Raw genomic sequence first — 230,686 nt, 5'->3', positions numbered from 1 at the left:
GATACGTGTCTTTGTCCCATTCGGATCGGCTTCTACCTGATGCATTGATCCCGACACGCGATTGGTCAGAGTTCGTGCTGTTCTAGGCGCGGCATGGACAGTGAAGTCGATCGTTGCGGGAATTGATGCCAGAACCTGAGTCATCGTGCCTTCGCGGACGACGGTGCCGCGGTTGAGGATCGTGACGGTGTCCGCTAGGTTCTGGGCTTCTTCGAGGTAATGGGTCGTAAGCAGCGCAGCAGCGCCTTTGGCCACGAGGTCCTGGGTGATCCGCCACAACGTTCTGCGAGACTGTGCATCCAATCCCGTTGTAGGCTCGTCCAGAATGATCAGCTCAGGGTTCCCCCAGATAGCCATTGCGAAGTCCAGCCGACGACGTTCGCCGCCGGAGAGAACCGATACTGGAAGTTTTCGGCGGTGCATCAGTCCCACGAGTTCTAGCACACGCTCGCATGAATCCTCTCGTAAACTCAACCCACGCCAAAGGTCGAGCTGTCCAGCCACAGTCATCTCATCGACCAGTCCGGACTCTTGCAGCATTGTCCCAGTGCGGGCGCTGATCAGAGCTCGCTGTCTGAAAGGGTCACTGCCGAATATCTCGATGCGTCCTTTCGTTGGTGCGTGGAAGCCTTCTATCGTCTCCAGTAATGTCGTTTTTCCGGCTCCATTGGTGCCCAGTAGTGCGTGAATTGTTCCTGGGTCTATGGTAAAACTCGTGTCACGTACAGCGATAAAATCGCCATAAGAGCACCAGACTTGATCGACGACTAATGCAGGATATGTGTCAACGGCGTGTTCTGCACCCATGGCGCCAGTATGAATCATGGGTGATTGGGCGGGTAGTTGCGGATGTCATCGTTCTGATGACATCTGTCATTTATTCAATGACACTCTTTTTTATCTCGGCACGTCGAGGTGATCGCTCCGAAGAAGAGGTCGGCGAACCTGTCCGTCCACGCCGACGACAAGATCTGATGTGTCCGTCATGCCTGCATCAGAAGGCCGATGAAAACCGTCCCGGTATCCACCACGGCAATCCTCGGGCTCATAGAGGGTTATTCACAGCCACGACGACCGCTTGTGTTTGCCCAGGTCAGGGACCGCTTGCCTCGCCCTGTGAATAAGCCTCATACCTTCGTGTTGCTATTAATTGAGCATCAAGGATCGGAGTGTCTGGTCGTTGACGGTGCGGCGGACGAGTCTGGAGGATGAGCGGCGCAGGGGTGTTGCAGGCGCACTATGCGGGAGCGGTGCCGCTGGAGCCGCTCAAGGAGGAGCAGGATCGGTTGGGCCGAGAGTTGGCGGAGATTCAGCGTCAGTTCGATGCTTACCAGGCGGATGCAAAGCTGCTGCGGGCGCATGTGGAGCAGGCGCTGGATCTACTGGAGGACTGCTACCGGCTGTATATGGCGGCACCGGATCACTTGAGGAAGCAGCTGAACCAGGTGTTCTTCGAGCGGGTGCTCGTCAATCCGGCGGTGGATGAGGAGGGACGGGTCGTTATGCCCGGTGGTGATGGCCTGTGGGGTGAGGACGACGATGGTGCGAGGGGCGCTGGTGACGAGTCTGGTGGGTGGTGTGGTCGTGATGAGTGGTAGACGGCCGTAGGGCGATGGCAGCCGAGTGGTGGGAGTCAGGCAGGAGCGACGGGCGGTGCACCGGATTCATTGACGAAGGATCTGGGCAGCTGTGCTGGTCATGAGGCGGACGATGCTGGCGGTGAGTCGATGTGTCGAGCTGATGAGGTGCCCTGCCCTATCCGTGTGGCGGATATCAGTAGCGATGTCTGCCTGGAAGCACGACTCAACCGGCCGTTTGACCAGCTGGCCAGCGCAAGACTCCGTGCTGTGGCGTGTATCACTGCTCTACGAGAATTGCCCACCTCGATGGGAGGTGGGCGACGACTGTCCTCGGCTGAGACGGCCACAGGAGCTGTTTCTCAGGGTGAGGGTTTGTATAGCGATGCTGTGGTGCCCCCGGCGGGACTCGAACCCGCACGCCCGTAGGCAGCGACTTTTAAGGCCGCGGTGTCTACCGATTCCACCACAGGGGCGAGGGTCCCGATGGTCGAGTATCGGGCACCAGTACCTCCGGTGGGACTCGAACCCACAACACTCCGATTTTGAGTCGGATGCCTCTGCCAATTGGGCTACGGAGGCACGCCGCCCGCTCTGCGGGGGCGCCACCAGCGTGATCATACTAGGATCACAACCGTGAGCAATGAGTCCAACACCACCAGGTCCCGCCGGGTGCTTGTCGCTGAGGACGAGACCCTCATCCGCCTCGATATCGTCGAGACCCTCACCGATGCCGGGTACGAGATCGTTGCCGAGGCCGCAGACGGTGAGGAGGCTGTGCGTCTAGCTGACGAGCATGCCCCTGACCTGTGCGTTCTCGATGTCAAGATGCCGGTGACGGACGGCATCACGGCGGCGGAACGGATTCTTGAGAAGCACAACTGCGCGGTTGTCATGCTGACGGCCTTCTCGCAGACAGAGCTCGTGGAACGGGCTAGTGCTGCCGGTGCCATGGCCTACGTGGTTAAACCCTTCACCCCGGCGGACCTCATTCCGGCGCTTGAGATCGCCATGTCCCGCTATGAGGAGATTCTCTCTCTGGAGAGTGAGATTTCTGACCTCACTGAACGTTTTGAGACCCGTAAGCGCGTTGACCGGGCCAAGGGACTGCTCATGGAACGTATGGGACTGAGCGAGCCGGAGGCGTTTCGGTGGCTGCAGAAGACCTCCATGAATCGGCGTCTGACCATGCGTGAGGTGGCCGATGCCGTCATCGAGCAGGTCGGTGCCGCCAAGAAGGAATGACTGGTTAGGAAGTCTGTCGCCAGGGCGGCGTCGTTGCCATCCGTCAGGTGAACAAGCTGCGAAGCGTTCCGATCGCGATCATCCGATCGTCCTCATCGGTCACTGTCACCTGATAGACCACGGTACGACGACCGCGGTGCAGAGGAACGGCTGTGGCCTTCACCCAGCCCTGAGTCACGGACCGCAGATGGCTGACCGTCAGTTCCGCTCCGACCGGGACCGTGTCGTCGGAGGAGGCGGCACGCGCCGCCACGGAGGCGGCCGTCTCAATCAGTGCCGCAGTGGCACCGCCGTGAAGGATCCCCACGACCTGTCGGGCTCCTTCGACGGGCATCCGGACCTCGGTCTTGTCCGCATCGCGGGTGATGACCTCCATTCCGAGCGTGTCCATGAGGGTCCCCCTCTCGTTGTCCTCCAGCACCGTGTGCAAGGCACTGGAAGCGGAGACCGCTGAGCCGGCGGGGCGAGGGTCGGGGTATGGGCGTCGGGCCGGATCCGGGAAGGCCACGGCAGCGGTACTCGCCCCGGAGTAGGAGGCGGCAGTGACACGACCCACAGGGCCCAGGGGGCCCACGATGGCGGGTGAGGGAGAGGAGTCGGCAGACTCGACCGACTCGGCGGAGACGGACTCGCCAGACCTGCTGGGCTGCATGGATCTGGAAGGGTCAAGTGGCGTGGATGCCACGGGAGAGGCCGGGGAACCGGGTCGAGTCACTGAGTCGGAAGGCCCTCCACCGCTGGTGGGGGAGAGGTGCGAGTCGGACCGTGGATGGCTCATGGGCCTAGGCTGGCACGGTGAGCACCTCTGCGACCAGCCCAACACCCCAGACCGCCTCGGACCCGGTCTCCGAACGTCTTCTTCTCATCGACGGCCACTCCATGGCCTTTCGCGCGTTCTACGCGCTGCCGGTGGACAACTTCACGACGTCAACCGGCCAGTCCACTAACGCTGTCCACGGCTTCGTCTCCATGTTTCTCTCGCTGCTGGAGAACGAGAGACCCACACACGTGGCGGTCGCCTTCGATCTGCCGGGGGGAACCTTCCGCACTGAGGAGTATGCCGATTACAAGGGAACCCGTGATGAGACGCCGCAGCCCTTCCTCGGACAGGTCGAGCTCATCCAGGAGGTCCTGGCGGCCACGGGGGTGAAGGCCCTTACGGCGCCGGGCTACGAGGCGGACGACGTTCTGGCGACCTTGGCGACCTTGGCTCAGGCAGAGGGGATGGAGGTGCTCATCTGCTCCGGGGACCGCGACTCCTTCCAGACCATCACTGAGCGATGCACTGTGCTCTACCCGGTCAAGGGCGTCTCAACGCTGCGCCGGATGACGCCGGAAGAGGTCGAGGTGCGCTACGGGGTGACGCCCGAGCGCTACCCGCATCTTGCTGCCCTCGTGGGGGAGACCAGTGACAACCTCCCCGGGGTTCCGGGCGTGGGCCCCAAGACCGCCGCCAAGTGGCTCAACCTCTACGACGGGCTCGATGGAGTCATCGCTCACGCCGATCAGATCAAGGGCAAGGCCGGGCAGTCCCTGCGGGATCACCTCGACGACGTCCTGCGCAACCGCCGCCTCAACCACCTGCTCACCGACCTGGACCTGGGGATCACTCCCCGGGCAGACCTTCGTGTCGCGGGCGCCGATCGCAGTGACCTGGCACGCATTTTCGAGGCTCTGGAGTTTCGCACCCTGCACCAGCGGGCACTGCGTACCCTGACCTTCACCGACACGTCCGATTATGCCGAGGCCGCCGAAGGAGAGGACTCCGGGCCACTAGGGGCTCTGAGCAGGTTGGAGATCGTCTGTCTTGGTCACGATCTTCCAGCGGGCAACCTGTCACAGTGGTTGCAGAGCAATCTGTTGGCGGCTGTCGACGATGGTCCCCGGCCACTGGGAGTTGACGTTGTCGGAGTCCTCAGGCCGGTGGAGGGCGATGCTGCGCTCGTCTCACTTTCGGACGGCGCTCGAGCGGTCGCCATCGATCTGACCGAGATCCTGCCCGAGGACGAGGCTGCCCTGGCCGACGTGCTCGCCGACGTCGACCGACCCAAGCTGATCGCCGACGCCAAGGGGAGTTGGCACGCTCTGAATGCCCGCGGAATCACACTGGACGGCGTCACCGCGGATCTCTCGTTGGCCGGCTACCTGTGCCGTCCCGAGCAGCGTAGTTACGACGTCGACACCCTCACCCAGCGATGGCTCGGTATCGACCTGGCCGCCATTGGCGAAGGTGGGACCCAGTCGACCGATGGCCATAATCAGTCTCAGAGCGCCTTCGACCTGGAGGCCCTCACCTCCGACGCCGTTCCCATGGCCCGTCTGGACAGTGCACGCCGCGCCGCCGTCCTGCTCCCGCTCCAGTCCGTGCTCGACGAGCAGATGGCGGCCCGTGACGCCGTGGAGCTCTTCACAAATCTGGAGATGCCCGTGGCTGCGACCCTCACCGTCATGGAGGACGCGGGCATCGCCGTCGACGACGCCGCGCTCGCAGCCCGCGAGACCGAGCTCGATGCCCGCGTGACTCACGCGGCTGAAAGCGCCTACGCCGCTGCCGGGCGTGAGCTCAACCTTTCCAGTCCCAAGCAGCTCCAGGCCGTCCTGTTCGACGAGCTGAAGATGCCCAAGACTCGTAAGACGAAGACCGGCTACACCACCGATGCCGAGGCTCTAGCCGGGTTGTACGCCAAGACCTCTCACCCCTTCTTGGAGAACCTCCTCGAGCACCGCGACGCCATCAAGCTGCGCCAGACGGTCGAAGGACTGCGCAAGGCGATTCAGACCGATGGGCGCATCCATACCACCTTCCAGCAGACCATCGCCGCCACGGGACGCCTGTCGTCGACCGACCCCAACCTGCAGAACATTCCGGCCCGTCAAGAGGAGGGGATGCGCATCCGTGAGGCCTTCACCGTCGGCAAGGACTACGAGTGCCTCATGACCGCCGACTACTCTCAGATCGAGATGCGCATCATGGCGCACCTGTCAGGGGACCGGGCGCTGATCGAGGCCTTCCGCAGTGGGGAGGACCTGCACCGATATGTCGCCGCCCTCGTCCACGGCATCGAGGTCACTGATGTCACCGCCCAGCAACGTGGTCATGTCAAGGCCATGAGCTATGGGCTCGCCTACGGCCTGTCCACCTTCGGGCTGGCCCGCCAGCTTGGTATCGGCAACACCGAGGCCACCGACTTAAGGAACGCCTATTTTTCCAGGTTCGGTCGGGTTCATGACTACCTGGAGTCCGTGGTGGAGCAGGCGCGTCGTGATGGCTTCACCCAAACGATGTTCGGCCGCCGCCGCTACCTTCCGGACTTGACCAGCGACAACCGGCAGCGCCGCGAGATGGCCGAGCGGGCGGCTCTCAACGCCCCCATCCAGGGCAGCGCCGCCGATATTGTCAAGAAGGCCATGATCGATGTCGACCGGGCGCTGAACGAGCAGGGGTGTACCAGCCGCATTCTCCTGCAGATTCATGATGAGCTCCTGGTTGAGGTCGCGCCCGGGGAGACCGAAGCGGTCGAGATCCTCCTCAAGGAGCAGATGGGAGGGGCGGCCGATCTCTCCGTCCCTCTGGACGTCGCCGTCGGACGGGGGCGGACCTGGCGTGAGGCTGCCCACTAGCCTCTCGATGGTGACGATCATCCCCTGAAAAACCAGTAGATATGTAAACGATATCGTTGTTCCACCCATCCGAGACCAAGTCGTCAGACGACGTGAGCGATTGCACGCATGTACGGGAAAATGCTTGAGGATCGTCTAGTTACGGATTCGTCACGTGCTGCTAAAGTTCACTCGTGCGCTCCTGGGCGTCTCCTATGAGAGTAATCCAACCAGGGTGATGAATTGGTCCGGGCCGGTTCGCATCACTGGGGAGCGCACGGTCTCTATCAACCCGATCCAACTATCCGCATTCGGAGCATCCACTCAATGACAACCACTACGCCAACCCCCGCCCCTGTCGCCGTCAACGACATCGGCTCGACCGAGGAGATCCTCGCTGCCGTTGACGAGACCATCAAGTACTTCGATGACGGCGACATCGTCGAGGGCACTGTTGTCAAGGTCGACCGCGATGAGGTCCTCCTCGACATCGGCTACAAGACCGAAGGCGTCATCCTCGCTCGCGAGCTGTCCATCAAGCACGACGTCGACCCTGACGAGATCGTCTCCATCGGTGACGAGATCGAGGCCCTTGTTCTGCAGAAGGAGGACAAGGAGGGCCGCCTGCTCCTGAGCAAGAAGCGCGCGCAGTACGAGCGTGCCTGGGGCACCATCGAGCGCATCAAGGAGGAGGACGGCGTCGTCACCGGTTCCGTCATCGAGGTTGTCAAGGGTGGGCTCATCCTGGACATCGGCCTGCGCGGGTTCCTTCCTGCCTCCCTGGTCGAGATGCGTCGCGTGCGCGACCTCCAGCCGTATGTGGGTCGCGAGCTCGAGGCGAAGATCATCGAGCTGGACAAGAACCGCAACAACGTGGTCCTCTCCCGTCGTGCCTGGCTCGAGCAGACCCAGTCCGAGGTCCGCACCAACTTCCTGCAGACCCTTCAGAAGGGGCAGGTCCGTTCCGGGGTTGTCTCCTCCATCGTCAACTTCGGTGCCTTCGTGGACCTGGGTGGTGTCGATGGCCTCGTCCACGTCTCCGAGCTGTCCTGGAAGCACATCGACCACCCCTCCGAGGTTGTCGAGGTCGGCAACGAGGTTACGGTCGAGGTCCTGGACGTCGACTTCGATCGGGAGCGCGTCTCCCTGTCCCTCAAGGCGACCCAGGAGGACCCGTGGCAGGCCTTCGCCCGTACTCACGCCATCGGCCAGGTCGTCCCCGGTAAGGTCACCAAGCTCGTTCCCTTCGGTGCCTTCGTCCGCGTCGAGGATGGCATCGAGGGCCTGGTCCACATCTCCGAGCTGGCGCAGCGTCACGTCGAGGTTCCCGAGCAGGTGGCCAAGGTCGGCGACGAGGTCTTCGTCAAGGTCATCGACATCGACCTGGAGCGTCGTCGTATCTCCCTGTCGCTGAAGCAGGCCAACGAGGGTGTAGACCCCACGTCAGAGGACTTCGACCCCAGCCTCTACGGAATGGCGGCCGAGTACGACGAACAGGGCAACTACAAGTACCCCGAGGGCTTCGACCCGGAGACCAACGAGTGGCTCGAGGGCTACGACGCCCAGCGCGAGGCCTGGGAGGCCGAGTACGCAGCGGCTCACGCTCGCTGGGAGGCTCACAAGGCCCAGGTCGCCAAGGCGATGGAGGAGGAGCAGGACTCCGGTACTCCTGCCCCGGCGAGCAACGCCTCCTACTCCTCGGCTCCCTCGGAGGCCTCCGGCACGCTGGCCTCTGACGAGGCTCTGGCAGCCTTACGCGAGAAGCTCACCGGGAACTGAGTAACAGCCATTGTCGCTGATCTGGACTGATCACTGACATTCTCGGAGGGTCTCTGCCTGTACCGCAGGCAGGGGCCCTCCGGTGCTGGTGCGGTACCTTCTCCCCATCGCCCGGAAGCAGTCACTGTGCAAGGCTGGGACTGGTGCTGGTGCGCCGTGCTTCCTCGAAGTGGGAGGATCCGCATATGACAACCGATGGAGACAAGATGAGCTGCTGGGACGACATTGCCCATGCTCTGGAGGAAGTCGATCTCGTTAGCCCCAGTCGTGCCAGTGTGGCGGCTCTGCGGAAGGTCGTCGTGCCGGATGATGTCAAAGGACCAGAACCGGAGGAGTCGCCTGATCATGTGGCACGGGCCCTGTCCGCGGTTGACCGGGTGTGGCTGGTTCAGCTCGGCCAGGATCCCGACACCAGTAAGAAGGCGCTCGAGCATGCGATCACCTTCTGCGAGCGCATGCGGATTACTCATGGCTACTCCACTCTTCCGCTGCGTTACGCGCAGGTGGAGCTCTCCGGTGTCCTCGGGCAGCGTGACGAGGCGCTTGAGCAGCTTCGCGAGGCGCGGCTGTTCTCCTTTGGTTCGATCGACACCGGTGCAGTACTGGCTACCGCCCGTATGCATGACGACTACTCCGGCGTCATCAGCACCACAACCGCCGCGCCACACCGTACGGAAGCCAATCCCGTGGAGACTGCGCAGGGCTTGGGAGCCGTTCTGATTCCCTATTTAGCTCACAAACGGATCGTTGAGGCCGAGGACGTCTTCGCTTCCTTGAGCCGGCTCCACCTGCCTGCAGTAGCCGCATTCCAGTCCCTTGGTGACAGGCTCGAGTACCTTGGCCTTTCCTGCCAGTGGCAGCGGGCCATCGCACTCATGCGTCACACCAACGTGGAGGGTGTGTCGGAAGCCTCGGCCTGGAGGCTGATGAACACCGCAATCGGGCTGGCCCTCGTCATGCGGGCGGCCAATCGAGCCGACTACGGCAAACGTGCTCTGGGTACCTCGTTGAGCTGGAAGACCCCCTGGGGGGATCTGGACCTCACGGCCTGGGACACTGTTGCCCACGCCTATGACCGCATCACCGGTTTCGTGCGCGGTATTGCCGTCCGCTTTGATACTCGTAACGGCAACAACGGTGTCTCGTACCGGATTGAGATGAGGATGGCTGCTGAAGCCGCGGGCCTGGCCAGTCGGTCGTACGGAACAGTGACGAGTGCGGTTCCGGCCGACCGCTCCCGACTCCGCAATCAGAGCGTCCTGCTCAAGGAGACGCGTGAACTGCTCACGCTGGCTCGCGGCTACGGCATGGAGTCGGTGCGTGATCGTGCCATGTCGACGGCGGAGACAGTCAGCGCCTCGCTCTCCGAAGTAGTTGATGACTCGGCCCTAGAAGTGGTCGTCGACCTCCGCCTGGCTTTTGGTCGGCTTTTGGCGGCCTTGGGTGCCAATGAACGTGCGGAGAAGGAACACCTCGACACCGCGGAGTTGAGCCTGAGCCAGGGGTGGACGGAGACCGCATGCGCCGCGTTGGCTCTGGCATCGCACGCTGCCCGGGCGCGTGGTGACAATGCCGCTGGTCAGCAGGCATGGCAGCAGTGCTGTGATGCGATGGCTACTTGGCCGATGAACCGTCCCGGGGAACGCTGTGGCGTACTTGTTGACGCGGTCGGCGACCCTCTTATCGCGGTGCAGGTCCTCTCCGCACTCGCGGAGGTTCTGGTTGAGGGGGTCGAGGAAGACAACTCGCGGGCACCGATTGTCCGAGAGGTCATCTCGCGGGCATCGACCCAAGCCTCCCGCTGTGCACGTCCTCCGAGCAGGGCGGCTGAGGTCCTGGCCCGGGTCGAGGAGCGTATCGCGCCCTATGGGCGGGGCCGAGGAGGAAGGCGGCGCCCGGGGGCGACTGCAACGATCAAGACCGAGGAGTAGGGGCTCCGGAACCCGGCTGACCGGTCCCATGGCATTTTCTGCAACCGCTGTCGGGGACACGCTGGCCTCATCCGGGCGGCTCACGGCATGATGAGGCCATGTGTCACACACCCGCACCTCGGACCACTCGCCTTCCTCTGGATCGTGCTGTGCGCGTGGGGCTGACCGGTGGCATTGGTGCCGGAAAATCGACCGTTGCCGAGCTGCTGGAGGAACACGGTGCGGTTGTGACCCGCGCCGACGAGATCTCTCGTGATGTTGTCAGCCCAGGCAGTGATGGTCTTGCAGCGGTCGTAACGGAATTCGGGGAGGGGGTCCTCGCGTCCGACGGTTCACTCGACCGCAACGCTCTGGGGCGTGTGGTCTTCTCCGACGAGTTGCGTCGCGCGCGGTTGGAGGAGATTCTTTTGCCTCTCATCGCGGCTGAGGCCTGGGCCCGGATGGAGACGGTTCCGGCTGGGAAGGTGGCGGTCTACGATGTCCCTCTGCTCGTCGAAGGGCAGATGCAGGACCTGTTCGATCTTGTCGTCGTCGTTGAGGCCGATCTCGAACTGCGTCTGGAACGACTTGCCGATCGGGGCATGGAACGCAATGAGGCCTTGGCCCGTATCGCCTCACAGGCGACAGACGAGGAACGTCGGGCTGTGGCTGACGTCGTCTTGCCCAACTCCGGATCGACTGATGAGCTCCGTGCGGCTGTCGACAGACTCTGGAGTACTCGAATCATGGAGGCTGGGCCCACCTCCTGAAGCCGGTGGTGATGTCTTTGGGCGTGCTTGGTGCTATGTGCCGGTGATGTGACGAGGGCTCAGCTGCAGCGTCGAGAGGTTGTACGGGCCGGTCCGAGGGCGCCGACAATCGTGGCGGAAACGGCAACGATGAAAGCCATGAAAGCTCCTTGGGCTCAGGGGATGAAGGAAGATGAAGGAAAGGGGCTTCAGTGGGCCCCATGAATATGGAACGGGACGACTTGGCGTCCGGCGGACCCTACTGTAATAGGTGAAACTGATCGAATTACTCCTGTTTTAGGCACAAGGGCGTATCAGTGTGGTGACGACACCATCTCAGGGGTACGAGGGTGTCTGGTCATGCGATCGGGGGTGTCGTTATATGTGCCTGCGGGACCGCGTAGCCTGAGTGCATGCGACCCGTCACCGAGCTCCAGCGCGCAGCCAAGCCCTTCGAGGTCATCAGCCCCTACTCGCCCAGCGGTGACCAGCCCACGGCGATCGCAGAGCTGACCGAACGCCTCCGAGCGGGGGAGAAGGACATCGTTCTGCTGGGCGCCACCGGTACCGGAAAGTCCGCGACGACCGCATGGCTCGTTGAGCAGGTCCAGCGCCCCACCCTCATCCTGGAGCCGAACAAGACCTTGGCTGCCCAGATGGCGGCCGAATTCCGCGAGCTGCTCCCGAACAACGCGGTCGAGTACTTCGTCTCCTACTACGACTACTACCAGCCTGAGGCATACGTCCCGCAGACGGACACCTTCATCGAGAAGGACTCCTCCATCAATGACGAGGTCGAGCGTCTGCGCCACAGCGCCACCAACTCACTGCTCACCCGACGTGATGTTGTCGTCGTGTCCTCCGTGTCCTGCATCTACGGACTGGGCACCCCTCAGGAGTACGTGGACCGGATGACGAGCCTTGAGGTGGGCCAGCAGATCGACCGGGACGATCTCCTGCGGCGCTTCGTGACGATGCAGTACACCCGCAACGACATCGACTTCACCCGCGGCACCTTCCGCGTGCGCGGGGACACGGTGGAGATCATCCCGATGTACGAGGAGCTCGCTATTCGTATCGAGTTCTTCGGTGACGAGATCGAGGCCCTGGCCACCCTCCACCCTGTGACCGGCGATGTCATCGACACCGCCGAGCAGGTCTTCGTCTTCCCCGCCTCCCACTACGTGGCCGGCCCTGAGCGCATGCAGAAGGCCATCGAGGGAATTGAGGCCGAGCTCACCGGGCGCCTGGCCCAGCTCGAGCACGACGGCAAGCTCCTGGAGGCACAGCGCCTGCGCATGCGCACCACGTACGACTTGGAGATGCTCCAACAGATCGGTATGTGCTCAGGGATCGAGAACTATTCCCTGCACATCGACGGGCGCGATACCGGCACCCCGCCCAACACCCTCCTTGACTACTTCCCTGAGGACTTCCTCCTGGTCATCGACGAGTCCCACGTGACGGTTCCCCAGATCGGCGCCATGCACGAGGGGGACGCCTCTCGCAAGCGCACGCTGGTCGACCACGGGTTCCGTCTTCCCTCCGCTCTGGACAACCGGCCCCTGACCTTCGCCGAGTTCGAGGACCGCATCGGTCAGACCGTCTACTTGTCGGCCACCCCCGGTGACTATGAGACCCAGAGATCCGACGGCGTCGTCGAGCAGATCATCCGGCCCACTGGGCTGGTGGACCCCAAGGTGGTCGTCAAGCCCACCGAGGGGCAGATCGATGACCTGCTCGAGGAGGTGCGCACCCGTGTCGAGCACCAGGAGCGCATCCTCGTGACCACCTTGACCAAGCGCATGGCCGAGGACCTGACCACCTACCTCGCCGAACGGGGCGTGCGCGTGGAGTACCTCCACTCCGACGTCGATACCCTGCGACGCGTCGAGCTTCTGCGCGAACTGCGGCTGGGGCGCTTCGACGTCCTCGTGGGTATCAACCTGCTGCGCGAGGGTCTGGACCTGCCAGAGGTCTCGCTGGTGTCCATCCTGGATGCGGACAAGGAGGGCTTCCTGCGCTCGACCCGCTCCCTCATCCAGACCATCGGGCGCGCCGCCCGCAACGTCTCCGGCGAGGTCCACATGTACGCCGACACCATCACCCCGGCCATGGCCGAGGCCATTGAGGAGACTGAACGACGCCGCTCCAAGCAGCTGGCCTACAACACCGAGCACGGCATCGATCCCCAGCCGCTGCGCAAGAGGATCGCGGACGTCACTGACATGCTCGCCCGTGAGGACGTCGACACCGCCGATCTGCTGGCCGGCGGCTATCGGGGTCACGAGGACTCCTCAGTGCGCAACCGGCGCAAGCACGCGGCCGAGGCCACAGTGCGTGAGAAGCTCGCCGGGGCGGCGCAGGACGACCTCGTCGAACTCATCAACGAGCTCACTCAGCAGATGCACGCCGCCGCCGAGGACCTCCACTTTGAGCTCGCCGCCCGGCTACGCGATGAGATCCAGGACCTCAAGAAGGAGCTGCGCGCCATGCGCGCCGCCGACTGAGGCGCCGGTCCGGGGCGCAGCCGAACCATTGAATCGGGGCTTTAGTCCCGAGTGGCCGTCCTGCATAAGTATCACGAGGCTGGAATAACCTGCGCTATTGAAAGCGTTTCGCTGCGCCGTCCTGCGAACTTCGCATAAATATGCAAACTCTATTACGGTGACCGACTTTCTATCAATGAGTCGTTCTCGGTTGTCGGCGTCGCCGAGCAGCCGTACCGTTGGAACGCATACCCGTCGTACTCGCAAAGGAGCGAGAACTGGACATGACCACTACAACTACAGACGCCGACGGCGCAAGCGTCGGAGGCGAACAGCCCTCGACCCACAAGGTCTCGCTGGCCGCCCTGACCGCACTGGTCATCGGATCGATGATCGGAGGTGGGATATTCGGGCTACCCCAACAGATGGCGAAGGCCGCCGCCCCCCGGGCCGCTCATCATCGGATGGATCGTTACGGGCCTCGGCATGCTCATGCTCGCCTTCGTCTACCAGCGCCTGGCCGTCAACAAGCCTGAGATCGAGGCCGGAGTCTATGGCTACGCCCGGGCCGGCTTCGGCAACCTCGTCGGCTTCTCCTCCGCCTGGGGCTACTGGATCTCGGCGTGGATGGGAAACGTCGGCTACCTCGTTCTCCTCATGGCCTCATTCGGCGTCTTCCTGCCGGGCTTCGGCGCTGGCAACACCGCCCTGGCCATCGGCGTCGCCTCGGTCATCATGTGGCTGTTCCACATGCTCATCCTGCGCGGCGTCCGCGAGGCCGCCATCGTCAACGCCCTCATCACCATCGGCAAGGTCCTGCCCCTCATCGTCTTCGTCGTCATCGGCCTGCTCGCCTTCAAGCTCGACGTCTTCACCCATGACTTCTGGGGCTCTGAGTACGGATCCGGCTCCGGCGAGGTCCTGTCCCAGATCAAGAGCATGATGCTCGTCACGGTGTGGGTCTTCATCGGCGTCGAGGGCGCCTCTGTCTTCTCCGAGCGAGCCAAGTCCCGTACCGACGTCGGGCGGGCCACGATTCTGGGCTTCGTCTCCGTCCTCGCCCTGCTCCTGGCAGTCAACATCCTGTCCTACGGGATCATGTCGCGCCCCGAGCTCGCCGAGCTCAGCGACCCCTCCCTGGCCGGGGTCCTTCAGGCAGCCGTCGGTGCCTGGGGAGCCAAGTTCATCGCCCTGGGCCTCATCATCTCTCTGCTCGGAGCGCTGCTGTCCTGGTTCCTCATGGCGGCCGAGATCATACGCGTCCCCGCCCAGGAGGGCCTCCTGCCCTCGGTCTTCGGACGGGAGAACGCCAAGGGCACGCCCGCCAACGCGTTGTGGCTGACCATGGTGCTGGTCCAGGCCTTCCTCGTGTGGACCTACTTCAACGCCTCGACCTACACCAACCTCATCCTCCTGGCCTCCTCGCTCATCCTCCCGCCCTACCTTCTGTCGGCCCTCTACCAGCTGCTCGTCGCGGTCAGGGAGCCCTCAGCAGGCCGGGCGGTCGACCTGATCGTGGGCGTTTTCGGATCCCTGTACGGCGTGTGGCTGCTCTACGCCGCCGGTCGGGTGTACCTGCTGTCCACCGCGATCTTCTACCTGCTGGGCGTGCCGTTCTTCGTGTGGGCCCGTCGCGAGCAGAAGGCGAAGGTCTTCACCACTGTCGAGTGGGGACTCGTCGCACTCTTCGCCGCCGTGGCCGTCTACGCCGTCCACGGCCTGGCCTCCGGCGCACTGTCTATCCAATAACCCTGTCAACCACTTCGGCTGTGCGGGGACGCACCGCCGCCACCGAGAAAGAGGAATCAATGAGCGATCAGAAGCACGGAGTCTACTCTGAAGTTGGCACGCTGCGCAGAGTCATGGTGTGCCGTCCCGGGCGCTCCCATGAGCACCTCACTCCGTCGAACTGCCACGACCTGCTCTTCGACGATGTCTTGGACGTCCCCAAGGCTCAGCGTGACCACGATTTCTTCGTCGAACTCATGCGCGAGCGCGACATCGATGTCCTCGAGCTGCGTGACCTGCTCGCCGATGTCTTGGACATCCCCGAGGCCCGCGCCTTCATCCTGGACCGCCGTGTCAACCACGCCACCATGGGCGTGGGCGTCGCCGAGGACCTGCGCGACTGGATGGACGAGATGCCCTCGGCCGAGCTCGGCGAGCTCCTCATCGGCGGCCTCGTGTCCGACGAGGTGCCCAAGGACGTGTTCGGCAGCTGCATCTCTCCTTACCACGTCAACAGCGACGACCCCGAGATGCTCATCGCACCCCTGCCCAACACCCTGTTCACCCGCGACAACTCTGCCTGGATCTACGACGGCGTCGAGCTGTCCCGGATGTTCTGGGGCGCCCGCCGACGCGAGGTTCTCCTGCTGACCGCCATCTATCGCTACCACCCGATGTTCAAGTACGACTACAACGTCTGGCTGGACACGGTCGACAAGGACATGGGGCACACCTTCATCGAGGGCGGAGACATCATGCCGATCGGCAAGGGCATCGTCCTGGTCGGCATGGGCGAGCGCTCGACCTTCCAGGCCGTCAGCCAGATCGCCAAGTCGCTGTTCGACGCGGGCTCGGCCGAGCGGGTCATCGCCGCCCGCATGCCCAAGGAGCGCGCCGCCATGCACCTGGACACCGTGTTCACAGTGTGCTCCGAGGACGTCGTCAACGTCTACGAGCCGGTCGTCCGGGCCATGGACACCTTCTCCCTGCGCCCCGACGAGACCGAGCGCGGCGGCATCAAGGTCACCTACGACGAGGGCTACTTCGTCGACGTCGTCTCCAAGGCCCTGGATGTCAAGCTCACCCCGGTCATGTCCACCGCAGGACGTTACGGGGCTGAGTGCGAGCAGTGGAACGACGGCAACAACGTTGTGGCCCTGTCCCCGGGAGTGGTCGTCGCCTACGACCGCAACTACTCGATCAACGCCAACCTGCGCGCCGCGGGCATTGAGGTTCTGGAGATCCCCTCCAGCGAGCTCGGCCGAGGCCGCGGCGGTGGTCATTGCATGACCTGCCCGATTGATCGGGACCCGGTCTACTGATCGAGCCGGCTTCGGAGCACTGACGTCAGGGTCATAATGGTGATGTCCTTGCCGCCTCCGGGGGCCGTGGGTTAGGCGGCGACGTCAGGCACCCCACACCTGCACGACGGGCCACTTCATGTGCCGGCGCCGGTTAGCACGTTAGACTCTCAGACGTTATACACGGAGGGGAGTACTCCCAACCAACGGCGACGTCGTCATCACGGTGGCGCGGGCACACGCGGCTCTGCGTTCCCGGCGTCGCGGCCAGAGCGGCACGAGCCTTGAGCGCCGGCGCCCGTGGCGGGAGGAGACCTCCGGTACCAGTTCCGTACCGGAGGAGAATACGTGGACGTCCACATCTTGGGGTGGATCGGCCTGGCGGCCATCATCTTGGCCCTCATCGCTATCGACATCGTTGGTCATGTGCGCACCCCGCACGAGCCCACCATGAAGGAGGCCGCCGTATGGTCGGTCGCCTACATCGCCATGGCGCTGGTCTTCGGCGGCATCATCTGGTTCGTGTGGGGTGGTGGCTTCGCCCAGGAGTACCTGGCCGGGTACATCACCGAGAAGGCGCTGAGCATCGACAATCTCTTCGTCTTCGTCATTATGATGTCCTCCTTCAAGGTTCCCCGGAAGTACCAGCAGGAGGTGCTTCTCGCAGGGATCGTCATCGCCCTCGTCCTGAGGCTCATCTTCATCCTGGCCGGGGCCGCGCTCATCGAGAACTACTCCTGGGTGTTCTACCCGTTCGGGCTCTGGCTCTTGTGGGTTGCCTTCTCGCAGGCCCGTGAGGGCGTTGAGGAGCCCGACGATGAGGATGAGGAGTACAAACCCAGCGGTTTCGTCAAGCTCATCGCGCGCGTCATCCCCATGACTGACGGGTTCGTGGGAGGAAAGGTCATTCACCGCCACGCCGGGCGCACCATGATCACCCCCATGATGCTGTGCATCATCGCCATTGGCACCGCCGACGTCATGTTCGCCGTCGACTCCATCCCCGCCATCTATTCGCTGACCAGCGAGCCCTTCCTGGTGTTTTCCGCTAACGCCTTCTCCCTACTGGGATTGCGTCAGCTCTACTTCCTCATTGACGGGCTGCTCGACCGGCTCATCTACCTCCACTACGGCCTGGCCGTCATCCTCGGTTTCATCGGTCTCAAGCTCATTGTTCACGCCCTGCACACCAACGAGGTCTGGTTCATCAACGGGGGTGAGGAGTGGCACGGCATCCCTGAAGCCTCGATCGGGGTCTCCTTGGGCGTCATCGTCACCACGATCGCCATCACCGTCATCGCCTCAGTCCTCAAGTCGCGCTCCAACGCCCGGCGAGCCGAGGTCGCATCCTGACGTCTCAGTCGGCAGGAGGAGGCCCCGGCCCCTGCCGACTGGGTACTGTCTGATCCGTGAGTACCACCGACACTCCTGAGGCTCCGGTGACGGGGCTCAGCGCAGCCCAGGTCGCTGAGCGCGTCAGCTCTGGACAGACCAATGAGTACCACGAGCGGACCTCGCGTACCGCCGTTCAGATCCTGCGAGCCAATGTCTTCACAGTTTTCAACGCCATTCTGGGCGTGGCACTGGCTGTCATTCTGGTGCTGGGGCGCTGGGGGGACGGGCTGTTCGGCGTGGTCCTCCTGCTTAACGCCGCCACTGGCACGGTGGCGGAGATCCGAGCCAAGCGCGCCCTCGACCGCCTCGCGGTGCTGGAGACGCCCCGAGCCGTCGTCCTGAGGGACGGGGTCGAGCGGGAGGTTGCTGTTGGTGACGTTGTCCTTGATGACGTCGTGCGCCTCAGCGCCGGTCAGCAGGTCCCGGCGGACGGGGAGGTCATCACCAGCGACGGCCTCGAGATTGACGAGTCGATCCTCACCGGAGAGTCCCGGCCCGTGCGCCCGGAACGCGGCGCCCGAGTCATGTCCGGGACCACGGTGACGGCTGGCACCGGCCTATTCCGCACCTCAGCCATCGGTGGAGATGCCTACGCCCACCGGTTGGCCCGGGAGGCGCGCAGGTACTCCCTTGTTGTCAGTGAGCTTCAGACCGGAACCAACCGGGTGCTGCACTGGATCAGCTGGGTCATCGTCCCAGTCGCCGTGATCCTGGTGTGGTCCCAGCTGCGTCTGAGCGGGAGTATCGGCCAGGCCTGGAGCACCGGCGAGTGGCGGCAGGCGGTCGTCGTTGGCATCGCAGGCGTCGTCAGCATGGTGCCCCAGGGGCTGGTGCTCCTGACCTCCGTCAACTTCGCAACGGCATCCCTGGCACTGGCCAGACGCAATGTCTTGGTCCAGGAGCTGCCCGCCGTCGAGGTCCTTGCCCGGGTCGACACCCTGTGCCTGGACAAGACCGGCACCATCACGACCGGCCGTATTCGCCTGGGGGAGATCCAAGGAGCCGACAGAGGCCAGGCTCCGCCCGAGGAGGTACTTGTGGCCCTGGCCGTACTCACTGGAACGGGCGAGCCCAACGCCACCGCGGATGCGATTGTGGAGGGGCTCAAGGAGCCCGAGCGACTCGGTGAACAGGGTCTGAGGGAGGCTTTGGTCTCAGTCGGTGAGTGCAGGTCGGGCCGCGTGAAGTCGATCCCCTTCTCCTCGCGCCGGAAGTGGTCGGCGATCCGGGACGAGGCCTGCGGTACCACATGGGTTCTCGGAGCCCCCGAGATCGTCCTGGCCGATCACAGTGAGCCCGTCCTGGAGCGTGCCCGCCGGATCGCCGCGCAGGGGACACGCGTCGTCGCCCTGGCCCGATCCTGTTCGCCCTGGACACAGGCATCGGAGGACGATGAGCCACGGCTGCCCGGCGGCCTTGAGGCCGCCGGGATCGTCGTCCTCACCGAGGAGATCCGTCCCGACGCCGCCGAGACCCTCGCCTACTTCCGCCAGCAGGGCGTTGACGCCAAGGTCATCTCCGGCGACAGCCCCGAGACGGTGGCCGCCGTCGCCCGCCGGGCAGGCGTCACCGCTGCCGACGGCGGCGAGCTCGTCGCCCTGGATGCGCGCACCCTGCCTGCCGGGGCAGGCAGTGGGAAGGAGACTGAGGAGGAGCTGAACCGTCTGGCTGACGCGGTCGAGGGCGCCAGCGTCCTAGGACGCGTCACTCCCGAGCAGAAGCGGGCGCTGGTTCGGGCACTGAAGTCGCGTGGTCACGTCGTCGCGATGACCGGGGACGGTGTCAACGACGCCCTGGCCCTCAAGGATGCCGACTTGGGGATAGCCATGGGCAACGGGGCGCCGGCCACGAAGGCGGTTGCGCGCCTGGTGCTCCTCAAAGGCGAGTTCTCCGCCCTGCCGGGGGTTGTGTCCCAGGGGCGCCGCGTCATGGCCAACACTGAGCGCATCGCTTCCCTGTTCCTGGCCAAGACCATCTATGCCTCACTGATCGCCGTCGTCGTGGCCGTTACAGCGATCACCTATCCCTTCCTGCCCCGCCAGTTCACGGTCGTCTCCTCCCTGACGATCGGGATCCCGGCCTTCGTCCTGGCCCTGGCCCCCAGCTCACAGCGCTACCGGGCAGGATTCTTGAGGAGGGTTCTCAGCCTGTGCGTGCCCACAGGAATCATGGCAGGCGTTGTCACCCTGTCCACCTATCTCTGGCTGACCTTCACTCACGCCCCCCGAGCTCAGGTGACGACGGCGACGACCCTGGTTCTCATCACCTGCGGGTTGTGGCTGCTCACGCTGACCGCCAGACCTCTGACGAGCTGGCGATTGGGGCTCGTTGTACTCATGGGATCAATCGCGGTCCTGGGTGTCGTGGCTCCACCGGTGCGCGCCTTCTTCGAACTGGCCTGGCCCACCCCCGGGGTGTGGTGGGTCACTGGGCTCATGGTCGGACTGGCGATTGGTGGCATTGAGCTCGTTCACATCGTGCGGCGCAGAATCGTACGCAATCGAGGCTAAGCCCCTTCTACCTTGTTCTACCCTGCGGCCACCAGGCGAAGCCACCCGTGTCGGGGATGGAGGCTGACATCGACGGTCAGGAATCCGGCCCTGTGGGCCAGACCGGTCAAGGTCTCACTGTCGGGGATATTCATGTCCAGACGCTCAGCCCAGGGACCTGCAGCCAGCCGATCAGCGTACTCATTGGCGATCACGAGTCGGCCGCCGCGGCTGAGGACGCGGCGGATCTCAATGAGACCGGCCTGAAGATCCGGCCAGAAGTAGGTGGTCTCGAAGGCCGTCACCACGTCGAAGAAGCCGTCACGGAAGGTCAGGTTCTCCACCGACCCCTCCAGGACCCGCAAACGCCCGGAGGTCACGGCGGCACGGTTGACGCGACGGGTGGTCTCAACCGCCTCGGGGGAGTGGTCGACACCGGCCACCTCACGACGAGTCCGCGTAAGGATCCGGGCGATGGCCTTGCCGCCTCCGCAGCCGACGTCGAGCACCTTGTCGCGGGGGCGGATCTCCGCCGCCTCCAGCCCCCACCGGTGCAGACGGGCATGCGCAATATTCATGCTGCGCAGGACCAGGAGCCCCATCACAGACGCAGGGCGGGAGAACTGGGAATCAGCTGACGCGGTGGAGGAGGCGGGGCTCTCTGAGGCAACCATGAGTCCATGCTCCCGACCGGGCGGGGTGGGCGCAAGAGGCGTCAGCAAATGCAGTGGCGCCGGGCCGGCTCAGGCCAGGACTCCGATGACGGGGTTCCACTCGCGTGGGATGCGCTCGTTGATGTAGCCGGCTTGATGAAAGGGGTCCTCCTCGAGCAGGGCCAGCGCACCGGCCTCGTCGTCTGCCCGCACGACGATGAGGGCGTCATGGGTGCCTACATAGGGGCCTGCGGCGAGCAGCCGACCCTCATCGGCCAGGCGGCCGTTGAAGGCGCGGTGCGAGGGGCGCACGGCGGCCATCTCCTCGTCCTTGTCAGTGACGTAGTGGTACTCGACGGCGTAGATCTTGCTCATGGGCTCCAGCATAGGGGGAGGGTGCCTCAGTCGTGGCCCGAGAACAAGATGGTGAGCATTCTTCCGGCGTGCTGGTGATGAGACGCGTCGAACACGTGTGCGATCACACGGCATCGGCGACAAGCCCCTAGACTCGAATCCCGTGAACGACTCTCTCATCATCCGTGGGGCCCGCGAGCACAATCTCAAGGGCGTGGACCTGGACCTGCCTCGCGACACGATGATCGTCTTCACCGGTCTGTCCGGCTCGGGCAAGTCCTCGCTCGCCTTCGACACGATCTTCGCCGAGGGGCAGCGCCGTTACGTGGAGTCCCTGTCCTCCTACGCCCGTCAGTTCCTGGGACAGATGGACAAGCCCGACGTCGAGCTCATCGAGGGCCTGAGTCCGGCGGTGTCCATCGACCAGAAGTCCACCTCGCGCAACCCCCGCTCCACGGTGGGGACAGTGACCGAGGTCTACGACTATCTGCGTCTGCTGTACTCGCGGGCGGGCATCCAGCACTGCCCGGCCTGCGACGCGGTCATCTCCTCCCAGACTCCGCAGCAGATCGTCGACCAGGTCCGCTCCCTGCCTGAGGGCACCCGTTTCCAGGTGCTCGCCCCCGTGGTGCGGGGCCGCAAGGGCGAGTACTCCGAGCTCTTCGGTGAGCTGCGTGGCCGCGGCTTCAACCGGGTGCGCGTCGACGGCGCCGTCGAGCGCCTCGACACCCCTCCGACTCTTAACAAGCGCCTCAAGCACGACATTGAGGTCATCGTCGATCGCCTCGTCGTCCGCGAGGGCATCCGTCAGCGGCTGACCGACTCGGTCGAGACGGCTCTCGGTCTCGCCGAGGGTCTGGTCATCATCGAGCAGGTCGACCTGCCCGACGACGATCCCGAGCGGGAGCGGCGCTACTCCGAGAAGCGGGCCTGCCCCAACGAGCACCCCCTGGCCCTGGACGAGATGGAGCCACGCACCTTCTCCTTCAACGCCCCCTACGGCGCCTGCCCCGCCTGCACAGGAATCGGGACTCGGCTCGAGGTGGATCCCGAGCTCGTCGTCCCCGACGAGGAGCTCACCCTGGCCGAGGGCGCTGTCGCCCCCTGGTCGAGCCACCAGAAGTACTTCACCCGCCAGCTCGAGGCCCTGGGCAAGGAACTCTCCTTCGACGTCGACACCCCCTGGCGTGCGCTGCCGGCGCGTGCCAGGGAGGCGATCCTGCGTGGCAAGGACTACGAGGTCAAGGTCACCTACCGCAACCGCTGGGGGCGCGAGCGCATCTACTCCACCGGATTTGAGGGCGTGATCGACTACGTCATGCGCAAGCACGATGAGACCGAGTCCGACTGGTCCCGCGAGCGCTACCAGGCCTACATGCGCGAGATTCCCTGCCCTGTCTGTGACGGTGCCCGGCTCAAGCCCGAGGTGCTGGCCGTGCGCGTGGGCGGGCTCTCCATCGCCCAGCTGTGCGAGCTGCCCATCAGCGAGGCCCGGGACTTCCTGGCCGAACTCAACCTCACCGGTCAGGCCGCCCAGATCGCCGGCAGCGTCCTGACCGAGATCAACGCGCGCCTCGGTTTCCTGGTCGACGTGGGACTGGACTACCTCAGCCTGGCCCGTGGTGCGGCCACGCTCTCCGGAGGTGAGGCCCAGCGCATCCGCCTGGCCACCCAGATCGGCTCGGGCTTGGTGGGCGTCCTCTACGTCCTGGACGAGCCCAGCATCGGCCTGCACCAGCGCGACAACACCCGTCTTATCGAGACCCTCCAGCGACTGCGGGACCTGGGTAACACGCTCATCGTCGTCGAGCATGACGAGGACACTATTCGCTCAGCCGATTGGATCGTCGACATCGGCCCCGGAGCCGGTGAACTGGGCGGCGAGGTCGTCTACTCCGGTGACGTCGCCGGCCTGGCCGGAGCCGAGGGCTCGGTCACCGGCGACTACCTGGCCAGGCGGCGCCGGATCGAGATCCCCGCCAAGCGCCGCAAACGCGATAAGAGCCGTGAGGTGATCGTCGTCGGGGCACGCGAGAACAACCTCAAGGACGTCACCGTGTCCTTTCCTCTGGGTGTACTGACCGCCGTCACTGGAGTTTCCGGCTCGGGCAAGTCCTCCCTGGTCAACTCGATCCTGTATCAGGTGCTCGCCAACCGACTCAACCGCGCCCGCGGCGTTCCTGGAAGGCATAAGACGGTTCGAGGCGTGGAGCACCTGGACAAGGTCGTCCACGTCGATCAGTCGCCGATCGGTCGCACCCCCCGATCCAATCCCGCCACGTACACCGGGGTGTGGGACCACGTCCGCAAGATCTTTGCAGCCGTGCCCGAGTCGAAGGTGCGTGGTTACGGGCCTGGACGCTTCTCCTTCAACGTCAAGGGCGGGCGCTGCGAGTCATGCAGGGGAGACGGCACGCTCAAGATTGAGATGAACTTCCTGCCCGACGTCTACGTCCCCTGCGAAGTCTGCCACGGCGCCCGATACAACCGGGAGACCCTGGAGATCCGCTACAAGGACAAGACGGTCGCCGACGTCCTGGACATGACCATTCACCAGGCCGCGGACTTCTTCTCCGCCTCCTCGGTCATCTCCCGTCACCTCAACACCCTGGTCGAGGTGGGATTGGGTTATGTGCGCCTGGGCCAGTCGGCCACCACGCTCTCCGGCGGTGAGGCCCAGCGCGTCAAACTGGCCACCGAGCTCCAGCGCCGCTCCACCGGTAGAACCATCTATGTCCTCGACGAGCCGACCACCGGACTGCACTTCGAGGACATCCGCAAGCTGCTCGGAGTGCTCCAGGGACTGGTGGACAAGGGCAACTCCGTGGTGGTCATCGAGCACAACCTCGATGTCATCGCGAACTCCGACTGGGTCATCGACATGGGGCCCGAGGGCGGTAAGGGCGGGGGAACCGTCGTCGTGGCCGGCACACCGGAGAAGGTCGCGGCTACGGACTCCTCCTACACCGGCCGGTTCCTGGCCCCGATGCTTCAGGCGGCCCGCGGCTGAGTCGCTGGCGCTGAGCCGATTCCGGTGAATAGCCCTGTCTTAGAGTCGAGGCCGGTTGCGCTTATCGGCGCCGTCGGCCTGCTCACGACGCTGTTCCTGGGCGTAGCGGTTGTAGAGCAGCGAGAGCACGAAGCAGGCGATGCCCGCAACCGCAAGCGAGACGACCCGAACGATTGAGTTCTGCGAGGCCATGTCGATTCCCGCGAGCTTGAGCACAGACAGGAGCACCAGGGTCAGGCCGTAGTGGCGCAGAATCGTCAGACGTGCCCTGAACCCGAAGACGATGCAGCCTCCGCCGGTGGCCAGCACCATCACCGACATGAGGACCGACCCTGGTCCGGTGTCGGTGATCACAGTGACCGAGAGCCACATGAGCAGGGAGTTTCCGATTGCAAGACTCAGGCAGGCCCCGGCTTGCCGTGCCCACGGAAGCAGGATCCAAGTGGCGGTTGCTCCTAGTCCCAGGGCCACAGCCACCAGCGCCATCATCCAGATCTCCGACGCGGCCTCACTCGCCCACAACAGTGTCTGCGCGGCGATGATGCTCAGCAGCCCCGACACGATCCACGACGGCGCTGGTGCCCCCGTCAGAGAGCCGTGTGACTTGGGCAGGGCCTTGCCCTGGGGGTCCACCTGGTAGCGGGCACCTCGGCACTGACCGCTGAGAACCCGCAGTGGCGTGGCCTCACTGGAGAACGCGCCCAGGAGGATAAACGCAATGGTGACGAGGCCCGGAACCATGCGCAGGCCCGCCCAGGCGCCCTGGGAGCCGCTCACAAGGCCGTCTGCCAACGCGGGAGCGAGGACGGCCAGGTTGAAGATGATGGTGGCCAGAGCCAGCCGCAGAGCCAGCGTCCGTGAACGGGCGCTTGACTGAACGGGATGCGAGGCGGGAGGTGGTGTGGTGTGCGCGCTTCGAGTGCCGAGCCACTCGGCCACGACCGCCATGAGTGCAGAGGCCACGATGGAGGCGATGAGGGATAGGAGTTCAGCCGGAGAACCCCCGATGACGAGGAGTAGGAGGATCGGCAGCGTGCCGAGAAGGGCCAGAATCGGAGCAGGTTCCACCCTTCCGCCGACAATCACGGGCAGGAAGCAGAGCATCGTGGTGATGACGACGCAGACGTAGGCTCGAGGAGTGTCGATGATGACCATCCCGATGAGTGCGATGGGCAAGACCGACACCTCGTGTCCGATCGCCATGGCGCTGCGCCACTGGTCGGGGCTGTTGGGCATGAGTACTGCGAGCGCTGCTCCGGCCAGCAGGAGGAGCTCGAGTAGGTAGGTGACCGCAACAGTGGAGTGCGCCACGAGGAGGTACTTCTGTTCCACCAGCAGATTCCCGTATGCAATCAGAAGGATCGCTGCGGCCAGGCCCCAGTCCCAGCCGGCAGTCTTGATGTCGATGCTCCACAGACGTCTACTGGCGTGCGTCATCTGGCAGGCCAGAATCAAGCACAGGGACAGGACGATGCCAGTGCCGCCGGCGGCGGAGATACGCAGCATCGGACTGACCGGAGCGAAGACGAGTGCCACCGCTGTCGCCACCATTGACGTCACTGGGTACCATGCCGCCAACCTCATCCGTCGCGTACTGTGCGACAGCACTCCACAGGTGAGGGCCAGGACCGTGACGTAGACGCTGATCATCAGCCAGGTGACGAGGGCGGTGGTCTGCTGGTGCTGCACATGGCTGACTGCGAAGCCGATGGTCACCAGTGCACCGATGGTGGAGACGACCGCAGTGAAGAGCACCCGGGTCAGGTGGGAGACGAGCAGGAGCACGAGCCCCCAGCAGGCCATGAGGACCAGAGCGGGCTCCGGACCGAGCATCCCGTCCAACAGGACGGCTCCCACGATGGAGACGAAACCGAGCCCGCCACCGGTCCCGGTGATCGTTGCCGCAGCGACACGGAACCAGGGCCGGCTGGTGCCCAGGCGAGCGCCGGTAGCAGTCATGGTCACCGCGATGAGTGCCAGAGCCAGGATCTTGGCCACGTCGGGAATGGAGTCCCACACCAGCGCCAGAAGACTGGCCCCAGCCGATAGGACGAGTACTGCGGCGGCGCCGGAAAGCAGATAGCGCCCGAGGTTGCCCTCCTGCGTTGCTCGCTGCGCCCAGCCGGGGACCTCATTGGCCCCGGTGGCCTCCGTACGGCTCGTCCCAGTCGACTCCTGATACGACTTGGCTCCAATGCGGGCATCGGGGAGGTATCCCATGGAGGAATGGCTGTTCGATAGCCTCGAGGGCTCTGCCGATACAGTGAGACGGGGCCTCTCGTGGGGCTGAGCTACTGGCTCCTTACCAACGGGATGGTGGGACGGCTCGGAGTTCTGGGTGGGGCCGGCCGCAGCGGCCTCCTCGTCTTCTGCCCCCTTCTCCTCGGTGACAGGATTCGCCACAGGGGCGCTCGCCTTCAGAGACATGGTGGCAGCCGGTGAAACGGCTGCGGTTGGGGATGCAACGTCGTCGCCGGGGCTCGCGGCGACCTCAGTGGTCTCGTTTGTATCGACAGTCCCCATCGGGGACGCATGAGTGGTGCTCTTGCCGGCTTGCGAGGGTTCGGCTCCTGGTTGCACCGGAGTGCCGACGGTGTAGGTCAACCAGGTGACGCGCTGGGCAATCCAATCGATCTTCTTCTCGATGAGGTCCAGACGCTGAAGAAGCAGATTGGCATTCGGACCCACCTGGGGCGGCATGGACATGGCGATTCTCCTGGAGACAGGTGCTTCACATAAGGGGGACTCATCACTGAGCCAGCTCGCTGAAGGATACGAGCAACTGGGAGCTGCCGAGAAGGGGAGGCCTTCCCCCTGTGGATAACCTGATATAGAAATGACTGGACGGTTGACATCTGCCACACAAACGAACAGAGTCGAACAAACTGCCACAATAACAGTCATCGTGGGATAGGCTGGGCGTCATGAGCGAGAACGGACTCACTGCCGCCCAGCACAAAATGCGCGACGCGGGCGTCGCCGAGCAGGCCATCACAGTCTTCACCCACTACTACCGGGCCCTGGAGGCCGGAGCCACGGGACTCATCCCTGAGGAGACCATCGAACCGCTCACGAGGATTGACTCACTCGCTGACGTTGAGGTCAGCGAGGAGGCCGCTCGTGAGGCACTGAGCAGAACGGTTCTCATCCGCCTCAACGGCGGCCTGGGAACCTCAATGGGGCTGGACTGCGCCAAGTCACTCCTGCCGGTGCGTGACGGTAAGACCTTCCTCGACCTGCTGGTCGATCAGGTCGCGGCGGCCCGCCGGCGCTACGACGTGAGTCTGCCGCTGATCCTCATGAACTCCTTCCGTACCCGTGAGGACTCTCTGGAGGCCCTTGCCGGGCACCCAGAGATCCAAGTAGACGGCCTTCCACTCGACTTCCTGCAGAACCGCGAGCCCAAGCTCCGCGCGGACGATTTGAGCCCGGTTGAGTGGGAGGCCGACCCCGAGCTCGAGTGGTGCCCGCCGGGGCACGGCGACATCTACACCGCGCTGCTCGCCTCCGGCCTGCTGGACGCGCTGCTAGACAAGGGCTACCGGTATGCCATGACCGCCAACTCCGACAACCTGGGGGCGGCGCCGTCGGCCAGAATCGCAGGCTGGTTCGCGGCCTCCGGTGCGCCCTATGCCCCGGAGATGTGCCGCCGCACGCCGGCCGACGTCAAGGGGGGACACCTGGCCGTGCGTAAGAGCGACGGGCGCATCATCCTGCGCGACACCGCGCAGACACCCGAAGACCAGATGGACTACTTCACCGACCAGTTCCGTCATCCCTTCTTCCACACCAACAACCTCTGGTTCGACCTCAAGGTCCTGCGAGACACCCTGGCCGAGCGCGGCGGAATCCTTGGGCTGCCGCTCATCAGGAATACCAAGACGGTTGATCCCGCAGACTCGTCCTCGACGCCGGTCATTCAGCTGGAGACCTCGATGGGGGCGGCAGTGGAGGCCTTCGAGGGGGCGACTGCCATCGAGGTGCCTCGATCCCGCTTCCTGCCGGTCAAGACCACCAACGACCTGTTGCTGGTGCGTTCGGACGTCTATGAGGTCGACGACGACGGCCTGCTGCAGATGGTCCCGGAGCAGGCCTGCACCGTGAATCTCGATCCCCGCTTCTACAAGAGGATCCAGGACTTCGAGGCGCGGTTCCCCAGGGGCGTCCCATCGATCAAGGATGCGCAGTCGCTGACTGTGGAGGGGGACTGGACCTTCGGGGCCGACGTCGTCGCCAGCGGTGAGGCGCACGTGGGCCAGGAGGGCTCTCCCGGCAGGATCGCCGACGACGCCCGGATCTGATGAGGGATCGCGCCAAGGTCAGCGGGACAGTCTCACTGGCTTGTCGATGCGTATGAGCTTGTCGGGGTTGCGGACGATGAGAACTTGCTGAACACCAGCCTCTGAAGCAACCAGGAAGACCACGAACTCTACGTTCTCGGAACTGCTGACCACGGCTGCTAGCTCCCCGTTGAGCCGCGCCGGCGCCACATCGAACTGTGGCGCCTTCGCGGCGATGCCGATAAGGAAGCGAGCCACGGACTCTGCGCCCCGGACGGGGCGGCGTGCCGCCGAGGCCCGGCCTCCACCATCAGACACGAGTACGGCGTCGGGAACCAGCAGGCGTACGGTGGCCGCCAGGTCTCCCGAGCGAATGGCGCTGGTCAGCTCGGTCCACAGCTCGAGAGAGGGACTGGCGCGACGGTGTGTTCGCCCTTCTTGCAGCCGAGTGCGCGCACGGTGTACCAGCTGGCGTACGGCGGTGTCGGATGCATCGATGATGCGACCGGTCTCCGCCGACGACAGGGAGAAGACCTCTACCAGGAGGAATGCCGCCCGTTCGGCCGGGGAGAGGGTCTCCAGTACCATCAGCGTCGCCTGAGAGACCGTCTCCGCCAGGATCAGGTCGTCGGCCAGATCCGCCTCGGTGGCGACCGGCTCAGGAAGCCACGGTCCCGGGTAGGACTCCTTCCGGTTGGCCTCGGAGCGCAGCGCGTTGAGTGCCAGGCGCGTGGCGATACGGCATAGCAGCGCGCGCTCCTGCCGGACCGGTTCCCTGACGCGTTGGCGGCGCAGCCATGTCTCCTGCACGATGTCCTCGGCCTCCGCCGCGCTACCGAGCATGCTGTAGGCGAGGGTGAACAGTACGGCGCGATGCTCCTCGAAATCCTGACTGGACCTGTCGTCCGTATCTTCGGGCTGGTCGGAAGCAGTCATTGAGCCGGGCCTCTCACGATGCGGTATGAGCCGGAGTGCTGAGCCTCCTCGATCAACCACTGAGTGGTGCGGTCCATGACCCAGTCCTTGACTCGCCGGGCCTCTGTCCCCGTCAGGATGGAACCGTTGGGAACGTCGTCCGGACTTACGTGCTCGACGAGGCCGCGGTTGCGTCCCAGCGAGACACAGCGCATGACATAACCGACGCCTGTCTCAGGTGGCGGAGCATCGAGCACCTCGGAGATGAGGATATCAGCGGCGACGGCTCCCAGAGACAGGGCTGAGGCGCAGCTGGGGCGCAGGTGCGAGGCCGGAGGCGCAGCGCAATCGCCGATCGCGGTAATCCTGGGATCGTCGGGGGAGCGTAGGAACCTGCTGACCACGATGCGCCCATCGGAAGAGGTCGACACTGGTGGATCGCACGGAACAGTGACCGGTGCAAAACCTGCCGTCCATATGGTGAGCATGCCGGGCTCGGGCTGGCACAACTGGTTGTCGGTCACCGTGCAGCCCAACCGACGCAGTTGGCGAGAGGCCTGCTTACGGGCTCGTACGCCGAGGTGGGAGCCAACGGCGCCGGAGTCGACGATCTCAACATCGAATCCTTGCTCAGCAAGTTCCGCGGCGGTCTCGATCCCGGTGAGGCCGCCGCCGACGACGCGAATGCGCGTGTGGGAAGAGTCGACAAGTTCATCTCGAAGCGGCTGCAGATCGGCGATCCCGGAGATCGGCAGGGCTCCAGAAGGTGCCCGGCTGGTGCTGCCGGTCGCCAAGACGACCTGGTCGAAGGGAATGGGGTCGCCATCGGAAAGATGGACGACACCCCGTTTGCGATCGATGCTCGTCGCGCGGCCGATGACAACGTCGATGGCTGGGTTGAGCAGCTCGGACAAGGGCCGTACCGGGTCTTCTTCAGCACGAAGAGCCTCATGCAGACGAATACGCTCGACAAGGTGTGTCGAGGCACTGATGAGGCGAACACGTGTGAGGGCGGTGGCCATTGGGTGAGAAGCAATCCGGTTGGCTGCCATGATCCCGGCGTACCCGGCCCCGATGATGACGATGGTGGTGCGATGCGTTGGACTCATACCCATCAGACACATCGGCGCATCGAATTGTGACAGTTGAGCCGAGACTGTGACGGCATCCATAGTGGGAGGCTGATTCTGAGGTCGCCTTTGCTCGTCTGCTTGCAGAGCGGGGTGATGTAGGTGATGTAAAAGTACCCGCCCGTGGGGCGGGTACTGTCAACTTGGTGTCAGGATGCTGTGGTGGGCGATACTGGAATCGAACCAGTGACCTCCTCGGTGTGAACGAGGCGCTCTAACCCCTGAGCCAATCGCCCGGTGCGGCGCTAACCCTAGCCAGGCGCACACCGTGGGGGCAAATACCTGCTCGGTGAGGTGAATCACCGCGATGCTGTTTGCCTGTGGATGCGATTGTGATGCTATGGTTTTCCAGCACCGAGCGGTTCGGTCGAACCGTGAGGAATCACGCGGATGTGGCTCAGTTGGTAGAGCATCACCTTGCCAAGGTGAGGGTCGCGGGTTCGAGTCCCGTCATCCGCTCCGAGGAGCCGGGAGCGCCCAGCCCCAGCATTCTCATGGTGGGTTGGCCGAGAGGTTAGGCACCGGCCTGCAAAGCCGTTTACACCGGTTCGAATCCGGTACCCACCTCGGGCGATTGGCGCAGCGGGAGCGCGCTTCCCTGACACGGAAGAGGTCACTGGTTCGATCCCAGTATCGCCCACCACGTACGAAGGCCTGAGCCCGCCGGCTCAGGCCTTCGTCGTTTCGGCGACTGGCGGCCGGCTGCGGAGCAGCGTGTCGTGGGCGAGGTCGGTCGGCGTCTACCCTAGCGGGCATGGCCGACCCCTCGACGTACCGTCCCGCCCCGGGCGAGATCCCCACGTCCCCGGGCGTCTACCGGTTCCTGGACGGACAGGGACGCGTCATCTACGTCGGCAAGGCCAAGAATCTGCGTCAGCGTCTGTCCAACTATTTCCAGGACCTCGCAGCTCTCCACCCACGCACCCAGAAGATGGTGACCACGGCCTGCGCGGTGGAGTGGACCGTCGTGTCCACCGAGGTGGAGTCCCTGGCCCTGGAGTACTCCTGGATCAAGGAGTTCAACCCCCGTTTCAACGTCATGTACAAGGACGACAAGTCCTACCCCTACCTGGCGGTGACGATGGGGGAGACCTACCCCCGCGTCCAGGTGGTCCGTGGGGCCCGCAAACCGGGAACCCGCTACTTCGGTCCCTTCGTCCAGGCCTGGTCTATCCGCGAGACTGTCGATCAGCTGCTGCGCGTCTTCCCGCTCCGCTCCTGCTCGGCCGGCGTTTTCCGCCGTGCCCAGGCCTCGGGACGTCCCTGCCTGCTCGGGTACATCGATAAGTGCTCAGCCCCCTGCGTGGGCCGCATCAGCCCGGAGGACCATAGGGTGCTGGCCGAGGACTTCTGCGCCTTCATGGCCGGCCGCACTGGCCCCTACCTGCGCCAGGTCGAGGCTGAGATGAAAGCCGCAGCCGCAGCCCTCGACTTCGAGAAGGCCGCCCGCCTGCGCGACGACACCACTGCGCTGCGCAAGGTCATCGAGGGCAACGCCGTCGTCCTGCCCGACGCCACCGACGCCGACGTCTTCGCCCTGGTCCGTGATGAGCTCGAGGCGGCTGTCCAGGTCTTCCACGTGCGCGGCGGCCGCGTGCGCGGACAGCGCGGCTGGGTCGTGGACCTCATTGACGACGCCGGGGACGCCGAGCTCATTGAGCGTCTTCTCGAGCAGGTCTATGCCTCCCTCCTCGATCCCGCTGACGACGGGGCCGTCCACCATGGTGGGGCCCCCACGTCGTCCGGTACCACCACCTCTGTCGGCGTCGGCGACCGCGCGCCCTCCAGCCCCCAGCCCCGCAGCGGACCGAGCGGCTCCAGCGGCGCCTCCTCCAGACGCAACGGTGAGTCGGCGGCAACCAGTGTCGACGACGTCGCCCACACGGCCACCACCGCGGTCCCCCGGGAGATCCTCGTGCCCGAGGTGCCCACTAACGCCGCCACCGTGCGCGCCTGGCTGGCCGGGCTGCGGGGCGGGAGGGTCGACCTGCGCGTCCCACAGCGCGGTGACAAGGCCGCCCTCATGGACACCGTGCGTAAGAACGCCGCCGAGGCCCTGCGCCTGCACAAGACCCGTCGTGCCGGCGACCTGACCCAACGCACCCTCGCGCTCGACGAGCTCGCCGAGGCCCTCAACCTGCCCGAGGCGCCCCTGCGCGTCGAGTGCTACGACATCTCCCACACCCAGGGCACGTACCAGGTCGGCTCCATGGTTGTTTTCGAGGACGGTGCACCGCGCAAGTCCGACTACCGCCGCTTCACCGTGCGTGGCCAGGACGGCAGCGGCGCCACCGACGACACCGCGGCCATGCATGAGGTCCTCACTCGACGGTTCAAGCGGCTCATCGCCGAGCAGGGACAGGGTGAGGCGGCCGCACGGGCGGCCGAGGAGATCGAGGACGCCGAGGGCATCGCCGTCGCCTCCGGCCCCATCGATCCTGAGACCGGGCGGGCCCGGCGCTTCTCCTACGCGCCCGGACTCGTCGTCGTCGACGGCGGCCTGCCGCAGGTCAACGCCGCCCGTTCGGTCCTCGACGAGCTCGGTATCGATGTGCCGCTCATTGGACTGGCCAAGCGCCTGGAGGAAATCTGGGTACCGGGGGAGGAGTTCCCCGTCATCCTGCCGCGCACGTCGTCTGCCCTCTACCTGCTCCAGCACCTGCGCGACGAGTCCCACCGATTTGCCATCACCCACCACCGTAGGAAGCGTTCGGCCGGGATGACCCGCTCGGTACTGGACGGCGTTCCCGGCCTGGGGCCCGCCCGACAGGCGGCCCTGCTGCGCGAGTTCGGATCCGTCAAACGCATTCGGCAGGCAGAGGTGGACGACATCACCCGTGTCAAGGGAATCGGGCCGGCGCTGGCGGGTAGCATCTTGGCTCACCTCAACAGTCCGGAAAATAAGCCGTAGTACGATTTCACAATGCGCTGGCCTGAACAGGCGTCAACTCGAAAGGATGCTCATATGAAGATCTCCGCCCGCAACCAGCTGCCCGGCACCGTCGTCTCCATTGAGAAGGGCGCCGTCAACGGTGTCGTCAAGATCGAGGTCGCTCCCGGCGTTGTCATCACCTCTTCCATTACCAACGCGGCCATCGAGGAGCTCGAGCTGGCAGAGGGTAAGAAGGCTGTCGCCGTTGTCAAGGCGTCCTCCGTCATGGTGGGCCTCCAGGACTGAGGGTAGACGCTGCCGTGAGGCGCAGGCCGGCGTAGCCGTCAGTGCGATCATGGGGGGGTGGTTGCTGCCCCTGGAACCTTCTGGGCCTGCCAACTGACAGAGGATGAGGAGTTATGACCGCACTATCACCTGATCCCGACCTGCGCTTCCCCGGCGGCTTCCTGTGGGGAGGGGCCACCGCCGCCAACCAGATCGAGGGCGCCTACGACGAGGACAGTAAGGGCCTGTCCGTTCAGGACGTCATGCCCTGAGGCATCATGGCCCCGCCCACCCAGACTCCCACACCGGACAACCTCAAGCTCGAGGCGATCGACTTCTACCACCGATATGCCCAGGACATCGCCCTGTTCGCGGAGATGGGCTTCAAGGTCTTCCGCTTCTCCATCGCCTGGAGCCGTATCTTCCCCCGCGGCGACGAGGCCGAGCCCAACGAGGAGGGGCTGGCTTTCTATGACCGCGTCCTCGATGAGCTCGAGAAGCACGGCATCGAGCCGCTGATCACCATCAGCCACTACGAGACCCCACTGCACCTGGCCCGCACTTATGACGGCTGGACCGACCGCCGCCTCATCGGCTTCTTCGAGCGCTACGCCCGCATCCTGTTCGAGCGTTACGGCAAGCGGGTCACGTACTGGCTCACCTTCAACGAGATCAACTCCGTGCTCCACGAGCCCTTCCTGTCCGGAGGCATTGCCACCCCCAAGGACAGGCTCAGCGAGCGGGACCTCTACCAGGCCATCCACCACGAGTTCGTCGCCTCGGCGGCCGCAACCAGGATCGCCCACGAGATCAACCCCGATATCCGGGTCGGCTGCATGATCCTGGCGGTGCCTACCTACCCGCTCACCCCCGACCCCCGCGACGTGTGGGCCGCCAAGCAGGCGGAGCGCGCCAACTACGCCTTCGGGGACCTGCACGTGCGCGGTGAGTACCCCGGCTACTTGCTGCGTACGCTGCGGGACAAGGGCATCGAGCTGGAGATCACGGACGCGGACCGTGCGCTGCTGCGTGAGCACACCGTCGACTTCGTCTCCTTCTCCTACTACATGTCCGTGTGCGAGACCGCCACCCAGAAGGCTCCTGCCGGTCAGGGCAACCTCATGGGCGGCGTGACCAACCCCACCCTCGAGGCCTCCGAGTGGGGATGGCAGATCGACCCGGCGGGTCTGCGCACCATCCTCAACGACTACTGGGACCGCTGGGGCAAGCCCCTGTTCATCGTCGAGAACGGCCTGGGAGCCAAGGATGTCCTGGTTGACGGCCCCAACGGTCCCACGGTCGAGGACGACTACCGCATCGCCTACATGAACGACCACCTGGTCCAGGTCGCCGAGGCCATCGCCGACGGCGTCGAGGTCCTGGGCTACACCTCCTGGGGCTGCATCGACCTGGTCTCGGCCTCCACCGCCCAGATGTCTAAGCGCTACGGGTTCATCTACGTGGACCGCGACGATGACGGCAACGGCACCCTGGCCCGCTATCGCAAGAAGTCCTTCGGCTGGTACCGCGACGTCATCGCCTCCAACGGCGCCTCCCTCGTGCCTCCGACGCAAGAACCGCCGCAGGAGTAGGCACTGAGACTCCGCGGCCCAGGCGGCCGGCTCAGACGCTGGGACGAATCGCCCGGGCCGCCCCCCGGGCCCGGTCAACGGCGACCTGCACGTCGTCGGCGCAGGCCACGACGACGCCCAGGCGTCGACCCGGGTGGGCCTCGGGCTTGCCGAACAGCCGCAGGTCCACCCCGTCCTGCACAAGCGCCTCATCCAGGCCGGCGAAGCTCACACCCTCACCAGGAGCGGACTCGCCCGTCGCCTTGATGGTTGCCGAGGCGCCGGGGGAGCGCAGTGAAGTGTCCACGGGCAGTCCCAGCAGGGCGCGGGCGTGCAGCTCGAACTCGCTCAAGCGCTGGCTCGCCAGTGTCACCAGGCCGGTGTCGTGCGGGCGCGGAGAGACCTCGGAGAAGAGAACATCCTCCCCACAAATGAACAACTCGACACCGAACAGGCCCCAGCCGCCCAGTGCCGTGGTGACGGCCCGGGCCATCCGGTGTGCCCGCTCCAGGGCCACCGGACTCAGGTTCTGCGGCTGCCAGGACTCGACGTAGTCCCCATTGACCTGTCGGTGCCCGATCGGCTCGCAGAAGCTCGTCACCGTCTCCCCGGTAACCGGGTCGCGCCAGCGCACCGTGAGCAGAGTGATCTCGGTATCGAAGCGAACGAATCCCTCCACAATGACCCGCCCTCGGTCCACCCGCCCGTCGGCGGCCGCGTCGTGCCATGCCGCTTCCAGATCCTCCGGGCTGCGCACCATCGACTGGCCATGGCCCGACGAGGACATGACCGGCTTGACCACGCAGGGGAAGCCCACCCGCTGGGTACCTGCCACCAGCTCCTCCAGACAGGAGGCGAAGGCGTAAGGGCTGGTCGGCAGGCCCAGCTCCTCGGCCGCCAGGCGACGGATGCCCTCACGGTTCATCGTCACCTGCGCCGCCCGAGCCGTCGGCACCACCCGCACCTGGCCGGCCTGTTCCAGGGCCACGAGGGCATCGGTGGCAAGTGCCTCGATCTCGGGGACCACGATGGTGGCGCCGCTGGAGCGGATGGCCGCGGTCAGGGCCTCGGGATCGCTCATGTCCACCGTCAGCGCGTTGTGAGCCACCTGCTGTGCCGGAGCCCCGTCGTAGCGGTCAATGGCCGTGACCTCCACGCCCAGGCGACTGAGCGCGATCGTCACCTCCTTGCCGATCTCGCCGGCGCCCAGCAGCGCAATCTTTGTCGCGCTACGGGTCCAGGGCGTGCCCAGGACTGGGGGGTCGAGCCGGGGTGCGGGTGTCTGATGGGAGGGCAAGGGGGAGGAGCTCATTGGACCTCCTGGTATCTGGGTGCCGAGAACCGGCGGCAGCGAGTACGGGCGACGGTGAAACGCTACCGGTAGTCCTGCCTCGCCAACGGTCAGGCGCACCGGGACGTGCGATGCTTGGGGCATGCACGACGAGCGCCGCCCCCAGACCCCCTCCGGCAAGCGCAAGCGGCTCCAGGACACCGTTCCCATCGAGATCGCCGCTCTTGATGAGGCCACTCCTCCGGTCCCACCCGCTGAACGGCCAGAGATGATCATCGTCACGGGAATGTCTGGGGCGGGGCGTTCGCGCGCGGCCAACGCCCTGGAGGACCTCGACTGGTATGTGGTGGATAACCTTCCGCCTCAGTTATTGCCGGCTCTGTCCGGCATGATGACGACGGTTGGCGCCGGCGTGCACCGGTTGGCCGCCGTCGTCGACGTGCGCAGCCGTGAGTTCTTCTCCCACTTCATGGACTACCTGCGCAAGGTCCGCGACAACGGCACTGATGTGCGGCTCATCTTCCTGGATGCCTCCGACGCCGTCCTGGTCAGACGCTTCGAGTCCTCGCGTCGTCCCCACCCGCTGCAGGGCAACGGCTCTGTCCTGGACGGGATCGAGCACGAGCGCACTCTCCTGGGGGGACTGCGGGGTGTGGCCGACATCGTCATCGACACTTCCAACTATTCCGTCCACGACCTGGCCCGTCGGGTGCGCGAACTCGTGGCTCACGAGTCCGATCTGGCCTTGCGGATCAACGTCATGTCCTTCGGATTCAAGTACGGCATCCCGCTGGACGCCGACCACGTTCTGGACGTGCGTTTCATCCCCAACCCCTACTGGGTCTCCGAGCTGCGCCACCTCACCGGCCGGGATGCGGCGGTGTCCGACTACGTCTTCGCTCAGAAGGGGGCGGCCGTCTTCGTCGACGGATACGCTGACCTGCTCGTTCCCGCACTTCCGCAGTACATTGATGAGCTCAAGCCGCACGTTACCCTGGCTGTGGGCTGCACCGGCGGCAAGCACCGCTCCGTGGCCTCGGCGGAGAGGCTCGGGGTCCGGCTGCGCAGAGCGGGCTTCGAGGTCGTTGTCCAGCACCGGGACCTTGGACGGGAGTAGGTAGTGGGAACCACGATCGATGCTGCGGGGTGGCCCCGTCGCGGTGAGGAAGGACCTGCCGTCGTGGCTCTGGGAGGAGGACACGGCCTATCGGCCACGCTTCGGGCTCTGCGGCACATCAGCCACCGGCTCACGGCCGTCGTCACCGTCGCCGACGACGGCGGCTCCTCGGGGCGTCTGCGTCGGGAGTTCGACTGTCTGCCACCGGGGGACCTGCGGATGGCGCTGGCCTCCCTGTGTGAGGACTCCGAGTGGGGACTGACCTGGCGCGACGTGCTCCAGCATCGTTTCGAGGGGCAGGGCGAACTCGACAACCACGCTCTGGGCAACTTGCTCATTCTGGCCCTGTGGCAGCTGCTCGGAGACGACGTGGCCGGACTCGACTGGGTGGGGCGCCTTCTGACGATCCACGGCCGGGTGGTCCCCATGTCCTCCTCGCCCCTGGTCATCGAGGCCGACATCGTCTCAGGCGGAACCAGTCGCAGAGTCAGCGGACAGGTTGCGGTGGCCTCGGCCCGTGGTCGCCTGGAGAACGTAGGGATCGTTCCCGAGAATGCTGATGCCCACCCCGAGGCGCTACGAGCCATCGGTGAGGCGGACTGGGTGGTCCTGGGCCCGGGCTCCTGGTACACCTCGGTGCTTCCGCACCTCATCCTTCCCTCCATGCGTCAAGCGTTGGTGAGTACCTCGGCCCGTAAGGTCGTGGTCCTCAACCTCTCTGCCCAGCGGGGTGAGACCGATGGTATGACCAGTGCCGACCACCTGCGGGTTCTGAGTCAGTATGCGCCCGACCTCAGGCTGGACGTCGTGCTGGCCGATCCCTCTACTGTCGAGGACGTCGCCGACCTCGAGTCGGTGGCCTCGGCCATGGGAGCCGTCGTCGTCCTACGGCAGGTGCGCACTGGTGAGGCCCTGTGCCATCACGACCCGTTGCGCCTGGCGGCCGCCTTCCGGGACGCCTTCGAAGGGGTGCTGGGGGACGTCACCGACAGGGCGAAGACCTAGTTGACACCTCACTGCCTCCTGTCCTTCGTCCGCGGGACGATCCTGACCGATCGTGACAATGGCCTCACGGAGGTGGCCGGACGCCGTCGTCTCTCATAGTTCTCCGCGGCCCTGCTCAGCCTGCTGCAGGGTGTCACTGCTAAGAGTTTCCTTAAAAGCGCCTTCGGATGTCACATCACATTGCTTTTGCATCTCACCTGCGCCGGTGACCGCCCGGTCCCCGGTCCTATTGGTTACACCTGAGTAGCACCAGCAGCACGGACGTCCCTGTGCGCGCCTACTACAACCCCCGAACACGAGGAGCCCGCCCATGTCGCTGACGGTTACCGTCAAAGATGAGCTTGCGCTCGTCGCCATCGAGAATGCTGCCCAACGACGGGCGGAGGTCTCCGCGATGCTGCGCTTCGCCGGAGGGCTGCACATCGTCTCCGGACGTATAGTCGTTGAGGTCGAGCTCGACCACGGCGGGGCGGTGCGGCGACTGCACCAGCACCTCAAAGAGCTCTACGGGATGGAACCTGAGGTCATGGTGGTTCAGGGTGGCTCTCTGCACCGCGGGTCTCGCTATGTGCTGCGCGTGACGCGGCGAGGCAAGGATTTGGCCAGGCTCTCCGGCCTGGTGGACGACCGAGGGCGCCCCGTGCGCGGCATGCCGGTCGCCGTCGTCCAAGGCGGTCGCAACGCCGCCGCGGCGGCCTGGCGCGGGGCTTTTCTCGCCCGCGGTTCCCTGACCGAGCCGGGGCGATCCTCCTCCTTGGAGGTCACCTGCCCCGGGTCCGAGGCCGCGCTGGCCCTCGTAGGAGCGGCAAGACGGTTTGATATCTCCGCCAAGGCCCGCGAGGTGCGCGGGGCCGACCGCGTCGTCGTTCGTGACGGGGAGGCCATTGGCGTACTCCTGGAGAGGATGGGGGCGCCTGAGGCCTTCAAGGTCTGGGCCGAGCGACGATCCCGGCGCGAGTCAAGAGGCACAGCCAATCGCCTGGCTAATTTCGATGACGCAAACCTGCGTCGTTCCGCCCGTGCCGCCGTGGCCTCCGGTGCCCGGGTCGAGCGAGCCTTCGAGATCCTGGGCGACGACGTTCCCGCCCACCTGCTTCAAGCTGGACGTCTGCGCGTCGCGCACAAGCAGGCGTCCCTGGAGGAGCTCGGTCAGCTCTCCGATCCGCAACTGACCAAGGACGCCGTCGCCGGACGCATCCGCCGGCTTCTGGCCATGGCGGACAAGCATGCGCACGAGATAGGCGTCCCCGACACCGAGTCGGTTCTCACCCAGGAGATGCTTGAACCCTGACGGCGAACGGGACCTCGGTCCTGCCTCGGGATGCAATCGACGGTCATGGATCCCGCGAAGGGTGGTTTCTGCGTCACAGTGTTCGCCCGTGGCGTGGCCTGCGACTCCCAGCGGCTGCTCAGTGTGGCTAGACTCGGCCGTGCCGGAACTGAATCGGTTCTGAATGGAAGATGTTCCGGAGCACACGCTGTGTGTGAGAAGAGCCCAGCAACCGTGCGCCGTACCGGCGCACTAGGAGGACACAAAGTGACCACCCGCGTTGGTATTAACGGCTTCGGCCGGATCGGCCGCAACTTCTTCCGCGCTGCCCTCGAGCAGGGCGCCGACATCGAGGTTGTCGCCGTCAACGACCTGACGGACAACAAGACCCTGGCCCACCTGCTCAAGTACGACTCGATCCTCGGTCGTTTCAACGGCGAGGTCTCCTACGACGAGGATGGCATCACCGTCAACGGCAAGCACATCAAGGTGCTTGCTCAGCGCAACCCCGCCGACCTTCCCTGGGGCGACCTGGGCGTCGAGGTCGTCGTAGAGTCCACCGGCTTCTTCACCGACGGCGAGAAGGCCAAGGCACACCTCGATGGTGGCGCCAAGAAGGTCGTCATCTCCGCCCCCGCCAAGAACGTCGACGGCACCTTCGTCATGGGTGTCAATGAGGGCGACTACGACAACGCCACGATGAACATCGTGTCCAACGCCTCGTGCACCACCAACTGCCTCGCCCCCCTGGCCAAGGTCCTCCACGAGAACTTCGGCATCGAGCGCGGCATCATGACCACCATCCACTCCTACACGGGTGACCAGCGCGTTCTCGACGCCCCGCACAGCGACCTGCGCCGTGCTCGCGCCGCCGCGCTGAACATGATCCCCACCAAGACTGGTGCAGCCCAGGCCGTGGCCCTCGTCCTGCCCGCCCTCAAGGGCAAGTTCGACGGCCTGGCCGTTCGTGTCCCCACGCCGACCGGCTCACTGACCGACCTGACCTTCATCGCTGAGAAGGAGGTCTCCGTCGACGCCGTCAAGGCCGCCGTCAAGGCCGCCGCCGAGGGTGAGCTCAAGGGCGTTCTCGAGTACACCGAGGACCCGATCGTCTCCACCGACATCGTGGGCAACCCGCACACCTCGATCTTCGACGCCACCGAGACCAAGGTCATCGGTAACCTCGTCAAGGTCCTCTCCTGGTACGACAACGAGTGGGGCTACTCCAACGCCCTGGTCCGCCTGACCGCCCTGGTCGGCTCCAAGCTCGCCTGAGACCAGACCGAGAGCATGACTCTCTAGGATGCGGCGCCCGCGCCACGCTATGCGTGCGCGGGCGCCGTCCGTCAAACCCCACACCATCACCCACAACCGATGAGAGGCTTTATGAAGACCATCGAGTCCCTGGGCGACCTCAAGGGCAAGCGAGTCCTGGTCCGCTCCGACTTCAACGTGCCGCTGGACGCTAACAAGAACATCACCGACGATGGCCGTATCCAGGCTGCTCTGCCCACCTTGCGCACCCTGATCGACGCCGGTGCCAAGGTCATCATCACAGCCCATCTGGGACGCCCCAAGGGGCAGGTCAACCCCGACTACTCCCTGGCTCCCGTCGCCAAGCGTCTCGCCGAGGTCACTGGTGCCAAGGTGACTCTCGCCGAGGACACCGTCGGCGAGTCCGCCAAGGCCGCTGTCGCCGCAGCCGGCGACGGTGAGATCGTCCTGCTGGAGAACGTGCGCTTCAATGCCGCTGAGACCTCTAAGGACGACGCAGAGCGTGAGGCCTTCGCCGCCGAGCTCGCCGCTCTGGCTGACGTCTTCGTCTCCGACGGCTTCGGTGTCGTTCACCGCAAGCAGGCCTCCGTCTACGACGTCGCCAAGCTGCTGCCCTCGGCGGCCGGCCTGCTCGTCGTCAAGGAGATCGAGTCGCTGGGGCGTGCCGTCAACGACCCCGAGCGTCCCTACACCGTCGTGCTCGGTGGCTCCAAGGTCTCCGACAAGCTCGGCGTCATCTCCAACCTGCTGGGCAAGGCCGACCGTCTTCTCATCGGTGGCGGCATGGCCTACACCTTCCTGGCCGCTCAGGGCTACGAGGTGGGCACCTCTCTGCTGGAGAAGGACCAGATCGAGACCGTCAAGGGCTACCTGGAGACCGCCAAGGCCAACGGTGTCGAGCTCCTGCTGCCCGTCGACACCGTCGTGGCCCCCGCCTTCGCTGCGGACTCCCCGGCCACCGTGGTGCCCTCCAGCGGGCTGCCCGCTGACCAGATGGGGCTGGACATCGGCCCTGAGACGCGGGGGCTCTTCGCCGACGCCATCACCACCTCCAAGACCGTGGTGTGGAACGGCCCCATGGGAGTCTTCGAGTTCCCGGCCTTCGCCGAGGGCACTAAGGCGGTGGCCAAGGCGATCTCCGATTCCGACGCCTTCTCCGTCATCGGCGGTGGCGACTCGGCCGCGGCCGTGCGCACACTCGGCTTCGACGAGGCCACGTTCTCCCACATCTCCACCGGTGGTGGCGCCTCCCTCGAGCTCCTCGAGGGCAAGACGCTGCCCGGTATCGCAGTGCTCGAAGACTGAAGGAAGGCGACCTAGATGAGCAACCGCACCCCGCTCATGGCGGGCAACTGGAAGATGAACCTCGACCACCTCGAGGCCAACCACCTTGTCCAGGGCCTGGCCATGGAGCTCAAGGACCACGACCACGACTACGCCAAGTGCGAGGTCCTCGTGATCCCACCCTTCACGGACATCCGCACCGTGCAGACCGTCGTCGAGGCCGACTCCTTGAGTGTCAAGTACGGTGCTCAGGACGTCTCCACCCACGACAACGGTGCCTACACCGGCGAGATCTCCACCGAGATGCTCACCAAGCTCGGCTGCAGCTACGTGGTCATGGGCCACTCCGAGCGCCGCGAGTACCACGGCGAGTCCGACGCCCTCGTGGGCGCCAAGGCCCGCAAGGTGCTCGACGCCGGCATGACTCCGATCCTGTGCTGCGGTGAGGCCCTCGAGATCCGCAAGGCCGGCACCCACGTCGAGTTCGTCCTGGGCCAGATTCGTGCCGCCCTCGAGGGGTGGAGCGCTGAGGACGTTGCCAAGATCGTCATCGCCTACGAGCCCATCTGGGCCATCGGTACCGGCGAGACCGCCACCGCCGAGGATGCCCAGGAGGTGTGCGGAGCGATCCGCGAGGCCCTGCGTGCCGACTACGGCGACGCCACCGCTGACGCCACCCGCGTCCTCTACGGTGGCTCCGCCAAGCCCGGCAACATCAAGGAGCTCATGGCCCAGCCCGACGTCGACGGCGCGCTCGTCGGCGGAGCCTCCCTCAAGGCCGACTCCTTCGCCGCCATGGCCGGCTTCTACGCCTGAGCAGTTCGCGCCTGGACGTTAGAGGAGAAGGGCGAAGCCACCGGCAAGACCGACTCATAACGCCCATAGCCCGGGTCCCGGACACCTCACACCACGAGGTGTCCGGGACCCGGTGCGTTGCGGGTAGACTGCCGGGCAGACAGGCCGGGTGCCGACCCCGGACCGCGTCGACTCCCGAATCGGCGCGTGGCAAGCAAACAGCAAGACGAAACCAACGACGAAGGGAACGCGGCGTGAACGTGGTGCGTATCATCCTTCAGGTACTGCTCGTGCTCTCGAGCTTCTTCCTCATCATGTCGATCCTCCTGCACAAGGGCAAGGGAGGAGGCCTGTCGGACATGTTCGGCGGTGGCATCTCCTCCTCGGCCGGCTCCTCCGGCGTGGCTGAGCGCAATCTTGACCGCATCACCGTGGCGGTGGCCATCACCTGGGCGATCACGATCGTCGGGCTCGGCCTGGTCGCCAAACTCGCCTGAGCGCCGGTGGCTTCCGACGAGCACCTCGAAAACGACGGGCCCAGCCGTCGGTAGCACTCGTGACCCGCGCGGCGACGTCCTGGACCGTGCGCTGCGCGACTACCTCGCCCATCTGCGCGTCGAGCGCGGACTGAGTCCCCACACCCTGAGTGCCTACGAGCGCGACCTGGGCCGCTACCTGCGCTACCTGCGAAACGGCAGTATCTCCACCCCGCAGGAGGTGAGTCGCAATGATGTGACCGGCTTCCTCGAGGCGCTGCGCACCGGTGCCGATGGTGCTCGCCCATTGGCACCGTCGTCGGCCTCCAGAACCGTGACGGCCGTGCGCGGCTGGCACAAGTTCCTTCTGGCAGAGGGGATGACGTCGCAGGATCCCTCGGCCACGGTGCGCCCGCCCCAGTCCGGTCGTCGACTACCCAAGGCCTTGAGTATCGAGGGGGTCCGCCAACTCCTGGAGGCCGTTGGGATCGACGACTCCCCGGTGAGCCTGCGTGACCGAGCGCTGCTGGAGATGCTTTATGCCACTGGTGCCCGTATCTCCGAGGCGGTCGGGCTCGTTGTTGACGATCTCGACGTCGATTCCCGACTGCTGCGACTATTCGGCAAGGGGCGCAAGGAGCGCATTGTCCCCATGGGAGCCCTTGCCTGGGAGGCGCTGGACGCCTATCTGGTGCGAGGCCGACCGGTCCTGGCCGAGAAGGGCAGAGGAGTGCCGCAGGTCTTCCTCAACACCCTGGGGCGACCCTTGAGCCGACAGAGCGCCTGGGCCGTCCTTCGGCTCGCCGCCGAACGGGCGGGCCTCGCCGGAACCAACTCGCCCGATGAGCACCGCATCTCGCCTCACACCCTGCGTCATTCCTTCGCCACCCATCTTCTGGCCGGAGGTGCTGACGTTCGTGTCGTCCAGGAGATGCTCGGACACGCCTCCGTCACCACCACCCAGATATACACCAAGGTCACCGTCGATCACCTGCGGGAGGTCTACGTCACCAGTCACCCGCGTGCGCTCGCTTGAGTGTCGGGCCGTCTTGTTGGACGGCCGTGGGATGCCTTGCGACGAGCGGGGCCTGCGCGAGCCGAGTCCGATCGACCTCAAGGCGTTCTCTGGCGTGTCCCGTCTGAACTGGGCGAGGACGGTTAGCTTTCGACTAGGCTGTTGGATGTGAATGACTCCATCCAGCCAGGCCTGATCGACAACCCCGGCTTCGAGGAGAACGAGGAGAAGGACTTCCCCGTTCCCGCGCCGCTGGAGTCGCACGGACCCGCTCGGGTCATCTCCATGTGCAACCAGAAGGGCGGCGTCGGTAAGACCACAACGACGATCAACCTCGGTGCGGCGCTGGCCGAACTCGGGCGCAAGGTCCTCATCGTCGACTTCGACCCCCAGGGAGCGGCCTCAGCGGGGCTGGGCATCAACGCCCACGAGCTCGATTCCACGATCTACGACCTGCTCGTCGCCAATCGACCGGATATCCGTACCGTCGTCCACGAGACCACCGTGGAAGGGCTGGACATCGTCCCGGCCAACATCGACCTGTCCGCCGCTGAGGTCCAGCTCGTTAACGAAGTGGCCCGAGAGCAGGCCCTCAAGCGAGTACTGCGACCTGTCCTGGACGAGTACGACCTCATCCTTGTGGACTGCCAGCCGTCCTTGGGACTACTCACCATCAATGCTCTGACCGCCTCCCATGGCGTCATCATCCCCTTGGAGACCGAGTTCTTCGCGCTGCGGGGGGTGGCCCTTCTGGTTGAGACCGTCGAGCGGGTCAAGGACCGTCTCAACGGCAGCCTGGAGATCGACGGCATCCTGGCCACCATGGTGGACTCCCGCACCCTGCACTCGCGCGAGGTGCTCGAGCGCCTGGAGCAGGCCTTCGGCGAGCAGCTCTTCGACACGCGTATCCGACGCACGATCAAGTTTCCGGACGCCACGGTGGCCAGTGAGCCGATCACCAGCTACGCGCCCTTCCACCCCGGAGCGGAGGCCTACCGTCGACTGGCCCGCGAGGTCATCGCCCGCGGCGATGTCGCCTGAACCGCAGGCCCACCAGGAGGCCGATCCGGCGCAGAGCACGCAGAGGACAACCGGGGCCGGGAATCTCCATGATGTTGGGAAGCCTCAGGAAGTCCAGAACAGTCAGGGCCCTTCTCGTCTCCCCGGTTTCAAGGTCGCCCTGCCCCAGTTCGAGGGGCCTTTCGACCTGCTCCTGAGTCTCATCGCGCGTAAGCGGCTCGACGTCACTGAGCTGGCGCTGGCGGAAGTGACTGATGAGTTCATCGCCCATATGCGCTCCGACTGGGACCTGGGACGCGCTTCGGAGTTCATCGTGGTGGCCTCCACTCTCCTGGCGCTCAAGGCCCATCGCCTTCTGCCTCATTACGAGGATGATGAGGAGCCCGACTTCGAGCTGCTTGAAGCTCGTGACCTGCTCTTCGCCAGGCTCCTGCAGTACCGGGCCTTCAAGGAGGCAGCCGCCGCCTTTCGTCTCCGCGCGGAAACCGTTGCGCGCTGTCACCCCCGGATCGTTGCGCTGGAGCCGCACCTGGCTGCGCTCCTGCCCAGACTCGTCGCCACCATCACCCCCGAGGAGCTCGCTCGCCTGGCTGTAGGAGCCTTCACCCGGCCCACAGGTCCGGGTGTTCAGACCGTTCACCTTCATGAGCGGGTCCCGGTCGGCGAGCAGCTGAGCCTCATCGTGCTGAGACTGCACCGCCACAGGACTCTGACCTTCGCCCAGATCATCGAGGACGCCGAGCGTACGGCCGTCGTCGTCGCCCGGTTCCTGGCGCTACTCATCCTCCACCGGCAGGGCAGTGCCGAACTGGAACAGGTCAAGCCCATGGGCGAGATCACCGTAACCTGGTGCTCCGGTCAGGATGACTTGACCGGCATGATGACCGGCGAGGACCTGAGCGAGCTCGAGGAGGAATTCGCATGAGCGAAGTCGCCGAGCCTCGGCTGCGCAGCGCTGCCGAGGCGATTCTCATCGTTGCCGACGAACCGGTGACCACTGCCGCGATTGCTGAGGCTCTCGGTCTCGAGGACAGGCTGGCCGAGGAGTTGCTCGAGGACCTCGCTGCGGAGTACAGGGGAGAACGACCCGGCGGCCGCCCTCACGGTTACCTCCTCCGGCGGGCGGCCGGCGGGTGGCGTTTCGCCTCCGTACCCGAGCACGCCGAGCTCGTCGAGCAGTTCATCATCGGCGGTGCCACCGCGCGTCTGAGCCAGGCCGCCCTGGAGACCCTTGCCGTCGTCGCTTACCGGCAGCCGGTCACCCGCGGACGCGTCGCGGCGATCCGTGGCGTCAACGTCGACGGCGTCATGCGCACTCTGCATGCCCGTGGCCTCATTGAGGAGGCCGGTTCTGAGGCCTCCGGTGCGATCCTGTACCGGACCACCGGGGAGTTCCTGGAGTACCTGGGAATCGACTCCCTGGACGAGCTACCACCCCTGGCTCCCTACCTCCCCCGCGTCGAGGCGCTGGAGGAGATCGTTGAACAGGCCGATGAAATGGCCGGTAGGAGGACCCCATGACCCCGAAGAAGCACCGCAGCAGAACTGACTCGGTACCCAAGAGCGACTTCGGGGCGCAGGAGTTCTACGACGAGGATGATATCGAGGAGCTGGACGAGCAGGCCGATACTGACGACCTGGCCGCCTTCGATGCTGAGGCCATCGACGAGGACGAGGAGTCCCGCCTGCTCGCCATGCGCGAGCGCGTCTCCCAGGGTGGGCAGGACGACCCGCATGTGGCCTCCGGACAGCGGCTGCAGAAGGTCCTCGCCCACGCCGGGGTCGCCTCACGCCGGGCTTGTGAGCAGCTCATCGCCGACGGCCGCATCAGTGTTGACGGCATCACCGTCACCGAGCCGGGTGTCAGAGTGGATCCGCTGATTCAGGAGATCCGCCTTGACGGCAGCCGGGTCCTCACCGACCCCGAGCTCATCACCCTCATGCTCCACAAGCCGGCCGGGGTCGTCACCACCATGGAGGACCCTGAGGGCCGTCCGACAGTGGCCCAGTACGGGGCCGACTACCTGGCCGAGCACCCCGAACTGCCCGATTCACTGCGCCTGGTGCATGTCGGCCGCCTCGACACCGAGACCGAGGGACTGCTCCTGCTGTCCAACGACGGCGAGCTCTCCCACCGACTCATGCATCCCAGCTTCGAGATCGCCAAGACCTACGTGGCCATCGTCGAGGGACGGGTCGAGCCGTGGGTGCCGCGCAAGCTGCGTCGAGGTATCGAGCTCGAGGACGGCGAGGCCCGGGCGGATCGGGTCACGGTCAAGGACTCCGGGCCTCGGGGCTCCATCGTCGAGATCACCCTTCACTCGGGCAAGAACCGCATCGTGCGGCGCATGCTGGATGCTGTCGGCCACCCGGTGACGCGTCTGGCGCGCACGAGACTGGGGCCGTTGCGTCTGGGCAATCTGCGCCCAGGCGAGACCCGGCCCCTCAGTGGTGAGGAGATCACGGCACTCCAGCAGGAGGTCGGGCTGTGAACATGGCCGAGTCCCGGGCATCGGTGTCCACACGAGGGCCGGTTCTCATTGTCGGCACCGGGCTTCTGGGGACCTCACTCGCCTTGGCGCTGCGGGCAGCGGGCGTTGATGTCCAGCTCTCCGACACCTCGCCCACGTCCCTGGCCCTGGCCCGCGACATGGGGGCGGGAACGCTTTGCGGCAAGGACAGCCCTGAGCCGCAGGTCGTCGTCGTGGCCACCCCTCCCGATGTGACTGCCAATGTTGTCATTGCACAGCTGACCGCCCACCCGAACGCTGTGGTCACCGACGTCGCCTCGGTCAAGGAACGGGTGGTTGCTGAGGTGCATGCCCGAGCAGGTGCGGAGGCGCGCAGGTACGTCGGCTCCCACCCGATGGCGGGTCGCGAGCGCTCGGGCGCCGGTGCCGCCGACTCCGATCTCTTCGCCGGGCGCCCCTGGGTGGTTGTCGGCCAGGACTCGGCTCCCGAGGCGGAGCTGGTCATCAGGAACCTGGCAGTCGATGTGGGCGCCACCCCGGTGCGCATGGGGGCGGCGGAGCACGACGCCGCCGTGGCCGCCGTCTCCCACATGCCTCAGCTCATCGCCTCCCTCGTGGCCGCCCGCCTGGAGGAGCTGGGGGAGGGGGCCCTGGCCCTGTCGGGGCAGGGCCTTCGTGACGTCACCCGGATCGCGGCGTCGGATCCCAGGCTGTGGTCGGCCATCATCGTGGGCAACGCCGGGCCCGTGGTCGACCTGTTGCGCCGGATCAGTGATGACCTGGGTGCACTGATCACGGGGATTGAGGCGGCCGCCTGTGATCCGGACGGCCCGGAGCACACGGCCCCGGGAGCGGCACGTGTGGTCGCTCCCGGGGCCGTCGGCGCGGTCACCGACGTCATGACTCGGGGCAACACCGGTCGCGCCCGTATCCCGGGCAAGCACGGTGGGGCACCGCGCCGCTACACCGAGGTCCAGGTCCTGGTACCCGACGCCGCCGGCGAGCTGGGCAGGCTCTTCTCGGATGTCGGCGCCGCCGGTGTCAATATCGAGGACTTCTCCCTGGAGCACTCGGCAGGCCAGAGCGCCGGGATTGCGCTCATCTCCGTCCTGCCGGCGGCCGCCCAGGGGCTGGAGGAGGCACTGGACGCCAAGGGCTGGCGCGTCGTCGCAGCCTGAAACCGGTTCACTGCGCGCTTGCCGGCTGCCTGTGTCAGTACTCATGGGGTCCTGATCCGCAGTATCGCGCCGGAGTGTGCGACGCTTGGCCCAGTTCTTGACCGGAATCGGACTCTGCTGGAGGACACCATGGGAATCGTCGTCGCTATCGACGGGCCGAGCGGGTCGGGCAAGTCCACCGTCTCGCGGCGCGTGGCCGCCACGCTCGGACTGGCCTACCTCGATACCGGTGCCATGTACCGGGCCGCGGCCTGGTGGTGCGAGCACGAGGGGGTTGACCTGGACGACGGGGCCGTCGTCGCCGATGCCGTCGCCGCGATGCCGCTGCACACGGGTCTGGATCCCGAGCACCCCACCTTCACCGTCGACGGAACCGACGTGTCGGCCGCGATCCGTGACCCGCACATCGCCACGATCGTCTCGAAGGTCGCCACCAACCTCGAGGTGCGTGCCGAGCTGGCCCGCCGTCAGCGCGAGATCATCCGCTTTGAGGTCACCGGTCACACCGGCTCCTTCTCCGGGGGAGCCGGCATCGTGGCCGAAGGACGCGACATCACCACCGTCATCGCCCCCGATGCCGACGCCCGTCTACTGGTGACCGCCTCGGAGGAGGCCCGCCTGGCGCGCCGCGCCGGGGACCTGGAGGCCGCTGGCAAGCAGGTCGACGCCGCCGCCCTGCGCGACCAGGTGGTGCGCCGCGACCGGGACGACTCCACGGTCTCCCAGTTCCTCACCGCGCCCGAGGGCGTCACCCTGGTGGACACCTCGGAGATGACCCTGGAGCAGTCCGTCGAACGGGTCCTGGACCTGGTGGAGGAGGCCGCCGACTCCGCCGCCCAGCGGGACGCCGAGGAGGACCTGAGGGCCCGGGCCATGCGTGAGGGGCTGGGCGACTATGAGCTCGATGAGGAGGATCTCGCTCTCCTGGAGGCGGACGGGGAGCTTCCAACCGGCGACCGGGCCGAGGCTGGGCTGCCGGTGCTGGCCGTCGTCGGCCGGCCCAACGTGGGTAAGTCGACACTTGTCAACCGGGTCCTAGGCCGCCGCGAGGCCGTCGTCCAGGACACCCCCGGCGTCACCCGCGATCGGGTCTCCTACCCGGCGGAGTGGGCCGGGCGTCGCTTCACCATCGTCGACACCGGCGGCTGGGAGGTGGACGTGGCCGGCCTCGACGCCGCCGTGGCCACCCAGGCCGAGGTCGCCGTCGAGATGGCCGACGCCGTCCTACTGGTCATCGATGCCCAGGTCGGCATCACCGAGACCGACGCCCGGGTGGTGCGGATGCTGCGCCGCAGCGGCAAGCCCGTGGTTCTGGCCGCCAACAAGGTCGACTCCCCGGCACAGGAGGGGGACGCCGCCGCCCTGTGGAACCTGGGCCTGGGTGAGCCCTTCCCGGTCTCGGCCCTGCACGGCCGGGGCAGTGGTGAGGTCCTCGACGCCGTTATGGAGATCCTCCCGGAGGTATCCTCCGTGGCCACCGCCGCACCCGAGGGGGACCTGCACCGGGTTGCCCTCGTGGGGCGGCCCAATGTCGGCAAGTCCTCTCTGCTGAACTCCATCGCGGGCAGGGAGCGCGTCGTCGTCAACGAGACCGCCGGCACCACCCGGGACCCGGTCGACGAGATCATTGAGCTTGACGGGCGCCAGTGGGTCTTCGTCGATACCGCCGGGATCCGCCGGCGCGTCAAGCAGTCGCGGGGCGCCGACTACTACGCGGTCCTGCGCACGCAGGGCGCCATCGACAAGGCCGAGGTCGCCGTCGTCCTCCTGGACGCCTCCGAGCCGATCAGCGAGCAGGACGTGCGCGTCGTCCAGCAGGTCGTTGACGCAGGCCGTGCCCTGGTCCTGGTCAACAACAAGTGGGACCTGGTGGACGAGGAGCGTCAGAAGATGCTCTTGTGGGAGGTCGAGCACGACCTGGCCCACGTCTCTTGGGCTCCTCACATCAATCTGGCCGCCCGGACGGGCTGGCACACCAACCGGCTCGTACGCGCCCTCGACGCCGCCCTGGAGGGCTGGACCACGCGCGTGCCCACAGGGCGCCTCAACGGCTTCCTAGGCCAGCTGCAGTCGGCCACCCCGCACCCGGTGCGTGGCGGCAAGCAGCCCCGTATCCTCTTCGCCACCCAGGTGCAGGTGGCCCCGCCCAGAATCGTCATCTTCACCACTGGCTTCCTCGACGCCGGATACCGGCGCTTCATCGAGCGTCGCCTGCGCGAGGAGTTCGGCTTCACCGGTACCCCCATCCAGATCGGGGTGCGTGTGCGCGAGAAGCGCCGGCGGCGCTGAGCCCTGGACGGGCTCAGCTACCGGCCGCGGCCTGCTCCTTGGCCCATGCGGCTACACGCGCGGTGCTCTCCTCCTCGGACAGATCCTCGACCCGGGTCATGACTGCCCACCGCACGCCGAAGGGGTCGCGGATGGAGGCGAACCTGTCCCCGGACACGAAGGTGTCAGGCGGTTCCAGTAAGGTCGCGCCGGCGGCAGTGGCCCGCTCGACGACGGCATCGACGTCCGGGCAGTACAGGCCGATCGAGTAGCAGACCCGGTCCTCTGACGGGGTCGCAACCAGACCGGACAGGGCGGACGGCTCACCGATCTGGACCCTGCCGTGACCGAAGTCGAGCTCCGCGTGGACGACCGCCCCCTCCATCTCAACACTGTCCACGATGCGCGCCCCGAAGACGTCACGATAGAACCGACGTGCCCGGTCGGCGCCGTCAATGGCCAGAAACGGTGTGATGCTGGTGAATCCGTGCGGAGTCCCGTGAGTCGTGTACTGACCAGTGGCTCCGGATACGTTGCGTGTACTCATGTCAACGACTGTAGGAATGGTGAGGTGCCTCCGCTTGAAGATCCGCGACAGATTCGGAACGGTGAGGAGACGTGCCCAGGACGACCGCTGATCAACGGGGGATCCTCTATCCCTCCAGGCTTCCGACCTTTCACCGGGAACCTGTGTCCGAGGCACTGGCCGACCGCGTCCGTTGGATCTGGATCCCGCGCTGGGACCTGCCCGCAGGACAACGGGACCGGCAGGAGGTTCTCCCGTTCCCCGCTTGTAACCTCGTTGTCGAGCCGGATGGGATCACCTTGCACGGCCCGACGACGAGCATCTCCTATCGCGAGCTGGAAGGTCGGGGCTGGGCTGTCGGAGCCCTTCTACGACCGGCGGGGGCCGGCGCACTGTGCTCCCCGTCCCTGATTCGGAATTCCCATCGGCCGCTCGAGGACCCTGAACTGAGCGCCGCGGTCGCCGGTGCTATGGCAGATATGAACACGACGACGGGCGGACAACGTGCCGCCAGCGCACTGGCCGCCTGGGTGGCGCAGCATACTGGGCCGCCACCAGCGATGGCGCTCATGGCCAACAAGATGGAGGACGTCGTCGCCTCCGACAGAAGCATTCTGCGTGTCGATCAGTTGGCGAGACGTCTCGATCTGTCCATCCGAAGCCTGCAACGCCTCTGTGAGAAATACATCGGTCTGCCACCACTCGCAGTGATCAGACGCTACCGGCTCCAGGAAGCGGCGCAGCGGCTCCGGGAGGATCCGTCTGTCACCATTGCGTATGTGGCCGCCGAGCTCGACTACGCGGACCACGCCCACCTGACTGCCGACTTCCGACAAGTCCTGGGCCTCTCACCGAGCCGGTACCGACAGCAGACCATCAGCGATCGTCAGGCTCTCAGTGACCGGTAGCGGGCTCGGGCCTCGGAGGAGAGTCGCGCAGCCGTCAGAAACCAACAGGACCCCGCAATCCTGAGAACGATTGGCGCCGGACAGTGGCGCGCGGCTGTGACGCCCATAGACTGTAGCCATGCTGAATCCGGTTGACCCCACCACCACGCCCGCCTGGAAGCGCCTCACCGAGCTGCACGACTCCATGACTCCGGACCTGCGCGCCTGGTTCGCCGACGATCCCGAGCGCGCCGAGCGGTTCTCCTACGAGCTGGGGGACCTCTACGTCGACCTGTCCAAGAACCTGCTGACCGACGACGTCCGCGACGCCCTGGCCGAGCTCGCCGTGCAGGTGGACGTCCCGGGCCGCCGCGACGCCATGTACGCCGGCGAGCACATCAACATCACCGAGGACCGCGCCGTCCTCCACACCGCCCTGCGCCGCTCCGCAAACGATTCCCTGACCGTGGACGGGCAGGACGTCGTTGACGACGTCCACGAGGTCCTGGAGAAGATCTACGCCTTCGCCCGCCGCGTGCGCTCGGGGGAGTGGACAGGCATCACCGGCAAGCCCATCAAGACGGTGGTCAACATCGGCATCGGCGGCTCCGACCTCGGCCCCGTCATGGTCTATGAGGCCCTCAAGCCCTACGTGCAGAAGGGGCTTCAGTGCCGCTTCATCTCCAACATCGACCCCACCGACTGCGCGGAGAAGGTCGCGGACCTCGACCCGGAGACGACCCTGTTCATCATCGCCTCCAAGACCTTCACCACTCTGGAGACCCTCACCAACGCCCGCATGGCCCGCGACTGGTTCCTGGCCGCCCTGAAGGACAAGGGCATCGAGACCGACGGCGCCATCGCCAAGCACTTCGTAGCGGTGTCCACCGCCCTGGACAAGGTCGCCGAGTTCGGCATCGACCCGGCCAACGCCTTCGGCTTCTGGAACTGGGTGGGCGGGCGTTACTCGGTTGACTCCGCCGTCGGTACGGTCCTGGCCGTGGCCATCGGCCCGGAGAACTTTGCCGACTTCCTCTCCGGCTTCCGCACCGTCGACGAGCACTTCGCCACCAAGGCCCCGGCCGAGAACGTCCCCATGCTCATGGGCCTGCTCAACGTCTGGTACGTCAACTTCTTCAAGGCCGGCTCCCACGCCGTCCTGCCCTACGCCCAGTACCTGCACCGCTTCGCCGCCTACCTCCAGCAGCTCACCATGGAGTCCAACGGCAAGTCCGTGCGCTGGGACGGCAGTCCCGTGACCACTGAGACCGGTGAGGTTTTCTGGGGCGAGCCGGGCACTAACGGCCAGCACGCCTTCTACCAGCTCATCCACCAGGGCACCCAGCTCATCCCCGCGGACTTCATCGCGGTGGCTAACCCCGCTCACCCCATCAAGGACGGGGGAGTGGACGTCCACGAGCTGTTCCTGTCCAACTACCTGGCCCAGACCGCGGCACTCGCCTTCGGCAAGAACGCTGCGGAGGTGCGCGCTGAGGGCACCCCCGAGGAGATCGTCCCGGCTCGAGTCTTCGCCGGCAACAGGCCGACGACGTCGATCCTCGCCCCGGCCCTGACGCCCGCAGTCGTCGGGGAGCTCATTGCCCTCTACGAGCACATCACCTTCACCCAGGGCATCGTGTGGGGCATCGACTCCTTCGACCAGTGGGGCGTGGAACTCGGCAAGAAGCTGGCCCTGGAGATCGCCCCCGCCGTCCAGGGGGACGAGGGGGCTCTCGCAGGGCAGGACGCCTCCACCCGGGGCCTCATCACCCGCTACCGCAGTCTGCGTCGTTAGTACGATGTGCCACGATGGCGACTCGGCATCGATCGATCCGCTTCTGGAACGTGGAGCCGGAAAGCGGCAGCCGGATGCTCTGCTACGTCACCGAGCTGGTTGAGCCGGTAGAACCGTGAGCAGTGAACATTCCCGGTGACACGACCCTTGAGGAGGACATGATGAAGGATATCGGCGTCGACGAGCTGGACGAGCGGCTCGAAACGGAGGAGGATCTGATGGTCCTTGACGTACGCGAGCCCAGTGAGGTGGCACAGGCGGCGATCTCCGGCTCAGTCAACATACCGCTGGGACAGGTGATCGACCGGATGAACGAACTCGATCCGGCCAGCCCCACCGCAGTCATCTGTGCCGGCGGGGTGCGCTCCGCCAAGGCGATTGGGGCACTGACTGCGGCCGGATACACCGGCGAGCTGATCAACGTGCGCGGCGGCATGAAGGCTTGGCTGGAGCAGTAGCCCGGCTGAAACCGGTGCTCTGAAAGACTCTGTTCGTATCATCGAGTGGGACGGCGTCGGAACGCGATGGATCTGACGCCGTCCCGCCGCTTCAGTCCCTTCTCCGTGAGCGACGCAGCAGCTCCTCAATCGTGCGCAGCACGCCGTCCTCTGTGTTGGCCGGTGCCGTATAGGCGGCCACCGCCTGGATGCCGGGGTGAGCGTTGCACATGGCGAAGCCCAGGTCCGCGTGGTCGTAGAGGTCCAGGTCATTGAGGTAGTCCCCGAAGACGGCCGTCTGCTCCGGGAGAATCCCGAACCTGGCCTGGAGCGCCGCCAGAGCTCGCCCCTTCGAGGCCTGCGGAGACATCATGTCCGTCCAGTGCATCCCAGAGACGACGGTCTGGGCATCCGGAACTGCCGCGGTCAGCGCCTGTGAGCTGCCGCCCTCGACGTCGTCGAAATCGAAGACCGCGACCTTGAGCACTTCGTCCAGGGGGATGGTCATGAGGTCGTCAATGATCTCCAGCGCCTCGTAGTACAGCTTGGCCTGGGCCAGGAAGGCGGGGTCGGACCGTTCGATGTAGGCGCAACGCTTGCACGCGACGACGGCGCCGACGTCGTAACCGGCTCTCGCCAGATCTCGGGTAGTGGTGATGGCGGCCGCGGCGTGCTCGGCGCAGATGGTGTCGGAGTGAATCTCCTCGTCGCCGAGGACCACGAGGGAGCCGTTCTCAGCGATGAGCGGTGAGCCATCGACGGCCGGTCCCAGGACCGCGCGGAGATTGGCCAACTGCCTGCCCGAAGCGGGCGCAAAGACCATGCCGGCCTCACGCAGCTGGGTAACGACTTGGTTGAGCCCGGCAGGAACGCGACCGTCACCATCGACAAGGGTACCGTCCATGTCTGAGACGATGAGGCGGAGATCAATCTCGGTGGGTAGCGGCGCAAGGAACTCTGGCTCGAGGGGAAGACGCTTCACACTCCCATCCTCTCAAGAATGGAGCCTCGATGTGGCCAACGACTGAGGCAACCACCGTGGCAACAACGACGTGCATCTGTTGTCCACACATGTTGGTGGACAACAGATGCACGTCAGAGGGATGGCTCTTCTGTCGCAGCCTCCGCTCAGTCAGCTGATCCGGCGACGACGCATCACAAGGACAATACCTGCGCCGAGCAGACCGACGGCGACGGCGGCCACGGCGATACTGGGGCCCGTGGTGGCCAGTGAGGGCTTCGTCGGAGTGGTGTTCGAAGCGGCAACCACGGTGGTCGAGCTGGGATTGGTCCTGGCATCGGTGCTCGTGGTGGCCTCCTCGGCGGCCGGGGCCGATGAGGCCGCAGTGGCCTCGGGGGTGGCGGCACCTGTGACCGGCGGAGCCTCTTCGGCGGGAGGAGTCGGCTCAGCAGCGGGTGTCGTTGTTGTGCTCGAGGGCGCGGGTGCCGGAGCAGAAACGGAGATGTCCGTCGTCGGGATGTTGCTAGTGGACGGGGGCGTGCCCGCGACTGTGGGCGTCAGCGGTGTGTTGCTGGGGTTGTATGCGGCGAAGTTCTGAGTGGCGTACCACCGGCCGCTCGAGGTCTGGGCGAAACCAATGCCGATGGAGTTGACATCCGGGTTGACCATGTTCTCGTAGTGGCCGGGGGAGTTGAGCCACTGGTCGAAGATCAGCGCACCGACGTCACCACCGTTATCACGGAAGGCCACGTTCTCAGATCCCGTGGTCCAACCTGCAGGATAGGAGGAGGCGAAGTCCGGGCGGTGTTTCATGTTGTTGGTGCCGGCTTGCTGTTCTGACCAGTCCTGGGCGACCGCATCGAGCTCCTGATACTGGGTCACGGGCTGCAGCCCCAGGCGGGAGCGCAGCTCGTTGACTTTGGTCAGAACAGTGCTGGCGTGCTGGGCTCCTTCCGCGGATACCTGGACGGGAAGGGCCACGACGGCGCCTTGAGGGGCTGGAGCGGCCAAGGCGGCTGAGGAGACGGTCAGCGGCACGACGGTTAGCGCAGTTGTGGCGATGACGCGCTTGATGTTCATGTGTCGTTCTCTCTGATCGGGGACATGAGCACACAATTGGGCTTGCAGTAGCCGGCGATGAGAACCGGGGTGCAGAACGTTGTGAAGCTCCCTGGATGTCGGTGTTCACTCAACCACAGCCTTTTGAGGCCGTGCATGTTATTGGACTGTGACATTTCTGACCGGATTCGTTGTTTGGTTGGTCTGGGACTAACGGTCGCCACCTTGCTTTTGTACCGATCTGTCAGCAAGAGTCCACGTTAGAAGGTGGGTGCGGAACGCGGTGCTGCACCGACGTGTCTACCTGTGTGTGACTGGAGTTTTGATAGGTGTCGCAAAACAGAGTGTTAGGAATGAATCTGGTTGACAGTTGTTATGCGAGTGTGACAAGCATTGATGGGGGAAAATCTGGGAAAATGTAGTGCTGTTGCAAAGGAGTGCAAGAACCTGTGGAGAACAAAGAGTCCGCACTGAAAACGGTGCGGACTCCTATTCGGTCGGGCTGGCGGGATTTGAACCCACGACCCCTTGACCCCCAGTCAAGTGCGCTACCAAACTGCGCCACAGCCCGTTGCCTCGCGGCAACTGGCCGCTTGCAACGAGTAGAACTTTAACTCATGGGGTGGTTCCTTCAGAAATCTGTCGGCGGTGAGGCCGCTCACCCCCTTCGTTGTCGGTCATCCAGGCGGCGGCCCCGTCCCATGAGGGCGTCGAGTTGACGTCTCTCCTTCTTCGTGGGCCGTCCCGCTCCCCGTTCCCGGATGACGGCCGCTGGTGTGTCCAAAGGGGAGGGACGAGGAGGGGAGGAGTCGATGTACGCCGTGCGGGCGATGGGGGCGCCCACCCGCTTGGTGAGGATCTGGGTGACGGTCAGAAGCCGGTCGAAGCCGTCCACGCGGTAGCGGACCTCGTCTCCCACTGAGACGTGCTGGGCCGGTTTGGCGGTCTCACCGTTGATACGTACATGTCCGGCCTTGCAGGCGCTCGTGGCGGCCGAACGAGACCTGACTTGCCGCACACTCCACAACCAGACATCGATACGAGCCGACGTCGACCCACTCGGGTTGTTGTTGTTGGCGTGGGACTCAGGCCGAGGGCGAGTTGCCATGGCGGTATCCTAAGCGAGCTCAGCGGCGTGTCCTGAACCCGCTTTGACGACGCCGTGGCCCGCGTCCTCGGGCACGTCCACGAGAAATGAGCCCCCAGCCCAGTACGAGGGCGCCGAGCGCCGCAAGTGCCGAGTAGGCGGGATTGCGCCATATGGTGGAGCCCATCTTCTTGACGGCACGGGTGGCCTGTTCGGGGAGGGACTCAGTTCCGTCGCCACCGGAGAGGCAGTCGGTCAGAGTTGAGCGCAGGACGTCGTTGTCGGCCTGAGGCAGGCCGAGTCGGTAGGCGCTGGCCACCGAGACGAAGCGCTGTGCGTAGGTACAGCGGTAGGAGGCGTTGTCGGGCCACCAGCCCCCGGCACCGGTGGGGCTCCAGCTGCCGGTGTCGGTGGAGCCGACAGGGCAGGTCGCCGGGCCACAGGCGCCCTTGGCCTGGTTGGCCTCACCATCAACGGCGATGAGATTCAACGGATCGTTGGCGGCCAGCAACCTGGTGCGCTCGTCCCACTGCCAGGCGCCGTGAGCGTAGAGATAGTTCAATGGAACCACGTGGTCGATCTGGACAGCGGCTGAGGTGTCCTGGCCACGCGTGAAGGTGATCCTCCTGCCGGTGTACGGATCCTGGAGCGTGCCCGACCAGACAGTGGCGTCCGGACACACACCCGCACCCTGACCGTGTCCCTCCTCACGGCCTTGTATGCCATCAGTGCGGGAGAAGTCGGGATCTGTCAGATCACGGGCCAGGATCTCGTTGCGGGTGTCGCAGCCGTCACCGTCGACATCTGTCCAGGCCTCACCGAACCAACCAGTGCGCGAGCCTCCTTCGCTCCAGGACTGTGCGGCAGGAGCATCCTCAGGCAGCTCCGATAGTGCCTGGAGAGAGGCTTGGGGGGACAGGATGAAGTCACCCCGCTGGTCCCATGGCGCCTCATGAAGAGAAGCGAGTTCGCTGGAGGCAGTGTCCTGAGATGGTTCTGCAGGGGTGGAGTCGGCCTGGACCGGCGGCACGGACACAAGGCCCCAGACGCTGAGCGCACCGAGGATACCGAGGCGCGTCAGGAACCGGCCGGGGAAGCTCATGGGGCTACGGTAGCCCCGCCCACCGACATGATCCTTCGGTTTTGAGCTCGATGACTTCCTGCGTGAGGCCGGCTTCACGGCAATGATCGTGGATGGGGCGCTCAGCGAGCGAGGCTCCGGCCGAGGCAGTGGAAGCATCCGTCTTCGAGCGCGGCGAGGCTCCGGTGGAAGTCGTTGATGAGCTGGTCCGCTCGGATGGCGGCGCTCACGTGATGACGCCCCCGGGCGTCAGACGACGCTACGGCTCGCGGCAACCGCCTCATCCAGGTACCAGGTGGTCTCCCGGCCCCGACAGCACGAGGCAGGTGCCTCGACCGCATCAGGTGCGCCCAGCCCCAGGCGCACGGCCGTGGCCTTGCCCGCGCCACCGGCCACGACCATGATCCGGCGAGCGCGCTGCAGTACCTCGAAGGTCAGGGAGTAGCGCTCGGGAGGCGGCTTGGGTGAGTTGCGCACTGCCACAGCAGGGACTCCCACTGCGAGTGCGGCCGGGTGCCTCGGAAAGAGTGAGCAGACATGGGCATCAGGGCCAAGTCCCACGTGAACAACGTCGAAGCCGCCACTGGCCAGTCCCGCCGACTCCAAGTCGTGGACCATACGTGTTGTCGCCTCATCGAGGCCACTGACATCCTGCGGAGCGGCCAGACGGTGCACCTGTGACTCCCGTACACCAGCGGCAATGAGCGGTGCGGCCAACAGGTCGTTGCGCTGCGGGTCCCCCGTGGGAACGAAGCGCTCGTCGCCGAACCACAGGTGGATTCCGCAGCGTACGGACTCGGGTTGGGCGGCGATGAGTGGTGCCAGGGCCTCGGCCAACGCAACGCCGCCGGAGCCTCCCGTCAGTGCCAGGTGAGCGACTCCCCGCTCGGCAACCGCATTGGCCAGGACCTGCACTGTGTCCTGGCAGGCCAGCCTGGCGGCATCGGTCAGTGTCGGTGCGCCGACGACGGTTGGTGCCGGGGCCGCAGCCGCACCCATCTGGATCTCAGCCAGCGCCCGGCCGTCAACAGCGTGGTCAGTCATGAGCGGGTTCCTCCAGGAGTGTGGCCAGGACCTCCTGGTAGATGAGGTCCGGAGTCAATCGGCGCAGCTCCTCGTTGAGAGTGCTGATCGGCTCGCGTCGTGCCATCGTGACCACCTGGGGCTCGGGGGAGCCGGGGCGCGTGATCGTGACCCGTTCCAGATCGTGGCGGGCGATGACGACGTCACCGTCGTCGGTTCTGGCGGTGATGGAGGAGATGCCCTTGAAGTCCTCCTCATCAACCCGTTTCACAGGGACGTCCAGGCGGAGCCGCAGCCAGGCGATCATGAGGGAGAGCGAGGAGTTCCGAGGCTCACCGGCCACGATCACCTTTCGCAGCCCGCCCGAGCGCAGGATCGGGTCCAGGGTGGAGGCCACCATGGCGCGCCACAGGGTGATCCTGGTCCAGGCCAGATCGATGTCGCCGCGCACGCTCATCGGGGCCAGCTGACGCAGCGCCCTGGCGGGGAAGTCCTGAGCGGGGGTGTTGGTGATGCGGGTGGAGCCCAGACGGCCCAACGGGTCCTGTGAGGGGACCTCGGGAACGGTCGTCGGCCACCACACGACCACCGGGGCCTCAGGCAGGAGGAAGGGCACCACCAGTGTGTCGGTGTGCAGAGCCGCCTCGTCCCAGGGGCGCAGGACCAGTGTCTCGCCGGCACCGGCGTCATGGCCCACACGGATCTCGGCGTCCAGGTGCCCGCCGGCCTGGGCGGAGACGTGTCCGTCGCGGCTGCGCGGCCTCGCCCGCTCGGTGTCCTCCTCAGGTGGTTTGACAACGGCGATGACCCGACACGGGTGGTCCCGGCTGGCTCCGTGCGCAGCGCACAGCGCCTCCTCCAGGCCCGGCTCGTCGGTGGAGATGACGAGTGTCAGCACTCGGGAGGAGCCAGACGTGCCCTCGTGCTCCACGAGTCGGGAGACGATCCGGGACGTGGTCGTTGCGGTCAGCGTAGTGATCATGAGCGCCTCCAGGTACGGCCGTCGCGGGCGAGGAGTTCGTGGGCACTGGCCGGTCCCCAGGAGCCGGGGCGATAGCCTTCGGGGCTTCCACCGGCGCTCCAGTGCTCGATGACGGGATCCAGGATGCGCCAGGACAGGTCAACCTCGCGCTGGTGGGGGAAGAGCGGGGCGTCGCCCAGGAGCGCATCGAGGATGAGGCGCTCATAGGCCTCCGGTGACTCCTCGTTGAAGGTGGCTCCGTAGCCGAACTCCATGGAGACGTCGCGCAACTCCATCTGGGTGCCCGGCACCTTGGAGGCCAGTCGTAGCGTGATGCCCTCATCGGGTTGGATCCGCAGCACGATCGTGTTGGCCCCCACGGCTGTGGTGGCTGCCGCCTCGAAGGGCAGGAACGGGGGCTGCTTGAAGACGACTGCCACCTCTGTCACCCGGCGGGTCAGGCGTTTGCCGGCGCGCAGGTAGAACGGCACACCGGCCCAGCGACGGTTGGCGATTTCCAGGCGCACGGCGGCGAAGGTCTCGGTCCGGGAGTCGGTGGCGACGCCGTCCTCCTCCAGATAGCCCCTCACGGGCAGCCCGCCCTGGAAGCCTGCCTCGTAGCGGCCCCGGGTCGTGGTGAGATCCAGGTCCAGGACCCCGTCGCGCTCCAGGCGAACGCAGTTGAGTACCTTCTCCTTCTCCAGGCGCACTGCGGCCGCGTCCATGTTGGTGGGCTCCTCCATGGCCGTCAGTGCCAGGAGCTGGAGCAGGTGGTTCTGGATGACGTCACGTGCCGAGCCGATGGTGTCGTAGTAGCCGGCCCTGGTGCCGATGCCGATGTCCTCGGCCATCGTGATCTGGACGTGGTCGACGTAGCGCTGGTTCCACAGAGGCTCGAACATCGTATTGGCGAATCTCAGCGCCAGAATGTTCTGCACTGTCTCCTTGCCCAGGTAGTGGTCCACCCGGAAGACGTCGTCGGGACGCACGATACGTCCCACGAGGGCGTCGAGCTCACGGGCGCTGGCGCGGTCGTGCCCGAAGGGCTTCTCGATGACCACGCGACGCCAGGCGTCGGCCGACTCCTCCACCAGTCCGGAGCGGGCGATACGTTCAGTGACGGCCGGGAACCATCCCGGGGGGATCGACAGGTAGAAGGCGCGGTTTCCGCGGGTGCCTCGGGTGGCGTCCAGATCGTCCACGATGTGGGTGAGCTGGTCGTAGGCGGCGTCGTCTTCGAAGGAGCCGAACTCCACGAAGCGCATTCCAGCGGCTAGCTGCTCCCAGATCGCGGGGCGCCACGGGGTGCGAGCCCCTGCGCGAGCGGCCTTCTCCACGTACTCGCGCAGATCGTCATCGGACCAGGAACGCCGGCCGATCCCCACCAGTGAGAAGCTGGGGGAGAGCAGACCGCGGTTCGCCAGGTCGTAGATGGCGGGCAGGAGTTTGTGGCGAGCGAGATCGCCGGTGATGCCGAACAACACCAGCACGCAGGGGTCGGCGATACGCGGTAAGCGAAGGTCGCGGGCGTCGAGAAGCGGGTTGGCTGCTCGCGCGGGCCGCGACAGCGGTAGCGGAGTCGCAGAGTCGGAGCTGGACACGTCAGCCTTTCTGAGGATCGACGAGGGGGTGGGGCAGGCAGCGGCAGCAGACCGGTGGTGAGCTGTCGGCAGACTGCCTGGGCACTGTGGTCTGGGAGTTCCGGTCAGGGCCGCAGCAGGAGACCGAAGGGCCGTGCGAGTCGAATGCCACTGTCGCCACTGTAACGCGCCCGTGGGGGTCTCACCTGGAAGAGACAGGTCGATCGTGAGCCGTTGCACCCTGTCCTGGGACCGGCTGAATCACGGATGATCCTCGTGCCTGGGAACTGGACGCGGTAGGGTCAACAGCGTTGACAGGTTCCGGTAGGTGCCTGCTGGCGTCTGAACCCGGATCGCCGAAGCACCGTCCTCGCTTTTCGGGGCGCGACTCGTGTCATCCGGTACCACCTCTTGGAATCGCAAGGCCGTCCCAGGCCTGTCGTACAGGAAAGGATCTCCATGAGCAGTTTCACCCCCGCACCAGCCACAGCTGATCTCGGTGTCTTCGGACTGGGGGTGATGGGGGCGAACCTCGCCCGCAACCTGGCTCGTCACGGACACGCGGTCGCGGTCTTCAACCGTACGCTCGCCCGCACTGAGAGGCTCATTGAACGATACGGCTCCGAGGGCGACTTCGTGCCGGCGGCCGACCTGAAGGACTTCGTGGCCTCTCTGCGTACTCCTCGCGTGGCCATCATCATGGTCCAGGCCGGTGCCGCCACCGAGGAGGTCATCGAGGAGCTCGCCGCCCTCATGGAGCCTGGTGACATCATTGTCGACGCCGGCAACACCCTGTACACCGACACCCGCCGTCGTGAGGAGTCTCTGCGCGAGCGCGGCCTGCACTTCGTGGGTATGGGAGTCTCCGGCGGAGAGGAGGGCGCACTCAACGGCCCCTCGATCATGCCCGGAGGTACCGGCGATTCCTATAAGCGTCTGGGGCCGATGCTGGAGTCCATCTCGGCCCACGTCGACGGTGTGCCCTGCTGCACCCACGTGGGCCCCGACGGTGCCGGCCACTTCGTCAAGATGGTCCACAACGGTATCGAGTACGCAGACATGCAGCTCATCGCTGAGGCCTACGACCTGCTGCGCCACGTCGGCGGTTTCACCGTTTCCGAGATCGCTGAGGTCTTCCGCTCCTGGAAGGACTCCGAGCTCGACTCCTACCTCATCGATATCACCACCGAGGTCCTCTCCCACACCGACACCGCAACCTCAGGCCCCTTCGTCGACGTCGTCGTGGACGCGGCCGGTCAGAAGGGCACCGGGGTATGGACCACCCAGACGGCTCTTGAGCTGGGGGTCGCCGTGCCCGCCATCGCCGAGGCCACCTTCGCCCGTGCCGTCTCCTCAGCCGGCGCGGCGCGAGCCGCCGTCCAGGCCGCAGACATCGCTCCGGGAACCTCGACCCCGACTTCGACGGACCCCGAGGAACGGCGCGCCTTCGTTGACGCCGTCAGGCAGGCCCTCTACGGCTCCAAGATCGCCGCCTATGCCCAGGGCTTCGATGAGATCGCCACCGCCTCGGCCCAGTTCGACTGGGACATCGATCTGGGGGCCATGGCGCGTATCTGGCGGGGTGGCTGCATCATCCGGGCCCGATTCCTGGATGACATCACTCGCGCCTACGACGAGAACCCCAGCCTGGCCAGCCTGCTGACGGCGCCGGTCTTCGCCTCCTCCCTAGCCACGGTGCTGCCGGCCTGGCGCCAGGTCGTGGCCACGTCCGCAACCGCCGGTGTCCCGGCCCCGGCCTTCGCCTCCTCCCTTGCCTACATCGACCAGCTGCGCTCACCGCGCCTGCCGGCCGCTCTCATCCAGGGACAGCGCGACTTCTTCGGTTCGCACACCTACCACCGCACCGACGACGTCGAAGGGATCTACCACACGCTGTGGGCCACGTCCGAGCGCACCGAGGAGAAGTGGAGCTGAGCTTCGCTTCAGATATCACCCGCACCGCCTTGTGAGATCCCCGCACATGACGACGACCGCTCCTGCTCGCTCGGACAGTCCCACGAACCTACGTCACGAAGAGGCCGCTTGGCGGGCCTCGGTGTGTCAGGTGACCTCCAGTCACGTGGCAATCGACGTCACTACGGCCATCGATCCCAGTGAGGTCGCCTTCACGGTTCACTGCCGGATGCATCTGCACATCAGGAGGCCGGTCGAAGGACTGTGGGTGGATTTCGTGGGGCAGGGAGTCGACTCGCTGAGCATCGACGGGCGACTGGTCGCAGTGATCTGGGACGGCGCCCGCATCGCCCTGCCCGTGCTGGATCCAGGCGGGCACGTGGTGGAGATCGGGGCGCACGGCCTGTATTCCAACTCGGGTCAGGGACTGCACCGCTTCCATGACCCGGTTGACGGCGCCACCTATCTCTACACCCACTTCGAGCCCTCCGATGCACGCCGGGCCTGGCCGGTCATGGAGCAGCCGGACCTCAAGACCCGGTTCTTCCTGGAGGTCACCCACCCACGCGGCTGGACGGTCATATCCAACGCGTGTCCGGAAGCAGATGGATCGAGCGCCCACTTGTCGGCTGACCCGGCTGATGCCGATGGCGGTGATGCCGGCGTCGATGTCGAGGTGACGTCCTTCGTCGCGTCCAAGCCTCTGCCCAGCTACCTCACCGCGCTGGCAGCCGGTCCCTGGCACCGGGTGACCGGCCGGTGGATCTCCCCGAGCCGCCAGGGCCTGACGATTCCCCTGTCCTGGTCCTGCCGCTCCAGCCTGGCCGACCATCTGGATTCCTCCGAACTCCTGGACCTCACCCGCGCTGGTCTGGATTTCTACGACCGCGCCTATGACTACGGCTTCCCCTGGGACTCCTACGACAGCGTGCTCGTGCCCGAGTACAACCTCGGCGCCATGGAGAACCCCGGCTGCGTCACGTTCAACGAGGACCTCTACCTCTTCCGCGGACCGGTCACCCGCTCTCAGAGGGCAGGGCGCGCCAACACGATCCTCCACGAGATGTGCCACATGTGGTTCGGCGACCTCGTCACTCCCGCCTGGTGGGAGGACACCTGGCTCAAGGAGTCCTTCGCCGACCATCAGGGAACCTGGGCCGAGGCCGAGGCCGCCGGTTTCACCGAGGCGTGGGTGAGTTTCGCCTCCACCCGCAAGGCCTGGGCCTACCTGGAGGACTCTCGGCCAGCCACCACCCACCCCGTTGTCGCGCGGGTCGACGACGTCGAGGCCGCGCGCCAGACCTTCGACGGCATCACCTACGCCAAGGGAGCCGCCGTCCTCAAGCAGCTCGTCGCCCACGTCGGCCAGGACGCCTTCCTGGAGGCGGCCGGGCGTCTCTTCGAGCGCAGTGCCTACGGCAACGCCACCTTGGACGACTTCCTTGACGTGCTCTCCCAGGTATCAGGCCGGGACATGCGGGACTGGGCCCGAGCTTGGCTGCACACCGCGGGTCCCTCCGTCATCAGCGATGAGCTGATCGTCGACGAGGGGCGGATCGTCTCGTTGACTATCCGCCAGGAGGGCACCGACCTGACCACCGGGGAACCGGTGCTGCGTCCGCACACGCTCGTCGTCGGCCTGTACTCCTTCGACGGGGACGGCGCACTGGTGCGCACCCACCGGCTGCCGGTCACCCTGGAGGTCGAGCAGCTCAAGATCGCCGAGGCGGTGGGACTGCTTGCCCCCGACGTCGTCCTGGTCAATGACGAAGATCTCACCTATGCCGTCGTGCGTCCCGACGACGCCTCCCTGTCCCGACTGGCCGCCTCGCTCGGATCCGTCCATGACCCCATGGCCCGAGCCCTGGCGTGGTCGATGCTGCACAACCTTTTACGAGACGCAAGGATCAGTGCACCTCTGTTCGTGAAGACCGTTCTGACTCAGGCCGACGATGACACTGAGCCGGGTACCCTGTCCACACTGTTGAACCAGGCATTGCGCGCTGCCTGTCGGTACACCGGGCCGAGTGCACGGCGTCTGGCCCTGGACTGGCTCGTCGCAGATGACCTGGCGCTGCCGGAGGTCTCCGAACCTGTCTTCGGACACGGCGGCTGGGGCAGGTTGCGTGCCGCTGCGCCGGGCTCGGACTCCCAGCTTGTGCGCGCCCGTGCCTGGTTGGAGGCCGCGGGACAGGCACGGTGGCTCGGTCGGGAGTCACAAGCACAGGTGACTGGCCGCATCCGCCTGCTTCTGGACGGAGACCTTCCTGGGCTGGGGATGGATGACGACCTGCGGTGGCGAGCACTGACGGCCTTGGCCCGGCTGGACGCCGTCGGCGCCGACGAGCTTGATGGGCAGCGGAAGGCGGACCTCACGGCCAGCGGCATCACGCACCACCTGAGAGCGTCCAGCTCGATGCCCCGCGAGGAGCTCAAGGCTGAGATCTTCGACCGGCTTCTGAGTGACGCCGCCTTGAGCAACGATTCAGTCGACGCCCTCATCACGGGCTTCGCCGTTGATGCCCATCGCGAGCTGACTACTGCGTTCACCACCCGCTATCTCCAAGAGCTTCGAGGCATGTGGTCCGACCGAGGTCAGGAGATCGCTACCCGACTGGTCCTGGGCCTGTTCCCCGTCTGTGGAGATGAGACCGATGCTCAGGCAGTCGAGGACTGGCTCGACACCCATACCGAGGCGCCGCCGGCTCTGCGTCGACTCATCCTCAAGAGCCTCGACGACCTGCGACGTGCTCTTGCCGCTCGACGTATCGCCTAAAGGACAAGGTCCTCAATCCGATGTGAGACCTTCGTCCTAACTTGAGCATCATCAGTGGCTGCTGTTGTCGGTCCGAGATCCGCTTCCGGTGTTCTTGATCACTCTGAGGAGTTGGCTGAGGGCGGACAAGGGGTAGGCTTTTCGCCATTCGTAGCAAGCCACGTCCTGATGTTGCCTCGACGTCAGTGCAACCAACGGTATGGTGGTGCTTGAGGCGGCGCACCGGGCGCCGCACCGAACCGAGGGGCAGGAATAATGTCGAGCAGTCCGATCGAGCAGGATCCCTCCTCCACCCAGACCTTCGGGGTTGTCGATGTCGTCAACTCAGTCGATTCCCCGGTGGTGGGACTGAGTCAGCAGGACGCTGCCGCGATCGCTGCCCTGCCATCAGGAACGGCGCTTCTTCTCGTCCACCACGGACCGACCACCGGTGCGCGGTTCCTTTTGGATGCTGAGGAGACGACCGTGGGCCGCCATCCCCGTGCCGACATCTTCCTTGACGATGTCACCGTCTCCAGGAAGCATGCTGTCTTCTCCTCTCTGCCCGATGGTGGTTACGGGGTACGTGACTCCGGGTCGCTCAACGGTACCTACGTCAATCGCACGCGCGTGGAGCAGGTGGCTCTCCGTTCCGGTGACGAGGTTCAGATCGGCAAGTACCGCATGACTTATCACCCCGGCCCCCAGGGTGGAGCCGCATCTCGGTGAGCGCGGCAACCGCACGAAGCAGGAAGCGAGCTGTCCCCTCTTCCTTGCTCGAGGCTTCCGAGCGCGCCGCTGACGGTAGTTGGCCCCGTGGGGTCTCCCGTGAACCGAAGATGAAGATCGGGCAGGTCGTAGATCTCCTCAAGGTGGAGTTTCCTGCGTTGTCGATCTCCAAAGTCCGCTACCTCGAGGGTGAGGGGCTCATCAGCCCCCACCGCGTCGGCAACGGCTATCGCCGTTATTCGCAGGCCGATCTGGAGCGCCTGCGTTACGCCTTGGCTGTACAGCGAGACGAGTACCTTCCCCTACACGTCATTCGCGACCGCCTGGCGCGCCTGGATGCTGATACCGAGGTGCCCGCGCCTCAGCCGGTCGCCCGGGTAGTTGCCCGTGACGGACAGGTCGTCGACGATGGCCCCATGGATCTGGAGGCGCTGATGACCCACTCGGGTGCCGGCGAGTCCCAGATCGAGGAACTCGTCGCGGTGGGGCTCATCAGTCCCGACGCTCGAGGGCGATACAGCCGGCAGAACCTGAGGACCGTGCATCTGGCCATGGAGATCACCCGCAAGGGGGTCCCTCTGCGCAACCTGCGTGCGGTACGAGCTTCGGCCGAGCGTGAGGCCGACACGATCGACCAGGCGGTGGCACCACGTCGGTCCCGGTCCCGGACCGCAGGTGAGGAGACGGCCCGCGAGCTGGCCGAGCTTGTTGCTGACCTGCATACGATCCTACTGCGCCGCGCCGTCGATGCGTTAGGTTGACAGTCGACATCGGAGCGCCCGAAGCCTTGGAACTCGTCGGTGGCGCAGACGAAAGTCGATATCCGTAAAAATCGCGTTCCTGGGACAGGGGCACGCACCTCCCCTTAGGGTTGGAACGTGCCAATGATGCAGTTGGTAGGCGTCAGGTCCACCAATCTTAATGACGGCCTGGTCGCAGTCCTCGTGGAGGATGGGGGACCGGTGGTGCTGGCGATCCCGGTGACTCCGCATGAGGGTTTGGTTCTCCATGCTCAGGGGGCAGAACGATCGCCGTCGTGGCCGGGGCTTCTCGATGATGTTGTTCAAGTGCTGGGTGGGCGCATCAGACGTACCGAGCTCGATGTAGACGACGACGCACGTATTGTTGCCAGGATTGTTGTAGTGGCCTCTGAAGGCACGGATCAGGCCACGAGGGTTCCCTGCACTCCGGGCGAAGGCCTTCTCCTGAGCGGTTACCACCGGCTTCCGGTGCACGCCAGCAACTCGCTGACCAGGCTCAGAGCCGTCGACCTCAATGATGATCACGGAGTTGATCACTTCGCGAGGTGGCGGCGAGTGCTGTCAGAGACCATTGACCTCACCGGTGACACGCGGGATTGAAGTGAATCATGTGACAGATGTTGTGATCTCTGGCACTGACCTTCAAGGGATTGCTATCGAAGGAACGCTGTCACGGCGGGAGATAGTCGGAGTTCAAGCGGAAATGCTCGACCTTGCCTAGAGATTCATGTCTGACGGCACATCAACGTGGGGCGTGCCCTTCGTTGAGCATCGCTCCAACTGGTCCTATCGTGGAGCCGTGGCCGCACGAAGCGAGCCTCGGCGCCTCCATCCACAGGAGCAGCCCCATTTCGGCGACAGGAGCAGCCCATGAGCATGAATGAAGCCAGCGCGATAGCAAGGCCTCAGCGCACTCAGGGCATGTTGTTCGGTGACCCGCTTCCCCAGCTCGACGCCGACTCGGGCTACCGGGGGCCGGTTGCCTGTCGTGCCGCCGGCATCACCTATCGTCAGCTCGACTACTGGGCTCGCACCGGGCTCGTCGAGCCCTCAATCCGCAGCGCCAAGGGGTCGGGCTCACAGCGCCTCTACTCCTTCCGCGACATCCTGGTCCTCAAGGTCGTCAAGCGCCTTCTCGACACCGGTGTCTCGCTCCAGCAGATCCGCACGGCTGTCAGCGCGCTGCACTCACGTGGAGTCGAGGACCTGGCCTCCATCACACTCATGAGCGACGGCGCGTCGGTCTACGAGTGCACCTCTGCGGACGAGGTCGTCGACCTGGTTGCCGGAGGCCAGGGCGTCTTCGGCATCGCTGTGGGACGCGTGTGGCACGAGGTCGAAGGGGCGCTTGCCGATCTGCCTGTCGATCACGCCCAGGCGCTGGGGACGCCGTTGGTCGAGGACGAGCTGGCCAAGCGTCGCGCTGCCAAGCGGCAGCAGGCCATCTGAGCGCTGCAAGACGCATTAACGAAAGTACTGTTCGGCGAGGCTGGAACCGTGGATCCGGTTTCAGCCTCGAACGTATTCTGGGTCTGACGACATGCCCCATGACTGGACAAGTTACTCTCCCGGGAGCGCTGACGAGATCAGGAGAGAACATGACTGGAACACCAACCCGCCCCCTGGCTGACCTTCGGATCAGCCCTATCGGGCTGGGGGGCAACGTCTTCGGCTGGACTGCGGACGAGGCAACCTCCTTCGACGTGCTCAATGCCTACCTTGATGCCGGAGGCAACCTCGTCGACACCGCTGATGGATACTCCTGCTGGGCTCCCGGGAACTCCGGCGGGGAGTCCGAGACCGTCATCGGGTCCTGGCTCGCCTCACGTCCGGTCCGCGATCGCATTGTCCTGGCCACTAAGGTCTCCACCAAACCCGACCGCTCTGGCCTGAGTGCCGACAACATCGGCCTGGCGCTGGAGGAGTCGCTGTCACGTCTGCGGACCGATGTCGTCGACATCTACTACGCCCACTTCGACGACGAGTCCGTCCCGCTGGAGGAGACCGTGGCCGCCTTCGAGGAGGCCCGCCGTGCCGGCAAGATCCGTCACGTGGGGCTGTCCAACTACACGCCTGAGCGCATTCGGCAGTGGTTCGCCATCGCCGACTCCCAGGGCAGCGCCCGGCCCATCGTCCTGCAACCCCATTACAACCTTCTCCACCGCCACGACGTTGAGGGCTCGGGCCTGCGAGGACAGGTGGCGGCCGAGCTCGGCATGGGGCTCATGCCGTACTTCGCGCTGGCTGCCGGTTTTCTCACCGGAAAGTACCGTCGTGGTGAAGTGATCGACGGTGACCGCGCGGGGATGGTCGCCGATTACCAGCGGCCGGAGTGCTACGACGTCGTTGACACCGTCGTCCAGGTGGCAGCGGATCACGGAGTGGAGCCGGCTGCCGTTGCGCTGTCCTGGCTGCGCGACCGCTCCGGCGTCACCGCTCCACTGGCCTCCGCACGCAACCTGAGGCAGCTGGCTCCAATTGTTGACGCCCTGAGCCTTGAGCTCAGCGAGGAGGAGACCCGAGCACTCACCCGCATCTCCGATGCAGCACGCTGCTGACAAGTCGGCGCCGTCGGGTTCTGTTAAGCCCACGCTCCCGTCCCCCGGAACGTGATCAGCTACTACTCGGTGCGCCTGCCCAGGACATAGCGGCGGCTGTACCCGTCGGTGAGGTCGGTGATGGTGACCCGCACCAAGCCCGCCTCATCGATACGGTAATGCTCCTGGACTCGTGGACCGTAGTCGCGCCGCTCCACAGTGCAGGTGCGCAATTCCTGGTCCTCCACGTCCCGCAGCGACGCTTCGAAGGGGAAGATGATGTCCTGGTAGGGAGCGATTTCTCCACACGGTTCGCCGGTTTCGTTCACGTCGGCGCACTCAACGAAGCGATACCAGCCGATGTTGTGGGCTGCGTGATACTCGCGGGTCAGGATCGTTCCCTCTCGGCCGTTGGGTGAGGTCTGAACGGACTCTGGACTGAGGATCGCGTCGAAGACGAGTCGGTGTCCACCGTCGGCCTCGCGGAAGACGCCGAACCCGCGAGAGAGCCGATCGGTGAGGTCGTAGTCGCTGGTGCGGTCCGCCGCAATCGCCAGGCCAATGGCCGTTGAGGCTCCGGGGTAGGGGGAGCGGTGGACCCGGCGTCCGAAGCGCTCGCGCAGGAGCCGAGGAACCAGCGGAAGCCCGGAGGCGCCGCCGACCAGGTAGACGCCGGCAATATCAGTCAGGTCCGGCTTGCCATCATCCAACCTGCCGACCAGCGGAGCCATCGTGGCCAGGGAACGCTCAATGAGTGGGGTGCAGGCCTGGTACAGGTCCGCCACAGGCAGAACGACGTCCTGTCCCCGCAGAACAATGAGCACTCGGCGGCTCTGGGGTGTCAGGTGCTCCTTGGCGTCCCGGCACTGGTCCAGCAGGTCATCAAGCTCGGTGGGGGAGAGGTCCTCCTCCGCGACACCGGCCTTGTCAAGCACCATCGTGGCCATGAGCAGATCGACGTCATCGCCGCCCAGGTCGCCCAGCCCGTGAGAGGCCAGGACTTCGTGGGAGATGCCGATGACGTCGACCAAGGAGGTGTCGAAGGTACCTCCTCCCAGGTCGTATACCAGGACCCGGGTACGCTTGGAGGAAACGGTCGTCGCCTTGCGGTGCGTGTACTCGAAGCCGGCGGCACTGGGTTCGTTGAGCATGGCGGCGACGCAGAAGCCAGCCGCACGGAAGGCCTCGAGAGTCAGCAGCCGCTGGGCTCCGTAGGCGTGGGCGGGTACCGCGACAACCGCGCGGGCACGGCTGACGTCCAGATCCTGCTTCGCCAACTCAGCCTTGAGGTGATGCAGGTAGCTGGTGAGAATCTCCAAAACAGAGAAGGTCCGCTCACCCAGGAGCACCGCAGTGGCGGTCGTCAATGTGGGTGAGGCCAAGACCCGCTTGAGACTGCGTAGCAACGGGGCTCCCTGGTGGGCAGCCTGTCTAGCCGCAAATCCATGGACGAGCTCACCATCGCACAGTGCCGTCAACGAGGGAATGAAGTCGTGCTCGTCACCGTGCTCATCAGCGAAGCTGAGAACCGGGTAGTTTCCTCGATCAGCGCGAGCGACGACGGTACGAGTCGTTCCCAGGTCGATCCCCAGGTCGATGTCCGTCATCGATTCGGTGTCGGCCCCCATGTCGGGAAGAGTTCTGCTGTCGATGCTGTCCAGGCTGTTCGTGGTGTCCGCTGCCATGCGGTGACCCTATCGTGACGGTCTAGCTTTTCTGGGGAATGAGGCAGCGTCGAGCGTCCTTTGTGGGACGTGACAATCGGCTCACAGTGGTTGCCCGTCGGTTGGGACGAAAGGCCGTTTCGCTGGTTGACCGGCATCGCGTGTCCAGGGAGTAGCAGTTGCAGGTGGGCAGCCTGTGTGCAATCGGTTAGGCACCGGAGCGCTCGGCGGGTAAGAATACAGGTGGGTTGCGCTCACGCGGCCCGGTCCTCCGCGCCCGCCCGCCAGGGTGGCAGAGAGGGACACTCACTCTCCTATCGGGAACGGTATGAGCACCATTCTCTTTCTTGTGATTGTCGTCGTCGTGACGGCCCTCGTCTTCGACTTCACCAACGGTTTCCACGACTCGTCCAACGCCATGGCGACGTCGGTGGCGACAGGAGCCTTCACACCCAAAAGAGCGGTTCTTGTTGCCGCTGTGCTCAACGTGATCGGTGCCTGCCTGTCGACAGAGGTTTCCAAGACGATCTCTCACGGGATGTTCGACGATGCTGTGATCCAGGCGGCGCCGGCCATGATCTTTGCGGGGTTGGCTGGTGCCATCCTGTGGAACCTGGCGACCTGGCTCTTCGGGCTTCCTTCCTCCTCATCGCACGCGCTGTTCGGGGGCCTCATTGGGGCGGTAGTCGTTGCGGCCGGGGTCCAGGGCGTCCACTGGGGAACAGTGATCTCCAAGATCATTCTGCCGGCCGTCATCGCACCGGTTGTGGCCGGACTGGCGGCAGCGCTGGCCACGGCGCTCGCCTATCGCATCGCACACCCGAGCAACTCCTACTCTCAGAAGCTTTTTCGCAACAGCCAACGAGTCACCGCCTCGTTGGTGGCCCTGTCCCACGGGACCTCCGACGGTCAGAAAACCATGGGGGTCATCACTCTCGCGCTCGTGGCCGGTGGTTACCAGGAGGCCGGTACCGGACCTCACTGGTGGGTCATCGCAGCGGCCGGACTCGCTATCGGTCTGGGAACCTACTCCGGCGGGTGGCGCATCATGCGCACCATGGGGCGAGGCCTGGTACATGTCGAGGCCCCGCAGGGCTTCGCCTCCGAGACCGCCTCGACAGTGGCGATCCTGGCCTCCTCCCACCTCGGCTTCGCACTGTCCACCACCCACATCTGCACTGGCTCCATCTTGGGCTCGGGGATCGGTCGGGGCACCAAGGTATCCTGGCGGACGGCCGGCAAGATGGGCATCGCCTGGCTGGTGACGCTTCCGTGCTCAGGCCTGGTGGGGGCCGCCACCTCCTACGTCGCGGTCAAAGGCGGGGTGCCGGGAACCGTTGTCGTTATCTGCTTGCTCATCGTGGGAGCCATGGCGATCATCCGGCAGGCCAGCCACAATCGCGTGGACTTCTCCAACGTCAATGATGCCTCCGAGGTCGTCGTCGCCAGGCAGGACCCGGAGTTGGGACGTGAACCGCGCACGCTTGAGGAGGTGCGCTCAGAGATCGTCAATGGTGCGGCGGATCAGGAAAGTGCACAGAGGATGACGACGGGATCCGTGGCATGACTGACATGACGATCGACTGGAGCTCCCTGGGCCTGGTGACCGTGGTGACAGTGCTGGGTGCCGCCTTCATCCTTGTTGTCTGCTCACTGGCCGCACGCATGCTCGCCATCGTTCATGCCAAGCACGAGTCCGGTCAGGTGAAAGGTGTGCGCCTGGCCCAAATGCTGGCCGGATTCTTCATCACCATCGCCGCCTTGATCGCACTGTTCGGTCTGTGGCTCATCATCCCGTACTTCCACTGACGTCAACTGACCGTCCACCGGCCTTCCACCGGTCACCTGCTGGGCGTATGCCCGGTACTAGGAAGTGGTCCTGCTAACATCCGGGTGTGACTGAGGACCTCAAGGGCTTAGCCCTGGATACGATTGCCACGTCTAGTGCTGCCACCGATCCCGACTACCCGTGCTTCCACGTCGTCCCACCGGTGGGACGACTCAACGACCCCAATGGGCTCCTGGTCGACGGCGGCACTTATCACGCCTTTTACCAGTTCAGCCCCTTCCATCCCCACCGCAAGCTGGTCTACTGGGGACACTCCTCCTCGACGGATCTGCTGCACTGGTGCCACCACGAGCCGGCCATCATCCCGGACTCCTTCTACGACCGCTCCGGCGCCTACTCCGGTAACGCGATCGTGCTGGAGGACCACGAGGTCGGTGTCGCCCCTGCTCGGGCTCCCTTCCAGTTCTTCTACACCGGTAACCTCAAGGACCCGGTCTCCGACGAGCGCACCGCCAGCCAGTGCCTGGTCACCAGCGGCGACCTGACCAACTTCACCAAGTGGCCCGGCAATCCCCTCATCCCTACCAATGCTGAGGGATACACCGCCCACTATCGTGACCCCCAGGTCTTCCGGGACCCCGACCGGCCCGGGGAGTATCGGATGCTCATCGGCGTCCAGCGGACGAACAGGACCGGCGCCGCGGTCCTGTACCGCTCCCGGGACCTGGTCTCCTGGGAGCTGGAGGGAGAGCTGAGCTTCCCGGGCGCGGGCGGCGCCTTCGACTCCTTCGGCTACATGTGGGAGTGCCCCGGCTTGGTGCGGCTGAAGGATGAGGAGAGTGGTGAGGACTGGGACGTTCTCATCTGGTGCCCTCAGGGCATCGCCCCCGACCGGGAGGGCTTTGAGAACATCTTCCCCTGCATCTACACGGTGGGGCATCTTGTGGGCGCCGAACTACGGGACACCGGTGGCGTCTTCCATGAGGTCGATCGCGGTTTCGAGTTCTACGCCCCCCAGACCTTCGCCCGCAGGCCCTTAGAGCCGGGACCGGCGTTACTGACCGCTTGGGCGGGTAACGCCTCTGAGGACGACCAGCCCTCCATCGAGACCGGCCGGTGGGTTCACGCCCTGAGCCTTCCAAGAGCGCTGAGCGTGAGGAATGGTCGGCTTGTTCAGCGACCTGCGGCCGATTTGCCCCACGACGGCGGACAACCGGCTTTGGTGGACACGGTTCTCGAGCCCGGACTTCACCAGGTCTCCGAGCTGGAGGGCCACCGCAGTTGGCAGCTGCGTGTGGACGCCGATAAGACTCGCTGCTCAGGCGCGTGGGGACTGCGAATCGGCACGGACGAGTCGCACGTGGACATTGTTCTGGACGGTGGAGTGCTCCGGGTGGACCGCTCGACCTCTCGTTACACCCAGCACGGTGAGACGCGCACGGTCACGTTACCCGAGGGGTGTACGTCGTCGCTGGAGGTGGTTCACGACCATTCACTGACCGAGATCTTTCTCGGCGACGGGGCACTGACCTTCACCCTGCGCAGCTTCGTCGATCCCGACAGTTCCGGGGCCGGACTCCTGGTGGAGGACGTGCTGACGCTGTCAGCCGGCAGCATCAGGACTTTTGCTCAGGTTCCGCAGGCTTGCTGAGACCCGCTTCATGACGCGGGCAGACTACGAATCTATGGCCCGGAACTGAGAAACCGACCAGACCTTTCTCTCCGGTTGCAGGGTGCTGTAACTCACTGTACTGTGACCATCGATTGACACAGGTGTGGCCGCTGGGAGTCGGCAATGCTTCCGACCAGTGGGTTTCCCAGCCCGCCCAGTTATTGCGGTCCCATCACGAGAAAGGAACCCCGGGTGGCAATGGATCACGCCCGCGTGGCGAAGGACGTCCTGACGTACGTCGGTGGCGCCGACAACATCAATGCGGCCGCGCACTGTGCGACGCGTCTGCGTCTTGTCCTCAACGACATGGACAAGGTCGACCAGAAGGCTCTCGACAAGGACCCCGACCTCAAGGGCACCTTCATCGCGGGCGGCATGTTCCAGATCATCGTCGGACCAGGAGACGTCGATCTCGTCTTCTCCGAGATGATCCACACCGGAGGGGTCAAGGAGGTCTCCAAGGACGAGGCCAAGGAGCAGGCCGCCAAGAGTGGCAACCCCCTTTCCCGCTTCATCAAGGCGATCGCCGACATCTTCGTGCCGCTGCTGCCGGCTCTCGTTGCCGGCGGTCTCATGATGGCGATCCATAACGTCCTCACGGCAGACTTCTTCACCTCGTCGTCCTTCGTCGCCCCAGACAATCCCACCGGTGCCTACGGATTGGTCGACAAGTACGCCTGGCTGGCCGATTACGACGACGTCATCAACCTCGTCTCGTCGGCCGCCTTCGCCTTCCTGCCAGTGCTCGTAGGATTCTCCGCGGTCAAGCGCTTCGGCGGAAACGTCTACCTCGGAGCCGCCATGGGTGCCGCCATGGTATCCACCCAGCTGACCAGCGCCTATGAGATCGAGACCGCCCGAGAGGCTGGATCCATCGAGGTATGGCACCTCTTCGGCCTGACCGTGGACAAGATCGGCTACCAGGCCATGGTCATCCCCGTCCTATGCGTATCCTGGCTGCTGGCCTACATAGAGAAGTGGCTTCACAAGCGACTGTCAGGAACAGCTGACTTCCTGCTGACTCCGCTCATCACCCTCCTGGTTACCGGCTTCCTCACCTTTGTCGTCGTCGGTCCTCTGGCGCGTGAGCTCTCCGACGGCATCACCAACGGCCTGAGCTGGCTGTATACGACTGCCGGCCCCGTGGGTGGGTTCCTGTTCGGTCTGGTGTATTCACCGATCGTCGTCACCGGCTTGCACCAGTCCTTCCCGGCTGTAGAACTGCCTCTCATTGCGCAGATGGGCAGTGGTGGTGCCGGCTCCTTCATCTTCCCGATCGCCTCCATGGCCAACATCGCACAGGGCGCGGTAACCCTGGCGGTCTTCTTCCTGACCAAGGACTCCAAGATGAAGGGTCTGGCTGGTGCCGGTGGCGTCTCCGCCATCGTCGGTATCACTGAGCCTGCCATCTTCGGTGTCAACCTGCGTCTGCGCTGGCCCTTCTTCATAGGAATGGGCGTGGCCTCCCTTGGTGGAGCGGCTGTCGCCTTGCTCGACATCCACAACCAGGCGCTGGGCGCTGCAGGATTTGTCGGCTTCGTGTCAATCGTCCCCGATGACATCGCCAAGTACCTCATCCTCGAGGTGATCGTCTTCATCGCTGCTTTCGCCGCTGCCTTCGCTTATGGCACTACCCGTGGTAAGGCCTCGCTTGCCGGTGATGACGTTGATGTTGACGAGACCGCTTTGGAAGCCGAGGCCATGGCCGAGCACGCCGAGACCGTCGAGCTGCCCGACGAAGCCGCCGAGGACTTCACTGTGAACGCCCCGATCCAAGGGCGCGCAATGCCGTTGTCTGAGGTAGAGGACCAGACCTTCGCCTCAGGAATGCTCGGCCCGGGCATGGCCATCGCTCCTGCCGAGGGACCGGTCGTCTCCCCGGTGGACGGCGAGGTACTCGTCGCCTTCCCGACCGGGCACGCTTATGGCCTGCGCGCCGCCAGCGGTGTTGAGCTGCTCATCCACGTCGGGATGGACACCGTCCAGCTAGAGGGCAAGCACTTCAGCCCCAAGGTCAAGGCCGGCGACAAGGTCTTGCGTGGCATGCCGCTGGTTGACGTTGACTGGGCCGCGGTCGGAGCCGCCGGCTACCAGACCGTTACCCCGATCGTTGTGTCCAATGCTCAAGGATACGACGGCATCGAAGAGCACGGGGCAGGGACGATCCACCGGGGCGACGTCCTCTTCGATGTTGTCCGCAAGGCCGGGGACCCTGCCGACGACAAGACAGAGGCTCAGACGCAGGCCAAGGCCTGAGCCGCCGAGTGGTCTTCTGCCAGGTGCACACAGTGTGGCCCCGACCTTTGAGAGGCCGGGGCCACACTGGGGCGTTTGCGGGTTATCTAGGTAGTGCGACCGGGCAGTAGTCTGACGCCCATGGGGGACGGGCTCCGCAGGTGTTTCTCACGTCTTTCGGAGTCTCTGTCGCCCGAGGAGGCTGAGGCCATGGAGTCGATCTGGTCCAAGAGCAGATTCACAGCTGCGCGGGCAAGCCTGGCGATGGGTTGCTGGATAGTGGTCAGCGCTGGTAGGGCGCGGCGCATCGCAACGGTTCCGTCGAAACCGATCACCTTGAAGTCCTCGGGAACTCTCAGGCCCTGGTCTTCCACCCACTCCACCACCTGCGCGGCGGTGAGATCATCGGTGGCGAAGACCGCATCAACATCATCTGCAACGAGCTCGAGCCGCTCACGGATGAGGCCAGGGCGCTCAGCATCGGGGGTGTTGAAGTCGACGGTGAGGACCACGGGCTCGATATCGGCTTGCTGAAGCACCTGACGATATCCTTTTTCCCGCAGGTTGTGGGTTCCTGTGCGAGACGTCAGCAGTGCAGGACGGCGGGCTCCCCGTTTGAGCAGGTGCTCAGCAGCGATGCGGCCGCCTGCCTCGTTGTCGCAGCGGACATTGGGCACGGTGGGGGAGAGGTCACGGTCGACACTGACTACAGGCAAATGAATCGACCTGTAGTCGGCCAGACCGTCGTTGTGGGCGCTGGAGATGATGCCGTCCACCCGATGGGAGAGGAGAAGGTCGAGATATTCCTGCTCTCGATCCGCCTTACCCATGGAGTTGCAGACGAATGTCCTGTAGCCGCGGTCGGCCAGAAAGTCTTCGACATGCTCGGTGAGTTCACCGAAGAAGGGCAGAGCGACGGTGGGGACGATCAACCCGATTGACTGTGTCGACTTGCCGTGCAGTGCCCTTGCGATCTGATTGGGGCGGTAGTTGAGTTCCGCGATCGCCTCAGCCACCCGCTCCCGTGTCTCTTGGGAGAGGTAGCCGCGGTTGTTGAGCACGCGGGAGACTGTAGTCAGCGAGACGCCCGCAGCCTGGGCAACATCAGCCAGTGTGGGTTCGCGGTGTGACTCCACGAGTGGGTCCTCAAGCTCCTTAGTTGGTCACGGTGAGTGCGATCTGCTGCCAAGCATATGCCTCAAGGGGCTCGTTACCCAACTGACCTGCGTAAACGTGGATGGAAGTGTTACGAGGCGGGAAGGATCTCGGCGTAGAAGGAGATCATGGCGCGAGCCATCTGGGCGTGTCCGGCGTCGTCGGGGTGGATCTGGTCGATGGCCAGGCGGTTGTCGTCGCCGTTGATGGCCGTGCTCAAGGCATCGGTCGAGGTCAGGCCCAAGGATGTGGCCTTCTCATGGACGAGGCGGTGGATGGCCTGGAAACGAGGACCAATCTCCAGGGAGGGGAAATAGGGGGCGACGATGACCGGCGCGCCCCGCAAGCGCGTGGAGATGAAACTGAGGTCATGATCGATTGCTTGCTCGACCAGTTCACGCTGAGAGGGGAGGAAGGCCGCGTCGTTCAGACCCAGGCTGATCGTGACGATATTGGGCTCACAGCGCAGAACCGCTTCCAGCCAAGTGGTGTCACGGCACGACGGCGAGCGCTGACCTCCGGGCAGATGGCCTCCGCGGCGCGCGAAGAACCCGAGTCCGTCCGCTGCCAGGTTCACTTCTCGCCATCGCTGATGCTCGCACACCAGGGAGGTCCAGCGGTTGCGGGGATGGCTGAGGGCTCGCCAACCGGTGGTGATGGAGTCGCCGAGGAAGACAGCAGTGGGGAAGTGGTCGGAGTTCGGGATGGTGGACACGGTTCACGACTGTAGTTCGCAAGGCTGAGAGGAACCAACGCGGCTCAGTGGGGTGGTCTGCCGGAGGGCGTCGTCTTCGTCCTTCGCCACGTCCTGCTCAGTCAGAACGCCGTCCTGCATGGCCAGGACCCGATCGCATACGGGAAGCAGCCGCTCGTCATGAGTGACCATCACCGTTGCCTTGCCCAGCTCATGGGTCTGATCTGCGAGCAGATGGGCGACGTCCTGAGCTCGTCGAGTGTCCAGGGCGGCGGTGGGCTCATCCGCCAGAATGATGTCGGGGTCGTGGTAGAGCGCCACCGCAATGGCGGCGCGCTGGCGCTCACCTCCGGAGAGCTCGGAAGGATAAGCGTGTGCTCGTCGAGAGATGCCAAGCGATTCCAGCAGGTGGTCACGCCTGTAGTTGTCATTCTTGGTGCGTGTGACCCGGCTATGCATGGCGAACTGGTCGTTGAGCCTCAGGAAGGGCACCAGGCCGGAGGTCTGAAGGACGAATCCAATACGTCGGAGCCGGATCCCGGCCCGGCGCTTCTCCGGTAGGGCGGAGAACGGCTCGCCCGAGATGGTGACGGTGCCACTGGAGGGGGTGCGCAGGCCACCCATGACGGTCAGGAGGGTTGACTTTCCCGAACCGGATGGGCCCAGGATCCCTACCAGTTCGCCGGCGCGCAACTGAAGATCGGTGCTGTGTAGCGCGTGAATGGTCTCATCGCCCTGGCGGTAGTCCCGGGTCACCGATTCCAGGGACATGACTGGGGAGGCTGTTTTCGGCGTTGTCATGAGATGGCCTCCACGGGGTCAATGCGGGTGACGACCCGCACGGAAATCAGCCCGCCAATGACTGAAACGAGAACGAAGGCGGCGGCGATGAGAAGGTCAAGAAGACCGGAGAGCCTGAAGGGGACGGCGCTGGGCAGGATCAGGGAGGTTGCCACCGTTAGAAACAGCCCGACGCCGATCCCTACCGCCGACAGCACGAGTGTCTGGGCGCAGCCCGAACGGACGAGATAGCCTGTGGGCACGCCGCGCGCCTTGAGAATTCCCAGGACTGGTCTCTTCTGCAGGGTCAGCACGTAGATGAAGATGCCCAGCACTGTGGAGGCGATGATGATCAGTGAGCCGATCATGAGGCTGAAAGTGAGTACCTGTGCCGAGTATCCGGGTAGCGTCCGGATGAGTTCCTCACTGGTGAGGATCCTCAGACCCGAATCCTGAGCGGACTTCATGGCCCGGCTGTCACCGGTGAGGTCGGCCTTGAACACGACGGCGGAGACCGCGGGTGACAGGCTGGTGGGGCCGTGCTTGCTCAGTGCCTGCCCATCCAGGGTGACCACCGGGGCCGATTGGAAGGTCGTGTCGTGGGTGAAGCCGACGATCGTCCAGTCGTGATCGGAGCCCAGGAGACGGATTGTATCCCCGGCCTTGAGTCCTTTGGCCTGCAGGGAGTCGTCCACGAGGATCTCCTTGAGCGGATCGGAGATCGTGTGACCGCTTGTTACTGCCGGGCTGAGTTCTCCGTCCAGGTCGATGCCGAAGGCGAAGACGTCGTCCCGCAACGCCTCGCCGTCCTTGTCCGTGACCCCCTCGGCCTGGGCGACGGCGGCGGTACTCATAAGGGTCGATGCCGTGGTTCCGTTGTCCGTGGCCAGCGTCTGGGCGGTGCTCAGCTGCTCATCGCTCAGCCGAGAAGCGGAGAGGTTCTCATTCGAGGCGTCGGTGATGGCGACGCTTCCCGAGTTCCAACCATCGATTCCGGCGCGATAGAGATGAGCCAGACCAACGGCCAACGACGCCAAGAAAAAAGTGAGATAAGCCACCAGTGCGATAACAGAGATGATGAGTCCGAAGCGAACAGGTTCGTGGCGGATCTCGCGTAGCGCGAGGAACATTGGACTCCCTGAGGAAGTGGTCGCAGGGCGGGCCAGCAGACCCGCTACGTGGAAGGCTACACCGCACCTCGTATTCCTTGCGATTAGATTAGAAGGGGTGTCGAGCTTCGAGCGAACCGTTATCGCTCCAGCGAGAATGACATAATGTACATTATCGGTGGTGAGTGAGTGGGGTTCGCTCTGCTTCGGCGTCGTTCGACGGCATCCGGCACAATCGTCTGTGTGACTGGTGGAAGGGCTGCTGGACAGACCATTGCCGACACGCATGGTGCATCCGCGTCGTCGGGGCTCGTGAGAACAACCTGCGAGGCGTCGACGTCGCCATCCCCAAGCGCAGGCTGACACTGGTCTTCACCACGATCGCAACCGAGTCGCACCGTCTCATCAACGAGACCTACCCGGCCTTTGTTCAGGAATTCATGGACTCAAGTGCACGTCCCAACGCCGACCGCTTGGAAGGACTGACGCCTACGATCGTCGTGGACCATGAGCGAACGGGATCCAATCCGCGTTCCATGCTCGGAACCGTCAGCGACATCGGGGCCCTGCTGAGGGTTCTGTACTCGAGGCATGGCGTGTGGAACGGGCGGTCATCTTCGGAACGTGCCCGCAGTGCGACGGAACCCGGCTGGCCGACCCCGCACGCACCTGCTTCATCGACGGCAGATCCATTGCTGATGCCTGTGCCATGCAGATCTCTGATCTGGCGCAATCGAGCCTCATCCACGGCCACCTCTCCCCCATGGATGACGTGGTGACCTACCGGCTCGTGGACTCCGGGCGCACCGTCGTCGTCATAGCACCACCAGGCCCTGATGGAGCACGCCGACTGGATCATCGATATGGGCCCCGGAGCCGGTCACGACGGCGGTCGTGTCGTGTTCGCCGGAATACCGGCGCAGATGGTGGCGGACCGAACAACTCTGACGAGTCAATACCTGACCCAGTACGTCGAGCAGGAGAATGACGATGCCCTCGAGTGAAAGAAAAGGGGATATGCACGCTGACGCGGCCCAGGCCTACCAGATCCGCCCGGCGACCATGGCGGACTCCCCCGCTATCCGCCAGATCCGCAATGCCGCAGTGCGGGAGTCCCTGGCCATTTGGACCAGCATTGAGCAGGACCCTGCCCAGGCCGAGGCATGGCTGGCCCCCATGGTCCAACGTGGAACGGCACTCGTCGCCCATGTGGACGGCAAGCCTCAGGAGATCGTCGGGTTCGCGGTCGCCGGTGCATGGCGCTCCTATGAGGGCTACGCCCGCACGGTCGAGGACTCGATCTACCTGTCCCCAGCCGTTCAAGGGTATGGCCTTGGCCCCAGACTTCTGGTCGCACTGATCGAGGCCTCCCGGGCGGCTGGGGACCGTACCATGATCGCTCTCATCGAAGCCGGCAACATGGCCTCGGTACACCTGCACGAACGCTATGGTTTCACCATTGTCGGCACTATCCCGCAGGCGGGTGAGAAGCTCGGACAGCTTCTCGATCTGACCCTCATGACCCGTTCTCTGAAAGGACCCACGATGCATAGCCAGCAATCCGTCGATAACAGCCGCTCTCGGCGGGTGAGTGGGGCTGAGTCGATCCAGCTTCAGCCGGAGGAACCCGCCGTCGCTCAGTGGCGAGTCAGCGATACCGATGACGTCGTCGCGCACCTGCTGCATCTTGTCGGTACGCCGCAGGGAAGGCCTGCGATCATCGCGGTCGACGGACGGGGCGGATCCGGTAAGACGACGCTCACCCAGGCAATAACCGTGGCCGTTCCCGGCTCCCAGGCCTTCCACCTCGACGACCTCATCTGGAACGAGCCGCTCTACGACTGGGACCAGCTGCTCGTCGACACCCTGACTCGGCTGCGCAAGTCCGGCTCCCTTGACCTGGTTCCGGACAAGTGGCGGGAGCACGGCCGCGAGGGCTCCATCCGCGTCCCGGCCGGCTCTCCCCTGGTCGTCGTCGAGGGCACCGGCGCCGGTCTGCGTGCGGTCAGCAGTCTCATTGACGCACACGTGTGGGTTCAGACCGGAGACGATGTGGCCGAGCGTCGCGGCATCAGCCGCGACATCGCAGAGGGCGTCAACGGCGACGCCGAGGAGTCAGTGCGCTTCTGGCACTGGTGGATGGCCGGTGAGCGCCTCTTCTTCGCCAAGGACCGACCCTGGGAGCGCGCCGACATCATCATCTCCGGTGATGCTCCGACCGGTGTGGAGCCGGGAGAGGTCGCCTGGATCCCGGGGCCGCTTCTTCGTCGCTGAGTGCACAGCCGCCCGCCGCTCAGGGGCTCAGTCCCCCAGCGCCGTCCCCACGGCGCGAGCGGCCTGGATCCACTCGTGCTCGGCCGGAACGAACTTAGTGTGACCGGCAACCTCCTTGAGAGGAACCAGCGCGGTGCCATGACCACGATCGGCCACCATGACGCCGTACCTGCCCTCGGCGATCGCGTCGGCTCCGGCCACTCCCAGACGTGTTCCCAGCAGGCGGTCGGCCCCGCAGGGGGAACCGCCGCGCTGGACGTACCCCAGGATGGAGACACGCGCCTCCAGACCAGTCAAGTTCTCCAGCTGCTCGGCCAGGGTGAAGGTGTTGGCGCGGTGCGATGCCTCCAGGCGTTTGACGCCCCGCTTGGCCATCGCCTTGCGCTCGGGACTGGAGGCGTCCTTGACCAGGGCACGGGCGTGCTCCAGCTCGGCGTGATCCGTCACCGACAGCGCCCCCTCGGCTACGGCCACCACCGAGAAGGAAGAGCCGTGAGAGCGGCGCCGCTCGATCTTGTCCGCGATCGCGTCCACCGAGTACGGAATCTCGGGAAGCAGAATGACGTCCGCCCCACCCGCGATACCGGCCCCCAGGGCCAGCCAGCCGGCCCGGTGACCCATGATCTCGGTGAGGATGATGCGGTGGTGGGAGTGCGCTGTCGAGTGCAGCCGGTCCACGGCCTCCGTGGCGATCTCCAAGGCGGTGGCGAAGCCGAAGGAGGAGTCGGTGTGGATGATGTCGTTGTCAATGGTCTTGGGCAGGTGGATGACGTTGAGGCCGGCATCCATGAGCCGCTTGGCATTCTTCGCGGTCCCGCCCCCACCGAGGCACACGAGCGCATCGATCCCGTCCTTCTCGCAGTTCTCCACGATGGTGGGCACCATGTCGCAGGGTTCACCGTCCACCATCATGCGATGTACCTTGTCCCGGCTGGTTCCCAGCATGGTTCCGCCGGTGGTGAGGATCCCGGACAGAGCTGCGGCGTCCAGCTCGGTGAAGCGGTTCTCGGCCAGGCCCCGCATACCGTCACGAAATCCGATGAGCTCCCAGCCGTGCTGCTGAATCGCCGCCTTTCCAAAGCCCCGGATCGCCGCGTTGAGTCCTGGGGCGTCGCCGCCCGCCGTGAGAATGCCGATGCGCTGCTGAGCCATGAGGCCAAGTATGCCGCGAGCCGAGACGACGTACAGGCTGTACGCTTCGATACCGGCCGGCGATCACCGATGTTATGGCGGCGATGTGGCCCGATGACGGACGCCTAGTCGATCAACCGGTATCATCGTCACCCGGATTGCGTCGATACCGCTGGGAACATCCTGCCCTCCCTCGGTGTTGACGTACCGGTGCCCCGAACCGAGCGCGAGCTACTGACGCTACCGGGAGCGGGAGACCGGCGAAAGACGAACCACGGAGGAGGCCGCAACCATGGCAGACCGCGCACTGCGGGGAATGACCATCGGCGCGAAGTCGATGGAGTCAGAAGACGGAGTCGAGTTCGCCGAGCGGATGATCGTCAGCTACGAGTGCCCGATGGCGCATGTGACCAGGATCCCGATGTCTACCGAGGCCGAGGTACCCCCAGCCTGGGAGTGCCCCGAGTGCGGTCAGCCCGCCGCCCGACGCGGTGAGAACGAGCCCGAGCCCGATGAGCCCAAGAAGACCCCCCGCACCCACTGGGACATGCTCCTGGAGCGCCGCAAAGTCGAGGAGCTCGAGGTTCTCCTCAATGAACGTCTTGAGGCGCTGCGCAGCGGTGAGGTTTACCGCGAACGAATCAGTGGCTGAAGGCTCTCCTGAAAAACGCTTGGACGAGATCTGAAGGACCGGCACCTTTGTTGTATCAAGGGGCGGTCCTTCAGCGTCAGTAACGCAGCGTAAGGCCGGTCAAGAGCAGAAGCGCGTCTGACGCGACGAGGCTGACGGTCGTCGCTGGTATCCGGTAGCGGCACGACGGCGCTTGTCGTGAGCTGCGCGCAACCGGCCTCCGACGATCTTAGCGGCGTTGAACAGCTGTCCGGAGCGCTTGACGACACCCCAACGGGTCACCAGCGACAACTCCTCGGTGAAGATCCCCCCAGAGAGCTTGGATTGCCCGGCCTCCCGCTCTAGGAACGTGATGGGCATCTCCACGATGCGGCCGCCGGCCTCGTCCACGAGCTTGGTCATGTTGACCTGGAACCCGTATCCGAGGGCCTCGACCCTGCTCAGGTCCATGCGACGCAGAATGGAGGCACGGAAGACTCTGAAGCCCGCGGTCGCGTCCTTAACGCGCAGTCCCAGCATGGCATTGATGTAGAGGTTCCCGGCCTTCGACAGGGCCACCCGCTTGGCATCCCACCCCTCGGTTGCGCCGCCGGAGACCCAACGCGAACCGATGACGAGGTCGGGCTCGTCGGCCATCTCAGCACGCTGGATGAGCAGAGCCAGATCCTCGGCCCGGTGAGATCCGTCGGCGTCCATCTCGACAATGAGCTCGTAGCCGGCCGCCAGGGCCCAGGAGAAACCGGCGAGGTAGGCCGGGCCCAGTCCGTTCTTCTCCGAGCGGTGCAGGACGTGGATGTGGGAGTCCTCGTTCGCCCGAGTATCGGCGTAGTCGCCGGTGCCGTCGGGGGAACCATCGTCGACGACGAGAATGTCCGCCTCGGGAGCGTGCTTGCGGACCCGGTCCAGTGCCGAGGGCAAAGACTCTATCTCGTTGTAGGTCGGGATGACGACGAGTGCCTTCACTTATTTCTCCAAAGTTGTGTGCGGGTGACGCCAAGGCTGCCTGAGATATTCCGAGGGTATCCGAGATCAGCAGCGACGCCGGTGAACCCGAGCCGTCGTCTTCCACCGCGAACGTGCCTGACTCAGGATACCGGCGCTGAGCAGCACACCCGCACTGACGAGGAGTGCGATGCCGGGGGCGGAGCCGAGACGGTCGGCGATGGTCTGGGATCTGCGCAGCGGGATGTCGGCCACCAGGCTCGCTTGTGTGTAGGGCCGGGTGACCTGTTCGATCTCGCCGCGGGGGTTGATGATCGCGGTATAGCCGACGGTGGAGGCCTGGATAACGCTGCGGCCGTGGACCACTGCCTGGACGCGCCCCTGGGCGAGTTGTTGGGCGGCCTCACCGGAGTCGAGGAAGGAGGCATTGTTCGTCGGGATGATGATCGCCTGCCCGCCCTGTTTGACGCCGTCGCGCAGGGCATCGTCGTAGGCGACCTCGAAGCAGATCCCCATCGCGAAGGTAACGTCTCGGCTCTGGGTGACGGCGGGAACCGTCAGGGTGCTGGGCCCGGTACCGGGCAGCATGTCTACGCCGACGCGATCAACCTGGGTGGTCAGGCGCCGCACGAGGGAACGGGCGGGAATGTACTCGGCGAAGGGAACGGGCCGGTGCTTGCGGTAGTAGGCATGCTCCGCCTGTCCAGCGGTGTCCCCAGGATTCCACACGAGGACGTCGTTGTAGCGGATGTTGTCGACGAAGGGAACGGCGCCCACAAGTACCGGTGCCTGGACCGCCTGGGCGGCCTCATCGACGATTGTCGCCGAGGCCGGGTAGTCACGCGGGTCCAGGTCCGCGGAGTTCTCTGGCCAGACGACCAGATCGAGGCTACCGGAGCCGGTGTCGGAGGCCAGCTTCCTCGTGGCGGTCGCGTGGTTGCCAGTGACCTCCAGGGCTCGGTTGAAGGCGTCCTCGAAGTCGGTGGCCACATTGCCCTGGACTGCCCCGACACGAACAGTGCCGTTCTCGGCGCGGGTGTCCACCGGAAGGGCCTGGGGTGCGATGAGCACAGCCGCGGCGATCACCGCGGAGATGACCGCTGGGACCGTGCGACGCTCGTAGATGGTCTGAGCCGCGTGAGCGAGGCACGCTGCTGCCAGCGCTACCAGCAACCCCACCCCGGCGCTGCCGATATAGGCGGCCGCCGGCAGCACCGGGGCGTCGGCCATGGCGAAGGCCAGACGGCCGAAAGGGAAACCGCCTAGGGGCCAAATGGAGCGCAGCTCCTCGATCCCCGACCACAGCAGGGCGAAGGCAAACACTCCTGCGGCGCCGTCGGGCACACCGCGCAGTAGGCGCCGGCCGCGTGATGAGCTCTCGAATGGACTCTGAAGCCGTGAAAGGCGGCTCACCAGGGACCAGGCGCCCCCGAGCCCGGCCAGGTAGAGCGACTCGAAGGCCGTCAGTGAGATCCAGCCCATCGGGTTCCCCATCCCCACCTTCGTGAAGTGCAGCAGAGGTGTGAACATGCCGAGGCCATAGAGCAGCCCCAGTCCGGTGCCGGGCCAGAATCCGCGCCCTCGGACGAGAAGCATGAACACTCCGACCCCGATGAGGGCCGCCCCCCACAGGTTCATCGGCGGGAAGGCGGTATAGGTGGCCAGACCCGCCAGCAGCGCCACGGCGGCGGGGGCCGATCGGCGAAGCCAGCGGATGGTCCAGGAGAGCACTGTCACGCAGTGAAGCATAAGGGCAACATGATGTCGTCTCGCCCAGTGAGTGGCTGGAGGCGACGGCGTGGAGAGGATCCCCACAGCCTCAGTCGTTGCGTCGCTCCTCGATCCCCAGGAGGCGGTAGTACAGGGGATGGCAGGCTCTCAGCGCGAGACCCGTCAGTACCAGCCCGACGACGATGATGCCAAGTGCCAGCGAAGAGGCGCCGGAGACCGGAGAGGTTCCCGTCAGGAGTGAGGCCATGAGAGTGCCAAGACCAGCACCGCCGAGAACAGCGAGAAGGAGCGGTGCATAGGCCTCCATCCACATGACGCGCAGGCCGTAACTCGCGGGGGCGCCCATGCGCCGCAGGCTGCGGGACTGTTCCGCGCGCTCGATGGTGCCCGAGGCCTGAGTGACGAGGATGGACGTGGCTGTCAGAACGAACCCGAAGGCCAGGGTGATGAAGGCACCTTTCTCAAAGTCCCACAGAACACCGTAGACGTAGGCGTCCGCCGTCGCCCCAGTGGCGGGGCCCGAAGGCATGTATGACATGAAACTACCGATGAAACCACCGATGAAGGACAGCGACCCCATGGCGGAGACCCGGTGCCACGTTGCGGTGGGGGCGGCTTGGATCCGGCGAGCGGTCCATCGCATGACCGGGCCGCGCAGCCGGGCCAGCCCTCGGGAGAGCAGCTGGGTGAACCATGACCCGGCCAGGTCGAAGACGGCGATCACCGCCACGATCATGGCGCAGATGATGAGGGCGTGGTACTGCTGTGGCGCCAGTCTGGCGACTAGCGGAGCGCCGAACAGCGTCATGAAGAACACGACGACGCGCCAGACACCGGCGCGCGGCCCGTTAGCGCGTCGGGAAACGCCCAGTGGTGAGATCCTCACCTGACGCAGACCCCGCCAGGCCGAGGCCTGGCCGACCACGATGACCCCGAGCAGGACGACAACGAGCATCATCGGCGGCAGGATCATCTCACCGGCCGTGATCCGGGTGCCCATGACGGTGAGGCTGCTCCAAGCAGGAAGCGTGACCAGGTAGACAACAGTGCCGATGACGGCGCCGGCCACTGACTGGACCAGGGCGTCCAGCAGGGACATGCGGGTGACGTCCGCCCCGGACAGGCCCACCAGGCGCAGGACCGCAAGTCGCCTCTCACGGCTGCGGGCTCCCAGGATGGCGGCGCTGGAGGCCAGTCCCACCATGGCGGGGACGAGCATGGCGCATGCCAGGAGTGAGAGGATAGTGTACTGCTGCCCTACGAAGCCGTCATGGCCCGCTTTCTGGGCTGCATCAACCCATGCCTGGATGCGTTCGGGGTGTCTTCCACGGCTGTGGAGCATCCAGGTGCCCCCGGCGACGGTCAGGGCAGCGCAGGTAGCCACGGTGTATGCCAGAACGCTGGCCAGGTACAGCAGTGCCTCCCCCTCGCGGGAGGCGAGGCGCGCACGGGTGAGACGAGCGGTGAGGCGGGCGAGGACCAGAAAACTGGGACGGGAGCCCCCGCTACTGGACGAGCCCGCCACGGGCGTGGAGACGGCATTTGAGGCGTTCATCGGGTCACCCCCGACTGCGTCGCTCCTGCGGGGCGGTTGGCCGTGTTGACGTTCAGGAGACGGTCGGAGTGAACCAGCCCGTCACGGATCTCGATGAGGCGTGAGCACCAGCGTGCGACATTGACATCGTGCGTCACCACGACCAGCGCCGCACCGGCCATGGCGACGGCTGCTGTCAGCAACTGCATCATCTCATGACCGGTCGCCTGGTCCAACGCGCCGGAGGGTTCGTCGGCGAAGATGGCGCGGGGACTGCTCACCAGTGCCCGCGCGATCGCCACACGTTGGGCCTGCCCACCGGACATCTGAGCGGGACGACGGCTCCTGAGCTCCACCAGTCCGAGCCGGGCGAGCATGTCGTCGGCGGCGCGCAGCGCCGTGCGCGTCGAGGTCCCGGTGAGCATGAGAGGAAGCGCCACGTTCTCCCGAGCCGGCAGCTCGGGGATGAGCTGGCTGTCCTGAAAGACGAATCCCAGCTCGCGCAGCCGAAGATGAGAACGCTGTGCGTCAGTGAGGCGGGAGATCTCAGTGCCCCCGAAGGTCACGGCCCCGCGATCCGGGACGAGTACCCCCGACAGACAGTGCAGCAGAGTCGACTTGCCTGATCCGGAGGGACCCATGATCGCGGCGGTCTCGCCCGCGGCGATGCTGATGCTCACGCCGGCCAGGGCAGTCACCGTGTCGAAGCGTTTGACAATGTCGCTGGTGGTGATCAGTGGTGTGCTCATGCCTCTCATCTCATCCTTTCCGCGGCGTGATCTCGATAGTGCCCGCACTCTGAACGAGGTAGTGCTGGGTATACCTCACTGACTACCGGTGTCCTGCTCGGCGACACGGCCGGATGGGACACGGTACCTTGGAGCTGTGCAGCTCAGGTTTCCGTTGCGATGGTCCGCCGAGGCAACGACGACGCATGAGGCGCTCGCCTCTCGCCGGATTGCCGAGCTGACGGCCTCTCGGCGTGAGATCGTCGCGGCCTATGAGGTTGAGCGTCGGCGTATTGAGCGCGACCTGCATGACGGTGCTCAGCAGCAGCTCGTCGTCGGACTCATGAAGCTCGGGGAGGCACAGCTCTCCCCTACCGTGATCGCAGATCCGGCACTTGCCGGCCTGCTGAATGAGGCCAAGGCGGCCATTGCCGGCGGACTGAACTCACTGCGCACCACGGTGCGCGGTATCCACCCCCAGGTGCTCACCGACCTCGGCCTCGCTGCAGCCCTCCGGGATGCAGCGGATCAAGCCGACAGAACCGGCAGGACCGTGAGGATCATCTGTCCGCATCCCCTTCCGGCGATGCCCGAGGGAGTGCTGGCCGCGGCCTATTTCTTCGCCCTGGAGGCGATGACCAACGCGCTCAAACACGCTCCCGGTGCAGAGGTGACGGTCCTGCTGACCGTGGACAAGAGCCTGAGGGTCTGCGTAGTCGATACCGGGCCTGGCGGAGCCCGACTCCAGCCTGGTCACGGCCTGGCGGGCATGAGGGAACGGCTCGCGGCCTTTGGTGGCGAACTCCTGCTGACCAGTCCTCCGGGCGGGCCGACACGGCTCGCGGCGCACCTGCCGTTGCTCCTGGTCCGCGGGGAGAGCGGAATCAGCCCAGACAGCATGAACAGATCAAGCGGTACCGGCTGCGTGGAAAGGTGGGAGCTATGAGCATGGCCCCTTCACTGGTGCTCGCCGACGACTCGGCCCTGCTGCGCGAAGGCCTGGCGGGCTTGCTGGAACGCCAGGGTTATGACGTCATCGCCCGGGAGAGCAGTGCCCCGGGGCTGGTTGACTGCATCAACCGCCTGGACGGCCAGGGGCGCCTGCCGGACGCCATCATCACCGATGTCCGCATGCCGCCGTCCATGAGGAACGACGGCCTGGAGGCCGCACTGGCCATCCGACGCCGCCACCCGGCCGTGGCGATCATGGTGCTCAGCCAGTATGTGTCGGCGACCTACGCCCAGCAGCTCTTCGCCGCGGACGCCCCGGTGGAAGCCGGCGGGACGGGCTACCTGCTCAAGGACAGGGTTTCGGAGGTCGCCGACTTCCTGGGGTCCCTGCGGGTGGTTCTGGCCGGAGGCATGGTCACCGACCCGGAGGTGGCCCGAGCCATGGTGCGAGGCTCGCGCTCGGGCCTGGCGGACCTGACGCCGCGCGAGCTGGAGGTGCTTGAGCTCATGGCGCGGGGGCTGTCGAACGGTCAGATCTCAGCGCAGATGATCGTGTCGAGGGCCGCGGTGGCCAAGCACGTCTCAGCGATCTTCCTCAAGCTGGGACTGGATCCCTCGGAGGAGAACCGACGGGTACGCGCCATTCTCGCCTTTCTCGGCGATGAACTCGGCCAGTAGCTCTCAGTCGGCGGAACGGCGGCGGGACAGGGCGTGGTGCACAGGCTGCCAGGCCAGCGCCAGCAGTGTGCCGATGATCGCCCCGATGAGGCAGGACATGGCTGTCCCGGTGATCCAGGACAGGACCGGGTTGTGGGTGAGTTCCTCGGCCCACTCGATGGCGTGGTGCAATGGGTGGAAACCGACCTTGGCGAGGTTCACCGCTAGAATGTGACCACCGACCCACAGCATCGCCACGGTGCCGATGACCCCGATACCACGGAAGAGCACCGGTGCTGACTTCACGATCGCACGGCCGAGAGCCCTCACAGCACTCGTGCGGCCCTGTTCGGCCAGGTGCGCTCCGGCGTCATCGAGCTTGATGAGGGCGGCGACCAAGCCGTAGACGGCGAAGGTGATGAGCAGAGCGATGAGGACGAGGACGATGATGCGTCGCAGGGACGACTCCCCCTCCACCTCTGCCAGGGCCAGCAGCATGATCTCGGTGGACAGGACGAAGTCCGTGGTGATGGCCTGACGGACGATCTGGGCCTCGTCGACCGGGCCGGTCTCCTCCTGGACGTGCCCGGTGTGGAGGAAGCGCTCGAGGATCTTCTCCCCGCCCTCGAAGCACAGGTAGGCGCCGCCGATGATGAGCGCGACGGGCAGGAGCCACGGCGCCACGGCTGTCAGCAGCAGGCCGATCGGCAGGATGATGAGGAGCTTGTTGCGCAGCGAGCCCAGCGTGATCCGCTTGATGATCGGCAGCTCTCGGTCAGGGGTGATGCCGGTGACGTACTGGGGCGTGGTGGCCACGTCGTCGACGGCTGCCGCGGACACCTTCGCGGAGGTCTTGACGGCGATGGAGGCAGTGTCGTCAACGGTGGACAGCGTCAGCTTGGCGAGCGTGGCGATGTCGTCGAGAAGGGCGAAGAAGCCTGACATGGCGTTGTGGGTCCTGTCGTGCGGTGTATCGGCCGGGACGAGACTACTAGCCGTGACGCCTCGGAGTGGGATCAGACGGCGGACCAGCTGACCACTCCCCGGTTGAGGTCCAAGGAGGCCTCGGCGGCTCGCAGGGACAGCTCGGTGACGGCTCTCGCCTGCTCGGGGGCGGCATCCGACGGTGGTGAGAGACTGGCGATCTGGCCGACGACGTCGAGCAGCTGCTTGCACCAGCGCACGAAGTCCCCGGCCGTCAGCTCAGTAGTATTCAGGATGTCCGCCAACTGCGCGCCATCGCACCAGGCCTGGACGGACCCGGCCAGCGCCGGCTCTGCGCCCGAGGATGCCTCGATGCGGGCCAGGGACTCCAGATCGTGAATCCGGTGCGAGACCCCCAACTGTGCGCGCAGGCACTGGCCGAGGCGGGATCCGGGCGCCACTGGTAGCCCGATCGACTGGGCGCTCAACCGCGGCTCGTAGACACAGGCACTCAGGGCCCCAGCGAGCTCAGCGGCGCTGAGGTCCGCGAAAATACCCGCGCTCAAGCACTCTGCGATGAGCAGGTCCCGCTCGGCGTAGATCCGTGCCAGGGCCTTGCCGGCGCTGGTGACCCGCAGTTCCCGCTCCGGGTGGCCCCGGTCCACCGGGCGCAGATAGCCCAGCTCGAGCAGCACCTCGCACACGGCGTCGAAGAGGCGGGCGATGGTGCCGGTACGGGTCTCAATGCGTCGCTGCAGGCGCTCGGCCTCGGCCCGTGCCCGCGACCACTTGCGGCCGATCCTGGCGTGCTCCTCCCGGTCGGGGCACCCGTGGCAGGGGTGGGAGCGCATTTCGTGGCGCAAGCGCTCGAGGTTCTCAATCGCGCTGTTGCGGCGGGCCTGCGCGCGGCCCGAGCGGGTTCGTGTGCGCCTCGTCCTGCTCTCCAGGTCTCCGGAACGCAGGGCGTCCACCAGGCGCTGGACGAGCCGGTCCCGGTCTCTGGGCCGGTGCGGGTCCACCGATTCGGCCACCCTCAGCGCGCCCACCCGCATGACACCGTCCGGCGTCGTGTCCGGGGTCAGCGCGACCACTCGCGAGTCCTCCCCCAGTACCGTGAGGGTGGGTGTCCCGGTGCGGTCGGCACCGGCCTCGAGGACGATGCCGTGGCGGTGGCGTCGGCCCTTGCGAAAGACGACGACGTCGCCGCGCCCCAGCGCGCTCATGGCCCGTCCCGTTTCGTTGCGACGCGTGGAGGCCTTGTCCCGAGACAGGTCTGCCTCGGCGTCGGCGATGGCCTGGCGCAGGGCCGCGTACTCACGAAAGTCGCCCAGGCGGCAGGTCATGTCCTTCTCCAGGGACTTCAGGCTGCGGCGCTTGCGGCGCGCCTGGGCGGCCAGCTCGACGACGCCGCGGTCGGCCTGGAACTGGGCGAAGGACTCCTCGAGCACTTCACGCACCCGTGCCCGCGACATGCGCTCGAGCAGGTTGACGGCCATGTTGTAGGTCGGTCGGAAGGCGGAGACCAGCGGGTAGGTGCGCCGGGAGGCCAAGGAGGAGACCGTGGCCGGCTCGACGTCGTCGGCGGCCAGGACGACGGCGTGGCCCTCGACGTCGATGCCGCGGCGTCCGGCCCGCCCCGTCAGCTGGGTGTACTCCCCCGGGCTGAGAGCGACATGGGCCGACCCGTTCCACTTGCGCAGTGACTCCAGGACCACGGTGCGGGCGGGCATGTTGATCCCCAGTGCCAGGGTCTCGGTGGCGTAGACGACCTTGACCAGGCCCGCGCTGAAGAGCTCCTCCACCGTCTCCTTGAACACCGGCAGCAGTCCTGCGTGGTGGGCCGCGACGCCACGTTCCAGGGCGTGGGCCCAGAAGTGGAAGCCGAGGACTCCCAGGTCTCCGGCGGGGATGTCGGCGGTGCGCCGCTCGATGACTTCCCGGATCCGCGCCGTCTCGGCCTCGGTGGTCAGATCCACCCCGGCGCTCACCACCTGGTGAACGGCCTGCTCGCAACCGGCTCGGGAGAAGACGAAGACGATCGCAGGCAGTAGTCGTGCCCCCTCCAGGGCCGTGACGACCTGCAGCCGCGAGGGCGGTTTCAGCCTAGCTGTGCGAGCTCCGCCCTCTCCGCGGCGAGGTGCGCGCGTGCCACGCGCTGGACGCTTCCAGGGTTGTGAACCTCGGGTGGAGTCGCCACCGGAGGCGGCGGCGCGCCGGGCCTGCTTGACGGCCTTGAGCAACTCGGGACTGATCGGGGGCTGCCCCGTCTGTCCCGACTGCACCGTGTTGGCGCTCTCAGCGGCTTCTGCGTCATCCGCTGGGCATGAGTAGAGGGGCAGGAGCCGGCGCCCGACCATCATGTGCTGGGTCAGTGGGACGGGGCGCTTCTCGGAGACGACGACAGCGGTCTTTCCCCGCACCTGGCCGAGCCAGTCGCCGAACTCCTCGGCGTTGGAGACCGTGGCGGACAGGGAGATCACCTGAACCCCGGTCGGAAGGTGAATGATGACCTCCTCCCATACCGGTCCGCGGAAGCGGTCGGCCAGGTAGTGGACCTCGTCCATGACCACGAATCCCAGCCGATCCAGGTCACGGGAGTCCGAGTAGAGCATGTTGCGGAGCACCTCGGTGGTCATCACCACCACGTCTGCGCGGGGGTTGACCGAGGTGTCACCGGTGAGCAGCCCCACCTGATCCTCGCCGTGCCGGGCGACGAGATCCAGATACTTCTGGTTGCTCAGTGCCTTGATCGGCGTGGTGTAGAAGGTCTTGAGGCCCTGGGCCCGGCCCAGGTGGACGGCGAACTCCCCCACGACCGTCTTGCCGGCTCCGGTCGGCGCTGCGACGAGGACGCCTTCTCCTCTTTCGATGGCCGTGCAGGCCTCCTCCTGGAACGGGTCGAGGGGGAAGTCATAACCTCGGGCGAAACGGGTGAGCTCGCTGCTGGCTGTGGCCTGTCGACGGCGAGATGCGGCGTAACGCTCGGCTGGTGAGCTCATGGGCACACTCTAGGGCTCAAGTCGTCCTGGGCCGCCAGGAGTAGCCGTACGGCGTCGGGGACGGCCTCGAGCCGCAGGGGCAGTTCGGCCAGGGGCTCGCCATCGGCAAAGGGGTGCGGAGGAGGACGCAGACCCCGATCACGGCCGGTGCGCTCGTCCAGCGCTTCGATGGTGACGACACGGCTGCGCTCGATATGGACGGCCGAGTCAGTCAAGTGCGTTCCCTTGAAGAGCCGAGAGAACAGCGACACCAGGTGGGGGCGGCCTACGGGATCCAGGCGCAGAACCTCGAGCAGACCGTCGGTGGGGTCGGCATGCGGCGCCAGGTCCATGCCACCACCGATGTAGCGGGTGTTGGCGGCTGCCAGCAGCAGCGCGGGCCCCTCCCAGGTGCCCTCGTCGGTGGTGACTCGGTAGCCGTAGGGTGCCAGCGCCGCGAGCTCGGCCGTGAAGGCGCGCACGTAGCGTCCCTCGCGGGCCGGCCAGGTCAGGGTGTTGGCGCGGGCGTTGACGGCGGCATCTAAGCCGGCGCTCACCACGGCCAGGGACCAGCGCCGCTGCGGGGCGAGAAGAGTGCCGTCGGGGCGGGAGGCGTAGATCGCGTCGGTCGCTATGACGGCGCCATTGCCGGACAACGCTTGGTTGATGATGTGGGCGGAGGCGGCGGCATCCCGGCTGGGCAGATCGAAGTGCCTGGCGATGTCGTTGCCGGTTCCGGTGGCAACGATGCCCAGCGGCACACCCGTTGTGGCGACGATGTCCACTCCCAGGTGCACCATGCCGTCTCCACCAACGACGACCAGAGCCTCGACCCCGTGGCTCGATCCGTCCTCAAGGAGAGCCTTGCCGGCGTGACGCGACTGTTCATACGAGCTGCCGCGTACATGGAGGACCTCGTGCCCGGCCTCACGTAGGACTCTGCGGGCAACCTCGTCGGCAGCCGAGTGACGCCCACGGCCTGAGGATGGATTGGAAAGTAGGGCGATACGCATGAAGAAAAGTAGCGAGAAAGCAGTGGGAGGAACAGCGGGTCCCGACAGCGCCGGGTGCTAATCGGCCAGTGCGGCCTCCAACTCGGCGTCGAGCTCGGCGCGCTTCTTCTCGACCCGCTTGTCATGCCGGATAGAAATGAAGCAGGCCAGGAAGTACAAACCGGTGATGGGAAGCGCCATGAAGATCATGGACCAGGGATCCGGTAGCGGATTGGCGAAGGCCATGAAGGTGAAGATCCCGACGACGGCCCAGCGCCAGCCCTTGAGCATCGTTGTGCCCTTCATGATCCCTAGCATGTTGAGGGCCACGAGGAGTTCGGGCAGGAGGAAGGCTAATCCGAAGACGAGGACGAGCCGCATGACGAAGGACAGGTAGACACCTGCATTGATAAGCCCTGCAGTGGGGCCGGAGGGAATGAAACCGGTGAGGATGGCGACCGCGTGCGGCATCACCCACATGCCCAGGGCCGCGCCGGCGGAGAACAACAGGAGTCCTATAACGCCATAGGTCCAGGTGTAGATCTTCTCCTTGCGGGTCATCCCCGGCCCTACGAAGGCCCAGAACTCGTACATCCACAGCGGAGCAGAGAACAGGACACCAAGCCAGATCGAGACCTTGAGCCTCATGTCGAAAGAGGCCAGAATCGTGTCGAAGTTCAAAGTGAGATTGGCGCCGTGAGCATTGGCTGCCTCGATTGGGCGAGTGATGAGGGAAAAGGCCTGCTCATAGACCAGATAGCCCACGACCGACATGACCACGACGCCCAGGGCCGAGATGAAGAGCCGGTTGCGCAGCTCGCGCAAGTGGTCCCCGATGGACATGCGCGCCTCTGGATTGTCCTTGCGCCTCGATCGCCTGATACGAGGTAGCTTGGGCACCATGGCCTCCTTCGACTTCGAGCCACCGGCTATCGCCGGACAGCGTCACTTCTGGGATGACCCCTCAGTATTCTGCTGAGCAGCCTGACCGGACTGGGTGGGTTCCGTGTAGTACGTGCCCTCCTGAGGCTGCTGCTGGAGCTGGGCCTGCCCCTCCTTGGAGTCATCGTCGCGCAGCTCCTTGATCTCCTTCTTGAAGACCTTCATGGACTGGCCGACACTCTTGGCAATGTCCGGAAGCTTGCTGGAACCGAAGACGATCAGCACAAGAACAAGCAGAACGATCATGTGCCAGACTTGAAATCGCATGGCGCTACTCCTAGATGGTAGGGGCTTTCGATACCGGCTGAGTGTAGCCTTCCCGGCGGGCGCCTCTGAACGACCGCTCCGCCGGTTCTCCCCAAGGCGGACGGATCCGGCATCAACACCCTTCAGAATTGGTGTCGTACCAGGTCAAAGCCTGTTTGGCAGCATCGACGGCGTCTTGGGCGAGGTTGTCGGGCTCGACGGCGATGAGATGGCGGCCGACTGAGAGGACCAGACCGATGAGCCAGGTGCGGTCGCGCCCCTCGACAACGACCTTGAGCCCACCCTCCGTGGTCTCCTTCTGGGAGATGCATGGAATCTGCTCCACGAGCCAACGTCCCGTTGGGCGCAGAGTCAGTGTGGCACGGGGCCTGTCCCCCTCAGGCCGACTGGTGTCATGCCGTTTCTTGGCACGCGAGGTGCGATGCCGGATTGCTGGGACGTCGAGAACCTGGACCGACTCGATCCGGTCCAGCCGAAAGCTGCGCTCGGCCTTGGCGCTGAGGCACCAGGCCACGAGGGCCATATGTGATCCATCACTTTCCAAGGTGATGGGGTCGACATCGCGCTCGGAGCGGGTGTCGGTGGCGGAGACGTAGGCCAGGTGAAGGCGGCGCTTGTCCTGCAGTGCGGAGCGCACGGCGGCCAGGACCTGAGCCGTACGGCCGGGGTTGCCGGAATGGTCGTGGTGGTCGGCAACCGGACCGGATGAGAATCCGGCTCGTGCTGCGGCATCGTCAACGGGAGCGCCGGTGGTGAGCAGCGCGGAGATCGCACGTTGGGTGGAGGAGAGTACTGCGGCGGAGGCATCGTCGTCGGACAGCAGGTCGGCGAGGACCCTGAGGGCCAGGAGCAGGGAGATCGCCTCCTGACGGGTCAGACGAAGTGGACGATCCAGCCCCAGCGGCTCTGCGAGCCGCAGGCGACCGGCGTCGAAGTCGGCGGCATCGAAGTCCACGAGGTCCCCGTGCAGTCCACCAGGCAGGCCGGAGACCCATAGCGTGTTGACGTCCCGCTCAATGACAGCAGGGGTGACGCCGAAGTGCTCGGCGGCCTCCTTGATGGAGACACCGGGGTTGTCCGTGACCCAGGCGGACAGGGCGAGCAGCCGAGTGAGCCGGTGGGAGGCGGGAACACGAGGCATCGTCAGTTCCCTCCTGGTACGGCCAGCGCAGCAACGCCTCGCAGGTGGGCGAGAACCGCTTGACGCAAGGCGACCGGGGAGAGGACCACTGCGGCGTCCCCGAAGGCGGCGACGGTTCCGGCGAAGGAGAAGGGATCCTCATACTCCACAGCGATGAGGTCGCGTCCCATCAAGTGCGCGGGCAGCTCGACATGCGAGGGCTGGGTCGGATCGAGATGCGCCCCGGCCAGGCGCAGCCCCAGGGCCCTGCCTGGGATCGCGGCGATGAGAGCGCGTCGGCGGGTGGGAACGTTGGCGGGCAGCCGGGTGAAGGCTCCGGGATGGCTGTGGACAGCGACCGGCCCGGTGATACGGGCCAGGCGAAAAGTTCGCAGCACGATCTCGGTTCCTTCTGGCTTCTTTGAGTCCATGACGTCTTCTGCGTCAGGGGCGGTGGGGAGCTCGATGGCGTCGAGGTACCAGGCGCCCTCGGCCAGGCGCAGATGGTGGGGCTCGACGGTACGGGCCCGGGTACTGCCCGAGCGAGCGGATGCGTAGTCGAAGGTGACTATACGACGTTCATCGACCGCGGCCACGAGCACCTCGGGGATCTCATCTCCAGACAGGTCCGCGGTAAGGGTTGGCAGCTCCGTGGAGCTGCTTCCTGCAGAGCCCTCACTGACGGCCCGTAACTTGGTCAGTGCCCGCCGGGCGGTGGCGGGCAGGTCGCCGTCGCGCCAGGCGGAGGCGGCCAAACTCAGGCAAGCGGCCTGTTCGGCGCTCAGGTGCAGCGACGGCAGGATGTAGTCCTCTTCGTCAATCCGATAACGGGGCTCATCGGGATCACCGGTGGTGGTCACCTTGACGCCGAGTTCGCGCAGTGTGTCCTTGTCCCGCTCAAGCTTGCGGCGGGCTGAGATCGGATTGGTGGCCTGACTGCTCGAAGTGTATCCCGGCACACCGGCCACGAGCTCCTCGGCGCTGAGCCCGGTGGCGGTGTTGCGCAGAGTGAGCAGGAGGCTCACCAGGCGCTCCTCAGTACTGCGGGTCTGCTGGCTCACGGTGCCCCAGCCTAGGAGAATCGGACGGCCTGCGGCTTGTGACGCGCGTACCCCGATACTCTGCCGCCATGATGTGGCGCGACGGCGTAGTGACCGGGACCAGGAAGATATGGGGTTCCGCGGGGCGCTCCTGCGCAGAGCTGAAGGTTGAGATCACGAGGGCCCCGGATGGTGCGATCAGTCTGCTTCCTGGTCAGCATGTCCGCGCAGTCGCCTACGAGGCCCTCATCGGCGCGCCCACCGTTGGGGAGCGGGTGAGGCTGGAGGTCTCAGCCCTCGACCGCGCCCTGGGCACGGGAGGGCACGCCATGGTCAGTGCTCGCCTGGACGTCCTTCCCGCCGACCCACCGCGCGAGGGGCACCTCGTCAAGGCCCGCTACATGCCCGACCAGGTCATGGTCACCGGCGTCGACGAGCAGGGCACCACCCACCACGACCTGCTGTCCCAGCCGATCGGCGACCTCGACCTGGAGGGGATGCCGGTGGTGGTGGCCGACCTGCACTCGAGCCTGCCGGCGGTGCTCGCCGGGCTGCGCTCCCCCGACGGTGTGAGGCAGCCGCGCGTCGTCTACGTCATGACCGACGGCGGTGCTCTGCCCCTGGCCTACTCCCGCCTCGTGGCCGCTCTGAGCGAGGCCGGCTGGCTGGCCGGGACCGTGACGGCTGGACAGGCCTGGGGCGGTGACATCGAGGCGGTCAGCATCCACAACGCGCTCCTGGCGGCCCGGCACGTCCTGCACGCCGATGCCGCCATCGTCATCCAGGGGCCCGGGAACCTGGGCACCGAGACACCCTGGGGGTTCTCCGGGGTGGCCTGCGGGGACGCGATCAACGCCGTCGCCGCGCTGGGCGGGCACCCGGTGGCCTGCCTGCGTGTCTCCCAGGCCGATGCCCGCCCCCGTCACCTGGGTATCTCCCACCACTCGATGACGGCCTACGGGCGGGTCGCGCTGGCGGGGGCCGACGTCGTCGTCCCTCTCCTGGAAGGGGTACTGGGAGCGCAGGTGCGTCGGGAGGCTGAGGTCCTGTGCGAGCCGCGGCCGGGCACCGGGCAGCACCGGCTCGTCGAGGTCCCCGCCGACGGGCTCATGGAGCTGCTGCGCGCGGCCGAGGCGGAGACCGGTGTGAGGCTGTCCACGATGCGGCGAGGTTTGGACGAGGACACGGCCGCCTTCATCGCCGCGGCCGCGGCCGGTCGCCATGTGCGCCGGATCCTGGATGCGGAGGCGGTGCATGGCTGACTTAGCTGCGCCGGTTGATGAAGCGGTGTTGCCACTAGCGACGAACCTGTCTGCGGCCTACGACTGGCGCGCCCGTCTCCGCACCGTACCGACGCGAGGAAGCCGCTGGTCGCGATACGCCGTCCCAGTCGTGGACGTGGCCCTGGGCGCCGTCTTCCTCATCTTCGCCCTCGAATCGGCCACCTTCATCCTCCGCTTCGGCGCCTACGCCGTCTACATCGCGGACTTCGCCCTGTGTCTGGCACTGGCGCTGGTGCAGTTCGGCAGGCTTCGTTTCCTGCGTGTCTCCTTCATCGCGACCTACGCCCTGCTCGCGGCCTATGCGATCCTCGTGGTCCTCTCCCCGGTCAATCTCGGCCTCAGCCCGATCATCGCCACGGCGGTCACCGGCCTCTACACCGTCACCCGCTGGGAGCCCGACCGGCGCTGGGGTACGGCGGCGCTTCTGCTGGCTCTGGCCGGCGCCCTGGTCAACCCGGTCACCCTCGCCAGCTACTCCAGGGCTCACGGATCCAGCGCCGATCCCACGGCTGGCTCCGGCTGGGACGGGACCATCCTTCTGATCAGAACACTCACCAGCCTAGTCTTCGTCGGTGCCGTGGTACTCACCTACCTGCTGGCCTCCTCCCGGAGGCGAATCGCCGAGAACCAGGCCCGCGACGTCGGCATCGCCGCGGCCCAGGCGGTTGCGGCCGAGCGCCTCAGCCTGGCCCGTGAGCTCCACGACCTTGTGGGCCACAGTCTCACCACGATCAAGGTGCAGGCCGCCACCGGCCTGGCCCTGGGCGGTGAGGAACGACTGCGCAGCACCCTGACCACCGTGCGCGATACGGCTGACGACTCCCTGACCTCCGTACGCCGACTCGTCTCTGTCCTGCGCTCCGACGCCGGCGACATCACCCCGCTGGCGGACCTGTGCACCATCCCCGTGCTCATCGAGACGACCCGAGGATCAGGTACCCGTATCAATGCCGTGCTGCCGGGGCCGGGAGTGCTGGAGCGCTGCAACGAGGGATGGTCGGCGATACAGCGGCTCACCCTCGTCCGGCTCGTTGGAGAGGCGCTTACCAACGCTGTCAGACACGGATCCGGTCAGATCGAGCTGAGCCTGATGCTGGCTCCGTCATCGTGCCATCTTCACGTGTCCAACCCGGTGTCCGAGGCGGTGGAGCACTCGCTGTTCGGAGGCAGCGGGCTCGTCGGTCTGGAGGAGCGACTCAGGCTCGTGGGCGGAACCATGTCCCACGGCGTTCAGCACGATGACGAGGGCAGCAGCTTCTTCACCCTTGACGTCGACTTTCCTGTGGTGCCGCTCGAGCTGCCCGCGAGCGCTACGGATCCGGACCAGAACTCCGGCGAGATGACCGGTGAGACAGGACTAGGAGACTCCAGATGACCCCTAGCACGATCAAGGTTGCCGTCGTCGACGACCAGCCGCTGCTGGTGAGCGCCTTCAGCGCCCTTGTGGACGCGCAACCCGACATGGAGGTCGTTCTGGAGGCCGTCAACGGGCGCGAGGCTGTCGACCGACTCAATGCCCGAGCCGGAGCTCCTCAAGGCAGTACCGACCTGGTGCTCATGGACCTGCGGATGCCGGTCCTGGACGGGATCAGTGCCATTCGTGAGCTGCGCGCCGCACCGGCCACCGCCTCCTTGCGGGTCCTGGTCCTGACGACCTTCGACGACGAGGACCTCGTCCTGGCGGCGCTGGGCGCCGGCGCCCACGGATTCCTCCTCAAGGACGCCGAGCCGACGACGCTGCTGGAGGCGGTCCGCGTCGTCGCCCGCGGCGGGTCCTGGTTGGACCCGGCCGTCACCGGCACCGTTCTGGCACACCTTGATGCAGGTACCGGACCGGATACTGCGCAGCCACCGACTTCGCCGTCGGGACCGACTGACGGCGCCGTGCCCGTTGTGGGGGCACCGTCGGGCCCCTACGAGCCCTTGACCGGGCGGGAGGACGCCGTCCTGGCCCTCGTGTGCCGAGGGCTGAGCAATGCCCAGATCGGCGAACGGCTCCATGTTGCGGAGTCGACGGTCAAGTCCCATGTCAAGACGATCCTGGGCAAGACCGGCTGCCACAACCGGGTCGAGCTCGTCATCTATGCGCTGACCACCGGGCTCGTCCAGCCACAGTAGTCCTCCTCCCCAGGGAGGAGACGGGGCCGTGGTGGCGAGTACGGGCTGTATCCCTGGTGGGGATCCGCCGCGGTACCGTCGCGCACGAGCATAGGGCCATGACATCTCCCCACACAGCCACCACTACGGCATCACCTCTCCCCTCCTCTACGCACGCTACCGGCCTCGCCCCCGGGTTGAGGCTCTCCGGGGTCTCGAAGTCCTTCGGTCGCCAGAGGGTCCTCACTGACCTCGACCTGTCGGCCTATCCCGGCCGTGTCTACGGGCTGCTCGGTCTCAACGGCGCCGGCAAGTCGACCGCGTTCAACATCGCTCTGGGACTGCTCAAGCCCGACGCCGGCCGTGTGGAGATCCAGGGCGCTCCGTTCTGCCGGCGCAGCCTGGCCCATGTGGGGGCCTCCATCAACGGTCCCGCGCTCTTCCCCCAGCTGTCCGCACGGCGCAACCTGCTCGTCCACTGCCGCCTGACCGGCACCTCCCCGGCGACGATCGACCCGCTCTTGGAGCGTGTGGGGCTGGCCGGGGTCGGTAGAAAGCGTGCCGGATCCTTCTCCACGGGTATGAAGGTGCGCCTGTCCCTGGCCATGGCGCTTCTGACTGACCCGGAGGTCCTCATCCTTGACGAGCCTCAGAACGGGCTGGACCCCCAGGGCATCATCGAGCTGCGCGATCTCGTGCGGGACCTGGCCGATGAGGGCCGCACCGTCGTCGTCTCCAGCCACCAGCTCGGCGAGATCGCCCGCATGAGCGACGACATCGGGGTCCTGGCAACCGGCCGCCTCGTCTACGAGGGTCCGTTGGTCGACTTCGCCGACGCCGATGACGAGCGGGCCATGGAAAAGGCCTTCCTGGCGGCGGTCACTGGAAGCGGACGCCGCACCGGGATGGAGGTCGGCGCATGAGCACCGTTGCGCAGCCGCAGACTCGGGTGAAGGTGCAGGGGAAGGCAGAAGTGAGGGTAAGCCTGTGGGACCTGGTGCGCGCCGAGCTCACCCGCAGCCGGCGCACCTTCACCTGGGGCGTCATCGGGGCGACCCTCATCTTCACCGTTCACACCATCATCCTGGCGAACGCCTCGATCTCCTCAGGCGTGGTCAAGGAGCTCCAGTGGAACGGCAATGCTCTGGCGTGGATGCATATGTATGCCGGGGCCTTCGCGGTGCCTCTGGGGCTGCTGACCGGGGTGATGGCCCAGTGGCGTGAGCGGAGGTGGCGTCAGGGCGGAACGGCCTGGCGCGCCGTCGAGCCGTGCCGGGTGGCGGCTGCCCGCCTCGTAGTACTGAGCCTGTCCGCGCTGGCCTGCCAGGTGGCACTGGTCGCCCCGGTGGTGGGGCACGCTCTTATCGTTGGCAGCGGCTGGGGCCCCTGGGACAGGTACCTGCTGTTCGCCACCTACATGTGGATCGTCGTCACCGGGGCTTGTGCCTGGGGCATGGCAGCATTCCGCGTGCTGCGAGTCATCGCCGTCGGGATCGCCCCTGTCCTCGGCTTTGTCTGGTCCGTGGTGGGTGTGGTCCAGGCCGAGCGGAGTGACTGGTGGATGCTCCCGTGGGCCTGGACGGCCAGGGTCCCGTTGCCCCTGCTGGGTGTTCACGGTAGCAGTGTGCTGCTCGAGGCGGACTCGCCGGTGTGGGGATATCCGCTCCTGCCCGGGTTCCTGCTGACAGCCGCCCTGACGCTGGCCGGTACCGGCCTGGCCGTTCTCGGCGGCACATCTGCGAGTGCTGAGTCCTCGGCGTGGTTCGTCGTCGGGCTCAGAGACCTGCTTCCCGGCGGACAGGCCACCGACGCTCAGCCGGAGAACGGCTCGGAACAGGCCCCGGTGGAGGCTCCGACGTCGCTGCCCCGGAGTACCCCACAGCTCCGTGCTACGCCTGCAACCCGCATGGCCCGTATTCCCGGGCCGCGAAGTGCCGTCCTGGCGATGGCCGGCGTCCTGCCCTGGATCGTGTGGGCGGTCCTGACGACCCTGCTGCTCGCCTTCCTGGGTATCCTCCACACCGTATATCCACCCGGGTACGGGCAGAGCTTCCTCGAGCTCATGGGAGCGCCAGTTGCCGCGGCCCTCGTCGGCATCACGGTGTGGGGACGCCTCCAGCCCGCCTGGCGCACCCTCATCACTCGCCAGAGATCCTGCGGGATCCTGACCTCAGCCGCGGTCCTCAGCGCCCTCTTCCTCATCCCGGTCCTGGTCGTCTCCTGGATCGTGACCGTCCTCGGCGACACTCTGACCCGCACCGACCCGAGCCTGCCGGCGGTGACCGGCCCGGTCTACGGGCTCCTCGTGATGCCGGCCGTCGCCTTCATGATCGCGGCCGTCAGCCTGGCGGTGGCTCTGAGCAGCCGGATCGTCGTGGCGATCGTTCTCAACGTCATCCTGGTCATCATGGGGCTGCTCATCGGCGGCAACGACGTTATGGCGGCCACCTGGCTGTGGCGCCTGGCGCCCTGGGGCTGGATGGCTGTCGCCCACCAGTTCCCCGGGCACTGGCTGGAGATCGTCCTCCTCAGCCTGATCATCGGCTCGTTGGCGATGACGGCGGCAATGCTCAGCGCCCGGCGGGCAGCCATCCGGGACTGAGCCGGACCACCGGCTCGGGGCTCGGGGAGGTCCACAGTCGGTCGGTGGCCCACCGGCTTTCCGATAGCCTAGGGCCATGAAGACCTTTGAGGACCTTTTCAGCGAGCTGCAGCACAAGGCGGCCACCCGCCCCGAGGGCTCCGGGACGGTGGAGGAGCTGGACCGCGGGGTCCACTTCATCGGCAAGAAGCTCGTCGAGGAGGCCGCCGAGGCCTGGATGGCCTGCGAGCACGAGTCCGACGAGGCCGCCTGCGAGGAGATCAGCCAGCTGCTCTACCACGCTCAGGTCATGATGATCGCCAAGGGCTACAGCCTCCAGGACGTCTACCGTCACCTGTAAGCCTCAGCCCCGCACCTCTACTCGACCTCCTCACCACAGATCAGGAACCGCCGTGCTGCGTATCGCCGTCCCGAACAAGGGCTCCCTGTCCGAGCCCGCCATCACCATGCTCTCCGAGGCGGGCTACCGCACCCGCCGCACAGGGCGCGAGCTCGTGCTCGTCGATGAGACCAACGACGTCGAGCTGTTCTTCCTGCGTCCACGCGACATCGCCGTCTACGTCGGCCAAGGCACCGTGCACGCCGGAATCACCGGCCGCGACCTGCTCCTGGACTCCGGGGTCGACGCCATCGAGCACCTGCCCCTGGGCTTCGCCCGCTCCACCTTCCGCTTCGCCGCCCCCAAGGGCACGATGAGCTCCCTGGCCGACGTCGCCGGCTGCCGTGTGGCCACCTCCTACGACGTTCTGGTGCGCAGCTACCTGGCCTCCCAGGGGGTGGAGGCCCAGACCGTTCACCTCGACGGCGCCGTGGAGTCCTCCGTCCAGCTGGGCGTGGCCGACCTCATCGCCGACGTCGTCGAGACCGGCACGACGCTGCGGGCGGCCGGCCTGGAGACCTTCGGCGCCCCGATCCTCATCAGCGAGGCGGTGCTGATCACCACCGAGCAGTTCCGCGGAGAGCCCGGGCTGGCCACGCTCGTGCGGCGTCTGGAGGGGGTGCTGCGCGCCCGCGCCTACGTGCTCGTGGACTACGACATCCCCATGAACAAGCTGCACCTGGCGGCGGCACTCACCCCCGGCATCGAGTCCCCGACCGTCTCCCCGCTGCAGAACCCCGACTGGGTGGCGGTGCGCGCGATGGTTCCGCGGGCGGACATGAACCGGGTCATGGACGAGCTCTACGAGGTCGGGGCGCGCGCCATCCTCGTCTCCTCACTGCTGGCCTGCCGGCTGTAGCCGGCTGCTGCGCCCGCCCCGCGAGTCCGCCGGTTACTGCCCCAGGGGCACGCACACATCGGCGGCCTTGGGCGTTTTCTTCTCCCCCAGGAGCTTGTGGGAGGAGAGGAACTCGATCATCGGGGTGAAGTCGTCGACTCGCACCGAGCCGATGGGATGAGAGCCGTCACCACTGACCAGCTCGCCGGTGGCCACGGCGACATCGCGCGCACGCTCTGCCTGAGAGGCGTCTACCAGATCCTGCACGTGCTCCTTGGACGCATCGACCGCAGCGTCAGGATCCTTGACGAACGCCGTCATTCCCTCGATCGAGGCCTTGACAGCCGACTGAAGATCCTGGCGACGGGACTCCAGTACGGAGCGGGTCGTCACCAGCGAGACTCCGATGAGAGGGACCTGATCGGCGACCTGAATGGTGCGCACGGCCGTGCCGGACTGACTGACCTGGATCGCATCGTTGTTGGAGAATCCGACGACGGCATCGACCTTGCCGCCGACCAGTGCCGCCTGTTGTGTGTAGCCGATGTCCTGAATCGTCAGGTCGGACTCGGTCAAGGAGGCCGTGTCCATGGCCAGCTGGAGGGCGTACCAGGTCTCCCCCTTGCGTCCCGGTGTGCCGACGGTCTTGCCCTTGAGATCAGCGGGGGTGTTGATCGAGGAGCTCTCCGGCACGATGAGGCAGGCCGGGTAGGACTGGTAGTAGCCACCAACGACGACGAGGTCGCTCCCGTTGGAGACGGCCACTACCGCCTCGTCGGCACCCGCGATGACCAGCTGCTCCTGTCCGCTCTGAAGGGCGTCGAAGAGTCCCTCCTGCGCACCGTGGTGGCGCAACTCCACGCCTGTGGCGTACTTCCCGTCCTTCTTGGCCAAGTAGAAGGGGGCGAACTGAATGTTCGGCGTGTAGGTCAGGCCGATGGTCAGTACTCCGCCGCCCCCAGAAGCCGAGCCGGAGGCGGCGCGGCTGGCGGTGCCCGAGGAGCAGGCGGTGAGTATGCCGGTCCCGGTCAGAACCAGACCGCCGGCCAGAAGGTGGCGACGTGAGAGGGATGCCTGAGAGATGACGCGGTCGGAGATAGCCATGAGGGGTTTCCTTACTGTCGTGGGATATCTGAGGGTAGGAGAGGAAGCGGGACGGCTCAGGGCTCAGATGGCGTGCCGGCCCCGCAGGGCATCCACGGTGCGACTGCGTCGCTCGAGCTCGTGAAGTACCCAGTGGATGGATGTGGCCAGGACGCACAGGAGTGTGATCGTGGCGAACACGCCGGTGGTGTCACCCCGGCTCTGTTGGGTGGAGAGCACGGTCCCCAGACCCGCGCCGCCCATGATGAGCTCGCCGACGACCGCACCGGTAACCGACAGGGTGAATCCGGTGCGCAGCCCGGTGTAGATCGCGGGCAGGGCCATGGGCAGCTCCATGTGGATGAGCATGCTCAGACCGTGGGCACCGTCGAGCCGAGCCGCATCCATGACATCGGTGTCCAGACTGCGCAGCCCCAGCAGCACCGTGATCGTGATGGGGAAGAACACCATGAAGGCGCACAGAACCACGACCGGCAGGGTTCCGTAGCCGATCCACAGCACCATCAGGGGAGCTACGGCGACACCGGGAACCGCCTGGCTTGCGGCGACGTAGGGCAGGACTGCGCGTGAGAACAGTCGCCAGCGGTACAGTCCCCAGGCCAGGGGAAGAGCGAAGACAGTGGCCAGAAGACATCCGAGCAGGGCCTCACGCAGCGTTACCCAGGCCTTCCACCCCAGCCCTACCTGGGTCAGGCTCAGCCACAGACGCTCGATGACGGCCAGAGGGCTGGGCAGGAAGACCTCGGGGACGGCGCCGGAAGTGGTGACGACCTGCCAGATGATCAGTAGAACGGCGCCCAAACCGATGGCCGGCCAAGGGCCGTTCCGCTCAGCGGCACGGATACGACGTCGGCGTTGGGCCGGTGGCTTGGACGGGGAAGCCGGCGAAGAGAGTGGGAGCTCAGACGAATCGCTGGATGATGCGGCATGGAACGACTGGGCGTGCGTGACCTCGCCGATGGGGCTGGGACTGTACACGGCGGTCTCCTCCCGGGTCCTTCCGGGAGCGATTGCCCCCGGACTGCACCGGGGTCCGCCTGTGCGCCGTCGGTCGGCGCACACACGTGCTGGGCGCCCGCGCAGTCCGGGACTCGACCGACCCTATGAGGTCGTGGAGCCGAGATCGCCATTCTGCGGTGCGGGTCTCCCCCCCGCTGGGCGCCACGCGCATCCTCCCATCCGGACTCTCACCGTCGGTGCCGGAGTTCCACCGGCTCAACCGCTTGAGTTCCTGACCGCGTGAGGCAGTCGGGGCACGAGCGGGTCGCGGACTGTTACCGCCGGTTCGGACTTTCACCGACCCCGGAGCACGTTGCTGCCAGTCATCATACAACGTGGATGGTCCGCCGACGATCCCCATGACTTCTCCATGGTGGTGCGCGCGCTCACAGGATGTTGTTCGGAGTGTGGCCCGAGTGATCGTCACCAGCAGAACAGTGACGCACAGCGTCCGCAACCGCCCGGCGCAGACGATCCGGGCCCCTCTGCAGAGACGTCTCCAACGGCTCTGAAGAATCGGAGATCTGGACGATACTCCGGGCTCCCAGGTCGGCCAGACGACGTCGAGTCCAGGCATCAGCCCTGACTCGCCCGGCGAAGACCATGGAGGGCACACCGCACTCCCGGGCAAGGTGGAGCACTCCGCTGACCGCCTTGCCGTCCAAGGACTGCCTGTCCAGTGACCCCTCGCCCGTCATCAGCAGGTCGGCTGACTCCAGTCGTTCACGCAGCCCCACAACCTGAGCCAGGTGGTCAATGCCGGCGGTGATCTCTGCCCCGAGCACGGCGGCCAGGACGAAGGCTGCACCGCCGGCCGCACCAGTACCTGGATGGGACACCCACCGGCTCAGGCCCAGGATGCCGGCCAGACGCGTCATCTCACCGTCGACCTGTTCAATGGCCGACCCGGTCAGTCCCTTTTGCGGGCCGAAGACGGCAGCCGCGCCGTGGGGACCCGTGAGCGGATTCGTCACGTCACCGGCCACCGTGATGCTCACACCCTCAAGGCGCCGTCGAGCCGGCTCGACCTCAATCCGCTGAATGCGACAGAACTCTGCGGGCACCGGTTCAACCTCGTGTCCCTGCTCGTCAAGGCACCTGGCTCCTAGCGCCACAAGCATCCCTAGGCCCATGTCGTTGGAGGCCGAACCACCCAGGCCGATGATCAGCGAGCGGGCACCGGCGTCGACCGAGGCGGTGATGACGTGGCCCAACCCGGTGGTCGAGGATCTCATGACGTCCCGCTCCCCCGGCGCGATGTGCTCCAGTCCCACGCTGGAGGCCAGGTCGATGACGGCGCGATCGCCGTCGAGCCCGAAACCCGCCATTCGGGGGCGGCCCAGGGCGTCGACGGTGGTCACCTCCTGCCACGAGCAGCCCCAGGCCGCGGTGACGGCCTCGGCGAAGCCCTCCCCGCCGTCAGAGACCGGGACCTGGTCCACCACGCACGAGGGCAGGGCGTCTCGCGCTCCGGCCGCCATGGCCCGGGCCGCTTGGACAGCCGTCATGGACTCCTTGAAGGAGTCGGGGGCGACGACGATCCTCAGGGGCACGGCACGGTCCTCCTCGCCTGACTACGCGCGGGAGGCGGCGACTGCGGCCTCGAACTCCCGGGAGATCTCCTCCGAGGGCTGGCTCGTGCGGGACACCGCCCAGGCCACAGCCAAGTTGGCCAAGAAACCGGGGACGATCTCATAGAGATCGAAGATGCCGCCCGGGCCACCGGAGACGTTGCCCCAGATCATGACGATGGCGGCACCGGTGATCATCCCGAAGAAGGCTCCCATGGCGCTCAAGCGCTTCCAGTACAGGGACAGCAGGACGGTCGGTCCGAAGGAGGCCCCGAAACCGGCCCAGGCGAAGGCCACGAGATCGAGGATCGTCTTGCTTGGGTTCCAGGCCATGACGGCCGCGACCAACGCGATAGCGAAGACCGCCATACGCGAGTAGAGCACCATGCGGTTGCCGCTGATATCGCTGCCCCGGGTGCGGTTCATCGATCCGTAGAGGTCCTCGATGAGCGCCGATGAGGTGACGAGCAGCTGGGATGAGATCGTCGACATGATGGCAGCGAGAATCGCCGCCAGCATGAATCCGGCCACCAGCGGGTGGAAGAGCAGCTTACCCAGCGTGATGAAGACGGTTTCCGGGTCCGCCAGCCGGCTCTTGTCGTGCTGGTAGACGGCCACACCGACGATGGCGGTACCGGCTGCTCCCAGAACCGCGAAGAGCATCCAGCCGATCCCGATGGTGCCGCCGGCGACGGCCTCCTTGGGGCTTCGGATGGCCATGAACCGGACGATGATATGCGGCTGACCGAAATAGCCCAGTCCCCAGGCCAGAGCCGAGACAACACCGATGATCGTCGTCGTCGATCCCCAGACGGCCCAGTAGTGGGGATCGACCTCGGATACGGCCTTGACGAGGTTGGACACACCGCCCAGGTGCATGATCCCGACGACAGGCACCATGACCAGGGCGGCCACCATCATGAGCCCCTGAATGAAGTCGGTGTAGGACACGGCCAGGAACCCGCCGATGAGCGTGTAGACCACCGTGATGGCGGCGACGATGACCATGCCCAGGTGGTAGTCCATCCCGAAGGAGGACTCGAAGAACCGTCCGCCAGCCACCATGCCGGAGGAGACGTAGAAGGTGAAGTAGACTAGGATGATCAGTCCACTGGACCAACGCAGGAGCCGGCGTGTGTCGTGGAGGCGGTTGTCCAGGAAACTCGGGACGGTGATCGAGTTGTTGGCGACCTCGGTGTAGGCGCGTAGGCGGGGAGCCACCAGCAACCAGTTCGCCAGTGCCCCGATCGTCAGGCCGACGGCGATCCATCCCTCGACCAGGCCGCTGACGTACAGGGTACCCGGCAGCCCCATGAGCAGCCACCCCGACATGTCCGAGGCGCCGGCCGACAAAGCCGCAACCCAGGGGTTGAGGTCGCGATCGGCGAGCATGTAGTCGTCGAAGTTATCCGTTCGCAGATAGGCCCAGCCTCCGATGGCGAGCATGGCCACGAAGTAGATGATCATCGCGATGGCTTGATAGGTAACATCAGTCATTCGTGTGTCCTCATGTCAGTCAGCGGCGAGATACATCGCGGCCGGCGGCGCGCGACAGAATCAGGGTTTCCGCTATTTTTGTGCAGGATCGGTCTCAATGCACACACAGGACGATCGCGACCGCATAGTCACCGTCATGGCTCAGAGAAACCGGCCAGCATTCTGGGGTGGATACCTCCTGTCCAAGACTGTGTTCAACGGCATGGGCGATAGCGCCGTTCAGACGCAGGGAAGGGCGTCCCCACCGATCAGTGACAAGCTCAACTTCGCGCCAGTCGACGTCCTCGCTCAGGATAACCGGGGAAGCACTATTTCCGCGACCATTTGAATACTGTGCGTGAGCCTGGCTCCAGGCCTTGACGAACGCCTCCTTGGCCGCCCATCTGGCCGCCAGGTGCTGGGCCGGGCGTGATCCCTTCTCCTGCGCGCGACGGCGGGCCTCGCGGAGCTCTCGTACAGTGAAGGCCCGCTGGGTGAAGACGGTGCCGGGTTGATCGAGCTGAGTCTCGAAGTCAGAAATGTGTACCAGGTCCGTACCCACTGCCAGAACGGCTGACCCGGGGGGAGTCTTCGGCATGTCCGGAAACCGCGGCTCAGTCATCATGGAACGCTCATGAAGTAAAACTTACGAATCATTTACGCAAATCCTTTGACAAGTCCATGCGAGCAAAAACAGGGCCGGTTCTACAGACGATGGATACCGTCTGTAGAACCGGCCCTGTCCGCTATCGTGATGAGTTCACTCGCCGGTGTGGTAGACACCGTCGGTGCCCAGGCGGGCATCGGGGTCGAGCAGCATGGCGGCCTCGACCTCGTGCGGGTCGCGCTGCTTGGACTCCTCGCCCAGACGCCGGCCCTGAACCGGTTCGAACAGTGGGGCCCGCCCAATCATGCCGGCGCGACGGCGCCTGGTACCGGCGGCCAGGCGGGCGTTGGCGGAGGTCACCCAGGCATCGACCGCCTCCTGGCCCGCGGTCTGGCGCAGCGCTGACTCGAAGGCACCGGGGTGCACGATCGCGATGAGGCCCGAGACGTGCCCGAAGCCCAGCGAGGTCAGCAGTCCCGCGCGCACCGGGCCGGCACCGGGGACGCGCCCGTCCTTGCCGCCGCGACCGGCCAGGCGGATGGGCTTGCGCGGCCACACCCAGAAGGCGTCCTTGGCCAGCGGGGCGTCGACGACGTCCAGGGAGGCGTTACCGGGAGCCACGCCGGAGGCGAGGATCTCGGTCAGGCCTGCGACCTGGAAGACCGCGGCGCCGCCCTTGGCGTGACCGGTGATGGTCTTCTGCGAGACCGCCACCAGCGAGTTGCCCTCGGAGCGTCCCAGCGCGCGCGCCAGACGCGTGTGCAGCTCGGACTCGTTGGGGTCGTTGGCACCGGTGGAGGTGTCGTGCTTGGAGACCAGCGCGATGTCGTCGGCCTCCACACCCAGGGCCGCCAGGGCCTTGGCCAGGCGCGAGCTGCGCCCACCGCGGCCGGCGCCCAGGGCTCCCAGACCGGGGGCCGGGATCGAGGTGTGGGCGCCGTCGGCGTAGGAGGAGACGAAGCCGACCACACCGGCCACCGGCAGGCCCATCCGGGCCGCTACAGAACCACGGGCCAGGATCACCGTGCCGCCTCCCTCGGCCTCCACGAAGCCGCCGCGGCGGCGGTCGTTGGCGCGCGAGAAGTGGCGGTCGGAGATGCCCTTGGCGCGCATGGCCGCAGCCTCCGCGGTGGCGTTCATGTTGCCGAAACCGACGACGGACTCGATCGAGATGTCGTCGATGGCGCCGGCCACGACGACGTCGGCCTTGCCCAGGGCGATCTTGTCCCAGCCCTCCTCGATGGAGACGGCCGCGGTGGCGCAGGCGCTCACCGGCTGGACCATGGCGCCGTAACCGCCGATGTAGGACTGCATGACGTGGGCGGCCACGACGTTGGGCAGAGCCTCCTGGAGGATGTCACTGGGACGCTCCTCCCCCAGGAACCGGCCGACGAACATCTTGCGCATCGACTCCATGCCGCCGAATCCGGTGCCCTGCGTGGAGGCCACGTCGGAGGGGTGGACGGCCTTGAGCAGCTCGGCCGGGGTGAAGCCGGCCGACAGGAAGGCGTCGACGGCGGTGACCAGGTTCCAGGAGGCGATCGGGTCCATGCCCTGAGTCATCGAGGCGGGGATGCCCCAGCGCTCCGGGTCGAAGTCGCGCGGGAACTGGCCGCCGACCGTGCGGGACAGGGCGGCGCGGCGCGGCACGCGGGCCAGTGAGCCGGCCAGGCGGGTGACGGTCCACTCTCCGGTCTCGGCGTCGGGAACCACGAGTGTGTGCTCGGGGTCGGAGGCCTCGACAGTACGGGCCGTGGCCTCGTCGGGAACCGACAGGGTGATGTCGCGGTCGAGGTAGACGGTGACCTCCTCGTCGGCGATCGGCGCGATGACGCCGTCGTCGACGAACTCGCGGATACCGCAGCGGGCCACGACCTCATCCCGGTAGCGGTCCAGGATGTCGGACTCCTCGACCATCTCACCGTCGGTGTCGTACCAGCCTGCCTTGGGGCTGTCCTGCCAGGTGAGCAGTCCCATGCCCCAGGCGAGCTCGAGGACGCCGGCGGCGGTCAGGTCGACGTCCTCCCCGCCGCTCATGCCCAGCTCGGCCTCGCGGCGCGTGCGGCCCGAGCCCCAGGTGGACACCTCACCGGTGGAGACGATGACGATCAGGTCATCGAGGTCGGCGCTCACCTCGCCCCACTGGGGGGCGGTGGGCTGAGTCGGGACGACCGGGGTGGGCAGGGCCTTGATGACGGCCGAACCCTCGCTCTCCTCTGCGGGCGCGGCGGCCTGTGCAGCAGCGTTCTCACGCAGGGCCACGAGGTCGATGTCGTCGCCCAGTCCCCCGGTGAGGTCGGCGTTCACAGGTGCCTGAGCCGCCTGGGTGCGTACCTGAGTGGTGCACAGGCCGGTCAGCTCCGAGGCGATCTCCTCGGTGGTCCAGGTGCGCACCCCGGCGGCCTCGACCGCGGCGACAAGCGGATCGTTACCGCCCATGAGTCCGGTGCCCTTGACCCAGCCGATGCGGGGGTGGGCCAGCGTCACACGCTGGGCCCAGGCCCGCTCCGACGACCAGCGGTTGACGATCGCGTCCAGGGCGGACTTGACCTCGCCGTAGGCGCCGTCACCGCCGAAGGTGCCCCGGTTCGGGGAGCCGGGCAGCACTACGTGGAGACGGTGGTCGACGTGGGTGTCGGTGCCGATGGCGCTCAGGGCGGCAATGGTGCGCTCCACCGACCACAGCAGCAGTCGGGTCTGAGACTCCGCCGCGGGACCGGCGTCGGCCAGTGTGCCGGAGACGCGCGGCGCGGCAAAGGGGAACAGGAGCGTGGGGACCAGGGCCTCCTTGACGACCTTGGTGGAGCCACCGGAGGTGACCACCTGGTCGTTGCCGATCCACTCCGCCAGGGCGTCGACGTCGCGGTAGGAGGACAGGTTCGCGGGAACCATCCACAGCTTGGCGCCGGCCGCGGCGTGCTCACGATAGAGGGTGGTGACGAACTCGAGGCGCTCGTGGGTCAGGCGCGAGCTGGTGGCCACCACGGTGGCGCCACCGGCCAGGAGGTCCCCGACGACGGCCGCCGCGATCGAGCCGGGGGCCACGCCGGTGACGACGGCGACGTCCTCGGACCAACGCACCGTGGGGTCACCGGACTGAGGCTCCTTCGGTGCGGCCTGGGCGATCTCAGTCAGAATGGTGGAGCTCTCGGCGGCATCGGCCAGCTCGGAGCCCTTGACCTGCTTCGCCCACCAGGTGGCGTGGTCGGCCACCGCCTGCCCCAGGCCCACGAAGCGCTCGGGAGCCAGGAGCTGGCGGGAGGCGTCCAGGTCGGTCTCACCGGAGCCGAGGCGGGCGACGTCCTCACGGGCGGTGGCCCAGCGGTCGTCGATGAGGACGGCGCGCTCGGAGGCGAAGGCCGGGGTGACGGACTTGACCCATCCGGTGCCGAGCTCGGCGTCCAGGGCTGCCAGGGCCGCCCGGGTGCGGGCGTCCTCGTCGTCGGCGTCGGCCGGGACGGTGGCCTTCTCGGCCAGGCCCAGGGCGTCCAGGAGGGTTCGGGCCGTGGTGGCCAGGACGCCCTCGTCGCCAGTGACGCTCTGGGCGAAGGCGTCCAGGGCGGCCGAGTCGACCACAGCCCCGCCGGCGCCACCGGCGCTCGGCTTGGACACGGCGACGCCATGATCGGCGGCGACGGCCTGGACGGCGGCGTCAATGAGGGTGTCGACGGCGCCGGCGCTGGTCAGCGGGGCCGAGGATCCCAGGGAGGCCAGGTCCTCGCCACGCATGGAGGCTCCCTCCCGGGTGCCCAGGAACACGGCGGCGGTCACGTGGGAGACCCAACCCTGTCCCAGGCCCCAGGTCCCGGTGACGCGGTCGGCGATCCGGGAGGCGCGCACGCCGGAGGGACCCAGGAGGCGGCTCAGGCCCACACGGATGGCCTCGGTGAGGACCGGGCCGAAGGCCTTGTAGCCGGGGGCGCCCTTGGCGACCGTGGCGGCCAGGGTGGTCATGTCGGCGTCGGCGGCACCGTCGATGGAGGCGAGTTCGAGCTCGGTGCCCAGGTCCATGAGGAGCTGGTTACGGCGCGAAGAGACCCCGTTGGTGAGCGTCTCGGTGGTGTCGGTGGCGCCGATCTGCTCGGGACGGATGCGCGATGCGTGGGCCAGGAGCACCGTCAGGGCGTCGGTCGCGCCGAAGGACAGGTCGTCCACCGGTCCGCCGGCGGCAGAAGCCGCCGAAACGAGTGCGGCCTCGGGCGCCGGAGCAGGAGCCTGCTCGGCCGGGGCGGTCTCGGCGGGAGCACCGGCCTCGGCAGCGGGATCCTCAGTGACCGGGGCGTCGAACTCCGGCTCGGTGAGCTCCACGGCCGGGTCGGTGTCGGTTGCCAGGACCCGGGCCTCATCGCGGCGGGCGTTGTGCACGGTGACGTGGCGCCCGGCGTGCTGAGGCAGACGCAGGGTATTGGTGGCCAGGTTCGCCAGGGTGGGCGAGCCCGCCAGGCCAACCTCGACGATGTGCTCGATCCCCAGGCCGCCCTCGCTCAGGGAGGACAGCAGGACCTCCTGGGTCTCGATCCATCGCACCGGGGATGCGAACTGCCAGGCCAGGAGCTCGACCAGCAGCACTCGGGCCAGCGCGGTGGGACGCTTCACCCAGGAGTCCCAGTCGGCCAGGATCTCCTCAATCGGCTCGGAGGGGACGACCTCGAGGATCGAGCGGGCGAATTCCTGGGTCAGCGCGAAGGGACGTGCCACCAGGTTGGGCACGTAGTGGCCCACGAGACGCTCGATGTCGAGGTCGTCGGGGACGAGCTCGAGCAGGCGTCCCCGGAACTCCGGCACGCCGGGGCGCAGCACCTCGGAGTGGAAGGGCACGTCGATGCCGGGCACGAACATGAAGGGGTTCTTGCCGCCGCGAGCCTTGGCCTTGGCACGAGCGTCCGCTGCCAGGGCGTCCAGACCCTTGATCGTGCCGGCGACGGCGTACTGAACGCCGGCCAGGTTATGGTTGACGATCTGGAGGAACTCGCCGGTCTCCTGGGAGATCGACTTCACGTAGGCCTCGACCTCGTCGGCCTCGATACCGGCCTGGTTGGGGCGCAGCGCACCCATCCGGTAGTTCGAGGCGCCGTCGGCGTCGCGGGGCACCAGTGAGTGCATGGTGGAGCCGCGCTGGAAGACGATCGAGATCGTCGTCTCCACGGGCATGACGCGCCCGTAGGCGCTCAGGGCCGTGTACTCACCCAGGGAGTGGCCGGCGAAGGCGGCGCTGTCCACCAGGGCCCCGGCCTCGGCCAGGCGTGCAGTAGTCGCCATGGCCACAGTGGCCAGAGCCACCTGGGTGAACTGGGTGAGGTTGAGCAGGCCCTCGGGGTGCCGGTAGGTGACGCCACGGGCGGTCATCTCGGTGGGGTTGTCGCGCACCAGGTTGATGACGGAGAAGCCCAGTTCGGCGCGGGTGTGGGCGTCCGCCCTCTCCCAGACCTCACGAGCGGCCTTGGAGGAGTTCATCTCGTCCAGGCCCATGCCGGGCGCCTGGATGCCCTGGCCGGGGTAGATGTAGGCGGTGGGCTCAGGCGTCGTCACGGCGGTGCCGCGGGAGACGACCTCACCGTTGATACGGCAGACGACCTCCAGGACGTAGCCGCCGCCGACCACCAGGCCGGTGCGCTCCACGGTGACCTCCACGTCGTCGCCCAGCTCCACCGGGCCGGTCATGACGTAGGTCCAGCCGGCCAGGACATGGCGCGAGCCGTCGGCCGCAGTGGAGGCCGCCACCTGCTGGGCGGTGGCCGACAACCACATGCCGTGGACGAGCGGGGCGTCCATACCGGCCACGTGGGCGGCGTTGTAGGAGGTGTGGATCGGGTTGAAGTCGCCGGTGACCCGAGCGAAGGCCGTCATGTCCGCAGGCGCGGTGACAGTGGTGCGGCGCAGGATGCGGCGGGCGGCCGGGGCGGTCTCGCGTCCGGTGCCACCGGCCAGCTCGGGCGCGCTGGGCACGGCGTTGCCGGAGGCCCGGCCGCGGATGGCGAAGCGCTCGCGCATCAGCGCCACGAGGGTGCCGTCGCCCGCGTCGGTCAGCTCCAGACGCACATCGACGACGCGGCCGGCGCTGGACTCCTCCAGGGCCGCGACCCAGCCGGTGACGTTGATCGTGGGGCTGGTCGTGGTCGCGGCCTCCTGGAGCTGGTGGAGAGTGAGGTGCAGGTCGATGGTGTGGTCCAGGTGAACCGCACCGAGGAGCCCCTCGATGAGCGGCATGCCGTCCTCGACCACGCTGCCCAGAGCCGCGTAGACCACCGGCCAGCAGGGGCCGAGCAGGGCGTCGGGAACGAAGGGGGCGGCCGAGAGGTCCACCGGCAGCGCGTCGGCAGTGACCGAGGCATGGTCGTGCCCCAGGGTTCCGGCCAGCGTGAAGGAGCCGTGGATGGTGCCGAAGGGCTGGGTGGCGGGGCGTCCCAGGGCGTCGGTGGCACTGGCCTGCGCAGGGTGGACCTCAGGCAGGTGGTCGACGTCGTCGCCCGTGATGGACACGGCGCCCACACCGGCAGTGGCGCGCAGCAGGTCATTCATCGTCTCGCTGATGCGCTCGGGGTCGACCAGCGGGGCGGCCCCGTCCCAGGCACGGGCGAGTCGCAGCGGCACCACGAGACGGCGCACGGCGTGGATTCCGTCCCCACCGGGAGTGTCGTCCCAGTGGGTGTCGAGGCGGATGTCGAGGTCGTAGGCGTCCTCGGCCACGTCCGGGCGGGCGACGACGTTGTAGGCATCGTCATCCAGGACGGTGGCCGGGTTGACCGTCAGGTGGCCGTTCCACAGGACGTGGGGGGTGACCTGGACGAGCTCCTTGGCGTCGGCCACAGGGGCGGCTAGAGCCCCGTCGGCCACGGCGGGGGCGGCGCCCAGACGACCGGCGGCCTCCTGCTCGCCGGTGCCGGCCTCACGCAGGGCCTCGACGGCAGCGGTCTCGAAGCGGCCCAGCAGCTCACCGACCGGCTCGTTGATGGTGGTGATGCCGGCGACGGCGACGGGTCCGGGGATGATGCGCACCTGGTCAGCGGTGTAGCGCGGGTCCTGGGACTGCCACAGGGAGTCAGTGCCCCACCAGCGCAGGATGTCGGCGTCGACCACGGGCACGAAGGGCACGGGCTTGGGGTGCTTGCGGCACAGGTCGACGAACCAGGCGGCGTCGACGGGCTCCACGAGGGTGGAGACGGCTGACGGGTAGCACTCGGCCAGAGCGGCCAGAGCGGCATCGGAGTCGATGACGGCGTCATAGTCGGCGAAGAGCGTGGGGATCTCGCCGTGGTCGGCCCGGCTCAGGCGCGCCTCGATGCGGTGCAGCAGGTCGATGAAGCGGTCGTACCAGCCCTCATCGGCCCAGTCCGCGCGGGTGGCGGAGCGACCCTCGTGAGGGGCGACGCACAGCTCGGCGTAGCGGGTGGCCCACTGAAGGTAGGTCATCTCCTCGACGTCACCGAAGTAGGGCTTCGCGGTCTTGGCCAGGGCCTCGATCATCTCCTGGCGACGAGCGGCCATGGCGGCCTCATCACCGGCGAGCTCCTGGATAAGGCGCGAGGCCCGCGCCGAGGAGTTGTCGATCTCGTAGAGGTCGGCGCGCAGGTGGGACAGTCCCGAGGTCATACCGCCGATGGACTCCCCGGAGGCAACCCAGCCGCCCTCGACCCCGGAGTCCTCGGGGATCCCCGGGGTGTCGACGAGAAGCCGCTTGACGTCGTCGTTGGTCTTGGCCTCCAGGCAGGTCATCGCGGCGGTGCCGATCATGACGCCGTCGACGGGGGCCGCGGCCGTTCCGTAGGCCTCGGCCCAGCGGCCGGTGAGATAGTCGGCCGCACGGGTGGGCGTACCGATTCCACCACCGACGACGAGTACCACGTTGGTCACAGCGCGGATGGCGTCGTAGGTGGCCAGGAGCATGGTGTCCAGGTCCTCCCACGAGTGGTGGCCGCCGGCGTGCCCGTCCTCGATCTGGATGATGACAGGGCTGTCGGGCACGGCACGAGCAATGGCCAGGACCTGACGGATCTGGTCCACGGTGCCGGGCTTGAAGGCGATGTAGGGGAAGCCCTCGGCGTGGAGGCGCTCGAGCAAGGCGGTGGCCTCGTCGAGCTCGGGGATCCCGGCGGAGATGGTGATGCCGTCGATGGGGGCGCCGCCGGCGCGAGCCTTGGACAGCAGGCGCTGGGTCCCCAGGTGCAGGTTCCACAGGTAGCGGTCCATGAACATGGCGTTGAAGGCCGCGGTGCGACCCGGCTCGAGCGCCTCCTCCAGGCCCTTGAGGTTCTCGGTCAGGACAGCAGGAGTGGTCTGACCACCACCGGCGAGCTCGGCCCAGTACCCGGCGTTGGCGGCGGCGGCCACGATGGCCGGGTCCACAGTGGTAGGGGTCATGCCCGCCAGGAGTACCGCGCTGCGTCCAGTCAGGCGGGTGAAGGCGGTGTCGAGGGTGAGACGGCCATCGGGCAGGCGGGTGATACGCGGAGCGAAGCGGGAGCGGTCGACGCTGGGCCGGGGGGCCGCGCCGGCGCGGTCGAGGTCATCGATGGCCTTGGCAGTCCCAGCGGGCACGACGGTCGTGCCGGTTCCGGCCACGACGCCCTCGGTGAGACGGACCAGGACGTTGCCCGGTCCCAGGTCCAGGACGGTGCGTACCGGGTTGGCCGATCCGATTCCAAGGGCTCCGGTGACCAGGCCGGGCCAGTCCACCGGGTCGATGAGCACGGCGGTGGCCAGGTCGCGGGCGAGCTTCTCGTTCAAGCCGCAGGCGACCGCCCAGGCGGCGACGTCATCGACGGCGCCGGCCAGCAGTGGGGTGTGGAAAGGGACCGAGGTGGTGAGGAACTCGGTGACCGGGGCCAGGACGGCGCCACCGCGGCGGCGGTCCTTACGGGCTTTGGCACTGTGGGCGGCGGCGGCTTCCAGTGCGGTGACGACGCTCTTAAGGTCGGCTGGGCGCCCGGAGAGGATGTGCGCCTGACGGCCGTTGGTCACGCCCACGGAGATCCGCTCGGAGCCGGGGACCCGGGCCAGGACCGAGTCGAGCACGCTGCGGGTCACACCGCGGACCGAGAGCATGGGGGTGGACTCCCCCACCGTGCCCAGGTCGAGGCGGCGGGTGGTGCGGGTGGCCGCTGCGCCGATGAGGCGGGCGATGGCGTGAACCTCGATGACGCGCTCGCGGTCACCGGCCTGCACGGCCTGAAGAAGGCTGACACCCAGGACGCCCTGGGAGTGGCCGATGGCGCTCACCGGGGTGTGGGCGGCCGGGTCGACACCGGCGCCTGGTAGGGAGGCCAAAGCTGCGTGCTGGGCCATGAGGATGCCGGGCACAGAGACGTCGGCGCCGTCGGCGGTGGTGCGGTGCTGGGGTGCGACTGGAGCGGCCTCGTCGTCCAGGAGCCGCGTGCCGCGAGGGGTCACGGTGAGCAGGTCAGTGGCCACGGGAGCCAGGCGCTCGGCCACAGCCTGGTCGGCCGCCACGACGTCGTCGGCCAACGCCTGGTCCAGGGAGACCAGGTCGGCCAGCGTCTGGCGCCAGGGAGTGGCCTGGCCTCCGAAGGTGATGATGTAGGGCTCGCCTCCGCTCAGGCGCTCAGCGATCGTGGCCGCGGGGCTGGGGGCTTGCGAGGTCGTGTGCACGGTAGTGGTGTCCTTCGGTGTGGCGACGGCGTGGTCGGTGGTCTTGGAACGGTTACCAGAACTGAGGTCGGATGAGGCCGGGGTATCAGGCTGGGAACCGGACTCGAGGTGGGGTTCAGAGCGGGATGTTGTCATGCTTCTTGGGCGACTCGGGGCGGGCGTCGTTCTTGGCTCGCAGCGCGGCCAGCGAGTCGATGATGACGTTGCGGGTGTCCTCGGGGGCGATGACGGCGTCGATCTCACCGATGGCCACGGCCTTGTCGGGGTTGATGACGGCGTCGGTGTACTCGGCCACGAGCCGCTCATGCTCGGCGACGGCGGCCTCCTCCCCCTGCTCGTCACGGACCTTGGCCAGGTCGCGGCGGTGGATGATGCTGACGGCGCCGGCGGCGCCCAGGACGGCGATCTCGGCCCCCGGCCAGCAGAAGTTGAGGTCGGCGCCGATGGCCTTGGAACCCATGACGATGTAGGCGCCGCCGTAGGCCTTGCGCAGGACGATCGTCACCAGGGGCACGGTGGCGGTGGCGTAGGCGTTGATGACCTTGGCACCACGGCGGATGATGCCGGCGTGCTCCTGCTCCGCTCCTGGACGGTAGCCGGGAACGTCGACGAAGGTGACTACCGGCAGCCCGAAGGCGTCGCAGAAGCGCACGAAGCGGGCGAGCTTCTCGGAGGCGTCGACGTCCAGGGTGCCGGCATCCACCAGTGGCTGGTTGGCGACGATGCCCACGGGGTGACCCTCGAAGCAGGCGAAGCCGACCACGACGTTGGCGGCGAACTCCTCCTGGACCTGGACGAGCTCGCCGTGGTCGACGACGGCTGAGACCACCTCGACGACGTCGTAGGCCTGCCGGGTGGAGGCTGGGACGATCTCGCCGACGCTGCGGGCGGCCTCGGCGTCGGCCTGGGAGTCGGCGTCGTCGTAGGCGTACAGGGGGGCGCTGACCCCGGATGAGGAGGGCAAGTAGGCCAGGAAGGTGCGGACCTGCCCCAGCGCGTCCTCCTCGTCGTCGGCCACGTAGTGGACGACCCCGGAGACCGAGCCGTGGATCCTCGCGCCGCCGAGGTCCTCGGCGCTGATCTGCTCACCGGTTGTGGCGCGTACGACGTCGGGGCCGGTGACGAACATGTGGGAGGCCTGGCGGGTGGCGATGACGAAGTCCGTCAGAGCCGGGCTGTAGACGGCGCCGCCGGCGCAGGGCCCCAGGATGACGCTGATCTGCGGGACCAGTCCGGAGGCGGCACAGGTGCGGTTGAAAATGCGCCCGTACTGGCGCAGGGCGCCCACGCCCTCCTGGATCTTGGCACCGCCGGAGTCGATGAGTCCGATGACGGGGATACGAAGGCGCAGGGCGTCGTCCAGGAGACGGACGATCTTGTCCCCCTCGATGGTCCCCAGGGCACCGCCGGAGACGGAGAAGTCCTGGGAGTAGACAGCCACCTGGCGGCCGTCGATCTGTCCGAAGCCGGTCACGACGCCGGAGGGCCGGGCCCTGTCCCCCGCCCCGGAGCCGGTGTAGCGGCCGATCTCCAGGAAAGTGGAGTCGTCGAGCAGGTCGTTGATGCGTTCCCGGGCGGTGCGTTTGCCCTTGGCGTGCTGGCGGGTGGCGGCGCGCTCCTCGGCCTCCCGGTCTACGCGGGCGATGCGCTGGCGGAACGCAGAGGTGGAGGGCGAGTCCGCCATCGTGGTGCCCTGCTTCGGCGTGCCGGCCGTCGGGGTGGAGTCGGTGATCACGGTTCAGGCCTCCTCGGAGCTGTTCTCAGGGGTGTGCATGCGCACCAGGACATCACCGGCGGAGACGGTGCGTCCGGCGCCGACGGGGATCTCCGAGATGATCCCGTCATGAGGGGCGTGAACGTAGTTCTCCATCTTCATGGACTCCAGGACCACGAGCAGATCGCCCTGACAGACCTGCTGGCCGGGCTCCACACAGATACGGGTGACAATCGCCTGCATGGGGGCGGCGATGGCGCCTGGCTCGGAACTGGTCGGCTCAGTCTCACCGGAAGCACCACCACGGGCCGAGCGCGTGGTCCCTCCGGAGCGACCGCGTAATGGTTGGGCCCGGTTGCTGCGCGGGCTGAAGCCGCGCGCCGGGTTGGAGGGGGCGAGGATCCCGTCGGGAAGGGTCAGCTGCATCCGGCGGCCATTGAGCTCGATGATGTAGCTGGAGCGGGTACGCGGGTTGGTGACCGCCTCCGGGGCGGCCTGAGAACCGTCGGCGTCTGCCGGAGTGGCGGCGTCAGCGAGCTCGGGAAGTACCTCGGTCTCGATCCACCGCGTGGTCACCGTCAGGCGTCCGGCCTCGTCGGGGTTGGTGAAAGCCGGGCGTTCCAGGACCTCGGCGTGCAGAGCAGTGCACACGGTGACACCTTCGACGACCGTCTCCCGCAGAGCGCGCCGGGCACGAGCGATGGCCTGCTCACGGGTGGCGCCGGTGACGACGATCTTGGCGAGCATCGGGTCGAACATGGGGGTGACGACATCGCCCTCGGTGACCCCGGACTCGATGCGGATGCCGGGGCCGGCCGGCCAACGCAGGCGGGTAATGGCACCGGTGGAGGGCGCCAGGCCACGGGAGGGGTCCTCGCAGGTGATGCGCAACTCGAGGCTATGGCCGCGGGGCTCGTTGATCTCACCGAGGTGGCCGCCCTCGGCGATGCGCAGCTGGAGCTCGACCAGGTCGATCCCCGTGACCTCCTCAGAGACGCAGTGCTCCACCTGGAGGCGGGGGTTGACCTCCAGGAACCAGAGGTCGTCCTCCGGGGTCAGGAGGAACTCACAGGTGGCCACCCCGACGTAGTCGACCGTCTCCAAGAGGCGTCGGGAGGCATCGACGAGACGATCGTGAGTGCCCTCGGGCAGGAAGGGGGCCGGGGCCTCCTCGAGGAGCTTCTGGTTGCGTCGTTGCAGGGAGCAGTCGCGGGTGGAGACGACGGTGAAGCCGCCGTGGGAGTCCCGGGCGCACTGAGTCTCGATGTGCCGTGCGGCGGTGACGAAGCGTTCCAGGATGAGAGTTCCGCCTCCAAGCGCCGCGGACTCGAAGGCGGGGGTGGCCCTGACCTCGTCGTCGTTGTGCAGAACCGTGATGCCGCGTCCACCACCGCCGTCAGTGCGCTTCAGAGCGACTGGGTAACCGTGGGAGGCGGCGAAGGCGATGACGGTGTCAGCATCGGTGACCGAGTCGGTGATGCCGGGCACCGGGGCCACCTTGGCCCGCTCAGCGGTGGCGCGAGCACTCATCTTGTCTCCGAGAGCATCCATGGCCTCGGGCGAGGGACCGACCCAGGTGATGCCGGCCTCGATGATCGAGCGGGCGAAGTCGGCGTCTTCGGACAGGAACCCGTAACCGGGGTGGACGGCGTCGGCGCCGGTGGCACGGGCCAGCTCGAGGACTGCGGCTGCGTCGGTGTAGGACGAGCCCTCGGGCAGCGCGTAGGCCTCGTCGGCGAGCTCGGCCGCGGGGCTCATGAGGTCCTCGGGCGTGTACGGGAGGATCGACGTCGCCCCGAGATCGCGGGCGGTTCGCACGATACGTAGTGCGATCTCACCGCGGTTGGCGATGAGGATGCGGGAGAGGGTCACCAAGAGTCTCCTTGCCTGGACGGTGCCGGATCGGCGGCGGGGCCCTCCTCGGGCCTTGGGGTGGTGGATCCGTGCTTTCCCTACAAGTGCAGGTGGACAGATCCGCTGGACAACGACGTTACGTGGTCAGGGCACCACAATCCATTTGTGGAAACCTCACAAAGACCGAGAGTTGCGTTGGTGTAACAATCGAGACCCCAGTAATGGGGCGGCATAACGGGGGCCTCGCAAAGGCGCTTCTCGCCACTCGAATGCCTTTGAGGTTTCCCACAAGGCCGATGAGGTGGAGGACTCTGCACATCAACTGCCACATCTGCATCATGAGCATCTCCTCTGACGGGGTGCCACTGGTGGCCGCGGTCAGCGACCCTCGGTGCCGTCAGTGGCCGCTGTGAGCGTCATGTCGGTGCGAGGCCGCCTCACGCAGCTCGGAGATGGCGGCCAAGGCGTCGTCGGCCCGATAGACCGCCGACCCGGCGACGAAGAGATCAGCACCGGCCTCGGCCGCGAGCTCGATCGTCTGCGCTGTGATGCCGCCATCGACCTGTACTCGCAGATCGAGCCCTCTGGCACCGACCAGCTCGCGAGCGCGATGGATCTTGGGCAGCATCGACTCGATGAAGGACTGGCCCCCGAAGCCCGGCTCCACGGTCATGAGCAGGAGGAGGTCGAACTCCCCCAGCACGTCGGCAACGGCCTCCAGGGGGGTGGCGGGTCGCAGGGCGATGCCCGCGCCGGCGCCGAGTCGGTGAAGCTCACGCGCTAGACGCACCGGTGCTGCCGTGGCCTCGGCATGAGGGGTGACGATCTGGCAGCCGGCCTCGGCGTAGGCCGGTGCCCAGCGGTCGGCGTCACGGATCATGAGGTGGGCGTCCACGGGCAGCGAGGAATGGGCGAGCACCGCCTCGACCACCGGCAGCCCCCAGGACAGGTTGGGCACGAAGTGGTTGTCCATGACATCGACGTGGATCCCGTCGGCGCCCCGGGAGCCATCGTCTCCCGTGACCCGGTCGAGTTCGTCGGCCAGGCGGGCGATGTCGCAGTTGAGGATCGAGGGGTGGATGGCCGTCATCGGGATGCTCCTCATGATGCGCTGGTGTGTTGTCAGTCAGCTGGTGCGGCGCAGCAGTGCGCAGAACATGGCGTCGGTACCGTCGAGGTGGGGCCAGAGTTGAAGCGTCTCCCGGTCGGATCCGACCGGCGGCTGAGGGGCCAGACGGGTGGCGACGTCACCGGCGTGCAGTGGCTCGGTACGCAGGCCCTCTCGCTCCAGGAGTCGCGTCACGTCGCGTACCACGAGGGTCGTCTCAAGGGCGTGCGGTGAGCAGGTCACGTAGGTCACCACTCCCCCGCGCCGCACGGCACGCAGGGCGCTGGCCAGCAGCTCGCGCTGAAGCTCGGCCAGAACGGTGACGTCCCCCGGTTCTCGGCGCCAACGGGCCTCCGGTCGACGCCGCAGCGAACCGAGTCCTGTGCAGGGGGCATCGACCAGCACCCGGTCGTAGGCGCCGGGCTCATCGCGCCCGAGGTCGCGTCCATCACCGCATCGTATCCGGACCACGTCCCGCGGAACGGCGCGCAGGGCGGAGCGCACCAGGTCGGCCCGGTGGGGGCTGACCTCATTGGCCAGCACCTGAGCGCCCTTTTGAGCGGCCCTCGCGGCGAGCAGGGCGGCCTTACCGCCGGGCCCGGCACACAGGTCGAGCCAGCGCTCGTCGCGGCCCTCGAGAGGAGCCTGTGCCGCGATGAGCGCCACCAGCTGGCTGCCCTCGTCCTCAACCCCGGCCCGGGAGTCGCGGATCGCCTCGATTCTTCCCGGGTCCCCTCCGACCATGACGACGGCGAAGGGGCTGATCCTGCCTGGACGCGGCTCAACATCGTGGGCCCGGTCGGCCTTGCGAGCGACCTTGGCCAGCGCTTCTGGGGCGATGAGGCCGGGCCTGGCGCACAGTGCCACTTCGGGGTCGGCGTTGTCCGCGATCAGGAGCGCCTCCAGCTCATCGGTGCTGCGGCCGTGGGTGATCAGGGCCTGGCGCAGCGCCTTGACGATCCACTCCGGGTGTGACTGGGTGCGGGCCAGTGCGGCCGTCTCATCAGGCGCGTTCTGGCGCAGCTCGGCCATCCAGGAGTCCAGATCCTGCCCGCTGAGGCGCCGCATGACCGCATTGACGAAGGTGGCCGCGCCGCGCCCGCAGGAGGCGGTGGCCAGGTCCACGGCGGTGCTCACGGCGGCGTGCTGGGCCACCCTCATACCCAGAAGCTGGTGGGCTCCCAGTCGCAGGACGTCGAGCACGGCCGGGTCGATGCGCTCCAGGGGGCGGTCTGTGCAGGCAGCGATCATCGCGTCGTAGCGTCCCTGGAGCCGCAGGGTCCCGTAGGTCAGGGCGGTGGCGAAGCCGGCGTCACGCCGGTCCATGTCGGCGGAGCCCAGCAGCTCGGGTAGGAGGAGGTTGGCGAAGGCGTCGTCACGGCGAACTCGGCTGAGTACCTCCAGAGCCACCTGACGCGCCGGGTCTGATCGGCGTTGAGCCGAGCGCGATGGCGTACCTGCTGACGGACCGTCCCGTCTGATAGAGCGCCGTCCTCGGCCTCGTCCACCCGCACGGCGGCCGCCTTTTCCGCCTCGCCGGTGTTCATCGCGGCCACCTGACGTGCTCCGGTGTGTCGATCGTTCCCTCATCAGCTCATTCCCTCACCATCGTCATTCGTGGGAGACGAGGCCCCCAGGACGGCGCCCACCTTCGGGCGCGCGCCCCGGGCCCAGGCGTCGGCGGGCATCCAGCTGCGCCCGGCGGGTGCTACCCGCCCCAGACGGACGGCGCAGCCCCCGGTTCCTACGAGAACCTCATGCTTGGTGGCGCGCAGCTGACCCGGCAGAAGGTCGGTGACCTCCGGGACCGGGATGACCGGGCCCAGGCGGAATCGGGCCCCCTGGTAGGTGGTGTGGGCGCCCGGCGCCGGACTGACGCCCCGGATCCGACGGTCCACGATCAATGCGGGGTCGTCCCAGCGGACCAGCCCGTCGGCGGAGGAGAGCATGGGTGCCAGAGTGGCCAGCGCGTCATCCTGCGGCTCGGGACGCACGCTCCCGTCCTCAACGGAGCGCAGCACGTCGAGAACCAGGGGCGCCCCGGCCCGTGCCAGCCGCTCCAGAAGGTCCCCGCTGGTGTCCCGACCACTGATGGCCTCGGTGAGTCGGCCATAGACCGGGCCTGTGTCGAGCCCCTCCTCGAGCCGGAACACGCAGGCCCCGGTGACGTCCTCTCCGGCGATGACCGCCCGCTGGACCGGCGCGGCTCCGCGCCACGCGGGGAGCAACGAGAAGTGGAGGTTCAACCAGCCGTGCTCGGGCACGTCCAGCAGATCGGCCGGCACCAGGCGTCCGTAGGCGACCACGACGGCGACATCTGCCCTGAGTCCGCGCACCCAGTCGCGCACGTCGTCGGTCTGCTCGCCCTTGAGGGTGGCCGGAGTGCGTACGTCAAGCTCTGCATCGCGAGCCATCGCCGCCACCGGAGAGGGGTGTAGCGTCCGGCCGCGTCCTTTTCGGGCGTCTGCACGGGTAAGGACCCCGACGACATCGTGCTCACTGGCGATGAGGGCCTCCAAGGTGGGTAGGGCCGCCTCAGGGGTTCCGGCGAAAAGGACACGCATGCGGCCGAGTCTAAGGGGCAGGGTCGCCCGGTGCGGGGTTCAGTGACGGCTCGGCGCGGGAAGCAGACCGAGAGCGATGAGCTCGGCCCGCAGGCGTCCCGCCCCGGTGAAGCGGTGGGTGCGCAGGCCCAATCGGTCCGCGGCCCGGATGTTGACAGCCGAGTCGTCAACGAACAGGGTATGGGACGCCTCAAGCCTGTAGCGCCCCAGGAGAAGCTCGAAGACGGCTGCATCAGGTTTGGCCAGGCGCTCGCGTCCGGAGACCACGATACCGGCGAACCTCTCGAGCTGGGGCACCAGGAGCCGGGCCCGCTCGAAGGGGGCGGCATCGAAGTTGGTCAGGCCGTACAACGTCACTCCCTCCTCCAGTAAGTCGTCGAGCACGGCAGTCATACCGGGCACGGGGCCGGTTAATGAGGCCGGGAAGCGATCGCGGTACAGGGAGAGGATCTCAGCCCAGTCGGGGCGGTCGGGATGGGCACGGGCGTAGTCGGCGAGCACCCGCTCGAAGGGCTCACCCAGGTCCAGTCGCTCGTTCCAGGTGAGGAACTCGCCGTCGGCCACGAACTCGTCCCAGGCGTCAGTCGATACGCATCCAGCCACGGCCGCGATCGGCTCCCAGGCGTACAGGACGTTTCCGTAGTCGAGGACGATGGTGTCAACAGGCTCAGGAGTGGCTACGACTGCGGGGCTCGGCACGGTCACACCCGGAATCCTTCCACGGTTCTTGAGCCGGCGCCCCGGCACGAGCCGCCAGGGATACGACAGACCGATTTTATACGGCCAGCGTCGATACGAGATCGAACCGACCGCAACCCGGGACACACCTAACGACTCCTCCGAAAGCACTGTCATGTCGCGAGGCCAATATCACGCATTGACGACAGTTGTCCGATCGTCTTGCCCGGAACTTCGTCCCACCAGGGGGTTTCCAATCCACCGACGCCCTGGTACGCTCGTACCAATCCGGTACGGGCGTACCACTTAGATCGTCAGGGTTCGTGATGCGCATCATGATCCACGCCAACGGCACAGCGCTGTGCCAGAGAGGGAGTCATGGATTTTTCCGTAGATTCCGAAATCGGGAGACTTCGGCAGGTCATCCTGCACCGGCCCGGGAATGAGATGCTCAGGCTCACCCCGCAGAACAAGGACCACCTCCTGTTCGATGACGTTCTGTGGCTCGAGCGGGCCCAGGAGGAGCATGACCAGTTCGCACGCGTACTGACTGACCGCGGCATCGAGGTTCTCTACCTCAGCGACCTCTTGGCCCAAACCCTTGAGGTGGCCGAGGCCAGGGACTACGTCCTGGATCGCGTCATCAACGAGAACACCAATGGCCCCGCCGCCGCCGAGACCCTGCGGGCACTGGCACAGGGGCTGTCCGGAACGGACCTGGCAGAGATGCTCATCGCCGGCATCACCAAGGCCGAGCTGTTCGAGCGCACCGCCTGTCCGAGCTCGCTCGTGCTGGCCTCCATGGACGACGACGACCTGCTCCTGCCCCCGCTGCCCAACCACCTCTTCACCCGTGACACCTCCTGCTGGATCTACAACGGCGTGTCCATCAACTCGATGACAATGCCGGCCAGGCAGCGTGAAACCATTAACTACGAGGCGATCTATCGCTGGCATCCCCGGTTCGCGAACGCTGACTTCCCTGTCTGGTCCGAGGGCACCCAGGCCGGTCCCGCCACCGTCGAGGGCGGAGATGTCCAGATCATCGGCAATGGCGCCGTCTTGGTCGGAATCTCCGAGCGCACCACCGCCCAGGGTATCGAGCGGCTCTCCAGCAGACTCTTCGCCGGCGGAAAGGTCAACCAGGTGGTCGCCGTCGAGATGAGCCGGACACGCGCACAGATGCACCTGGACACCGTGATGACCATGGTCGACGTCGGCACCTTCACCACCTACGGCGGCCTGGGAATGCTCCCGACGCTCACCCTGCGCCCGAGAGACGATGGTGGGCTCGATGTCACCCGCAATGACCCGCAGGACATGTATCGTGTGATCGCGCAGGCCCTGGGCATTGACGACCTCACCGTACTCATCACACCCCAGGACTCGATGGCCGCAGCCCGTGAGCAGTGGGACGACGGTTCCAACACCTTGGCCATTGCCCCCGGTGTCATCGTCACCTACGAGCGAAACATCAATACCAACGAGTACCTCACCTCCCACGACATCGAGGTCCTGACCATCCCGGGCTCGGAGGTGGGGCGCGGTCGAGGCGGTCCGCATTGCATGAGCTGCCCCATCCTGAGGGATCCGGTTGCCTGAACCCGCTTGTCAAAAATCACTGATGTCAACGAAGAACACATCACTTACTCAACCACTCAACACCTGGACGAAGAAGGAGTCCTCATGACCCACCCTCTGCACAACCGCAACTTCCTCAAGGAGCTTGATTTCACCTCCAAGGAGTGGGGTTCTCTGCTCCAGCTGGCGGCTGAGCTCAAGGAGGCCAAGAAGGCCGGTCGCGAAGTGAAGCGATTGATTGGCAAGAATATCGCGCTCATCTTCGAGAAGACCTCGACACGCACCCGTTGCTCCTTCGAGGTGGCCGCCTACGACCAGGGCGCCCAGGTGACTTATCTGGACCCCTCGGGCTCCCAGATGGGTCACAAGGAGTCGGTTGCAGACACAGCCCGGGTTCTGGGCCGCTTCTACGACGGCATCGAGTTCCGCGGCAAGAAGCAGGAGCACGTCGAGGCCCTGGCCGAGCTCTCCGGTGTGCCGGTGTGGAACGGACTGACTGACGAGTGGCACCCCACCCAGATGCTCGCCGACCAGCTCACCATGCTGGAGCACGCCGGCAAGCCGATCGAGGAGATCTCCTTCGCCTACCTTGGCGACGCCCGCAACAACGTCGCCAACTCGCTGCTCATCTCGGCGGCCCTCATGGGGATGGACGTACGGATGGTGGGACCCAAGGAGCTGCAGACCACTCCCGAGGTGGTGGCCCAGGCCGAGAAGCTGGCTGAGGACAGCGGCGCTCGGATTCTCGTCACCGATGACGTTGCCGAGGGCGTCAAGGGCGTCGACTTCCTCTACACCGACGTGTGGGTCTCCATGGGTGAGCCCAAGGAGGTCTGGGACCAGCGCATCGCCCTGCTGCACCCCTACCAGGTCAACGCGAAGATGGTGGAGGCCACCGGTAACCCCGACGTCAAGTTCCTCCACTGCCTGCCGGCCTTCCACGACCGCAACACCACGGTGGGTGAGGACATCTTCGCCAAGACCGGCATGGACGGTCTGGAGGTGACCGACGACGTCTTCGAGACCGAGCGCAACGTCGCCTTCGACCAGGCCGAGAACCGCATGCACACCATCAAGGCCGTCATGGTCGCTACCCTCGGAGAGTGGGACTGAGTCATGAGAATCGTTGTCGCCCTCGGCGGAAACGCCCTACTACGAAGGGGGGAGAAGCCCGACGCCCGCACTCAGATCCGCAATGTCGAGGTGGCTGCGCGTGAGCTGGCGAAGCTGGCGGAGAAGCACGAGCTGGTCCTCACCCACGGCAACGGTCCTCAGGTGGGTGTTCTGGCCCTGGAGTCCGCCAACGACGAGCGCCTCTCGGAGCCCTACCCCTTCGACACCCTCGGTGCTCAGACCCAGGGCATGATCGGCTACTGGCTGCTCCAGGCCATGCAGAACGCCCTGCCGGGGCGCCACGTGGCCGCGATGGTCAACCAGACCCTGGTTCTGGCCGGCGACCCGGCCTTCTCCAACCCCACCAAGTTCGTCGGTGAGGTCTACACCAAGGAGGAGGCTGAGAAACTGGCCGATGAACGGGGCTGGGTGGTCAAGCCCGATGGTGAGCACTACCGTCGCGTCGTCGGCTCTCCCAAACCGCAGCGGGTGATTGAGACCCGGCTGGTGCGCACGCTCCTGGAGGCCGGGGCCATCGTCGTCTGCTCCGGTGGAGGCGGAGTCCCCGTTGTCCGCAGCGAGGAGGGAAAGCTCAGGGGCATTGAGGCCGTCATCGACAAGGATCTGACCGCATCGGTCATGGCCGAGGCGCTTGAGGCGGATGCGCTTCTCATCCTCACCGACGTCAACGGCGTCTACGAGGACTTCGGCACCGAGAATCAGAAACAGGTTTCACGGGCCACGCCGGCAGAGTTGCGCGGCATGGGTCTTCCCAGTGGATCCATGGGACCAAAGGTCGAGGCGGTGTGCCGATTTGTCGAGCTGACCGGAGATATGGCGGCAATCGGTCGTCTTGAGGATGCCGTTTCCATCATTGAAGGCCAGGCAGGGACTATCGTGACTCCCGGAGGCAACTACGGTGGCCCTGACGATATCCGTCCCCCGATTCCCGAGCAGCTCGACACCCGCATTCGCAGGGCCTAACCGTTATCACGGCATCGGTCCTTCAAGGAGGTGATGAGAGCCCTCGACATATGACCATGCCACGGTTCAGCTATCATTCATTTATACAGACACTCTTACGGTCACTTTTGAGATTCCTTTAGAGTAGAATGACAGTATTGAGCCACAGACACGTATATCTGTCTCAATTCACACATCACACAACGAGCACGAGGGAGTGACTCACTTATGACGAAGATCGTCAACTCTTGGAACGACTTCGACCCGCTTAAGCACGTCATCGTCGGGCGCGCGGACTTCTCGGTTATTCCTCCCGAGGAGCCGGCCACCTCCGAGAAGGTGCCGATCGACTCCGAGATGCGCGGCATGTGGGGCCCCCGCCCCACCGCCACTGTCGAGGCCGCCAACGAACAGCTTGACAACTACGTCAAGATCCTCGAGGGACTGGGCGTCAAGGTGGACCGGCCCACACCGCTGCAGTGGAACCAGGCAATCCAGACGCCTGACTTCCGTACCGAGTCGGGCTTCACCCAGATGCCCCCGCGCGACATCCTGCTGACCATCGGTGACGAGATCATGTCGTCGGCCAACTCGTTCCGGTGCCGGTACTTCGAGTACCTCGCCTACTGGCCCCTCATGAACCAGTACTTCGAGGAGGACCCGGAGTTCAAGTGGACCCAGGCGCCTCGTCCTCGGCTGACGGACAAGTCCTACAAGCACAACTACTACGACGAGCGGATCTCCCTGGAGGAGCGCCTCGAGCGCACCGCCGCCAAGGACTTCGTGACCACCGAGTTCGAGCCGATGTGGGACGCCGCCGACGTCATGCGCGTGGGCAAGGACCTGTTCATCCAGCACGGCCTGACCACCAACCGCAAGGCCATGGAGTGGTTCAAGCGCTACTACCCCGACCTGCGGGTGCACGCGGTGAACTTCCCCGGCGACCCCTACCCGATCCACATCGACGCCACCTTCGTGCCGCTGCGGCCCGGGCTGATCATCAACAACCCGCACCGCCGTCTGCCCGAGGAGCAGCGCAAGATCTTCGAGGCCAATGACTGGCAGATCGTTGACGCGGCTCCCCCGGCCCACGAGGTTCCGCCGCCGCTGTGCTACTCCTCCGTCTGGCTGTCCATGAACTGCCTCGTCATCGACCACAAGACCGTGTGTGTCGAGGCCAGCGAGGTCCACCAGATGGAGCAGATGGACAAGCTGGGCATGAACGTCATCCCGGTTCCCTTCCGTGACGCCTACGCCTTCGGCGGTGGTCTCCACTGCGCAACGGCGGACGTCTACCGCGAGGGCGGCTGCGAAGACTACTTCCCCAACCAGGTCGCTGACCCGACTCTGGTCTGATCCTCATGCGTGTGTGGGGCGGCGGCTCATAGACCGGGCCGCCGCCCCACATCGTTCCCGGCTCTCTTGCAGTGCGGCGAGTCGGACTCCTCCGAAAGCGGGGAGGGCCGACCATGCCGCACCGAAGGCCAGCAATGGTGCTGTGCCGCATTTCGTGCGCCGGGAGACAACTCAGGAGACACAACCGCCATGTCACAGACTTCGTCCACTGAATCCTCTATAGAGTACGTGATGAACAAGAAGCTCGGCGCCATCGCCATGCTTCTTTCCGCCACCGGGATGGGGCTCGTCGGCACCTTCAGCCGTGGTACGACCGCAGGTCTTGCCGACGCCGACAAGTCCGTCATCGGGTCATTCCTGGCCTTCGGACGCATGACCGTGGGGCTACTCGGCTTCATCCTCATCCTGTTGCTGACCAAGAAGATCGGACTGTTCCGGCGTACCCGCCTGAGCACGACCGTGATCCTGGGAGGGGTGAGCATCGGCCTGTCCCTGGGCTGCTACATCTCCTCCACACTGATGACGTCTCTTTCCAACGCCGTCTTCCTCATCTACACAGGCCCCCTGTTCTGCACGCTGCTTGCGTGCATCTTCCGCAAGGAAAAGATCGGCCTGTTGTCTGGAATATTCCTTTCGCTTGTGTTCGTCGGCATGCTGTTAACTATCGGTATTGTCAGCTTCGATCACGGAAGCTTAACATTCGGGTTGAACCTGTCGGCATCATCCCCAGAGTTCCCGAACAAGGGTCTGGGTGACCTTCTTGGCCTGCTGTCGGGAGTCTTCTACGGCCTGGCGATGTTCTTCTATGGCTATCGCAAGGACGTTGACTCGGTTGTGCGCGGCGTTTGGAACTTTTTCTGGGCGGCGGCCGCTACACTTGCGATGTCAATCATCCTGCGTCCGTGGCACGGCGTTTCCTCCTTCACTTCCACCAACTGGATGTGGGCAGTAGCCCTCTTCGTCGTGTGCGGCTTGTTCGCACTGGGGTTCCTGGTCGTGGCTGGACGTAATCTTCCCGCCGTGGAGTACTCGACGATCTCCTACTGGGAGTGTCCGGTCGCCATTCTGTGCAGCCTTTTCTTCTGGGGGGAGCCTCTCACTCCCACCGGGGCGGTTGGAGGAGTGCTCATTGTTGGCGGAGGGCTGGCGCCCATTATTCTGGACGCCGTCACTCGGAGGTCCCGCGCTTCCAAAGCATGAACACAAATCGTTCCTGCCTGCCCACGATTTCATAAACGTGAGTCGTGGGCAGGCACCACCATCCAGTGCGTAGGACCAAGCATTCGAAGAAACTTCTGCTAACCAGTAGTCACGGATAGCGACTGATCGCCAAGACTCTCTGGTGCTACAAAGAAGTAGCACCTCAGAATTGAGGAAAGTCACCCTTCCACTTCTTTAGTCAGAGTACTTCTTAATTTGCTACCCACGCCTTATGTCATCGGCACTCGGAATGCAACTCTCGCGAATGCATCGCCTTTTATCTACACGACATTCAGCTACGTAGAAGCCTTAGCCACCATATTACTCAAGGGGTTCGTCAAGCCGATGATATCGCGTCCCCTGGACGCCGACATCCGGATTTGCCGCTCATTATCGAGAATCCTTGAAGTGAAGCGCATACCCGGAAATGCCATTCCACTTACATCCGGATTCTTCTGCAGTTCTTACGTCTTCATGTCCCGATACCGGATCGATTCTGGATCGAATGCTCGTGTTCCGCGGCGGACACTATAAGAATTACCAACTCTTGTTCGAGGGGAATAATCAGGCGCCCCCGATTCGACGAGAGTTCACTCCGCCTCCCTACTGCCTCTTGTCCATTGGGAACGTCATCAAGGATGAAGGGTGAGATTTTGCTGGACATCGCCGGCTCCAGCATGGCGGAGGCCATCTTGAAGGAGTTCTGAGGACAGTAGTGGGGTGACCTGAGTCCGGAAACAACGCCCGCATGCATGGTCCTGCTCACTGGACGGTTGGCGACATATTTTGCTCCCAGCACGCCTGAAGATATGCTGATCATTGACTGTACAACGAGGCTTACGATAGTATAACGAAATCCATGGTAGTATCCAAGAACACCTGAAGCACACCGCGGATCACATACCAGAAGGAGCATCATGAGTGATAGTAGTCAGCATACCGCTTCTCATAATAATTACGAGCGATCCCTTGCGCTGAGGCGCGCAGCAAAAGCTAGTTTCATCGGAAACTTCATTGAGTGGTTCGACTACGCCTCGTACGGATACCTGGTCACCATCATTGGTGACGCTTTTTTCCCAGAGGCGAACAAATCAGTGCAGCTGCTCTCAACATACGCAGTATTTGCGATGTCCTTCATTCTACGCCCGATCGGAGCTGTTGTATGGGGGGCCTGGGGAGACCGTTGGGGACGCCGTTGGGCACTGTCCTGGTCGATTCTTATCATGTCCGGGTCGACGTTCTTCATCGGGCTTCTTCCTACATACTCGGCTATAGGTATGGCAAGCGCTATCGGCCTGCTTGTGCTGCGAATGATTCAGGGATTCTCCGCCTCAGGCGAGTACGCAGGTGCCGGAACCTTCCTCGCTGAGTACGCCCCTCCGTCTCGACGCGGAATATACACGTCACTGGTCCCCGCCTCCACCGCTTGTGGTCTGCTCGCCGGCTCTCTCATGGTCACTGGGATGTTCACGGTCCTGAGTGACGACGCCATGAACACCTGGGGGTGGCGCGTTCCCTTCCTCCTGGCGGGTCCGTTGGGACTCATCGGCCGCTACATCCGGGTGCATCTGGAGGATTCGCCCGCATACCAGGAGATGCGTGCGGAGATGCCGCAGGAGCAGAAGACCGCCAGCTGGTCCGAGCCACTGCGCCTGTTGCTGCGAGACCACCTGCACGAGACACTCATCACCTTCGGAGTCTCCTGCCTCAACGCTGTTGCCTTCTACATGCTCCTCACCTACATGCCGACGTATGTTCACAAAGAGCTCGGATTCTCCCAGGACACCTCTACTCTCGCGACCTCTGTGATGCTGGTCGTGTACATCGCCGCGATCTTCCTTATGGGGCATCTGTCGGACTCGTTCGGGCGTCGTCGGATGCTCATCGCCGCCTGCATCGCATTCATTGTGCTCACCATCCCGTTGTTCGTCGTGATGACAAAGGCGGCGGGCTTGCTTGCAGCGGTCATCCTGTGTCAGATCGTCTTCGCTATAGCGTTGACGGCTAATGATGGAACTCTGGCCACCTTCCTGGCTGAGTCCTTCCCGACCAACGTGCGTTACTCAGGCTTCGCTCTGTCCTTCAATGGGGCCAACGCGCTTCTTGGCGGAACAACGCCGTTCATTGTCACCTGGCTTATCGAGGTCACTGGTTCCCCGTTAGCGCCGGCTGTCTACCTGACCGTCATCTCACTGATCGCCATGTTCGCCATTTTCAGATCTCGCATCATTCACGGATCTGAACTGACTGAGGCTCAGAATTCCTGCTCGTCGGCGACAGAGAAGGAATGAAAACGACAATGATCGAATGGTGAGTTGCGTATCACATATCTCCATTCGAGGTGATTATCACCGTCTTGTTACGGACAGATTCCGGTAGTAAGTCCTAGGATGTTGACCATGGCTGATACCGACGCAGACGCAAGCGTTGCAAGTGATGACGCTGTCACCCCCGCACGTTCCCGATCAGAATCACGGGTCACCCCCCGAGGCGAGGACCGCCGCCAAGCCATCATCGACGCCGCTGCAGCCATCATCCGTGAGTCCGGTCCGTCGACGGTCAGTCACCGCAACGTTGCCAAACGTGCCGGGTGCTCTCTGTCGGCGACCACATATTACTTCGATGGACTGGAGGATCTTCTCCATCAGGCAGGTCTGGTGAACATCGGACTGTGGGCCTCCCGTGCCGAACGTGTGGCTGACCGAGTCGAGGCTTTCAGAGGGGTTCCAGACCTGTCCCAGCGGGTGCGGTTCATTCTGCAAGCGACCCTGCCGGCCCATGGCGGCTACTTCGGTCACTACCTCCAGCTCATCTCGGCCAGCCAGGCCGCCCCGGTCAAACAGGCCTACCGGCAGGGTCGTCAACGGCTCAACGCCGCTCTGCGCCGAGTGCTTCGTCAGCTTGACAGTCCGTTGGACCCGGAGATGGTGATCGCCGTCGTTGACGGAGCCGCCGTCACCGCGCTCAGTGAAGGATGGAACGTCAAGTCCACCGCCGCGGGACTGTTGACCGACCTCATCAGTCTGGCCCATGGCTTGCCGGCTTTCCAAGTACCGAGTTCCTCGACGACCTCCCGCTCCGAAGCCCCGTTGGTGGCGCGGGCAACCAGCAGTGCGCATTAGTCACGCCTGATCGACTGCCTCACCATAGGCGGGTGGGACCCATCACGATGCGTACAGGCTCCTCGCGCTTTGCCGAACGGTCCCGCAGTTTCAACGCGAGCATGCCGGCCAGTTTCTCGTCTTGCGACAGCGGGGCACGCACCAGCGCTCTGGCCACGCCAGGAGTCACCTGTCCCTTGACCAGTGGCGGCGCCACCGGTCCCAGGACTTCGAAACCATCAGCATCAGCCTGAATCACCAGGGCTTCTACCGCTTTTTCCGGGCCATCCAGGCGTGCCGCTGTCCAAGCCGGCGGTAAATGCAGCTCCGACCGCTCTGCCAGCTCTCTGCGAGCGAAACCCGTCTGGTCCCACCTCACCAGCGCCTGAGCCGTGGTCGGATCTGGACTTCCCAGAAGGATCACGCGCGCCGAAGGCGCTGCCAGCACCGCTGCATTCGTCCACTGGCGCAGAGCCTCACCGGTCGCCCCCAGGTCCGGGCGCGAGGACAGGGCACCTCCGTCGAGTAGCAGCAGCGCCCGGTACCCGCCTTCTGCCACGGGCTCGGCCCCCGGAGTGGCCACCACGAGACGTGGTGAACCGTCAACCTCACTCACCACACCATGATCCTCACGCGCACCTGAGACCACCACTGGAACACCGGGGAAGGCCCGTCCCAGTTCCTCCCCCGTACGTGTGGAGCCGACTGTCACCATCCGCAGGAGGTGTCCATCGCACTGTTGACAGGTCCACCACCCCACTGTTCGGGCGCACCACCGGCAGGCCGTACGCCCCTGACGGTCCATCGACACCGGGCCCCCGCATGAAGGGCAGCGTGCGGCACTACGGCAACGGGCACAGGCCACCAGCGGCGCGTAGCCGGAACGCGGCACCTGAACGAGAACCGGCCCGTCCCGCAGGGCGTGCCTCAGCGCTCGGTGCGCCAGCGACGGGATCCGAGCCGCCCCGGAGGCGCCCTCCCGGTCCAGTTCAGCCGGACCCGGAACCTCAGGACGGGGCACCACGCTGCGCACCACGTGCCGCGGTGCTGCCAGGTCTCCGCACCGTCCCTGCTCAACCAGTGACTGGGCCTCCACAGTGCGGGAGAAACCACCAATGAGCAAGCCCGCCCCCTCAAGGCTGGAGCGCCGATCAAGCACTGTGCGCGCATGGGTGTACGGGGCGTGGAGCTCAGCTAGCCGGTTGTCGCCATCATCCCAGATGGCCGCCAGGCCCAGCCGGCGCACCGGGGCGAAGGCCGCCGCGCGGGTCCCCACCACCACGCGGGCGTGGCCAAGCAGCAGAGACAGAAAGGCCCGGTAACGGCGAGCCGGGCCGTGCTCGGCCGAGAGGACCACGACCGGCTCACCCGCCAGCTCCCGCCGGAGTCGGGCGGCAAGGTCCTCAGCCTGCTCAGTGGTCGCCACGACGATGACCGCCCCCCGGGAGCCCGCCAGACAGGCTTGCACCGCACGGGCCAGGCATTCCTGCCACGACGAGACCACGGAACCTAAGTCACCGTCTCCACCCCGGCGTGGCCGAGCCGGCAAGGCGCACCAGGCCGCCCGCGGAGCATCACCGTCAGCCAGTCGCGCCAGAAACTCTTCGCCCCCGTCATAGTGCTGCCATCCGCACCCGTTGGGAGGAGGGGCCCAGACGGAGAGATCACGCGGGGCCTTATCCCGCTCACTCTCCTCGGTTGTGGCATGCCTGGCAGGGAGGGCGAGACGGATGACGTCGGAGCGCGTCCCCGCACTGCGGTCGGCGATGTCCTCGATGAGTCGGCGAGATCTCTCCGGAAGGACCGGGAGGTCGGAGACCACGCGGCGCAGGGGTGAGAGCCGTCCCAGGTGCGTCGTCGTGGCCGCCCGTTCCCAGATCCATCCCCGCATCTCCTGCTCACCGAAACGGACCACCACGCGGGTGCCGGGCAGGGCCTGTTGCGCCATCCCCACAGGGACCGAGTAGTCGAAGGTGCGGTCCAGATGAGGCACTGGAGAGTCCAGGAGGACCCTGGCGACAGGATCGGTGACACCGGCCACCGTCACCGTGCGTTCACCGGGCTCGGGCAGGCTCAGCAACTCACCCTGCCGGCCCACTCCGGACCGGCCAGCAGATCCATTCGGCTTGCCGAGGGTGGGAGCGCCGTCATGCCCGGTAGCCATACAGCCTCTAAAATGGTCGTTCCCGAACGAATAGCGAGGCTCAGACGGCCTGGCGCAGCGCCTCAGCGCGGTCAGGGACCTCCCAGGTGAAACCGGGACGCCCGAAGTGCCCGTAGGCGCTGGTGGCACGATAGATGGGACGTAGCAGATCGAGGTCGCGCACAATGGCCGCGGGACGCAGATCAAAGACTTTGTTGACGGCCGCCATGATGCTTTCCTCGGAAACGGCAGCCGTCCCGAAGGTCTCCACATAGACGCCCACCGGGTGGGCCGATCCGATGGCGTAGGCCACCTGGATCTCACAGCGCCTCGCCAGACCCGCGGCAACGACGTTCTTGGCGACCCAGCGCATCGCGTAGCTGGCCGAACGATCCACCTTCGAGGGGTCCTTACCGGAGAAGGCGCCCCCGCCGTGCCGGGCCATACCGCCGTAGGTGTCCACAATGATCTTGCGACCCGTCAGTCCGGCGTCCCCTGCAGGACCACCAATGACGAACTGTCCCGACGGGTTGACAAGGACCTCGGCCCCGGCGGTGGCGAGCTCGGTTCCGGCCTCGGCCTCAGCCGCCAGTACCGGGGCGATGACCTCCGACTGGAGGGCGTCGGTGAGCCAGGCGCGGGTGCGGTTCTCATCGTGCTGGGTGGAGATGACCAGGTTCTCCAGACTCACAGGCCGCTGGCCGTCATAGCCGATCGTCACCTGGGTCTTGCCGTCGGGCCGCAGCCCCGGGATGATCCCCTGCCTACGCACCATTGCCAGCCGCTCCGCCAGGCGGTGCGCCAGATGGATGGGCAGCGGCATGAGGGCGGTGGTGTCATCGCAAGCGTAGCCGAACATGAGTCCCTGATCACCGGCACCCTGCAGATCGAGGGGATCGATATCTCCGGAGTCCTGGCGTGCCTGAAGGGATTTATCCACGCCGGCAGCGATGTCCGGGGACTGCTGGCCGATCGACACTGAGACCCCGCAGGAGCGGGCGTCAAAGCAGACCTCCGAGGAGGTGTAGCCGATGGCGGCGATCTCCTGACGCACGATCTCCGGAATCTCGACGTAGGCCCTCTCCGTGGTCACCTCTCCGGCCACGTGCACCAGGCCTGTCGTCACCATCGTCTCAACCGCGACGCGCGCGGAGGGGTCCTGGTCAAGAATGGCATCGAGGATCGCGTCCGAAACGCGGTCGCAAACCTTGTCCGGGTGCCCTTCGGTGACCGACTCAGAAGTGAACAGACGCAAGGATGAACTCACCTGTCCATAGTAGTCACCACCAGCATCCATCCACCGTGGCATTACCCACGAAAGTTCCTCGCGGGCTTTCAGGGGCCAATCATCAGGTCTGCAGTCAGGTCGATGAGAAGACGGGCGATCTCCGTCTTGCTGCCCTGCCCGCGAGCCACCTCCGAACCCTGGGCGTCCAGGATCACGACCGAGTTGGGAACGTCTCCGAAACCGAGGGTCTCCCCCACCGCATTGACCACCAGGAGGTGCGCCCCCTTCCTGCGGGCCTTGACCGCACCGTGGAAGAGCACGTCCCCGTCGTCGTCCCCAGTCTCGGCGGCGAATCCGACGACGATCTGACCGGATCGAGGCGGATCCGCCACCAGACCGGCGAGAATGTCCGGGTTGGTGGTGAGCTCGATGGACATCGCGGGCCCATTCCGGCGATCCGAGGCGGTCTGCGTCTGCTTCTTGATCTTCGTAGTCGCCATGGTGAGCGGCCGGTAGTCGGCAACAGCTGCGGCCATGATGACGGCGTCGGCGTCGCGAGCGGCCTCGCGCACCGCGTGGAGCATGTCATGCGCGGTTCCCGCAGCGACGACGGCAACGCCCGGTGGCAGGACATCGAGTAGATCGGAGGCAACGTGCGCCTGCACCAGGGTGACACGAGCACCCTGCTCAGCGGCGGAGGCCGCCAGCGCGCACCCCTGACGCCCGGAGGAGCGATTGCCGAGGTATCGCACCGGGTCGATGGGCTCACGCGTGCCGCCGGCGGAGATAACGATATGCCGCCCCTTAAGGCGCCCGACGCCCTCATCCTTGCCGCTCTGTCGCAGGGTCGTCAGAGCACGCGAGACGATTTGCCCGGGCTCAGGCATGCGCCCCACTCCGGAGTCCTTGCCGGTCAAGCGGCCGGAGTCGGGCTCGAGCACGGTCAGGCCACGCCTGCGCAGCACGGCGACGTTGTCCTGGGTGGCGGGGTTGAACCACATCTGGGTGTGCATGGCCGGTGCCAGGACAACGGGGGCCTGACTGGCCAGGATGGTCGCGGTCAACAGGTCGTCTGCCCTACCGACACGTACCCGTGCCAGCAGATCCGCCGTTGCCGGGGCAACCAGGACGAGCTCAGCCCATTCGGCCACAGCCACGTGCTCCACTGCCGCCGGGTCGTCGAAGACACCGGTGGACACGCTGTGGCCGCTGATCGCCGCCAAGGTGGGCGCTCCGATGAACCGCAGCGCCGACTCGGTGGCCACCACCTTGACCTCGTGCCCCGCCTGGCGCAGCAGCCGAATGACGAAGGGCGCCTTGTAAACGGCTATCGACCCGGCCACACCGACGACCACACGACGCGACCTCCAGGAGACCGTCGTGGCACGCCGACTTGCAACGGCACACTGCTCGTCCATGCGAGCGCGGCTCAGAACTGGATGTCGTCGAGGCTGGTGGGCGTCTCGCCCTCTTCAGGGTGGACAGGAGTGTCCAGTGAGATGTCGCTGAACATGTCAGCCTCAGCGGCGCGGCGGGCCTCCTCGGCCTCGGCGCGGCGGGCACGGGCCACGTCCCCGGGAACGACCTCGAGCTTGTCCTCGGCGATCTCTCGCAACGCGATACCGAGCGACTTCTCACCGACCTCGGAGTCGACCAGCGGACCGAAGAACTCGAACTGATTGTCCTCGAGCTGTTGGGTGTAGGTGTTGATCTGGCGGGCGCGCTTAGCGGCCTCCACCACAAGCCCGTACTTGGAGTCGACCTTCTCCAGAAGGTCGTCGATCGGCGGGTTGGTGATGCCCTCGGGCTGGGGAGAGGTTCCGAGCATGTGGGTGCCTCCGGTTCATTCTTGACAGTGCGGCGCCGGGTTATTCTAACCGTCGAGCCCCATAAGTCTCTCGAGCTGGGCGGTGGCGCTCGCCACGGTGTCATTGATGACGACGTGGTCGAACTCGTCTGCCGCCTCCATCTCGGTTCGGGCCGTGGCCAGGCGCCTTCCCTGCTCCTCGGGGTCCTCGGTGCCACGACCTGCGAGCCTGCTGACGAGCTCGTCCCAACTCGGCGGTGCGAGGAAGACGAGCCGGGCCAGCGGCATGGCCCGACGAACCTGACGAGCACCGGCCAGGTCGATCTCAAGGAGCGCGGGACGTCCGGCATCGAGCTGTTTCTGGACGGGACCGCGGGGGGTGCCATAACGGTGCACGCCGTGGACGAGGGCCCACTCCAGCATCTGGTCATTCGCAACGAGAGTATCGAATTCCTCGGCGCTGACGAAGTGGTAGTGCACGCCGTCAACCTCGCCGGGACGGGGCTTGCGGGTGGTGGCGGAGATCGAGACGAAGAGGTCGGGATAACGCCTGCGCAGCTCGGCAACAACGGTGCCCTTGCCCACCGCCGTCGGTCCTGCCAGAACGGTGAGGCGAGCGAAAGCAGAGGCGGATGAGTCAGTGGAGGCGGCGTCGGTCATGACCACATGATGACCCACCGGGCGCTGTCAGCACGACCCGGTATCTCATCTGACGTCTCAGCCGAAGCGCTCCACCAGTGCCGCCCGTTGATTCGCCCCCAGGCCGCGCACCCGCCGGGACTCGGCGATACGCACGTCTGCGAGGATGGCGTCGGCCGTCGTACTCCCCACTCGCGGGAGGGAGACGAGCAGGGCCCGGACCTTCATCTTGCCCAGGACCTCGTCGGTTTCCGAAGCCGCGAAGAACTCAGAGAGCTTGAGCTCTCCGCTCTTGAGCTCGGCCTTGATGCGAGCGCGCTGCGAGCGCGCAGCAGCAGCCTTCTCCAGCGCCTCGGTTCGTTGCTCGGGTGTCAGTGTAGGAAGCGTCATGGCGGTCTCCTCCCCGTAATTCCAATGCCAGTGACCCGCACCACAAGCATAAGTCGGGTTGGGTTCACTCGCATTCGCAGAGGGCCGGCATCACAGCACCGACTTCGTGTTACCGCACACATGCTCGTACCATGGCGTATCCGTCTCAACGTAGAGCCGTGGCCGCCTCATGAGTCGCCTTCAGCGCGGTTGCCCGCAGCGCCTCGATGGAGGGGCCGGCTTTGAGAACCCCACGTGAGGTGGAGGCCAGGACGTGACGTCGGGCCGGTCCGAAGACGGACTCCAACTCACCCGGTCCCGCTCCCTGTGCACCGATGCCAGGGGCCAGTAAAGGACCGTTGGCACGCAGCAGATCGATTCCCAGACGGGAGACGGCCTCGCCGACGGTTGCACCGATCACGAGCCCGATACTGCCGAGCTCACCGGCACCACTGGCGATGGCGTTGGATGCGGTGGCGCCCTCCACAACACCTGCCGCCACGGCCCGCTCACCACTGACGGCGTGCTGGACAGCGGCCCCCTCAGGGTTGGAGGTCAGGGCCAGGACGAACACGCCTCGCCCACTGGACTCCGCTAGTTCCAGTGCGGGAGCCAAGGAACCGTATCCCAGGTAGGGAGAGACCGTGATGGAGTCGGCGCACAAAGGTGCACCATCGGACAGGTAGGCCTGGGCGTAGCCGGTCATGGTGGAACCGATGTCGCCGCGCTTGACGTCGAGAACCGACAGGGTACCGACGTCCCGTAGGGCCGCCAGGGTCTCCTCCAGGACCGCGATGCCGGCGCTGCCGTGGCGCTCGAAGAAGGCGGACTGCGGTTTGACGGCGGCGACGCGCCCACCCACCGCGTCGACCGTTCGCAGGGCGAAGTCCCGTAGGCCCGCGGCGGAGTCCGCCAGACCCCAGGTCTCGAGCAGGCTCGGGTGGGGGTCGATCCCCACGCACAGAGGTCCGTGGTCCTCCATGGCATCGGCCAGGCGCGCGCCAAAGGAGCGGCGGGAGTGACTGTGCTGATAGGGGACGGTGGGGGTCATCGAGTCTCCTTGTCGGCAATGTGGTGGGGCTCGGGCACTGAGCCTCGCCGGGATCGGCGGACGGCGATGTGCTCCTGGAGGCTGCGAACCCGGAAGGGGCCGCGCAGCTGGGCCTCGAGGGCCTGGACCGCCGCCTGGAGCTGTTGGACTGTAGTGATGATGGGGCGGTCGGCGCCGGTGGTGGCCGCGCGGATGGAGTACCCGTCGGCGCGGGCTCCCTGGCCCTTGGGGGTGTTGACGACCATGTCGACGGCTCCGGACTCGATCAGCCCGGCGATCGTCTGCTCACCGTGGGCGCCGACGCCCTGGCTGATCTTGCGCACGGCCATGGCATCAATCCCGTTACGGCGCAGCACCTGTGCGGTCCCGGTGGTGGCCAGGACGGTGAAACCGAGCTCGGCCAATCGAGCCACCGGCAGGATGATGGCGCGCTTGTCCCGGTCCGCCACGGAGACGAACAGCGTGCCCTCTCCTGGCAGGCCGCCGTAGGCGCCGGCCTGGGACTTGGCGAAGGCGCGGGGGAAGTCCACGTCGTAGCCCATGACCTCACCGGTGGAGCGCATCTCCGGTCCCAGGATCGTGTCGACGACACGCCCCTCGGCGGTGCGGAAACGTTTGAAGGGTAGGACCGCCTCCTTGACGGCGATCGGGTCATTGGGATCGGTGATGGCGGCGTCGGCCTCGGGCAGGTGGCCGGAGGACCTGAGCGAGGCGATCGTCTCCCCTGTCATGATGAGGGCCGCCGCCTTGGCGAGCTGCACACCGGAGGCCTTCGAGACGAAAGGGACCGTACGTGAGGCCCTCGGGTTGGCCTCAATGACGTAGAGGACGTCGGAGACCAGGGCGAACTGGATGTTGAGGAGCCCGCGCACCCCCACCCCGACGGCGATCGCCTCAGTGGAGCGCCGGATGCGCGCGATCTCCGTGTCGGACAGGGTTATGGGTGGCATGACGCAGGCCGAGTCGCCGGAGTGGATCCCCGCCTCCTCGATGTGCTCCATGACCCCGCCGAGGAACAGCTCGCTTCCGTCGTAAAGGGCGTCAACGTCGATCTCGATGGCGTCATCGAGGAACCGGTCGATGAGCAGCGGCCCGGTCCCGTAGACACCGCCGGGCTCGCGGCCGGCGCGCTGGAGATAGTCGTCCAGGCCGCCGACGTCGTAGACGATCTCCATACCTCGCCCACCGAGCACATAGCTCGGGCGCACCAGGACCGGGTAGCCGATGTCCTGGGCGACCGAGCGGGCCTGCTCATCGCTCACCGCGGTGCCGTGCGCCGGTGCGGGCAGCCCGGCGCGCTGGAGGACGATGCCGAAGGCCTCGCGGTCCTCGGCATCGTCGATGGCCTCGGGGTTTGTGCCCAGGATCGGCACCCCGGCCTCGGACAGCCTGGAGGCCAGGGACAGCGGCGTCTGCCCGCCGAGCTGGACGATGACGCCGGCCACCGGACCTGCCGCGCGCTCGGCCTCGTAGACCTCGATGACGTCCTCGAAGGTCAGAGGCTCGAAGTAGAGCCGGTCGGAGACGTCGTAGTCGGTGGATACGGTTTCCGGGTTGCAGTTGACCATGACGGTCTCGTAGCGCTCGGACAGCGCCATGGCGGCGTGGACGCAGGAGTAGTCGAACTCGATGCCCTGCCCGATGCGGTTGGGGCCCGAGCCCAGGATGATGACGGCCTCGCGCTCGCGGGGCGCGACCTCGGTCTCCAGGTCGTAGCTGGAGTAGAGGTAGGGGGTGCGTGAGGCGAACTCGGCTGCGCAGGTGTCCACGGTCTTGTAGACGGGGCGCAGCCCGAAGGCGTGACGAACCTCGCGCACCGTGTCCTCGCTGACGCCTCGCAGAGCGGCGACCTGGACGTCGGAGAAGCCGTGGCGCTTGGCCAGGGCCAGGACCTCGGGGGTGAGGGCCTCGGCGTCCTCGACCTCCTGAGCCACCTCTTGGAGGAGCAGCATCTGGTCCAGGAACCAGGGGTCGATGCGTGTGGCCTCGTGGAGCTGAGAGATCGTGGCGCCTCCGCGCACTGCCTGCTGGAGGTCGACCAACCGGTGCTCACTGGGGGTGGCGATGGACTCCAGCAGCTCGGAGGTCTGCTGCGCGGTGGGAGCAGGTCCGTCCCAGTGGAAGATGGTGCCTTTCTTGTCCAGGGAGCGCATGGCCTTCTGAAGCGCCTCGGTGTAGGAACGGCCGATGGCCATGGCCTCTCCCACAGACTTCATGGTGGTGGTGAGCCGGGGATCGGCGCCCCTGAACTTCTCGAAGGCGAAGCGCGGAACCTTGACGACCACGTAGTCCAGGGTCGGTTCGAAGGAGGCCGGCGTGGAGGCGGTGATGTCGTTGGGGATCTCGTCGAGTGTGTAGCCCACGGCGAGGCGAGCGGCGATCTTGGCGATCGGGAAGCCGGTGGCCTTGGATGCCAGGGCGGAGGACCGCGAGACGCGCGGATTCATCTCAATGACAATGATCCTGCCGGTGGCAGGGTCGACTGCGAACTGGATGTTGCAGCCGCCGGTGTCGACCCCGACCTCGCGGATGACGGCGATGCCGATGTCCCGCAGCCGCTGGAGCTCACGATCAGTCAGGGTCAGGGCCGGGGCGACCGTGACGGAGTCACCGGTGTGCACGCCCACGGGGTCGACGTTCTCGATGGAACACACGACCACCACGTTGTCGGCGGCGTCGCGCATGAGCTCGAGCTCGTACTCCTTCCAGCCCAGGATCGACTCCTCCAGGAGGACCTCGGTGGTGCGTGAGGCGGCCAGACCGGCGCCGGCGATGCGGCGCAGATCGGCGTCATTGAAGGCGACACCACTGCCCAGACCGCCCATCGTGAAGGAGGGGCGCACGACGACGGGATAACCGCCCAGCACATCCACTCCGTGGCGGCACTCGTCCATGCTGTGGGCGATGACGCTACGGGCGACCTCGGCGCCACAGCGCTCGACGACGTCCTTGAACTCGTCGCGGTCCTCCCCGGCGTTGATGGCCGCGGCGGAGGCGCCGATAAGCTCGACGTCATACTCCTCGAGCACACCCCGCTCGACCAAGTTCATGGCGGCGTTGAGGGCCGTCTGCCCGCCCAGGGTGGGCAGGAGGGCATCAGGGCGCTCCTTGGCGATGATGGTGGTCAGGACCTCGGGGGTGATCGGCTCGATATAGGTGGCATCGGCGACGTCCGGGTCGGTCATGATCGTGGCCGGGTTGGAGTTGACCAGGACGACGCGAATTCCCTCGCTGCGCAGGACTCGGCAGGCCTGAGTGCCGGAGTAGTCGAACTCGCAGGCCTGCCCGATGACGATGGGGCCCGATCCGATGACCAGGACGGAGGTGATGTCAGGGCGAGCAGGCATGTCAGTTCTTGTCCTCGCGGTGCTGGCCCTGGCGGTGCTCCCGCATGAGGCGGATGAATCGGTCGAAGAGGTGCTCGGCGTCGTGGGGGCCGGCAGCGGCCTCGGGGTGGTACTGCACGGAGAAGGCCGGTAGGTCGAGAGCCCGCAGTCCCTCGACGACGCCGTCGTTGAGCCCTAGGTGGGAGACCTCCACCCGGCCGTAGCGACCGTTGTCGAAGGGGGCCACGGAGGGCTCGCCAACGGGCGCGTCGACGGCGAATCCGTGGTTGTGGGCCGTGATCTCCACCTTCCCGGTGGTGCGGTCCAGGACAGGTTGGTTGACGCCGCGGTGCCCGTAGGTGAGCTTGTACGTGCCGTACCCCAGGGCCCGCCCCAGGAGCTGGTTGCCCAGGCAGATGCCGAAGAAGGGGATACGCGCGTCGAGCACACCGCGCAGGAGCTCGATCTCGACGTCCGCGGTCCCGGGGTCTCCGGGGCCGTTGGAGAACAGGACACCATCAGGCCTGAGAGCAAGGATCTCGGAGAGGGTGGTGGACTGGGGCAGGACGTGTACGCGTACACCGCGCTCGGCAAGCTGCCACGGGGTACGCGACTTGATGCCCAGATCGATGGCGACCAGGACCGCGACCGGCTCCCGCCCCTCGGCCGGTCCGGTGGGCTCGACGACGTAGCCGGAGGGAGTGGTCACCTCGGCGGCCAGGGCGCGACCGCTCATGGGTGGCTCGCTGCGCACCGTCTCCAGGCAGATGTCGATACAGGCCTGGCTGGGGCCACCGGGGTCGGTGCCTCCGGCAGGCAGGGCGTCCCCGGAGAAGATGCCGCCGCGCATCGCGCCCGCCTCGCGTAGGTGGCGGGTCAGCGCCCGGGTATCGACCTTGCATATCCCGACGATGCCGGAGGCCCGCAGGTCGTCCTCCAGCTCCCGGCGGGAGCGCCAGCTGGAGGCCCGTCGGGCCGGTTCGCGCACGACGTAGCCGGCCACCCAGATACGGTCGGACTCGGCGTCCTCGTCGTTGACCCCGGTGTTACCGATGTGTGGTGCCGTCTGCACCACGATCTGGCGGTGGTAGGAGGGGTCGGTCAGTGTCTCCTGATACCCGGTCATCCCGGTGGAGAAGACGATCTCCCCGATGGCGCGTCCTGGAGCCCCATAGCTGCGGCCCCGCAGGGCCCAGCCGTCCTCCAGGACGAGGAGGGCGGCCGGGCGGTGGGTCGACTCAGGCATGGACCGGGCCGGCTTGAGGCTCGACAGGAGCCCCGTCCAGGACGGTGGGACGACCGCGGAGGAAGGTGGCCATGACCTGTCCCGGCAGCTCCATGCCCGCGTAGGGGGTGTTGGCGGAGCTGGTCCACTGTGCGGAGCCGTCGACGGTGCGGCGGACCTCGGGGTCGACCACCGTGATGTTGGCCGGAGCGCCGACCTCGAGCTCGCACCCCTGGTCGCTCAGGCGGCCGATGCGGGCCGGGGCCGAGGACATGACTCGGGCGATGTCCCGCCAGGTCATGCGACCGGTGCTCACCATCGTCTCGATCAGGACGCTCAAAGCAGTCTCCAGGCCCGTCATGCCGAAGGCCCCGGCCTGCCACTCGCAGTCCTTGTCCTCCAGCGGGTGGGGAGCGTGGTCGGTGCCGACCACGTCGATGGTGCCGTCGGCCAGGGCCTGGCGGACGGCCTCGACGTCCTCGGCCGTGCGCAGCGGAGGGTTGACCTTGTACAGGGGCGAGTAGGTGCGGGCCATCTCATCGGTCAGCAGGAGGTGGTGCGGTGTGACCTCGGCAGTGACGTTGATGCCACGGGACTTCGCCCAACGGATGATCTCGACGCTGCCGGCGGTGGACAGGTGGCACACGTGCAGGCGCGAGCCGACGTGCTCGGCCAGCAGGACATCACGGGCGATGATCGACTCCTCGGCGACCGCGGGCCAGCCACGCAGCCCCAGCTCGGCGGAGACGCCCCCCTCATGCATCTGGGAGCCCTCGGTGAGGCGAGGATCCTGAGCGTGCTGGGCGATGACGCCGTCGAAGGACTTGACGTACTCCAGCGCCCTGCGCATGAGGACGGGGTCGGAGACACACTTGCCGTCGTCGGAGAAGACGCGCACCCGGGCGGCGGAGGTGGCCATCGCCCCCATGTCGGACAGGTGCTCACCGGCCAGGCCGGCGGAGACGGCGCCGACCGGGTGGACGTCCACCCAGCCGGCCTCCCGCCCCAGTCGCAGGACCTGCTCGACGACGCCGGCGGTGTCTTGGACGGGGGTGGTGTTGGCCATCGCGAAGACGGCGGTGTAACCGCCGACGGCCGCGGCTCGGGTACCGGTGTAGACGGTCTCGGCGGATTCCCCGCCGGGTTCACGCAGGTGGGTGTGGATGTCGACGAGTCCGGGCAGGGCGATGAGCCCGCTCAGGTCGTGGCGCTGAGCGTCGGCCGGGGCCTTCGCCGCGGCGTCAGGACCGATGTCGGTGATGGTGGAGTCGGTGATGAGGATGTCGGTGGGGTCCTCGCCGTAGGGGCGGACACCGGTCAGGAGGTGGGAGGTCACAGCTGGTTCCCTTCGTCAGCGAGGAGGAGGTAGAGGGCGGCCATACGCACGGAGACGCCGTTGCCGACCTGCTCGATGATGCGTGAGCGGGGGTCGTCGGCAGCCTCGGCGGTGATCTCGAGGCCGCGGTTCATGGGACCGGGGTGCATGACGATGGCGTGCTCCGGCATGGCCCGGCGCCGGGCGGAGTTGAGGCCGTAGACGCTGGAGTACTCGGCGGGACTCGGGAAGAAGCCTCCACCGGCGGCACTCATGCGCTCGCGCTGGACGCGCAGCATCATGACGGCGTCGGGCTGGACCGTCTCGATCGCCTCATCGAGGTTGTAGGAGACCTCGCAGGGCCAATTGCCCATGCCGACGGGCAGCAGCGTCGGGGGCGCCACCAGGGTCACCTGGGCACCGAGCGCCGTCATGAGGTCGACATTGGATCGGGCCACTCGAGAATGCAGGACGTCTCCGACGATGATGACGCGGGCCCCCTCCAGGTCGCGCCCCTGTGGGGCCGGGGTCCCGTCCGCGGTGGCGGGTGCGCCGGGGACGTACCAGCGGCGCAGGGTCATGGCATCAAGGAGAGCCTGGGTCGGGTGCTGGTGGGTGCCGTCACCCGCGTTGAGGACGGGCACGTTGATCCAGCCGGCGTGGGCCAGCAGGTGGGCGGCTCCGCAGGCCGAGTGACGCACGACGACTGCGTCCGCCCCCATGGCCATGATCGTCTGGGCGGTGTCCTTGAGGGACTCCCCCTTGGACAGCGAGGAGCCCTTGGCGGAGAAGTTGATGACGTCGGCACTCAGGCGTTTGGCAGCCGCCTCGAAGGACAGGCGGGTACGGGTGGAGTCCTCGAAGAAGAGGTTGACCACTGTCTTGCCGCGAAGGGTGGGCAGCTTCTTGACCGCGCGGCTCTGGGTGGCGGCCATGGCCTCAGCGGTGTCCAGAACCATGACCGCCTCGTCGTGGGTCAGGTCTTTGGCGGAGAGCAGGTGCTTCATCGGATGGCCTCCTGGTCGGGACGCCCGCTCGAGGACTCCGCAGGCGTATCTGTGGGGACGATGGTGACGGCGTCGGCAGGTGCGCCGAGCTCGGTCAGGGAGACCACGACCCTCTCGGTCCGAGAGGTCGGCAGGTTCTTGCCCACGTAGTCCGCCCGGATGGGCAGTTCCCGGTGGCCCCGGTCCACGAGGGTGGCCAGTTGGACGCTCCGGGGACGGCCGATGGCGCCCAGGGCGTCGAGAGCGGCCCGGATCGTGCGTCCCGAGTAGAGGACGTCGTCGACGAGGATGACGATCTTGCCGTCAATGCCACCCTGGGGGATCTCGGTGGGGCGGGGGACGCGGATGGGATGGCGTCCTAGATCATCGCGGTACATGGTGATGTCCAGGGTGCCGACCGGGATCCCGGCTGCAGTTGCCGGTGACTGCTCGGTCCGCCTCCTCCCCTCCGTCAAGGCGACGTCGAGCGCCTCGACAAGCCTGTGAGCAAGCGGGACTCCGCCGCTGGGGATTCCCAGGACGACGACGTCCGGGGCCCCGTGGTTGCGCTCCAGGATCTCGTGCGCGATACGGAACAGGGATCGGGCTATGTCAGGAGGACCGAGGATCTCCTTGCCCTGGGATGGTGCGCCGGAAGCGCCTGACAAACGTTTGGCCATTGCAGGCCTCCTTCCCCGCCTCTCTGGACGGACTTAAAGGATGTCGGTCGCCCGTAAGTTTACGTCGCCCCGGCGGCATCCGTGCGGCGGGACGACACGGTTCTGCCGAGATGAAGGTCACTTCGGAACGAGGCGGATCAGTGCCCCGAACACGACCTTGATAGGTGTGTTCAGCATCCACGGAGTCTCCGTGAAAATGTCATAGTCCTGGTACAACGTCATGGCGCCGCGGAGCGTTCGGGGCAGGATCGTCACAACACGTCGAGAGCTTGAGAAGCGAGTGCCGGATCCATTCAGAGCCGGAGTTCTGCGCGGGTTACGACTGGGGAGTCTTCACTCACGACACCCACAGTGTCGGCGGCGGAACGGGACACCTCTACTGACACAGACGCGACATGCCCCTGAAGGGTTTTCAGAACCGCTTCGATAAGGAGGAGACCATCCGCTACATCGGCCAGGCCTTCATCACCACCGAGGGCCTCTTCTCCTTCGCCCGCGGCTCACTGGAAACCAGAGCCCGTTTCCCAGTCGGATGAGGGCCTGTGAGCCGGGATCTGTTGCGGGCCGACGGCGGCAGGAACGATGGTGAGACCGACGTCGTCGAGACCTATGGCGGGGGCATGGACACGGGCATCGCCGAGTCGACCGTCCACTTCAGTCAGACAGGAGGCAAGGGCAGGGGCCTGGCGGTCCCACCACGCCCCGATCCCACCAAGTGGCGCACCCACGGGATGGAGAGGGCGTTCGACGCGTGCTTCGGCGCGGATGCGACGTACCACATCTGCCTGACCACCCACACCGGCAGGATTCACAAGGGACGACTGAACCACGATGGCTTCACTCAGGCCCACATGGACATCGACTACATCATTGTCCGTGCGATGGGCCAGTAGCCATCTCCCGTCCCCTTGGACTCACTCGGTCAGGCACAGATGAGCAGGCTGCGCAGGATTGAGGGGCTGGCGTCATCGACCTGCACCGTGACACCGGCTGCGCGGCAGGAACGGGCACTCAGTATGCTCCGCCTGCAGAGGCAACGACACCGGTCCTGGCGGTCACGTCGAGCGTGCAGATTTTTATCAGAAGAATGACATACGCAACCGCTACGATGCCGGCCCCCACCATGGAGCCTCCGAACATAAACTTCCAGAAATCTGAGCCGAGGCCACTCCCCCCACTCAGGTACACGGCAACGACCAGGCTCGCTACGGGAACTCCCAGAGCGATGCTGGAGGCCAGGAGCACTGCCGTCACCCCCTTGGCCTCGGGCCAGCCATCGGGCTGGGTCTGCGGGTTCCGGGAACGCGCCTGCAAGCAGGCGATGAGGGCCGGGATGAAGCTGATCGACCAACCGGCTCCGATGCCGAGCGGGCCAACGAAGGCGATGACTACCGCCAGCCCGACCTCGAGCTCAAAGTACGTTCCGTTCAGGAGGACAATGACCAGGTAGGCCAACTGAGCAACCGACGTGACCAGTCCGAGGACCCCGCCGGCAATCGCCACCCGACGGTTCGTGGTGCGTTTCCGCCTCATGGCCAATTCAGGGCTGCCCCAGAAGGCCCCCGGCGGCGGGAGCATCATCACCTGAGGGTAGGGAGCGGCCTGAGAGTACGGAAAAGACTCGGGGGCACCCCACGGGTGGCCTCCTACCCCTACCCCGGCAGCAGGCGGCTGGATCGGTGCACCGGGGTGCGCATGTCCCGCACCGGGGCCGGCGGAGGCAAGGACTGCACTGAGGTAGGGGTAGTCATTGGGAGACTGAGGCGGCAACTGACTCACAGAATGCTCCGGCATCGGCAGACGAACTGGGGTCAGACTAGATCACGGACGCCGAACGGGCACAACTCGCCATATAGGGAGTACAACCCATGCCTCAGGCGCTGGCCCCGGTGGTCACGTCGAGCACGCACATCTTCCTCAGAAGAATAACGTACGCGAGCAGTATGACGCCGGACATCACCGTACAGCCCCAGAGCATCAAACTCGTATAACCGGAAATATCCCTACCAGACAGAGTTAGAAGTACACCACCGAGCACCATGATAAAGAACATGCCGATTGGAGTTCCCAGTATGCTGCTGGCTGCCAGGAGCACTGATGTCGACCGCTTGGCCTCGGGCCAGCCATGGGGTTGAATCTGCGGTTGCCGAGAAGACGCCAGCACGAGGGCCACAAGAGCCAGCACGAAGCTGCCCTGCCAACCAGCAACGACACCGAAGAAGGTGATGAGGAACAACTGCCCACTTGTATTAATATCGTATCCTGCCATGTCCAGCAAGAGGATGACATAGAAGACCAGCTGAGCAACCGAGGTGAGCACCCCAACAATCCCACCGGCAATCGCCAGCCGACGGTTCGTGGTGCGTTTCCGCCTCATGGCCGATTCAAGGCCATCCCAGAAGGCCCTCGGCGGCGGGAGCATCATCACCTGAGGGTAGGAGGCTTGCGAATATGGAAAAGGCTCGGGGGCACCCCACGGATAACCGGCGAGCGGATGACCCGCGCCGGGGTGGTTCATGCCCGCACTCAAACCGGAAACGGACGGGCCGGGCTGCACCAGCCCGGAGTCCGATGGCGAGAACGTCTTCGAACAGTGAGCGCCGCCCGCGGGCGCCCGGGCGGCGTTACTGAGGTAGGGGTAGTCATCAGGAGACTGAGGGGGTAACTGATTCACAGAATGCTCCACCATCAGAACTGCGCGATCAGGGACTCAGCGCAGCGTATCCGCAAGATCTCCGATACGCCCCAACAGTCCCCCCAAGTACCTGGGCGACTCGTCGGTGGAGAGCATCCGGCTGAGCGTCATGGCCTCGTCCACCGCAACAGGCGCGTCGACGTCGTCGTTGTAGACGATCTCCCAGGTGGCGACCCGGGCGATGGCCCGGTCGACGGCCGGCATACGCCCCAGCGTCCAGCCCTGGGCGTAAGTCTGGATCGTCTCATCGACGTCGTCCAGGTGGTCGCACACACCGTTGAGGATCTCCCGGGTGTAGGCGGGGGCCTCGGTGTGGTTGGCCGAGCTGACGGCTCGCAGCTGAGCGAAGGAATGCAGCTCCTCGGCGTCGCCGGAGGTCAGCATCCCGCGCTGGTCGGCCTCGAAGAGGATCTCGATCGCACGACGACGCGCCTTGGTGCGGGCAGTGACCGGGTGACGCGATGCGGGGCTCGAGTGGTGCGGGCCCCCCTCGGGACGCTCAGCCATCAGTCGGTGACGCGGGAGATGTATGAGCCGGAGCGGGTGTCGACCTTCACCTTGTCCCCGGTGTTGAGGAACAGCGGGACCTGGATCTCAGCGCCGGTCTCAACAGTGGCGGGCTTGGTACCGGCGCTGGAGCGATCCCCCTGAAGGCCCGGTTCGGTGTGGGAGATCGTCAGGACCACGGAGGCCGGCAGCTCGACGAACAGGACAGCCTCCTCGTGGAAGGCCACGATGACATCCTGGTTCTCCAGCATGAAGGTGGCGGCGTCCCCGACGGTGGCCGAGGGGACGTAGGTCTGCTCGTAGGACTTGACATCCATGAACACGTAGTCGTCGCCGTCCTTATAGAGGTACTGCATGTCGCGCCGGTCAACGGTCGCTGTCTCGACCTTGAGGCCGGCGTTGAAGGTCTTGTCGACGGTCTTGCCGGACAGGACGTTCTTGATCTTGGTGCGCACGAAGGCGGGGCCCTTGCCGGGCTTGACGTGCTGGAACTCCACTACCTGCCACAGCTGGCCCTCGAGATTGAGCACCATACCGTTCTTCAGGTCGTTCGTCGTTGCCACGAGGGTTTCCTCACTGTTGCGTTGCGTCTAGGACGCGCTGATCCTACCGCGACGTAACGCGCTCTCCCTGCGAGGGGTGTGTCACGCCTGTCACGAGTGAAAGGGAGAAACCTGCGCCAGCGCCTGGACGACCTCCTCGCCGGCCTCTTCCGGTGTGGTGGCGGTGGTGTCGAGGACGAGATCGGCCAGCTCCTGGCACCGTTCCTGACGCGCTTGAAGCATCTGGACGAACTGGTGGTGAACGTTCCCCAAACCCACCGATCGGGGCGCATCGAGACCGTTGCGGGTGGCGAGCACGCGCGTGGCACAGATGAGAGCCACCACCCGGAGCGAATGAGTGGCGCGGAGCCGCACGCCCTCCAGGCGTTCACACAGCCGAGAATCGCTCAAGCAGCCCGAGCCCAAGGCGACGACGGCACCCTCGGCCGCCGCACGGTCCAGGAGCCGGAGCGCCATATCGGCCTCGGCCCGGCGGTACTCGACCTCCGGTACGACCACGAGCGCCAGATCGGGACTGGTTCCCAGGCTATCGGCGACACTACGAGCCAGGTCGAGCACTGGTAGGCCCTCGGTGGCGCCGATGGCGGACCCTACGCTGGAACAGCCGGCTCCCGGCGGACCGATGAGAACGATGGATCGAGACTCATCGGGGCTCACGCCGAGTGCCCTCCAGTGGAGTCGGTAACGGCTTCGTGGGCCCTGAAGAGAACGTCCTCGCCGGGTGCCTGCACCCGTACGGGCCTGGCGACGTCGTCGAGCAGGACGAGACGCAGCTGGCCGCCGCGCACCTTCTTGTCGCTCATCATCGCCGCCTTGAGGTCCTCCCATCGACCGCGGCCCTCCGGGAAGGACGTGGGTAGTCCGACCGCCTCGAGGCTCTGTCGGTGAAGGGCCAGCGCGTCGCTGCTCAGACGTCCGTTGCGATGGGCGACCTCGGCGGCGAAGACGCACCCGACGGCGACAGCCTCACCGTGGCGCCAGGAATAGCCGGAGACCTTCTCGATGGCGTGAGCGTAAGTGTGCCCGTAGTTGAGGATCTCCCGCAGTCCCGCCTCGGTGAGGTCCTCCCCCACAACGGCGGCCTTGACCGCAACTGACCGGGTGACCAGATCCGTCAGGGCCGGCGAGTCCCAGGCCAAACAGTCGGCCGGCTCGGCCAGGACACGGTCGAGAATGACGGGGTCGGCGATGAGCCCGCACTTAACGACCTCGCCGAGCCCTGCCCGCAGCTCGGCGGCCGGCAGGGTGGACAACGTCTCCAGGTCGGCAATGACGGCGGCAGGCGGGTGGAAGGCGCCGACCAGGTTCTTGCCGGCGGGCGTGTCGATCCCGGTCTTGCCACCGACGGCAGCGTCCACCATGGCCAGCAGAGTCGTGGGCACCTGCACCACGGGGACTCCGCGCAGCCAGGTGGCTGCGGCGAAACCGGCCAGATCCGTGGTCGCCCCGCCGCCCAAGCCGATGACAAGGCCGTCGCGCCCCAGTCGGAAGGAGCCCAGCCGCTCCCACAGGTGCTCCAGGACGCGCGCCCTCTTGGCCGCCTCACCGTCAGGCACCTCGATCCGCAGGACACGCAGCCCCTGGCAGCTCAGCTGCTCCTCGACTCCGGCGGCTCGGTCGGAGAGCACCTTGGCATGGATGATGGCGACACCTCCTGCTCCCGCCCCCGGAGCGTCACGGACGACGTGTACCAGGTCGGCCAGGAGCCCGTGGCCAATAAGGATGTCATAGGGACGGGCGCCGGTGATGCTCACTCGTCGCAGAGCCTCGCCATCGCTCTCAGCTGCAGGCTTTGGGCGCAGACGGCTGCGCTGAGGCGCGGCTCCGGCCCCGACCGCGGCAGCCGGGGATGCGGGGGACACTGTTCTGTTGTTCTTCGCCGACATGGGTGCCAGAACACTGACCGCTTGGGGAGTCTGGACCCCCAGGGCGACGAGGATGAGGGCGGCGACCTGCTGAGGGCTCAGTCCGTCGACGGGTACCGTGAGAGTGGATACCTCGGAGTACAACGGCGAACGCTGCGCGTCGAGGACCTCCATCCTCCTCAGGACACCATCGTCGTCACCGTTGTGCTCGCCACGGTTCTCGGTGTTCTGCCGGGCGGCCCGAGTCTGATCGGAGTCGGCGTCCGGGGTCATGAGGGGCCTGCCAGTCCCATCTCCCACGTGCTTGGCTGCCGTACTCGGGGAGGCGGACAGGTGGATGACGGTGTGACCGCGCAGCAGCTCACGGTTCTCAGGCAACAGGACCGCTCCCCCTCCCAGAGCGATGACGCCTTGGGCAGCCGCCGGGGAGTCCAGGACGGCCCGCATGGCGCGGTGCTCGCGCTCACGAAAACCTTCCTCCCCCTCGGAGGCGAAGATCTCGGGGATCGTCATCCGGGCGCGACGGCGGATCTCGGCGTCAGTGTCAGTCACCTGAACACCCAGGGCCTGAGCCAGGAGCCGAGCCTGGGTGGTCTTGCCGGCGCCGGGAAGCCCCACCAGTACCAGGGGCAACTGGTCGTCACGCAGAGCAATGGTTGGAACGCGCTTCCAGGTCATGATCGTGTCTCCCTCACCGTTGAGCTGGCCATCGGTACCAGTATCGCGTTCACCGACGGATTTACCACTCGGTTCACCAGTGTGTCCGATGGGCTATGCGGGCCAGGTAGGCATGAAGGTTGCGCCTGGCCTCGGTAACCGAGTCACCACCGGTCTTGTCCAGGAGAAGATCGGCCAGGACCAGGGCCGTCATGGCCTGGGCGATGACCGCACCGGGAACGACGGCGCACACGTCGGAGCGCTGGTGCAGCCCGGTGGCCGCCTCGCCCGTGGCCAGGTCGACGGTGCGCAGCGCCCGAGGCACCGTGGAGATCGGTTTGAAGGCGGCACGCACCCGAATCTCGGAGCCGTTCGAGATACCGCCCTCGATACCACCGGCACGGTTGGTGGAACGTGTGAGCTCACCGCCGTGAACCGAGACGATCTCGTCGTGGGCGACCGAACCGCGCCGAGCCGCCTCGGCGAAGCCGTCTCCGATCTCGACCCCCTTGACGGCCTGGATACCCATGAGCGCAGCCGCCAGCCGGGCGTCGAGCCGGCGATCGGCACTGACGTGGGAGCCCAGTCCCACCGGGGCACCGGTGGCGATGACCTCGACGACACCACCGAGCGTGTCCCCGTCCTTCCTGGTGGCATCGATCTCGGCGATCATGGCGGCACTGGTGGCGGGGTCGGTGCAGCGTACGGGGTCGGCGTCGAGGCGCTCGGTGTCCTGGGCGGTCGGCGGAGGAACGTCGTCGGGCAGGGCGACGGAGCCGATGCGCACAACATGGCTGACCAGCCTGATGCCGGCGACCTGCACCAGGAGCGCCTCGGCCAGCGCCCCCAGTGACACCCGGGCGGCGGTCTCACGGGCCGAGGCCCTCTCCAGGATCGGGCGGGCATCGGCCAGGTCGTACTTGAGCATGCCGGGCAGGTCCGCGTGCCCGGGACGGGGACGGGTCAGGGGACGGTTGCGGGCTATCTCGCGCTCATCACCGGTGCCGGCGTCAATGAGAAGGTCACCAGGATTCACAGGGTCGGCATTCATGACGGTGGACCACTTGGGCCACTCGGAATTGCCGATCTGCAGCACGACGGGACTGCCGATGGTACTGCCGTGGCGGATCCCGCCCAGGATCCGCAGCTCATCGCGCTCAAAGGCCTGGCGGGCACCGCGCCCGTGCCCCAGACGCCGGCGGGCCAGCGCTGCCCGGATGTCCTCACTGGTGATCCGCACGCCGGCGGGTACGCCCTCCATCACCGCCGTCAGAGCCTCACCGTGGGACTCCCCGGCCGTCATCCATCGAAGCATGAGACAGATACTCTCACACACCGATGCCAGCCTCGGTGTCCCTCGTCACGGATCATCGCGAAGCGATCGAGTCAGTCCGGAGCAGGGACTGACGGCCTCTTCAGAGCCGACACAAGAGCGGAGCGCATGAGCTCGATGTCGGGTTGCCGACCGGTCATCAGCTGGACCTGGGGCACGGCCTGGTGCAGGAGCATGAGCCACCCAGGGGCCACAGCACCCCCGCCGTGAGACCAGGCCTCGGCGAGAGCGGTGGGCCAGGGGGCGTAGACGACGTCGAGCATGACGGCTCCCGGCCGGGTTCCGCCGACCTGGTTCAGGGCCTCGCCCAACGGATCGGTCAGTGGCTGCGCCACCCCTGCGGGAAGAGTGGAGACGACGACGTCGGCGGCGGCCAGGTGCTGCGCCACCTCGGCGTTGGAAGCCGGATCGGCCGGTTTCCAGGTGAGGGCCTCAATGTCCAGTCCCATGCGGTGCGCGGCGCCAAGAGCCCGGCCGGGGCCTGCGTGTCGGCGCGCTACGACGGTCATCCGATCGGCCCCGATCTCGCCGAGGGCCGCCAGGGCCGAGCAGGCGGTCGCGCCTGAGCCGAGGATGACGGCGCTGTCGACGCCCGAGCCGTCTTCTGCACGACCTGCGACCAGGTGGCCGGCAGTCTCCTGCAGTGCTCCGACAATGCCGGCGACGTCGGTGTTGAAGCCCGTCAGGAGCGCCTCTCCCGTACCGCTGCGCTGGGAGACCACCGTGTTGACCGCTCCGACGGCCTGGGCCAGAGGGTCGATGACATCCAGATGCGCCAGAATCGCCTGCTTGTGGGGCATGGTCACGCTCAGCCCGGCCCAGGCGGGCCCCGCCACCACCGGAGCGGCCAGTTCGCCGAGCAGCCCTGGCAGGGCCGCGGGGGCCGTCTCACGTCGCTCGTAGGCCCAGTCGCTCAGGCCCAGTCCGGTGTAGGCGGCCAGGTGCAGGACGGGAGACAGCGAGTGGCTCACCGGCTGGCCGATGACGGCGGCGCGGTGGCGGGTCACCGCGCCGACCTCCTCAGCCATTCTTCTTGCCCTCGTCGCCTTCACAGACCTCCTTGTTCTTGGAGCAATAGTCGGTGAGCTTCTTGGTGTTGGTCTCCTGCTCCTCCCTGGTTGAGGCGAACAGGGTCTCACCAGTCTTCAGGTCGATGGTCACGAAGTAGCGCCAACTTCCAGCCGGCGGATTGAGCACAGCCTTGATGGCGCCTTCGCCGGGACTGCCGATGGGTCCGGGCGGAAGCCCCTGATGCGCATAGGTGTTGTAGACATTGTTGGCGTCCGCGAGCTCGGCGGAGGTGGGGATGCCACCGGAGCGCCCCAGGCCGTAGAGAACCGTCGAGTCCATCTGAAGCTTGCCCTGGGTCTCATCGTCGGCCTGCTCAAGCCGGTTCTCGATGACACGAGCCACCTGTCCGTAGTACTGGTCCTTGGCGACCTCGCGCTCGACGATGGAGGCCTTGGTCAGGACCGTGTGGTAGCTCTCCTTGGGTACCTTGAGCTCGTTGAGCTGGGCGATGGTCCGGGCGACCATCTGCATGACCAGATCCGTGGGGGTCGCGTTCTCGGTGACGTCATAGGTGCCCGGTGCCAGCCAGCCCTCGACATTGCCGCCCGCCTCTGCGGGCAGGCCGATGGCCGTGGTGTCGGCGTAGGCCGCCTCGATCTGCTCATCGGTGAAGTTGCTGACCTGCTTGAGCCGGTCCTTGATCATCTCCTTGGTGTTGCCGGCGGAGACCGTCAAAGTGTGGTCGCTCTTGGTCTCCGGGTCCAGCAGCGCCTGAAGCGCGGCACTGGCCGACATCTCCTTCTTGAGCTTGTAAGTGCCTGGCTGGATGTTGCTTCCCTTGGGATTGTTTTTGACGGCGTTGACGAAGGCCTTGCCGGAGGCGACGACTCCCTTGTCCTTGAGGATGTCGCCGATGTCCAGCCCGGAGGCGCCCTCCGGAATCGTCACCGTGACCTCTCCCTTACCGTCGCCGGTGTAGTCCTGGGCGTGGGTGGTCTGCTTTTGGACATCACGCATGATCCCGATGGCCTTGTAGCCCACGACCCCAGCAACCGCGAGAGTGATGACGATGACGATGCTCGTCAGCCAGTGCCGACGCCGCTTGCGCTGACGGCGCTCGGCCTTCTCCAAGCGCTGCTGCTTGCGGCTCTTGGGTTTGTCCGTAGCGCTGCCAGCATCTTCATCGCGCTGGATGCCGAGCTCGGCGAAGAAATCGTCGTGGCTCACGCTCTGCCTCTCTTGATCGGGTGGACTCGCTCACCGGCCGGTACCCCGGAAGCCCGCTCGGTGCTGATGGCCTGTTCAAGGATGACGACCGCGGCCGCTTGGTCGACGATACCGCGGAAACTCCTCTCCTTCAGGCCGGCCGCATGCAGGTCCCGGTGAGCAGTGACGGTGGTGAGCCGCTCATCAACCAAGCGGACGCACACTCGCGGAGGCAGGATGCTCGCCAGGTCTCGGGCCCATCTGCGGGCGTCCCTGGTCGAGCTCGAGCTGCCGCCGCCCATGTGCTTGGGCAGGCCGACGATCACCTCGAAGGCACCGTACTCCTCGACGAGGTCAACGGCCTCATCGAGATCAGCACCATAACGGTCCCGCCTGAGAGTTACCACGGGGACTGACAGGATCGCGTCCTGATCGCAACGTGCGACACCGATACGTGCCTTTCCAACGTCGAAGGCGAGTCGTACCCCGGGGCGGAACCCCGCCGGGGATGAGTCCGTCACGTGACCCGGCACAGAACCTGACACGAGGCCGCCGAGTCAGATCCGGACCTGGTCGGCGACGGCGCGCAGCGCCTCATCCAGGGCGTTGGGATTCTGGCCCCCGCCCTGAGCCAGGTCGTCCTTGCCGCCTCCGCCGCCGCCCAGCACCTGAGCGGCGATGCGTACCAGAGCCCCAGCGCGAATACCCTTCTCACGGGCGGCGGTGTTGGTGGCGACCACAACCACCGGGCGTGAGTTCAGGACCCCGCCGATGGCGACGACCGCGGGCTCGGAGTCGCCGAGCCGGCTACGGGCATCGAGGGCCAGGGAGCGCACGGCGTCGGCGGAGCCCACGGAGCCGAGATCGGCGGCGGCCAGACGGACGTCACCCACGCGCACGGCGTCGGAGACGATGCCTGCGGTGCGCGCGGACAGGGCGGCCTGCTCGGCCGCGGCCAGGCGCTTCTCGGCGTCCTTCAGCCGAGTCATGAGTCCTTCGACGCGCTCGGGCAGGTCCTCGGGACGGCCCCCGACCATCGTGGAGAGCTGGGAGACCAGCGCGTGCTCCTTGGCCTGGTAGCCGTAGGCGCCGTCTCCGACGAGTGCGTCGATGCGACGCACGCCCGAGCCGATCGAGGACTCGCCCACCACCGCGATACGGCCGATGTGTCCCGTGGTGGGCACGTGGGTCCCGGCGCACAGCTCCTTGGACCAGTCGCCACCGATGGAGACGACCCGCACTTCTTTGCCGTACTTCTCCCCGAACAGGGCGATGGCACCCGCGGCTCGGGCGGCGTCGATGTCCATGACCTCGTCGGTGACGGCCAGGTCCTCGGAGAGCCTGGCGTTGACCCGTTCCTCGATGCCGGCGACCTGGTCACCGGCGAGGGCCGAGCCGTGGCGGAAGTCGAAGCGCATGCGGGAGGGGGAGTTCTCGCTGCCGGCCTGGGTGGCATTGTCGGAGACGATCTCGTGAAGCGCCTTGTGCACCATGTGGGTGGAGGTGTGGGCACGCGCGATCGCCAGGCGGCGGACGACGTCGATCTGGGCGAAGGCCTTCTCCCCCACGGAGATCGTGCCCTCTATCAGGGTGCCGCGGTGGACGTGCAGTCCTTTGACGGGGGCCTGGACGTCATCGACCTCGATGGTACCTCCGTCGGCCAGCCGGATCGTGCCCTGGTCGGCGAGCTGACCACCCATCTCAGCCCAGAAGGGGGTGCGGTCCAGGATGACCTCGACCTCGGCCGGAGCAGTGACGACGCTCTGCGGGACGCCGTCAACCAGCACACCGGCAACGGTGGCCTCGGCGGAGGACTCGGTGTAGCCCAGGAAGGTCGAGCCTCCACCCATCTCCTTCTCCAGCTCGCGGAAGACGCGGATGTCGGCGTGCCCGGTCTTCTTGGAGCGCGCATCGGCCCGGGCACGCTCCTTCTGCTCGTTCATGAGGGCCCGGAAGGCGCTCTCGTCGACGTCGACGCCCTGCTCGGCCGCCATCTCCAGGGTGAGGTCGATGGGGAATCCGTAGGTGTCGTGCAGCTCGAAGGCGCTCTTGCCGGACATCAGCGGTCGCCCGGTACCGCCGGTGTCCTTCTTGGCGGCGGCCACAGCGGTATCCAGGATCGTGGTTCCGGCGGCCAGAGTACGGCGGAAGGCCTCCTCCTCGCCGAAGGCGACCTCTGAGATGGTGCTCCAACCGGTCTCCAGCTCGGGGTAGGAGGCCTTCATGGCGTCCTTCGAGACGGTCAGCAGCGTGGGCATGGTGGCCTCGTCAACCCCCAGCAGGCGCATGGAGCGCACCGCACGGCGGATGAGCCTGCGCAGGACGTAACCACGCCCGTCGTTGCCGGGACGCACACCGTCGGAGATGAGCATGAGGGCCGAGCGCACGTGGTCGGCCACCACTCGCATGCGTACGTCGTCGTGATGGGCGTTCCCCGCCTCGGGACCGGCGGTGCCTCGGCCGTAGACCTTGCCGGAGAGCTCCTCGGCGGCCTTGATGACGGGGAGGACCTCGTCGATCTCATACATGTTGGGTTTGTCCTGCATGATGAAGGCCAGGCGCTCCAGACCGGCACCGGTATCGATGGCCGTCTGGTCGAGCTTGCCCAGGAGCTCGAAGTCGTGTCCCTTGCCCTCACCGCGCAGGAACTCGTCGAAGACGAGGTTCCAGATCTCCAGGAAGCGGTCGCCCTGGGTGTCGACGGCGGGGCCGCCGTCGGGTCCGTAGGCGGGGCCGCGGTCGTAGTGGATCTCGCAGCAGGAGCCGGCCGGGCCCGGCTGTCCGGTCGACCAGGAGATGTCCTTGAAGGGAAGCAGCTGGATGCGCTCGGCGGGAACGCCGATCTCGCGGGTCCAGTAGTCGAGGGAGATCTGGTCCTCCTCCCAGATCGTCATCCACAGGCGGTCCCCGTCCAGGCCGTAGCCGCCCTCCTCTCGGCTGCCCGTCAGCAGGCCCCAGGCGTAGGAGATGGCCCCCTCCTTGAAGTAGTCGCCGAAGGAGAAGTTGCCGTTCATCTGGAAGAAGGTGCCGTGGCGCGTGGTGATACCGACGTTGTCGATGTCGTTGGTGCGGATGCACTTCTGCACCGAGGCCGCCCGGGGCCAGGGGGCCTCCTCCGTGCCCAGGATGTAGGGGATGAAGGGCACCATTCCCGCCACGGTGAACAGGATGGAGGGATCAGGGGACACCAACGAGACCGAGGGACGGATCTCGTGTTCGTTCACGGCGAAGTAATCGAGCCAGCGGCGGCGGATCTCGGATGTGCGCATGGGGTCTTCATCCTGTTCGAGGTGTGCTCCGGGGGCTCGGCGCTCAGACCGCGCCCCGGGCTTGTGGACAGTGTGGTGTGGTCGACCGGCGGGGTTGACATCATGTTGGTAACCAGGCTGCAGAGCGCGCGAGCCGGTCAGATCGCTCCAGATGAGCGTACTCCTACGCCGGGGCGCCCCGAACCTCTCAAGGGTCCGGGGCGCCCCGGCGTCAGGCGGGCTTGACGTCAGCGCGAGTAGTACTCGACGACCATCTGGACGTCACAGGTCACGGGGACTTCGTCGCGCTTGGGACGGCGCACCAGCGTGGCCGAGAGCTTCTCGAGGTCCACGTTGAGGTAGTCCGGGACGGGGGGCAGCACGTCGCGGTGGGCGCCGGCGGCAGCGACCTGGAAGGGCACCATCACCTGGGAGCGGGGACGGACCTGGATGGTCTGTCCGGGCTTGACGCGGTAGGAGGGGCGGTCCACGACCTTGCCGTCGACGAGGATGTGGCGGTGGACCACGTCCTGGCGGGCCTGGGCGATGGTACGGGCGATCCCGGAACGCAGAACGAGAGCGTCCAGGCGCATCTCGAGCAGTTCGACGAGGGACTCACCGGTCAGGCCCTGACCACGACGGGCCTCCTCGAAGACGCGCTGAAGCTGGGCCTCGCGGATGCCGTACTGGGCGCGCAGGCGCTGCTTCTCCTTGAGACGGACGGCGTAGTCGGACTCGGTGCGGCGGCGGGCACGGCCGTGCTCACCGGGACCATAGGGGCGGCGCTCGAAGTAACGCACGGCCTTAGGGGTCAACGGGATGCCCAGGGCGCGGGAGAGGCGCACCTGACGGCGGGAACGTGAAGAGCTCATGTGTTTCATTCCTGTCGGATCGGTGGTCGCACGCCGTGGCGGGAGCCGACGGCGCGGGGTCAAGCCTCGGTTCGGGCCGGGACCCCAGGAGGTCCGCATCGTCGTCGACCGGCGGCATCAGCAGGAGCCGCCAGCCGTCCTCGATGTGGACAACTCGAGAACTTTAGCGTGCTCGTCAGGAAAAGCCCACGTCGGAATCGCTCGGTGTGAGGCGGTCCTCAGAGGCGGCGCGGTTGGAGCCGTTTGACATACCGGGGCTATCGCTCGTCGAGGATGCGCCGGACTGCCTCGAGCCGAGAGGCCAGCTGCTTCTCGAAGCCGTTGGAGCTGGGCCGGTAGTACCGCCTGCCCTCGAGTCCCTCGGGAAGATACTGCTGACCGACGACGGCGTGCGGGAAGTCGTGCGGGTAAAGGTATCCCTTGCCGTGCCCGAGCCCCTCGGCGCCCGCGTAGTGCGCGTCGCGCAGGTGGCTGGGCACAGCTGCGGCCTTGCCCGCGCTCACGTCCGCCAGCGACTCCCTGAGCGCCGCGGTGACGGCGTTGGACTTCGGCGCCGTGGCCACCGCCAGGGCGGCCTCAGCCAGGATGAGGCCGGACTCCGGCATCCCGATCATGGCGACCGCCTGTTGCGCTGCCACGGCGGTGGACAGCACTGCGGGGTCGGCCAGGCCGACGTCCTCGGCAGCGTGGATGACGATGCGGCGGGCAATGTACCGGGGGTCCTCTCCGGCCGCGATCATGCGCGCAAGGTAGTGCATGGTGGCGTCGGCATCGGAGCCGCGCATGGACTTGATGAAAGCGCTGATGACGTCGTAGTGCTGGTCACCGGCGCGGTCGTAGCGCACCGCCGCCACGTCGGCGGCCTGCTCGACGTCGTCAACGTCGATGAGGGGAGGCGAGTCCGGGTCCGTCTCCCGGGACAGGACCGCACCGGCTGCGGCCTCCAGAACGGTGAGGGCCTTGCGGGCGTCGGACCCTGCCATGCGCACGATCCGCTCGCGAGCCTCATCGGTGGCTCCGACAGCTCCCGCCAGACCGCGTTCATCGCTCAGGGCTCGATCGACCACGCGTCCGACGTCCTCCGCATCCAGAGGGTGGAGCGTCAGGAGCAGGGAGCGGGACAGGAGCGGTGAGACGATGCTGAAGGAGGGGTTCTCCGTGGTGGCGGCGATGAGCGTGACCCACCGATTCTCCACGCTGGGCAGGAGGGCGTCCTGCTGGGACCGGGAGAAGCGGTGGACCTCGTCGATGAACAGCACCGTCTCCTCCCCCGACGTCAGACGCCGTCGGGCATCGGTGACGACGGCGCGTACGTCCTTGACACCTGCGACGACCGCTGACAGCTCTACGAAGCGTCTCCCACTGCCGCGCGCCACCAGGTAGGCCAGTGTCGTCTTGCCGGTCCCGGGAGGCCCCCACAGAATGACCGAGGACAGGGACGCACCGGGTTGCCGCGCCGGCGCGCTCCGCTGTGTGCCACCATGATCGTTATCTGCGGCCCGCGACGGCTCCACGAGACGTCGCAGGGGCGATCCGGGAGTGAGGAGGTGTGCCTGTCCCTCGAGCTCATCGAGCGTGCGGGGGCGCATCCGCACAGCCAGAGGTGCGCGGGTGTCTGCAGGGAGACCGGCATCATCCGTGGCGGCCGACTCGAACAGGTCCATGAGCCGACCTTATCCTCCCCCGCCGGTGCAGCCGCACTAAGAGACCCGCTCCGCCAGGCCTTCGGTCGGCTTTTGACACGCCTCTGACAACCTTCACCCCGTTACGCCATGGATGCCGATTCAAGCCCTTTTCGACACCGGAAAACCACCTCTGAAGTGTGACAATGCAGCCCATGCTCACCTGGCTAGCGCGTCGCGTTGTCAAGGACGCCTGGTTCGTCGTCATTACCTGGGCGATTCTGTCCGCGACCCTTCTGGCAACCGCACTGGTAGGTTCGGGAGGAGGGCTCTTCTCACGTCTGGAGGCCGGATCCATTTCGATTCCCGGAACCGAGAGCGCCGCGGGGCAGCAGATCCTCGACTCATTGGCCGGCGACAGCGTCCCGGTGACCCTGCTGGTGCGCAGGGTGAATCTCAGGGACACCGAGCACCAGGAGAAGATCGTCTCGGCATTGGCAAAGCCCCGCCAGGAGCTGGTCGCCATGAGCGGGGTCGAGGGGTGGTGGACCCCTTTTTGAACTCGGGAATGCTCACCACCTCCGCCGGCCGGACACTCGCCTCCAATGACCTGGACAGCTTCCTCATCGTGGTGACGGTCAACCCCAACGGCACCGCAGTCGCCTCCCCTGCCGATACTGAGTACATCCACCGGCTCAACGGCCTGGTCGCCGACGTCGAGGCACGTCTGGCGCGGGTTCCCAACGAGTTGCGTAACATCGAGCCCTCGGCCACGGGGATCGTCTCCCACAAGCAACTGATCACCGAGTCCATCGCCGACCAGAGCCGCAAGGACCTGATCACTGGCGAGATGATCGCTATACCGGTGGCCCTGGTCATCGTGGTCCTCGTCTTCGGCGGTCTCCTGGCCGTCGGCATACCCCTCATCGGTGCGCTGGCCTCGGTCGCCTGCACTCTGGGCACTCTGTACCTTCTGAGCCTGGGTGTCTCACTTCAATCTTTCGTCGTCGGTACCGTTAGTGTCCTGGGACTGGGGCTGTCAATCGGCTACGCCCTGCTCATGATGTCGCGTTATCATGAGGAGCTTGCCCGTGCCTGCAACACCGAGAACGGGGCTGACGGCGCCGGACGCCGACGCCGGACACGTCGCCGTGATCCGCTTGTCACCTCCTGCATGACCGCAACGATCCTCACCGCAGGGCGTACCATCATCTACTCGGCCGCGACCATTGCGATCAGTCTGTTCGGACTCGCGCTCATGGGAGGAGGGATCCTGAGGTCGATTGGTCTGGCCGGAGGCTTGGTCGTACTCATCGCAGTGGCGGCGGCCATCACACCGATACCCGCCGTCCTAGTCCTGCTGGGGCTGCGCATGGCTCGGCCGTCTCTGCTGGAACGTGTTCCGCTCCTTGGTGGTCTTCTGCATCGGGTCGGAGACGTCAGCGGTGAGCAGGGCGCCTTCGCCGCGCTGGCACGACGGGTGCATGCCCACCCTTGGGCCGTCCTGGTGGCCTGCCTGACTGTCCTATTGGTGCTGGCTCTTCCGATCCTGCGCCTGCACACCCTCGACTCAACGGTCGAGCAGTTGCCGGTAGGCTCCTCGCAACGGGTCGACGCCCAGACCCTGAACAAAGATTACCCGGCCGTGGCCGGCCAGGACGCAACCGTCATCATCCTGGTGGCCACCCTGCCCGGGGTCGAGGCGGTACTCGGCCAGTCCTCAGCCGGCAGGTTCACCGTAGCCCACCTCGATCTCACGGGAGACAGGTTCTCCGCCACCGCGGAGAGGACCGTGAGTGAGATCCGGGCCCTGAAAACACCGGCGGACACATGGGTGACCGGTCAGGCCGCCGGCCACTCGATTTCCGAGCAACTGTCCTGCACGATCTCCCACTAGCACTAGGGACCATGTTCCTGGCCACTTTCGTTCTCCTGTTCCTCATGACCGGCTCGCTACTGGTGCCGTTGAAGGCTCTCATCGTCAATGCCTTGTCCCTGGCGGCCTCATTGGGGGCCATCGTGTGGGTATTCCAGGACGGGCACGGGGCCGGTCTGCTGGGCTTCATCCCCCTCGGAGGGGTGGAGACGGCCGTGGTGGTGACCGCGGGGACGATCGGTTTCGGCCTGGCCATGGTCCACGAGGTCTTTCTCCTGGCCCGCATTACGGAATACCGGCGAGCAGGGCACAACAACGACACATCGGTGAAGCTGGGGCTGCAGCGCTCGGGACGCGTGGTGACCTTCGCAGCCCTCATCATGGCGGCGGTCTTCCTGGCATTCGAGTCCGGTGACCTCATTGCCGTCAAGGAGATCGGCCTTGCTCTAGCGGTGATCGTCGCCCTGGACGCCTCGCTGGTACGAATACTGCCGGTCCCCGCAAGTATGACGCTTCTGGGCGAATGGAACTGGTGGGCACCCTGGTGGTTGCGGCGCCTGCTCGCCGGGTCACGCGCCGATGCGGCCCCGGTGAGCATCGTGAACACGGCGGCGGCCGTCAGCACGACTGCACCGGTCACAGCAGACTGATGTCTCCTGCGCCCTCGCGCAGCACCTCAGGGACGTCGTCGGTCAAGTCGACGACGGTTGTCGGTTCTCCGTGCCCCACCGGTCCCTCGATAACGACGTCGATGAGGTGACCGAGGGACTCCTCGATCTCCCACCCGTTGCTCTCCGGCTCCTCCCGGCCGGGACGGATGAAGGTGGACGACAGGATGGGGGCGCCGAACTCGGCCACGAGCGATTGGGTGATGGCATGGTCGGGGATGCGCACTCCCAGCGTGTGCTTCTTGGGGTTGAGTGTCATTCGGGGCACGTCCTTGGTGCCCTTGAGAATAAAGGTCCAGGGCCCCGGGGTGAGGCGCTTGATGAGCCTGAAGGCGTTGTTACCCACGATGGCCAGGGGCCCCACCTGAGCGAAGTCCGCGCACACGAAAGTGAAGTTGTGTTTGCCGTCGAGCTGACGGATCGCACGGATACGATCCAGGCCTTCCTTGTTTCCCGGTGCGCTGGCCAAGGCGTATCCGGAGTCGGTGGGATAGGCGACCAGGCCGCCGTCGCGGATCGTCGTGACGATCTTGTCGATGAGACGGGCCTGGGGGTTGACGGGATGGAGCTCGATGTAGCGCGACATGCCCCTAACCCTACTCCTGGTGACTGTACTCACACGGCATTCCAGACCATGTGCTGCGCCGGTCCTGCCCCGGGAAACGGTATGGCGAGTGCGGGCTTCACCGTCTCAGCCCTGCTGGCGACGATGCGCGACAACGGTCAGGGCCGAGGCGCAGGCGGCACCGGCGAGCGCTACGGCCAGGGTGATGAGGAAGATGAGCTGGTAGCCCGCATACGCGTTGTGGCGGTGGGACTCCACGATTCCAGAGGTCGTCGAGTTGCCCCAGATGATGGAGGCATAGGCGAGGAACGAGGCAACCGCCATGGCGGATCCGTTGATCCCCTCGGGCAGATCGAGCTCAGCGATCGGCGCCAGGATGACAGACTTTCCCATGAACACCCCTGCGGCCATGACAATGAGGAGGATGATCGCCGGCCACATCATGGTCTTCGATGGCGGCAGCATGTACACCGCTGTGGCAGTGATGGCGATGACGGCCAGCGCCACCGCCATCATGGCGGTTGAGGACTTGAAGACATAGTCGGCGACGAGCCCTGCCGGAATGCAGATGAGAGCACCGACAAGGCTGGTGGCAGTGGCCCCGAACAGTCCTGCCACGCCGTCGGAGACGTTGTAGACGAGCTTGAGATAGGGAGCTGAGGAGTAGATGAGGTTGACGTAGGTCCAGTACAGGCACATGGCCGCCAGGCCAGCCAGCCAGATGCGGGGGCGCACCATGACCTTCAGCAGCCCGATAAGAGCGGCGGTATTCGCCGAGGTGTTGTCACGGCGGGCGATCGCGTTACTCGGTACGAATTGAAGCAGGCAGACGACGAGCGGAACGAGCAGCAGGGAGTAGCCGACTGCAAAACCAATGACGATCGCCCTCCAGTGCTGGGGGAAGGCCCAGATGCAACCGACGACGGCCATTGCCAGAATGAATTCCAGACTACGTCTGATCGCTTCAAAGAAGCCCATCACGAGCCCTCTGCCATGGACACGACCGTTTCGGGAGACGAAGGTGAGACCGTTGACCACCGCCGGCCACCCGATGGCGTCCCAGACCGCCCAGGAGAACGCGATGACGAGCATCATCGTGAACGGCAGTCCCGGGACCAGGTAGAGGATCAGGAGCGTCACGAGTCTCCAGACGCTCCACGTCACCAGAATCGAACGAATGGTGAAACGGTTGTTGATCCAACCGGCAGGAACGTACATGTACATGGCCAGACCAATGACGCTCATCATGGCGCCGAAGCCGTCAATGCCGATTCCTAGGACGTCGGAGACCTGCAGCATGAGGGAGCCCTTAAGCGCCTCGAATGCGGAGTACACGAGCTGGCCGGATAAGGCTACGCTGAGGAACGCGCCAATGCGGTCACGCCGAAGGAACACTGGACGTCGCTGACCCGAGGCACCGTCATGCGTCGGGGCAAGACCATCGGGCACCGATTTCGACGTCGTATCGATCGAAGAATCCGGGGGCAAGCTGGATGTGGACGCAGTCATGGGAGCAGGTCCGTCCTTTCGGGGATGATGTCAGCTATTGGGCGCACGCAGGAAGGATGTCAGCGGTGAGCGATCTGGTGAGCGATGTCGGAGAAGATGCCGGAGGCTCCCCAGTTGAAGAGCTCATTAGCCCGGCTGAGCGAGTTGACGGTCCAGACATTGACGCCGTATCCCGCTCGTCGAAAGGCCTGGACCCTCTGCCGGGTCAATCCGGATTCCTCGGGATGGATGTAATCGGCCCCCACGATCTCCAGTGTGCTCCTCCAGTCATCTGAGAGGGTATGGCTCTCGTAAAGGCATCCCACGGGCACCTTCGGGGCACGTTGCTTGAAAAGATGAAGCAAAACATGGTTGAAGGAGGAAACGATGACTTGTGCGCCGGGCCTCAGGCGCTCGAGCTGAGTGATCACGCCGTCGATCAGGCGAAGAGTCGCCTCCTTACCGGTCTCGTTGGGCTTGATCTCGATATTGGCCTTGAGACCGGTCTCATTCATCAGATCAATGAGACTCCTCAGGGCCGGGAGGGGCTCGCCCTCGAACCGGGAGGAGAACCAGCTTCCGGCATCGATGCCCGCCAGGTCTGCGATCGTCAGGCTGTCATAGCGACCTGTCCGGTTCGTGGTGCGGTCCAGGGTCGAGTCGTGGCAGATGATGACTGTCCCGTCGGCGATGACATCCACGTCCGCTTCCACCCAGGAAACCCGATGGTCCACCGCACTGCGGAAGGCTGCCATCGTATTCTCGGGAGCAAGCGAACTCAGGCCTCGATGCCCGATGATCATGCGCTCACCGTTGAGCAAGATTCTGTCACTGCCTGTGGTCACCGATGACATGGGCCGAATGCTACAGGAGCGGCGGCAGCACCCAGGGATCGTCGAAGTCCGCGAATAGCGCTGAAAGCGCATGGGAGAATACATGACGTTGTAGGGCCCGCCCGTGACGGAGCGTGTTCTAGTGTGGCGGATTGTCCTGATCAAGCGCATTTCTATGCCTAAGTGTGACCTTGGGCACCGGTACGTCTTGTGGAGAGGGAACTGTTGTTGGGGCGTGCATGTCGGCATGCACGGCTGGTCGGTTCTTTTGGGGGGCGCCGATCCTGGCGGCCCGCCTGGGCATGGGTAGCAAGGGCAAGAACCGTCACCCTCGACCTCAACCCCATCAAGCACCCTACCCGCCCCGACGACACCTTCCGCCTCACCGATATCCCCGCCATAGGATGAGTGAAGTCACCTTGAACCAACCTTGGATCAACCGCAGCACCTTCTCCCAGCAACTGCGGCACAGCGTCCAAACCGGTTGCCGCGCCTGGGACAGGTGGGCTGTCACAGCACCTGACCAGTGCGTTCTTCTCGAATCGGCAGGAAGACACGCTCATCCACACATTGACATCAAGGACATTTGATATAAAATGTTTTGTATGCGAAAGGACACGACGCCGGCATCCCCACTCGGGGACGACTCCGTCGTGGTGCAGCTGTTCAAGGCACTGGCTCACCCCATGAGGGCGAGCATCGTCTACCGCCTCATCAGCTCGCCGGCCGACGTCACCGAGCTGGTGGCATTCCTCGGCGTCTCCCAGCCTCTGGTCTCCCATCACCTGCGGGTCCTGCGCAACGCCCACCTGGTCGAGTCGATCCGCGATGGCAGGCGCCAGAGCTACTCCCTCATTGACGACCACGTCGCATCGATCTTCATCGACACCCTCGAGCACACGAAGGAGCATGATCATGACTGCCACCACTGAGCACCGTCCCGCTGAGGCCCACCACCACACCCACGGCCCGAACTGCGGTCACCTCGCCGTCATCCACGGCGACCACGTGGACTACATCCACAACGGTCACGCCCACCACGAGGACAACGGTCACTACGACGAGTGCGACATCTGCTCATGTGAGCACTGCTCGGACTCCTGCGCCGTGTGCGAGTGCGAGGACTGCACCTGTCCGACCTGCAACCACAACACCTGCTCGTGCGAGCACTGCTCGGACTCCTGCTCCTCGTGCACCTGCGAGGACTGCTCCTGCCCCACCTGCACGCACGCCGCCTAGTCGACTCAGCCGGTCGCCCCTGTACGCGCACCGCTTGCGGTGCACCTTTCTTGGGGGCCTTCTGTCGGAGGATGCTCCTCGGTAGAAGGCCCCCACAGGTTTGCACCAATGTACGCTCGCAACGCTCATGAGCCCATGAGCAGTCCCTTCCCTGTTCCCAACGCCTTTGCGCACGTCGCACCGCCGGTGCCCGGTGTACGTCTGGGAGAGCCGCTGGGGCAGGGAGGATTCGCCACCGTCTACGCCGGGGAGCAGATCTCGCTGCAACGTCCGATGGCCGTCAAGACCGACTCCAAGCCATTGCACAACGAACGCAACCGTCGACGCTTCATGCGAGAGATGGCGGCCGCCAGCTGCATCAGCGGGCACCCGCACGTGGTCTCGCTGATCGACTCCGAGTACTGCCCGACGGGCATCCCTACCTGGTCATGGAACGCTGCGATGGAGGCTCCTTGACCAGGTTCTAGAGAGCGGCGAACTCAGCGCCGCCGAGGCAGTCAGCATCGTCTCGGCCGTCTCTTCCGCCCTGGGGGCCGCCCACCGAGCCGAGGTCCTCCACCGCAACATCAAACCCGGAAACATCCTCATCGACGCCTACGGAAGCCCGCGCCTGAGCGATTTCGGCCTTGCCGCCATCCAGCGCGAGGGCATCGAGCATCCCATCCCGCAGCTGCCGCGGTCCCTGCCTACGGATCCGGTGCAAGACGCTCAGGCAGAGCCTTCGCGTTCCTGGCGCTCGGTGTGACAGCGGGCGTCATCGTCTCCGCCGTCGTGCTCGCGACCTCGAACCTGATTCTCTCGGCATCCTCAGCGAATCGGACGGCCCAGAGGGGCTCGGCATCGTCCCTCTCACGCACCGACACTCCGGCGGCTTAGGGGGCCGGCAGTGGTTCCACGGCCACGGCTCGGAAGACTGTCCTCGGCTCCGAGAAGGCCTCACCGTCTCCGACGGCCGCCCCGACTCCCGCGCAGGTCAATACGCAGGGCATCCCCCACTCCGACGATATGCCATGGCCGCTGGGGACCTGCCTGAGCCGGACTACCTCGGTCGTGGGCGGTACGAGCGTCAGCCAGATCGACTGCTCCCAGGCCGACTGGATCGTCTTCGCCAGCGGAACCTTGACCCGGCCACGACCGCCTCCAGCGTCACCGAGGCCATCACCGACGACCTTCAGGTCGAGGCCGCCTGCACCAGCACCTACGCGAAGCTCTACGGACTCGATTTATCCACCAGCTACTCGATCAATACGCTCGGTCCCAACGATGGAGGGTGGGAAGCGGGCAATCGCAGCCTCGCCTTGTGTCCTGGGCCGGCTGTAGGTCTGCAGAGCCTCCGATGAGTCAACGGGTGTACGTCTGATACCCCCGTTGACTCATCGGTACGCCGGGAGCTCGGCCGGTTCTCAGGCCTTGTTCGCTCCCGCAGGCTTATCAGCCCTGTCGGGCTCGGCGTCGACCCCGGCCTCCTTGCGCTGCTCGGGCGTGATCGGAGCGGGCGCCTCGGTCAACGGGTCGAAGCCGCCACCGGACTTGGGGAAGGCGATGACGTCACGGATGGAGTCGGCCTTGGTCAGCAAAGAGACGATGCGGTCCCAGCCGAAGGCGATGCCGCCGTGCGGCGGGGCACCGAACTTGAAGGCGTCCAGAAGGAAGCCGAACTTCTCCTGGGCCTCCTGCTCACCGATCCCCATGACGTTGAAGACGCGCTCCTGGACATCGCTGCGGTGGATACGGATGGAGCCGCCACCGATCTCGTTGCCGTTGCACACGATGTCGTATGCATAGGCCAGGGCGTTTCCCGGGTCGGTGTCGAAGGTCTCCAGGCACTCGGGCTTGGGCGAGGTGAAGGCGTGGTGGACAGCGGTCCAGGCGGACTTGCCCAGGGCCACGTCACCGTCGGCCCGAGCCTCGGCGGAGGGCTTGAACAAGGGGGCGTCCACCACCCAGACGAAGGACCACTCGTCGTCGTCGATGAGCCCGCAGCGCCTGCCGATCTCCAGGCGGGCGGCGCCCAGCAGGGCCCGCGAGGAGTCCACGGGTCCGGCGGCGAAGAAGATGCAGTCACCGGGTTCGGCCCCGGCCGCCTGGGCCAGGCCGGCCCGCTCAGCGTCGGTGATGTTCTTGGCGACGGGCCCGCCGAGGGTCCCGTCCTCGGCGACGGTGACGTAGGCCAGACCCTTGGCGCCGCGCTGCTTGGCCCACTCCTGCCAGGCGTCGAAGGTGCGCCGCGACTGGGAGGCCCCACCAGGCATGACAACGGCGCCCACGTAGGGGTTCTGGAAGACCCGGAAGGTGGTGTCCTTGAAGTAGCTGGTCAGGTCCACCAGCTCGCAGCCGAAGCGCAGGTCGGGCTTGTCCGAGCCGTACCTCTCCATGGCTTCGCGGTAGGTCATGCGCGCGATGGGTGTGGGTAGGTCGTAGCCAATGAGCGCCCACACCTCGCGCAGCACGTCCTCAGCGACGGCGATGACGTCGTCCTGCTCGACGAAGCTCATCTCCACGTCGAGCTGGGTGAACTCGGGCTGGCGGTCGGCGCGGAAGTCCTCGTCCCGGTAGCAGCGGGCGATCTGGTAGTAGCGCTCCATGCCGGCGACCATGAGGAGCTGCTTGAACAGCTGCGGGCTCTGTGGCAGGGCGTACCAGGATCCCGGGGCCAGGCGGGCGGGCACGAGGAAGTCGCGAGCCCCTTCCGGGGTGGAGCGGGTCAGGGTGGGGGTCTCGATCTCCACGAAGTCGTGGGAGTCCAGGACCTTGCGGGCGGCCTGGTTGACCTTGGCGCGCAGGCGGATGGCGTGCTGCATGGTACTGCGTCGCAGGTCGAGGTAGCGGTAGCGCAGGCGCGCCTCTTCACCGACCTGCCCGGCGTCCTCGGCGTGGTCGGAGATCTGGAAGGGCAACGGGGCGGCGGCGTTGAGGATCTCGACGTCGGAGACGACGACCTCGATCTCGCCGGTGGGCAGGTTCGGGTTGGCGTTGCCCTCGGGACGGGCGCTCACCTCACCGGTGACGGCCAGGACGTACTCGGCGCGAAGGTCGTGGGCGACCTCCTCACGGATGACGACCTGGGCGATGCCCGAGGCGTCCCGCAGGTCGATGAAGGCCACGCCTCCGTGGTCACGCCGCCGGTCCACCCATCCGGTGAGGGTAACGATCTGGCCGATGTCTGAGGCGCGCAGGGAGCCTGCGGTGCGGGTTCGCAGCACGGTGCTGGGTTCCTTCCGTGTGGGGCACTGAGCCGGTGCCCGTCGGGGCGCACCACGAGACGGGTGGGCGCCGGCGGCAGTTTACAAGGAGCCCCGAGCTCGGTCCTCAAGCCCGTGCCGCTGCGGCACGGCAGTTGCGCACTCTGAATCAGGCCATGGCCCGACGGCGCTGGTAGGCGGCCATCCTGCGGCGGTTGACCGCCACGAGCACCGACAGCACAACCAGGATCATGCTGAGCGCAAGGATGGATGTACCGATGATGGGGAAGCCGGCAGGTTCTGCTGCTGGGCCTGCTGCCTGGATGGCCGAAGCACCCGTACCGCGCGATCCGCCTGTAGCGGCGACCTGGTGGGGCGGCGGGGTCGGCGCCGTGGGGACGGTGGGAGGGGCGGCTCCCCCGATGACTGTGACGCCTGAGACCGTGAAGTAGGGGCTCTTGTTGGTGCGGTCAGCCGCGTCGCCCTCCTGGGCCGTGACTCGGTGAGCCTCAGAGACCCGGAAGCGCAGCCAGTGGTTTCCCTGTTCGACGTAGTCAGGCAGCTCGAAGGAACCGGAGGCGGTGCCGTCCTGACTGGTTGTGACGGTGGCGACCACCTCCGACTCCGAGGGCCGGGAGCCGGCCAGCGTTCCGTCGTCGATGAGTACCTGTACCGTCACTCCGCCTGGGAACCCTGAGACGGTGTACATGATCGTTCCCCCGACGGCGACCGTCGAAGGACTGACGGTCGAAGCTGTTCCTGGGGTGGAGGGGTCTGTCTTGGTATCCGCTTTGGCAACGGGGCCGGTGGGGACCAGCGTCACCAAGGAGGCAAGCAGGACGGAGCAGACGACGAAAATCAGGCGCGGTACCTGTGTCAGGTACCGGCTACCGACCCGACGCCGGGCCGGTGACGTACGCCGATCCGACCGAGTCAGCCGAGTCAGTCGAGTCATCCGTCCTTCACCTCCTTTCTGCCGCTGCAGGCTCTGGCCGCTTGACGACATCATTGATAATCGTGCGGCGGTCGGGTGCCGCGTTCATCACCTGCGCGGCACCCGCAACCGCTGAAGAATCCTCGGGGCCCGAAGGGGCAACCCAGAACGTGCAGCGACCAGCAGACTGCCCGCTCCGATGACGAGTAGACCTCCGGCACCCCCTAGGAGCATGTCGTTGGCACTAAGGCCAGTCGAGCTTGTGGAGGGCCTGTCGGGGAAAGTCAGGAGCTGGGCCTGCCCCGGGCTCCGAGGATCGAAGGATGCGGAGGCGATCTCCAGCTTCGCCCAGCCCAAGAGGCTGTTGTCACGATCGGCCACCGCCAGCTCGTAGGACCCCGACTCGAAGGTCGATATGTCTATGGAGATGCTGTTGGCGCTGTCCACCTGCACCCACCCCTTGGTGGTCGCTCCGGGAAAGACGAACACCGACACCCAGTCCCCCGATGACGCCTTGGCCCTGGGAAGAACGAGGTTGACGATATTTCCCTGACGCGAGCCGGACAAGGAGCCGGCGTTGTCCGCGCTCAGCTGTGCCGCGCTGGTCACGGGGGGCACCGGGTTCCTATCAGGACGGGCGGTACGGTCCTCGGCAGTGGCGTTGGCCGGAGCCTGCGCCGGTTCCTCGGCGCCCTCAGAGCTCTGCGGGTTGCTAGCGGAACCGGCTTCTCCCCCGCGTTGACCACTCTGCTGGTCCTGGCCTCGATCAGTGCCCGGCCCACCCGGCCCACTGAGAACCGACGTGCCCGCCGGCAATCCTTCTGATGCTTCGGAGTCACCTTTGGAAACGTTGCTAGCACCTTGCCCGGATCCGGGACCACCGCCGGAGCCAGCACCCCGGTCAATGGTGTTGTCGGTGTTGTCCTGGTTGAGAACGCCCTGGTCGGGCGTGGTCGAAGCAGGGCCTCCTGGGCCCGGCTCCGGAGAAGCAGATGCTGAGGGCTGGACAGACGGCTCTGCGGACGGGCTCCCAGAGGGTCCGGAGGAAGGCTCAGTGGTGGGCCCTGTGGTGGGATTGGTGGGTTCGGCGGAGGGGGACGGCGAGGCAGACAGGGACGGCTCCGCCGTCGGCCCCTGAGTCGGCGTTGTTGTGGGTGTTGGAACCGGTGTCGGTTCGGGGACCACCGGGGCCTCGTAGCCGAAGACGTTGGTCGACTTGGTCAGTCCGCTCCCGCGCAGCGAGACCTGGAGGTAGTAACGGCCGGTTTTCAGATCCGCTCCGGTGGCGAGGGAGGACAGGTTGATCTGGGCGTTGAAGGATCCGTTCGAGAAGGTGACCGGAAGCGAGGCCGTGCTCGAATTCCTGTAGCCGCCGTAGGCGACCAGCTTGAGCTCGATCGGCTTCTCGCCATTGAGCATTGTTCCGTTCTCGCACCAGCCGCTGCCGGAGATCCTGATGCTGCGCTCCGATGTGTAGGCGGGCTGGCTGCCCTGAGGATCCGAGCCATCGGGGTTGACTACCTTGACGGCAGGCTCAGCCTGGCAGGTCGCGACCGTGGGATTCTGCGACGGTGTCGGACTTGCTGAAGGAATCGGCTCGGGATCCGGCGTGGCGGTTGCGTCAGGAGTCGCCGTGGGCTCGGTGGCAGGAGGGCTAGTGGCCGTGGCGTCGGGTGATGGCGTGGAGGTCGCCGTAGCCTCGGAAGACGGTGTGGGTACCGCGGTAGGCTCTTCTGCCGGCTCAGTGGATGGAGCGCCGGTCGGATCAGGCTCGGAGGTGTGTGTCGGCTCTGCGGACGGCTGCGCGCTCGGCTCCGACGTGGGTTCAGGAGTCGGGGGCTTGATGATGTCAGGATCCTGCTTGACGAAGGAGAACAGGCCCGTTGTCGCACTCACCGTTCCGCTGCTGAAGGTGAGGCTGAAGACCTGTTTGCCGACTCCCCAGCTGCTGTCTCCGATAGCCTGACGCACACCCCTGACAAGATAGTTGGTCGGGATGAATACATTCTGCTCGCCGTTGGCGGGAGCCGGTCGTTCGAGCTCGGCCTTGATGCCGGGGAGAAGGTGGGGCGTGACCGTCTGTCCTTCAACGACGTTGAGCGTGATGGAGGGATCCTCCAGGACACTCCCGGCGGTGCTGCACCAATCGGACAGCACGACGTCAACACCGCCCATTTCTCCCGACTCGTAAACGGGGACCACGTATTCAGGCGCCGACTGACCCTCAGGATAGACCATTCTGGCGGCAGGGTGGCAGTCGGTGCTCGCGCCGGCGTCATTGACGACCTCATTCCCGGTCAGGAGGGGCATGGCCGTAACACCGGCGGTAGTCATCACAATACCGAGAGCCGTGAGGACAGCAAGAATCGTGCGAGCACTGGTACCGGTGGTGGGGCGGGCCGCTAGCAGCCGCTGAGCGTAGTGCATCAAGTGGTCTCGTTCTGGGGCGGGGACGGGTTGACTTACTCGCACAGTCCACAGCGGATCCCTGAGGAAGACGAGGAAAGGAACGCACCGTTCAACGGGCACGGCAACCTTTCGCAAACGATGATAGACGTTCTTCTCCTCTCAAAGGATCCGCTATCTTCATAAAACATCACTCGCGACGTCGATTCCGGGACGAGTATACACGACAGTTACCCAACAACCGGTCGGAGCGATACTATCCACGTCCGACATCACTGAGGAAAAACCTGTATCGGTAACGATAAAACGGGGAACGTGATCATAAAGTTGTTCAGATTTCATTTTCATCTCGGTTTTATCGCGGAGACGCATCGGGGGTCGTTCAGCGCACGCTTCTCGCTGAACGACCCCCGAGGAAATCGGCTCTCTCCTCGAGGTCAGTCCGGTCGGTCTATCGCGGGCGGCCGCCGATCAGGCACGACGACGAGTGCGCGCCAGGAGGGCCCCACCGGCCAGGAGGGCTGCCGCGAGTACCGCACCTCCCAGGGAGGGGCCTGTCCTTGCCAGACCCGAGCCACTCTCGCCTCCGGCAGAGACGGAACCAGCGGTCACCGCTGCGCTCGCGCCGTCATTCCGGCCCTCAGCACGGCCTGCCGTGGCGGTCCGGAGGGCCTCGGGCGAGCTCATGCCGGGACTACTCACCCCGGTCGGCGAGGAGGTGCCGGAGCTGCTCGGTGCGGGATCGGCAGCCGCGGTCGACGTCGTTGCGGGATGAGGGGCGACGACGGAGAAACGCTGAACGTAGTCGTTCTTGGTACCGCCGTCGCGGCTGCCGCCCTTGTTGACGGCGTAGACATGGCCCCGCCCGTCGTACTGGACGTGGTTGGGGTTGCTGCCGGCATCGATCGTCTGCCTGATCGTTCCGTCAAGATCGTGGACGGTGATGGTGCCGGCGTTGCGGTTGGTGACATAGACCAGCGAGTTCGCCGGGTCCAGCGCCACGTTGAGCGCCCCCGAGGAGATGTCCTTGCCGTCGGCATCCTTCAGGCCGGTGGCAGTGACTACCTGATTGACGACTGTCCCGTCCTTCTCGACGACGACGAGATCACCTGTTCCCTGGCTGGCGACGTAGATTCGTCCGGTTGCCGGGTCGTAGGCCACGCCCGAGGCGCGTGAGACGCCGTCGGGTAGAGCCGCCTCGGCGACAGATCCGGAGGCGACGTCAATGATGGCGGCCTTCGCACTGGAGGCCGATACGGTGACAAGGGTTCCTGAGGCCTCATCAAGGGCCAGAGACATGGGACTGAAGTCGTCCGCGTCCCGACCCACGGCGATGTCCGACAGCGGGGTGTTGGTGGAGGTGTCGAACACGGCGATCCTGTTGGAGCGCGCACTGGAGACGTAGGCGCGGTCCCGCACGGCATCGATGACGACGTCGCGGCTGTGGACGACGGTGTTCTTGTCGAACTGCTTGATGAGCGTGAGGGTATCGGCGTCGTAGACGGCGACGGTGCTCTGGCGGGTGTTGGTGACCCAGACGGTGCCGTGCTCATCGTCGACGGCCACCCCATAGACAGCGTAGCGAGCCCCCTCGAGCGGCTCGCCGTCTCGACCGGTGGCGGTCGGATCCACATCGGGAACGACGTGCTTCTGGTAGGCGAGCGTGTCGGCATCGAGCTTGATCAGCGAGGACTGCGTGACGGGCGGGCGCCCCACCGCCGAGGTGACGTACAGGGAGTTGCGGCTGGGTGAGTAGGCGGTCTGGTAGAGGCCGGGGGCCACAGATGACTCGATCCCCATCACGCTTCCGGGCTCACCAGTGGTTCCCGGTACCGGGGCGACCGCCGCGTTCTGGTCGACTCCCGACGGATCGGTCTGGGCGTCCGCGGCAGTGGCCGACATTGATGATGCCTCGTTCACTGCTGTGGTCGTCGAGCTCGCCACGGGGTCTGGTGTCTCGTCGGCCGCGTACGCAGCTGAGCCGACGACTCCGACCAGACTCAGCACCACAGCCGACACGAATGCCCCGACTCGCGTCAGAGACAGCCTGCGGCACGACCGGGAGACGGACGGGAACGTGGGATCAGACGGAGAAGACTGCTGGTAACGGTCCATGGAGTACCTCTGTGAGCTTGCTCGGCGTATTCACCGGAATGGGCGATAGGGGCGGACGCACTGAGTTGCGCCCGATCACCCGGCCAGCGATTCAGGATGACCTAAGTGATATTCGTGACGCTACCATTGTCTTAAAACTGTCCGGTGCGACAACAGTCACCTTGACACAGTCGACTCGTGTGTCGTGCAGAGATCCCGTTCATGGGCGTCGAGCCCCCGGGACAGCCCGTGGCGCCACCAGGCGTAGTCGTGGCCGCCGCGCTCCTCGCAATACTCCAGCAGAGCTCCCTCAGCCCCGAGAAGAGTCGCGGCCGCACGCGCCCCCTGCCGCAGAACGCCCTCGTGCACGCCGCACTGAACCACCAGCCGCGCCGCCAGCGGCTCAGCAGACTCCCCTCCTGCCCGACGGCGCAACCAGGAAAGCAGGTGCCCCTCACCCTCACCCCGGCGGCCCGAGCCCAGCCAGAAGGACGCCGACTGCACGATGGCGCGTCCGGCGAGGTCGGACCGGTGCAGAACGAGGTCCGCCGCGGCCACACCGCCCAGGGACTGACCGGCCACCACCACGCGCTGCGGGCTCCAACGTCGCCGGCCCGCCTGCGCAGCCTCCAGGCAACGGATCAGCAGCTCCCTGCTGCGGTGCGGATCCGCCAGGTCACGGGCCCTCATGGACAGGTCCCCGGAGTCGATGAGAAGCAGGTCCCAAGACACCGCCCTGGCGCCGAGCCGCCGGACGACGTCGTTGCGGCGCCAGATCTCGCCGTCGAGCAGAACCAGCAGCCCGCGCTCCATCTCCGCCTTCCGTCCCCGCCCTCGCTCTTCCCGGCCTCGACCGCTGCCCGTGTGGCGGGACCGCCAGAGGGTGACGCGCCGCGCCGAGTCACCGGGGGCGTCGAAATCGTCGAGGGCGACGCCGCCGAGCTCCTCACTGCTGACATACTCGCCACCGCGCAGTACCGAGCCGCCCTCAGGCTGCGCCGCGATCGACCACTCCGAATAGGTCGCTGCGCTCGGCCCCTCCCACAGGGAGGAGACGAAGCCGAAGCCGTCGTGCAGGCGATCAGGGTTGAAGGGATCCGGACGCCCTTCGGCGTGAACCCGCCTCCAGCACTCCCGCCGAGCGCCGGCGTCGTCGGGCAGCGGCTCACGAGTCACAACGATCCGGTACCCCAGGAGGGCGTCGTCGGGCAGCAGGACGTGGTACGCCCACCAACTGGTGTCCGGAACCCGAGCGGCGAGCGCCGGAGCAATGTGGGTGCGATGATTGTCTATCAGTGTATTGAGATGGATGAGAACGCTGGGGCTATCTCCTTGCTGCTGGTCATTACGCCACAAAAAGGTCGTTTCACGCATCTCGACGCCATCAATGAGGCGGGTCTCCCCTAGGACCGGAGTACCACTGGCCGCTGCCGCGGCCAAGGCGTCATCGTCAGGATGAAGCGGCCACCATGCCGGAGCGGCGGGAAGCGGGCCGCCCTCCGAGGCGATGGGGGTCGGTGCCGGCTCTCGCCATCGGGACTCTCGTGCCGAAGCACCATTGGGACGAATACCACTCACACCGGTGACCCTATCGGACTCCATCAGCCTCTATCGCAGTCCCGCCCACAAGAGGAACCTGCCGGTAAGAAATGACGGCCTTGCATTCTTCCGGGAGTTGTGGCGTAGGGTGGCGTCCATGACACGCATCGCTCAGCCGATCACCGCCCTCGGTGCACAGACGCCCGCGGTCATGTGTGGCATGCGAATGTGCTGTTGCTGTTGGCCTTGTTGATATCCCCTCCCGGTGCGCAGCCAGTGCCTGATATCGCAGTGACGCCACGGTAGGGGTTGATATCCCTGGAGCTTCCGAGATGACGCGGGCCGGGCTCCCGTTACTCGTCCCTTCGTGCCGGAGAACCTGCCGCGCCCCTCAGTGGTTGTTCCTTGGAGCCTTGAGCATCCAGACGATATGTCATGCTCCTCGAAGAGCGCCTCACCCTTATTCGTCTGTTCCCACAGGTTCTGCGGCACCAACAGTTCTTCTGTCTCTCTCAACGATGTTGCTCCCACGTCCATTCGGTTCTACTCAGTTCCATCCCTTTTTGCAGGAGACACCATGTCGACGACCGTTCCCTCGCCCTCCTCCACCCCGTCCTCCTCCGACTCCCCTGAGACCGATGAGGTCACCGCCGACAACGCGGCGGACATTCTTGCTGCGGACGACGACCCAAGCGCCGTGGATGCCGAGGCACCTCGCCGCGGCAGGCCGTCTCGGCGCACGCTGCTGACCGTCGGTGGCCTGGTGGCCGCTGCCGCGGTCGGTACCGGTGCGTATTTGACTATCCATCGCACCAACCAGGGCGTGATTGGCGCCCATGAGACGCTCCCCCTGGTGATCGGCGGTGACATCTGCGCCGCGCCGCTGTACGCCGCCTACCACCGGGGCTTCTTCGACGACGCGGGCCTGAAGGTGACGCTCGCGCGTACCCAGCAGACCGAGGACACCAAGGACGGGGTGGGCGCGGGCAAGTACATCGGTGCACCGGGCATCTTCTTCTCCTGGCTGGAACCGATCTACAACGGACTCAACGCCAAGCTCACGGCGGGACTTCATGCCGGCTGCCTACGTCTGGTGGTCGGCAACGACTCTCCCCACCAGAGCCTGGCCGATCTCAAGGGCACCACGATCGGCGTGCCGTCGCTGTCGTCATCAGCCTTCGCCTACTTCGCGATCGGACTGTCCGAGGCCGGCATCAACGTCGACCCGGACGGCGGTGACATCACCTGGCGCACAATCGATGCGGACTCTCTGGGAACCGCTCTGGCAGAGGGACAGGTGGACGCCATCATGGGTTCTGATCCGGCGCCGCTGCTCCCCGTCTTCAACGGGACGGCTCGCGAGCTGGCCAACAATGACGCAGAGAAGTTCTGCTGCTCGGTGGCCCTCAACGGTGATTTCGTCAAGAGACGGCCCAAGGAGGCCAAGGCCCTGACCGAGGCGTGGATGAAAGGGTCGGCCTATGTACCGGACCATATCGATGAGATCGCCAAGATCGAGGTCGACAACGACTACGTGGCTGCGGACCATGACGTCGTCGTCCGGGTGCTTAAGACGTACGGGTTCAACGCATCGGCCTCCGGGTTCCGGGCCGCGATCGAGCCCGGCATCGAGAAGTTCAAGACAACCGGCTTCATCACCTCCGATGTCTCCGCACAGAGCCTGACGAACGCGGTCGTCGCCGACCTCGGCATCGAGGACTGATTGACGATGCCCACCGAGGTGAAATCCACGACCACGTCAACCACATCTTCCAGGTTCGTTGACGACAGACATCCGCAACCGCCCTCCTCCACAGCCAGGCAGAGTGCGCCAGGAGATCGCCGTCCCAACGCAGGCTCTCTTCTGAGCACCACGGCACTGTTCCTGTGGCTGGCCTACCTGGTCGTTGTCGTTGCCCTGCCGGAGGTAGACCTTCTTCGCAAGGCGTCAACCACTCCGGTCACAGTCCTCACCGGTGCATGGCTGATCGCTCTGATCACTTGGACACTCACGGCACGGGCCCGACCAGCGTCCTCGGCGGCGAGCTCGCTGGCGCACTTCCTGCCCTGGATCAACGCTGCCGGCGCCTGGTTCATCGTCTGGCAGCTGACAACCTCCAAGCTCGGACTGCTCGCGCCCCCGTACTTCGCCGCCCCAGAGGTACTGATCGCGTCCTTCGCCGGTGACTGGAGGCTGCTGCTCAGCTGCCTGGGGGCCTCCGCACTGCTCTTCATCATCGGGTACACGGCGGGATCGGTGCTGGGGTTCTTCACGGGACTGCTCATGGGCTGGTCGAGGCGCGCCGACTACTGGCTCCATCCGCTCCTTCAGACCATCGGCCCAGTTCCCGCAGCCTCGCTCCTTCCGCTGGCGCTGTTGCTGCTTCCGACGACGTACGCCTCGGCGGCCTTCATCGTCGGCTTCGGCGCCTGGTTCCCCATGGCGACCATGACCCGCGCGGGCGTGCGCTCCGTGCGCCGCGACTACATCGACATGGCCCGCACGCTGGGAGCCGACGAGCTCTTCCTCATCAGACGTGTGGCCGTGCCCTCGGCGCTACCGGACATGCTCACCGGCTTGTTCACGGGGCTGGGCACCTCGCTCGCCGCCCTCATGACCGCCGAGCTGACCGGCGTCGATAAGGGTCTGGCCTGGTACATCAACTGGGTCAAGGGCTGGGCGGACTACCCCAGGATGTATGTGGGCCTCATCATCCTGGTGGCCTTCTGCCGCACGCTCATGGTCCTGCTGTTCAAGATCCGCTCCTCGCTGCTGGCATGGCAGCAGAACCTTGTGAGGTGGTGAACCGATGTCTGCCGGTTCTGCAACGACTACTGCCACGCCGCAGATCTCAGCCCCGTCCATCCCCCGCGGCGCACAGGTCAATCTGACTGGTGTCTCCCACAGCTATCCCTTGTCCCATGATATGGAGCACGGATGGTTCCACCTGCTGCTGCGCAGGGTCTCCCCCGCTGCGAGGGCCCGCTATGAGGCAGAGGCTGCCAAGCCGGATCAGCTTCCCGTGCTCAATGACATCAACCTGACGGTCTCCCCCGGCGAGTTCGTCTCGCTGGTGGGGCCGTCCGGGTGCGGTAAATCAACGATTCTAAGACTGCTGGCCGGGCTGGAGCAGCCTGTCGAGGGCAGTGTCACCGTCGACTCCAAGCGGGTGACCGGTCCCTCTCCTCTGCGCGCGCTTGCGTTCCAGGACGCCACGCTGCTGCCATGGAGGACCGTGCGCGACAATGTCGCCCTGGGCCCTGAGGCGAGAGACCGTGTGGAGCGCGACCAGCGCAGGGTGGAGGCCGCCCTACAGATCGTGGGACTGCGAGACTTCGCTGACGCCTACCCCGCCACGCTCTCAGGCGGCATGGCTCAGCGGGCCTCGCTGGCCCGGGCCCTGGTCAACCGGCCCCGGCTCTTCCTCCTGGACGAGCCCCTGGGCAAGCTCGACGCCCTGACACGCCTCCAGCTCCAGGACGAGATCATCAAGCTGTGGGAGTCCCAACGCTTCACAGCCGTCCTGGTCACCCACGACGTCGACGAGGCCCTGCGCCTGTCCAACCGAGTGGTCGTCCTGTCCGAGCGACCGGCGCGCATCGTCGCCGACATCGAGGTTCCCGAGCACGACGAGTCGAGTGACGAGGTCCACGAGCTGCGTCGAAAGATCCTCAGCCTACTGGGTCGGTAAGCGGGCCGCGAGACGGACCTCACCTGTGATCCGGCCCGCGGAGAGGGATGGTGCCGCGATTCTCCCGTAGCCTGGATCCAGGAGCGAACCGTTCCCTGTTGACCCCGTTCGGGTCTTGCAGCGCCTGGTGTGCGGCAAGTGCTTCCCGTGAGTCTGTGCGTGTTAGCCCATGAGTCACTCGGCCAGTCCCGGGTGCTGGGCGAGTGTGGTGGGCCAGGTACGGCAAAGAGTGGAGGACAAAGGGTCCTCCCCCACACTCCGCCGCGGTCCCCAGTCACTTCAAGGGGACAGATATGGGAAAAACTTCATGACTACCTCCTCCAGAAGCACTGGACCCAGCGCCTCCGACGCTCAGAGCAACGGGCCCCTGAGCCTTGACGCGCTCTTCTCCGCAGAGCTCTCCGCCGGCCAGCCGGCCGGACCGACAGACACAGACAGCAACCACAACACCGGCAACGGTGACAACACTGACGAGACCGTCACCGCGCCGCACGACTCCGATGGTGCTGTCTCCTCCCCCGAGGACTTCGCCACTCCTGCATCCTCCGACTCCCCTGAGGACCCCGAGGACGTCGACCACGAGGACGAGGCCGACGACGTCGACCGGAACCTGCCCGAGGCCGACCCGGAGGACGAGGCCGATGACTCCGATGAGGACGACGGCGTCGACATCGATGAGGACGAGGTCGACGGGCACGCCCCCTTCATTGACTCTGATGCTGATTCAGCCGATTCCGACGACCACCGGCAGGATGACAGTGAGGCTGCCAAGTCCTCGCGCGGCAGGAGCAAGCACGAGGTGACGGAGGACCAGCAGGACGACGAGATCACCTTTGCCGATCTGGGGCTCCCCGGCGACCTGCTCAAGGCCGTGACCGACATGGGTTTCGTGACCCCCACCGCCATCCAGAAGGAGGCGATCCCGGTCCTGCTGGCCGGCCGCGATGTCGTCGGCGTCGCCCAGACCGGAACCGGTAAGACCGCGGCCTTCGGGCTCCCGCTCCTCGACGCCGTCGACTCCCGTGACGGCGTGGTCCAGGCCCTCGTTCTGGCCCCCACCCGCGAGCTCGCCCTCCAGAGCGCCGAGGCCATCACCGACATGGCCTCCCGCTCCCGCGGGCTGGACGTGGTGGCCGTCTACGGCGGTGCCCCCTACGGTCCCCAGATCGGCGCGCTCAAGGGGGGCGCCCAGGTCGTCGTCGGCACCCCCGGACGCGTCATCGACCTCATTGACAAGGGCGCGCTCCAGCTCGACGACGTGCGCTACTTCGTCCTGGACGAGGCCGACGAGATGCTGCGCATGGGCTTCGCCGAGGACGTCGAGACGATTGCGGAGTCTCTTCCCACCGAGCGACGCACCGCTCTGTTCTCCGCGACGATGCCTCCGGCCATCCAGGCCGTGGCGCGCCAGCACCTTCACGAGCCCGTTCAGGTCGAGGTCTCCAGGCCGGCCTCCACGGTCGCCACCGTCCACCAGACCTACGCAGTGGTGCCCTTCCGCCACAAGATCGGTGCCGTCTCCCGGGTCCTGGCCGTCACCGACGCCGAGGCCGCCATCGTGTTCGTGCGCACCAAGTCCACGGCCGAGGACGTCGCCATCGAGCTGGCCGGCCGGGGCATCCAGGCCGCCGCGATCTCCGGCGATGTTCCCCAGCGCGAGCGTGAGCGCCTGGTGGAGCGTCTGCGCGCCGGCACCCTCGACGTGCTGGTCGCCACGGATGTGGCCGCCCGGGGACTGGACGTGGATCGCATCGGGCTGGTCGTCAACTTCGATGTACCGCGTGAGGCCGAGGCCTACGTGCACCGCATCGGCCGTACAGGTCGCGCCGGTCGCCACGGCGAGGCCGTCACCTTCCTGACCCCCAAGGAGAAGGGCAAGCTCCGTCAGATCGAGCGCCTCACCGGCAGTCGGCTTGAGGAGATCACCCTGCCCTCCCCCGCCGACGTCTCCGAGCACCGGGCCCGTAAGCTGCTGTCCAAGGCCGCCGCCCGTCACGAGCGCGGTCGCCTGGACATGTACCTGCCACTGGTCGGCGACTCCGCCCGGGATCTGGACATCGATGTCGAGGAGCTGGCGGCCACGCTACTGGCGCTCGCCGTGGGTGACGAGGGACCGCGCAGGCGCGAGGATCGTGGCGGTGAGCGTCCCCAGCGCGCACGGCGGGAGGAGAACCTCGACTCTGAGGGGACCTTCCTGTCGGCCTCCTTCGAAGGTGGGCACGACAAGAATCGTCGCGGGGACCGTGGGGATCGGGGCGAGGGGCGTCGTTCGGCCATGCGTTCCGGACGCCGTGAGCACGAGGGCCCCGGGACCGTCTACCGCGTCGAGGTGGGTCACCGCGACCGGGTCCTTCCCGGCGCTATCGTCGGCGCCCTGGCCAACGAGGGTGGTATCGAGGGCTCCGACATCGGCAAGATCGACATTCTGCAGTCCTTCTCTCTGGTCACGATCTACGCCGATCTCAGCCCCGAGCAGCTGAGCGTCATGGGCCGGGCCACCTTTGGCGGCCGTGAGCTGCGGATCCGCCCTGATGAGGGGCCGGGTCACGGCTGGTCCGGCCCCAACGGCGGGGAGCGTCGCCCCAAGCGGCGCGACTGGGACGACCGTAGTGAGCGCGGGGATCGGTCGGACCGAGGATTCCGTCCGCGCCGTGACAACGGTGATCGTGGCTGGAGGGACCGTGACGGGCGCGGCGGCAGGGGCGGCTACGACCGCGGGGACCGCCGTGACAACCGCCGGTGGGACGACCGCCGCGGTGACCGGGACGGCTTCCGGGGCCGCGAGGACCGGGGCGGCCGCGGCTACGACCGCGACGGATACCGGGGCGATCGCGGAAATGACCGTCGAAACGGCCGCGACTATGGCGAGCGCAACCAGAACCGCTTCGGCGGCAACCGGGGCGGCTTCCGCGGGGGGCGCGGCGACCGCTGAGTCCCCGGCGGCTCACTGACACGATGGGTGGGGCGACAACACACGTTGCCTCCCCACCCATCATTGCAGCCGGCCACGTGAGGCGATCGGCGCTGCGGAATCTTCTTCGCATACTGTGAGACTATGAGACTCAGACACGCCATCCTCGGGCTGCTATCCCGTGAACCGCAAAGCGGCTACGACCTCAACCGAGCCTTCAACAGCTCGATCGTCTACTTCTGGTACGCCGACCAGTCCCAGATCTACCGTACCCTCGACAGGCTTGAGGCCGACGGCGCGATATCGACGCAAGTCATCCCTCAGAGCGGTCGACCGGATCGACGGGTGCACAGCCTGACGGAGTCGGGCCGCGCCGAGCTCGACGCCTGGCTCATGAGCCCCCTCGAGCCCGCAACGGTCAAGGATCCCCTGCTGGCACGCGTCTTCTTCGCCGCTCGACTGGGCCACGAGGGACTCGATGAGCTCCTGTCCAAGGCCGAGGAAAGGTTCCGCCAGGAAACGGAGGCCCTGGAAGCGATCGACTTCGGCGACGCCGACGTGGGGGATCTCGACACCGCCATGAAGGCCGCAGTCCTTCGTTACGGAATCGATGGCACAAAAGCCCAGCTGGAGTGGGTCCGCCAGACTCGGCGCGCCATTGCCGCCGACGCCGCCAGGACGCGGCCGAATACCACCGAGAAGGACTAAACCGCTAGTGAGGGGCGGCGCTGAGAGAGGTCGACCGTCATCTATACTTGCAATGTCTACTAGTCGTATTGCATAGTATATGTATGGCACACACACCTCATCCCGGCGACGCCGTCGCCACAGGCTCCACAATCCGTCTCGGCGTCTTCACCGCCCTCACTCTCGCCTCCGGCTGGATCGGGCTCCTCGTCGACGACGCCCTGGGTACCGCCCACTCCCTGCAGGGACAGGGGTCTCTCGTGTGGATCATGACGCCGATTCTGGTCGGTGCGGTCCTGGCTCTGAGCGACCCTCCACTGCGCCGCCCCTACGCCGCTTCGTGGCTACCGGGCAGGCTGCGGGCCTACGGGGTGGCGATCGGCGTCTTCCCGCTGTCCTTCGCCGCTGCCATCGCCGTCGGCTGGGCGGCGGGGGTGCTCAGCCCCGGCGGACTGGGGGCCTTCGGGGGCGCCGTCGCCGTGAGCGTCCTGCCGACCGTGCTCAAAAACATCGCGGAGGAGGGCGCTTGGCGCGGTTACCTCACTCCCGCGCTCCTGCGTCGGCGGCTGCCCGACCCTGCAGTCTGGCTCCTCGTCGGAGTCGTGTGGGGCGTGTGGCACCTGCCCTACTACCTGTGGTTCCTGGACGAGTCGCTCCTCCGCTCGGTCTTAGACGTCCCTCCGCTCGTCTACGCCCTCATCGCAGTTCCCGTCACGATCTGCTGGACCCCCTTGTTCACCGAGCTTCGGATCCTCAGTGGCAGCTTCTGGCCGGGTCTCATCGCGCACTCGATCGCGAACCTCAGCCAGATCCCCGTCAGCTTGGGCGGCCTGCCGATTGCGCCGGTCTGGGAACTGCTGGTCTCCCCGGTGGTGGGCATCATTCCCAACGCCATCGTCCTGGCGGCGGGCCTGGGGCTGTGGGCCCGGCGCACCGGCCGGCTCCGCCGTCGGCCTCAATGATCCGCTCGACCACTGGACGGGGACCGGCTCGGCGTTCGCACCTGTCAGGCTCGACGAACCCGGACGGTCCCCATCTGGGCGCGGGCGCGCAGCTCGAGGCGCCGCTCGAGCGCCTCGGGGTGGTCCTGGCGGGGTAGATCGGTCGTCGCCTGACCGAACTCGGAACGACAGTCAGCCAGGACCGCAGTACCCTCAGGCACTCCCACCGACACGGTTCCCAGCTGACTGGACAGGTCCAGGAATCCTTCATACGCCTCGACGACCTTGACCGAGCCGGCCTCCGTGTGGGCCGAGACCGTCCCGGTGGTCGACCGGATGCGCACCGAGCCCGCCCGGGCCCGCACACTGCCGTCGTGGAGCGCCCCGATGACGATGGAGCCGGCATCAGCGTGCACCTGGACGCCCTTGCAGTCGCCCAGTCGGATCGATCCGGCCGAGGCGCGCACCTGCACCTGGTCCCAAGGATGCTCGGCGTTGATCGAGCCGGCATCGATGCGGGCGTTGAGGCACGCACCCTCCGGCACCGTCACCCGCAGCCGAGAACCTGTCGGGCCCCACGGCCAGATGCCCACGAATCGCTCGCGCCCCACGAGCGCGATCTGGCGGACGGTCACGATCGCGCCGTCAGCGGAGATGTCCAGGAGGGGTTCCAGAAGCTCGTCGGCCTCAACACTGATCGTGCGCCCTGTTCCGGGAGCGGTCACAACACTCAGAGAGGACAGGTCCAGGACGAGTCCGGGCTGAGTGTTCTCGGGAAGATCGAAGGTCCAGATCGGCATTGGTGGTCTCCTCAGGCTCGGTTGGAGTCAACGGGCCGCACTGAGATGGAGCGGCGGCAAACGGGTAAAGTGGACTCGGAGCGGATTGATGACGTGGCGACGCGGGTGGTGCGGCTCAGCCGAACCACCCCCTGAGCGTCCACCCCGAGGCCCGCCGTCCTTCTGGGTCGACGGGTCGGCCGAAGGGGTTTTCCGCGTCATCGCCGCCGTTCGCACCACCGGAGGTTTCGTGCCCAGCGGCTCGGACGTCCGACGGCGACGCTTCTGCAGCCAGTGAGCGCCGAGCCGCTTCCACGAGCCAGGCATTGACCGAGCGCCCCTGAGCTCGGGCCGCGGCATCGACCTGCTGCTTGAGGGACTCGGGCAGGCGCAGCGTCGTGCGGACTTCCGGTCCCTCCTGCACGTCCTCGGGTGCTGGAGTCCCGGCTGGACGATCCGGCGTCTGCGGGCATTCCGAACCCGACTCGGAGGACGGCGATGCCTGAGTCACCAGGAGGTGGGGAGTTGAGCCGTCCATGACGACAGCCACGTGAGCATCGTCGAGCTCACTGCTGAGCTCATCGGCAATGTCCGTGAGCATCTGCAGGGCCACGAGCCGTAGAGCCGGGTCGAACGCGGCGGTGAGAGAACGAGCGACCTCCTGGGTGCGCTCATCGCCCAAGGATGAGGTCTCCATGAGGGTCCGACGCAAGGTATCAATGTAGGCATCCATATGCATGACACCATGTTGACACCATCAATTGATTTTGTCTAGACACTATGACGCCACCATGATGTCGAACATGGGAACTGATGGCGCAAAATGGTGTCAACTGATGTCGGTCGAGGTGATTCTGTTCAGAGTCTGCGCGAACTGCGCCCACCGGCACGTCTCAGTCCGGAGCGGCTCGATAAGTTCGATGTCAACGACCTCATCGGTCACCTGACGCAGGCGGTGAGCGATCTGCTTACCGTGGTGCCCAGCCTGGACACGGACCAGGAACGAGCCCAAACCGGCCAGCACCAGCCCAATCAGCAGACCACCGAGCAGAAGAGCGGTGGGCCAGGGGACTCTCCCCCAGCGGGGGACGTCGGCCTCGATGAGGAGACAGCCCTCCAGGACGTGGATCGCCACCAGCCACAGTCCACCAACCAGCAAGGTCAGTGCGCTCACCCACTGCAGCACGTTGGCCGCAACCCACCAGACCGGGCGCCTCCATGTGCCGCAGTCCACTGCGGCCACCGCTCGGTCCAAGGGAGCGGAGAGGTTCTCGGCGCGCTCATCACTGCGGGAGACGGCCTGTACCACCAGGTCTTCCGGCAGCCCGGAACAGGCCGCAACAGCATAGACGTGCGCGCTACTGCGCAGGTTGCCCGTCGCCGCCGGCCCGGCGGGCGGCAGAGAGCTGAGGTCAACCACACCCCGTCCCGGGCCGCCGTCGGAACGTTCAGCATCGCCAGGCTCTGGAGAGGACGAGCGCTCACCCCCCAGGTGGAGTGCTCGGAGCGGGTCGCGTCGTAGACGCTCGACCCACCGCAGCCAGAACCAGCCGACACGGGTGCGCGCCCGGTGCCGGTCGGAGCCTTCCACAGCCCGGGCGACGATGTCCACGCCCGCAACCGTCGCGGCCGCCTGTCTGAGTGCGGCCAGAGACTGCTTGGTCTGCACACCAGCAGCACGTTGCGCAGCGGCGTGCGGAGGAGCCTGGGCAATCAGGCCTGTCCGGACTCCCAGGTCATCGGCGGCACGGCGGACGTGGGCCACCAGGCTGCGTGCACTGGCCAGGCGGTCGCAGGCCACCGAGGCCACTGCACGGGCCAGACTCTCCACACCTTCACCCGAGCGGGCGCTGACCGGGACGATCGATACGCCCCCCAGCCCCTCGCGCTCCAGAAGCCGTCTCAGGTCGGCCACAACCGCGCCGCGGCTCTCCACGTCGAGCCGGTCCACCTGGTTGAGGGCGACGATCATAACCTCGGCATGGGCGGCCATGGGAATGAGGAAGTCGCGATGAACGACGCCGTCGGCGTACTTCTCCGGATCAAGGACCCACACCAGGACATCGACCTTGCCGGCCATGCGCTCGGCGATGTCCCGGTGCGCCGGCTCATCGGAGTCGATATCGGGCAGGTCCACCAGCACCGTGGCCTCGCCCAGGGCCCAGCCTCCGCCGACGCCCACCCGCCGGTTGATCGCGAGCCAGTCCAGCAAGCCGGTGGCCCCGACGGCGGTTTCCGGGACAACAGCGAGGGGCTCGGTGGTGGTGGGACGGATGCGAGCGGCTTGGGACACCTCGGTGCCAGTCAGGGCGTTGGTGAGGCTGGACTTGCCCGAGCCGGTCGCGCCGAGAAGGGCGGCCACGGTCGTCTCCGGCGCCAGGCGTCTGCGATGAGAGGCCTGCGCCAGGACCTCACGGGCTTGATCAAGCTCGTCACGCAGGCCAAGCTGCTCACCCAGCGCAACAGCCTGCTCTAGGTCTTCGAGAGCAGCGGTGAGATCCCAGACGTCGGCGTCGGTCGTCACCGCACCCTCCTCCCGGCTTGCCGGTGGGTGCTGGCGGTAGTGGTACGCAGAGACGTCGCCGCCTCCTGGCATGCCCGGAGCTGTTCTCGCAGCGTGTCCGCGCCGGGCGCGGGGACCGGTAGGGCGTCGGTGAAGCACTTCGCCTGATTGGCGAACAAGGTGGTGGCACGCTTGGTGAGGTCCTCACGCGCCCGTCGGGTCATGCTGCGCATCGCCTGGTCTCCGAAAACGGCCTCAAGCACCCGCTGGGCCAGGATGGCGGTGCCTCCCGCGATCCCCAGCTCTCCTCCGGTCAGACCGCCGGTGTGTGCGAAGACGAGAATCATGAGGACGACTCCGGCACCGTTGACCCCTAGGGACAGCAGCCGGGCAGTAAGCCGCTTGTCGGCGCCCTCAGAGCGGATGAGTGCGAGGACCTCACGCTGCCAGTCGTGGACGAGCGCCGCGGCGATGACCTCGAGCCCGGTCTGGGTGGGCACCTCTGCCAGGGCGCGGTTGAGGGCCTGCTGGGAGGTTCCGGCGCGACGCCAAGACCGTTCGGTAGCCAAGCAGGCCCGCTGGGACTCGGCCACGAGGAGCTCGACCAGGGACGTGCCGATCGCCTGTTCGACGCGCTTGGCCGGTGCCGGACGCCCTCGTAGAAGCGAGGTGATGCGGTCACGCACCCGACTCACCTGGACCTCCAGCGACCGGAACAGGTCGCCGGTTCCCACGAAGTCCTGCCAACGGGCCAGCACCTCACCGTGCAGCATGGATCCGTCCTCGGTGGCCTCGATGACGCGTTCCAGGGCGTCATCATGCTCGGTGGTGGCGGCGCGTCCGAGCTCGGCGTGCTCAGCCTCCTGCGAGTCCAGTTCGACGGCGAGCATCTCGCTCTGGGCCAGGGTCGAATCGATCGCTCCGGTCAGGCTGCGGTGGGCGACGTCCTGGCGTGCCATTGCGTCGGAGGCCAGCGCCCCCAGCCACTGCCGCAGCGGAGACACGCAGGACTCGGGCAGGAAACCGTCGTCGTCGAAGGGTGTCTCAGGGATCGTGAAGACGGGGGAGTCCCCCAGGCCCGCGGCGGCCAGCCGGCGCCGTAGGTCCGTCTCCACCTCGCCCTCCGCGCCGGTCGGGACCCGATCCAGGACGATGGCGGCCATGATGCGCCGCTGCGCCGCGGCCCGCAGGTGCTCCCAGGGGATGGCGTCGGCGTAGCGCGCCGCCGTGGTGACGAAGATCCACAGGTCCGCACCCGCTAGGAGGGTGGCGGCCAGGTCCCGGTTGTCCTCGACCACGGAGTCCACGTCGGGGGCGTCCACAATCGCCAGACCCTCGGGCAGTCCCTGGCAGGAGCGCAGCTCAAGCTCCCTCGGGGTATGGTCGGTCGACGGGGTCGCGGGAGCGTCAGAGGCCACGCGCAGGCGCGACAAGGAACCCAGAACCCGATCGGTTTCGAACCAGGCGGCATCGGCCGGCGCGTGCAGCAGCAGGGGGCGGCGCGTGGTAGGGCGGATCGCCGAGGCCCTGGCCACGTGCCGACGCACGAGCGATGAGACAAGGGTGGACTTGCCCGCTCCGGTGGAGCCACCGACCACGGCCAGCAGCGGCGCGTCCAGGCTGGTCAGGCGTGGCAGGATGTAGTCGCCGAGCTGGTCACGGATGAGCGTGGCCTTGTCCGAGGCCGCGGCCGTGCCCTGGAGAACATAGGGCATTGACAAGGCGGTCAGGCTGTTCCGCAACGCTGAGAGTGCCGTGGTCGCCCTCTGGATCTTCTGGGTGCTGCTGGGCTCGCCCCGGATCTCAGTCATGAGGCTGAGTCGACCTCAGTATCGGCCGTCGCGTCGGCCGCACTGCGGCCGACCCTGATCCGGGGTACGGCGTCGACGTTGGGCGGTTGCCAGGTGATGGCGTCGGCCTCGACCTGCTCACCGGAGCGGATGTCCTTGACCGAGTCGGGGCCTCCGTCGGCGCCCGGGAACCACACGAAGGGGATGGAGCGCTTGTCGGCGGCCTTGATCTGCTTACCGAACTTGGCGGCGCTGGGGGCGACGTCGGCGCTGATGCCACGGGCGCGCAGTGCGTCGGCGACCGCGTCGGAGGCGGCACGGTGCGCCTCATCGGTGACGGCCACGAGCACCGCCGTTGGCACGGAGCGGCTGACATCCACCAGGCCCTCACCGATGACGCGGGCCAGGAGCCGGGACAGTCCGATGGAGATGCCCACGCCGGGGAAGGTGCGCTTGCCGTTGGTGGCCAGGGAGTCGTAGCGGCCCCCGGAGCACACTGAGCCGAGGTCCTCGTGGCCGGCCATGAAGGACTCGTAGACCGTGCCGGTGTAGTAGTCCAGTCCGCGAGCGATCTTGAGGTCGGCGATGACGGCGCCGGGGCGGCGCCGTCCGGTGGCCTCGAGCAGGGCGGTCAGCTCGGACAGGCCCTCGATGAGGAGCTCGGTGGGCTCGGCGCCGGCCAGCGCCCGCAGAACCTGATCGGAGACGTCCTGACCATCGGTGCCGGTGATGGTGGCGAGCCTGAGGGCCTGTACCGCCTGCTGCGCGCTGATGCCGACGCTCTGGGTGAGTTCGGCGGCCACCTTCTCGGGGCCGATCTTGTCGAGCTTGTCGACGACGCGCAGGACCTCGATGAGCCGGTCCGTGTCGATGCCGATCGACTGGTAGAAGCCCTGGGCGACCTTGCGGTTGGAGACGTGGATGGTGACCGCGGGCACCGGCAGGGCGCTGAGCGCCTCGTGCATGATGAGGGGGACCTCGACGTCGTGGTAGAACGGCAGGGAGCCGTCACCGACGATGTCGATATCGGCCTGGATGAACTCGCGGAAGCGCCCCTCCTGGGGCCGCTCCCCGCGCCAGACCTTCTGGATCTGGTAGCGCTTGAACGGGAAGGTCAGCAGCCCAGCGTTGTCGACGACGTAACGGGCGAAGGGGACGGTCAGGTCGAAGTGGAGCCCCAGCTGCTTGCGCGGGTCCGCCTCATCGGCGGCCTCGACTGGGTCCGCCTGCAGGCGGTTAAGAAGGTAGACCTCCTTGGAGGTCTCCCCCTTCTTCGTCAGCTCGCTCAGTGGCTCGACGGCGCGGGTCTGGATGCCGCTGAAGCCGTGGAGCTCGAAGGTGCGGCGCAGGATGTCGACGAAGTGCTGCTCGACGATGTGGCCCGCGGGGAGCCACTCGGGGAAGCCTGACAGTGAGGAGAGAGCTTGTCGTACCTGTGCCATGGTCCGCATTGTGTCATGACGAGCAGTGAGGCTGCGCGTCGCCGTCGGGCCCTGCCGCCATCAGGCCTTGAGGTCTCCCCCACGGATTTTTGCCTCGGCGAGGTAGGGGTTGCCGTGGTGCTCGTGCTCCATGGTGGTCACTGCACCGTGCCCGGGCAGCAGGATGGTGGCCGGGTCGACGGCGTTGGCCAGGAAGCGCAGGGTGGCGAGCATCTGCACCTGGTCCCCGCCGGGCAGATCGGTGCGTCCCACGGATCCCTTGAAGATGACGTCACCGTCGAGGGCCATGAGGTAGGTGTTCTCCTCGTCGGCGACGGCTGGGTCGTCCTCGATGACCTCGGCCTCGTAGAGCAGGGCGTTGTCGGCCAGGCAGGCCTCGAAGAAGAACAGCGCGGAGCCCTCCGAGTGCCCCGGAGCGGGGACCGCGCGCAGCGCGATGCCGGGGACCAGCTCAATGGCCTGGGAGAAGCCGTCTGCCGGGAAGAGACGGATGTCGGCGGGCTGCTTCCACTCGCTGCCGGCCATGTCGGTGAAGCTCATGCCGTTGGCGCTGATACCGGTGGTGATGTCGGGCTCCTCGAGCCGGTAGCGGTCGCGCTCGGGGATGTAGACCGGCACGTCGACGGCGTCGTCACTGGTGAGCAGGCCCTCGGCGTGGGCGGCCTCAATGAGCGCCTGGCTGTCCCACACGTGGTCGGCGTGACCGTGGGTGAGCAGGATGGCGCTCAGGGTGAGCCGATGGGAGCGAAGCAGGGCCAGGGCGCCGCGGGCGGCGCCGGCTCCGGGGTCGACGACGAGGGCGGGCTCGCCCGGACCGGAGGCCAGGACGTAGCAGTTGGCTGCGAACACAGGTGCGATGGTGCGCTCCAAGATCATGCCCCCAGCCTACTTGGGCCGCCTGGGAACAGTGTCGATACGGGTTAAAGAGCTGCTCAGGTCCACAGGACCCGGCTGGCTCACCGAAGATGAAGCCGCCGCCCCCACCAGTGCTCAATGAGCCAGCGGTCGTGGCTGGCGACGATGAGCGTGCCCGTCCATGTCCTCAGAGCGGCCTCGAGCATCTCGAGGGCGTCCAGGTCCAGATAGTTCGTGGGCTCGTCGATGACAAGCACCTCAGGCCCCGCAGCAGCGGCCAGGGCCAGCTGAACGCGGCGCTGGTTGCCGTCGGAGAGCTCGCTGATGGGACGGTTCCACAGGCGCGGGTGCAGGGCTCCCCGGCCGCGGTCCCCGATCCCCTCGGTCCACACGTTCTCATCCACCCCAGGGTCGCCGAGTTTCGGCAGGTGCTGGGGTATCCGGAGCACCGAACCGGATACCGTGAGGCTGCCGACGGAGTCCTCTGTGGGTGCTGACCGCCTACCTATCCAGGTCAGAAGCGTGGACTTGCCGCTCCCGTTGGCGCCGGTGACCAGCATGTGCTCGCCTGTCATGACGTCGACCGTGACCGGTGCAAGGCGCCCGGGTACGGCAGCTGACCGGGCCGAGACCGCCATCCCTGTTCGCGGCGCCGGTTCAGTCAGACGCAGCTGCAGGTCATAGGAGCGGGGCCTACGCACCTCGGTACTGGCGAGCGCCTCCAGCCGACGGTCGTCCTGCGTCTGGCGCCGAGTGGAGACGCGCTGGGCGCGGTCGGCGTAGAACTTCCGGGCTATGCGGGCCTCGGTCCGGGGCGCTGCCCCACTGTGCCCAACGATCTCGGAGTCGCGACGGTGACGCGCAAGCTTGCGCCGCTGCTCCTGCTGACGCTTGTGAAGACTGTGGTGAGATGACCTGGCGTGCGCCTTCTCCACGAGGTAGTCGCTGTATCGCCCCGCGCACCGGTAGGCACCCATGGGGCCGCTGTCCCCGGAGGCGGTGGCGAGTGCCTGCCACGGCGCTGTGTCGAGGTCGACGACGGCGGTAGCCACCTCGTCAATGAAGGCACGATCGTGAGAGGAGAACAGGACCGGTCCGGGCCATGACGCCATCATCTCGCTCAGGTAGCTACTGCTACCGGCATCCAGGTGGTTGGTGGGCTCGTCGAGCACCAGCGCCTGACCGGCTGAAAGAAGCAGAGCGGCGATCTCCAGCCTCCCCCGTTGGCCCGGCGACAGGGAGGAGACGAGGCGGCCTGTATCCACGCGTCCCAGTCCCAGCCCGGCGAGCGCTTCAGCCCGTCGAGCCGGCAGGTTCCAGGCGTGGAGCGACTCAAGCCGGGTCAGTAACGAGTCGTATTCCTCGGCGAGGGAGCCGGTTTCAGCGCCAGCCTGGGCAATGGCCTCGCTCAGGCGCTCGAAACGATCAAGCGCGTCCAAGGTCTCAGCGCAGGCGGCGTCGAGGTAGCCCTCGATCGACGTGGCAGTCGACTCCTCCGAGTCGGCCGCCAGCGGGCCATGCTGCTCAGGAATGCTGACAGCCCCGTGGTCAGGGGACAGCTCACCGGTGGCCAGGCGCAGGAGCGTGGACTTCCCCGATCCGTTGGGGCCGACGACGCAGACGCGTTCGTCGTCGGAGACCGTAAGGTTGATGCTCTCCAGCAAGGGGGCGGAGGTGTAGGAGAAGCTGACATGTGAGAAACTGATCGCAGGCATAACTCGTCCTTGACATGAGGCGGTGGGGGCACAGGGGCGAGTCACGCGAGCATGGTCACATGCTAACAGCACCAACTGTCGACGAGGTTTGGGGAACCGACACCGGCCCGCTCGTGAGGGACATCGGCGCTCAACGAATCAACTGAAATCAGTGGGGCGAAGGATGGTGAATGCTGCCGGCGGGAACGTAGACTTTCGGCACTGCCGTCCTCCGACGGCACCTCACCACCACCCGACTTGAGAGCCGGGCGCGAACGGAACGGAGCGGTCACGCCGCTCCCTCCCCGTCAACCCATGAAGGAGCATCCCGTGACTGAGCGGAACCAGCCCGACAACCGGTCTGACAACCAGCCCGAGGCTGAGCAGACCATCCAGCCGACCGACCTGAACGAGTCGGCAGCGCCCAGCCCGACGGAGCAGGTACCAACGGCCGACGCATCCCCCACCAATCCCGCGGTTGAGGCCGTTGCGTCAACGCAGACCAGCACCCCGCAGACACAGGCCGACATCGAGTCCTCCAACGAGTCCTCCAAGAAGCTCGAGCCCGGCGAGCCCGCGGACCAGCCCGTCGAACAGCCCACAGCGACGTCCTCTGACGAGCCGGCATCCCCCGCCTCCGAGGAGCCCGCCCAGACCGAGCAGCCGACTGAGAAGGTTCAGACCGCCGAGGCCACCCCGGAGGACGCCACGCCGACCCCGGCCGAGGTTCCCGCCCCTGCAGCGGCGCCTACGGCACCTGCCGAGCCGGCCATCGACCCGCAGGAAGCCATGGACGCCGCCAAGTGGGGACGCGTGGACGGTGAGGGCCGGGTCTACGTCCAGGACGGTGGCGCCGAGCGCGAGGTCGGCCAGTTCCCCGATGCCCCGATCGCCGAGGCCATGGCCTTCTATGTGCGACGCTACTTGGACCTCAAGGCGACCATCGACCTGTTCGCCACCCGCCTGCCCCAGCTCAGCGTCCGCGAGATCGACTCGACCCTGTCCTCCATCTCCGATTCCCTGACGGAGCCGGCCGCCGTCGGTGACCTGGAGGGACTGCGGGCCCGCTTCGCCGCCCTGAAGACCGTGGCCGCCGAGCGCCGCGAGGCCGTGTCCGCTGAGCGCGCGGCCGCCAAGGAGCAGGCCTTCAAGGAGCGCACGGCGATCGTCGAGCGCGCTGAGGCCATCGCCGAGCAGGACCCTGCCCGCACGCAGTGGAAGAACTCCGGCGCCGAGCTGCGTGAGCTGCTCGAGTCCTGGAAGGCCGCGCAGCGGCGTGGTCCGCGCCTGGACCGTCCCACCGAGGATGGGTTGTGGAAGCGCTTCTCCCACGCACGCACCACCTTCGACCGTCATCGCCGCCAGTTCTTCAGCGAGCTGGACGCCAAGCAAGCGCAGGTGCGGGCTGCCAAGGAGGCGCTCATCAAACGCGCCGAGGAGATGCAGAACTCCACCGACTGGGCCGGCACCTCCGCGAAGTACCGCGACCTTCTAGCTGAGTGGAAGAAGGCCGGACGCGCCTCCCGTAAGGAGGACGACGCCCTGTGGGCCCGCTTCAGGGCAGCCCAGCAGGTCTTCTACGATGCCCGCCGCGCCAAGGATGAGGCTGTCGACGCCGAGTTCGCCGAGAACCTCAAGGTCAAGGAAGCGCTGGTGGCCAAGGCCGAGGCGCTCCTACCCATCAAGGACATCAAGGCCGCCAAGAAGGCCCTGCGCCCCATCCAGGACGCATGGGAGGAGGCAGGTCGGGTCCCCCGCGGTGCCGTGCGTCGCATCGAGGGTCGCATGCGCGCCGTTGAGGACGCTATCCGTGAGGCCGAGAACGCCGAGTGGCGTCGTACCGACCCGGAGACCAAGGCCCGCGCCGAGGGCCTGGCCGGTCAGCTCCAGGACGCGATCGCCGGCCTGGAGAAGGACCTGGCTGCGGCACAGGCCGCCGGCGACGCCAAGAAGATCGCTGAGGCCGAGGCCGCCCTGACGGCTCGCCGAGCCTGGCTCGAGCAGGTGCTGCGCTCGGCCAAGGCGTGACCCAAGCACGTTCCGCTCATCTCTGAGACTTAAGGAGCGCCTGAGGCGGGGCCGACACCACCCACCGGTGTCGGCCCCGCCTCGTGTCTCATCCTGGCGTCCCTAGTCGGGAGACCCCACTACTCCCAGGTGGCGGTCGTGGGGTCCATGCCCTCGGACCGGGCGCCGGCGTCAATGACGTCCTTGAGCCAGGCCGCCAGCCCTGGCGCGCGCTTGTCGTAGTACCGGGCGTAGCGCTCATCCGCCACGTAGCCGCGAGCAATGATGACCTGCTTGGAGGTGGAGACCTCGAACCACCGGTTGAAGTCCTTGCGGTGCCACCGCGCCAAGGCATTGGCCTCGGGGCTGCCCGGCTCGACGCCGTTGCGCATCGCCTCGACCAACGCGGTCTCCAGAGCGACAGTCTCCTCGTGCGCCCGCTCCCAGTCGGCGCGAGACATCCGGGCCTTGCGCCGGTAGGACTCAGCCCACTCCTCCGTATCACCCCACTGGGCGTGGGCCTCCTCGATATAGATGGGGTCCCAATCGGTCCCCCAGATCTCCGCCATCTCAGCCACGGAGATCCTCGCTCCCGACTGCTGTATATCCATCACCATGTCGATGGAGCTGAGCATCTGCTGCAGGTGAGAGATCTGTCCTTGCACCAGCTCACGCTGACGGCGCAGGTGCGTCATGGCATCCGTCTCCGGCTCATCAAGAACCATCTTGATATCGGCCAGATTCATGCCGGTCTGCCGGTAGACGAGGACCTGCTGGATGCGCATGATGTCTGCCTCGCAGTAGAGCCGGTAACCGGCGGCACTGCGTCGGGATGGGTGCACCAGGCCGGTCTCGTCCCAGTGGTGCAGCGCCCTGACACTGACGCCCAGGAGCGTTGAGACCTCACCGACCGTCATGGCGATGTCCGCGTCACCCGCTGCCGCGTTGACCGCAGTATCAACAGCCGTGTCACGCGTCCTGGCTCCGTCGTGCTCCTGCTCAGAATCCGTCACCATGTCTCCTTCGTCAGCTCTCGCCCTGTCTGGTGAGTGTCCTGGTACGTGTCGTCCACATTGATACCTCACGCAATGGGAGCAATGGGAGGGTCAACTCCTCGTGCTCACAACGAGGTTATCCACAGGCAGCCGGTTTACTGTGGCGCTCAGAGCGAGGAGAGTCTCAGGATGGCGTATGGCTCATTTCGTTCCGGTACCGGGTCATGCCGCCGTGGCCCACCTGTCGGCCCGTCCCCTCTCCCCCGTGATGAGCGCTCTGCCTCCTCAGGACATGCAGGTGCTGCGGTGCGGCGAGCTCGATTCCCGACTACTGGTCAGTGTCCTGGGCAGTCTGCAACCGGCCGATCTTCTGCACTCGGTCGAGGGACGCATGCGGGCTGTAGCCACCGCTATGCCCTGTCAGGGCGTGCTTCTGGCGAGCACCGCCATGTGGGTGCATGTCGGCGGGCCACCGCCCGACATCTTGGAGGTCTGTCTACCCGGAGGGCGTCGAAGTCGGCTGTCCTACCTGGTGACCAGGCGAGGAAGGCTGCCCCGCTGCGACACCACCGTGATCGACGGAGTCACCTGTGCCACCATTGCGCGAGCCGCCGTCGATATCGCCCGTCTAGGGCCGCCCGTGGCCGCAGTGCGGGCCATCATGACCGCCCGCGACCACGGGGTCAGCCGAATCCGCTTGCTGCTGACGCTCAACCACTGTCGTGGTGCGGCCAGCCGAGGCTGCCCGCGGGCGCAGCACATCATTGAGTCAGTCATACCCCGGGCTTCATAAGCAGCAATACCCCACCAGCGGCCGGCGCCGACGCCGAACCCCGGTATCAGCCGGGACGCCGAGCCGCGGACAGGCTCCTGCGCGCCTCGAAGACTCCGTCAATGCGCCGCAGCGCCGCCAGCGTGTGGTCCAGGTGCCCGGCCTCCGCCAGTTCAACAACAAACCGCCCGGTGACGACCCGGTCCCGGCTGGTGGCAATGTTGGCACTGATGAGATTGACGTGGCTGTCCGCCAGAGCGCGGGTGACGTCGGCGAGCAAGCCTCCACGGTCGAGGGCCTCGACCTCCACCTGGACCAGGTAGGCGGACTGGGCGTGGTCCGCCCAGGAGACGGTGATGAGTCGCTCGGGCTCGCGCTGGAGCTGGTCGACATTCTGGCAGTCCGCTCGGTGCACTGAGACACCCGAGCCCCTGGTGATGAATCCGACGACGGGGTCACCTGGCATGGGGGTGCAGCAGCGCGCCAGCTTGACGTAGACGTCCCCCTCCTCCATCCCGGCGACGATGACGCCGGCATCGGCTGTACGCGGGCGGCGGTGTGCTGCTGCCCGGGTAGGCAGGACGCCCTCTGCAAGAGTCTCCTCGGCACCATCCTCTCCACCCATGGTGGCCACCAGCGTGTCGACCACGTGCTGGGCGGAGACATGCCCCTCGCCCACGGCAGCGTAAAGGCCGTCGATGTCGATCTTGTCGAGGGTCTTGGCCACGTTCATGAGGGTCTCGTGGCTCATGAGGCGCTGGATGGGCAGGTTCTGCTTGCGCAAGGTGCGGGCGATGGCGCCCTTGCCCTCCTCAATGGCCTCCTCGCGACGCTCCTTGGAGAACCAGGAGCGGATCTTATTGCGGGCGCGGGTGGATCCGACGAAGGTGAGCCAGTCGCGTGAGGGACCGGCGTTGATCGCCTTGGAAGTGAAGACCTCCACGGTGTCACCGTTCTCCAGACGCGTGTCCAACGGCACCAGGCGGCTGTTGACGCGTGCACCCACGGTGCGGTGCCCCACCTCGGTGTGGACGGCGTAGGCGAAGTCCACCGGAGTAGCCCCCGTGGGGAGGGCCAGGACATCGCCCTTGGGGGTGAAGACGTAGACCTGGTCCCCGGCCATCTCGTAGCGCAGGGCGTCAAGGAACTCTGAGGGGTCCTGAGTCTCCTTCTGCCAGTCGACGAGCTGGCGCAGCCAGCCCATGTCACCCCGGTCGGAATCCCCGGGCCTGCCTCCCAGGGCACTGGGACCGGAGGCGTTGGGGTCCTCCTTATAGCGCCAGTGCGCGGCCACACCGTACTCGGCCATGCGGTGCATCTCATGGGTGCGGATCTGGATCTCCACCGGTTTGCCTCCCGGCCCCACCACCGTGGTGTGCAGCGACTGGTAGAGGTTGAACTTGGGAACGGCGATGTAGTCCTTGAAGCGCCCACTCATGGGCGTCCAGCGCGAGTGCAGGGAGCCGAGCACCGCGTAGCAGTCCTGGACGGTGTCGACGATGACTCGCACCGCCACCAGGTCGTAGATGTCGTCGAAGTCCTTTCCCCGCACGATCATCTTCTGGTAGATCGAGTAGTAGTGCTTGGGGCGACCGGTGACCGCCCCCTTGATCTTGTTAACCCTCAGGTCCTCCTCGATCTGGAGACGCACCTGACGCAGGTACTCCTCGCGTGCCGGGGCCCGCTCGGCCACCATGTGCTCAATCTCCTCGTACACGCCCGGGTAGAGGGCCTTGAAGGAGCGGTCCTCCAGCTCCCACTTGATCGTGTTCATTCCCAGGCGGTGAGCAAGGGGCGCGTAGATCTCCAGGGTCTCCTTGGCCTTGCGAGCGGCATTCTCGGCGGAGACGTACTTCCAGGTGCGAGCATTGTGGAGACGATCGCCGAGCTTGATGACCAGCACGCGGATGTCCTTGGACATCGCGATGATCATCTTGCGCACGGTCTCCGCCTGGGCGGCCTCTCCGTACTGGAGCCTGTCGAGCTTGGTGACACCGTCAACGAGCAGGGTGATCTCGTCACCGAAGTCCGCGCGCAGGCGCTCGAGGGTGTAGTCGGTGTCCTCCACGGTGTCGTGCAGGACGGCAGCGGCGAGGGTCTGGGCCGTCATGCCCAGCTCAGCGAGAATGGTCGCCACTGCCACCGGGTGAGTGATGTAAGGTTCCCCAGACTTACGCCGTTGACCGGCGTGGGCCTTCTCGGCGACCTCGTAAGCGCGCACGATGAGGCTCGTGTCCGCCTTGGGATGGTTGGCGCGCACCGCGCGCAGGAGCGGCTCGATGGCAGCAGGGGTGGAGTGTCCACGAGATCCGAACCAGGCCAGACGGCTGCGCACGCGCGAGCCGGGGACAACACTGTCACCTGAGGTGACCGGGCTCCTCTTCGTCTCCGTCATTGTCGCATCATATAGCGGCCGGCTCTCCGGGACCTGCCAGCGTCAACGGCTTGCATGCGGTGTCGTGTCCACCAAGGACGCGACACCGCATGGGAATCACCTGTCATCAACGATTGCGACGCAGACCGATGAACCGTTCCGAGCCGTCTTAGAAATGAGTGGACAAAACAGGCTCAGAAGACGACGATCGAATCGATCTCGCGCCCGCTCAGCTGTTGCCGACCACCGAGGTCGGCCAGCTCAAGCAGCATGCAGATGGCCTCCACCGAGGCACCGGCCTGCTCGATGAGGGAGATGGAGGCAGCGGCAGTGCCTCCCGTGGCCAGGACGTCGTCGATCACCAGGACGCGCGCTCCCTGAGTGACAGTCTCGGGCCGCAGCTCCATACGGGCAGTACCGTACTCGAGGGCGTAGTCGACGCCGATGACCGGACCGGGGAGCTTACCGCCCTTGCGTACGGTGATCATGCCGATCCCGAGCCTGACCGCAAGGGGCGCCGCCAGGATGAAACCGCGCGACTCCAGGCCCGCTACGGCATCTATCCGGCCACGATAGAGACCAGCGAGCCCGTCGACGAGCTCGGCGAAGGCCTGCCCGTTCGCCAGGAGCGGGGTGATGTCCCGAAATAGGACCCCGGGCTCGGGAAAGTCGGGGATCTCCCGCAGGTTGCTCGTGACCAGCCTGGTCAGAGACTCAGGCACCGTCTCGGAGTGGGCCACGGAGGTGGTCATCTGCGCTTCTTCTTCCTCTTGGGCTGAGCCGCCACACCGAGGTGGTGGCCGGGGGTGACAGGTGAGGCGGCCGGGGCCGCGTCGATCTTGGCCAGTTCCTCGACGTCGTCACCGGCTTCCTCACGCCGTCGCCGACGCGCCGCGGCGACCTTGGCGGTCTGCTCCTTGATCGGCTTCTCGCGTGACCGCAGGTCCACCAGGAGTGGAGTAGCCAGGAAGATCGAGGAGAGAGTCCCCGCGATCATACCGATGAACAGGGTCAGGGCGATATCGCGCAAGGTACCTGCGCCCAGAATGAATGCGCCGACGACCAGGAGGGAGGCCACTGGGAGCACGCCGACCACGGAGGTGTTGATCGAGCGGATGAAGGTCTGGTTGACGGCCAGGTTCGCGAGCTCGGCGTAGGTGGAGCGGCTCTGGGCCTCGAAGCCCTCGGTGTTCTCTCGGATCTTGTCGAAGACGACCACCGTGTCGTAGAGGGAGTACCCCAGGATCGTCAGCACACCGATGATCGTGGCCGGCGTGACCTCGAAACGGGACAGGGCGTATATGCCCACCGTGACGATGATGTCGTGGCACAGCGCCAGCAGCGCGGCCGCCGCCATCTTCCAGGTCCGGAAGTAGGCCCAGATGAGCAGCCCGACGAAGATGAAGAACAGGACCAGTCCTCGGGCTGCCTTCTTCGTGACGTCGGAGGACCAGGTCGGTCCCACAGTCGTGGCAGAGACGTTGGAGGCATCGGTCTTGTAAGCAGTGGCGAGCTCGCCGGCCAGCGTGTCGAGGCGCTCCTTGCTCAGCTGATTGGTCTGCACGCGCACGGAGGACGATCCCATGGTCGTCACCGAAGAGCCGGCCGTCAGGTCATCCTTGGCCAGAACCTCGTTGGCAGGGTGCTCCGAGAGTGAGGACAGACCCGTCACCGTGATCTCGGAGCCGCCCTTGAAGTCGATTCCCGGAGTAAGCCCCACGGTGGCCAGGAGCGCGGCCGATCCGGCGATGACGACGACGGCAATGAGGTACCAGATCCGTCGTTTCCCGACGAAGGGGATGGACGTCTTGCCCGAGTAGAGCTCGTTACCGAGCGTGGCGAGAGACTTCACTTCGTCTCACCGTCCTTTCCGCTGACTGCCGCAATATCGACCGCGTCGTCGTCCTTCCGTCCAGCAGCGCTCGGGCTCTCGGCGGCCTTACGGGCCTCCGCCTTGCGGCGCGCCAGGGAGCCGGCCATGCGGTCGGCGATCGCCTCACGCCCCTTGCCGTACGTGGAAGATGTGGCACCGAGGTGCTCGGGGTCCAGGCCCGAGAGCCGGTGCCCCTCCCCGAAGAAGCGGAAACGGACGATCCATTCCATGAACGGGTGAGTGAAGAAGATAATGATGGCCAAGTCCACGCAGGTGGTGACTCCCAGAGTGAAGGCGAAGCCCTGCACCCCGCCGACGGCGAGGAAGTACAGGACGATCGCGGCCACGAGGTTGACGGCGTCGGAGATGAGAATCGTACGCCTGGCGTGCTTCCAGCCTTCATCGATCGCCGTTTTGAGGGTTCGTCCGTGACGCACCTCGTCACGGACGCGTTCGAAGTAGATGATGAAGGAGTCCACCGTGATGCCGATGGAGATAATGAGGCCGGCCACACCCGCCAGGGACAGGCGGTATCCCATGGTCGCGCTCAGCGCGCTGATGACCAGGTAGGTTCCTGCCGCTGCCACCACCAGCGAGGCCACGGCCACCACTGCCAGGCCGCGGTACTGCCAGGCCAGGTAGAGGATGATGAGGCCGAAGCCGATAAGACCGGCGATCAGACCGTTACGCAGCTGCTCGGTTCCCAGGGTGGCGGAGATCTGCTGCTCGGACTGGACCGTGAAACTCAGCGGCAGCGAGCCGAAGGACAGCTGGTTGGCCAGCGTGTTGGCCTGATTCTGGTTGAATCCGCCGGTGATCTGGACCCGGCCGTCGGTTATCGGCGAGTGGACGTCCTGGTTGAACCCGGAGGCCATGATGGTCAGGCCGTCCAGGACGATGGCGAACTGGGCCTTGGCCTGGTTGTTCTGGGCCTGAGCGTTGTGCGTGTCCTGCGCTCCGGCGGCCGCCTGGTCGCGGTAGGCCAGCAGGCGCTTGGACAACTCGGAGAACTTGCTGGTGCCATCGGGGTTGAAGGCCAGCGAGACGACCCATTTGTTGGTGGTCTGCCCCCGCGAGTCGGTCTCCAGACCGGAGCTGGCGCTCTTGAGCTCGGTGCCGGTGATATCGGCCGGTCCCAGGATGTAGGCCCCGTGCTGCTGGGATCCCGCGTCCTTGGAGCAGGAGATGACGGCGACCTTGGGGTCCTGCATCTGACCGGTGAGGTTCTTCGGGTCGGAGCAGTCTGTCATGTAACCGTCGTAGAGGAGCTGCTCGCTGATCCAGGAGTCGGAGGAGTTGTCCTGGGAGGTGGCTGGAAGTGGGTCCGGGGAGATGACGCCGTCCTGGTTGACATCCGCCAGCTGCTTGGCGATTTCCTCCGGTGACGTGGGCTGCGCGGTGGACTCGGCGGTGGGCGCCGGGGTTGCGGCGGGCTGCTCCGTGGAAGTGCCGTCCTGGTCGGCGGCCTGCTCTCCCTCTCCCGAACCGACCTCGGCACTGCCGGAGTCCTCGGCCGGCTGAGTGGATGCCTCACCGGAGTTCGGATCGGGCTGAACCTCGGCCTGCGCAGTGGGCTGGTCCGCGGGCGCCTGCGTGGCAGCGGCGGAAGGGCTCTGGCTGGCGACGTTCTTGGCCGCCTGCTGGGCGCTTCCCGGCAGAATGCGGATGACTGGCCGGAAGTACATGACGGCCGAGGTCCGAACCAGCTCCAGGGTGGCCTGACTGGGCTTTCCTGGAAGCGAGACCACGATGTTCTGTCCACCCTGACGGGAGATCTGGGCCTCGGAGACTCCGGAGGCGTCCACACGCTGGCGGATCACCTCAATGGCCTGCTCAACGTCGTCGTCGCTGATGGACGAACCGTCGGAGGTCGTCGGCGTCAGGATGATCTGGGTGCCGCCTTCGAGGTCGAGGGCGAGCCCGGGCGTCAGCGACGCCTTGTGCCTCATGGTTCCGACCACCAATGCACCGAAGCCGATGATGATGACAAGAATGAACATCAGAAGGCGGCGCCCTGGGCGCTTTCGCTGCTTGCTGGACACGTGGCCCCTTCCTAGGATGGGTTTGTCGGGTTCATGACCCGAAGTCGTGCTGGGTGCTGGGTGAGCACCACAGGGAGCGGTTACGGCCTGGGGCGGGACGCCACCCCAGCTCACAAGGAGAACGTGTCAGGACTGCGTCTCGGTCGTGTCCTGCTCGGACTCGCGAGCATCATCGTCATCCTGCTGCTCGATGTCGTCATCCACGTCCTCCTGGACACCGGTCGAGCCGAAGGGCGGCTCCTCGATGGCGGCAATGGCCCGCTTGTTCCACAGGGTCTCATCACCCAAGGGCGTGGCCAGAGTGACCACGTCACCATCGACCTCCACAACCGTGCCGTAGAAGCCGCTGCCAGTACGCACCCAGTTCCCGGGCACCAGCCCCTTCTCCGTACGGCGCTGCTGCTCCTCCTGCATCGCGCGCTGCTTACGGTTGGCGAACCACATCATCAGGAGCATCCCGACGAGCATGATCCAGATGAAGTACTGCTGCATGGAGGCTTCTCCGTTTCGACTAGGCGGTCGCGGCTGGTGCAGACCCACGAATGTCACAGGCCGGCGGAGGCGAGTCTATGGCACACGGGCAAGACCGTTTACCCACCCCTGGCGAGTGGTCAGGCACAACTGGGTACCAACCGGTCACAAAATGATCACAGTACCCAGTGGCGGATCAGAAAAACAGCGCCCCGTCTGTGGGAGGCTCGAGCCCCAGGTGGGTATAGGCGGCCGATGTGGCCGCCCTTCCCCGCGGAGTACGCACCACCAGGCCCTCACGCACCAGGTAGGGCTCGGCCACTGTCTCGACGGTCTCGGGCTCCTCCCCCACGCTGACCGCCAACGTCGTCAGTCCCACCGGGCCGCCCCCGAAGCGGGTACATAGGGCGTCAAGTACCTGACGATCCAAGCGGTCCAACCCCAGGGCGTCGACCTCGAAGACGTCCAGGGCACCGCGAGCGGCCGCTAGATCGAGACGGCCGGGCCGCCCGTGAACCTCCGCCCAGTCCTGGACCCGACGCAGCAGCCGGTTGGCAATGCGGGGCGTGCCGCGTGAGCGCGAGGCCAGCTCCTTGGCGGCGTCCATATCCAGGTTCACTCCCAGCAACCCCGCGCTGCGCGCGAGGATCCGGGTGAGCTCACCCGGGCCGTAGTAGTCCAAATGCCCCGTGAAGCCGAAGCGGTCCCGCAGCGGGGCGGGCAGCAGACCCGCCCGGGTGGTGGCCCCAACGACGGTGAAGGGTGGCAGCGACAGGGGGATGGAGGTGGCACCCGGTCCCTTGCCCACGACGATGTCGACGCGGAAGTCCTCCATCGCCAGGTAAAGCATCTCCTCGGCGGTGCGGGCCAGCCGGTGGATCTCGTCAATGAACAGCACGTCGCCCTCCTCCAGGGAGGACAGAATGGCAGCGAGGTCTCCGGCGTGCTGGATGGCGGGCCCGGAGGTCAGGCGCAGGGAACCGTCGACCTCGGCGGCGATGATCATGGCCAGAGTGGTCTTGCCCAGCCCGGGAGGACCGGACAGCAGGACATGGTCCGCCGTCACCCCTCTGGCCAGGGCCGAACGCAAGACCACCGAGAGCTGGCCCCGCACCACCTCCTGGCCGGTGAAGTCCTCCAAGCGCTTGGGCCTCAGGGCCGCCTCGGCGGCCCGCTCGGTGGCGTCGGCATCGCCACCGACCATGCGCTCCTGGCGGCCCTCATCCGCATCAGCCACGGTGCCCGCCTCCCAGCCACCTCAAGGAGGCCCGCAGTAGGACGGCCATGTCGGGGCTCTCGCCACCCTCGGCGTAGTCGGCCTCGACGGCAGTCACGGCCTGGCGGGCAGCGGCCTCGTTCCAGCCGAGCTGGACCAGGGCGGCGACGACGTCGGCATTGGGCGCCGCACCATCCCAGGAGGATTCAGGGTCCCCGCCCCCTGGAGTCTCCGGCCCCGGCAGCGCGGGGTCGCGGTCGTCGCCGGTGACGGGGCCGAGTTTGTCGGCCACGTCCAGAATGACCCGCTGGGCCCCTTTGGGCCCGAGCCCGGGAACCCGGGTGAGGGCCGCGATGTCCTGGGAGGCGATGGCACGCCGGAGCGTGTTGGGGGTGTGGACGGCGAGCATCGCCAGCGCCAGCTTGGCCCCGACCCCCTTGGCGCTCATGAGGGTGCGGAAGCTGTCCCGCTCATCGGCGTCGGCGAATCCGAACAGCGTCAGCGAGTCCTCGCGGACGACCAGCTCGGTGTGAACGAGGGACTCCTCACCCACCCTGAGGCCGGACAGGGTGGTGGGCGTGGCCTGGATGCTCATTCCGACTCCACCGGTCTCGATGACAGCGCCGGTCAGACCGACACTGAGGACAGTGCCGTGCAGCGAGGCGATCATGGGCAGCTTCTCCTGGTGATTCTCAAAAAGTCGGACCGAACCGGACAGAGTCGCAGAGGCTCTGAGGAAATCGGGGAGACTCTGAACAGGCTCGAACAGAGGGGCAGGACTCGAACAACTGTTCGGATCCTAGCAGGCCTTCGCTGCCGACGGCGTCAGCGCCGCACCCGCCGCGGGTCGACGGCACCGGTGCGCCGGGCCGCGGCCTGGGCGGCGGCCCACTGACGCTGAGCCGGTGTGCGGGCCGAGACACGCACCGCTCCCCCGGCAGAGACCATCTCAGTGGCGTCGTCCGTCCCCGTTCCGCCGCCGCGCCAACCGTGACAGATCGCCTGGGCCAGAGCGTCAGCAGCGTCGGCGGGCCGGGGTGGTGCGTCGAGTCCGAGAATGCGGGTGACCATGGCCTGGACCTGAGACTTGTCCGCCGTCCCCGATCCGGTGACAGCCGCTTTGGCCTCACTGGGGGTGTGCTGGGCGACCTCCAGGCCTGCGCGCGCCGCGGTGGCCATGGCGGTACCCATCACCTGGGCGACCCCGATGACGGAGCGCAGGTTGTCCTGAGCGAAAACCCGCTCGATGGAAACCACCGAGGGAGCCAGGCGGGCGATCCAGTCCTCAATGGCCTCGGTAATGGTCAGCAGCCGCAGCTCGGGGCTCTGCGACGGCGGGGTGCGCACGACACCGACCTCCACCAGCCGGACCTGGCGGCGGGGATCGACGTCCACGCACCCCAGACCGCAGCGGGTCAACCCGGGATCGATGCCCAGTACCCGCTGCTGGGCGACGACCACGCGAGCCGAGCGCGGCCGAGGGACGGCACCCAGGGAGTCAGCTCTCGTCGGAAGCGAACTCGGCGGCCACCTCGGGGCTGAGGTCCACGGAGGTGTAGACGTTCTGGACGTCATCGGAGTCCTCCAGGGCGTCAATGAGGCGGAAGACCTTGCGCGCACCGTCGACGTCGACCTCCACCTTGGTACCGGCGACGAACTGGACCTCGGCGGAGTCGTAGTCCATCCCAGCATCCGTCAGTGCGGTGCGCACCGCGACAATGTCACCGGGCTCGGAGTAGATCTCGAAGGACTCACCCATGTCCTCGACCTCCTCGGCACCGGCGTCCAGCACGGCCATGAGGATGGAGTCCTCGTCAACGCCGTCGGTCTTGGCCACCTCGACGACACCCTTGCGGGTGAAGTTGTAGGCCACCGAGCCAGGGTCGGCCAGGTTACCGCCATTGCGGGAGAAGGCCACGCGCACATCAGAGGCAGCCCGGTTGCGGTTGTCGGTGAGGCACTCGACGAGGAAGGCGACGCCGCCGGGGCCGTAGCCCTCGTACATGATGGTCTGCCAGTCGGCACCGCCGGCCTCCTCACCGCTGCCGCGCTTGACGGCCCGGGTGATGTTGTCCGCCGGGACGGAGTTCTTCTTAGCCTTCTGGATGGCGTCGAACAGGGTGGGGTTGCCGGTCGGGTCGCCGCCACCGGTGCGGGCGGCGACCTCGATGTTCTTGATGAGACGCGCGAAGAGCTTGCCGCGCTTGGCGTCGATGGCGGCCTTCTTGTGCTTGGTGGTGGCCCACTTGGAGTGACCCGACATATGTGCTCCTTGGGAGTCGACGATGAGGGCGCAGCCGGGTGGTGCTCTCAGGCCCGGCGCGTCACCATGGAGACGAAGACGTCATGGACCCGGTGGTCGCCTCCGACCTCCGGATGGAAGGACGTGGCGAGCAGGGCCCCCTGACGAACCGCAACGATCCTACCGCCGTCTGCGCCGCCGACCCCAGCCGCCCGTCCTGCGCGGGTCGTGGCAAGGATCTCGACTCCCCTGCCCACGTCCTCCACCCAAGGCGCCCGGATGAAGACCGCGCGCAACGGTCGATCCTGCCCCGCACCCAGCGCCGGAGCGACGAGATCCTCCTCATAGGAGTCCACCTGACGCCCGAATGCGTTGCGGCGCACAGTCATGTCGATACCACCCAGGAAGGTCTGTCCCTCCTCCGCGCCCTCGACCCGGTCGGCGAGCATGATCATCCCGGCGCACGATCCGTAGGCGGGCAGACCCGTACCGATCAGCTCACGCAAAGGGTTAAGCATGCCAAAAGAGCCCAACAGCGTGCTCATCGTCGTCGATTCCCCGCCGGGGATCACTATGCCGTCGATCCGATCACCAGGAGTCTCACCCAAGTCGGCCGAGCGGCGCACGACAACGGGGCGCGCTCCCGCCGCCTCGAGGGCCAAGGAGTGCTCTCGCACGTCACCTTGAAGGGCCAGGACTCCAATTGTGGGACGGGAGTCGGGCGGTACGAGTGCAGGGAAGAGCGCCCGAGGACGGCGCGCATCAAGCGTGTGTGCTCGGGGATGAAAGTGGTTCGGGCTAGTCATCTGCGGCCTTGGCAGTCGGGGCGGGGCATTGGACGGGGCGGGCCATGAGCTCTGTCAGGATCTCAGCATCCACTGGATCGGTGAGGTCGAGCGGCTCGCCGCTCCAGCCCGCGGCGAGCTCCCTTACGAGCGCAGGCAGGCGCACCGGATAGATCTCCTGGCCTCGTTCCTGAGCAGCCCGGAGATCCTCGGGACTCCACCAACCGATGGAGTCAACGACGTCGCGCTCCAGATCGGTCCAACCCTGCTTCCCGACAGGACATCTGGTCGGTAGACGTAGGAGGAAGAAGATCTCGTCCTGACGGCAGGTGACGGCGGCGAAACGGAAGATCGCCTCCCGGTGGGCGACGGGGCCCTCAAGGTCTGCGGGGGCGACAGCGATTCCGGATTCCTCGGCCAATTCGCGCACGGCGCCGACCCGGGGGACTTCGCCGCTGCGGAGCCCCCCGCCCGGGGTGAAGACCCAGTCGTGATCCGGATCGGCGGCGTCGTGTCCCGCCAGGAGCAGTACGTCTGCATCCCGGGTGACGACCAGAACCCGTGCGGCCCTCCTGAAAGGCAGGCCGTCGTCGCCCAGGCTCCACTCGGAGGCGTCGAGGTACTGGGCCCAGTCCTCGGGGACCGGCACCGGGTGGCGGCTGTCGAGGTGGCCGGAAGCCGGCTCCCCGTTGCCTGGAGAGCCTCTCACCAGCCGCGTTCCGCGAGCCGGTGGGGCTCAGGGACCTCTTCGACGTTGATCCCGACCATGGCCTCACCCAGGCCACGTGAGACTTCGGCGATGACGTCAGGGGCGTCGAACTGGGCGGTGGCACGCACGATCGCGGCTGCACGCTTGGCCGGGTCTCCGGATTTGAAAATGCCTGAGCCCACGAACACACCTTCAGCACCCATCTGCATCATCATGGCGGCGTCGGCCGGAGTTGCGATGCCGCCGGCAGTGAACAGGACGACGGGCAGGTGCCCGGTGCGGGCGACCTCGACAACGAGCTCGTAGGGGGCGGCCAGCTCCTTGGAGGCCACGTAGAGCTCATCCTCCGGCAGCGAGGTCAGGCGGCGGATCTCATCGCGGATCGTGCGCATGTGGGTGACCGCGTTGGAGACGTCCCCGGTTCCGGCCTCTCCCTTGGAACGGATCATGGCCGCGCCCTCGGTGATGCGGCGCAACGCCTCTCCCAGGTTGGTGGCTCCACAGACGAAGGGGACAGTGAAGGCCTGCTTGTCGATGTGATGAGCGTAGTCGGCCGGGGTGAGGACCTCGGACTCGTCGATGTAGTCCACACCGAGGCTCTGAAGCACCTGGGCCTCCACGAAGTGGCCGATGCGGGCCTTGGCCATGACCGGAATGGAGACCGCCTCGATGATGCCGGTGATGAGGTCGGGGTCGCTCATGCGGGCCACACCACCCTGGGCGCGGATGTCGGCAGGTACGCGCTCGAGGGCCATGACGGCGACGGCGCCCGCGTCCTGGGCGATCCGGGCCTGCTCGGGTGTGACGACGTCCATGATGACGCCCCCCTTGAGCATGTCCGCCATGCCACGCTTGACGGTCAAGGTGCCGGTGCTGGGGGTGCTCTGCTCTGTACTCAATCGTGGTCCTCAGGCCGTGAACCGCCGGTCGTGTCGATGTCGGAGCGAGACCGACGGCTCCGTGAAAAGATGCTGACGCAGCGCATGTTACTCCTCGCCCCCGAGCCGGCCTTGCGCGCTCGCGCTGTGAGACCCCTGCCTTCTACACGGTTCCGATGAAGGCACGGCGTGCCGAGTTGATGCGGTTGAGCAACTCGGTCTCCCGAGTGGAGAAGTCCTCCTGGGAATATCCATCCACGGCCTGCTGACGCAGCTGGGCAAGCTCGGCTGCACCCCTCTGGAAGGCGGTCATGGCCTTGAATGCCTGAGGGCCCCTGGTCACAGCCCAGCGCCTACCCGCCCTACGCCCCGCACCGGTGGTGAGCATCTGGACCTCGGCCGGAGCGAACCAGCCGGCACGGGCGTAGTCGTCCAGCTCACGACGCATGGACTGACGCTCACCCCGACGCAGCCACAGAACCAATCCAACGCAGAGAGAATAGAAAGGGACCTGAAGCAGCAGGTACATCCCGAAGTGCGTGATACTCACAGCAATAATCCCGTTCCAGACAGCATGAAGCGTAATTGCTCCAATAAGTCCCACCGGGGCCATCCACGCCCAAGCATGCTTAGACCGTCGACGAGAGGAAATACCGATCGAGACTCCGATGCAAGCCGTGAAAGTCAGGTGAGCAAAAGGAGACAACAACCCCCGCATCACAAAAAACTCTTCTATATGACTCCACCCTTGAACAAAGTACAGAATATTTTCAACAAAAGCGAAGCCCGCGGCTGTGCATGCCGCATAAACAACCCCGTCAATCGCTCCATTAATGGTCTTTCGCCAGATGAGGAAGACGAAAAGGACCCCAAGCCCCTTGGTCAACTCCTCAACCAAGGGCGCCGAAATGACACTCGCCACACCAGCACCCCCCATAGCCTCAGCAATCAGGCGATCCACCGCAGTATTGACCACCATCGAACAAAGAGTGGAGACACTCGCACCCCAAAGGAACGCCATAGCAAGAGTGACTACTGCGAACAAACCAGGAGGCCTGGGCTCCCAGCGCACGTACCAGAACACACAAGCAAATGCTATCGTAACCGCGAGCACCATCATCAAAGGAATGAGAGCCAAAAGAAATGCCGGAAACAGAACCGGACCGTACTCCCTACCAAGATCAGCAAAAAAGATCACGGTGTATATAGAAAAAACACAGATCACGGCGGTCAAAATAACCGCTCCGACCATGGCCAGAATACTGGGCGGGATGAGCCCCTCGAAGGCTTGTCGAACAGAATCCCCTCGAATGCCGCGGAGATCTGAGGACGGCGCGCGAGACGTTTGAGGTCTCTCATGCACATGGTAGCGGCCCGCACCGGGAAGCGGACCGAGGTCGGAAGATGACCGGGGCAGCGCCCTGGAACGCCGGTATCCGGGGCGGGGCGCCCAGGGGCTCGGGGGCATGCTCATTGGTTCACCTCGGTTGCGCCTCGTCGTCATGGGTTGGTCGCGCCTCGGGGGTCGTGTCGTCGTCGGCGTCAAAGGTCTGGGGCATGGGGGCGTGCCCGGCCAGGTGAAATACCCGTACCAGCCGCCGGGCCCTGAGCGCTTGAGCCTCGCTGACATGAGTGTTGTGGAATCTACGTGCCAGAACCAGCCGGGAGCAGGCCCGGTCCAGACGGCTCAGCGCGAGCACGCTCAGCGGGTCCTCAGAGAGGTCACGCCGGACGGAGTCGGAGACCACCGTACGAAGAACCCGGCTGAGGTCGGACTCGATCAGAGCCCGGCTGCGGACGGTCGGCGTGGGGCTCGCTGCAGAATCCGGAACGGCATCAAGACGCGAGGAGGGGTCCAGGCCGTCATCGACTATGGGACCTTCAGCGTCCAGTGCCTCACGGGCGGCCCGGCTGAGCAGCAAGCGCGAGGCAGAGTCCAGAACCCGGGCGGCGGCAAGGTCCGCTGCTGCCTCAGCCCGGTGTACGAGCTGAGCCTCCAGAGTGGCTCGCGATCCCAGCACCTGTCGGTGCAGCCGGTCCACCCGCACAGCCCTTGCGTACAGGGCCCACCCGATGGCCACAGCCAGCCCGACAATCAGGACGACGACGCTCCACACAGGCACGTCCTTCACGGAAGTCGCTGTGGATGTCGCCAAGAATTCCGCGATGGAGGACGCAGCCGTGCCCGTGGGAAGGCCGATTGCTTCTACCATTGCTGTCATTGTTCGCCCTTCATCACTCCTAGGTCATTTCTCACCGGTGCTCGCCAGCCGTCTGTGGCGGTACAGGCGGTGCAGGTCCATCGAGCGCTAGTCGCGCAGGCGGCCCAGCATTGTGCGCGACCCGGGTGCCGGCGACACTCGGGTGTGAGCTGTGGACAGGGCCATGTCGTAGACGTCGAGGACCTCATCGGTAACCGCGGGCCAGTCGTATCGCCCGACGATCTTAGAAGCCGCCTGCTGACGGGCCTGAGCGGCTTGAGTGTTCTGGAGGGTATCGATGATGACCTGGGCCAGGTCATCGCCGTCCTCGTTGCGGAACAACGCCCCGTAGAGTCCTTCGGCAAGCACGTCGGAGAAGGCCTTGAGGTCAGAGGCGACGACCCGGGTACCTGCCGCCATGGCCTCCACCAGGACAATACCGAAGGATTCCGCACCGGTCTGCGGGGCGACATAGCAGGTGGCCGAGGCCAGCATGGCGGCCTTGTCCTCGTCACTGATTCCCCCCAGGAAGACCACCGAGTCACCGAAGCGGGCCAGCTCGGCACGGATCTCCCGGGCCTGCCCACGGCCTGCGATGAGGAAACGTGCGCCCCGGACGGTCTTCAGCACCGTCGGGATGGCGTCCGCCAGGATCCGCAGCCCCTTGCGGGGCTCATCGAGGCGCCCCAGAAAGGAGATGGTGGGGGCGTCGTCCGTCCCCCGGAAGCGGGGGTCGTCCTTGGGCGCGCAGGCAAAAGGAGCAACGTTGATCCCGTTGGGGATGACGACGGCGTCGCCGCCGTGATACTGGATAACGGTACGGCGGGCCTCCTCCGAGACCGCGATGCGGGCCGAGAGCTTCTCCATGAGCGGCACCGTCACCGGGCTCAGCAGCTCGCGGGCGCGCGAGCGGTCCATGGCTGCGTGGAAGGTGCCCACGACCGGGGCGGAGGCGGCCTGGAGGGTCAACATCCCGACGTTGGGTGCGATGGGCTCGTGGATGTGCAGAATGTCGAAGTCTCCGGCCTCCAGCCAGCGCCGGGCCCGCCTGGCCACGAGCGCGCCGAAGTTCAGCCGCGCCACCGAGCCGTTATAGGGGATGGCAATGGAATCCCCGGCACTGGTGACCCAGTCGGGCAGGACTGTGCCCGGGGAGGCCGGTGCGAGAACCTGAACCTCGTGGCCGCGCCGGAGAAGCTCGCCGGCAAGGTCCATGACGTGCGCCTGAACGCCTCCATGCGCGTCGAAGGAGTAGGGGCAGACAAGACCGATCCTCATGACAAGACCTCTTCATCCCGTTCGCGGACATGACCACCGGCAATGCGCTTCTGGTCCAGGTCGGCGTAGAAGACGGGCTGCAGCATGTGCCAGTCCTCAGCATGCTCGACGATTAACGGATCCAACTCGGCGACCCATGCGCGAGTATGCGCCTCAATCTGCTCCCGGCCCTCCAGTCCCCGCGGTGCCGGGACCCTACGGGCGGTCAGGACGAGCCCCCACGGCGATCCCGCTCGACGGCGTCGTTCACCGGTCAGTCGCTCGTAGTGGATCGCCGCAGCGTACAAGGGGTAGCCCAAGCGCTGGGCGATCGCGGCGGGGCCGGCCGCCACACGGGCGCTGGCACCAGCCAACTGGACGATGATACCGGTCGAGGACAGATCCCGATCGGCCAAAAAGGCGATGATGTAGTGTCCCTGGCTCGCCGCCTCCAGCAGGCGGTCGAAAACCTTCTCCCCGTGAGCCTGATCGATGATGCGCAAGCCCATCCCCTCCCGAAAGGTGAGGAACTGCTCGAAGAGGTCGTCAGGCTTGAGACGCTCAACAACGGTTAGAACAGTGGCGAGCTCACTGCAGGCCCAGGCTCCGATGAGATCCCAGTTACCCATGTGCGGCAGCGCAATGATGACGTTTCCTTGACGTACGTCCTCATGCAGCTGCGGATCGACGTCGGCGCGCACACGAGCGAGAACCTGCTCCGGCGTGATTCCGGGCAGGGCGAAGACCTCATAGAAGTAACGCGTGTAGGAACGCAATCCTGCTCGCGTGATTCGACGCAGTACGCGCGGCGGTATGCCTGGCGGAAGGAGGCGCGAGAAGTTACGTTCGAGCTGTTCCACGGCAGTGATGGGCCTCAGGCAGTACCAGACCCACACTATGTCCGCGACGGCGTGAGCCAGGCTGTATCCCAGGGAGACCGGCAGATGGCGAGCACTGCGCCAGGCCAGACGGTAGGCGTCGGAAATCCCTGGCAGGCGCAGCTTCATGAGGATCCTCCCGTTCTGCGGGTCTGCGCATAGACAGTCCACACACGCTGAACCACAGTAATGAACGAGGCGATCGCCACATAGATGAGCGCAATGGTGAGTACCCACTGAGGTGCCCCCAGTCCCACGATAAAGGTGGCGCCGAGTGCGACGACGAGCCGGTCGGCACGCTCAGCGATCCCCGTCTTAGCGGTGGCACCGATGGACTCCGCTCGCGCCCGCGCGTAGGGAACCGTGGCCGCCAGGACGATAGCCGTCAGGGCGGCGACGACCGTCACGGTACGAAGCGCACCGATAGGAATGGTCAGTGCGGCCCAGGCCGCCAGGGACCCTAGAACAGCACCGTCGGCCAGGCGGTCCATTGTGGAGTCCAAAAAGGCTCCGAAGACCGAACTCTTACCAGTAGCCCGAGCCAGAATGCCGTCGAAGGAGTCGACCACCAGCGCCAGGAGTAGGACGAGGGGACCGGCCACGAAATATCCTCGGGGCAGCAGGGTAACTGCTGCCGTCACCGACAGGACCGTCCCGGCAACGGTGAGCATGTTGGGAGTTACCCCGAGCCGCCCTAGAACGAGGGCGGGGCGGGTGAACAGGGCCTTTGTCAGACCGCGACCATGGTTGCCGAGCATAGGGTCCTTAGGTCTCAGGTGGAGGAATCAGGGGGACGGATGGCTGGGGGGGTAATGAGTACGTGAGTACGACTGTGATCCTCAAGGTGGATCAGGGCTATCAGTGCCCAGCCGCCCGAGTACGGGCTGCCCAGGCGGAGGCGAGCATGTTTCGCTGCTCTCCGAGGAGCTGAGGCACAGGCTTGGTCCGTCCGACGATAGGCATGAAGTTAGCGTCCCCCTTCCAGCGTGGCACGATGTGCTGGTGCAGGTGAGCGGCAATCCCCGCGCCGGCGACTTCCCCCTGGTTCATGCCCAGGTTGAAGCCGTGAGGATGACTCACCGAGCGCACAACGCTCATAGCCGTGGCGGTCAGCTCGCCGATCTCCACCCGCTCGGCCTCGGTGGCCTCGGTCCAGTCGGAGATGTGCCGGTAGGGACACACGAGCAAGTGACCGGTGTTGTAGGGATAGAGGTTCATGATGACGTAACTGACCCGCCCCCGATGGACGATGAGCGACTCCTCATCACCTCGGCCCGGTCCTGCGCAGAAGGGACATCGGGCGGGAGTGTCATCCGCGGGCTTGTTCTGCCCCCCGATGTAAACCATTCGGTGCGGGGTCCACAGGCGTTGGAAAGCCTGCGGGGCACCCTCGTGGTAGAAGGGGGCCTCCGCATGGATGTCATCTCCGGCAGGTGAACCGCCGCCCACCGCATCATTCCCCCGATGAGTCGGTTCGTCTGTCACTTCATCAGTCACTGTGCAGCTTCTCCCCCGCAGGATCGTTGATACGGGCATCGATGACACTGGCGATGTGGTCCACGGCCTCCTCGACGGGAACACCGTTGGTCTGCTCGCCGTCGCGGAACCGGAAAGAGACGGCACCGGCCTCGGCGTCCTCTCCTCCGGCGATAAGTATGAAGGGGATCTTGTCCTTGGAGGCGTTGCGGATCTTCTTACCGAAGCGGTCGTCGGAGTGGTCCGTCTCGACGCGCACCCCCCGGGAGCGCAACTGAGCGGCGACCTCGTCGACGTAAGCGTCGAAGGCCTCTGCCACAGGAACGAGCCGGACCTGCACCGGGGAGAGCCAGGCGGGGAAGGCGCCCGCGTAGTGCTCGGTGAGCACCCCGATGAAGCGCTCCACGCTGCCCAGCTTGGCGGAGTGGATCATGATGGGGCGCTGGTGGGTGCCGTCGGCGGCCGTGTACTCCAGGTCGAAGCGCTCGGGCTGGTTGAAGTCGTACTGGATGGTGGACATCTGCCAGGTGCGGCCGATGGCGTCCTTGACCTGCACCGAGACCTTGGGACCGTAAAAGGCCGCGCCGCCGGGGTCCGGGACGACCTCCAGCCCGGAGGCGTCGCAGGCGTCCTGAAGGGCCTGCGTGGCGGCGGCCCAGTCGGCGTCGGAGCCGATGAACTTGTCCTTCTTGGCGCCGTCCTCGTCGCGGGTGGACAGCTCGAGGTAGAAGTCGGTCAGTCCGAAGGCCTTGAGGATGGACAGGAAGAAGTCGATCTGGGAGCGGATCTCCTCACCGGCCTGCTCAGGCGTGCAGTAGGTGTGCGAGTCATCCTGAGTGAAGCCGCGCATGCGGGTGAGCCCATGGACAACACCGGACTTCTCGTAGCGGTAGTCATGACCCATCTCGAAGAAGCGCAGCGGCAACTCGCGGTAGGAGCGCCCCCGGGAGCGGAAGATGAGGTTGTGCATCGGGCAGTTCATGGCCTTGAGGTAGTACTCCTGGCCGGCCTTGGTGATGTTGCCCTCCGCGTCGCGTTCCTCGTCGGCAAGCATGGGCGGGAACATGGTGTCGGCGTAGTAGGGCAGATGGCCCGAGGTGTGAAAGAGTCCGCCCTTGGAGATCTCGGGGGTGTGGACGAAGTCGAAGCCATAGTGCAGGTGGCGGTCGACGACGTACTGCTCGATCTGGTGGCGCAGCATGGCGCCCTTGGGGTGGAAGACCACCAGGCCGGGGCCGATCTCCTCGGGGAAGGAGTACAGGTCGAGCTCGGCGCCGAGCTTGCGGTGGTCGCGCTTGGCGGCCTCGGCCAGACGGGTCTGGTAGGCCTTGAGGTCGTCCTTTCCGGCCCAGGCGGTGCCGTAGATGCGCTGGAGGGAATCGCCGGACTGGTCGCCCTTCCAGTAGGCCGACGAGGACTTGGTCAGTGCGAAGCCCTGTCCGATGAGACGGGTCGAGGGCAGGTGAGGACCGCGGCACAGGTCCGTCCAGGCGACACTCCCGTCACGCCGGACGTTGTCATACATGGTGAGCCCCCCGGCACCGACCTCCACTGAGGCCCCCTCGGCGCCCGCTCCCTTGGTCGTGATGAGCTCGAGCTTGTAGGGCTGGTCCGCCAGCTCCTCACGCCCCTCGGCCTCAGTGATGTCACGGCGCACGAAGCGCTGCCCCTCCTTGACGATCCGCTTCATGCGCTTCTCGATCTCGCGCAGCATCTCGGGGGTGACGGCGTCGATGGCACCGAAGTCGTAATAGAAGCCGTCAGTGATGAAGGGACCGATGCCGAGATTGACCTCCGGAAACATCTCCTGGACAGCCTGCGCCATGACGTGGGTGGCGCTGTGGCGCAGGATGTTCAGGCCGTCCTCGCTGGATAGGGCGATGGGCTCGACGACGGCGCCGGCTGGGACCTCGCGGTCCAGGTCCCAGGGCTCGCCGTTGACGCGCATCGCGACGACGCCGTCCCTCTTGACGGCGTCATGCAGGAGGAGCGTTCCCGTGGTGCCCGCCTCAATGGTACGTGGTGCACCGTCGAGGGTGATATTGATCGTGGGCTGGTTTGACACGGGCTCGTCTCCTCTTACATTCGGTGTGGGGCGCTGTACTGGTGCACCCCGGTTCGGCCGCGAGTCTACGTTGTGGGCGGGCGGACTCAGTGCTCCGGTGAGCCGCGCCGCGCGCGCAGTGCGTCACGCAGGCGCTTGGCGGCGGACATCCCGGAGTAGATGACCCGGGAGACCGGAACGTCCCAGGCGCCGTCAACTTCCGTGACGTGCTGAGCGTAGCGCTTCTTGTACTGGCCCACCGTGTAGAGCGAGGGGACACGTGTCGACCCGGCCCCCATGAGGTCCAGGCCGCGGTAGCCTTCCTGCGCCAGGGTGCAGGCGGCCCACCAGTCCAGGGCCTCGGCCCCGCGGAAGG

General features: G+C 66.3%; 185 protein-coding genes, 7 tRNA genes, 3 pseudogenes and 1 riboswitch (1 of these 196 cut by a window edge). Of the genes and pseudogenes, 85 read left to right on the top strand and 110 right to left on the bottom strand.

Translation table 11 applies throughout. From position 1 onward, the window contains the following. Window positions 1-807, bottom strand: the 5' portion of a protein-coding gene (locus tag RWR81_RS00975; protein WP_314453053.1) for an ABC transporter ATP-binding protein. It extends 180 nt beyond the left edge of the window; only the first 807 of its 987 coding nucleotides appear in the window; its start codon is at window positions 805-807; its stop codon lies off the left edge, out of view. A gap of 401 nt (window positions 808-1,208) precedes the next feature. On the opposite strand from RWR81_RS00975, the gene RWR81_RS00970 reads away from it, so the two are divergent. Further along, window positions 1,209-1,598, top strand: coding sequence for a hypothetical protein (locus RWR81_RS00970; protein ID WP_314453050.1), 390 nt, complete (start codon window positions 1,209-1,211; stop codon window positions 1,596-1,598). Window positions 1,599-1,968: 370 nt separating this feature from the next. Here the strand turns inward: RWR81_RS00970 and RWR81_RS00965 are convergent. Both RWR81_RS00965 and RWR81_RS00960 read right to left on the bottom strand, forming a co-directional pair. Then, a tRNA-Leu gene (locus tag RWR81_RS00965) sits at window positions 1,969-2,053 on the bottom strand. A 32-nt stretch (window positions 2,054-2,085) separates the two neighbouring features. After that, window positions 2,086-2,159, bottom strand: a tRNA-Leu gene (locus tag RWR81_RS00960). A 54-nt stretch (window positions 2,160-2,213) separates the two neighbouring features. Between RWR81_RS00960 and RWR81_RS00955 the strand changes: the two genes are divergently transcribed. After that, on the top strand, window positions 2,214-2,822 hold the full coding sequence (locus RWR81_RS00955) for a response regulator (RefSeq protein ID WP_314453046.1): 609 nt from the start codon (window positions 2,214-2,216) through the stop codon (window positions 2,820-2,822). A gap of 43 nt (window positions 2,823-2,865) precedes the next feature. On the opposite strand, the gene RWR81_RS00950 is transcribed toward RWR81_RS00955, so the two are convergent. Then, on the bottom strand, window positions 2,866-3,474 hold the full coding sequence (locus RWR81_RS00950) for a PaaI family thioesterase (RefSeq protein ID WP_314453044.1): 609 nt from the start codon (window positions 3,472-3,474) through the stop codon (window positions 2,866-2,868). A gap of 227 nt (window positions 3,475-3,701) precedes the next feature. Here RWR81_RS00950 and polA point away from each other — a divergent pair, with 227 nt between their 5' ends. The 9 genes from polA (at window position 3,702) to RWR81_RS00905 (ending at window position 20,283) form a co-directional block, all read left to right on the top strand. Beyond that, window positions 3,702-6,443, top strand: coding sequence for a DNA polymerase I (gene polA, locus RWR81_RS00945; protein WP_399497775.1), 2,742 nt, complete (start codon window positions 3,702-3,704; stop codon window positions 6,441-6,443). A gap of 306 nt (window positions 6,444-6,749) precedes the next feature. Continuing rightward, on the top strand, window positions 6,750-8,201 hold the full coding sequence (rpsA, locus tag RWR81_RS00940) for a 30S ribosomal protein S1 (RefSeq protein ID WP_314453038.1): 1,452 nt from the start codon (window positions 6,750-6,752) through the stop codon (window positions 8,199-8,201). A gap of 206 nt (window positions 8,202-8,407) precedes the next feature. Continuing rightward, window positions 8,408-10,132, top strand: a complete 1,725-nt coding sequence (locus RWR81_RS00935; protein ID WP_314453211.1) for a hypothetical protein — start codon at window positions 8,408-8,410, stop codon at window positions 10,130-10,132. Window positions 10,133-10,230: 98 nt separating this feature from the next. Beyond that, window positions 10,231-10,881, top strand: coding sequence for a dephospho-CoA kinase (gene coaE / locus RWR81_RS00930; protein WP_314453035.1), 651 nt, complete (start codon window positions 10,231-10,233; stop codon window positions 10,879-10,881). 392 nt (window positions 10,882-11,273) lie between these two features. Continuing rightward, a complete protein-coding gene (gene uvrB / locus RWR81_RS00925) occupies window positions 11,274-13,370 on the top strand; it encodes an excinuclease ABC subunit UvrB (protein WP_314453032.1) in 2,097 nt (698 codons plus the stop codon). 465 nt (window positions 13,371-13,835) lie between these two features. After that, window positions 13,836-15,098: a basic amino acid/polyamine antiporter gene (locus tag RWR81_RS00920; protein WP_314453029.1), complete on the top strand. Its 1,263-nt coding sequence runs from the start codon at window positions 13,836-13,838 to the stop codon at window positions 15,096-15,098. A 59-nt stretch (window positions 15,099-15,157) separates the two neighbouring features. Beyond that, the gene (locus tag RWR81_RS00915) at window positions 15,158-16,399 is read left to right on the top strand and encodes an arginine deiminase (protein WP_314453028.1); all 1,242 of its coding nucleotides are present in this window, start codon (window positions 15,158-15,160) and stop codon (window positions 16,397-16,399) included. A gap of 327 nt (window positions 16,400-16,726) precedes the next feature. Next, window positions 16,727-17,731: a TerC family protein gene (locus tag RWR81_RS00910; RefSeq protein WP_314453025.1), complete on the top strand. Its 1,005-nt coding sequence runs from the start codon at window positions 16,727-16,729 to the stop codon at window positions 17,729-17,731. A 56-nt stretch (window positions 17,732-17,787) separates the two neighbouring features. Next, window positions 17,788-20,283, top strand: coding sequence for an HAD-IC family P-type ATPase (locus RWR81_RS00905; RefSeq protein ID WP_314453021.1), 2,496 nt, complete (start codon window positions 17,788-17,790; stop codon window positions 20,281-20,283). 17 nt (window positions 20,284-20,300) lie between these two features. On the opposite strand, the gene RWR81_RS00900 is transcribed toward RWR81_RS00905, so the two are convergent. Together RWR81_RS00900 and RWR81_RS00895 are read right to left on the bottom strand one after the other, a co-directional pair. Further along, window positions 20,301-20,936, bottom strand: a complete 636-nt coding sequence (locus RWR81_RS00900) for a class I SAM-dependent methyltransferase (protein ID WP_314453019.1) — start codon at window positions 20,934-20,936, stop codon at window positions 20,301-20,303. Window positions 20,937-21,005: 69 nt separating this feature from the next. Beyond that, a complete protein-coding gene (locus tag RWR81_RS00895; protein WP_043538517.1) occupies window positions 21,006-21,290 on the bottom strand; it encodes a YciI family protein in 285 nt (94 codons plus the stop codon). 142 nt (window positions 21,291-21,432) lie between these two features. Between RWR81_RS00895 and uvrA the strand changes: the two genes are divergently transcribed. Then, complete coding sequence (gene uvrA, locus RWR81_RS00890; RefSeq protein ID WP_314453015.1) at window positions 21,433-24,279, top strand: excinuclease ABC subunit UvrA; 2,847 nt, start codon at window positions 21,433-21,435, stop codon at window positions 24,277-24,279. Window positions 24,280-24,318: 39 nt separating this feature from the next. On the opposite strand, the gene RWR81_RS00885 is transcribed toward uvrA, so the two are convergent. Next, a complete protein-coding gene (locus RWR81_RS00885) occupies window positions 24,319-26,985 on the bottom strand; it encodes a DUF2339 domain-containing protein (RefSeq protein ID WP_314453012.1) in 2,667 nt (888 codons plus the stop codon). Between the two features lie 218 nt (window positions 26,986-27,203). Here RWR81_RS00885 and RWR81_RS00880 point away from each other — a divergent pair, with 218 nt between their 5' ends. Then, on the top strand, window positions 27,204-28,580 hold the full coding sequence (locus tag RWR81_RS00880; RefSeq protein WP_314453010.1) for a UTP--glucose-1-phosphate uridylyltransferase: 1,377 nt from the start codon (window positions 27,204-27,206) through the stop codon (window positions 28,578-28,580). 18 nt (window positions 28,581-28,598) lie between these two features. On the opposite strand, the gene RWR81_RS00875 is transcribed toward RWR81_RS00880, so the two are convergent. The 3 genes from RWR81_RS00875 to RWR81_RS00865 form a co-directional block, all read right to left on the bottom strand. Further along, entirely contained in the window at window positions 28,599-29,495 is an 897-nt protein-coding gene (locus RWR81_RS00875) for a sigma-70 family RNA polymerase sigma factor (protein ID WP_314453007.1), read from the bottom strand. Then, window positions 29,492-30,583 (bottom strand): FAD-dependent oxidoreductase, encoded by a 1,092-nt coding sequence (locus RWR81_RS00870; protein ID WP_314453003.1) that lies wholly within the window; start codon window positions 30,581-30,583, stop codon window positions 29,492-29,494. Before RWR81_RS00870 ends, RWR81_RS00875 begins: the two co-directional genes overlap by 4 nt. A gap of 181 nt (window positions 30,584-30,764) precedes the next feature. Then, window positions 30,765-30,840, bottom strand: a tRNA-Val gene (locus RWR81_RS00865). A 150-nt stretch (window positions 30,841-30,990) separates the two neighbouring features. Here RWR81_RS00865 and RWR81_RS00860 point away from each other — a divergent pair. The 6 genes and pseudogenes from RWR81_RS00860 to RWR81_RS00835 all read left to right on the top strand — a co-directional run bounded on the left by RWR81_RS00860 (window position 30,991) and on the right by RWR81_RS00835 (window position 35,353). Beyond that, a tRNA-Gly gene (locus RWR81_RS00860) sits at window positions 30,991-31,063 on the top strand. A gap of 37 nt (window positions 31,064-31,100) precedes the next feature. Then, window positions 31,101-31,171: transfer RNA gene (locus RWR81_RS00855), tRNA-Cys, on the top strand. A gap of 1 nt (window position 31,172) precedes the next feature. After that, window positions 31,173-31,247, top strand: a tRNA-Val gene (locus tag RWR81_RS00850). A 111-nt stretch (window positions 31,248-31,358) separates the two neighbouring features. Next, window positions 31,359-33,515 (top strand): excinuclease ABC subunit UvrC, encoded by a 2,157-nt coding sequence (gene uvrC / locus RWR81_RS00845; protein WP_314453000.1) that lies wholly within the window; start codon window positions 31,359-31,361, stop codon window positions 33,513-33,515. A gap of 54 nt (window positions 33,516-33,569) precedes the next feature. Beyond that, complete coding sequence (locus RWR81_RS00840; protein ID WP_314452997.1) at window positions 33,570-33,782, top strand: molybdopterin-binding protein; 213 nt, start codon at window positions 33,570-33,572, stop codon at window positions 33,780-33,782. A gap of 113 nt (window positions 33,783-33,895) precedes the next feature. Then, window positions 33,896-35,353, top strand: a pseudogene (locus tag RWR81_RS00835) (glycoside hydrolase family 1 protein). A 31-nt stretch (window positions 35,354-35,384) separates the two neighbouring features. Here RWR81_RS00835 and purT read toward each other — a convergent pair. After that, window positions 35,385-36,644 (bottom strand): formate-dependent phosphoribosylglycinamide formyltransferase, encoded by a 1,260-nt coding sequence (gene purT, locus RWR81_RS00830; RefSeq protein ID WP_314452994.1) that lies wholly within the window; start codon window positions 36,642-36,644, stop codon window positions 35,385-35,387. A gap of 121 nt (window positions 36,645-36,765) precedes the next feature. Between purT and rapZ the strand changes: the two genes are divergently transcribed. The 14 genes from rapZ to der all read left to right on the top strand — a co-directional run bounded on the left by rapZ (window position 36,766) and on the right by der (window position 51,818). Next, window positions 36,766-37,740, top strand: a complete 975-nt coding sequence (gene rapZ, locus RWR81_RS00825) for an RNase adapter RapZ (RefSeq protein WP_314452991.1) — start codon at window positions 36,766-36,768, stop codon at window positions 37,738-37,740. Between the two features lie 3 nt (window positions 37,741-37,743). After that, complete coding sequence (gene yvcK / locus RWR81_RS00820) at window positions 37,744-38,745, top strand: uridine diphosphate-N-acetylglucosamine-binding protein YvcK (protein ID WP_314452988.1); 1,002 nt, start codon at window positions 37,744-37,746, stop codon at window positions 38,743-38,745. Window positions 38,746-39,055: 310 nt separating this feature from the next. Beyond that, entirely contained in the window at window positions 39,056-40,036 is a 981-nt protein-coding gene (gene whiA / locus RWR81_RS00815; protein ID WP_314452985.1) for a DNA-binding protein WhiA, read from the top strand. A gap of 246 nt (window positions 40,037-40,282) precedes the next feature. Then, window positions 40,283-41,290 carry a type I glyceraldehyde-3-phosphate dehydrogenase gene (gene gap, locus RWR81_RS00810; RefSeq protein WP_003784883.1) on the top strand — a complete coding sequence of 336 codons (1,008 nt, stop codon included), beginning with the start codon at window positions 40,283-40,285 and terminating at the stop codon, window positions 41,288-41,290. A 111-nt stretch (window positions 41,291-41,401) separates the two neighbouring features. Then, a complete protein-coding gene (locus RWR81_RS00805) occupies window positions 41,402-42,595 on the top strand; it encodes a phosphoglycerate kinase (protein ID WP_314452982.1) in 1,194 nt (397 codons plus the stop codon). Between the two features lie 15 nt (window positions 42,596-42,610). Then, entirely contained in the window at window positions 42,611-43,390 is a 780-nt protein-coding gene (tpiA, locus tag RWR81_RS00800; protein ID WP_314452979.1) for a triose-phosphate isomerase, read from the top strand. 233 nt (window positions 43,391-43,623) lie between these two features. Next, complete coding sequence (gene secG / locus RWR81_RS00795; protein WP_314452977.1) at window positions 43,624-43,866, top strand: preprotein translocase subunit SecG; 243 nt, start codon at window positions 43,624-43,626, stop codon at window positions 43,864-43,866. A 91-nt stretch (window positions 43,867-43,957) separates the two neighbouring features. After that, window positions 43,958-44,881, top strand: a complete 924-nt coding sequence (locus RWR81_RS00790) for a site-specific tyrosine recombinase XerD (RefSeq protein ID WP_314453208.1) — start codon at window positions 43,958-43,960, stop codon at window positions 44,879-44,881. A 147-nt stretch (window positions 44,882-45,028) separates the two neighbouring features. Next, the gene (locus RWR81_RS00785) at window positions 45,029-45,901 is read left to right on the top strand and encodes a ParA family protein (RefSeq protein WP_314452974.1); all 873 of its coding nucleotides are present in this window, start codon (window positions 45,029-45,031) and stop codon (window positions 45,899-45,901) included. Then, complete coding sequence (locus RWR81_RS00780) at window positions 45,891-46,805, top strand: ScpA family protein (protein ID WP_314452972.1); 915 nt, start codon at window positions 45,891-45,893, stop codon at window positions 46,803-46,805. The genes RWR81_RS00785 and RWR81_RS00780 overlap by 11 nt, the downstream gene beginning before the upstream one ends. Then, on the top strand, window positions 46,802-47,401 hold the full coding sequence (scpB, locus tag RWR81_RS00775) for an SMC-Scp complex subunit ScpB (RefSeq protein ID WP_314452969.1): 600 nt from the start codon (window positions 46,802-46,804) through the stop codon (window positions 47,399-47,401). Before RWR81_RS00780 ends, scpB begins: the two co-directional genes overlap by 4 nt. Beyond that, entirely contained in the window at window positions 47,398-48,372 is a 975-nt protein-coding gene (locus tag RWR81_RS00770; RefSeq protein WP_314452967.1) for a pseudouridine synthase, read from the top strand. Before scpB ends, RWR81_RS00770 begins: the two co-directional genes overlap by 4 nt. 2 nt (window positions 48,373-48,374) lie before the next feature. Next, the gene (locus tag RWR81_RS00765; RefSeq protein ID WP_399497772.1) at window positions 48,375-49,529 is read left to right on the top strand and encodes a prephenate dehydrogenase; all 1,155 of its coding nucleotides are present in this window, start codon (window positions 48,375-48,377) and stop codon (window positions 49,527-49,529) included. Between the two features lie 129 nt (window positions 49,530-49,658). After that, window positions 49,659-51,818 carry a bifunctional cytidylate kinase/GTPase Der gene (gene der / locus RWR81_RS00760; RefSeq protein ID WP_314452962.1) on the top strand — a complete coding sequence of 720 codons (2,160 nt, stop codon included), beginning with the start codon at window positions 49,659-49,661 and terminating at the stop codon, window positions 51,816-51,818. Between the two features lie 13 nt (window positions 51,819-51,831). Here der and RWR81_RS00755 read toward each other — a convergent pair whose 3' ends face one another. Next, window positions 51,832-52,344 (bottom strand): VOC family protein, encoded by a 513-nt coding sequence (locus tag RWR81_RS00755; protein ID WP_314452960.1) that lies wholly within the window; start codon window positions 52,342-52,344, stop codon window positions 51,832-51,834. A 71-nt stretch (window positions 52,345-52,415) separates the two neighbouring features. Between RWR81_RS00755 and RWR81_RS00750 the strand changes: the two are divergent. From RWR81_RS00750 to RWR81_RS00735, 4 genes and pseudogenes are all read left to right on the top strand, one after another. Further along, window positions 52,416-52,709, top strand: a pseudogene (locus RWR81_RS00750) (DUF6597 domain-containing transcriptional factor); the annotation flags it as partial. 93 nt (window positions 52,710-52,802) lie between these two features. Then, window positions 52,803-53,231 carry a helix-turn-helix domain-containing protein gene (locus RWR81_RS00745; RefSeq protein ID WP_314453205.1) on the top strand — a complete coding sequence of 143 codons (429 nt, stop codon included), beginning with the start codon at window positions 52,803-52,805 and terminating at the stop codon, window positions 53,229-53,231. 118 nt (window positions 53,232-53,349) lie between these two features. Continuing rightward, window positions 53,350-55,005: a glucose-6-phosphate isomerase gene (gene pgi / locus RWR81_RS00740; RefSeq protein WP_314452957.1), complete on the top strand. Its 1,656-nt coding sequence runs from the start codon at window positions 53,350-53,352 to the stop codon at window positions 55,003-55,005. 158 nt (window positions 55,006-55,163) lie between these two features. Then, the gene (locus RWR81_RS00735) at window positions 55,164-55,463 is read left to right on the top strand and encodes a rhodanese-like domain-containing protein (RefSeq protein WP_314452954.1); all 300 of its coding nucleotides are present in this window, start codon (window positions 55,164-55,166) and stop codon (window positions 55,461-55,463) included. A 91-nt stretch (window positions 55,464-55,554) separates the two neighbouring features. Here RWR81_RS00735 and RWR81_RS00730 read toward each other — a convergent pair whose 3' ends face one another. From RWR81_RS00730 to zwf, 8 genes are all read right to left on the bottom strand, one after another. Then, a complete protein-coding gene (locus tag RWR81_RS00730; RefSeq protein WP_314452951.1) occupies window positions 55,555-56,424 on the bottom strand; it encodes an HAD-IIB family hydrolase in 870 nt (289 codons plus the stop codon). Window positions 56,425-56,574: 150 nt separating this feature from the next. Further along, entirely contained in the window at window positions 56,575-57,483 is a 909-nt protein-coding gene (locus RWR81_RS00725; RefSeq protein ID WP_314452948.1) for a CAP domain-containing protein, read from the bottom strand. 476 nt (window positions 57,484-57,959) lie between these two features. Beyond that, a tRNA-Pro gene (locus RWR81_RS00720) sits at window positions 57,960-58,033 on the bottom strand. Window positions 58,034-58,120: 87 nt separating this feature from the next. Beyond that, complete coding sequence (locus RWR81_RS00715) at window positions 58,121-58,570, bottom strand: RNA-binding S4 domain-containing protein (protein WP_314452946.1); 450 nt, start codon at window positions 58,568-58,570, stop codon at window positions 58,121-58,123. A 19-nt stretch (window positions 58,571-58,589) separates the two neighbouring features. After that, window positions 58,590-59,651 (bottom strand): HNH endonuclease family protein, encoded by a 1,062-nt coding sequence (locus RWR81_RS00710; protein ID WP_314452943.1) that lies wholly within the window; start codon window positions 59,649-59,651, stop codon window positions 58,590-58,592. A gap of 228 nt (window positions 59,652-59,879) precedes the next feature. Then, entirely contained in the window at window positions 59,880-60,674 is a 795-nt protein-coding gene (gene pgl / locus RWR81_RS00705) for a 6-phosphogluconolactonase (protein WP_314452940.1), read from the bottom strand. Beyond that, window positions 60,667-61,635, bottom strand: coding sequence for a glucose-6-phosphate dehydrogenase assembly protein OpcA (locus RWR81_RS00700; protein WP_314452936.1), 969 nt, complete (start codon window positions 61,633-61,635; stop codon window positions 60,667-60,669). The genes pgl and RWR81_RS00700 overlap by 8 nt, the downstream gene beginning before the upstream one ends. Further along, a complete protein-coding gene (gene zwf, locus RWR81_RS00695) occupies window positions 61,632-63,215 on the bottom strand; it encodes a glucose-6-phosphate dehydrogenase (RefSeq protein ID WP_314452933.1) in 1,584 nt (527 codons plus the stop codon). Before zwf ends, RWR81_RS00700 begins: the two co-directional genes overlap by 4 nt. 438 nt (window positions 63,216-63,653) lie before the next feature. On the opposite strand from zwf, the gene gndA reads away from it, so the two are divergent. The 7 genes from gndA (at window position 63,654) to RWR81_RS00660 (ending at window position 71,911) form a co-directional block, all read left to right on the top strand. Beyond that, window positions 63,654-65,129 carry an NADP-dependent phosphogluconate dehydrogenase gene (gene gndA / locus RWR81_RS00690; protein WP_314452930.1) on the top strand — a complete coding sequence of 492 codons (1,476 nt, stop codon included), beginning with the start codon at window positions 63,654-63,656 and terminating at the stop codon, window positions 65,127-65,129. A gap of 46 nt (window positions 65,130-65,175) precedes the next feature. Then, on the top strand, window positions 65,176-67,884 hold the full coding sequence (gene pepN, locus RWR81_RS00685) for an aminopeptidase N (RefSeq protein ID WP_314452927.1): 2,709 nt from the start codon (window positions 65,176-65,178) through the stop codon (window positions 67,882-67,884). A gap of 255 nt (window positions 67,885-68,139) precedes the next feature. Beyond that, complete coding sequence (locus RWR81_RS00680) at window positions 68,140-68,592, top strand: FHA domain-containing protein (RefSeq protein ID WP_314452924.1); 453 nt, start codon at window positions 68,140-68,142, stop codon at window positions 68,590-68,592. 110 nt (window positions 68,593-68,702) lie between these two features. Next, a complete protein-coding gene (locus RWR81_RS00675) occupies window positions 68,703-69,353 on the top strand; it encodes a MerR family transcriptional regulator (RefSeq protein WP_314452922.1) in 651 nt (216 codons plus the stop codon). Between the two features lie 126 nt (window positions 69,354-69,479). Further along, on the top strand, window positions 69,480-69,953 hold the full coding sequence (locus RWR81_RS00670; protein ID WP_399497770.1) for a hypothetical protein: 474 nt from the start codon (window positions 69,480-69,482) through the stop codon (window positions 69,951-69,953). Between the two features lie 270 nt (window positions 69,954-70,223). Next, window positions 70,224-70,802 (top strand): MerR family transcriptional regulator, encoded by a 579-nt coding sequence (locus tag RWR81_RS00665; protein ID WP_004564918.1) that lies wholly within the window; start codon window positions 70,224-70,226, stop codon window positions 70,800-70,802. Window positions 70,803-70,951: 149 nt separating this feature from the next. Next, on the top strand, window positions 70,952-71,911 hold the full coding sequence (locus RWR81_RS00660) for an aldo/keto reductase (protein WP_314452919.1): 960 nt from the start codon (window positions 70,952-70,954) through the stop codon (window positions 71,909-71,911). A gap of 62 nt (window positions 71,912-71,973) precedes the next feature. On the opposite strand, the gene RWR81_RS00655 is transcribed toward RWR81_RS00660, so the two are convergent. Next, window positions 71,974-73,575, bottom strand: coding sequence for an Hsp70 family protein (locus RWR81_RS00655; protein ID WP_314452916.1), 1,602 nt, complete (start codon window positions 73,573-73,575; stop codon window positions 71,974-71,976). 307 nt (window positions 73,576-73,882) lie between these two features. Between RWR81_RS00655 and RWR81_RS00650 the strand changes: the two genes are divergently transcribed. The 4 genes from RWR81_RS00650 (at window position 73,883) to RWR81_RS00635 (ending at window position 79,271) form a co-directional block, all read left to right on the top strand. Further along, window positions 73,883-75,121 (top strand): inorganic phosphate transporter, encoded by a 1,239-nt coding sequence (locus tag RWR81_RS00650; protein ID WP_314452914.1) that lies wholly within the window; start codon window positions 73,883-73,885, stop codon window positions 75,119-75,121. After that, entirely contained in the window at window positions 75,118-75,363 is a 246-nt protein-coding gene (locus tag RWR81_RS00645; RefSeq protein ID WP_314452912.1) for a hypothetical protein, read from the top strand. The genes RWR81_RS00650 and RWR81_RS00645 overlap by 4 nt, the downstream gene beginning before the upstream one ends. An 86-nt stretch (window positions 75,364-75,449) precedes the next feature. Next, window positions 75,450-76,994 (top strand): GH32 C-terminal domain-containing protein, encoded by a 1,545-nt coding sequence (locus RWR81_RS00640; RefSeq protein ID WP_314452910.1) that lies wholly within the window; start codon window positions 75,450-75,452, stop codon window positions 76,992-76,994. Window positions 76,995-77,213: 219 nt separating this feature from the next. Beyond that, window positions 77,214-79,271 carry a glucose PTS transporter subunit IIA gene (locus RWR81_RS00635; protein ID WP_314453199.1) on the top strand — a complete coding sequence of 686 codons (2,058 nt, stop codon included), beginning with the start codon at window positions 77,214-77,216 and terminating at the stop codon, window positions 79,269-79,271. Window positions 79,272-79,357: 86 nt separating this feature from the next. On the opposite strand, the gene RWR81_RS00630 is transcribed toward RWR81_RS00635, so the two are convergent. The 4 genes from RWR81_RS00630 to RWR81_RS00615 form a co-directional block, all read right to left on the bottom strand. Beyond that, entirely contained in the window at window positions 79,358-80,386 is a 1,029-nt protein-coding gene (locus tag RWR81_RS00630) for a LacI family DNA-binding transcriptional regulator (protein ID WP_314452907.1), read from the bottom strand. A 110-nt stretch (window positions 80,387-80,496) separates the two neighbouring features. After that, on the bottom strand, window positions 80,497-81,120 hold the full coding sequence (locus RWR81_RS00625; RefSeq protein ID WP_314452904.1) for an SGNH/GDSL hydrolase family protein: 624 nt from the start codon (window positions 81,118-81,120) through the stop codon (window positions 80,497-80,499). Window positions 81,121-81,123: 3 nt separating this feature from the next. Next, complete coding sequence (locus RWR81_RS00620) at window positions 81,124-81,900, bottom strand: ABC transporter ATP-binding protein (protein ID WP_314452902.1); 777 nt, start codon at window positions 81,898-81,900, stop codon at window positions 81,124-81,126. Continuing rightward, window positions 81,897-83,009 carry an ABC transporter permease gene (locus tag RWR81_RS00615; protein ID WP_314452899.1) on the bottom strand — a complete coding sequence of 371 codons (1,113 nt, stop codon included), beginning with the start codon at window positions 83,007-83,009 and terminating at the stop codon, window positions 81,897-81,899. Before RWR81_RS00615 ends, RWR81_RS00620 begins: the two co-directional genes overlap by 4 nt. Before the next feature lie 815 nt (window positions 83,010-83,824). Between RWR81_RS00615 and RWR81_RS00610 the strand changes: the two genes are divergently transcribed. Together RWR81_RS00610 and RWR81_RS00605 are read left to right on the top strand one after the other, a co-directional pair. Next, a complete protein-coding gene (locus RWR81_RS00610; RefSeq protein ID WP_314452896.1) occupies window positions 83,825-83,992 on the top strand; it encodes a hypothetical protein in 168 nt (55 codons plus the stop codon). A 13-nt stretch (window positions 83,993-84,005) separates the two neighbouring features. Next, window positions 84,006-85,262 carry a GNAT family N-acetyltransferase gene (locus RWR81_RS00605; RefSeq protein WP_314452893.1) on the top strand — a complete coding sequence of 419 codons (1,257 nt, stop codon included), beginning with the start codon at window positions 84,006-84,008 and terminating at the stop codon, window positions 85,260-85,262. 27 nt (window positions 85,263-85,289) lie between these two features. Here RWR81_RS00605 and RWR81_RS00600 read toward each other — a convergent pair whose 3' ends face one another. Beyond that, a complete protein-coding gene (locus RWR81_RS00600; RefSeq protein ID WP_314452890.1) occupies window positions 85,290-86,414 on the bottom strand; it encodes an ATP-dependent 6-phosphofructokinase in 1,125 nt (374 codons plus the stop codon). A 271-nt stretch (window positions 86,415-86,685) separates the two neighbouring features. Here RWR81_RS00600 and RWR81_RS00595 point away from each other — a divergent pair, with 271 nt between their 5' ends. After that, window positions 86,686-87,045 carry an RNA polymerase-binding protein RbpA gene (locus RWR81_RS00595; RefSeq protein ID WP_314452889.1) on the top strand — a complete coding sequence of 120 codons (360 nt, stop codon included), beginning with the start codon at window positions 86,686-86,688 and terminating at the stop codon, window positions 87,043-87,045. 99 nt (window positions 87,046-87,144) lie between these two features. Here the strand turns inward: RWR81_RS00595 and RWR81_RS00590 are convergent, their stop codons facing one another. From RWR81_RS00590 to RWR81_RS00575, 4 genes are all read right to left on the bottom strand, one after another. Then, a complete protein-coding gene (locus RWR81_RS00590) occupies window positions 87,145-87,987 on the bottom strand; it encodes a polyprenol monophosphomannose synthase (RefSeq protein ID WP_314452887.1) in 843 nt (280 codons plus the stop codon). 66 nt (window positions 87,988-88,053) lie between these two features. Further along, window positions 88,054-89,703 (bottom strand): apolipoprotein N-acyltransferase, encoded by a 1,650-nt coding sequence (gene lnt, locus RWR81_RS00585; protein ID WP_399497730.1) that lies wholly within the window; start codon window positions 89,701-89,703, stop codon window positions 88,054-88,056. A gap of 82 nt (window positions 89,704-89,785) precedes the next feature. Next, window positions 89,786-91,252 (bottom strand): FtsX-like permease family protein, encoded by a 1,467-nt coding sequence (locus RWR81_RS00580; protein ID WP_314452884.1) that lies wholly within the window; start codon window positions 91,250-91,252, stop codon window positions 89,786-89,788. Next, window positions 91,249-91,989: an ABC transporter ATP-binding protein gene (locus RWR81_RS00575; RefSeq protein ID WP_314452881.1), complete on the bottom strand. Its 741-nt coding sequence runs from the start codon at window positions 91,987-91,989 to the stop codon at window positions 91,249-91,251. Before RWR81_RS00575 ends, RWR81_RS00580 begins: the two co-directional genes overlap by 4 nt. 127 nt (window positions 91,990-92,116) lie before the next feature. Between RWR81_RS00575 and RWR81_RS00570 the strand changes: the two genes are divergently transcribed. Both RWR81_RS00570 and RWR81_RS00565 read left to right on the top strand, forming a co-directional pair. After that, window positions 92,117-92,905: a histidine kinase gene (locus RWR81_RS00570; protein ID WP_314452878.1), complete on the top strand. Its 789-nt coding sequence runs from the start codon at window positions 92,117-92,119 to the stop codon at window positions 92,903-92,905. Beyond that, entirely contained in the window at window positions 92,902-93,588 is a 687-nt protein-coding gene (locus RWR81_RS00565) for a response regulator transcription factor (protein ID WP_314452875.1), read from the top strand. Before RWR81_RS00570 ends, RWR81_RS00565 begins: the two co-directional genes overlap by 4 nt. A gap of 3 nt (window positions 93,589-93,591) precedes the next feature. Here the strand turns inward: RWR81_RS00565 and RWR81_RS00560 are convergent, their stop codons facing one another. The 7 genes from RWR81_RS00560 to RWR81_RS00530 all read right to left on the bottom strand — a co-directional run bounded on the left by RWR81_RS00560 (window position 93,592) and on the right by RWR81_RS00530 (window position 101,851). Continuing rightward, window positions 93,592-94,512 (bottom strand): DUF808 domain-containing protein, encoded by a 921-nt coding sequence (locus tag RWR81_RS00560; RefSeq protein WP_314452872.1) that lies wholly within the window; start codon window positions 94,510-94,512, stop codon window positions 93,592-93,594. Between the two features lie 71 nt (window positions 94,513-94,583). Further along, window positions 94,584-97,490, bottom strand: coding sequence for a DEAD/DEAH box helicase (locus tag RWR81_RS00555; RefSeq protein WP_314452868.1), 2,907 nt, complete (start codon window positions 97,488-97,490; stop codon window positions 94,584-94,586). Continuing rightward, window positions 97,487-98,482: a diacylglycerol kinase family protein gene (locus tag RWR81_RS00550; RefSeq protein WP_314452865.1), complete on the bottom strand. Its 996-nt coding sequence runs from the start codon at window positions 98,480-98,482 to the stop codon at window positions 97,487-97,489. The genes RWR81_RS00555 and RWR81_RS00550 overlap by 4 nt, the downstream gene beginning before the upstream one ends. A 57-nt stretch (window positions 98,483-98,539) precedes the next feature. Continuing rightward, the gene (gene tatC / locus RWR81_RS00545) at window positions 98,540-99,361 is read right to left on the bottom strand and encodes a twin-arginine translocase subunit TatC (protein WP_314453191.1); all 822 of its coding nucleotides are present in this window, start codon (window positions 99,359-99,361) and stop codon (window positions 98,540-98,542) included. A gap of 45 nt (window positions 99,362-99,406) precedes the next feature. Then, entirely contained in the window at window positions 99,407-99,670 is a 264-nt protein-coding gene (tatA, locus tag RWR81_RS00540; RefSeq protein WP_314452863.1) for a Sec-independent protein translocase subunit TatA, read from the bottom strand. Window positions 99,671-99,782: 112 nt separating this feature from the next. Continuing rightward, window positions 99,783-100,811, bottom strand: a complete 1,029-nt coding sequence (locus tag RWR81_RS00535; RefSeq protein ID WP_314452860.1) for a WYL domain-containing protein — start codon at window positions 100,809-100,811, stop codon at window positions 99,783-99,785. Between the two features lie 2 nt (window positions 100,812-100,813). Further along, the gene (locus tag RWR81_RS00530; protein ID WP_314452857.1) at window positions 100,814-101,851 is read right to left on the bottom strand and encodes a WYL domain-containing protein; all 1,038 of its coding nucleotides are present in this window, start codon (window positions 101,849-101,851) and stop codon (window positions 100,814-100,816) included. A 68-nt stretch (window positions 101,852-101,919) separates the two neighbouring features. On the opposite strand from RWR81_RS00530, the gene RWR81_RS00525 reads away from it, so the two are divergent. The 7 genes from RWR81_RS00525 (at window position 101,920) to hisG (ending at window position 109,050) form a co-directional block, all read left to right on the top strand. Next, entirely contained in the window at window positions 101,920-103,092 is a 1,173-nt protein-coding gene (locus RWR81_RS00525; protein ID WP_314452854.1) for a DUF3866 family protein, read from the top strand. Next, on the top strand, window positions 103,085-104,488 hold the full coding sequence (locus RWR81_RS00520) for a histidine kinase (protein WP_314452852.1): 1,404 nt from the start codon (window positions 103,085-103,087) through the stop codon (window positions 104,486-104,488). Before RWR81_RS00525 ends, RWR81_RS00520 begins: the two co-directional genes overlap by 8 nt. After that, window positions 104,485-105,231 carry a response regulator transcription factor gene (locus RWR81_RS00515; RefSeq protein WP_314452851.1) on the top strand — a complete coding sequence of 249 codons (747 nt, stop codon included), beginning with the start codon at window positions 104,485-104,487 and terminating at the stop codon, window positions 105,229-105,231. Before RWR81_RS00520 ends, RWR81_RS00515 begins: the two co-directional genes overlap by 4 nt. 98 nt (window positions 105,232-105,329) lie before the next feature. After that, a complete protein-coding gene (locus RWR81_RS00510; protein ID WP_314452847.1) occupies window positions 105,330-106,133 on the top strand; it encodes an ATP-binding cassette domain-containing protein in 804 nt (267 codons plus the stop codon). Further along, window positions 106,130-107,812, top strand: a complete 1,683-nt coding sequence (locus RWR81_RS00505) for a hypothetical protein (protein WP_314452845.1) — start codon at window positions 106,130-106,132, stop codon at window positions 107,810-107,812. Before RWR81_RS00510 ends, RWR81_RS00505 begins: the two co-directional genes overlap by 4 nt. A 76-nt stretch (window positions 107,813-107,888) precedes the next feature. Further along, window positions 107,889-108,152: a phosphoribosyl-ATP diphosphatase gene (locus RWR81_RS00500; RefSeq protein WP_314452843.1), complete on the top strand. Its 264-nt coding sequence runs from the start codon at window positions 107,889-107,891 to the stop codon at window positions 108,150-108,152. Window positions 108,153-108,204: 52 nt separating this feature from the next. Further along, complete coding sequence (hisG, locus tag RWR81_RS00495) at window positions 108,205-109,050, top strand: ATP phosphoribosyltransferase (RefSeq protein ID WP_314452842.1); 846 nt, start codon at window positions 108,205-108,207, stop codon at window positions 109,048-109,050. Between the two features lie 33 nt (window positions 109,051-109,083). Here the strand turns inward: hisG and RWR81_RS00490 are convergent, their stop codons facing one another. The 12 genes from RWR81_RS00490 to RWR81_RS00435 all read right to left on the bottom strand — a co-directional run bounded on the left by RWR81_RS00490 (window position 109,084) and on the right by RWR81_RS00435 (window position 132,337). Beyond that, the gene (locus RWR81_RS00490) at window positions 109,084-110,133 is read right to left on the bottom strand and encodes an ABC transporter substrate-binding protein (protein ID WP_314452837.1); all 1,050 of its coding nucleotides are present in this window, start codon (window positions 110,131-110,133) and stop codon (window positions 109,084-109,086) included. Window positions 110,134-110,196: 63 nt separating this feature from the next. Next, the gene (locus tag RWR81_RS00485; RefSeq protein WP_314452834.1) at window positions 110,197-111,111 is read right to left on the bottom strand and encodes an ABC transporter permease; all 915 of its coding nucleotides are present in this window, start codon (window positions 111,109-111,111) and stop codon (window positions 110,197-110,199) included. 185 nt (window positions 111,112-111,296) lie between these two features. Continuing rightward, window positions 111,297-111,448: riboswitch (FMN riboswitch) on the bottom strand. Between the two features lie 70 nt (window positions 111,449-111,518). Then, window positions 111,519-112,685 (bottom strand): glycerate kinase, encoded by a 1,167-nt coding sequence (locus RWR81_RS00480; RefSeq protein WP_314452831.1) that lies wholly within the window; start codon window positions 112,683-112,685, stop codon window positions 111,519-111,521. A 21-nt stretch (window positions 112,686-112,706) separates the two neighbouring features. Then, window positions 112,707-114,200: a sodium/proline symporter PutP gene (gene putP / locus RWR81_RS00475; RefSeq protein WP_314452829.1), complete on the bottom strand. Its 1,494-nt coding sequence runs from the start codon at window positions 114,198-114,200 to the stop codon at window positions 112,707-112,709. Between the two features lie 94 nt (window positions 114,201-114,294). Then, a complete protein-coding gene (locus RWR81_RS00470) occupies window positions 114,295-114,801 on the bottom strand; it encodes a holo-ACP synthase (RefSeq protein ID WP_314452826.1) in 507 nt (168 codons plus the stop codon). 138 nt (window positions 114,802-114,939) lie between these two features. Further along, entirely contained in the window at window positions 114,940-124,392 is a 9,453-nt protein-coding gene (locus RWR81_RS00465) for a polyketide synthase (protein WP_314453188.1), read from the bottom strand. A 115-nt stretch (window positions 124,393-124,507) separates the two neighbouring features. Then, on the bottom strand, window positions 124,508-126,076 hold the full coding sequence (locus tag RWR81_RS00460) for an acyl-CoA carboxylase subunit beta (protein WP_314453185.1): 1,569 nt from the start codon (window positions 126,074-126,076) through the stop codon (window positions 124,508-124,510). 54 nt (window positions 126,077-126,130) lie between these two features. Further along, entirely contained in the window at window positions 126,131-127,978 is a 1,848-nt protein-coding gene (locus RWR81_RS00455; protein ID WP_314452823.1) for a biotin carboxylase N-terminal domain-containing protein, read from the bottom strand. 379 nt (window positions 127,979-128,357) lie between these two features. Beyond that, window positions 128,358-129,050, bottom strand: a complete 693-nt coding sequence (rpe, locus tag RWR81_RS00450) for a ribulose-phosphate 3-epimerase (RefSeq protein WP_314452820.1) — start codon at window positions 129,048-129,050, stop codon at window positions 128,358-128,360. Window positions 129,051-129,086: 36 nt separating this feature from the next. Next, window positions 129,087-130,478 carry a transcription antitermination factor NusB gene (locus tag RWR81_RS00445; RefSeq protein WP_314452818.1) on the bottom strand — a complete coding sequence of 464 codons (1,392 nt, stop codon included), beginning with the start codon at window positions 130,476-130,478 and terminating at the stop codon, window positions 129,087-129,089. 179 nt (window positions 130,479-130,657) lie between these two features. Further along, a complete protein-coding gene (gene fmt / locus RWR81_RS00440) occupies window positions 130,658-131,632 on the bottom strand; it encodes a methionyl-tRNA formyltransferase (RefSeq protein ID WP_314452815.1) in 975 nt (324 codons plus the stop codon). Between the two features lie 39 nt (window positions 131,633-131,671). Beyond that, the gene (locus RWR81_RS00435) at window positions 131,672-132,337 is read right to left on the bottom strand and encodes an HAD-IA family hydrolase (protein WP_314452812.1); all 666 of its coding nucleotides are present in this window, start codon (window positions 132,335-132,337) and stop codon (window positions 131,672-131,674) included. Between the two features lie 351 nt (window positions 132,338-132,688). Between RWR81_RS00435 and arcA the strand changes: the two genes are divergently transcribed. The 7 genes from arcA to RWR81_RS00400 all read left to right on the top strand — a co-directional run bounded on the left by arcA (window position 132,689) and on the right by RWR81_RS00400 (window position 141,645). After that, complete coding sequence (gene arcA / locus RWR81_RS00430; protein WP_314452809.1) at window positions 132,689-133,912, top strand: arginine deiminase; 1,224 nt, start codon at window positions 132,689-132,691, stop codon at window positions 133,910-133,912. A gap of 84 nt (window positions 133,913-133,996) precedes the next feature. Continuing rightward, window positions 133,997-135,004, top strand: coding sequence for an ornithine carbamoyltransferase (gene argF, locus RWR81_RS00425; RefSeq protein ID WP_314452806.1), 1,008 nt, complete (start codon window positions 133,997-133,999; stop codon window positions 135,002-135,004). 3 nt (window positions 135,005-135,007) lie between these two features. Further along, window positions 135,008-135,988 carry a carbamate kinase gene (gene arcC, locus RWR81_RS00420; RefSeq protein ID WP_314452802.1) on the top strand — a complete coding sequence of 327 codons (981 nt, stop codon included), beginning with the start codon at window positions 135,008-135,010 and terminating at the stop codon, window positions 135,986-135,988. A gap of 207 nt (window positions 135,989-136,195) precedes the next feature. Then, a complete protein-coding gene (locus RWR81_RS00415) occupies window positions 136,196-137,323 on the top strand; it encodes a serine/threonine protein kinase (protein ID WP_075406046.1) in 1,128 nt (375 codons plus the stop codon). 189 nt (window positions 137,324-137,512) lie between these two features. Then, entirely contained in the window at window positions 137,513-138,523 is a 1,011-nt protein-coding gene (locus tag RWR81_RS00410) for a DMT family transporter (RefSeq protein WP_314452798.1), read from the top strand. Between the two features lie 917 nt (window positions 138,524-139,440). Then, window positions 139,441-140,814 carry an MFS transporter gene (locus tag RWR81_RS00405; protein ID WP_314452795.1) on the top strand — a complete coding sequence of 458 codons (1,374 nt, stop codon included), beginning with the start codon at window positions 139,441-139,443 and terminating at the stop codon, window positions 140,812-140,814. Window positions 140,815-140,922: 108 nt separating this feature from the next. After that, window positions 140,923-141,645 carry a TetR family transcriptional regulator gene (locus tag RWR81_RS00400; RefSeq protein ID WP_314452792.1) on the top strand — a complete coding sequence of 241 codons (723 nt, stop codon included), beginning with the start codon at window positions 140,923-140,925 and terminating at the stop codon, window positions 141,643-141,645. A gap of 19 nt (window positions 141,646-141,664) precedes the next feature. Here RWR81_RS00400 and RWR81_RS00395 read toward each other — a convergent pair whose 3' ends face one another. The 12 genes from RWR81_RS00395 to pyrR form a co-directional block, all read right to left on the bottom strand. Further along, entirely contained in the window at window positions 141,665-143,788 is a 2,124-nt protein-coding gene (locus tag RWR81_RS00395) for a primosomal protein N' (RefSeq protein ID WP_314452789.1), read from the bottom strand. A 40-nt stretch (window positions 143,789-143,828) separates the two neighbouring features. Then, the gene (metK, locus tag RWR81_RS00390; RefSeq protein WP_314452786.1) at window positions 143,829-145,034 is read right to left on the bottom strand and encodes a methionine adenosyltransferase; all 1,206 of its coding nucleotides are present in this window, start codon (window positions 145,032-145,034) and stop codon (window positions 143,829-143,831) included. 68 nt (window positions 145,035-145,102) lie between these two features. Next, entirely contained in the window at window positions 145,103-146,413 is a 1,311-nt protein-coding gene (coaBC, locus tag RWR81_RS00385) for a bifunctional phosphopantothenoylcysteine decarboxylase/phosphopantothenate--cysteine ligase CoaBC (RefSeq protein WP_314452784.1), read from the bottom strand. A gap of 11 nt (window positions 146,414-146,424) precedes the next feature. Next, window positions 146,425-146,823: a DNA-directed RNA polymerase subunit omega gene (gene rpoZ, locus RWR81_RS00380; protein ID WP_314452781.1), complete on the bottom strand. Its 399-nt coding sequence runs from the start codon at window positions 146,821-146,823 to the stop codon at window positions 146,425-146,427. A gap of 45 nt (window positions 146,824-146,868) precedes the next feature. Then, window positions 146,869-147,462: a guanylate kinase gene (gmk, locus tag RWR81_RS00375; RefSeq protein WP_314452779.1), complete on the bottom strand. Its 594-nt coding sequence runs from the start codon at window positions 147,460-147,462 to the stop codon at window positions 146,869-146,871. Window positions 147,463-147,519: 57 nt separating this feature from the next. Next, window positions 147,520-147,831 (bottom strand): integration host factor, actinobacterial type, encoded by a 312-nt coding sequence (gene mihF / locus RWR81_RS00370; protein WP_314452778.1) that lies wholly within the window; start codon window positions 147,829-147,831, stop codon window positions 147,520-147,522. A 145-nt stretch (window positions 147,832-147,976) separates the two neighbouring features. Beyond that, a complete protein-coding gene (pyrF, locus tag RWR81_RS00365; RefSeq protein ID WP_314452775.1) occupies window positions 147,977-148,861 on the bottom strand; it encodes an orotidine-5'-phosphate decarboxylase in 885 nt (294 codons plus the stop codon). After that, entirely contained in the window at window positions 148,858-152,208 is a 3,351-nt protein-coding gene (carB, locus tag RWR81_RS00360) for a carbamoyl-phosphate synthase large subunit (RefSeq protein WP_314452773.1), read from the bottom strand. The genes pyrF and carB overlap by 4 nt, the downstream gene beginning before the upstream one ends. Before the next feature lies 1 nt (window position 152,209). Then, window positions 152,210-153,433: a glutamine-hydrolyzing carbamoyl-phosphate synthase small subunit gene (carA, locus tag RWR81_RS00355; protein WP_314452770.1), complete on the bottom strand. Its 1,224-nt coding sequence runs from the start codon at window positions 153,431-153,433 to the stop codon at window positions 152,210-152,212. Continuing rightward, complete coding sequence (locus RWR81_RS00350) at window positions 153,426-154,748, bottom strand: dihydroorotase (protein ID WP_314452768.1); 1,323 nt, start codon at window positions 154,746-154,748, stop codon at window positions 153,426-153,428. The genes carA and RWR81_RS00350 overlap by 8 nt, the downstream gene beginning before the upstream one ends. Then, on the bottom strand, window positions 154,745-155,734 hold the full coding sequence (locus RWR81_RS00345) for an aspartate carbamoyltransferase catalytic subunit (protein ID WP_314452766.1): 990 nt from the start codon (window positions 155,732-155,734) through the stop codon (window positions 154,745-154,747). Before RWR81_RS00345 ends, RWR81_RS00350 begins: the two co-directional genes overlap by 4 nt. Further along, window positions 155,731-156,393 (bottom strand): bifunctional pyr operon transcriptional regulator/uracil phosphoribosyltransferase PyrR, encoded by a 663-nt coding sequence (pyrR, locus tag RWR81_RS00340; RefSeq protein WP_314452763.1) that lies wholly within the window; start codon window positions 156,391-156,393, stop codon window positions 155,731-155,733. Before pyrR ends, RWR81_RS00345 begins: the two co-directional genes overlap by 4 nt. 395 nt (window positions 156,394-156,788) lie before the next feature. On the opposite strand from pyrR, the gene RWR81_RS00335 reads away from it, so the two are divergent. Further along, the gene (locus tag RWR81_RS00335) at window positions 156,789-156,929 is read left to right on the top strand and encodes a hypothetical protein (RefSeq protein ID WP_314452760.1); all 141 of its coding nucleotides are present in this window, start codon (window positions 156,789-156,791) and stop codon (window positions 156,927-156,929) included. 6 nt (window positions 156,930-156,935) lie between these two features. Then, window positions 156,936-157,286 (top strand): hypothetical protein, encoded by a 351-nt coding sequence (locus RWR81_RS00330; RefSeq protein WP_314452757.1) that lies wholly within the window; start codon window positions 156,936-156,938, stop codon window positions 157,284-157,286. A gap of 118 nt (window positions 157,287-157,404) precedes the next feature. Here the strand turns inward: RWR81_RS00330 and RWR81_RS00325 are convergent, their stop codons facing one another. The 13 genes from RWR81_RS00325 to RWR81_RS00265 form a co-directional block, all read right to left on the bottom strand. Then, window positions 157,405-157,974 (bottom strand): hypothetical protein, encoded by a 570-nt coding sequence (locus tag RWR81_RS00325; protein WP_314452754.1) that lies wholly within the window; start codon window positions 157,972-157,974, stop codon window positions 157,405-157,407. Between the two features lie 292 nt (window positions 157,975-158,266). Beyond that, window positions 158,267-159,067: a hypothetical protein gene (locus RWR81_RS00320; RefSeq protein WP_314452750.1), complete on the bottom strand. Its 801-nt coding sequence runs from the start codon at window positions 159,065-159,067 to the stop codon at window positions 158,267-158,269. A 36-nt stretch (window positions 159,068-159,103) separates the two neighbouring features. Further along, on the bottom strand, window positions 159,104-159,595 hold the full coding sequence (gene nusB, locus RWR81_RS00315; RefSeq protein ID WP_314452747.1) for a transcription antitermination factor NusB: 492 nt from the start codon (window positions 159,593-159,595) through the stop codon (window positions 159,104-159,106). Beyond that, window positions 159,595-160,158, bottom strand: a complete 564-nt coding sequence (gene efp / locus RWR81_RS00310; protein ID WP_314452744.1) for an elongation factor P — start codon at window positions 160,156-160,158, stop codon at window positions 159,595-159,597. Before efp ends, nusB begins: the two co-directional genes overlap by 1 nt. A gap of 90 nt (window positions 160,159-160,248) precedes the next feature. Continuing rightward, window positions 160,249-160,815: a shikimate kinase gene (locus RWR81_RS00305; protein WP_314452741.1), complete on the bottom strand. Its 567-nt coding sequence runs from the start codon at window positions 160,813-160,815 to the stop codon at window positions 160,249-160,251. Next, window positions 160,812-162,701, bottom strand: a complete 1,890-nt coding sequence (gene aroB / locus RWR81_RS00300) for a 3-dehydroquinate synthase (RefSeq protein WP_314452738.1) — start codon at window positions 162,699-162,701, stop codon at window positions 160,812-160,814. The genes RWR81_RS00305 and aroB overlap by 4 nt, the downstream gene beginning before the upstream one ends. Window positions 162,702-162,774: 73 nt before the next feature. Further along, entirely contained in the window at window positions 162,775-163,995 is a 1,221-nt protein-coding gene (aroC, locus tag RWR81_RS00295) for a chorismate synthase (protein ID WP_314452735.1), read from the bottom strand. 71 nt (window positions 163,996-164,066) lie between these two features. Beyond that, window positions 164,067-165,041 carry a shikimate dehydrogenase gene (locus RWR81_RS00290; RefSeq protein WP_314452732.1) on the bottom strand — a complete coding sequence of 325 codons (975 nt, stop codon included), beginning with the start codon at window positions 165,039-165,041 and terminating at the stop codon, window positions 164,067-164,069. Beyond that, the gene (gene mltG, locus RWR81_RS00285; RefSeq protein WP_314452729.1) at window positions 165,034-166,251 is read right to left on the bottom strand and encodes an endolytic transglycosylase MltG; all 1,218 of its coding nucleotides are present in this window, start codon (window positions 166,249-166,251) and stop codon (window positions 165,034-165,036) included. Before mltG ends, RWR81_RS00290 begins: the two co-directional genes overlap by 8 nt. Then, the gene (ruvX, locus tag RWR81_RS00280) at window positions 166,248-166,751 is read right to left on the bottom strand and encodes a Holliday junction resolvase RuvX (RefSeq protein WP_314452726.1); all 504 of its coding nucleotides are present in this window, start codon (window positions 166,749-166,751) and stop codon (window positions 166,248-166,250) included. Before ruvX ends, mltG begins: the two co-directional genes overlap by 4 nt. A gap of 36 nt (window positions 166,752-166,787) precedes the next feature. Continuing rightward, window positions 166,788-169,499, bottom strand: a complete 2,712-nt coding sequence (alaS, locus tag RWR81_RS00275; protein WP_314452723.1) for an alanine--tRNA ligase — start codon at window positions 169,497-169,499, stop codon at window positions 166,788-166,790. A gap of 227 nt (window positions 169,500-169,726) precedes the next feature. Continuing rightward, window positions 169,727-170,350 carry a 30S ribosomal protein S4 gene (gene rpsD / locus RWR81_RS00270; protein ID WP_003782217.1) on the bottom strand — a complete coding sequence of 208 codons (624 nt, stop codon included), beginning with the start codon at window positions 170,348-170,350 and terminating at the stop codon, window positions 169,727-169,729. Between the two features lie 257 nt (window positions 170,351-170,607). After that, complete coding sequence (locus tag RWR81_RS00265) at window positions 170,608-172,014, bottom strand: replication-associated recombination protein A (RefSeq protein WP_314452720.1); 1,407 nt, start codon at window positions 172,012-172,014, stop codon at window positions 170,608-170,610. A 173-nt stretch (window positions 172,015-172,187) separates the two neighbouring features. Here RWR81_RS00265 and RWR81_RS00260 point away from each other — a divergent pair, with 173 nt between their 5' ends. Genes RWR81_RS00260 through RWR81_RS00250 form a run of 3 tightly spaced genes read left to right on the top strand, consistent with a single transcriptional unit; the run spans window position 172,188 to window position 174,498 of the window. After that, the gene (locus tag RWR81_RS00260) at window positions 172,188-172,532 is read left to right on the top strand and encodes a hypothetical protein (RefSeq protein WP_314452716.1); all 345 of its coding nucleotides are present in this window, start codon (window positions 172,188-172,190) and stop codon (window positions 172,530-172,532) included. Window positions 172,533-172,540: 8 nt separating this feature from the next. Further along, window positions 172,541-173,869, top strand: a complete 1,329-nt coding sequence (locus RWR81_RS00255) for an MMPL family transporter (protein ID WP_314452714.1) — start codon at window positions 172,541-172,543, stop codon at window positions 173,867-173,869. 11 nt (window positions 173,870-173,880) lie between these two features. Beyond that, window positions 173,881-174,498 (top strand): MMPL family transporter, encoded by a 618-nt coding sequence (locus RWR81_RS00250; RefSeq protein WP_314452711.1) that lies wholly within the window; start codon window positions 173,881-173,883, stop codon window positions 174,496-174,498. On the opposite strand, the gene RWR81_RS00245 is transcribed toward RWR81_RS00250, so the two are convergent. The 3 genes from RWR81_RS00245 to RWR81_RS00235 all read right to left on the bottom strand — a co-directional run bounded on the left by RWR81_RS00245 (window position 174,485) and on the right by RWR81_RS00235 (window position 177,423). Next, a complete protein-coding gene (locus RWR81_RS00245; protein WP_314452708.1) occupies window positions 174,485-175,102 on the bottom strand; it encodes an L-threonylcarbamoyladenylate synthase in 618 nt (205 codons plus the stop codon). The two genes, RWR81_RS00250 and RWR81_RS00245, sit on opposite strands and share 14 nt — an antisense overlap. Before the next feature lie 105 nt (window positions 175,103-175,207). Beyond that, the gene (locus tag RWR81_RS00240; RefSeq protein WP_314452705.1) at window positions 175,208-176,416 is read right to left on the bottom strand and encodes an MFS transporter; all 1,209 of its coding nucleotides are present in this window, start codon (window positions 176,414-176,416) and stop codon (window positions 175,208-175,210) included. Window positions 176,417-176,649: 233 nt separating this feature from the next. After that, window positions 176,650-177,423 carry a glycerophosphoryl diester phosphodiesterase gene (locus tag RWR81_RS00235; RefSeq protein WP_314452702.1) on the bottom strand — a complete coding sequence of 258 codons (774 nt, stop codon included), beginning with the start codon at window positions 177,421-177,423 and terminating at the stop codon, window positions 176,650-176,652. 584 nt (window positions 177,424-178,007) lie between these two features. On the opposite strand from RWR81_RS00235, the gene RWR81_RS00230 reads away from it, so the two are divergent. The 5 genes from RWR81_RS00230 (at window position 178,008) to RWR81_RS00210 (ending at window position 179,981) form a co-directional block, all read left to right on the top strand. Continuing rightward, window positions 178,008-178,334: a metalloregulator ArsR/SmtB family transcription factor gene (locus RWR81_RS00230; protein WP_314452699.1), complete on the top strand. Its 327-nt coding sequence runs from the start codon at window positions 178,008-178,010 to the stop codon at window positions 178,332-178,334. Beyond that, entirely contained in the window at window positions 178,318-178,641 is a 324-nt protein-coding gene (locus tag RWR81_RS00225; protein WP_314452696.1) for a hypothetical protein, read from the top strand. Before RWR81_RS00230 ends, RWR81_RS00225 begins: the two co-directional genes overlap by 17 nt. A 135-nt stretch (window positions 178,642-178,776) precedes the next feature. Beyond that, window positions 178,777-179,097 carry a protein kinase domain-containing protein gene (locus RWR81_RS00220; RefSeq protein ID WP_314452694.1) on the top strand — a complete coding sequence of 107 codons (321 nt, stop codon included), beginning with the start codon at window positions 178,777-178,779 and terminating at the stop codon, window positions 179,095-179,097. Continuing rightward, on the top strand, window positions 179,078-179,386 hold the full coding sequence (locus RWR81_RS00215; RefSeq protein ID WP_314453182.1) for a protein kinase domain-containing protein: 309 nt from the start codon (window positions 179,078-179,080) through the stop codon (window positions 179,384-179,386). The genes RWR81_RS00220 and RWR81_RS00215 overlap by 20 nt, the downstream gene beginning before the upstream one ends. Window positions 179,387-179,651: 265 nt before the next feature. Beyond that, entirely contained in the window at window positions 179,652-179,981 is a 330-nt protein-coding gene (locus tag RWR81_RS00210) for a hypothetical protein (protein WP_314452691.1), read from the top strand. Window positions 179,982-180,044: 63 nt separating this feature from the next. Here RWR81_RS00210 and aspS read toward each other — a convergent pair whose 3' ends face one another. The 5 genes from aspS to RWR81_RS00185 all read right to left on the bottom strand — a co-directional run bounded on the left by aspS (window position 180,045) and on the right by RWR81_RS00185 (window position 188,835). Next, window positions 180,045-181,844, bottom strand: a complete 1,800-nt coding sequence (gene aspS / locus RWR81_RS00205; protein WP_314452689.1) for an aspartate--tRNA ligase — start codon at window positions 181,842-181,844, stop codon at window positions 180,045-180,047. Between the two features lie 148 nt (window positions 181,845-181,992). Beyond that, entirely contained in the window at window positions 181,993-182,778 is a 786-nt protein-coding gene (locus RWR81_RS00200; RefSeq protein ID WP_314452686.1) for a DNA-directed RNA polymerase II, read from the bottom strand. An 87-nt stretch (window positions 182,779-182,865) separates the two neighbouring features. Further along, window positions 182,866-185,184, bottom strand: a complete 2,319-nt coding sequence (locus RWR81_RS00195) for a hypothetical protein (protein WP_314453180.1) — start codon at window positions 185,182-185,184, stop codon at window positions 182,866-182,868. Window positions 185,185-185,634: 450 nt separating this feature from the next. Beyond that, entirely contained in the window at window positions 185,635-187,065 is a 1,431-nt protein-coding gene (locus RWR81_RS00190; protein ID WP_314452683.1) for a hypothetical protein, read from the bottom strand. Between the two features lie 369 nt (window positions 187,066-187,434). Next, window positions 187,435-188,835 (bottom strand): enterochelin esterase domain-containing protein, encoded by a 1,401-nt coding sequence (locus RWR81_RS00185; protein WP_314452681.1) that lies wholly within the window; start codon window positions 188,833-188,835, stop codon window positions 187,435-187,437. 538 nt (window positions 188,836-189,373) lie between these two features. Here RWR81_RS00185 and RWR81_RS00180 point away from each other — a divergent pair. The 6 genes from RWR81_RS00180 (at window position 189,374) to RWR81_RS00155 (ending at window position 197,048) form a co-directional block, all read left to right on the top strand. After that, window positions 189,374-190,519, top strand: coding sequence for an ABC transporter substrate-binding protein (locus RWR81_RS00180; protein ID WP_314452677.1), 1,146 nt, complete (start codon window positions 189,374-189,376; stop codon window positions 190,517-190,519). A 6-nt stretch (window positions 190,520-190,525) separates the two neighbouring features. Continuing rightward, window positions 190,526-191,602, top strand: coding sequence for an ABC transporter permease subunit (locus RWR81_RS00175; protein ID WP_314452674.1), 1,077 nt, complete (start codon window positions 190,526-190,528; stop codon window positions 191,600-191,602). A 4-nt stretch (window positions 191,603-191,606) separates the two neighbouring features. Further along, window positions 191,607-192,488 (top strand): ABC transporter ATP-binding protein, encoded by an 882-nt coding sequence (locus RWR81_RS00170; RefSeq protein ID WP_314452672.1) that lies wholly within the window; start codon window positions 191,607-191,609, stop codon window positions 192,486-192,488. A gap of 307 nt (window positions 192,489-192,795) precedes the next feature. Next, complete coding sequence (locus RWR81_RS00165) at window positions 192,796-195,420, top strand: DEAD/DEAH box helicase (RefSeq protein WP_314452670.1); 2,625 nt, start codon at window positions 192,796-192,798, stop codon at window positions 195,418-195,420. 123 nt (window positions 195,421-195,543) lie between these two features. Next, the gene (locus tag RWR81_RS00160; RefSeq protein ID WP_314452667.1) at window positions 195,544-196,107 is read left to right on the top strand and encodes a PadR family transcriptional regulator; all 564 of its coding nucleotides are present in this window, start codon (window positions 195,544-195,546) and stop codon (window positions 196,105-196,107) included. Between the two features lie 83 nt (window positions 196,108-196,190). Further along, window positions 196,191-197,048, top strand: a complete 858-nt coding sequence (locus RWR81_RS00155) for a CPBP family intramembrane glutamic endopeptidase (protein ID WP_314452664.1) — start codon at window positions 196,191-196,193, stop codon at window positions 197,046-197,048. A gap of 44 nt (window positions 197,049-197,092) precedes the next feature. Here the strand turns inward: RWR81_RS00155 and RWR81_RS00150 are convergent, their stop codons facing one another. The 7 genes from RWR81_RS00150 to RWR81_RS00120 all read right to left on the bottom strand — a co-directional run bounded on the left by RWR81_RS00150 (window position 197,093) and on the right by RWR81_RS00120 (window position 206,111). Continuing rightward, window positions 197,093-197,827: a hypothetical protein gene (locus RWR81_RS00150; protein WP_314452660.1), complete on the bottom strand. Its 735-nt coding sequence runs from the start codon at window positions 197,825-197,827 to the stop codon at window positions 197,093-197,095. 115 nt (window positions 197,828-197,942) lie between these two features. Next, window positions 197,943-198,539 carry an Arc family DNA-binding protein gene (locus RWR81_RS00145; RefSeq protein WP_314452658.1) on the bottom strand — a complete coding sequence of 199 codons (597 nt, stop codon included), beginning with the start codon at window positions 198,537-198,539 and terminating at the stop codon, window positions 197,943-197,945. A gap of 96 nt (window positions 198,540-198,635) precedes the next feature. Beyond that, a complete protein-coding gene (locus RWR81_RS00140; protein WP_314452655.1) occupies window positions 198,636-200,330 on the bottom strand; it encodes a GTPase in 1,695 nt (564 codons plus the stop codon). Then, entirely contained in the window at window positions 200,327-202,120 is a 1,794-nt protein-coding gene (locus tag RWR81_RS00135; RefSeq protein ID WP_314452652.1) for a dynamin family protein, read from the bottom strand. The genes RWR81_RS00140 and RWR81_RS00135 overlap by 4 nt, the downstream gene beginning before the upstream one ends. Continuing rightward, a complete protein-coding gene (gene hisS, locus RWR81_RS00130; RefSeq protein ID WP_314452651.1) occupies window positions 202,117-203,550 on the bottom strand; it encodes a histidine--tRNA ligase in 1,434 nt (477 codons plus the stop codon). Before hisS ends, RWR81_RS00135 begins: the two co-directional genes overlap by 4 nt. A gap of 51 nt (window positions 203,551-203,601) precedes the next feature. Continuing rightward, a complete protein-coding gene (locus tag RWR81_RS00125) occupies window positions 203,602-204,417 on the bottom strand; it encodes an MBL fold metallo-hydrolase (protein WP_314452648.1) in 816 nt (271 codons plus the stop codon). Between the two features lie 80 nt (window positions 204,418-204,497). Continuing rightward, on the bottom strand, window positions 204,498-206,111 hold the full coding sequence (locus RWR81_RS00120; RefSeq protein WP_314452647.1) for an ATP-binding cassette domain-containing protein: 1,614 nt from the start codon (window positions 206,109-206,111) through the stop codon (window positions 204,498-204,500). Between the two features lie 294 nt (window positions 206,112-206,405). Here RWR81_RS00120 and RWR81_RS00115 point away from each other — a divergent pair, with 294 nt between their 5' ends. Further along, entirely contained in the window at window positions 206,406-208,118 is a 1,713-nt protein-coding gene (locus tag RWR81_RS00115; RefSeq protein ID WP_314452644.1) for a DUF349 domain-containing protein, read from the top strand. 119 nt (window positions 208,119-208,237) lie between these two features. On the opposite strand, the gene RWR81_RS00110 is transcribed toward RWR81_RS00115, so the two are convergent. Next, window positions 208,238-209,113: a MerR family transcriptional regulator gene (locus RWR81_RS00110; protein WP_399497699.1), complete on the bottom strand. Its 876-nt coding sequence runs from the start codon at window positions 209,111-209,113 to the stop codon at window positions 208,238-208,240. 175 nt (window positions 209,114-209,288) lie between these two features. On the opposite strand from RWR81_RS00110, the gene RWR81_RS00105 reads away from it, so the two are divergent. Then, window positions 209,289-209,885 carry a hypothetical protein gene (locus tag RWR81_RS00105; protein ID WP_314452641.1) on the top strand — a complete coding sequence of 199 codons (597 nt, stop codon included), beginning with the start codon at window positions 209,289-209,291 and terminating at the stop codon, window positions 209,883-209,885. Between the two features lie 46 nt (window positions 209,886-209,931). On the opposite strand, the gene RWR81_RS00100 is transcribed toward RWR81_RS00105, so the two are convergent. The 20 genes and pseudogenes from RWR81_RS00100 to RWR81_RS00005 form a co-directional block, all read right to left on the bottom strand. Further along, entirely contained in the window at window positions 209,932-212,259 is a 2,328-nt protein-coding gene (locus RWR81_RS00100; RefSeq protein WP_314452639.1) for a bifunctional (p)ppGpp synthetase/guanosine-3',5'-bis(diphosphate) 3'-pyrophosphohydrolase, read from the bottom strand. Window positions 212,260-212,432: 173 nt separating this feature from the next. Further along, window positions 212,433-212,990, bottom strand: coding sequence for an adenine phosphoribosyltransferase (locus RWR81_RS00095; RefSeq protein ID WP_314452636.1), 558 nt, complete (start codon window positions 212,988-212,990; stop codon window positions 212,433-212,435). Beyond that, entirely contained in the window at window positions 212,987-214,090 is a 1,104-nt protein-coding gene (gene secF, locus RWR81_RS00090; RefSeq protein ID WP_314452633.1) for a protein translocase subunit SecF, read from the bottom strand. The genes RWR81_RS00095 and secF overlap by 4 nt, the downstream gene beginning before the upstream one ends. Then, a complete protein-coding gene (gene secD, locus RWR81_RS00085; protein ID WP_314452631.1) occupies window positions 214,087-216,153 on the bottom strand; it encodes a protein translocase subunit SecD in 2,067 nt (688 codons plus the stop codon). Before secD ends, secF begins: the two co-directional genes overlap by 4 nt. Before the next feature lie 126 nt (window positions 216,154-216,279). After that, entirely contained in the window at window positions 216,280-216,645 is a 366-nt protein-coding gene (gene yajC, locus RWR81_RS00080; RefSeq protein ID WP_314452629.1) for a preprotein translocase subunit YajC, read from the bottom strand. Between the two features lie 175 nt (window positions 216,646-216,820). Further along, the gene (ruvB, locus tag RWR81_RS00075; RefSeq protein WP_399497766.1) at window positions 216,821-217,828 is read right to left on the bottom strand and encodes a Holliday junction branch migration DNA helicase RuvB; all 1,008 of its coding nucleotides are present in this window, start codon (window positions 217,826-217,828) and stop codon (window positions 216,821-216,823) included. 25 nt (window positions 217,829-217,853) lie between these two features. Then, complete coding sequence (gene ruvA / locus RWR81_RS00070; protein ID WP_314452623.1) at window positions 217,854-218,510, bottom strand: Holliday junction branch migration protein RuvA; 657 nt, start codon at window positions 218,508-218,510, stop codon at window positions 217,854-217,856. 155 nt (window positions 218,511-218,665) lie between these two features. Continuing rightward, complete coding sequence (locus tag RWR81_RS00065) at window positions 218,666-219,271, bottom strand: crossover junction endodeoxyribonuclease RuvC (protein ID WP_314453176.1); 606 nt, start codon at window positions 219,269-219,271, stop codon at window positions 218,666-218,668. A gap of 67 nt (window positions 219,272-219,338) precedes the next feature. Beyond that, entirely contained in the window at window positions 219,339-220,103 is a 765-nt protein-coding gene (locus RWR81_RS00060) for a YebC/PmpR family DNA-binding transcriptional regulator (protein WP_314452619.1), read from the bottom strand. Between the two features lie 47 nt (window positions 220,104-220,150). Then, window positions 220,151-220,888: a pyridoxal 5'-phosphate synthase glutaminase subunit PdxT gene (pdxT, locus tag RWR81_RS00055; RefSeq protein ID WP_314452617.1), complete on the bottom strand. Its 738-nt coding sequence runs from the start codon at window positions 220,886-220,888 to the stop codon at window positions 220,151-220,153. Further along, a complete protein-coding gene (locus RWR81_RS00050) occupies window positions 220,881-221,576 on the bottom strand; it encodes an NUDIX hydrolase (RefSeq protein WP_399497696.1) in 696 nt (231 codons plus the stop codon). Before RWR81_RS00050 ends, pdxT begins: the two co-directional genes overlap by 8 nt. Further along, the gene (gene pdxS / locus RWR81_RS00045; RefSeq protein WP_314452614.1) at window positions 221,573-222,475 is read right to left on the bottom strand and encodes a pyridoxal 5'-phosphate synthase lyase subunit PdxS; all 903 of its coding nucleotides are present in this window, start codon (window positions 222,473-222,475) and stop codon (window positions 221,573-221,575) included. Before pdxS ends, RWR81_RS00050 begins: the two co-directional genes overlap by 4 nt. Before the next feature lie 142 nt (window positions 222,476-222,617). Next, the gene (locus tag RWR81_RS00040) at window positions 222,618-223,922 is read right to left on the bottom strand and encodes a PrsW family intramembrane metalloprotease (RefSeq protein WP_399497764.1); all 1,305 of its coding nucleotides are present in this window, start codon (window positions 223,920-223,922) and stop codon (window positions 222,618-222,620) included. A 10-nt stretch (window positions 223,923-223,932) separates the two neighbouring features. Further along, a complete protein-coding gene (locus tag RWR81_RS00035) occupies window positions 223,933-224,676 on the bottom strand; it encodes a hypothetical protein (RefSeq protein ID WP_314452610.1) in 744 nt (247 codons plus the stop codon). Window positions 224,677-224,763: 87 nt separating this feature from the next. Beyond that, window positions 224,764-225,933, bottom strand: a complete 1,170-nt coding sequence (locus RWR81_RS00030) for a glycosyltransferase family 4 protein (protein ID WP_314452608.1) — start codon at window positions 225,931-225,933, stop codon at window positions 224,764-224,766. Further along, entirely contained in the window at window positions 225,930-226,919 is a 990-nt protein-coding gene (locus RWR81_RS00025) for a phosphatidylinositol mannoside acyltransferase (protein WP_314452606.1), read from the bottom strand. The genes RWR81_RS00030 and RWR81_RS00025 overlap by 4 nt, the downstream gene beginning before the upstream one ends. Continuing rightward, the gene (gene pgsA / locus RWR81_RS00020) at window positions 226,916-227,548 is read right to left on the bottom strand and encodes a phosphatidylinositol phosphate synthase (protein ID WP_314452604.1); all 633 of its coding nucleotides are present in this window, start codon (window positions 227,546-227,548) and stop codon (window positions 226,916-226,918) included. The genes RWR81_RS00025 and pgsA overlap by 4 nt, the downstream gene beginning before the upstream one ends. A gap of 100 nt (window positions 227,549-227,648) precedes the next feature. Beyond that, a complete protein-coding gene (locus tag RWR81_RS00015; RefSeq protein ID WP_399497692.1) occupies window positions 227,649-228,287 on the bottom strand; it encodes an HIT family protein in 639 nt (212 codons plus the stop codon). Beyond that, window positions 228,280-230,331, bottom strand: a complete 2,052-nt coding sequence (thrS, locus tag RWR81_RS00010) for a threonine--tRNA ligase (RefSeq protein WP_314452602.1) — start codon at window positions 230,329-230,331, stop codon at window positions 228,280-228,282. Before thrS ends, RWR81_RS00015 begins: the two co-directional genes overlap by 8 nt. A gap of 86 nt (window positions 230,332-230,417) precedes the next feature. Further along, window positions 230,418-230,686 (bottom strand): annotated as a pseudogene (locus RWR81_RS00005) (FemAB family protein); the annotation flags it as partial.

This window comes from uncultured Actinomyces sp., assembly GCF_963526355.1.
In the GTDB taxonomy this organism is placed as follows: domain Bacteria; phylum Actinomycetota; class Actinomycetes; order Actinomycetales; family Actinomycetaceae; genus Actinomyces.
This window is presented reverse-complemented; position numbering and strand designations above follow the sequence as displayed.

Bases quoted from the DNA above. Each gene is read 5' to 3' on its own strand.
- RWR81_RS00220 (WP_314452694.1), top strand. From the start codon at position 178,777: ATGAGCAGTCCCTTCCCTGTTCCCAACGCCTTTGCGCACGTCGCACCG.
- hisS (WP_314452651.1), bottom strand. From the start codon at position 203,550: ATGCGGACCATGGCACAGGTACGACAAGCTCTCTCCTCACTGTCAGGC.
- RWR81_RS00125 (WP_314452648.1), bottom strand. From the start codon at position 204,417: ATGATCTTGGAGCGCACCATCGCACCTGTGTTCGCAGCCAACTGCTAC.
- uvrC (WP_314453000.1), top strand. From the start codon at position 31,359: ATGGCCGACCCCTCGACGTACCGTCCCGCCCCGGGCGAGATCCCCACG.
- RWR81_RS00500 (WP_314452843.1), top strand. From the start codon at position 107,889: ATGAAGACCTTTGAGGACCTTTTCAGCGAGCTGCAGCACAAGGCGGCC.
- nusB (WP_314452747.1), bottom strand. From the start codon at position 159,595: ATGGCTGAGCGTCCCGAGGGGGGCCCGCACCACTCGAGCCCCGCATCG.
- polA (WP_399497775.1), top strand. From the start codon at position 3,702: ATGGCCTTTCGCGCGTTCTACGCGCTGCCGGTGGACAACTTCACGACG.
- RWR81_RS00230 (WP_314452699.1), top strand. From the start codon at position 178,008: ATGCGAAAGGACACGACGCCGGCATCCCCACTCGGGGACGACTCCGTC.
- RWR81_RS00145 (WP_314452658.1), bottom strand. From the start codon at position 198,539: ATGGATGCCTACATTGATACCTTGCGTCGGACCCTCATGGAGACCTCA.
- RWR81_RS00345 (WP_314452766.1), bottom strand. From the start codon at position 155,734: ATGAAGCACCTGCTCTCCGCCAAAGACCTGACCCACGACGAGGCGGTC.
- coaBC (WP_314452784.1), bottom strand. From the start codon at position 146,413: ATGGACGAGCAGTGTGCCGTTGCAAGTCGGCGTGCCACGACGGTCTCC.
- purT (WP_314452994.1), bottom strand. From the start codon at position 36,644: ATGAGCTCCTCCCCCTTGCCCTCCCATCAGACACCCGCACCCCGGCTC.
- RWR81_RS00195 (WP_314453180.1), bottom strand. From the start codon at position 185,184: ATGCACTACGCTCAGCGGCTGCTAGCGGCCCGCCCCACCACCGGTACC.
- RWR81_RS00895 (WP_043538517.1), bottom strand. From the start codon at position 21,290: ATGAGCAAGATCTACGCCGTCGAGTACCACTACGTCACTGACAAGGAC.
- carB (WP_314452773.1), bottom strand. From the start codon at position 152,208: ATGCCTGCTCGCCCTGACATCACCTCCGTCCTGGTCATCGGATCGGGC.
- pgsA (WP_314452604.1), bottom strand. From the start codon at position 227,548: ATGCTCGGCAACCATGGTCGCGGTCTGACAAAGGCCCTGTTCACCCGC.
- rpsD (WP_003782217.1), bottom strand. From the start codon at position 170,350: ATGAGCTCTTCACGTTCCCGCCGTCAGGTGCGCCTCTCCCGCGCCCTG.
- RWR81_RS00260 (WP_314452716.1), top strand. From the start codon at position 172,188: ATGCTCACCTGGCTAGCGCGTCGCGTTGTCAAGGACGCCTGGTTCGTC.
- RWR81_RS00415 (WP_075406046.1), top strand. From the start codon at position 136,196: ATGACGAAGATCGTCAACTCTTGGAACGACTTCGACCCGCTTAAGCAC.
- RWR81_RS00245 (WP_314452708.1), bottom strand. From the start codon at position 175,102: ATGTCGCGCTACATCGAGCTCCATCCCGTCAACCCCCAGGCCCGTCTC.
- RWR81_RS00395 (WP_314452789.1), bottom strand. From the start codon at position 143,788: ATGGCTACCGGGCATGACGGCGCTCCCACCCTCGGCAAGCCGAATGGA.
- ruvA (WP_314452623.1), bottom strand. From the start codon at position 218,510: ATGATCGCCTCGCTGCACGGCACTGTCCTCAGTGTCGGTCTGACCGGC.
- RWR81_RS00655 (WP_314452916.1), bottom strand. From the start codon at position 73,575: ATGGCAGCGGACACCACGAACAGCCTGGACAGCATCGACAGCAGAACT.
- RWR81_RS00335 (WP_314452760.1), top strand. From the start codon at position 156,789: ATGCCCCTGAAGGGTTTTCAGAACCGCTTCGATAAGGAGGAGACCATC.
- RWR81_RS00165 (WP_314452670.1), top strand. From the start codon at position 192,796: ATGACTACCTCCTCCAGAAGCACTGGACCCAGCGCCTCCGACGCTCAG.
- RWR81_RS00535 (WP_314452860.1), bottom strand. From the start codon at position 100,811: ATGCCTCGTGTTCCCGCCTCCCACCGGCTCACTCGGCTGCTCGCCCTG.
- fmt (WP_314452815.1), bottom strand. From the start codon at position 131,632: ATGCGTGTCCTTTTCGCCGGAACCCCTGAGGCGGCCCTACCCACCTTG.
- yajC (WP_314452629.1), bottom strand. From the start codon at position 216,645: ATGCAGCAGTACTTCATCTGGATCATGCTCGTCGGGATGCTCCTGATG.
- RWR81_RS00935 (WP_314453211.1), top strand. From the start codon at position 8,408: ATGAGCTGCTGGGACGACATTGCCCATGCTCTGGAGGAAGTCGATCTC.
- RWR81_RS00225 (WP_314452696.1), top strand. From the start codon at position 178,318: ATGACTGCCACCACTGAGCACCGTCCCGCTGAGGCCCACCACCACACC.
- putP (WP_314452829.1), bottom strand. From the start codon at position 114,200: ATGACTGATGTTACCTATCAAGCCATCGCGATGATCATCTACTTCGTG.
- ruvB (WP_399497766.1), bottom strand. From the start codon at position 217,828: ATGGTCGGTGGCGATGCCGACGCCACCGAGCGGGCCGCCGAGGCGGCC.
- RWR81_RS00150 (WP_314452660.1), bottom strand. From the start codon at position 197,827: ATGCCGATCTGGACCTTCGATCTTCCCGAGAACACTCAGCCCGGACTC.
- RWR81_RS00410 (WP_314452798.1), top strand. From the start codon at position 137,513: ATGTCACAGACTTCGTCCACTGAATCCTCTATAGAGTACGTGATGAAC.
- RWR81_RS00190 (WP_314452683.1), bottom strand. From the start codon at position 187,065: ATGTCGGCCACTGCCGCGGACGCCCAGACCGATCCGTCGGGAGTCGAC.
- RWR81_RS00635 (WP_314453199.1), top strand. From the start codon at position 77,214: ATGGATCACGCCCGCGTGGCGAAGGACGTCCTGACGTACGTCGGTGGC.
- aroC (WP_314452735.1), bottom strand. From the start codon at position 163,995: ATGCTTCGATGGATGACGGCCGGGGAGTCCCACGGTGAGGCTCTGACG.
- RWR81_RS00560 (WP_314452872.1), bottom strand. From the start codon at position 94,512: ATGTCAGGCTTCTTCGCCCTTCTCGACGACATCGCCACGCTCGCCAAG.
- RWR81_RS00200 (WP_314452686.1), bottom strand. From the start codon at position 182,778: ATGACTCGACTGACTCGGCTGACTCGGTCGGATCGGCGTACGTCACCG.
- RWR81_RS00610 (WP_314452896.1), top strand. From the start codon at position 83,825: ATGGAGCACGCCGACTGGATCATCGATATGGGCCCCGGAGCCGGTCAC.
- RWR81_RS00120 (WP_314452647.1), bottom strand. From the start codon at position 206,111: ATGCCTGCGATCAGTTTCTCACATGTCAGCTTCTCCTACACCTCCGCC.
- gndA (WP_314452930.1), top strand. From the start codon at position 63,654: ATGAGCAGTTTCACCCCCGCACCAGCCACAGCTGATCTCGGTGTCTTC.
- argF (WP_314452806.1), top strand. From the start codon at position 133,997: ATGACCCACCCTCTGCACAACCGCAACTTCCTCAAGGAGCTTGATTTC.
- rpe (WP_314452820.1), bottom strand. From the start codon at position 129,050: ATGACGGCCATCCACCCCTCGATCCTCAACTGCGACATCGCCCGCCTG.
- RWR81_RS00920 (WP_314453029.1), top strand. From the start codon at position 13,836: ATGCTCATGCTCGCCTTCGTCTACCAGCGCCTGGCCGTCAACAAGCCT.
- RWR81_RS00030 (WP_314452608.1), bottom strand. From the start codon at position 225,933: ATGAGGATCGGTCTTGTCTGCCCCTACTCCTTCGACGCGCATGGAGGC.
- coaE (WP_314453035.1), top strand. From the start codon at position 10,231: ATGTGTCACACACCCGCACCTCGGACCACTCGCCTTCCTCTGGATCGT.
- arcA (WP_314452809.1), top strand. From the start codon at position 132,689: ATGGATTTTTCCGTAGATTCCGAAATCGGGAGACTTCGGCAGGTCATC.
- RWR81_RS00660 (WP_314452919.1), top strand. From the start codon at position 70,952: ATGACTGGAACACCAACCCGCCCCCTGGCTGACCTTCGGATCAGCCCT.
- RWR81_RS00645 (WP_314452912.1), top strand. From the start codon at position 75,118: ATGACTGACATGACGATCGACTGGAGCTCCCTGGGCCTGGTGACCGTG.
- RWR81_RS00755 (WP_314452960.1), bottom strand. From the start codon at position 52,344: ATGAGTACACGCAACGTATCCGGAGCCACTGGTCAGTACACGACTCAC.
- RWR81_RS00615 (WP_314452899.1), bottom strand. From the start codon at position 83,009: ATGTTCCTCGCGCTACGCGAGATCCGCCACGAACCTGTTCGCTTCGGA.
- RWR81_RS00600 (WP_314452890.1), bottom strand. From the start codon at position 86,414: ATGGCTCAGCAGCGCATCGGCATTCTCACGGCGGGCGGCGACGCCCCA.
- RWR81_RS00900 (WP_314453019.1), bottom strand. From the start codon at position 20,936: ATGGTTGCCTCAGAGAGCCCCGCCTCCTCCACCGCGTCAGCTGATTCC.
- RWR81_RS00265 (WP_314452720.1), bottom strand. From the start codon at position 172,014: ATGGACCTGTTCGAGTCGGCCGCCACGGATGATGCCGGTCTCCCTGCA.
- RWR81_RS00135 (WP_314452652.1), bottom strand. From the start codon at position 202,120: ATGACTGAGATCCGGGGCGAGCCCAGCAGCACCCAGAAGATCCAGAGG.
- rpoZ (WP_314452781.1), bottom strand. From the start codon at position 146,823: ATGCTCGGAACCTCTCCCCAGCCCGAGGGCATCACCAACCCGCCGATC.
- der (WP_314452962.1), top strand. From the start codon at position 49,659: ATGGGAATCGTCGTCGCTATCGACGGGCCGAGCGGGTCGGGCAAGTCC.
- arcC (WP_314452802.1), top strand. From the start codon at position 135,008: ATGAGAATCGTTGTCGCCCTCGGCGGAAACGCCCTACTACGAAGGGGG.
- RWR81_RS00745 (WP_314453205.1), top strand. From the start codon at position 52,803: ATGAACACGACGACGGGCGGACAACGTGCCGCCAGCGCACTGGCCGCC.
- RWR81_RS00700 (WP_314452936.1), bottom strand. From the start codon at position 61,635: ATGATCACTACGCTGACCGCAACGACCACGTCCCGGATCGTCTCCCGA.
- pepN (WP_314452927.1), top strand. From the start codon at position 65,176: ATGACGACGACCGCTCCTGCTCGCTCGGACAGTCCCACGAACCTACGT.
- RWR81_RS00650 (WP_314452914.1), top strand. From the start codon at position 73,883: ATGAGCACCATTCTCTTTCTTGTGATTGTCGTCGTCGTGACGGCCCTC.
- RWR81_RS00250 (WP_314452711.1), top strand. From the start codon at position 173,881: ATGTTCCTGGCCACTTTCGTTCTCCTGTTCCTCATGACCGGCTCGCTA.
- RWR81_RS00715 (WP_314452946.1), bottom strand. From the start codon at position 58,570: ATGGCAACTCGCCCTCGGCCTGAGTCCCACGCCAACAACAACAACCCG.
- tpiA (WP_314452979.1), top strand. From the start codon at position 42,611: ATGAGCAACCGCACCCCGCTCATGGCGGGCAACTGGAAGATGAACCTC.
- RWR81_RS00575 (WP_314452881.1), bottom strand. From the start codon at position 91,989: ATGAGAGGCATGAGCACACCACTGATCACCACCAGCGACATTGTCAAA.
- RWR81_RS00175 (WP_314452674.1), top strand. From the start codon at position 190,526: ATGCCCACCGAGGTGAAATCCACGACCACGTCAACCACATCTTCCAGG.
- RWR81_RS00725 (WP_314452948.1), bottom strand. From the start codon at position 57,483: ATGAACATCAAGCGCGTCATCGCCACAACTGCGCTAACCGTCGTGCCG.
- RWR81_RS00505 (WP_314452845.1), top strand. From the start codon at position 106,130: ATGAGCACCGTTGCGCAGCCGCAGACTCGGGTGAAGGTGCAGGGGAAG.
- RWR81_RS00490 (WP_314452837.1), bottom strand. From the start codon at position 110,133: ATGGCTATCTCCGACCGCGTCATCTCTCAGGCATCCCTCTCACGTCGC.
- RWR81_RS00160 (WP_314452667.1), top strand. From the start codon at position 195,544: ATGAGACTCAGACACGCCATCCTCGGGCTGCTATCCCGTGAACCGCAA.
- RWR81_RS00040 (WP_399497764.1), bottom strand. From the start codon at position 223,922: ATGCCCCCGAGCCCCTGGGCGCCCCGCCCCGGATACCGGCGTTCCAGG.
- rpsA (WP_314453038.1), top strand. From the start codon at position 6,750: ATGACAACCACTACGCCAACCCCCGCCCCTGTCGCCGTCAACGACATC.
- RWR81_RS00805 (WP_314452982.1), top strand. From the start codon at position 41,402: ATGAAGACCATCGAGTCCCTGGGCGACCTCAAGGGCAAGCGAGTCCTG.
- RWR81_RS00710 (WP_314452943.1), bottom strand. From the start codon at position 59,651: ATGAGCTTCCCCGGCCGGTTCCTGACGCGCCTCGGTATCCTCGGTGCG.
- RWR81_RS00405 (WP_314452795.1), top strand. From the start codon at position 139,441: ATGAGTGATAGTAGTCAGCATACCGCTTCTCATAATAATTACGAGCGA.
- scpB (WP_314452969.1), top strand. From the start codon at position 46,802: ATGAGCGAAGTCGCCGAGCCTCGGCTGCGCAGCGCTGCCGAGGCGATT.
- RWR81_RS00550 (WP_314452865.1), bottom strand. From the start codon at position 98,482: ATGCGTATCGCCCTACTTTCCAATCCATCCTCAGGCCGTGGGCGTCAC.
- RWR81_RS00735 (WP_314452954.1), top strand. From the start codon at position 55,164: ATGATGAAGGATATCGGCGTCGACGAGCTGGACGAGCGGCTCGAAACG.
- RWR81_RS00885 (WP_314453012.1), bottom strand. From the start codon at position 26,985: ATGTCCATGCCGCCCCAGGTGGGTCCGAATGCCAATCTGCTTCTTCAG.
- pyrF (WP_314452775.1), bottom strand. From the start codon at position 148,861: ATGACCCCCACCGTCCCCTATCAGCACAGTCACTCCCGCCGCTCCTTT.
- RWR81_RS00605 (WP_314452893.1), top strand. From the start codon at position 84,006: ATGCACGCTGACGCGGCCCAGGCCTACCAGATCCGCCCGGCGACCATG.
- RWR81_RS00325 (WP_314452754.1), bottom strand. From the start codon at position 157,974: ATGATGCTCCCGCCGCCGGGGGCCTTCTGGGGCAGCCCTGAATTGGCC.
- tatA (WP_314452863.1), bottom strand. From the start codon at position 99,670: ATGCGATTTCAAGTCTGGCACATGATCGTTCTGCTTGTTCTTGTGCTG.
- RWR81_RS00915 (WP_314453028.1), top strand. From the start codon at position 15,158: ATGAGCGATCAGAAGCACGGAGTCTACTCTGAAGTTGGCACGCTGCGC.
- RWR81_RS00880 (WP_314453010.1), top strand. From the start codon at position 27,204: ATGAGCGAGAACGGACTCACTGCCGCCCAGCACAAAATGCGCGACGCG.
- mihF (WP_314452778.1), bottom strand. From the start codon at position 147,831: ATGACGCTTCCTACACTGACACCCGAGCAACGAACCGAGGCGCTGGAG.
- pyrR (WP_314452763.1), bottom strand. From the start codon at position 156,393: ATGGCCAAACGTTTGTCAGGCGCTTCCGGCGCACCATCCCAGGGCAAG.
- RWR81_RS00290 (WP_314452732.1), bottom strand. From the start codon at position 165,041: ATGGCTGAGGAGGTCGGCGCGGTGACCCGCCACCGCGCCGCCGTCATC.
- RWR81_RS00060 (WP_314452619.1), bottom strand. From the start codon at position 220,103: ATGTCGGGTCACTCCAAGTGGGCCACCACCAAGCACAAGAAGGCCGCC.
- RWR81_RS00770 (WP_314452967.1), top strand. From the start codon at position 47,398: ATGACCCCGAAGAAGCACCGCAGCAGAACTGACTCGGTACCCAAGAGC.
- RWR81_RS00170 (WP_314452672.1), top strand. From the start codon at position 191,607: ATGTCTGCCGGTTCTGCAACGACTACTGCCACGCCGCAGATCTCAGCC.
- RWR81_RS00235 (WP_314452702.1), bottom strand. From the start codon at position 177,423: ATGTCATCGGTGACCACAGGCAGTGACAGAATCTTGCTCAACGGTGAG.
- aroB (WP_314452738.1), bottom strand. From the start codon at position 162,701: ATGACCTGGAAGCGCGTTCCAACCATTGCTCTGCGTGACGACCAGTTG.
- RWR81_RS00155 (WP_314452664.1), top strand. From the start codon at position 196,191: ATGGCACACACACCTCATCCCGGCGACGCCGTCGCCACAGGCTCCACA.
- RWR81_RS00765 (WP_399497772.1), top strand. From the start codon at position 48,375: ATGGCCGAGTCCCGGGCATCGGTGTCCACACGAGGGCCGGTTCTCATT.
- RWR81_RS00515 (WP_314452851.1), top strand. From the start codon at position 104,485: ATGACCCCTAGCACGATCAAGGTTGCCGTCGTCGACGACCAGCCGCTG.
- RWR81_RS00100 (WP_314452639.1), bottom strand. From the start codon at position 212,259: ATGACGGAGACGAAGAGGAGCCCGGTCACCTCAGGTGACAGTGTTGTC.
- RWR81_RS00105 (WP_314452641.1), top strand. From the start codon at position 209,289: ATGGCTCATTTCGTTCCGGTACCGGGTCATGCCGCCGTGGCCCACCTG.
- uvrB (WP_314453032.1), top strand. From the start codon at position 11,274: ATGCGACCCGTCACCGAGCTCCAGCGCGCAGCCAAGCCCTTCGAGGTC.
- RWR81_RS00210 (WP_314452691.1), top strand. From the start codon at position 179,652: ATGGCCGCTGGGGACCTGCCTGAGCCGGACTACCTCGGTCGTGGGCGG.
- RWR81_RS00620 (WP_314452902.1), bottom strand. From the start codon at position 81,900: ATGACAACGCCGAAAACAGCCTCCCCAGTCATGTCCCTGGAATCGGTG.
- RWR81_RS00525 (WP_314452854.1), top strand. From the start codon at position 101,920: ATGATGTGGCGCGACGGCGTAGTGACCGGGACCAGGAAGATATGGGGT.
- RWR81_RS00840 (WP_314452997.1), top strand. From the start codon at position 33,570: ATGAAGATCTCCGCCCGCAACCAGCTGCCCGGCACCGTCGTCTCCATT.
- RWR81_RS00670 (WP_399497770.1), top strand. From the start codon at position 69,480: ATGCAGTTGGTAGGCGTCAGGTCCACCAATCTTAATGACGGCCTGGTC.
- RWR81_RS00950 (WP_314453044.1), bottom strand. From the start codon at position 3,474: ATGCAGCCCAGCAGGTCTGGCGAGTCCGTCTCCGCCGAGTCGGTCGAG.
- pgl (WP_314452940.1), bottom strand. From the start codon at position 60,674: ATGACTGACCACGCTGTTGACGGCCGGGCGCTGGCTGAGATCCAGATG.
- rapZ (WP_314452991.1), top strand. From the start codon at position 36,766: ATGCACGACGAGCGCCGCCCCCAGACCCCCTCCGGCAAGCGCAAGCGG.
- RWR81_RS00970 (WP_314453050.1), top strand. From the start codon at position 1,209: ATGAGCGGCGCAGGGGTGTTGCAGGCGCACTATGCGGGAGCGGTGCCG.
- alaS (WP_314452723.1), bottom strand. From the start codon at position 169,499: ATGCGCACATCCGAGATCCGCCGCCGCTGGCTCGATTACTTCGCCGTG.
- RWR81_RS00520 (WP_314452852.1), top strand. From the start codon at position 103,085: ATGGCTGACTTAGCTGCGCCGGTTGATGAAGCGGTGTTGCCACTAGCG.
- carA (WP_314452770.1), bottom strand. From the start codon at position 153,433: ATGCCTGAGTCGACCCACCGCCCGGCCGCCCTCCTCGTCCTGGAGGAC.
- RWR81_RS00680 (WP_314452924.1), top strand. From the start codon at position 68,140: ATGTCGAGCAGTCCGATCGAGCAGGATCCCTCCTCCACCCAGACCTTC.
- RWR81_RS00555 (WP_314452868.1), bottom strand. From the start codon at position 97,490: ATGAGCTCACCAGCCGAGCGTTACGCCGCATCTCGCCGTCGACAGGCC.
- RWR81_RS00035 (WP_314452610.1), bottom strand. From the start codon at position 224,676: ATGACAGCAATGGTAGAAGCAATCGGCCTTCCCACGGGCACGGCTGCG.
- RWR81_RS00675 (WP_314452922.1), top strand. From the start codon at position 68,703: ATGAAGATCGGGCAGGTCGTAGATCTCCTCAAGGTGGAGTTTCCTGCG.
- RWR81_RS00665 (WP_004564918.1), top strand. From the start codon at position 70,224: ATGAGCATGAATGAAGCCAGCGCGATAGCAAGGCCTCAGCGCACTCAG.
- RWR81_RS00580 (WP_314452884.1), bottom strand. From the start codon at position 91,252: ATGAACGCCTCAAATGCCGTCTCCACGCCCGTGGCGGGCTCGTCCAGT.
- RWR81_RS00255 (WP_314452714.1), top strand. From the start codon at position 172,541: ATGCTCACCACCTCCGCCGGCCGGACACTCGCCTCCAATGACCTGGAC.
- RWR81_RS00595 (WP_314452889.1), top strand. From the start codon at position 86,686: ATGGCAGACCGCGCACTGCGGGGAATGACCATCGGCGCGAAGTCGATG.
- whiA (WP_314452985.1), top strand. From the start codon at position 39,056: ATGTCGCTGACGGTTACCGTCAAAGATGAGCTTGCGCTCGTCGCCATC.
- RWR81_RS00565 (WP_314452875.1), top strand. From the start codon at position 92,902: ATGAGCATGGCCCCTTCACTGGTGCTCGCCGACGACTCGGCCCTGCTG.
- RWR81_RS00110 (WP_399497699.1), bottom strand. From the start codon at position 209,113: ATGGTGACGGATTCTGAGCAGGAGCACGACGGAGCCAGGACGCGTGAC.
- pgi (WP_314452957.1), top strand. From the start codon at position 53,350: ATGCTGAATCCGGTTGACCCCACCACCACGCCCGCCTGGAAGCGCCTC.
- RWR81_RS00095 (WP_314452636.1), bottom strand. From the start codon at position 212,990: ATGACCACCTCCGTGGCCCACTCCGAGACGGTGCCTGAGTCTCTGACC.
- RWR81_RS00180 (WP_314452677.1), top strand. From the start codon at position 189,374: ATGTCGACGACCGTTCCCTCGCCCTCCTCCACCCCGTCCTCCTCCGAC.
- RWR81_RS00460 (WP_314453185.1), bottom strand. From the start codon at position 126,076: ATGGCGGACTCGCCCTCCACCTCTGCGTTCCGCCAGCGCATCGCCCGC.
- gmk (WP_314452779.1), bottom strand. From the start codon at position 147,462: ATGACCGACGCCGCCTCCACTGACTCATCCGCCTCTGCTTTCGCTCGC.
- pdxT (WP_314452617.1), bottom strand. From the start codon at position 220,888: ATGACTAGCCCGAACCACTTTCATCCCCGAGCACACACGCTTGATGCG.
- RWR81_RS00470 (WP_314452826.1), bottom strand. From the start codon at position 114,801: ATGACTGAGCCGCGGTTTCCGGACATGCCGAAGACTCCCCCCGGGTCA.
- RWR81_RS00510 (WP_314452847.1), top strand. From the start codon at position 105,330: ATGACATCTCCCCACACAGCCACCACTACGGCATCACCTCTCCCCTCC.
- RWR81_RS00875 (WP_314453007.1), bottom strand. From the start codon at position 29,495: ATGACTGCTTCCGACCAGCCCGAAGATACGGACGACAGGTCCAGTCAG.
- RWR81_RS00780 (WP_314452972.1), top strand. From the start codon at position 45,891: ATGTCGCCTGAACCGCAGGCCCACCAGGAGGCCGATCCGGCGCAGAGC.
- RWR81_RS00115 (WP_314452644.1), top strand. From the start codon at position 206,406: ATGAAGGAGCATCCCGTGACTGAGCGGAACCAGCCCGACAACCGGTCT.
- RWR81_RS00025 (WP_314452606.1), bottom strand. From the start codon at position 226,919: ATGAAGCTGCGCCTGCCAGGGATTTCCGACGCCTACCGTCTGGCCTGG.
- RWR81_RS00870 (WP_314453003.1), bottom strand. From the start codon at position 30,583: ATGAGTCCAACGCATCGCACCACCATCGTCATCATCGGGGCCGGGTAC.
- RWR81_RS00400 (WP_314452792.1), top strand. From the start codon at position 140,923: ATGGCTGATACCGACGCAGACGCAAGCGTTGCAAGTGATGACGCTGTC.